Here is a 230,686-nt window from a genome sequence, read left to right on the forward strand (position 1 = left end):
CCTACTCCTTCAAAATTTCCTGGTCTAGTTCTTGGTTTCCAAATTCCTGCTCTATAATAGTTTACATCAGAATCTTTTAATTCATGTGCAATTTTTAAAACTTGTTCTTCAGTTTCTGCACTACAAGGCCCTGCTATTACTAGTGGATGATCTAACTTCATATCATCCAACCATGTTCTTAATGCTGCTGTATTCTTCATTTTTCTATTAATTGTGGCGATTTATTTTATGCCGTTTAAAATTTGTTTTATATAATTTGTATTCTCCATTTCGTTAAAAATTTCAGAGAAATTATCTTGTTGCATCAACTCTTTAAACTGTTGTAAATTGTTAATGTATTCTTCTAACGTTTCGATTACGTTATCTTTATTTTGCCTAAAAATTGGTGTCCACATTGCTGGGCTACTTTTTGCCAAACGTACTGTAGACTCGAAACCTGAACCTGCCATATCAAAAATATCGCGTTCGTTTTTTTCTTTATTGATTACTGTTTTACCTAACATAAATGCGCTTATGTGAGATAGGTGCGAAACATACGCAATATGCTTATCATGAGAACCTGGGTCCATGTAGCGAATACGCATTCCAATTGCTCTAAAAAGTTCTAAAGCTTTCTCTTGAAGTTTAAAAGTTGTTTTTTCTACTTCACAGATTATGTTAGTTTTCCCTTTATATAAGCCAGATATTGCTGCTTTTGGTCCTGAATTCTCTGTACCAGCAATTGGATGAGCTGCTAAAAAATTTCTTCTTTTTTGATGATGTTCAACTTCTTTACAAATTGCTTCTTTTGTAGAACCTGCATCAACAACTAAAGTATTATCGCCTATTTTATCTAAAATTGTTGGTAATAATTTTACTGTAGCATCTACAGGAATGGCTACAATTACTAAATCTGCATTTTCTAAATCGTCTAAAGTAGCTTTTCTATCAATTACACCTAAAGCCAAAGATTCATCTAAATACCCTTCATTAGTATCTATACCATAAATTATGGCAGTAGGATTTTCCTTTCTTATATCAATAGCAAAACTACCACCAATTAAACCAACACCAATAATATAAATAGCATTCATAATTTAAAATCTTGATATTGCTTCTTTAATAATTTCTTCTGTTACACATAAAGAAAAACGAATGTAACCCTCTCCTTGTGAACCAAAAATAGTACCTGGTGTTATAAATATATCTTTATCATATAACACTGAATCTGTCACCTCTTCTGATTTTTTTCCTTTAGGAATTTTAGCCCAAACAAATAAGCCTGTTGCATTTTTGTGGTATTTGGCATCTAACTTATCTGCCAATTGCCAAACTAATTTCCTGCGCTTTTCGTAAATTTTATTCTGGTCTTGAAACCATTTATCTGATAACTGCAATGCTTTAATTGCACCTTTCTGAATGCCATAAAACATTCCAGAATCCATGTTAGATTTCACCTTTAAAACCTCATTAATAAAACTAGAATTTCCAAGCAACATACCTACTCTCCAACCAGCCATATTAAATGTTTTGCTTAAAGAATTTAACTCTAGGGCTACCTCTTTAGCTCCTTCTACTTGTAGTATACTTATAGGTTTATCATTTAAAATAAAACTGTAAGGATTATCATTAATGATTAAAATATCATGTTTTTTACCAAAGGAAACTAATTTTTCAAAAGTTGCTAATGTAGCATTTGTGCCTGTTGGCATATGAGGATAATTTACCCACATTAATTTCACATCGCTTAAATCTAATTGCTCCAAAACTTCAAAGTTAGGTTGCCAATTAGTTTCTTCTGACAAATCATAAAATAAAGGATTTGCACCTACTAATTTTGTAACAGAAGTATAGGTTGGATAACCAGGATTTGGAATTAAAACTTTATCACCTTCATTCAAAAAGGCCATAGATATATGCATGATTCCTTCCTTGCTTCCCATTAAGGGTAAAACTTCATTGTCAGGATTTAATATCACTGAAAATTTATTATTGTAAAACCCAGAGATTGCACTACGTAATTCTGGTAACCCTTGATATGATTGATATTTATGCGCACTTGCATCAGTCAAACTACTAGAAATAGCATCTAAGACACTTGCTGGTGGTTGCAAATCTGGAGAACCAATACCCATATTTATAATTGGCTTACCTGCAGCAGCTAAACCTCTTACCTCTCTTAATTTTTTAGAGAAATAATATTCTTGAACAGTATCTAATCTTTTTGCGGGTTGTATCATCTTCTACCATTTTTATACGTTCCTAAAACCTTAAATTCTTCAGCCATAATTTCTAAAATTGATGCTGCTTTTTTGTATTCTTTATAATCATCAAAAGTAATATCAACAAAGAAAGAATATTTCCAAGGTGTTTCTATAACTGGTAATGATTGTATTTTGGTTAGATTCATTTTGCAATCGCTTAACACATTTAAAATAGCAGCTAAGCTTCCTCTTTTATGATCTAATTGAAACTTTAAGGATGCTTTATTTACATTTTCATTTAGTGCTGGCTTACTTGTTTGTACAATTACAAAACGTGTTGAGTTGTCTTTAATCGTTTGAATTTCATCTTCAAGAATTTCTAAATCAAATATTTCTGCAGCTATTTTAGGAGCAATTGCAGCTATACCTTTTAAATTTTTCTGCGAAATTCTTTTTGCAACTTCTGCAGTATCCACATCTTCAACTAATTTGATATTTGGATATTTTTTAAAAAACTCTTTACACTGCAATAATGCCATTGGATGAGACCAAACCTCATTAATATCTTCTAAAGTTTGATTTTTTAAAGCCATTAAATGATGATGAATATTTAAATATTCTTCATCTATAATGTGCAAGTTGCTATTATCTATAAGTGCATAATTAGGTATTATAGAGCCTGCAATTGTGTTTTCTAAAGCCATAACCCCAACATCCGCAGAATTATTTAACAAACTATCTACTAAAACATCAAAAGACATGCATTCTGCTAACTGAATTTCTTTACCATAGAAATCAATAGCTACTTTATGATGATTTGAGCCTTCTGCACCTTGTATTGCGATTATTTTTTTCAACGTAATATAATATCAAAAAAAAAGCCTCGAATTTAATTCGAGACTTTATATTTATTGTTTTGTGTTTAACAAAATGATACAAAGTCTCTCCTTTTATTGTAAAAATAAAAGTAAAAATAGAAACGAGTCCAAGTTGTTTTTAACATTTTTTCTTGTGTTTAAAAGACAAATCTAAAGATTAAATTCAGATACACAAATATTATTAAAAGAATTCCATAATTTTTATCAATAATTCAAAATTGATTAAAAATATTATCTGATTGTCAATTAACATCCTTTTAATATCAATTTCATTCATTGATTTCTAAGACTTGAAATGATTATCTTTAAGGTTTATAAAACTTATATTTTGGATTTAAACGTTTTGAACCAACCTCTGCAATGTTGTTGCACCTCTCCTTTGACGGGTTTTTATAGAGATGGTTTTTGTAAAACAGGTGTACAAGATTATGGAACGCACACAGTTTGTGCAATTGTAACAGATGATTTTTTGGAGTATTCTCTGAGCAGAGGAAATGATTTGATAACACCCATACCTCAATGGAATTTTCCTGGTTTAAAACCTGGCGATCACTGGTGCCTTTGTATTTCCAGATGGCTACAAGCTGAGAAAGTAGGTAAAGCTCCTTTTATTAAGCTCGAAGCAACTCATATTAAATCTTTAGATTATTGCTCTTTAGATCTTTTAAAAAAGTATGAATTTCAGAAAAAAGACCAAGAATGAATTATCAAGAAATTATAACCTCCCTATTTCCACTCGTAAATTTTGGTTTGGTCGTCTTAATTTGGATTGTTCAACTCATTGTATATCCTAGCTTCTTATTTTACAAAAGAGAAAACCTTATGCTTTGGCATAATACATATACTCGAAGAATTGCAATAGTTGTGGTACCCTTAATGTTACTTCAATTAATAATTAGTATCACGAATTGTTTATTTGGTTTTAATATGATAAACCTCTTAATACTTCTAATAGCTGCTTTTTTATGGGTATTTACATTTACAAGTTTCGCTCCAATTCATTTTAAAATTTCTGAGAATAATTTTGAAACAGAGCAATTGAATCAACTCGTAACCCGCAATTGGATTAGAACAATTTTATGGACAATTCTTTTTATCCTTGGAATAATATAATCAACAAAAAAACTAAATAGAATATAAACGAAAAAAGCGCTTCATAAATGAAGCGCTTTTCGCGGTCTGGACGGGACTCGAACCCGCGACCTCCTGCGTGACAGGCAGGCATTCTAACCAGCTGAACTACCAAACCGTTGCTAATAGCGGGTGCAAATATAACACACATTTTTATATTTGCAAACATAATTTGAAAAATTATTTAAAATTTTTTCTCTGTAATAAATAAGCCGTCAAAATTTCATTGTAACCTTTATGAATATCTACAGGAACATAATCAATTTTGTATTGTAAACAATTGTCTTTTAAATCTTTAAAAAACTGTTGACTTAAAGCCTCATATTTTTCTTTAATATTTTCTGCAAAGACATTAATTTCTTGTCCTGTTTCTAAGTCAATAAATTTTTTGGGTTTATTATCAAAATTGAACTCAAACTCTGTTTTTGAATCATATGTATGAAATAAAACCACTTCATGTTTGTTGTATTTTAGGTGTCTTAAAGCTTCAAACAATTCTTTATGCTCTTTGTTTGTTTGGAACATATCTGTAAACAAAAAAATCAAAGATCTTCTATGAATTTTCTCTGCAATTTCATGCAAATACTGATACGTTTCAGTCGTTTTAAATGAAGAAGGAGATAAAAATAAACTTTCTAATTGATGCAGTAACATATTTCTATGTCTTTCACTCCCTTTTTCTGGAGCATAATATTCGTAGCTATCAGAATAAATACTTAACCCAACTGCATCTCTTTGACGTTTTAAAATTTCCATTAAAGAAGCTGCTGCAATAGCTGAAAAACCAACTTTATTCAAATTACTTATAGACTGTTTCTCAATAACTGGGTAATGCATTGATGCAGAATTATCTATAATGATATGACATCTCAGGTTTGTTTCTTCCTCGTATTTTTTGGTATACAACTTCTCTGTCTTCGCAAACAACTTCCAATCTATATGTCTTGTGCTTTCACCTTTATTATATAGTTTATGTTCTGAAAATTCAACAGAAAAACCGTGAAAAGGACTTTTGTGCAAACCTGTAATAAACCCTTCTACAACCTGTTTAGCAAGTAGGTCTAAATTTCTAATTTCTGATGATTTTACTTCTGATACCTTCATTATTTCTTTATGTTTTGGGCTCTGGTTAAATCATCAGTAGTTTGATATAATTTTTTTAGTAAAATAGGATTATAATCTGGATTCTCGTTCACAAAATTTGTTAAGATATCGTATGCTTTTTGAGACGAGTATTGACCAATAGAAGAAGCCAACCATCCTTTAGGGAAAAATATATCTCCTGTTAACTGTACTTCTTCTAACTTATTTAATATTTCAGGCAAAAACTTTACAGATTGATTTTGTCTTAAAGGATGATGAATATAGCCCAAACCAGATTGCACCCAAGATTCTTTTTCTCTATTCTTTTTATCGAACAACGCTGTCATAAAATCATTTCGAACATTTACATTATTAGAAACAGCAGGTAAAAGCCATTGAAATCTTTCTAATTGATCTGGATTTGAAATTTTAGTTTCTTGGGTTGCTAATATCTCTTCTGTTTCTGGATGTTGTAAAACCGCAAGTTGAAAAGCTAATGATGTTAAATTATTTTCATTCAGAAAAAGTTGATTTATTTTAATCTCACCCTTCCAGATTTCATATAAATTGTCCATTCCAGATTCGGAAATGGCAATAGATTGATATAGGTTAAAAAGGGTTTTCTTTATGTTTTTAGGCAAATCTTTCTGAAGCAAAAGCATTACGTTTTCTTCTGTTGAAATCTGAATTTCATCTCTTTGCTTCTTAGTTAAAAACGTCCAGTAAATATTTTGAATTCTACCTGATAAATAATTGACAATCAATTCATTTTTCTCTGTTTTAATCGCATCTAAAAAAACATGAAAACTATCTTTTGGTGAAACTGTGCCCAACAACATATTCTCATATAAATTAATGAATTGATAACCTCTAGACACCTCATCACTAATTAATTTATAACTGTCAATTTTATCTTTGTAAATAGGGAAAACCCCATAACCAAATCCGTTTATATTGTATAAAACCTGACCTGGTTTAAAATCTTTGACAGCCTCTGTAATATCAAAAGATGCTCCCATATTTTTAATATTAATATTCTTTACATAACCTCTAGCATCCATCAATTGAATTTTAAAAGATTGTGTCCAAATTTTATCTGAACCATCTTCTGCTTTTTGATGAATAATAAACTTGGTAACATTGCCCTTTTCATTTGTTTCAATTTCCTCAGAAATTATGGGTCTTCCTGAAGAATTTACCCAAACATTACTCCAATTTTTAATATTTCCTGATGATTTTTGATCTAAAATATCTACCAATTCTAACCAATCTGCATTTGAATTGGAGTATGTTTTTATGTATTCTTGAATACCTTCTCTAAATTGATTTTCTCCCAATAAATATTCCAACTGACGCATCATAATTGGTGCTTTGTTATAAATAATTCTGCCATACAAAGACCCAGCATTCTTTAAATTATCTAATTTTTGACGAATTGGATTTGTACCTTTAGTTCTGTCTTCTGAATATGCACTTGGGTAATGAGACATCATAAAACTTAAAGTATGATTTACCTCTGGATATACAGGATTTACAATTTTATCTGCCATAAAATTAGCAAAGACTTCTTTCATCCAAACATCATTAAACCATTTCATTGTAACCAAATCACCAAACCACATATGAGAAGTTTCGTGAGCAATTAACTTGGCCCTTCTTAACTTTCTGCTTTGTGTAGCATTTTTATCTAAAAACAAAGAAGATTCTCTGTATTGAATAGCGCCAACATGTTCCATTCCTCCATATTGAAAAGGAGGTATAGTAGCAAAATCCATTTTTTGAAAAGGAAATTTAACACTCGTATAATTCTCCAGAAAATCGATTGAATTTTGATGAATTTTAAATATATCACTTACACTTTCAGTTATTTTTTCTTGATTATTTTCTCTGTACAAAAAGCGCATATCAAAAGCACCTGGATTTTGAGTTACCTCTGAAAACTTACCAGCTACAAATGAGAATAAATAGCTACTCATTAAATCTGTTGTTCTAAAAGAATGTTCTATAAAACCATCAACTTCTATTGCACTTTCTTCAAAACCACCAGCCAAAACTTTCCAATCTTTAGGTGCAGTTATTCTTAGGTTGTATTTGGCTTTCAAATCTGGCTGATCAAAAACAGGGAATAAAGTACTTGCTCTATCTGGAACTAAAAGTGTATACAAAAAATCGTTATTTCTATTTAAAGATTTTTCACCAGCATCAAATAAAATTTCAAATTGATTTGCACCAATGACCAATTTTGTTTTATCTAAAATTAAATGTTCTTTTTGATGATTAATTGCTACATTTTCATTGTTGATTTTTACTGATTTTAATTTTGAAGTAGCCTCGTTAAAATCTAAATACGCATTATATTCCAAGTCATTTACATTAAAATTAACGGTTAATTTTGATGCTATTGATTGCGTTTTTTCAGCCGGAATTTTAAAATGTATATTATAAACAATATCAGAAATTTGTTTTTTTCTATATACTGCTAAATCGTAAGAAATACCTTTTTCTAGCTTTAATTTTTTAGAGGGTGATGTACATGAAGTTATTATGGTAAAAGCCAAAAATAATGTAAGGAATTTCATAAGATTCGTTTAGTTTCTAAAAATAAAAAAAGGTTTGACGTTAGCCAAACCTTTATAAGTTTATAAAATTAAGTGACAACTATAGAGCTGCATCAATTTTATCTGTATATGTTTTTTTAGGTGCTACACCTACTTGCTTATCTACAACTTCACCATTTTTAAATACTAAAACTGTTGGTATATTTCTAACTCCATATTTAGCTGCAAATTCTTGGTTTGCATCTACATCTACTTTACCAACTACTGCTTTACCATCATATTCTGCATGAATTTCATCTACAATTGGCCCTACCATTCTACATGGTCCACACCAAGCTGCCCAAAAATCTACTAATACTGGTTTATCTGATTGTAAAACTACTTCATCAAAAGTAGCGTCTGTTATTTCTAATGCCATTTTATATGTTTTTTGATTGTAATATCATTAATAATGCACAAAAGTAAACATTTATTTTAGGTTGGTTAACTCAAAAAAATTACTTTTTACTATTAATCTATCAATTGAAACTATACAGCAAGTTAAAATAATTCTTTTGCAATAGCCTGAATATTATCACTTTTACCCATAGAGTAATAGTGTAAAACAGGTACACCTGCCTCTAATAATTCTTTAGATTGTTGAATAGCAAACTCAATACCAACTTGCCTAACCTCTTTATTAGACTTGCAAGAATCTACCTCTTTAATTAGTTCTTCTGGAATATCTATTCGAAAGACTTGAGGCAGTAATTGTAAGTGTTTTTTTACTGCAATTGGTTTAATTCCTGGAATAATGGGTATGTTAATTCTCATAGATTTTGCAGCATCTACAAACTCAAAATACTTTTTATTATCAAAAAACATTTGAGTTACAACATAATCTGCACCTGCATCTACTTTTTCTTTTAACCTTTTTAAATCGGTTTGTAAAGAAGGTGCTTCTAAATGTTTTTCAGGATAACCAGCTACTCCAATACAAAAATCAGCACAATTATCAGATTCTATTACATCATGCAAATATTTACCTCTATTTAAATTTTGAATCTGTTCTACTAAATTGATAGCATATTGATGCCCACCTTTTGAGGCTTCAAAATATTTTTGATGACTCATAGCATCACCTCTCAAAGCCATAACATTATCAATCCCTAAATAATGACAATCTACCAACAAATACTCTGTTTCTTCTTTTGTAAAACCACCACACAAAACATGAGGAACAGTATCCACATCATATTTGTGTTTAATAGCTGCACAAATACCTACAGTTCCAGGTCTCATTCTTGTTACTTTTCTATCTAATAAACCGTCTTTTTCTACATAAACATATTCTTCTCTAGATGTAGTTACGTCTATAAATGGTGGTTTAAACTCCATTAGCGGATCTATATTTGCATATAAATCTTCAATGCTTTTTCCTTTTTTTGGTGGAATAATTTCAAATGAGAATAAAGTTTTCTCATTTGCTTTCTTGATGTGTTCTGTTATCTTCATTTCCTGAATTAATTCAGTAATCTAGAAGAAATAAGCAATAAATAATGCAGTTACAGTTAACATTAAAAGTTGTAGAATAAATTTTAATTCTACATTGTATTTTTTCATTTTAATAATTTTCTGCAAAAATCTTACTTCTTCTATTTATGTTTGTTAGTATTAAAAAAAATAATTGTTAAATAATTGTTTTGTTTACTCTGCTAAATTAGGATGCAACCATTTTCTTGCTTTTGTTTTGCTTATGCCCTTTCGATTTGCATAATCTACAAGTTGATCTTCTGTGATTTTACCCAAACCAAAATACTTGGCTTCTTTATTTGCAAAATAGTAACCTGAAACTGCAGCTGCAGGCCACATTGCTTTGCTTTCTGTTAATTTTACATCGATTTTATTTTCTACGTCTAATAAACTCCAAATGGTATCTTTTTCTAAGTGATCTGGACATGCAGGATAACCTGGTGCAGGGCGAATTCCTTTATAACTTTCTTTAATTAAATCATCATTAGATAAGGCTTCATTTGATGCATAACCCCAATGTTTGGTTCTAATTTGTTTGTGTAAATATTCTGCAAATGCTTCTGCAAAACGATCTGCAATGGCCTGAGCCATGATAGCATTATAATCATCATCTTGAGCCTTGTAACTTTCTGCCAATTCTTGTGCTCCAAAAATACCTACACAAAATGCACCTATGTAATCTTGTTTATTGGTTTCAACTGGCGCAATAAAATCGGCCAATGCTAAATTTGGTATACCTTCTCTTTTCTTTAATTGCTGACGTAAAGTTCTAAAAACTGCAATTTCTTTGCCTTTTTTCTGAACTGAAATATCGTCTTCATTTATTGCATTAGCTTCGAACAAACCAAATACAGCTTTAGGTTTTAACAGCTGTTTTGCAATGATTTCTTCAATCATTACTTGTGCTTCTTGAAACAAAACAGTTGCTTGTTCGCCTACTATTTTATCTGATAAAATAGCTGGAAACTTTCCATGTAAATCCCAACTTCTAAAAAACGGACTCCAATCTATAAATGGAACCAAATCTTTTAAACTTAACTGCTCTAGAGTTTGTATCCCTAACTCTTTAGGTTTACTAATTTCAGATGTATTCCAATCAATTTTATATTTGCGTTTACGAGCTTCATTAATAGAGATGTAGGCTTTTTCTTTACCTCGTTTTAGAAACTTGGTTCTAAACTCATCGTAATCCTTTTTTAATTTCGCAACATATGCATTTGCACTATTTTTATTGAGTAAATCACCAACAACAGTAACTGCTCTAGATGCATCGTTTACATGAACCACTGCATTTTTATATTGTGTATCTATTTTAACAGCAGTATGCGCCTTTGATGTTGTTGCACCACCTATTAGTAGAGGCAAATCTAAATTTTGACGCTCCATTTCTTTGGCCAAATAAACCATTTCGTCTAATGAAGGTGTGATTAATCCACTTAAACCAATTGCATCAACTTTTTCGTCAATTGCAGTTTGTATGATTTTTTCAGGAGGAACCATAACTCCTAAATCTACAATTTCATAGTTATTACAACCAAGAACAACACTCACAATATTTTTACCAATATCATGTACATCACCTTTCACTGTTGCCATTAAAATTTTACCTAAAGCTTGTTGTTCTTCTCCTTTTTCTGCTTCAATAAACGGATTTAAATAGGCTACTGCTTTTTTCATTACTCTTGCAGATTTAACTACCTGGGGTAAAAACATTTTTCCAGCACCAAACAAATCGCCTACTACATTCATACCAATCATTAAGTGGCCTTCTATAACTTCTATAGGTGCATTTGCTTCTTGCCTTGCTTGTTCTACATCTTCAATAATAAAAGCATCAATCCCTTTTACTAAAGCATGTGTAATTCTTTCTTGTAGCGGTTTTTCTCTCCAAGATAAATCGACTGTTTTATTTTTGGTGGTTCCTTTTACAGTCTCTGCAAAATCTAATAAGCGCTCTGTAGCATCATCTCTTCTATCTAAAATTACATCTTCTATATGCTCTAATAAATCTTTGGGAATATCATCATAGACTTCTAACATTGCAGGATTTACAATACCCATATTCATACCATTTTGAATGGCATAATACAAGAAAACCGAGTGCATTGCTTCACGAACTGTGTTGTTACCTCTAAATGAAAAAGACACATTTGAAACTCCACCACTTACAGATACATTTTCTAAATTTTCACGCACCCATTTTGTAGCTTCTATAAAATCGATAGCATTTCTTCGATGTTCATCCATACCTGTTGCTACAGGAAAAATATTTAAATCAAAAATGATATCTTCTGATGCAAAACCAACTTTGTTTACTAAAATATGATAAGATCTTTTGGCTATTTCTATGCGTCTATCATAATTATCTGCTTGCCCAACTTCATCAAAAGCCATTACAATTACAGCTGCTCCATAACGTTTAATTTGAGTGGCTTCCCAAATAAATTTTTCTTCACCTTCTTTTAAAGAAATTGAGTTTACGACACATTTACCTTGAACTACCTGTAAACCAGCTTCTATGATTTCCCATTTAGAGCTATCAATCATCATTGGAACTCTACAAATATCTGGTTCTGCAGCAATTAAATTTAGAAAACGAACCATAGCTTCTTTTCCGTCAATCAAACCATCGTCCATATTAATGTCAACAATTTGCGCTCCACCATCTACTTGATGACGTGCAACATCTAAAGCTTCGTCAAATTTTTCTTCTTTAATTAAACGTAAAAATTTACGAGAACCAGCTACATTTGTGCGTTCACCAACATTGATAAAGTTGCTATTCTCATTTAAAATCAGAGGTTCTAAACCCGATAATCGCATGTATTTAGTTTGTTTCACTTTCATTAGTGTACTTTTTCTAAAATTTTACGAGGTTTATATTTGGCAGCAATATTTGCGATAACTCTAATATGTTCTGGTGATGTTCCACAACAGCCACCAATAATATTAATTAAATTTTTCTTTAAATATTCTTCTATTTGTTCTCCCATTTCTTCTGGAGTTTCATCATACTCTCCAAAAGCATTTGGTAAACCTGCATTTGGGTGAGCTGAAATGGCAAATTCTGTTTTGTTGGCAATTGCCTCTAAATGAGGTTGCAACAAATTAGCACCTAGAGCACAATTAAAACCTACTGATAATAATGGAATATGAGAAACAGAAATTAAAAAAGCTTCTGCTGTTTGGCCTGATAAAGTTCTACCTGATGCATCTGTAATTGTACCACTTAGCATTACAGGAATATCCATTTTTCTTTCTTCTTTAACCTGCTCTATTGCAAACAATGCTGCTTTTGCATTTAATGTATCAAAAACAGTTTCTACCAATAAAATGTCTGCACCACCATCTAATAATGCTTCTACTTGTTGTTTATAAGCAACTCTTAATTCATCAAAAGTTACAGCTCTGTAACCAGGATCGTTTACATCTGGAGACATGCTTGCAGTTCTATTTGTTGGCCCAATTGAACCTGCAACAAAACGTGGTTTATTCGGTTCTTTAGCTGTAAATTCTAAAGCAACTTCTTTCGCAATTTTCGCAGATTGATAATTCAATTCGTATACCAAATCTTCCATTTGATAATCAGCCATTGCAATTGTAGTTCCAGAAAAAGTATTGGTTTCTATGATATCTGCACCAGCTTCAAAATACTTGGCATGAATTGTTTTTATTGCTTCTGGTTGGGTTAATGATAACAAATCATTATTTCCTTGCAAAGGTGTTGGGTACTCTTTAAAGCGCTCTCCTCTAAAATCTTCTTCAGTAAATTTATAGGCTTGTAGCATGGTACCCATAGCACCATCTAAAACCAAAATTCTTTCTTGTAAAGCTTTGTAAATATTTGACATATCTAATTATTATATAATATGTCATCAGGAAAAGTGTAATTTCTCTGTTATCTGTCAATAGCTATTTGATAAAATATCGAAATAGATTGTAGAATGTAGCACCTTTCTCATTTCTGAGAGGTTGCCAAAGCTTCACTGGGTCTAATCCCTCTGCCTTTCGTGATAACGTATTAATAAGTTTATGAACTAAATTCGAAACAAAGTAACGAACTTTTTTTCTATTTTTTATGGTTTATTCGTAAATATCTGAAGATAAATATCTATCTCCCCTATCACAAATAATGGCAACCACAACACCTTTGTCTATTGAATTGGCAATTTTAATAGCAGTAGAGACAGAACCTCCACTACTCATTCCAGAAAAAATACCTTCTTCTCTTGCCAAACGAATGGTCATTGCTTTGGCTTCTTCTTCACTTACTTCTAAAACCTGATCTATTTTTTTTGGATTAAAAATAGCTGGTAAATATTCTTTTTTCCATTTTCTAATACCTGGAATTCTTGCTCCATCTTTTGGTTGCGCCCCAATTATAGTAATATCTTCATTTTTTTCTTTAAGAAAATCAGAAACTCCAGTTATGGTACCAGTTGTGCCCATTGCAGAAACAAAATGTGTTACTTTACCTTGAGTATCTCTCCAAATTTCTGGGCCAGTTGTTTTGTAATGTGCCTTTGGATTATCGAAATTATCAAACTGATTTAATCGAAAATAACCCTTTTTATATTTTAAACTTAGTGCATGATCTATTGCACCTTCCATACCTTTATCTGCAGGAGTAAGTATAACTTCTGCACCATAAGCACGCATCGTTTTTACTCTTTCTATCGTTGAGTTTTCTGGCATAGTTATTACCATATTTACCCCTAAAACTTTAGCCATTAAAGCCAATGCAATGCCTGTATTACCACTTGTAGCCTCTACTAAAGTATCTCCTTTTTTAATATTTTTTCTTTTAATAGCCTCAGAAATCATATAATAGGCAGCTCTGTCTTTTACACTACCTCCAGGATTATTACCTTCTAGTTTTAATAAAAGTGTAACACCCTCTTTTTTAAAGATTCTTTGCGCTTCTACTAATGGCGTATTTCCTACAAAATCTATGATACTTTTTGTTTGCATTTTAAATTCTTTTTTGAAAAATATTATTTTCTTTTTGCACTGTAACTACTGAGTTAATAGGTATAGATTCTGTTACACAAACATTTGCCCCAATTACAGAGTTTGCACCTATAATTACATCTCCTCCTAAAATAGTTGCGTTTGCATAAATAATAACATTGTCTTCTATTGTTGGGTGTCTTTTTGTGAATGCCAAGCTCTTTTTTACTTGAATTCCACCTAAGGTAACTCCCTGAAAAATTTGAACATTATTTTTAATGATGGTAGTTTCACCTATTACAATACCTGTTGCATGATCTATAAAGAACGATTCTCCAATTTCTGCTCCTGGATGTATATCTGTACCTGTTGTACTATGAGCAAATTCACTCATCATTCTAGGTAAAATAGGAATATCTAATTTTAGTAATTGATGACTTAGTCTGTACACAGCTATTGCATAAAAACCAGGATATGCCAAGTATATTTCTTCTAAACTTTTAGCAGCTGGATCATTTCTATTTGCAGCCTCTGCATCTAGATCTAACTTTTTACGAATGGCGTTAAATGATTCTTGAAAATCGCTCCAAAGTTTTTCACCATTTTCTACAGCTAGTCTTTCTAAGATCAATAAAAATTTTCTTCGAGTATCTGAACCATTTTCCGAAAGATGATTTTGGTCAAATAAATTGTTTATCAACTGTTTTGTAAAAACTTCAACAGCGTCTCTTAAACACATATTGTAATTCTTAAATTCAACCGATTTTTTATTTTCTATGATTTGTTCTGTCTGCTTCATAAAGGTTTAACTTTCAGGTGCTAATTCTACCTCTAAACCATTTAATTCTGGTGTAATTTGTATTTGACAACCTAATCTGCTGTTATCTTCTACATAAAATGCTTCTGCTAACATTGCATCTTCATCATCTGTCATTTCTGGAAGTTCATGGTCTGACTTCACATAACATTGGCATGAAGCACACATAGCCATTCCACCACAAATACCAATAGTACCTTCTTCTGCTAACTCATAAGAACGAACTACTTCCATTAAATTCATAGACATGTCTGTAGGCGCTACAATATCATGCGTTTTACCTTCTCTGTCTGTAATTTTTATATTGATGTCTTGCATCTCTTTGTCTATTATTGATCTAGTCTACAAATTTACGCAAACCTAACAATATACCCTTATTGAATTGCTTTAATTACTGCTTTTGGTGCTTCTTTCTTAGTACCATCAAAACCTTGTACACCGCCAACTGTAGTATATTTCATTACGTATTTTTTATCAGGAAAGATTCTTTTATAAGCACTTTGACACATCAATGTAGCCTCATGGAAACCACATAAAATTAGTTTTAATTTACCTGGATATGTATTTACATCTCCAATTGCATAAATACCAGGAACATTTGTTTGATAGTCTAAAGCATTATTTACTTTAATAGCATTTTTCTCTATTTCTAAACCCCAATTTGCAATTGATCCTAATTTTGGTGACAAACCAAATAGTGGAATAAAATGGTCTGTATCTATGATAAAGCCATCTTCGCCTTTTTTCTCTACTACAACTCCTGTTACTTTTTCATCACCCAAAATACCTTTAACTTCTGCTGGAGTTATGATATTGATTTTGCCTAAATTCTTTAATTCTTGTGCTTTTTCTACAGAATCTAAAGCACCTCTAAATTCATTTCTTCTATGAATTAAAGTAACTTCTGATGCAACATCAGCTAAGAAAATAGCCCAATCTAAAGCAGAATCTCCACCACCAGAAATGACTACTTTTTTATCACGATATAATTCTGGCTCTTTAATAATATATTCCACACCTTTATCTTCAAACTTAGCTAAATTTTCTATTTGTGGTTTTCTAGGTTCAAAAGACCCTAAACCACCTGCAATTGCAACAACTTTTGCATGATGCTTTGTACCTTTATTAGTGGTAACAATAAAAGAACCATCTTCTTGTTTGTCTATGGTTTCTGCCCTTTCTCCTAATGTAAAACCAGGCTCAAACTGCTTGGTTTGTTCTAAAAGTTTTGCAGTTAAATCTCCTGCTAAAATTTCTGGATAAGCAGGAATATCATAAATGGGTTTCTTAGGATAAATTTCTGAACACTGACCTCCAGGTTGTGGCAAGGCATCAATTAAATGACATTTTAACTTTAATAAACCCGCTTCAAAAATGGTAAACAATCCTGTTGGTCCTGCACCAATTATCAATATATCTGTAGTAATCATTTTTCTTAATTTACTTTTCGCTATTTTAATTTTCAACTAAACTTTTTGTGAATTCGTTTAGCTTTTCAACTTTTTCTTCGAAACCTCCTTTAATGGTTTTTCGATATTTATTTAAATTTTTTACTAAATCGTCTATATTTTCTGGAATTATTTCCTCAAAAAACTGACGCAATCTTTTGGCTGTGGTTGGCGATTTTCCATTGGTAGAAATTGCCACTTTAACATTGCCTTTAGTAACAATTCCACCCATATAAAAATCGCAATAGGGAGGATTATCAGCAACATTTACCAATTTTGATAAGGCTCTACAATCTTTCCAAACTTGTACATTTATTTCTGGAATATCTGTTGTAGCCACAACAATATGTCGTCCTTCTAAATATTTTTTATTGTAGACATCTTCTATTAAAGTTACACATCCTTTCTTTGCTAGCTCTATGGTTCCTTTTCTAAACATAGGAGAAACCATAACAACCTTTGCATCAGGACTAGACTTTAACAAAAATGTCAACTTTTCTTCTGCAACAAAACCACCACCCACAATTAGGAAGTTTAAATTTCTCGCCTTTAAAAAAATTGGGTACAAATTATTTCTTTCCATACCAAGTTTTTAAACAGCTATAGGACTTAGTTGAGCTTGACTTACGCTTTGTAAAATAGCCCTATGATTGACCACTTCACCCAAAACAATAATTGCAGGATTGCTTAGCTTTTTCTCTTGAACAACCTCTAAAATAGTGTCTACTGTACCTATCCCAACTTTTTCTCTAGAAGTTGTACCATCTTGAATTATGGCTACAGGTAAATTATGTTTCCCTTCATTTTTAAACAATTTTACAATTTGAGGCAACTTGCTCATACCCATTAAAACCACCACTGTTGCATTAGATTTTGCTGCTAACTTTACATCGCCTGAAATTTGATGCTCTTTTGTAGTACCAGTAATTACCCAAAAACTTTCTGAACTACCTCTTTTTGTTAAGGGTATATTTTGATAAGCTGGTACTGCTAAAGAAGAAGATATACCAGGCACAACTGCTACTTTAATATTTTCATTTGCAGCAAATTCCATTTCCTCTGCACCTCTGCCAAAAATGAAAGGATCTCCGCCTTTTAAACGTACTACATGACCATGAGATTTTGCTCTAGCTACAATTAAATCATTAATTTGTTCTTGTTGATATTTATAACAACCTAATCTTTTACCTACAAAAATAAGTTCTGCATTCGGATTTACATATGCTAACAAATCAGCATTAACAAGAGCATCATACAAAACAACATCAGCAGATTTTAAAACTTTTATTGCCTTGATTGTTATTAAATCTACATCTCCAGGACCTGCTCCAACCACTGTTAATTTTGGTGTTTTTACCTTCATAATTTTTAATTATTAACCACGGTTTTTGCTACTGATTCTTCTCTAAATAATCTTACTTTTTCTAAAAAAGCTTCAGCATCTTTAATATACTTTTTAGCAAATTCTTCTTTAGGTGCATATTTATTTATTTGATAAATTAAATCAGCAAAAGAACCTTCTAAACTGATTTTGTTTGATGTGATATAATATTCATCAAACTGTTTTATGATATTTGCTTGTGAGTTCGTTTTAATATTTTCTGCCAACAACATTGCTTTTGCTGAATTCACTAAAGAGCTGTAAGCATGATAAATAGAACTAGAATACACAGAGTTTACAAACGACTCTTTTGCTTTGTCTATTTTTTCTTCGCTTTCTAAAAATAGAGTTGCAATTAAATCAATAACAACGCCTGCACATTCTCCAATTCCGATTTCTTTTTTATAAACCTCGTTATTACCCCAATCAATAAAATCTTCTTGAGTTAAATTGCTTGTATCTTGCAGATCATTTAGAAAATTGTAGAAATACTTTTCTCCTTTTTCTTTATAATACTCCACAAATTGTAAACCGTTTGCATTTTTTTCGAAATCGTTAAGAATTCTACGCATTGCTTCTGGGCCTCTTCTACTTGGTACCTTTACTACTTTATCTGCGAAAATTCCTTTCCCATTTCCTAAATTTCCACCTCCTAAAAGCACTTGTAAAGCAGGTGCAACAAGTTTTTCTGGAGTTCTTACAGACATTCCTTGAAAACCAATATTGGCCATATTGTGTTGCCCACAAGCATTCATACAACCACTTATTTTAATTACTAAATCTTGGTTTTCTAAGTATTGTGGATATTCATTGGCAATAACTTTTTCTAGCTCTTCTGCAATTCCTGTGCTACTTGCAATGCCTAAATTACAAGTATCTGTACCTGGACAAGCTGTAATATCTACTGCTTTATTGTAACCAGGTTCTACAAAATCTAGTTTCTGCAATTCTTGATAAAAGAAAGGCACTAATTCTTGTTTTACAAACGGAATTAATATGTTTTGACGCAAAGACAATCTTATTTCTCCTGCTGCATAATTTTCTACTAAATCTGCCAATAATCTTGCCTTATCTGTATAAAAATCACCTAACAAAACCTTAATACCTATGGCAACATAACCTTCTTGTTTTTGCGGAATTAAATTGGTCGATTTCCACAATTCGAAAGCTTTTTCATCTTTAATTATAGCATTAGGCGCATCAACATTTACAGGTTTTGAAACTTCATAAGCATCAGCATCTATTGCTACAGATTTAAATTGAATTGCTTTTTGTTCTTGTAGTATTAAATCTCTAAAGGCATCTAAACCTATATCTTTTAATAAGAATTTCATTCTAGCTTTGGCTCTACTTTTACGTTCTCCATATCTATCAAAAATCCTTAAAACACCCTCCATTAAAGGAATTATTTTATCACTAGCCACAAATTCGTATAACAAATCTGCATGTCTTGGCTGTGAGCCTAATCCTCCACCAATCATCACCTTAAAACCACGAATTCCGTTTTCTATTTTAGCAATAAAACCTAAATCGTGCATATAAGATAAACCAGTATCTTCATCTGACGCAGAAAAAGAAACCTTGAATTTACGGCCCATTTCTTGACAAATTGGGTTTCTTAAAAAGAAACGAAAAAGTGCATCTGCATAGGGAGATACATCAAAAGGTTCGTTTACATCTATACCTGCAGTTTCTGATGCTGTTACATTTCTTACTGTATTACCACAAGCCTCTCTTAAGGTTACATTATCTCTTTCTAGTTCTGCCCATAACTCTGGAGTTCTATTTAAATCTACATAATGAATTTGAATGTCTTGACGAGTTGTAATGTGTAATCTTCCTCTAGAATATTCATCAGAAACACCTGCAATTCTTTTTAATTGATGACTTTTAACTTTACCATAAGGCAATTTTATACGAATCATCTGAACTCCTTGCTGACGCTGACCATACACACCCCTAGCTAAACGTAAACTTCTAAATTTTTCTTCATCAATTTGTAGATTATTAAAAGCTGCAATTTTATCTGCTAACTCAATAATATCTTTTTCTACAACCGGATTTTCTATTTCTGTTCTAAAACTTTGCATGGCACTTTGTTTAAATTGCGAAAGCATGAAAGTTGAAAAGTTGCATTTTTCAACTTTATGCTTTCTTAACTTCCTTTCTTCTTTTTCTTATTTTATAAAACCAACACCAACAGTATTGTTTGTTTTTGGATTGATTAGAATAAAAGATCCATTAGATTTATTCTCTTTATAACTGTCTACCAACAAAGGTTTGCTTAGTTTTAATTGAATATCTCCAATTTGATTTAATTCTAAAGCTGACGGATTTTCTTCAATTCCTGAAAAGTCTGTTTTTATGATGCTTGACAAGTATGTTACTTTGGCTTGCCCATCATTCACACCATGTTTGATGTAGTATTTCTGTGAGGCTTGCAGTGGATCTTTATCCATCCAACAAATAGTAGCATCTAATTGTTTGGTAATGGTTGGTTCTTGTGCAACCTTAACCAACATATCTCCTCTACTTACATTTACATTATCTTCTAATGTAATAGTTACAGAACTGCCACTTTTAGCTTTGGTATATTCTTTATCAAAAAAATGAATGCTTTTAATTTTAGACCTTGTTTTTGATGGCAATACAGTAATTTCTTCTCCTATTTCTAAATCGCCTCCATAAACTTTACCTGCATAACCTCTAAAATCATGATATTCGTTTGTTTTAGGTCTGATAACTGTCTGCACTGGAAAACGAGTTTGAGACTCATCATTTATATCGTGTGTTTCTAAATTCTCTAAGTGATGCATTAATGTTGAACCCTTGTACCAACTCATATTTTCTGAGTGATCTACTACATTATCACCCTTTAAAGCTGATAAAGGAATAAATGTTAAGTTCTGACCTTTATACTCGCTTTTACTAGATAAATATTCAATTTCTCCCTTAATGATATTGTATTTCTCTTCAGAATAATCTACCAAATCCATTTTATTTATGGCAATTACCACATTTTTAATTCTTAATAAATTATTGATAAAAAAGTGTCTGTAAGTTTGCTCTACAACTCCATTTCTTGCATCAATTAAAACTATTGAAACTTGTGCTGTAGAAGCACCTGTAACCATATTTCTGGTATATTCTATATGACCTGGAGTATCTGCAATAATGAAACTTTTACTAGGTGTTGAAAAGTAAATATGAGCTACATCTATGGTAATACCTTGTTCACGTTCTGCAACTAAACCATCTGTGGCCAAAGAAAAATCTAAATAATCAAAACCTCTTTGTTTGCTTTTTTCTTCTATAGCCTCTAATTTATCATCTGTAAGTGATTTTGTGTCGTATAAAATTCTACCTATTAAAGTACTTTTACCATCATCCACACTACCTGCTGTTGCTATTTTTAATACTTTCATTTTATAAGCTGTTCACTAAAAGATTTTGGCTTTTAGCTTAATTTGTAATCGATTTAATTTTCTACTAAAGGCTACTTTTTAAAAATATCCCTGTTGTTTTCTCTTTTCCATTGCAGCCTCTGAACGCTTGTCATCAATTCTTGCACCTCTTTCAGAAATGGAGGAATCTCTAATTTCTTCTACTACCTTCGAAATATCTACTGCTTCAGATAAAACAGCTGCAGTACAACTCATATCACCAACTGTTCTAAAACGTACCATTCTTTCTACCACCTCTTCCTCTTCATCTCTATACACTACTTCATCTGCAGCAGACCAAATCATGCCATCTCTTACAAAAGTTTTGCGTTTATGAGCAAAATAGATAGATGGAATTTCGATATTTTCTTGTTTTATGTAAGACCAAACATCTAACTCTGTCCAGTTAGAAATTGGAAAAACACGTACGTTTTGGCCTAAATCAATTCTACCATTTAACATATCAAAAACCTCTGGTCTTTGATTTTTTTCATCCCATTGTCCGAAATCATCTCTAACAGAAAAAATTCTTTCTTTTGCCCTAGCTTTTTCTTCATCTCTTCTTGCACCACCAATACAGGCATCAAAACCAAATTCTTCTATGGCATCTAATAGCGTTTCTGTTTGCAACATGTTTCTGCTGGCATACCTACCTGATTCTTCTTTTACTCTTCCAGAATCGATATTGTCTTGCACATTTCTAACAATTAATTCTACTCCTAATTCTTTTGCCAATCGATCTCTAAATTCAATCGTTTCAGGAAAATTATGACCTGTATCTATATGTAATAATGGAAAAGGAATTTTTGCTGGATAAAATGCTTTTTGCGCTAAACGCACTAAAGTGATGCTGTCTTTACCTCCAGAAAAAAGTAGCACGGGTTTTTCGAATTGTGCTTGTACTTCTCTAAATATATATATGGCTTCACTTTCTAAAGCGTCTACTTGTATCGTATTTTGATTCATAATCATATTTTTTATATATGTAAACCACATTCTCTATTACTTTCTACTTTGGTTGGGTCGAAATAGGTGAATTCATTAGGTAAATTCTTTTCTACTAAATACGCATCTAATTCTTCATCTGACCAATGGTAAAATGGGCTCACTTTTACAATACCATCTTTGCTTACAGAAACAATATCAATGCTATCTCTAAAAGCAGTTTGTCCTTTTCTGAGATTAGTAAACCAAACATCTGGCTGATGCTCTTTCATAGCTCTAGTAAAAGGTTCAAGTTTAACCTGCTGAGTAAATAAAGCATGTTTTGTATCGTCTATTGAAGGCACCCCTAAAACAACATTTCTATGAGCTGTTGTTTGTTTAGGCGTATACAACTGAATGTTTAAGTTCAATTTTTCTATAATTTCTTCAGCGTGTTTATAGGTTTGAACGGTATTGTAACCAGTGTCACACCAAATGACTTTTATATTTTTTTCTACTTCAGTTACAGCATTTAAAATAGCCACTTCATAAGGCCTAAAATTGGTGGTAATAACTGGTTTTTCTGCAATTGAAATAGCCCAAGCAATAATTTCAGCAGGACTTTTGTCTTGCAAATCTTTATTTATATTATCTAAATCTAGGTTCATTATTTTCCCCATTTAATGGTGTTCCAAATTCTTTCATGAAAAAAATAGAGTATAAGTTTTGTGATAAAATCAATGGATGCTATTGAAGTTGCCAACGCAATTTTACCTGTAAGTATATAAGAAACTATTAATGTATCTAATGTACCAACAACTCTCCAACTCAAAGCTTTTATAACACTTCTTATAGGTTTTTCGGATATTTTATCTTCTTTAAAACCTTTATTTTCTGATTTCTTATTAAGTAAAACTTGGTCTAAAATCATGTATTATTTATTCTATTTTTTATTACCCTACCTATTTAGTAGAGTATGCAAACATACATCAATTAAATTCAAAACAGAGTGATTATCAATCTTATTTTAGATAAACCCTATAGATTTAGTAGATTAATAAAAATAATCAAACTTATTTAAGAATATATCAGTTGAAATTTTGTTTAGATTAAAATAATTAGAAGAAAAGTAGAAATAAACTAAAAAGTTTTACCCAATGTAAACTGAATAGGTATAGCAACACCGGCATTTCTAGTAAAAATGTTACCATTTGAATAATGCATAATTCTTAACTCGAAGTTATAAGCTCTCTCTTTTCCGAAGAAAACTCCAAAACCCATGGTATCTTGATAGGTAATTTTTGGGCCTGTTTCAAAACCATCTATATCCTGTTTAGATATAAAAGCTGGACCAATAATTGAATAATTTGTATAAAAATCATAGTTTTTGTTTCTATATAAATAAAAACGAAGTACAGGAAAAATAGAGAAAGCAAACACATCTGATTTGCCTTGCTGAGATTGAAAATAAGTTGCACTTACACCCCAATCTAATGAAAAAATCTTTTCAGATCTATATATCAATCTTTGATAAGTTAATGAAAAAGCATGTTGTGCTTTTACATCACCCAACCAAAAAACAGGAATTCCAAAACTCTCGAAATTACCGACTTTAACATTCATCGAAAAAAACTCGTTCATACCAAAGCCTAAAGCTCCTGTTCCATAACTGACCTGAAAGATATTTTTTGGAAAAAAATATTCGTTGTTCGCATATTCTTCTGCAGTTTTATCATCTACTTGCTGTAAATGGTATTCAAAGCCTAGCGATGCTTGTGATATAGAAGGTTGATTGTATTTATCTGACTTGGGCATAAATGTACCATTTGCAGACAATCGCCATCTGTTAGACAACCAATACTGCAAACCAAATCCGTAGAGAAAACTTGCAAAATGTGCATCTTCGTAAATCACCTGTTCATTAATAGAAAAACCAATTCTTGTAACATTTGCAATACCTGCCTCTGCATAAACAGACATTTTATCTGTTAAGTTAAAGTCTTTTTTTAAAGATAAACTCCAGGCATTAATCCAAACACTTCTATCATAACCAATATTGTTTACATTATCGTATTTGAACCAAGAAGCTGGTCTTATAACTCCAAATTGTGCAGATAAATTATTTTTTATTTTATAACCCAATAACATTCTACCTGAAAACCTGTTTTTACTAAAGGTTTCAGTTTCAAATCCGTCTATTAAATTGTCATTAGAAAAAGGATAAAAAATAGCTCCAAAATTGATGCTGTAATATGATTTGGCTAAGAACTCTGTAAATTTGGTTTTCTCTGTATTTTCTTCTTGAGAAAATCCTTGATTCATTGAAAAAATCAACAATGTAGCTAATACAATTTGTTGCCATTTAATATTCATCTATTCTTGATTAGATGCATTAATGGTTAAATCTGCTAAAGTCGTGTTTCTAAAAATTTGAAGGGTATTGTCTCTAACTTGAATCATTAACTTATGCACAGCACAGGCATTTTCATCTGGACAATCATCGCACTTTTCATAGAAATTTAAACTCACACAAGGCACCATAGAAATTGGCCCCTCTAAAATTCTCATAATCGTTGTCATTAGAATTTCGTCTGGTTTTTTAAGCAGGTAATATCCACCTCCCTTTCCTTTTTTAGAACCTAACAAACCGTTTTTACGAAGGGTAAGTAAAATACTTTCTAGAAACTTTAATGAAATATTTTCACTTTTAGAAATTGTAGCAATAGCAATAGGCATTTTATGCTCTTGTTTTGCTAAATAAGTAAGCGCTTTAATTCCGTATTTTGTTTTTTTAGAAAGCATGAATCTAAAGTAAACAAATTCTAGCTAACCTAGTTTGTTGTATGCGATTTTTCTATTTGATAAAATGTAGCTTGAGCATAATCTGTTGCAGCACCTGAATTATTTACATGATATAAACCTGCCTTAAAATATTGGTATTGACCAGTTTGATCAAAACCACTATTAGACATATCTACAGTTTCTACAACATCTGGTTTTCCTTCTCTAGAAATGGTAACTGTAAGTGTATTATTAACAGTTTTAATTTGATAAGAAAATTTTTCATCTAAAGGGATACCATCTGTTGGGTTGGCTGCTGAATTGCTTCTAGAACCAATCATATCATACCATTGTTCGCTACCAAAACCATCTCTAGGTTCATGAGCAAAATAAATAGCGCCTAAAGTGTTATTTGGTAATTTTCTGTAGTATAATCTTACAGGTTCATCATCATTGGCATGAATTTGCCCTATAATTACTCTACCTACATGACTTGAACTACCTGTTGTTGTAACATGATTTACAGCTAAAGTTACATTCATTTCTCCATCAAAACCAGCTGCAGCATTTTTATCTGAAGTTGGTGATGAACCAAAAACCCAATTATTTTTATTTACGCCTTGAGTAGGAATGCTAGTGTCTGTACCTCTTAGCATTTCTCTCAATTCAACTCTAGTATAACTTGTATTAGCGGAAGTTTTAAAACCTTCTACTGGACATTTAAAAACCAGACCACCATCAGTACCTGTATAAAAATAATTATCATCTTCATAACCGCCATTAATTTCACTTACAGAAATAGTTTTAGAAAAACCACTTCCATTATTTTCTGGAGTATTCAACTTCCAAGTAGATAAATCGAAATTTTGAGCTGGAGTTTTGTTAGGATCTAAAACACCTCCATTATCCACCTTTGCTTCTTGAGTTATTGTAACATTTCTAGTTAAGTTACCACCAATAACTTTTATAGTTCCTGAACGTTCTTCGAAGTTTGGGTTGGATGCTGCTGTAATATTTACTGTACCATCATTTGTACCAAACCTAGGAGAGATTGTAAGCCAATTTAAATCACTTTCTGTGTACCAATATAAATTGGCAGTAATTTCTAATGATTGTGATTCTTGATCTGCAGAAAATGTATTTAAGGTAGAAACCGTTAGTTGATCTTGTGTAATAACTTCATCTATTGGTTCTGATGAACTACAAGATAAAAATGTAAAAAACACAATACTTAAAAGACTTATTTTGAATACATATTTCATAGAAATCAAGCTAAATTTTATTTTTTTATAAAAATACAAAATTGGTTAACCAATTTTAATAATTAAATCTTAAAATTTGAATTTCTACATAATTGAATTTTTAATCCTCTAAAGCTTGAGCTAAATCTTCTATGATATCAACCACATTTTCTAAACCAACAGAAACTCGAACTAATCCATTAGTAATACCAACTTCTAATCGATCTTCTTCTGACAAACGCCCATGTGTTGTAGAAGATGGATGCGTCACAATGGTTCTAGTATCTCCTAAATTTGCAGATAATGAACACATTTTTATTTTGTTTAAGAATTTTCTACCAGCTTCAATTCCGCCCTTAATTTCGAAAGCAACAATATTACCTCCTAATTTCATTTGTTGTTTAGCCACTTTAAACTGAGGATGAGATTCTAAAAAAGGATATTTTACCAAATCAACTTTAATATTATTCTCTAAAAACTCGGCCACCTTCAAAGCATTTTCACAATGTTTCTCTACTCTAATAGCTAAAGTTTCTAAACTTTTTGATAAAACCCAAGCATTAAATGGTGACATAGCTGGCCCAGAATTTCTGGCAAATAAATAGATTTCACGAATCAAATCTTCTTTACCAACTGTTACTCCACCCAAAACTCTTCCTTGACCATCAATTAATTTGGTAGCCGAATGTATAACCAAATCTGCACCAAATTTAATTGGTTGTTGTATATATGGTGTAGCAAAACAATTATCAACAATATAAATTAGATTGTGTTTTTTAGCGATGTTCCCTATCAATTCTAAATCTAAGATATCTATTGCAGGATTTGTAGGAGTTTCTACATACAAAATCTTAGTATTTTCTTGAATTAAACTCTCTACCAAAGCTACTTCATTAACCTTAAAGTAAGAGGTTTCAATATTCCATTTTGGCAAGTATTTGGTAAACATGCTATGTGTAGAGCCGAATACAGATCTACAAGATACAATATGATCGCCAGCATTTAGTAAGGCTGCAAATGTAGAGAAGATGGCAGACATACCTGTTGCAAAGGCATACCCACTTTCTGCACCTTCCATAGCTACAATTTTATTTACAAATTCACTTGTATTCGGATTCGTAAATCGGCTATATAAATTACGCTGTTTTTCTTCTGCAAAAGATGCACGCATTTCTTCTGCATCATCAAAAACAAAACTTGAGGTTAAATATAAGGGTGTAGAATGTTCAGAAAACTGACTTCTTTCTGTCTGATTTCTGATGGCCTCTGTTTCAAAATTTTTCTTATTACTCATGCTGTATTTTACGTTATTCTGAAACAAGTTCCGAATGACACATTGTGTTAATTATTATGTTTTGCTAATCTTAAAATATCACCAAAAACACCTCTTGCAGTTACACTTGCTCCTGCTCCTGCTCCTTGAATTACAATGGGTTGCTCTCCATAAGATTCTGTATAAATTTCAAAAATGGCATCAGAACCTTTTAAAGAACCCAAAGGTGTACTTGTAGGTGTAGAAACTAATTTTACTTCTAAATTTCCTTTTTCTTTAGATAAATCTCCACTTAATTCTCCTATATATCTTAATACATGATGCTTTTCTTGATTGTCTTTTATAGCCTGATAATCTTCATTTAAAGCCTCTAATTGATTTAAGAATTCTTCAGACGAACCTTCTCTTAAGTTTTCTGGAATTAAATTTTTAATGATAACTTCGTCCAATTCGTTTTCTAAATCTAATTCTCTAGCTAAAATCAATAATTTTCTAGCAACATCATTACCTCCTAAATCTTCTCTAGGATCTGGTTCTGTAAAGCCTTTGTCTATAGCTTCTTGTAAAACCTGTGAAAAAGGAACATCTTGCTCAGAAAAATTGTTGAATAGGTAACTCAAACTACCAGAAAAAACTCCTCTAATTTTGGTGATATTTTCTCCAGATTCATGCAGTAAACGAATGGTATCTATTAAAGGTAAACCTGCACCAACATTGGTTTCGTATAAATATTGCTTTTTATATTCTTTTAATTTTGCTCTTACCTCTTTGTAAAACTCAAAAGATAATGTGTTGGCAATTTTATTACAAGAAACTAAATCAAAACCTGCCTCTATTAAAGGTATATAATTACTAACAAAACTTTCACTTGCAGTATTATCAACAGCTATCAAATTTTCTAAATGATGTGTTTTTGCAAATTCTATTATATTTTTTACAGATGCATTTTCATCACCTTGTTTTAATAAATCTTGTTTCCAATTTTTAGAAGCTCCATTTTTAGTTAACAACACTTTTTTAGAATTGGCAACAGCAAAAACATTCAATTGAATTTTACGTCTTTCTAAAACAGATTGAGTGTTTTCTATAATTTGATCTATTAAAGTACCACCAACCAAACCTTTACCAAAAATAGCAATGTTTATTTTTTTGGTAACTCCAAAAACTTGACCATGAATTACATTTACAGCTTTGTACAGTTCTTCTTTCTTTACAACTAAACTTACGTTCTTTCCAGAAACTGTATTGTTAAACAAAAGTGGAACAATTTGGTTTTTAATTAAAGCATTATAAGGATGATGAAATTCGCTTAAATCTTGCCCGATAATAGAAATAACAGCAACTTTATTATTTACTGAAACTTGATTTACATCTTGTAAATTTAAATCATTCTCAAACTCTTTTTCTAAAGCTTCAACAGCCTCTTTGGCTTTGGCAGATTCTATAATTAAACCTATTCCTCTCTCTGATGAACCTTGAGCAATAATACTAACATTGATGTTTTTATCGCTCAAAGTTTTAAAAATTCGAGCATCTATACCTACTTTACCCAATAAACCTCTACCTTCAAAATTAATCAGTGAAACATTATCTATAGTTGATATAGATTTAATTCCTTTTACAGAAGATTCTGATGTTATTAAAGTACCTTGATCATCCTTATTAAATGTATTTAAAATGCGTAGGTTGATATTCTTTTCAAGTAAAGGAATAATGGTTTTAGCATGTAAAATATTAGCGCCAAAATTGGCTAATTCATTTGCTTCTGAATATGATAATTGCGCTATTTTCTTTGCATCAACAACAATATCTGGGTTGGCCGTAAAAATTCCATTTACATGAGTATAATTCTGTAACTCATCCGCATCTAAAAAATTGGCTAATAAAGCTGCTGTATAATTGCTGCCATTTCTTCCTAAAGTAGTTGTTTCTCCTTTTTGATTTGATGAAATAAAACCGGTAACAATATTTAAAGTAGCTTTATTATTTTTATAAAACTGAATCACGTTTTCTTTAGAAATAGCCTGAATAGGTTGTGCATTACCAAAGTTTTCATTGGTAATAATTAAAGCTCTTGCATCTACAGGATTAACAGAAACACCTTCTTTTTCTAATAAACTTGCCAATAATTTTACCGACAATAATTCACCTTGAGCTAGCACCTCATCTTTAATTTTCTGGCTGAAATCTCCCAGTAAAAAAACCCCTTCAAAAATAGTTTCCAACTTTGTAAATTCCTTAGATACATCAACTGAACTGTTAGGTTGTTGCTGGTATTTTTTAAAGTTCAAAAACTCGGTTTTATATTCTTTTTTATTTGCTGCTAAATCTAAAATAGATTCTAATTCGTTGGTAGAATTGCCTCTTGCAGAAGCAACAATTGTAAATTGCTCATTATTCTTATACTTTTCTAAAATAATATCAATCGCATTTTTTAAACCTTTTCCGTTTGCTAAAGATTTGCCTCCAAACTTTATAACTTTCATCTTCTTTTCTTTGTAATCTTTATTAAAAATTGGTTCAATAATTTTTTCTAATTGATTGTATTCTATTAAAAATGCATCATGGCCATGTACTGAGTTAATCTCATTATAAGTCACATTTTCTTTAGTTAAGGCCAATTTTTTATGCGTTTCTCTATTTTCTTCTGCCGTAAAAAACAAATCAGAATCAACACCAATGATGTGAATATTAGCCTCAATTTGATCTAAAATGGAAATATCTTTTTTACCACCAATAGTTACATCAATTGTTTTTAATAACTGATTCATTAATTTATAAGATGATAATTGATAACGTTCTTGCAGTTTTTTTCCATGATGCAACAACCAACTTTCTACGTTAAAAATAGCAGAGTCTTCGTTTTTAGATCTGTGAAATCGTTCTTTAAAAGATTCTGGAGTTCTATAACATAACATTGCATGCATTCTTGCATCATGCACAGGATTACTAGAATTTACCAAGAATTGTTCTTGAATTTGGCAATTTGCTATTAACCAATCTGTAGATTTCCAGTCTGTAGCAATAGGTAAAAAATGTTGTGTTAAATATTTCTTCAAAACAACCATTTCCCAAGCAATTCCACCTCCTAAAGAACCACCAATTAAAGCAAATAATTGTGTTATTTTTAAGGCAGATAAGCCCAATAAAAATATTTTAGCAATATCTCTTGCAATAAAATCTTTGTAATTATCAATTAAAAATTCATCGAAACCATTACCTGGAATATTAAAAGACAAAACAGTATAAACACTAGTATCTATGGCTTTTTCTTTCCCTACAATATCTTGCCACCAACCATTTTTACCTGCAACTTCACTATTACCTGTTAATGCATGATTGATTAAAACCACAGGAGCTGAGCCTAATTCTTTACCAAAAACTTGATAGCTCAAATTTAATTCAGGAATTATTACACCAGCTTCTGTGGTAAAATCTTTTATTTTGATATGTGATAATGGATGTTTCAATTATGGCCTTTTTTAATTTTTCAGGATTTAAATTTCTGAAAAAGCTGCTTTTAAATCTGCTTTTAAATCTTCTATATCTTCTATACCAACAGACAAACGAATTAAATCTTGAGAAACACCTGCTCCTTCTTGAGCAGCTTCATCTAACTGTTGATGCGTGGTACTTGCAGGATGAATAATTAAAGATTTAGTATCACCAATATTTGCTAATAAAGAGAACACTTTTGTTTTATCTGCAATAGTTTTTGCAGCTTCATAACCTCCTTTATGACCAAAAGTTACAATTCCACTTTGACCTTTTGGTAAATATTTCTTAGCCAATTCATTGTACTTGTTACTTTCTAAACCAGGATAATTTACCCAAGCTACTTCCTCTTGTTCCTCTAGCCATTTGGCTAAAGCCAAGGCATTTTCTGAATGCTGTTTAATTCTAACTGGTAAAGTTTCTAATCCTTGAATAATATTAAATGCGTTTGTTGGGCTTAAAGCTCCTCCAAAATCACGCAAACCTTCAAGAATTAATTTAAAAGTATAAGAGGCAGCACCTAAAACTTCGTGGTATTTTAAGCCATGATAACCTGCAGAAGGTTCTGTAAATTCTGGAAATTTACCATTTGCCCAGTTAAAAGTTCCTGCATCAATAATGGCACCACCTAAAGAGGTTCCTTGACCTCCAATATATTTTGTTAAAGAGTGAATTACAATATTTGCTCCGTGTTTAATAGGATTTAATAATGCTGGTGTAGCAACAGTATTATCTACAATAAATGGCACTTCTGCTGCTTTAGAATGCTCTGCAATTGCTTCTAAATCTAAAACGTCTAACTTTGGGTTACCTAAAGATTCTACAAAAAATGCTCTGGTATTTTCTTGAACTGCATCTGCAAAATTATCAGGATTAGAAGCATCTACAAATGTTGTTGTAATTCCAAATCTTGGTAAGGTTACATGTAGTAAATTAAATGTTCCTCCATACAAACTACTTGAAGCTACAATATGATCTCCTGCTTTTAAAAGGGTCAACAATCCTGTTGATATGGCAGATGTTCCAGAAGCAAAAACGACAGCTCCTATTCCGCCTTCTACAGCTGCTAAACGTTCTTGTAAAATTTGGTTTGTTGGGTTGTTTAATCTTGTGTAAATAAAACCTAATTCTGCTAAAGAGAATAAATTTGCTGCATGATCTGAATCATTAAAAACATAAGATGATGTTTGATAGATAGGAACTGCTCTTGCTCCTCCATTAGATTTTACATCATGACCTGCGTGCAACGCATTTGTTGCTAATTTGTGAGTACTCATTTTTCTATTTTTTTGAGTTAATAAATAATTAAAACAAAAGTCAAATGCATCAACTTTAATTGATGTGTTTACCAGAAAAATGTTATTAAGAAAATAGAAAATTCAAGGAATTTGAAAATTCTCTTTTGTTATCTATCCTTTTAAATTAAACAATTTAAAAGAGTAGAATTTAGCACCTTCTTTATTTCTAAAGGGTTGCTAAGGCTTCAATGGGTCTAATCCCTCCACCTTTCTTGATAACATTTCAATAAGTTATTGAACTTTGTGAGTACAAATATTGCAACAGAAAAAGTTAACATCCAAATAAAAAACACTAAAATTTATAAAATGTATCATTTTCACAAAAAATGGATTGATTATTTTTTTAATCCTCAAAAACCAACTTAATATTCTGTTAAAAATGATTTATTGATGATGGCATTGCAAATAATTATAGTTCTAAATTGATTAAATATAAAATTATGACGTATTTTTGCATCATAATTAGAGGAAAAATTTGAACTGATTGCAACCTCATTAAAAAAATGCTAAAGCAGTAATTCTATACTCCTTTTAGCCTCCTGCAATCTTTCTCGAATTTTTTAAATCATATAAAAAAGAAGAGTATTATGTCATATTTATTTACCTCAGAAAGCGTTTCTGAAGGACATCCAGATAAAGTTGCAGACCAAATATCAGATGCTTTAATCGATAATTTTTTAGCATTTGATAAATCTAGTAAAGTAGCTTGTGAAACCTTAGTTACTACTGGGCAAGTTATATTAGCAGGTGAAGTAAAATCGAACACTTATTTAGATGTTCAACAAATTGCAAGAGATGTAATCAATAAAATTGGTTACACAAAAAGCGAGTATATGTTTGATGGAAATTCTTGTGGTGTTTTATCCGCAATTCATGAACAATCTCCAGATATTAATCAAGGTGTAGACAGATCTAAACCAGAAGAGCAAGGTGCAGGAGACCAAGGTATGATGTTTGGTTACGCTACTGATGAAACTGAAAACTACATGCCTCTAGCTCTAGAATTATCTCATAGACTGTTAACAGAATTGGCAGAAATTAGAAGAGAAAATTCAGACATAACCTATTTAAGACCAGATGCAAAAAGTCAGGTAACTATTGAATATTCAGATGATAATGTACCTCAAAGAATAGATGCTATTGTAATTTCTACGCAGCATGACGATTTTGATGCATCTGAAGAAGTAATGTTATCAAAAATTAAAAAAGATATTGTAGAAATTTTGATTCCGAGAGTAATTGCAAAATTACCAGAACATATTCAAAAATTATTTACAGATGATATTACCTATCACATAAATCCTACTGGAATATTTGTTATTGGTGGTCCTCATGGAGATACTGGTTTAACTGGTCGTAAAATTATAGTAGATACTTATGGAGGAAAAGGCGCTCATGGTGGAGGTGCTTTTTCAGGTAAAGACCCTAGTAAAGTAGATAGGTCTGGAGCTTATGCTACAAGACATATTGCTAAAAATTTAGTAGCTGCAGGTTTATGTAAAGAAGTTTTAGTACAGGTTTCTTACGCAATTGGAGTTGCAAAACCAACCAGTATTAATGTAGAAACGTATGGAACTTCTACAGTAGATTTATCTGATGGAGAAATCAGTAAAAAAGTAGAAGAAATTTTTGACATGCGTCCTTATTTTATTGAAAAGCGTTTAAAGTTAAGAACTCCTATTTATTCTGATACTGCTGCATATGGACATATGGGTAGAAATCCTGAAGTAAAAACAGTAACTTTCTCAAATCCTATGGGAGAAACTGTATCTGAAGAAGTAGAAACTTTTACTTGGGAAAAATTAGATTATGTAGATAAAGTTAAAGAAGCATTTAATTTATAAATGTTAAATCCATCAAGTTCAAAGGCTCTCAATTTTATAAATTGAGAGCTTTTTTTTGGTTAAAATTTACAAACTGTCTTTAACATTTATTTAAGAGTTCGTCCTTTATGGTTTGCGTAATTTCGAAAACAATTCAAATTAAACATAATCATGACAAAAAAAGTATTCTCGCAATTGGTTCTAATTGCACTTGTTTTTGGCTTTTCTGTAGATGCAAATGCACAGATTTGGAAAAGAAAAAAGAAGGAAGAACCTAAAAAAGTTGCTCCAAAGCCTAGGCCAAAACCTAAAAAAGGAGCCATTCAACCTTATTCTAAGGTAGTAACAAAAGATATGAAAACAGACGAAGGTTTATTTCATGTACATTCAAAAGACAACACTTTCTTATTCGAAATTCCAGATTCTTTAATGGAAAGAGAAATGCTAATGGTAACACGTATTGCAAAAACTGCAAGTGGCATTGGTTTTGGTGGTGGTAAAGCAAATACACAAGTTTTACGCTGGCAAAGAAAAGACAAAAAGGTTTTACTTAGAGTTGTATCTCACAATGTTGTTGCAGACACAATTTTACCTGTTCATGAAGCAGTTGTAAATTCTAACTTTGAGCCTATTTTATACACGTTTCCTATTAAAGCGTTTAATAAAGACACTACTGGTGTAGTTATTGATGCTACAAAATTGTTAACTGAAGATATTAAACCTTTAGGTTTTCCTCAATTTTACAGAACAAGATACAGAGTTACAAGATTAGATAAATCTCGTTCTTACACAGAAAGGGTAAGTAGTTATCCTCAAAACATAGAGTTTAGACATGTAAAAACTTATTTTGCATCTAGACCACCATCTAATGGTAGTGTAGGTTCTATTTCTTTAGAAATGAGCAACTCTATGATTTTATTACCAAAAGTACCTATGAAACGTAGATACTTTGATGAAAGAGTAGGTTGGTTTGCAAGAGGTCAAACAGACTACGGTTTGGCTGATCAAAAAAGTAAAACTGTACAATATTTAGACAGATGGAGATTGGAGGTTAAAGATGAAGATATTGAAAAGTTTAAAAGAGGTGAATTAGTAGAGCCTAAAAAACAAATTGTTTATTATGTAGATAGAGCTACACCAAAAGAATGGGTGCCATACATTAAACAAGGTATTGAAGATTGGCAAGTTGCTTTTGAAGCAGCTGGATTTAAAAATGCAATTATTGCAAAAGATCCACCTAGTAAAGAAGAAGATCCAGATTGGAGCCCAGAAGATGTTCGTTATTCTGTTGTAAGATATTTAGCATCTCCTATTCCAAATGCTAATGGTCCTCACGTTAGTGACCCAAGATCTGGAGAAATTTTAGAATCTGATATTAACTGGTATCACAATGTAATGACCTTATTACATAACTGGTACTTTATTCAAACAGCGGCTATAAACGAAGAAGCTAGAAGTAATAGCTTCAAAACAGAAATTATGGGACGTTTGGTACAATTTGTATCTTCTCATGAAGTTGGTCATACATTAGGTTTACCACACAACATGGGTAGTTCTGTAGCTTATCCTGTAGATTCTTTACGTTCATCTACGTTTACTGATAAATATGGTACAGCACCTTCTATTATGGATTATGCTCGTTTTAACTATGTTGCTCAACCAGAAGATAAAGGTGTTGCTTTAATGCCAAACATTGGTGTTTACGATAAGTACGCAATTTCTTGGGGTTATAGACCAATTTTAGACAAAGATGCAAAAGCTGAAAAAGAAACTTTAGATGCTTGGATTATGAAACATGCTGGAGACCCAATGTATAGATTTGGTCATCAACAAGCAGGTGGAGTTGTAGACCCTAGTTCTCAAACAGAAGATTTAGGAGATAATGCAATGAAAGCATCTATGTATGGTATTAAGAACTTAAAAAGAATTTTACCTAACTTAGAAAAATGGACATCTGAAAAAGGTGAAAATTATGATGAGTTATCTACAATGTATGGTCAGTTATTAGGTCAGTTCAACAGATACATGGGTCATGTTTCTGCAAATGTTGGTGGTGTTTATGAATACTACAAAACATCAGATCAAGAAGGAGCTGTTTATACACATGTAGATAAAGCAACTCAAAAAGAGGCTTTAGACTTTGTTATTGATAATCTTTTTGAAACACCAACTTGGATGTTAGATGAAAATATTTTTAGCAAAATAGAGTTTTCTGGAGCTGTTGAAAGAGTTCGTGGTTTACAAGCTAGAACTTTAAATAACATTTTAGATGCTGGTAGAATGGCTAGAATGATTGAAAATGAAACTTTAAATGGTAGCAAAGCTTATACACTTGTTAACATGATGAGTGATTTAAGAAAAGGAGTTTGGACAGAATTATATAATGGCGCTTCTATAGATACTTACAGAAGAAACTTACAAAGAGCTCATTTAGATCGTTTAAATTTCTTATTAAATGAAGCTAAAAACCAAAGAGGTTTTAATAGTGGATACTTAAAAAGAAGTGGAATTAACATTAATCAATCTGACGTAAAATCAGTTGCAAGAGGAGAATTAAAGAGAATTCAACGAGATGCAAGAGCTGCAGCTTCTAGAGGAAATACTTTAAGACGTTACCACTTACAAGATGTTGTTGATAGAATTGATATGATTTTAGATCCTAAATAATCTAAAAATTAGATAAAGAAAACCTCGCAAATGCGAGGTTTTTTTATGCTTAAAAAAATATTACTTACATTCAAATGTGCTGAATTCCTTGGGCTATAAAATCTAATTGCCCTTGATAAATGGTTTTAAATCTATATTAAAAAGAAACGAAAATATGGTATACAGACTTTAAACTATATAGCTTCATTTTTGGCTTGGTTTTTGAAGTTAAAATTAAAATTTACAGAATATGAAAAAAGCATTTTTATTTTATCTATTCTTACTCTTTTTAAGTGGAAATAGTTTTTCTCAAAATGGAGAAATAGTTTTTCAGATAATAGATAAAAAATATGAATCTCCAATTTCTTATGCAACGATTATTCTACAAAAATTAAATAGAGGAACGCATGCAGACATCGATGGTTATTTTAGAATTCCTGAGTTGTATTTTGAAGATGAATCAATTAAGATTTCTTCTATTGGATACAATACTCAAGTATTAAAACTATCTAATTTCAAAAAAAATAGCATTAATAAAATATATTTAATTCCCTTCATAAATCAACTTGATGAAATATTAATTGTTACACGAAAAAATAAAGAAAGACAAAAACCTTTAAGTGCTGAACAAATTGTAAGAAATGCAATAAATAATATTCCAAAAAATTATCCTATGGAACCTCATTCATATATAGGATATTACAGAGACTATCAACAGCCAACAAACACAAATTATAAAAAGGTAAACAAACTTAAAAAAAACCCCAATTATATTAATTTACACGAGAGCATTGTACAATCTTTTGATCAAGGTTTCCAAACAAATAAACTAATACATAAAGAAAACCAAAGTATACTGTATAAGTATAAAGTAAATAATAACTTCTTAAAAGACTCATTATTAAAAATTCCTTATGACAATAAAGAGAATAAGTTTTCAAAAAATGTTTCTATAACTCCTTTAGGAGGTAATGAACTGAATATTCTAAATATTACAAATTCTATAAGGAATTATAATACTCAATCTGTTTCGTTTATAAACACCTTAAATAAAAACTTTACGGCTAATCATTCTTTTCAAATAGATAGCAAAAAAAATATGAATGGAGTTTATCTTTATGAAATTTCATTTAAATCTATAAAAGAAAAAACAGATTTTAATCACTATGCAAAGGGAAAGATTTACATTTCTAAAAATGACTTTTCAATTTATAAATTAAACTATAATTTATATAATTTAACCTCTGAAAACCCACAGTATTCTTTGCTTCTAGAATATTTACCCAAAGGTGATAAAATGTTTTTAAATTATATGATGTTCAATAATAAGTTTACAGTTAAAAATCCTGATTTTTTAACACTAGAAACTATAAGTTATAATGTTGAAGCATTAAAAACTAGCTTATTTCTTAATCAACTAGGTTCGGACAAATCTGAAAAATCATTTTCTAAAAATATTAATAACGAAGCAAAAATAAACTTAATCTTTAATAAACCTTTATTAAAAAACTCTATAAAACCATTATCAAGAAATATCAAAGTATATTACAAAAACAAGAAATTAAAAACGTTAGACTATAATATTGAAAAAAGTTCTCCAAAAACTATTACTTTAATATTAAAAACAAGACAACTAGCAAAAATAGGGCTCTCAGATGAAGTAATAGAGAAGAAAGAGTTTACTAAAAATTTAAGGTTCGAAATTAAAAATATAGAATCCAAAGATGGATTAATAATAAACAAACCAATAAACTTTGAGTTTTATCAATATCGTGAATTTTTTGTACAAGAAGTTTTCCAAAATAAAAGTTTGCCAAAAACAAAGAGCTTTGTTGATAAAAATTCACCTCTCTCTAATTCTACTCAAAACGCAATGGATTACAAAGACCAATATTGGTTAAATTCACCACTAAAGAAAATAAACTAAATAAAAATATTACTTCCATTTAATTCCACAACCCATACTTGGCTTCTGATTTGCCAAATTGTCTTTATGCTCTAAAAGATTGTGTAATGCTTTTCTAATATCCTTACCATTTAAAGGTGCTGAATTTCCTGGTCTTGAATCATCTAACTGACCATGATAAACAGCATTTAATCCTGCATCAAATACATAAAAATCTGGTGTACATGCTGCATCATAAGCTTTGGCTACTTGCTGAGTTTCATCAAACAAATAAGGAAAAGGATAGTTTAAGTTTTCAGCAACCTCTTTCATGTATTTAGGTGCATCTTGAGGATAATTCTCTATTTCATTGGAACTTATAGCAATAAATTTAATTCCTTTTTCTTGGAATTCGTTGGCCATTTTAACCAACTCAGTATTTACATGAATAACAAAAGGGCAATGATTGCAAATAAACATAATCACAGTTCCTTTTTCTCCCTTAAGCTGATTCAGAGAGTACTCTTTATCATCAATAGTATTAATTAACGTGAAATCTGGAGCCTTTGAGCCTAATTTAAATTCATTCGATTCTGTTAAAGCCATTTCTTTACATTTTTAATTATTTATTCAGCTAAAGCAATTGCACAAATGTAACCACCTGTCCAAGCATTCTGAAAATTAAATCCACCTGTTACAGCATCAATATTTAAAACTTCACCTACAAAAAATAAATTTTTATGCTGCTTACTTTCAAAACGTTTAAAATTTATTTCTTTTAAATCTACACCACCAGCAGTTACAAATTCATCTTTAAAAGTAGTTCTACCATTTGCATTATAAATACCTTTTGTAAGTTCTGTTGCTAATTTTTCTAATTGTGTGTTTTTTAAATCTGCCCAATTCTGATTTTTAGAAATACCAGAAAATAGCACAAAACGTTCCCAAAGTCTTTTTGAAATTTCTGTAAAAGGAGATTTTAAAATTACTGTTTTTCTTGGTTCTTTCTTTTTTAAATTTAAAAGTACATTAAGAACTTTTCCTGTAGACCTAGATAACCAATTTACTTCTACATTGTATTGGTAATTTTTATCCGCTAAAATTCGAGCTCCAAAAGCAGACAATTTTAAAACAGCTGGTCCACTCATTCCCCAATGTGTAATAAGCAAAGGGCCTGAAGCTTCTAGTTTTGTACCCACAATATTTACAGTGGCATTTGGTACAGAAATACCCAATAAATCTACCAATCTTTTATCGTTGATATTAAACGTAAATAAAGAAGGTACTGGTTCTATAATCTTATGATCTAAAGTTTTACAAAGCTCCCATACTTTTTTAGAACTACCAGCTGCTACAACTACCTTGTCTGCAATAAAATCTTTATTTTTTGTGTTGACAACCCACTGTTTTTCTTGTTGATAAACTGAATTAACACCACAGTTTGTTAACACTTTAATTCCTAATTTATCAACAGCGTTTTGAAAGCAATCAATGATTGCCTGACTTGTATTTGCTTCTGGAAAAACTCTATTATCACTTTCAATTTTTAAAGGCACACCTTTGTTTTCAAACCACTCAAAAGTATCTCCTGTCATGAATTGATGAAAAGGGCCCAGCAATTCTTTTTTTCCTCTTGGATAAAATTCAATCAATTCTTTAGGCGTAAAACAAGCATGCGTTACATTGCATCTACCACCTCCAGAAATTTTTACTTTCTGCAATACATCTTTTCCTTTTTCTAAAATGGTGATGTCTAATTCAGGATTGTTTTCTTTGGCATTTATGGCTGTAAAATAGCCAGCAGCTCCACCTCCAATAATTATTACTTTACTCATAAAATCATTTCTGAATAGGTAAGAATTGTTTCAAATCCTTTATTTTTAAAATAGTTAGGTGTTTCTTGATTTCCTGTGGCTAATACAAAATCTCCACCCCAAGCTCCTAAACTTTTAATCTCTCCAAAATAATCTGGAAATAGCTTTTCTTTAACAGGTTGTAATTTTATGATTGAACTTATAATTTGTTCATGTTCTACAAGAAGTGCGTCGAATTCATGAAGCGAGTTTACTTTTGGAAACGTCTCTGAAATTTCTGAAATTCGATTAATTTGTGCACTATAATCTAAATTACTTTCTCTAAATTTTGCAATACCTTCTTTAGAGTCTTGCTTTTGATTTAAATACACAAAATATAAATTATCTTTAAATTCAGGATTAAAAACCACTGAATCAACTATAGGTTTCTGTTCTTTTATTTGATAATATATAGGTGTATCATTTTGCGCACATGCAATATCATAACCGCTACCTTTAAAAGAGTTCCATAATAATTGAAAAGCATCTACTTTAGCCCAAGATGCAATAGAATTTATTAATGTAGATGAACTGCCTAAACCCCAATTTCTTGGAAAATTTAGTTCGGTTTTTATTACAAAACCATGATCTACATCTAGAAAATCTGGGTTTAATCTTTTTGCCTCTGCTAAAATATCTAATAAAGTTTCTGCTATAAATTCAGCACTTCCTTCTTTATCTGAATTAAAAGTACAATTTACTAAACGTAATTTTGGTAAATTAAAAACTGCTTCAAACCAACAATTACCCGTATTTGTAAAACTAGCCCAAATTAAATTGGGTTCTTTAATTTTTTCTACACTTAAGTTTTGCCCGTATTTTGTAGGTAATGCCAATGATTTAGCACCATCTAACACTAGATACTCACCTGTAAGCAACAATTTTCCATTAGAATAATAGTTCATTACAGTAAATCGAATTGTTTAAAATGATGGGTAAAATGTTTTATTTGAAACCTTTTCCAATAATCGAAATCCAATTCTCCAAAAAATGGGTGTACCACAGTTCTACCTTCCTCTTTATTGAATATCATTACAAATTGTTGTACTTGATAATCTAAATCATCTATAGCTTCAGCCAAAGAATTAAACTTTAATGGCACTGGACCATCAGATAAGAAAGAGGCTCTAAAACCCATTTGCAATTCGTTTTCTGAATTTAGAAATGGTTTTCTTCTTGCACTTTTTTCATCAGAAACAAAAACATTAACGTTCCAGTTACCATTTGCAATTTGGGTTACTGAACTTAAATGCTCAATCATTTGTTGCGCATTCATTTGGCCAAATACAGGTTTTGTATCTTCTTTTAAGTTTAATAATATACTTCTAACATCATCAAAATTTAAGAAATTTACCCAATTCACTTTTGGCTTTCTAAGTGATTTTATTTTTTCAACTACTGCAGAATGTGATACTGTTCTTTCTTCAAAATACTTTTCTACAGCCTTTTTCTCATCTTCTGTAGCATCAAATTGATTCAATATATTTTGCAAATGCATTTTCATATGACCATGTTGAATACCTTTGGTAGTTAAGGCTCTTAAAGCTGCGTAATTTTGTGCTAAACCTGCTGCAGCCATAATTTGCATTAACACTCTTGCAGATGGTTTTTGCAACATTTCTAGTGATAATTTAGCCATTGGATGTAAGGCTGTTAAACCACCTACAGTACCTAATGCCAATGGAATTTCTATCCAAAACTTAAAGATACCATCATCTATTGAACAGTGAGATAAACTTGAATAAGAGCCTTTTCTAGAAGCATAGGCATGTGCACCAGCCTCTACTGCTCTAAAATCATTGCCAGTTGCTAAAACCACAGCATCTACTCCATTCATTATACCCTTGTTATGCGTAACTGCTCTGTAAGGTTCTATTTCTGCAATTTCTACTGCTTGTTTAAATTTTTCCGCAAATTTCTGAGGGTTGTCTCCTCCCAATTCTTCAATTTTACAACTTACTTCTGCTCTAACTAAACATTCAGGAACGTAATTAGACAGAATACTCATGACAATTTCTATATCCTCATTTTCAAATTTCTTAGCAATTGCCTCTAAACAAGAATTAATGAAGTTTGCACCCATTGAATCTTTAGTTTCGAAAGTAACATGCAATTGATAATAATTGGCTAGCTTGTCTGTTTTATCAACCAAAGAAATATCTAAAATACCTCCACCTCTTTTTTCCATATTCTTTGTTATGGAAGCTGTAGCAGCATATAGTTCTGTCTTGTTTTTGTTAAAATAGTTATGAAGCTCTTCTTTTTTACCTGCATACATAAAGTGTACTTGACCTATTTTGGTGGTTCCTAAAACCTTGGTTTTAAAACCTCCTCTTGTACTCCAAAATTTAGCAACTTTAGAAGCTGCAGCAACCACAGAACTCTCTTCTACCACCATTGGTATTACATAAGTTCTATCATTAATAACAAAATTTGGTGCAACTCCAAAAGGCATGTAAAAGTTAGAAATTGTATTTTCTATAAAATCATCATGTAATTCTTGAAGGTTTTTATTCGCATTCCAATATTGCTTAATAATTGCAATAGATTCAGATTGATTTTGAAAGTAATTTTCTGTTAACCAATCAATTTTTTCTTCTTTGGTTAGTTTGGAAAAACCAGATATAATTTTGCTCATTTATGCAGATATAAACTATGTTCAACAAATATAAATCAATCTTAGAAAACAATGTAGAATAATCAAGATTTCTGATTTTTTAGGATATTTTTTGCTGATTTTTCCGTAAACTTGGCAAACTTTTATCAAAAACAAAGTCTAAATGAAAAAATCTATCATTTTAGCAACCTTACTACTTTCTATAATAGGTTGTACAAATACTAGTTCTGAAACCTCAAACAACACTTCTACTGGCACTAAAGAAATTACTCTCGAAGAAATTTGGGATGGTACTTTTTCTACAGAAAGAATGAACGCACTTAATTCTATGAATGGTGATTTTTATTCTTTGCTAAACAGAGATGAAGAAGGTAATACAACTGTAGACAAATATAGTTATAGTACTTTAGAAAAGGTAGAAACTATTGTAAGTAGTGCAGATTTGAAAGATTTAGATGGTTTTTCATCTTATAAATTTAATGCTGATGAAACTAAATTAATACTAGGTACTCAGTTTAAAAAAATATACAGACGTTCTTATAGTGGTACATTTTATGCCTATGATGTAGCTTCTAAAAAACTTTCTTTAATAGGGAAAGACATTCAAGAGCCATTGTTTTCTCCTGATAACAAAAAGGTAGCTTATGCTAAAGACAATAACATTTACATTAAAGATTTTTCTAGAAATGCCTTAATACAAGTTACAAAAGATGGCAAGAAAAATAGCGTTATAAACGGAATTACAGACTGGGTTTACGAAGAAGAATTTGGCTTTGTAAGAGCTTTTGAATGGAGTAAAAACAGTAGATATTTAGCTTTTTTAAGATTCGACGAATCTGATGTACCTACTTTTTCTATGGATATTGTTGGTGATGGGCTTTATCCAAATCAGCAAGTATTTAAATACCCTAAAGCAGGTGAAAAAAATGCAGATGTTACTTTACATATGTATACTCTAGCAAATAAGACTACAAAGAAAATTAGTCTAGGTGATTATGAATACATCCCAAGAATTAAATGGTCTAATAACGATGCTATTTTAGTGGCAACTACCTTAAATCGTTATCAAAATAATTTAAAATTACACAAGGTAAATGCATTAAGAAGTTCATCTACAGTATTATTAAATGAAACTGATAAAGCGTATATAGACATTACAGACAATCTTACGTTCTTAACAGATAATTCATTTATTTGGACAAGCGAAAGAGATGGTTTTAATCATATTTATCATTATGATTTTAATGGTAATCTTATCAATCAGATTACAAAAGGAGATTGGGAAGTAACCAACTACTATGGCTTTAATCCAACTAAAAAAACAATTTATTACCAATCTGTAGAAAATGGTTCTATAAATAGAGGTGTATACTCTATTGGTTTAGATGGTAAAAACAAACAGTTGCTTAGTAATAAGGATGGTCAAAACTCAGCTGCCTTTAGTACCAACTTAAACTACTTTATAAATACATTTTCTACATCAGAAATTCCACCTATTTACAGTTTGTATTCTGCTGAAGGCGAAATGCTAAAAGTGGTAAAAGACAATGCTGAACTTAAAGAAGAATTGGCAGATTATAAAATGAGTCCTAAAGAGTTTTCTACTATTAACATTAATGGTTATGACTTAAATATGTGGATGATAAAACCTGTTGATTTTGATGAGAATAAAGCATACCCAATGTTAATGTTTCAATACTCAGGCCCTGGTTCTCAGCAAGTAGGTAATAGATGGAATGGAACCAATGACTACTGGCACAATATGCTTGCGCAAAAAGGTATGATTGTAGTTTGTATTGATGGTAGAGGAACAGGTTTAAAAGGTGCAGACTTTAAGAAAGTAACACAAAAAGAATTGGGTAAATTTGAAGTTGAAGACCAAATAGCTGCTGCTAAAAAACTTGCAGAACGCTCTTATATTGATGAAGATAATATTGGTATTTGGGGATGGTCTTTTGGTGGCTTTATGAGTACAAATGCGCTGTTAAAAGGTAGTGATATTTTTTCTACAGCAATCGCAGTTGCACCAGTAACTTCTTGGCGTTTTTACGATACTGTTTATACAGAACGCTATATGCAAACACCTCAAGAAAACGCAAGTGGTTATGACGAAAACTCACCAATCAACTATGCAGATAAATTAGAAGGAAATTATTTATTAGTTCATGGAACAGGAGATGATAATGTACACGTACAAAATTCAATGAGAATGATTAACGCACTTATTGAAGCCAATAAACAATTTGATATGTTTATTGTTCCAGATAGAACTCATGGAATTTATAAAGGCGCAAATACAAGATTGAATTTATACACAAAAATGACCAATTTTGTAGAAGAACATTTAATAGAAAAATCAAACAAAACAACTAAAGTAAAAGGATAATTATGTTAGATAAAGGAGTTAGCACAACTACAGCAGAACCAGAAATGTTTGGACATCCAAAAGGATTGTTCTATTTATTCTTTGCAGAATTATGGGAGCGTTTTAGTTTCTATGGTATGAGAGCGTTATTAACGCTTTATATGGTAAATGAAATTTTTAAAGCCATTGCAGAAAGAGATACAGCCACTGCAATTGTATATGCATCTTATGGTTCTTTAGTATATGCATCAACTGTTATTGGAGGTCAAATTTCTGATAAAATTTTAGGAATGCGTTCATCTATTTTTCTTGGAGGAATACTTATGGCTCTTGGTCATTTTGTATTGGCAGTAGAAAATGATACTGCTTTCTTTTTAGCATTAGCTTTAATTGTAGTAGGTAATGGTTTTTTTAAACCAAACATATCCACTTTTGTAGGTGCTCTTTATGAAGAGGGAGATGTTAGAAAAGACTCTGGATTTACCATTTTCTATATGGGTATTAATATTGGTGGTTTTGTTGCTCCATTACTGTGTGGTTGGTTAGCTTTAGAATATGGCTATCACTATGGTTTTGGTTTAGCTGGAATTGGAATGATGGCTGGTTTAATCTTCTTTTGGAGTGGAATAAAAAAGAATGTTTTTGGCGATAAAGGAATGCCACCAAGCCAAGAAATTTATGAGAAGAAAATAATCGGAGTTCCTCAAAAAACCTTAATTCCAATTATTGCATTTTTATTTGTACCAGTAATAGCTTATTTACTTGCTTCTTGGCAACAAAATTATGTTAGTGGAATCTTTAAATTTATTGGTTTTGCAGTTTTAGCTTATTTAGTTTATATCATGGTTAAACTAGATTCAGACGCTCGTAAAAAACTTATCATGGCAGTTTTAATTACATTTTTTATGACTTTATTTTGGGGTTTCCATGAGTTGTCTGGTAGTGTAATTACCCTATTTGCCTCTAGAAATGTAGATTTAGCAGGTATTATGAGTGCAGCTCAAACAAATGCATTAAACTCAATGTTCATTATTGTTTTAGCAATTCCAATCTCTTTACTTTGGGGATATTTAGCAAAAAGAGGTTTAAACCCAAGAACACCTTATAAGTTTGGATTAGGGTTACTTTTTGCTGGTTTATGTTTTTACATACTTTCTATCTCTGGAGCAAGTGCAGATGAAAATGGTTTAGTACCATTTGTATATCTTTTAGTTATGTATTTTATATTATCTATTGGAGAGTTATTTATGTCTCCAGTTGGCTTATCTAAAATTACGGATTTATCTCCAAAAAATATAGTTGCGTTTATGATGGGAGTTTGGTTTTTATCATCTGCTTTTGCGTTTCAAATTGTAGGATTTATTGGTGAGCAATTGGCCATAGAAAGTACAGACAAAAATGTTGGAGGCTTAGAGACCTTAACAATCTATACAGACGGATTTCATTTAATAGCTATGTATGCCTTAGGTGCAGGTGCAATTGTATTGCTATTCTCACCTTTAATGAAAAAATTATTAGGTAACGTTCACTAATTAAAAATTATATAGAAACCTCATAAACTAAAAATTTATGAGGTTTTTTGTTTTTAAAAACTACTACTTATGAGTACTGCATCAACCAAAGAATTTTCTTTACTAAATCATAAACCAGCACTATTTGTGTTGTTCTTTACAGAAATGTGGGAACGTTTTTCATACTATGGAATGCGTGCCATTTTCGTTTTATTCTTAACAGATTCTTTTGCTGATGGTGGCTGGGAATGGTCTAGAGAAAGAGCATTAGGCCTTTTAGCAATCTATACCAGTTCAGTATATATTACGCCTTTAATTGGTGGCATTATTGCAGACAAGTTATTGGGTTATCAAAAAGCAGTAGCTCTTGGTGCTTTAGTAATGACTCTTGGGCATGCTTCTATGGCTTTAGAAACAGAAACCACACTATATTTAGGTATTGCTTTTTTAATAATTGGTAATGGTCTTTTTAAACCGAATGTAACTTCAATGGTTAGTGGTTTGTATGACAAATATCCTGAGAGAAAAGATGGTGCATTTACAATATTTTATATGGGTGTTAATGCAGGTGGATTTTTAGGTGTGCTTCTATGTGGGTTTTTAGCTAATAATTTAAGTTACTCTTGGGGATTTGGTTTGGCAGGAATCTTTATGTTTTTAGGAACTTTACAATTTTGGTTTGGTAGAAACATCTTTGAAAATGTTGGTAAAGCGCCTAATAAAAATACTAAGAAAGTAGATTTAACAACAGAAGTAGATCCAAAAAATGCAATTTTAGTTGATGCTGAAGTTCAAGAAGCTACAACCAATAGAAAAATCCAAAATGATAGGTATATTGTAGTTGGGCTTTTGGCTTTTTTTACTGTATTTTTTTGGTGGGCATTTGAACAAGCAAGTGGTTCTATGAATATTTTTGCTAGAGATTATACCCAAAGAGCTTTAAGTGGTAATGCTGCTCTAACTTTTAAAATAGTAGATGTTTTAGTATCCACAGTTCCTCTTTTAATAATTTCTTGGGTGTTACTAAAATTATTCGGACAAACCTTTAAACAAATATCACTTTCAAATATCGTTTTAGGAATAAGTTTTCTAAGTATTTGGGGTTTTGTTATCTGGAAACTTTCTATCATATTTTCGTCAGAAACAACAGAAATTGAAGCTTCTTGGTTTTTAATTTTAAACTCACTTTTTATTATATTTTTGGCTCCACTATTTTCTAAATGGTGGGAAAGTAAATTCAACCCATCTGCAGCCGTAAAATTCGGAATTGGTATGATTTTACTAGGTATTGGTTTTGGAGCTTTAGCTTATGGCTCTAGTGATATTCCACAAGGAGCAAAAACAGCATCTGTAAGTTTAATATGGCTTGTATTGGCTTATTTATTTCATACAATGGGTGAACTTTGTATTTCTCCTGTAGGTTTATCTTATGTATCAAAACTAGTGCCTGCTAAGAAAATAGGTATGATGTTTGGTATTTGGTATCTAGTAAATGCAGTTGGTAATTTCTTAGCTGCAAAAACTGGTAGCTATATAGACCCAATTGTAGAGAAATATTCTATGTCTTATTTCTTTCTTATTTTTACAATAATTCCTGCAGTAGTTGGTTTAATATTTCTAGTGTTAAATCCTTTAATAAAAAAATTGATGCATGGAATTCGCTAATGAATCTTTGGCACATCATTTGCAAATAAATAATTATGAAAAAATTACTTGTTTTAATCGCTTTTACATTTGTTAGTTTTACTAGCAATGCTCAAGAAAAAATTAATTGGTTGTCTTTTGAAAAGGCCATAGAATTAAACAAAGAAAATCCAAAACTAATTTTAATAGATGTCTATACAGATTGGTGTAGTTACTGTAAAAAAATGGACAAAGAAACGTATGCCAATGCTACAATTGCAAACTACATTAATAAGAATTTCTATGCTATTAAGTTAGATGGTGAAGGTAAAGAGGATATTAATTACAAAGGATATACTTTTAAATTGAAAGGTAAAGGTAGATCTAAATTTCATGAATTATCTGCTGCTTTGATGGATGGTCAATTCTCTTATCCAACAACAATTTTCATGACAGAAAAAGAACAAGTACTTCAAAAAATACCTGGTTATTTAACTGTAGAAAGGTTTGAGAAAATATTAGCCTATTTTAATACTGAAGCATATAAAGATCAAGAATGGGCAGATTTTGAAAAGGACTTTAAGAGCAATTTAAAACGTTAATTTTTTAGAATAAAAGCGCCATTTCTAGAAGTATCATGAAAAGGGATCTTCAGTTCTTTTGAAGTAGTTTTCCATCTTTGCACATAACTTTTATAATTAGAACCATCTGCTACAATTTGCTTTGGTTCTAACTTATTTATAAGACGTTCTAAATTAATTTTAGGAGATTGTTTCAATAGTACAATTTGATTCTTAAAACCGTCTAAATCAAACACGCCTAAACTATCAATTTCTAAAATTTTCTGATGTTTAAATTGATAAATATTTGAAATATCGTTTTGATATTTAACGTCTATATCCTCATTAATTTTATAAGATTTTATTGCATTTGCTAATTTTACTTTCACTGGATCTAAGTCATGATGAATTGTGAAGGCAGTGCCATTTCTTTCGCCAAAAATGGAATTTCTAGACTTATGAAAAACAATAAATTCTTCCTTGTTTTCTGTTTGATAATTTTCAAACAAAACCAATCCTTGTAATAGTAAAACAGAAAATAAAAAGTACACTAATGATTTTGCCTTTTGATTTGTAAAGAAATAAATACCAAAAGCAATCACTAAATAAATAGAGAGCATCGCTTTAAATGAAAGTGATATTTCTGTGAATAGAAAATCTTCTTGTTTAGAAATCCAACTTACAAAGTTGTTCATCGACGAAATTATTAAACCATAAACATCTGCCAAGAATTGAGGTAAAATATTCAATAATGCCAGTAAAATAATAAGAATTCCGCCTATTAGAATCAAGCCCAAAAAAGGTACAATAATCAAATTTGATAAAATGAATAAACCTGGAAATTGATGAAAGTAAAATAAACTTAAAGGCAACACCCCTATTTGCGCTGCTAAAGAAACCGTAGTTAGTTGCCATAATTTATCAAATAAAATATTTTTAGGCTGCCATAATTTATAAAACTTGGGTTGTAGAATTACAATACCAAAAACAGCCAAATAACTCATTTGAAACCCTACATCAAGCAAAAACATGGGTTTAAAAATTAACAATAAAAACAACGATGAAATTAAAGAGAATAAAACAATGTTTTTTCTATTAAAGAACATTCCTATTGCTAAAAAAGTAAACATAGTAACTGCTCTAACAACGCTAGCTGAAAGCCCTGCAATAAAAGCAAACATCCAAAGAAAAATTACGATTAAAACAGTTTTTAAAATTTTACCCTTTTTTAATTGTTCTAAAGGTTTTAAAAGAATATTTAAAATAAGTAGCATTATACCTACATGCAAACCAGAAACTGCTAAGATGTGAATAGCGCCTGCATTTGCATAATCTTCTAATAATTCTTTAGAAATATGAACTCTTTTACCTAAAAGTAGCGCATTAATTACAGCCAATTCATCAGGTTTAAAATTGTACTTTTTTAAAGCGACATCAACCCTATTTCTGAATTCATCTGAATAACCAATCATGGTATTCTGTGTACCTTTTTGAACTAAATATTCATTTTCCTTTAAATATATATGCTGATGAATACCTTGTTTAATAAGATACTTTTTGTAATTAAATTGATAAGGATTTGATGGCTTAGAAACCTCTTGAAATTCAGGTTTCGCTATTAAAATGTTGTCAATTGAATGTTCTATTAAAGTATGGTTCTTTGCAATATTCAGTAGAACTTTGCCACAAGTTACACTCGTATCATTTTTAATAACCTTTGCTTCGTATTTATGATAATAATCGTTTGGTTTTAGAACTTTAGTTATTTTAAAAAAAGAAAGTTTTTGATAATTAACCTGTTTACTGTAATGATTGCTGTAGTTTAAATCATTGTTCAAATAAACTGATGACACACCAATAAAATAGAACAATAAAAAACTTACAAGCGTTCGCAAAACCTTTTGCTTTATCAATAATAAAAGCAAAAGCATAAGAAATAAAAATCCGATTTTTAGAAAACCAAATTGCCAAATATTAAAATAAAATTGACAAAGGATTCCTAAAATAACTTGCATAGCAAAATGCAAGGGTAAATAGGTAAGTACCTTTTTCATAGCGATTTAAAGATACTAATTTTTAATAAAAAGTTTTAAAGTATTCTGTTGATTTTTACAAAGGCTTTTCTCCAATATTTTTGAGATAAAGAAGAAACAATTACACCTCTAGAAGACGTAGAATGTATAAATTGTATTTGACCCTTTTTTGCAGAAACAATAAGGCCAACATGATTAATATTTTTATAGTTTTTACGCGTTTTAAAAAATATCAAATCACCTTTTTTAGCTTTTTTTAAAGCTACTTTTTTACCGGTTTTTGCCATGTTTTTAGAAACACGTGGTAATTTTATATTCTCTTTACCAAAAGCAACAAATACAATTCCTGAGCAATCCATACCTTTTTTGGTAGTGCCCCCAAATTTATATTTTACCCCTTTATATTTTAAGGCGTTTGCTACAATTCTATCAGCCTTTTTTCCTTTATTTTTAGTTGCGCTAACTGTACTTTTCGAAGAAGAACAGCTGCTCAAAATTAGTAGTAATAAAAAAGAAAAAGTTAGCTTTTTAATCAAGATTTGGCTTTTATATTTTCTATAATTAATTTAGCGGTTTTGGCTGATGCACCTTTACCTCCTAATTTTTTTTCTAAGTCAAAATAATCTAGAAACATTTGTTCACGATGCTGCTCATCTAGAATCTTTGTTAATTCCTTTTTTAAATTAGATTTTGTTAAATCGTTTTGAATTAGTTCTTTCACCACTTCTCTATCCATTATTAAATTAACTAAAGAAATGAATTTTAATGTGATAATTCTTTTAGCAATTTGATAAGAAATAAAACCACCCTTATAACAAACTACTTGTGGCACTTTAAAAAGTGCTGTTTCTAAAGTTGCTGTACCAGAAGCTACCAATGCTGCATAAGAAACACTTAATAAATCATAGGTTTTATTATCTATAAAACGAACTTCTCTAGAACCAATAATATTTTTATAAAAGGAAAAATCTTGGCTGGGAGCACCTGCAATAACAAAGGTATATTCTTTAAAATCATCTACTAAAGAAAGCATTACATTTAGTTTTTTAGTAATTTCTTGCTTTCTACTTCCAGGCAATAAGGCAATGATGGGCTTATCTCCTAAATTATGTTCTTTTCTAAATTCGAACTCACTTACTTGTTTTCTGCCTGCAATTGCATCAATTAATGGGTGCCCAACAAAGGTAACTTCATAATCGAATTTCTTATAAAAATCTCTTTCGAAAGGTAGTATCACAAACATATTGTCTACATCTCTCTTTATACTTTTTACTCTTGTTGCTCTACTAGCCCAAACTTGAGGAGAAATATAATAATTGGTTAAAAAACCTTTTTTCTTTGCCCATTTTGCAATTCTTAAATTAAAACCAGAATTGTCTATAAAAACAATTACATCTGGTTGAAATTCTTCAATATCCTTCTTACAAAATTCTATAAATACTAATACCTTGTTTAAATTCTTTAAAACCTCGAAAAAGCCCATAAAAGCTCTCTCTTTATAATGGCTTACTAAAAAACCTCCTGCTTTCTGCATTAAATCTCCACCCCAAAAACGAATATCTGCATCTGCATCTTCTTTGTAAATGGCTTTCATTAAATTAGAACCATGCAAATCTCCTGAAGCTTCACCTGCAATAATGTAGTATTTCATTATACGAACTTTAGAATTAGGGTAAATAATGCAATTAGAATACAAGTTAATAAAACACCTTTTGCTCTATTATCTTGATTTTTTTTAATAAAAATAAAGAAAACAAACAGATTAGGAATAGCACCTATAGACAATATTTTACCATACAAATCACCTTCTTCTATTAACTGTAAAGTTTCTGAAAAAGCTACATTAGAGAAATATTCAATATATAAATAACATCCTGCAGCTGTAGCTGCTAAGGCAACTAAAACACCTATAAGAATTTCTTTTTTTACAGTTCCCAAGAGTTTAATTTTTGAATCATATGATGTGCAGTTAAATCGAACTGAACAGGCACAATAGATATGTAACCATTTTCTAAAGCATAAACATCTGTATCTTGACCTTTATCTCTATTGACAAACTCTCCAGAAAGCCAGTAATATTCTTTACCAAAAGGGCTTTTTCGTTTGTCAAAATCCTCTTTCCAAACACCCATAGCTTGCCTACAAATCTTGGTACCTTTTATTTCTTCCTTCTTTAAATTTGGAATATTTACATTTAAAACAACACCTTCAGGCAAACCATTTAACAAAGTATTTAAAGTAATGTTTTTAACAAAATCTTCTGCTGGTTTAAAATCTGCATGCCATTTAAAATCTAGCAAAGAAAAACCAATAGCTGGTACACCTTCTATACCTGCTTCAATTGCAGCACTCATAGTACCTGAATAAATTACGTTTATAGATGAATTTGCTCCATGGTTTATACCAGAAACACATAAATCTGGCTTTTTATTTAAAATTTCGCTGATGGCCATTTTTACACAATCTGCTGGAGTTCCAGAACAAGTATATTCTAATTGAGGGCCATCATCAATAGTAATAGGATTACAAGTTAACACATTGTCTACAGTAATTGCATGCCCCATACCACTTTGTGGACTATCAGGAGCCACAACAACTACCTCTCCAATTTTATTCATAATTTTAATTAAAGCTCTTATTCCTGGAGCCGTAATTCCATCATCATTTGTTACTAAAATTAAAGGTTTCTCTTGCATTCTTATCGTTTTAAATACAAATGTAATTTATTTTAAGTTATTTTCTTTTTAACATTTTGTAAAGAATAAAAATGGCCTAAAATTGGTAACATTGTATAGCTTTAGGTTGATTATCAATAAGTAAACCTACAGATAAAAAATTTGGCATTATTTTAGTAGATTAGCAAATAGTACCAAGTAATTATTAGAGACAAATAACGACAGAAGATTTATGAAGACGAATTTTAAAATTAGCACTACCCTTTTAGCATTTTTATTACTAATTAATACTTTCTCTACAAACTCAGCAGAGATCAATGCTACAAATGATCCTGAGAAAGATAAAGTTCTAGTATATGTTTTAAAGAATATTTTAACACGTGGCCATTTTGTAGTTAAAGAAATGAACGATGATTTTTCGGAGCATGTTTACAATAGTTTTTTAGAAGGATTAGACAGCAGCAAACGTTACTTTACGCAAAAAGACATCAAAGAATTTTCGAAATACAAATATCAAATAGACAATCAGCTTTTAAGAGATGATTTAACGTTTTACAAATTGGTGTATGGTAGATTTTTAGAAAAAATTAAAAATGCAAAATCATATTATGAAGATTTATTGGCTCAGCCATTTAATTTTGATAAAAACGAAACCATAGATTTAGATTACAAGAATTTACCTTTTGCAAAAAATGATAATGAATTAATTGATTATTGGAGAAAGCAATTAAAGTTACAAACATTAAGCAGAATTCAAGAACAAACTGCAATTCAGAAAAACAAATTAGAAAAGGATAAAAACTATCCTGTAAAATCTTTTAAAACTTTAGAAAAAGAAGCAAGAGCAGAAGTTCTAAAAAATATGGAAGAGCTTTACATAAGAATAGAAGAACTAGAAAACGATGATTGGTTTTCTACTTTCTTAAACTCTGTAGTTGGCGCATTTGATCCTCATACAACTTACATGGATCCAGATATTAAAGAACGTTTTGACCAAAATATCTCTGGAAAACTAGAAGGTATAGGAGCTCGTTTACAGAAAAAAGGAATTTACACACATGTATCTGAATTGGTTGCAGGTGGCCCAGCATCTAAACAAGGAGATTTAGAGCCTGGAGATATTATTTTAAAAGTTGCACAGGGAGATGAAGAACCATTAGATATAGTTGGTATGCGTTTAGACGATGCCATTAAATTTATAAAAGGTAAAAAAGGTACAGAAGTACAACTAACAGTAAAGAAAAAAATTGATGGTTCTATTCAAGTTATTTCAATAATTAGAGATGTTGTACAATTAGACGAAACTTTTGTAAAATCTAGTATTGTAGAAAAAAATGGCAAAAAATATGCAATTATAGACTTACCAAGTTTTTACATCGACTTTTCTGATAATAATTACAGAGATTCTGCAAAAGACATGGAAAAAGAAATTGAGCGCTTAAAAGCGGAAGGTGTTTCTGGTTTAATTGTAGATTTAAGAAACAATGGTGGTGGTTCTTTAAAAACAGCCATTGAGATTTCTGGTTTATTCATTGATAAGGGACCTATTGTTCAAGTAAAATACAGAGGAGAAAATCCTATAGTTAAAGAAGATATAGACCCAACAGTTCAATGGGATGGAGCTGTAGTTGTTTTAGTAAACGAGTTTTCTGCATCAGCCTCAGAAATTTTTGCAGCTGCAATGCAAGATTATAAAAGAGGTGTTATTTTAGGAGGTAACCAAACTTATGGAAAAGGTACTGTACAGAATATATTACCTATCAATCAGTTTTATCCTAAATACGAAAAAGATTTAGGGTACTTAAAAATGACCATTCAAAAATTTTATAGAGTTAATGGTGGATCTACACAGAAAGAAGGTGTTTATTCAGATATTGCTATGCCAAGTAGATTGAGCTACATGAAATATGGCGAACGTGATTTAGATGGCGCTTTAAATTGGGACAAAGTTCCACAAGCAAAATATACTCAAACAAATACGTATGCAAACTTTAATGATGTAGTTTACAACAGTAAACAAAGAATTGCAAATAGCGAAAACTTTAAAATGGTTAATGAGTATGCAAAATGGTTAAAAGAAAATCAAGATGACACTTCTTTTTCTTTAAACTACAAACGCTTTTTTGCAGAGAATGAATTAAAGGAAAAAGAAGCTGATAAATTTAAATCGGTTTTTGATTATAAATCGAACTTAACCTTTACTTCTCCTAAATATGAAAAAGATCTTTTTAAGAATGATAAAGATTTAGCCGATAAAAGAATTGCTTGGCACAAAAATTTATCTAAAGACATGTATATTTCTGAAGCTTTAAATGTTTTAAGCGAGTTGAAACTTAGAGAGCAATCAGAAAGCATTAAAAATTAAGACTTTATATTATAAGAAATAAATAGGCCTGATGTGTTTAAAACGCATCAGGTTTTTTAATTTTACAATTATGACATACAACGTAAACTTTGCCACAAAATGGTCGGATTTTGATCCAAACAGACATATGCGTCACACAGCTTATAATGAATATGCTGCAGAAGTAAGAATTAGATATTTCTCTGCTCAAAACTTTTCGATAGAGGAATTTACCAAACATAATATTGGACCTATTCTTTTCGAAGAATACACTTCTTTTAGAAAAGAAATTCATTTAGGTGAAAATATAACTGTAAACATGAAACTTTCTGGCTTGTCAAAAAATAATGAACGTTGGAAAATTACGCATGAAGTTTTTAATGAAGCTGGTCAACTATCTGCTATCATAAAAGTATATGGTGCTTGGATAGATTTACAAAAAAGAAAACTAACTATACCTCCAAAAGAAGCTGAACATTTATTTTTGAATACTGACAAAACTGATGATTTTGAAGAGATAGTGCTAAAAAAGAAGTCTTAATTAGTTAAAAAACAGGTTTTTATAAATCAAAATTTTAATATTAAATAAATACTAAAACCACTAAATCCTTAACAAATCTTCTAAATATTGATAAAATATAACACAAAAATTGAAATCTTATAACAGATCTAAAAAATTGTGTAATGAAAAAACTTGAGTTCGGTTGTTACTTTGCAGTGTAATTAAGAAACACAATAACCTAACCTTAAAAATCAATATCACATGAAAACTATACATTTGAATTTAGCAGATAAAAAGTCAATCTTCGAAACTTTACAAACTGAATTCGGAGGAGACATTTCAAAAAGATATAGAGAAGTTGAGTTTACCCTAAACAATAAAATAGGTTCTGGTATTATTAGAGGAATTGAGTTAGAAAACGGAATTACTTTCTTAGAGTTTGACTTAGCTTGTAATGAGGATGTAAAAATTACATTACAAAATAAAACAGAACAGTTTGTAACCTTTGCTTATTGTGGAGATGGTTCTATTTCTCATAATTTTGGAAACAAAAACGAGAATCATAAAATTGAGGCGTACCAAACTTCTATTATTTCTAATATTAAATCTACAACAAACGAATTAACGTTTAAAAAAGACGAAAATGTAAAGTGTACATTAATTAATGTAAATACATTATTTGAGTCTAAAACGAACAATAAATTAAACACTTTATTTATTAAAGATAAAACATCTGACTTTTTCTATTGTGGATCTCACAACTTAAAAATTGCAGAAACTATTAAACAAATAGATAGTGTAAAAAACAAAGGTATTGTAAGAACTTTACTAATTAATGGATTGGTAAACGTTGTATTGGCTTTAGAAATTGCACAACATAATAAAGACATTAGAAATACCGATTTAAGATCTGCTTCATTAACTAAAAATGAAATGGCTCAGGTAAAAGAAATATCAGATTACATTCAAAATTACTACGATACCAACTTACAAATTTCTGAATTAGAGAAGAAAGCTGGTTTAACAGCTGCTAAATTACAAGAAGGTTTTAAATTATTACATGGTTTAACCATCTGTGATTATGTAAAATCTGTAAGATTAAAAAAATCTGAAGAGTTAATTTCTACAACAGACTTGAGTGTTTCTGAAATTGTTTACAGTTTAGGATTTAGTAGTAGAAGTTATTTTTCTAAAATATTTAAAGAAAAATATAACTGTACACCAAGTTCATATAAAAAGAAAAACAGATTAGTTGCAATTTCTGCCTAATTCATAAAAATAAATAAATCCCCCTAAAAATAAATTCGCATAGAAAACCCCACAAACCGCACTTTAGTTTCCCCCTGCTAAAAAGCACATTGACAATACATACTAAAATTTAGATATGTATTGTTTTTTTATTTTAGTCTTATACTCAATAGAGGCTGTTGTATAACCACCTTCTGTACCATCTACAAAGTGTATATGTTTCCTATCTCTATCCTCTACATAACAAGATAAAATAGATGCATATGTTTTATGCAAGCCATAAATAATTTTACCACTTAATTCTAAGCTATCTAAAAAGGTTTTAAGCTTTGCAAACTGTCTATCATCTCCAGAAATTACGGTATTTATAGAACCATCTAACATAATAGTGTCAGACAATTGGGTAACCTTGTACAAGTAACTTTTACCCGAATTAAAAAACTTAAAGTAATACTGCCCAAAAAAAGTAATTAACCAATTATTCATTAAATAACCAGATTTATACACTCCAATTCTGGTATACATTTCTTTTTTAATTTTCTTTAGAGTTGGCTTTAACTTTAGTCTTTGAATGGTTATTGGGTTTCTTTGATGCAAGTCACCAAAAATATAATCGATCTCGTTTATAATTTGATTAAAAATTTCTGCTTGCTTGGTTTCACTAGTAGCACTAATTAATAAACAGGCTATTCTTTTTGAGTTTGCTGACGGATAAATTTCATCCCATCTACATTCCATTCCTTTTAAATCAATCAATAACTTCTCTTGATCTGGTAGGTTATTCCCTTCAAATTGTTGTTTAATTTTAGATTCAGCAAATTTTAATCCATTACCTAGAATAACAGGTGTGGTTAAAAAATCATTCACTTTTAGTTTTGAAATTCTTAGTGTAAAATCGTTTTTATAAACCTCTTCTACTTCTAGAGAACCCACTCTTAAATCTAGATCTAAAGTGTTTTTAATATGTATACAATAGTCTGTTAGTACTTTTAGAACTTCTAAAATAATAGATGGTGGCACAATAAAAGTAGCTCCATCACCACCAAAGAAATATGGAATTCTAACTTCGGCATCCAGTTTTTTAATTTTATTTAAAACTGTAATAATACTTCCTGTAGCTGTTAAATTTACATCATTGTGTTTACCATTAGCAACTGCTAATGTAGAATTTTGAACATCTGTTACTACAATATGCCAGTTTTTGGGCACACTACTAAACAAATTCTCATTCTGCAATAAGTCTTTTAACGCAATTCTATTCTTTTTTATGGTTTTGTAAAAAGTAGTGTTGTCTTTCATTTAAAAAAGGTATGGCTAAAATTTATATGTTATTTAACGATTGTTTGGAGTAACAAATATATTTATTAAATAAAGATAATTATATTGCAATAAAAACTAAAAAGATCTTAATTCAGCAAAATGAAGGTATTTGTAAAGTTCGATATCAATAAAGTTTGTACTACTGTTTTAGAAAATGTACTAAATGATATTAATATAGAGCACAAAATGGTTGGTTTTGGTGAAGTAGATTTGGCAAAACCACTTACTGAAGAAGTTGCTCAGCAGTTATCTAACAAATTAGATGAGTATGGAATAGAAGTGGTTCAAAACCAAAAAAGTATCTTAGTACAAAAAATTAAAGATGCTATAGTAGACATGGTTTTTAATGAAGAAAATACAGTAAACGTAAAAAGCTCTGTATATCTTGCCGAAAAACTAGATCATAGCTATGGCTATTTAGCCAATTTATTTTCTGAAGTAACATACACTTCTATAGAAAATTTTATCATCCTCCAAAAAATAGAATATACAAAACAGCTTATTCTAAAAGGTAATTTAAGTTTAACCGAAATTGCCTTTAAACTAAATTATTCTAGTGTTGCTCATTTAAGCACACAATTCAAAAAAACAACAGGTATAACCCCTTCTTCTTTTCAAAGAATTATTAAGAAGAGGAAAGAATTGAACAGTTAAAATTATGAATGATAATTACATTAAAGTTATTTTGGCAGATGATGATGAAGATGATAGATTATTTTTTACAGATGCCTTTGAAGAATTAAAAATTACAACCAAAGTAAATACATTTAATGATGGTGTTTATTTGATGGATCATTTAAATTCTGCAGATATTACTCTTCCCGAAATTCTGTTTTTAGATTTAAATATGCCCCGAAAATCGGGTATGGATTGCCTAAAAGAAATTAGAGCCAATGATCGATTTAAAGACATTGCAGTTGCCATTTATTCTACCTCATCTTCAGAAGAAGATGTTGAAAATACCTTTGTTTTAGGCGCCAATATTTATATAAAAAAGCCAAACGATTTTAAAAAATTAAAGAAAGTGCTATCGGAAATTGTAACCATAAATTGGCAATATCACACCAATGGTTTAAACAAGGATAACTTTTTATTAAGACTTTAAAAATGGAGGTAAATACTAAGAAAAAATCTGTTTTATTTGTTCAAGCTTCATTTTTTGCTGCACTTCTTATTATAGCTATAGTTGGTGGTATTACCTATAAAACCACCAAAAACTTATCTGATGCTACAGACTTAGTAGTTCATACCTATAAGTTAAATGTAGAATTAGAGCAAATTTTATCTTATTTAAAAGATGCAGAAACAGGCCAAAGAGGTTACATTTTAACCACAGATTCTTTGTACTTAGAACCTTTTTTTAGTGGTAGAGAAAAAATAAATAACACTTTTGCTGAGCTTAAAGAACTTACTAGAAACGACAAAGTTCAACAAGAAAACCTAGTTGCATTAAGCAAACTTATTGATAATAGAATGGCTAATTTTGATAAATCTGCCACATTCATACTTTTTGATAGCCTTAAAACTGAAGATTTTGCTGAAGTTTTTCTGGAAGGTAAACATATGATGGATGCCATTCGTGATAAAATTGCATCAATGATTGCCTTAGAAAGAGCGCAATTAAGTTACAGACAAAAAGCCTACAAAAGTAGTTTAAACCTAACACCAGTATTCTTATTCGCACTAATTCTACTCTCTTTAGCCTTGGTGTTAATAGCCTATTTTAAAACCGCAAAAGATGTTAAAGATTTAAAAAGAACCAACCAAGAATTAGAAATTTTTAAAGAGTCTACCAACCAAGCAGAAATTATAAGTAGGCATGGAAATTGGGTGTATCATATAGAAAAAGGCACTTATGATTATTCAGATAATCTTTATCGATTATTAGGTGAACAACCCCAATCTTTTGAGCCTACAACAGAAAATTTTATGTCTTTTGTGCATCCAGATGATTTGGAAAAACTGCAAGAAGATGTTGCTAAAATGTTAGAAAATGAACATCTACCCTTTATACATTATAGAATTATTCAGAAAAGTGGTAATATAAGATACCTTAAGGCTTATGGCCAAACTATAGAATTAGATGGTACTCGTAAACTTTTAGGAACCACAACAGATGTTACTGACGAGATTGAAGGTATAAAGTTGTTAGAGGAAAGAAATGCAGAATTAGAAAGAAACAACAAAGAATTATCTGCATTTAATCATGTTGCTAGTCATGATTTACAAGAACCTTTGCGTAAAATTCAAACCTTCTTATCGAGATTAGTAGATACAGAAGAAAACAATCTATCAGAAAAAGGTACATTATATATTTCTAGAATACAAAATGCAGCAACAAGAATGCGTTTGTTAATAGATGATTTACTTCAATTTTCGAGAACAAATAAAATAGAAAAGAATTTTGTAACCTCTAACATTAACCTTCTTTTAGAAAATGCAAAACAAGATTTAGCTGAAGCAATTTCTGAATCTAATGCTGAAATTGTCGCAGATAATTTTCCTGTAATGGATGTAATTCCTTTTCAAATTCAGCAATTATTTTTAAATCTTATTGGTAACTCCATAAAATACCAAAGTAAAGGTACAGAGCCAAAAATTAAAATTACGTACGAACGCATTAATGCTTTAGAAGATGATAAACTAGTGAAGCCCAAAAAAGAGTTTTATCATAAGTTAGAGTTTACAGACAATGGAATTGGCTTTAGCAATGAATATGCAGAGCAAATTTTTGTACTCTTTAATAGATTGCATAACAAAAGTGATTATTCAGGAACAGGTATTGGTTTATCTATCTGTAAAAAAATTATTGAAAATCATGATGGCTATATTTTTGCTGATGGCGTTTCTGGTGAAGGAGCCACTTTTACAGTGTATTTACCTATTTCTTAAAATTGTATAACGATTTGTGGGAATTTTATAACTGATTCAGAAAATTTTGTAACACATTAAAATCAATAAATTTCAATCTTTGTATAAAGAATAGAATTATGCAAAGGATTAGTAGAAAGCAACATTTAATTTTAATAGTTATTACCATTTTAGTTATTTGTTCTTGTAACTTTATTGTGAACAAAGACGATGAACAAACCAAATCTGCTATAGAATCAAAAGAGCGAATAGCACTAGATAAAGAACAAGCAAATCTTTTAGTAACAACGAGCACAACAGCTATAGAAGTTATTGGCATTTGCAACGTTGTTGAAAATGCAGATGTAAATCAAACTAAAAAGGACGCTATAGCCAATTTAAAAGAACAGCAAAAAGAAATTTTATCAGAAATTAAAACTATTGCTCCTTCTTTAATGATTACTGTGCCCTCAAATGTTCAAGAAAGAATAGATAATTTAAATATCAATAAAGAAAAGGTAAATTTTGAATTCAATAGAATAGATACCAAAGTCAAAAAACAAAAAGAATTAGTTACCAAACTAAATAACAAATCTAAAAATGACAAGGTATTAGACTTAACTGAAGAGATTTTGCCAATTATAGATAATAACATTCAAATGATAGATCAAATTGCATCTTTAGACTAAAATCATGAAATACATAACCACATTTATTGGCTCTTTACTATTGTTTATTACTACTTCAAACCATTTAGAAACTTCTAAAATTAAAAGTACTAATACAATCAAGTATGCCATTTTTGATGGTAATGAAGGTGACTTGTATTTTTTTACAGATATTGATGAAAAAGCGGTTACAATAAAAGATAAGGATACACTATTATTCAAACACTTTGATCACCAAGCCAATTATTATGTAGGCAAGAAATTTAAGTTTATTGTTAAAAGCAATGAACTTATTAATAATGTTTGCGAATCTAATTCAGTTACAGAAATTGAATTAAGTAGTAATTAAATTGTCATATTTATAACAATTTTTCCCTTAGTTTCTCTGTTCATCATTGCTTCCAAAGCTTTTGGAGCGTTCTCTAAAGAATAAACCTTATCTATATGTGGTTTTAATTTACCTTGAGCAAACCATTGTAGTAATTCACGAATATTTTCTAAGCTCTTTTTTGGTTCTTTTTGAGCAAAAGCACCCCAAAAAACACCTACGATACTAGCCCCTTTTAACAACGTTAAATTAATCGGAATTTTAGGAATTTCGCCATTTGCAAAACCAATGACCAAATGTCTACCTTTCCAAGCAATAGCTCTTAGAGCTTGTTCAGAAAAATTACCTCCAACAGGATCATAGATTACATCTACACCCTTACCTTTTGTTAATTCATTTACGCGCTCTTTTAAATTTTCTTTATTATAATTAATAATTTCATCTGCACCAAAATCTTTACATAAAGCGAGTTTTTCATCCGAACTTGCAGCTGCAATTACTTTGGCTCCCATTAATTTTGCCAACTCTAAAGCAGTTAAGCCTACTCCACCAGAAGCTCCTAAAATAAGTACTGTTTCATCTTTCTGTAAGTCTGCTCTATCTTTTAATGCATGATAAGAAGTACCGTAAGCTAATAAAAATGCAGAAGCATTAACCATAGACATCCCCTTAGGTTTAGCAAAACAATCTTTAGCTTTTACAACCGCTTTTTCTGCAAAACCGCCAAAAGGAATAAATCCAACAACTTCATCACCTTTTTTTAAATGCTTTACACTATTACCTACTTCTGCTACTACTCCTGCAATATCACTTCCAGGCGAAAATGGAAAATCTGGTCTAAACTGATATTTTCCTTGTATAATTAACGTATCAGGAAAATTAACGCTACACGCTTTTACCTCTACTAAAACTTCATCTTCTTTAGACTGAGGGTTTTCTTTTTCAATAAATTTAAGAGTATTTGGTAATCCGAATTTGGTACAAACTATCGCTTTCATATTGCTATTTTGCAACAAGATAATCCAAAACATTCAGAAATAAAAAAGCTTCTCACAAAGAGAAGCTTTTAAAGTACGAGCGGAGAGACTCGAACTCTCACACCTTTCGGCACTAGATCCTAAGTCTAGCGTGTCTACCAATTCCACCACGCTCGCATTTTGGTTTGCAAAGATAAACAAAGAACAGAAACTACAAAGCGTTCATTATAATTTTTCTATTTTTGAATAAGAATTATAAAAAAGTTACATGAATAGCGTAAATACATATATACAAGAGAACAAACAGCGATTTTTAGATGAACTTATTGCACTTTTAAAAATTCCATCAATTAGTGCAGATAAAGCCTACGAAAAACAAGTTTTACTCACTGCCGATTTTGTTATGGATAGCTTAAAAAAAGCAGGATGTGATAAAGTTGAATCTTGTGAAACGCCTGGTTATCCCATAATTTATGGTGAGAAAATAATAGATGATAAATTACCAACTGTGTTGGTCTATGGTCATTATGATGTGCAACCAGCAGACCCTATAGCTTTATGGCATTCACCACCTTTTGAACCGGTTATTAAGAAAACCGAAATTCATCCTGAAGGTGCAATTTTTGCACGTGGTTCTTGTGATGATAAAGGGCAAATGTATATGCATGTAAAAGCTTTAGAATACATGACAAATACTGGTAACTTACCTTGTAACGTTAAATTTATGATTGAAGGTGAAGAAGAGGTTGGTTCAGAAAGTTTGTCTTGGTTTGTACCTAGAAATGTAGAAAAATTAAAAAACGATGTAATCTTAATTTCAGATACTGGTATGATTGCAAATGATATACCATCTATCACTACAGGTCTGCGTGGTTTGAGTTATGTAGAAGTGGAAGTTACTGGCCCAAACAGAGATTTACATTCTGGTTTATATGGTGGTGCAGTTGCAAATCCTATAAATATTTTAACAAAAATGATTGCTTCATTGCATGATGACAACAATCACATTACAATTCCTGGATTTTACGATAAAGTAGAAGATTTATCGCAAGAAGAAAGAGCAGAAATGGCGAAAGCTCCTTTTAATTTAGAGGAATATAAAGATGCAATTAAAATAGGTGATGTTTATGGTGAAGAAGGATATTCTACAAACGAACGTAATTCAATAAGACCTACTTTAGACGTTAACGGAATTTGGGGTGGTTACACAGGTGAAGGCGCAAAAACAGTAATTGCTTCTAAAGCTTATGCTAAAATTTCAATGCGATTAGTGCCAAATCAAGATTGGAAAGAAATTACAGAATTATTCGTGAAACACTTTGAAAGTATAGCTCCAAAAGCAGTTTCTGTAAAAGTTACACCACATCATGGAGGTCAAGGTTACGTAACTCCTATTAACAATATTGCCTATCAAGCAGCAAGTAAAGCTTATCAAACTACATTTGGCAAAACACCTATCCCACAAAGAAGTGGAGGTAGCATACCAATTGTAGCGTTGTTTGAAGAGTATTTAAAAAGTAAAACCATTTTAATGGGGTTTGGTCTTAATTCAGATGCAATACACTCTCCAAATGAACATTTTGGCGTTTGGAATTATTTAAAAGGAATTGAAACTATTCCTTACTTTTATAAGTATTTTACTGAGTTGAGTTAAAAAATATTACTAATTTTACATTGTAAATTAAGAAACATGAAGAAAACAATTACACAAATTTTATCTATAACATTATTATTGAGTTGCGTTTTTACGTTAAGTGCACAAAACTCTAAAGATAAATACGATCATTGGGCCATAGATTTAGGTGCTGGTATACATACAGTTGGTGCTAGTTTAAGCCCTGGTTACAACCCATCTTTATTTGGACAAGGAAGTTTAGGTATTAGATACATGCTTAACAATCGTTTTGGTTTACGTTTAGATTTAGGATATAGCAGTTTTCAAGATGAAGCAGCCTTACCATTTAAATCTAATTACTACAGAGCTTCTTTAGAAGGAGTAGTAAATATGGGTGATGTTTTAAAATTTCATACCTGGACAAATCGTTTTAACTTAATGATGCATGGTGGTGTTGGTGCAGCTTCTTTAAATATTACTGAACCTACAGATAATGGAGGTGACCCTATGATGGCTTTGAACTTTGGAATTACTCCTCAATTTAGAATCAATAATAGAATGTCTTTATTTTTAGATTTTTCTTCTTTAATTCACTTTTATCAAGATGACAATTTTGATGGTGGGCCAAATTTAAGTCCAAGAGAATCTAACATTAGTTTGTTTAATACTTCTTTAGGTTTAAGTTTTGCATTGGGCAAAAACAAGCAATTAGCAGATTCTTACTTTATGGAAGAAGTAGTTGTAAATGATGAATTAGAAGAAATTAAAAATAGACTAGCTGCTGCAGAGAAAGAAATAGAAGTTCTAAAGAACAAAGAATTAGCAGCTACACCTAACCAAGAATTAATTATGACTGAGTTAGATGAAAGGTATGTTAGAAAAGATGAAGCAGATAAATACGCAAATGTAGTTACTGGTTCTAACGTTGATTTCATTAGACAATTATTAAACAGTGGTTACATCAACGTTTATTTTGATGTTAACAAAACTAGAATTCAAGATGGTTCTTTAAATTCTGTAAATTACTTAAAGCAATTCTTAATCGATAATCCTACAGTTAATGCAGAATTAATTGGTTATGCAGATGAAACTGGTTCTGAAGAAAGAAATAAAACATTATCTCAAAATAGAGCTAAAAGAGTATTTGATGTTTTAGTTGCAGCAGGAATTAGCCCAGCTAGATTATCATATTATGGAGGAGGAGAAGATAAATCTGTAACAGAAGATGCAAGACAATTTGCAAGAAAAGTTACTTTTAAGCTTAAATAAAAATCCTAAACAGTATTAAAAAAGCAGCTACAAATTTGTAGCTGCTTTTTTAGTTTATAGAAATATACCAAGTTGCTCTAAACCAAAGATCATTTTCTCCACAATCATTTATAAAATTACTCAACCTATAATCTAGGCCAACTTCTAGCTTATTTTTCCTGGTCATTTGATATCCTAAATATGGTGTTAATCGTATTTCAAGATCTGTAAAATCATACAAATATTCATTCGCTATTTTTACGTAAAATTCTTTCACATCTAATATTTCTCCATTTAATGCCTTTTGAAAACCTATTCTATATCTCGTTCTAAATTCAGGGCTAAATCCTTCTTGATAAAACTGCTCAAAAGCAAATCTATGTGCTAACTTGTAGGTAAGTTGTTGCTGAATAATATTATAATGCTGAAAAGTTCTGTGTATTGTTTCTGAATTTCTCAAACGAAGTAGATACCCGAAATTAAAAGACTGGTTTAAACCTGTTTTGATTGATAAAATACTTGACATATCAACCAAATTATAGCTGATATTTTCATATTCTTCATCAATTACGAATCGTGATTCGATGGTATTGATGGACTTTGTTTTATCTGAAATATCTGCAGACAATACAATCTTTGGCAACAAACCACTATTAAGCGTGTTCTGTGAAAAAGCTGAAAGAGAAACTAAAAAGCAAATTATAAAATAACGATTCTTAAAAGGCATTAAAACTCTAGGTTAATTGAATTTATAGCTTTGAATTCTAGCATTTTTAAAACATCACCTTTCACATTTAGTAAAATCTCATAAAGCTTATAATTGTTCTCTATTTTGCCTTTTACCACAATCTCGTAAGAAGTTTTCAAATCTTGATTATTGTCTTCTAATTTTAAAAAATTAATCAATTGTTGCTCAGAACCTTTATATTGAATCTGTATTTTTTTAAACTTAAATTTCTTGAATTTCTCAGAAAGTTTATCATTTATATTTTGCTGAACTAAAGCTGGTAATTCTTTAAATTTTACCTTTTTTTCAACATCTAAAATATCACCTTTACTAGAAAATTCTAGACTATATAAGTGTTTTAAATAACATGTTTTAGCTTCATAGGTTTTACCCTCATTACTCTCTTCAACATACCATTTTATTTTCTTTTTAAAATGAAGAGCATCTATAAAACTCAAAGATTTTTGTGGTATAAGCGTTTTATTGACTCTATACTCTTTTTCAAACTTTTCTTGTGAGAAACTTTGCAGTGTAATTAAAAGCAATAAGCTTATAATGAAGGTTTTCATTCGCTATTTTTTTAAAATATATGCTTTCTTAATATAATCTACTTTCGGATATTTTTCTCTCAAAAATTTGTTCCCAAATTTTGCAACAGAATCTTGTTTATAGCCTAACTTATCTCCATAACCACCATAAAATTTTAAAACATTTTCTTGGCCATCAATCACTTTAGCAATTACAGGAAAACCGGTAACTCCAGAATATGCCAATTTATCTAACCTATAGTTATTTTTTAAATTGATAAATATCTGATTCGATCTTGTTTCTACTCCACCTCTAGCAAAAGCGATGGTCATAGAATCATTTTTTTGCAAGACAGGTTCATCCTTTATGCCTCTTTCACCCCATGCATTATTAATTAAAGTATCATTATGAATACCAAATTGAGCTACAAATTTTGGCACTACTCTAAAAATGGAAACATCTTCATAATAATTATTAGTAATTAGTTGATATAATCGATCTACACCAGCTGGAGACCATTCTCTAACAGCTTCAATATCAAAATTACCTTGGGTAGTTTCAAAACGAGCTTTAAAAGTTGCAGGTGCTTCTTTCTCTAACCATTTTTCTTTAAATTTTTTAGATGCACATGAAGCAAACAGCAGTACACTAAGTATAAATAAGACCTTTTTCATAATTAAGTTTTATAGTTTTTACTACAAATTTAGTGAAATAATAAAGAATCTTTAACTCTACATTTGTAGAATTCATTTTTTTATTCTATGTTTGTAGAGCAAAAAACAATTTACAATGCAACTATCTAAGACAGAAGAGCAATTAATGCAATATTTATGGAAACGTAAAAAGGCGTTCTTAAAAGAACTATTAGAAGATTTTCCTGAACCTAAACCAGCTACAACTACTGTAGCTACTCTTTTAAAAAGAATTTCAGATAAAGGATTTATTAGCTACAAATTATTTGGTAAGTCTAGACAGTATTACCCAATTATAAAAAAGACCGATTATTTTTCAAATCATGTAAATGGATTGATTAAAAACTTCTTTAATGATTCTGCTAGTCAGTTTGCTTCTTTCTTTACGAAAGAAACCAATTTATCTACAGATGAGTTAGAGGAATTAAAAAAAGTAATTGATAATCAAATTAAAAAGCAACAGCAATGATAATTTATCTTCTAAAATCGGCAACTTGCTTAGCTTTATTATTAGGTTTTTATCACCTAATTTTAGAGAAAGAGAAGATGCATAATTTTAACCGATTTTTTCTGTTAGGTAGTATTTTATTTTCTTTTTTAGCTCCTCTATACACAATTTATACAGAGGCTAAGCCAATTCTTGAAGACGAGTCGCCTATACTTTTAGATTCCATTCAAAACACTATAGATTTTGCACCAATAGAAATTGTTGCAGAAGAACCAATAAACTATACCAACTACAATTTAATTTGCTATTTATTTATTTCATTGATTCTGCTAGTTCGTTTTGCAAGAAATTTATTTAAAATAATTTCAAAAATACATACCTATAAAAAAATAAAATATGGCAATGCAGTTTTGGTTTTGGTGAATGATGATATACTACCACACACATTTTGGAACTACATTTTCATCAACAAAAAACAGTATGAACATAATGAAATTGAAGACGAATTGTTTACACATGAGTTAACACATGCAACTCAAAAACACACTGCAGATGTATTGATTTTAGAGCTTTTTCAAATTGCATTTTGGATTAACCCATTATTCATTTTCCTTAAAAAAGCAATTCAAATAAATCATGAGTTCTTAGCAGATGAAAGTGTAATTACTCAGCATAAAAATACATTTCAATACCAGCACTTATTATTGAATAAAGCTGCTTGGAAAAACGAATATTACTTGGCCAGTAATTTAAATTACTTAGTAACTAAAAAAAGATTAAAAATGATGACAACCACAAGTTCCCCAACAAAAATCTTACTAAAAAAATTAGCTATTGCACCACTTTTAGTAGCATTTACTTTTCTTTTTGCTCAAAGAGTAGAAGCTCAAGAAAAAATTATTGAAGTAAAACAATATATAGATTCCCCAGTTAATAATATACCAATCGAAAATGTAAGTTCAGAAGATATTAGAATAAAAATAAAAGATATAAATAAATTAAAAATTTCTTATTTAGATAAAGACACTATTATTGAAAAATACAAGGTACTAATTGAAAAAGCTAAAAATTCTGAAATAATAAAACAAAAAGATGTTATTTGGATGACTACAGCATACAGAAATATGTCTGACGAAGAAAGAAATTCCGTAGAAAATATATTTCATTATATAGTAGCTGACGCTTCTTTGAGTAAAAGAAAAGTTAGTGAAAATCAATTAAAAAAATGGCAAAACAAAAGTGAATATGCTATTTGGATTGATGGAAAATCTAAAGAAAATTCAATTTTGAAAAAATATAAAGAATCAGATTTTAGCTATTATTCAGAAAGTTTTGTCCACAAAAATGCTCGAAGTAAAAATTTCCCTCAAAACTACCAAGTTTCTATTTACACTAATAAATACTTTAAAGAATTAGTAAATAAAAATACAAAAATTAAAGAGCTAATTAAACCCAAATCTCAAGAAGTAAAGGACGTTTTACAAGAACCTAAAAAGAAGAAATATAATGTACCCAGCAGTAATGGATCTAAACAAAGCTTACTAAATAATTTAAAACTAATTAATAAAGTTCAAAAAGACCCAAAATTTAATAAAGGTTGGTTCATTACAATTGATAATCAAAAATATTACTACACGTTTGATAAAAACGAAAGAATTGCCAGATATTATAAAAACGGAAAATTTGTAAACCTTGATATTGTAAAAGAATATAAAAAGAAACAGCTAATTTTTAAAAAATTACAAGCTTCTGGCAAACATTATGTTTTTAAAAAAGGCAAAGAAAAAGAAACCATTGATAGAGAATTTTCCGATTTAGGTGGTATGTATTTTAGAATGTCTAGAGCAGATAAAAACAAAGTTTCTAGACCTATAAACCCATTAAGACCATACATCAGATTAATGAAGAACGATGTTGTTTTTTATAAATTAAGAAAAGATTTAACTGCAGAAGACAAATTATTATTACCACCTCCACCACCTCCACATAATGCCTCTGATGAAGAAAAGCTAAGAGCTAAAATGGAACGTGAAGCTTGGAAAAAAAGAACGGGTAATACGTTAAATCAAATACCTCCTGCTCCTAAAAAAGCAAAGAAAAAACGTAAGCAAAAAGTTGACCAAAATAATGTTGCTAAATCTTTAAAGGTAAAAGATACTATTCCAAAAAAGAAAAAGGAAACAAAAATTACACTAAAAAATATAGATACTTTAGAGGAAAAATCATTCATCCTAGCTCTGCAAAATTTAACAGAGGAGGAAAAGAAAAAAAACAGAGAAAAAGTTACTTACTATTTAAATGGTAAGGTCATCAACCAAAAAGATATTAATAAGATAAAACCTAACACCATAAAAAGTACTAGTGTAAATAGAGAAAAAGATGGTTCTAAATCGGTTAAAATTGTTACAAAGACAATTTAACTACTAAATCAAAACAATATTTATGTAAAAAAGCCTCGAAAAATCGAGGCTTTTTTATGTAACAAATTCAATTTTAAAACGTTGTATTTATACTAAAATACAATATCGTGCTTAAAAAATTCTTTCTTACCTGTTCTGGAGTTGATAAAAATTTGATTAACGAATGTTCTAATGGAGAACAAAATAAATATGCAGGTATTGGTGCTACCGTTTTTTTTACTGCAATAATGGCAACCATTGCTGGCTCTTATGCTTTGTATACGGTTTTTGACAACATATATACATCAATTTTCTTTGGCTTAATTTGGGGTTTTCTAATTTTTAATCTAGATAGATTTATAGTATCTACCATCAAAAAATCAGATTCTAAATGGAAAGAGGTTGCACAAGCAGCTCCTAGAATTGTGTTGGCGCTTATTATTGCTGTTGTAATTTCTAAACCTCTAGAATTAAAATTATTTGAAAAAGAAATCAATCAGGTTTTGCTCACAGAGAAAAATCAAATGACTTTAGATAACAAAACACAAATTGCCCAACAATTCACACCAGAAATAAATGCCATTAATACTGAAATAACAGCGTTAAAAACGGAAATTAGTACCAAAGAAAACGAAACCAACGCATTATACAACACTTATATTTCTGAAGCAGAAGGCACTGCAGGAACCAAAAAATTAGGTAAAGGGCCTGTTTACGAAGAAAAACGAGCAAAGCATGATGCTTCATTATTGGGTTTAAATCAACTTAAAAAAACCAATCAAGAAAAAATTAAATTAAAAGAAAGTAAAATTGCTGCATTGCTAGAAAATCAAAAATTAGCTGAAGCTAATTCACAACCTATTATTTCTAATTTTGATGGATTAATGGCTAGAATTAATGCGCTAGGTGAACTTCCATTTTTTACATCATTCTTTATTTTTCTACTTTTTTTAGCCATAGAAACTTCGCCAATTATTGCAAAATTGCTAGCTCCAAAAGGTGAATATGATTTTAAACTAGAAGAAAAATTATCTGCTGTTAAAACTTGGGCAACTCAACAAATGCAACAAAGAGAACAAATGTTGAATGCAGACATCTCTATAGACAATAAAGTGTATAAAGATATTACAGAAGATAATGAGTTGTATGACTACAAACAAAAAATGGCAAGAGAACTCATGAAACTTCAGGCAGATTCGTTTTATAAAAAACAGCAAAAAATGTTGTAAAACAAAAAGCTATAAAACAAAAAAAGCGTCCCACTTAAGGGAAGCTTTCCATTGGTTAACAAAACCAAGACACTTTTACGAAAGTGCCAAAACAACACAACTTTATCACTCTAACAAAAAGTGATGAGCAAATATAGTTAGATTTTAGAAATCATAAAATAAATATCCTTTTTTTTACTATTTTCTGAATGCTGTATTAATTGATAGATTGTATCTTTGCACCCATTATTAAACACTAGAAATTTACAAAGCAAATGCAATTATCAGAACAAGAAGTTGTACGTAGAGAAAAGCTCGCAAAATTAAGAGAAATGGGTATAAATCCTTACCCAGCAGATTTATTTCCAATAGATTCTAATTCTAAAGAAATAAAAAGTGATTTTGCAGAAGACAAAAAAGTTGTTATTGCTGGTAGATTAATGTCTAGAAGAATACAAGGTAAAGCATCTTTTGCTGAGCTTCAAGATGGAGAAGGTAGAATACAAGTATATTTTAATCGTGATGAAATCTGTACAGGTGAAGACAAAACTTTATATAATGATGTTTATAAAAAATTACTAGATATTGGTGATTTTATTGGTATAGAAGGTACTTTGTTTACCACAAAAGTGGGTGAAAAAACAGTTATGGTTAAAGATTTCAAATTGTTATCTAAAGCCTTAAAGCCATTGCCATTACCAAAAGTTGATGCAGAAGGTAATACTTATGACGCATTTAACGATCCTGAAATGCGTTACAGACAACGTTATGCAGATTTAGTGGTGAACCCGAATGTAAAAGAGGTATTTATTAAAAGAACTAAATTGTTTAATGCAATGCGATCATTTTTTAATGACGCTGGTTATTTTGAAGTAGAAACACCTGTTTTACAACCAATTCCTGGTGGTGCAGCTGCAAGACCTTTTATTACCCATCACAATTCGCTAGACATTCCATTATACATGAGAATTGCGAATGAATTATACCTAAAACGTATAATTGTAGGTGGATTTGATGGTGTTTATGAGTTTTCTAAAAACTTCAGAAATGAGGGTATGGACAGAACTCACAATCCTGAATTTACAGCCATGGAAATCTATGTTTCTTACAAAGATTACAATTGGATGATGGATTTCTGTGAGCAATTATTAGAGCATTGTGCAATTGCAGTTAATGGAACATCAAAAGCAACTTTTGGTGAGCATAATATCGATTTTAAAGCACCTTATGCTAGAGTAACTATGGCAGACTCTATCAAACATTTTACTGGTTTTGATATTACTGGTAAAACAGAAGATGAAATTAGAGAGGCTGCTAAAGGCATGAATATTGAGGTTGATGAAACCATGGGTAAAGGAAAATTGATTGATGAAATTTTTGGTGAAAAATGTGAAGGAAACTACATTCAGCCAACCTTCATTACAGATTATCCAAAAGAAATGTCTCCACTTTGTAAAGAACACAGAGATAACCCAGAATTAACAGAACGTTTTGAGTTAATGGTTTGTGGTAAAGAAATAGCGAATGCATATTCTGAGTTGAATGACCCTATTGACCAACGTGAGCGTTTTGAGCATCAATTAAAATTGGCTGCTAAAGGAGATGATGAAGCAACAGAGTTTATAGACCATGACTTTTTACGAGCGTTAGAATATGGTATGCCACCAACTTCTGGAATGGGAATTGGAATGGACAGATTAATTATGTTTTTAACGAACAACCAATCTATACAAGAAGTGTTATTTTTCCCTCAGATGAGACCAGAAAAGAAAGCACCTTCTGTAGAATTGAATGATGAAGAAAAAGCTGTTTTAGCCATAATTACCAAAGCTGAAAAAATTGAGCTAGTTACTTTAAAAACCCAGTCTGGTTTATCTAATAAAAAATGGGATAAAACCATTAAAGGCTTAACTAAAAAAGAAGTTGCAAAAGTTTCAAAAACAGATGAAGGCTTATTTGTTGAGGCTTTATAATTTGTATAAAATTATATATTAAAAGAAAAGGAACTGTTTATAAACTGTTCCTTTTTTTTATGCCCTAGATATAATTGCTTATTCAAAATAATTCCGATAATTTTGAGAAAAACTAAATTGTAAATGAAGAACTGCCAAAATATTATTGAGCGAATTTATTCAGATTTAAAGGATATACAAGATGATGGTAAAGTAGCAAATTACATCCCTGAACTAGGTAATATTTCTCCAAACTATTTTGGTGCACACATTACAACAGCAAATAAAGAAGGCTTTGGTATTGGAGATTTTAATAAGAAATTTTCCATTCAAAGTATCTCTAAAATATTGTCTTTAACCTTAGCTTATCATTTAGAAGGGGAAAATCTTTGGAAAAGAGTTGATGTAGAACCATCAGGTAATGCCTTTAATTCTCTACAGCAATTAGATGATGATTGTGGAATACCCAGAAATCCATTTATTAATGCAGGAGCCATTGTTATTTGCGATGTTTTGGTTAGCCATTTAGAAAGCCCTAAAGAAGATTTTTTAAAATTCTGTAGAGAAATAGCTAACAATCAAACTTTAGAGTACTGCAAAAAAGTAGCAGCTTCAGAAAGAGAAACTGGATATCGAAATTTTGCTTTATGCAACTTTATAAAATCATTTGGCAATATCAAAAATGATGTAGAAGCAGTTTTAGATTTCTATTTTCACATCTGTGCTCTAGAAATGAGTTGCAAAGAGCTTTCAGAAATTTTTCTTTATCTAACAGAAGACGTAAAAATTAAATATAAAGACAAAGAAATCTTAACCAAAAACGAAGCAAAAAGAATAAATGCAATTATGCTTACTTGTGGTTTTTATGATGAAGCAGGTGAATTTGCTTTTAGAGTTGGCCTGCCAGGTAAAAGTGGTGTTGGTGGTGGTATTATAGCTGTACAACCTAATGAGTATTGTATTGCAGTTTGGAGCCCAAAACTGAATAAAAAAGGCAATTCTTTTAAAGGAATGCTATTTCTAGAAGAGTTTACAACAGCTACAAAATCATCAATTTTTTAAATTGATAGAAAAAAACAACCTGTTAGATTTTATTTCCAGAAAATTAATTTTGCTCAGAATTGTTTATATCATTCTAAAAACAAACAACTTAAAGCGCATCAACATTACTTTATAAAATAATTTTAACTTATTTTTACTTTATGGATTGTAAAAATTGTGGGGAAACTTTAAAAGAGAATGCAAATTTCTGCAACACTTGTGGAGGCTTAGTTGTAAAACAGAGAATACATTTTAAAAGATTGCTTGTAGAATTTTTCATCAATCTATTTGGTGTTGATAGTCGCTTCTTTTTAACCTTAAGAAAAATGGCTTTAAAGCCAGAAGAAGTGGTGTTAGAGTATTTAGATGGTGTAAGAAGACGTTATGTAAATCCGTTCGCATTTCTAGCAATTGGCGCTGGTTTATCCTTAATTATCTTTAATTATTTTGCTGATGATTTTATTGCCATACAAAACACTGTAAATCAAGATCAAATTAGTCTAATTCAGAAACAGGCAAATCAAAAAATACCTTCAAAAGAAAATGCCACAGAGAAACAAATCGAAAAAATTAAGGTAGAAAAAAAAATAGCAAAAATGCAGCTAGATTCTATGCAGAAAATATCAGAATTTATGCTTCGTTATTTTAACTTACTTACTTTCGTGTTTTTACTGATTTATTCTGTGCTGAGTAAATGGACGTTTTGGAAACCTCATTATTTTGGTGAACATGTTATAATGAACGGATATATCTATGGATTTACAACCTTCTTTACTATCATTGCTTTCTTTTTTGCAATAACTATTCATCCATCAATTTATATGGGTAGTTTTATTTTTTCCATAGTATACTATATGTATGCCATAGGTAGGATCTATAAATTATCTCCTGGAAAAAATATTCTTAAATTCTTTAGATTTTTATTAGGGCTAGTAATCCTCCTTGTTTTCTTCACTATCGTAATATTTCTAATAGGTATTGCTATTGCTGCTTTGGGTTTAATTGACCTTTAAAAATCTAATAATTACCCTTTAAACTTCATACCTAAATGCACTACTTTTTTTGTTTCAAAAAAAGGTTCATCAAAGTAATTTGGTAAATCATAGATTGTGGCAGAAGTATATTTTTGTAGCTCCTCAGTTAAATCTCCACCTTTCAAATAAAGAATTCCGTTTTTTAAATCGTGATTTTGCTTTTTAGCAATTTTACCTTTGGTCCATCTTACAAAAGTTTCCATTTGCGCTACTGCCCTACTTACAATAAAATCATAAGTATCTTCTACTTCTTCTACTCTACCATGAGTTGTAGTAACATTTTCTAAACCTAAACCTTCTGCAACTTCGTTTACTACTTTAATTTTTTTACCAATAGAATCTACCAAATGAAATTGAGTTTCTGGAAACAAAATAGCTAATGGTATACCAGGAAAACCACCACCAGTTCCAACATCCATAACTTTAGCTCCAGGTTTAAATGGCATTACTTTTGCAATACCCAAAGAGTGTAAAACGTGGCGCAAATACAATTCATCTATATCTTTTCTAGAAACCACATTTATTTTTAAATTCCAATCTTTATACAAATCTTGTAATTTAGAAAATTGTTCTTTTTGAGTTTCTGTTAAATCTGTAAAGTATTTTAGCAGTATGTCCATTTAAAAAATATTAGGGCACAAAAATAGTTATTTGGTCTTAACAATTATCAATAATAATGAACGTTTAACATAGTAATTGCATTAAAATCCATATTTTTACAATTTATTAGTAATACATGAACAACATCACATTTTCTAGGGTAAATAAAGCTAAGTTTTTTAGAACCTTAAACAAAAGAGTAAACACATATTTTAAAGAAAACAATATAAATAGAACTGGTAATTGGAAGTTATATTCTAAAGCCATTATTATGTTTTCTTTATTTTTAATTCCATTTATTTTAGTACTAACAGTTTCAATGCCTCAATGGGCCATGGTTTTACTTATGGTTTTAACGGGTGTTGGTATGGCTGGTGTTGGTATGAATGTTATGCACGATGCCAACCACGAATCTTTTTCTAAACGCAAGTGGGTGAATAAATTAATGGGTAGTAGTATTTATATTTTAGCTGGTAATGTTTATAATTGGAAGGTGCAACATAATGTTTTACACCATACATTTACCAATGTTAAAGATCATGATGAAGATATAGATGCTGGGAGAATTATCCGTTTTTCTTTGCACTCTAAATGGTTAAAAATACATAAAGTACAGAAATATTATTCGATCTTTTTATATGGTTTACTAACCATAAACTGGGCTATTACAACAGATGTAAAACAGATGCACAGGTATTTGAAAAGAAAATTATCTTATGGTAAGTTTCCTAACCCAAAAACAGAATGGACAAAATTGGTAATTTCTAAACTTGCTTATTATGCACTTTGGATTTTATTGCCAATGTTAGTTTTAAATGTTGCTTGGTGGAAAGTTCTTTTAGGATTTTTTGTAATGCACTATACTGCAGGAATGATTTTAAGCTTGGTTTTTCAATTGGCACACATTGTACCAAATACTGAAATGCCTATGCCAGATAAAAATGGAAATTTAGAACATACTTGGGCAGTCCATCAATTATACACCACAAGTAACTTTGCACCAAGTAATTGGCTTGTAAATTTTTATACTGGTGGTTTAAATCATCAAGTTGAACATCATATTTTTCCACACATTTCTCATGTGCATTATGGTAAATTAGCTAAAATTGTAAAAGAAACTGCTGCAGAGTTTAACTTGCCTTATAATGAGTATGCAACTACTAGAAAAGCACTTATTGAGCACTTTAGGCACTTAGGCGTTTTAGGACAAAAACCAGAATTAGTAGCATAACAAATTTTTTAAAAATGTCACATCCATTATCAGACAGAATTAACAGTTTACCTGTTTCTGCAACTTTAGCAATGGCAGCTAAAGCCAGAGAATTAAAAAGCCAAGGAAAAGATATTATTGGTTTAAGTTTAGGAGAGCCAGACTTTAATACACCAGATTTTATTAAAGATGCTGCAATAGAGGCAATAAACCAGAACTATAATTCTTATTCTCCTGTAGATGGCTATCTCGAACTTAAAGAAGCTATTTGCGTAAAATTTAAGAGAGATAATGGTTTAGACTATAAACCTAACCAAATTGTAGTTTCTACAGGTGCAAAACAATCTATTGCAAATGTAGCTCAAGTATTATTAAATAAAGGTGATGAAGTTTTATTACCTGCACCTTATTGGGTTAGTTATTCTGCAATTGCAACTTTAAGTGAAGCTACATTTGTAGAAATACCTTCGTCTATAGACACAGATTTTAAAATTACTCCAGCTCAGTTAGAGGCAGCAATTACGCCAAAAACTAAAATGATATTCTTTAACTCACCAAATAATCCAAGTGGTACTATTTATAGTGAGGCAGAATATAGAGCATTAGCTGCAGTTTTAGAAAAACATCCTCAGATATTTATTTTATCTGATGAAATATATGAACATGTAAATTACGATACAAAACCTTTTAGTTTTGCAGCTATAGAAAGCATGTTCGACAGAACAATAACCGTAAATGGTTTAGCAAAAGCATTTGCTATGACTGGTTGGAGAGTAGGTTACATTGGTGCTCCTGAATGGATTGCCAAAGCTTGTACAAAAATGCAGGGCCAAGTAACTTCAGGTACCAACTGTATTGCACAAAGAGCTGCAATTACTGCTGTATTGGCTCCTGTAGAAAAAATACAATACATGGTAGATGAGTTTAAAACTCGCAGAGATATTGTAATTAATTTACTTAGAGAAATTGATGGTTTTAAAGTAAATGTTCCTGAAGGTGCATTTTATGTTTTTCCAGATATTTCTGCATTTTTCGGAAAAACGATTAACGGTACTAAAATTGAAAATGCCAACGATTTTTCTTTATACATTTTAGAACATGCAAATGTAGCCACTGTAACTGGTGATGCTTTTGGAGCACCAAATTGTATAAGAATATCTTACGCAGCATCAGAATTACAAATTCGTGAAGCTATAAAAAGAATTAAAACAGCTTTAAGCTAAATAATTCTTTTACATACAATCTTTAAAAAATCTCACAATAACCATTGTGAGATTTTTTTTAAATCACAATTAATACTAACGCAATAGCAAATAAAGAAACTTGTAAAATTGTACCAGTTTGACTTTGGAATTTATTATGATGATTTTCTATAATGGTTTTCATTTTAGACAAAGTAGCTCTTTTAGTTTCAGAAATATTTTCTTTTATTTCTTGTTTGTAAGCCGAAGTTAAAATTCCTCTTTCTGGTAATGTTGATGATATGGTTTTCATGATTATTATAAATTTGATTACATACTTAAGACGAAAACACATTTGTTTTGTTACAGCACCATCTTTAAGAAAAAAACCTTAAAACCCAAAATCTTTAGGGTTTATGGTTTACGACAATTAGAAAAAAACTTTAAAATAATTTAGAAATTTGCGTAAAATAAAAAAACCATCAACAAATATGTTGATGGCTCTTTTAGCGAAAGTCGGGGATAATATAAAATTAGTTTAACACTAATTTTTTACTATTATATGTTCTATAATCGTTAGATATTTTAATAAAATACAAGCCAGAGCTTAAACCATTTCTATTAATATCTACACTATTATTACCTGTTGTTGTTTCTAAGGTTAACTTTTTAACTAGAATCCCAGCCATATTATAAATCTCTATTGCAGTCTCTGCATTTACCTCTGAATAGAATCTTATTTGAGAAACTGTTTTCATTGGATTAGGATATAATAAAGTCTCATTTTCATCAATTACTACATTTTCTGTGCTTAACGCATTCTGTGTAAATTGAATATCACTTAAATTCATTTGCTTATTCATAACCTCTACCCCATCAGAAGACATTGTGAATACAATATTTGTAGCATCTGTTAAATCGATGTTTTGATTTAAGTTAGACACAAAGTGTGCTAAAGGAACTGCAAAGTGCGTATTTTCATCTGTAAGCTTAATGGTAGTTCTAAATTGATCTTCCCATTGAGCAATACCTTCTTTTACAATTGTAATTTCTAAATCTCCTGTACCTTCTGCATTTAATTCTAACACATCAAACTCAGACAAATCAATCGATTTAAATCTTGGTGTAAATGCTCTGTAAGCTGCAACATAAGTACTTGTGTTAGCTTCTAAGGCGATATTTCTTTCAACTCTATATCCATTTCCAGAATAAACTTCATCATTTTGTGAAATATCAAAGCTCTCTATTGTTGTTCCTGTAGATGAATCATCTACTCCCCAAGGACCATCTGACATAAATAAATCATCTGGAGTTTCATTGGTATCGTTTTCAATTCTAAATCCTATATCAAATACATTACCTGTGTTAATTACTAACGGATTTAGATAATCACCACTTAATGCTATAGTTTCATTCGAGTATTGTGTTGCAGAAGTTTCTGTTCTTTTAAAACCTGCATCGTATACAAAGCTTGAACTTTTATTAGCATTAACTATTTCTAATTCTAAGCTTCCATTTCTATACTTACCTTTCTTTACAAAAACTGGTGGTGGTGTAGAATTGTTGTACGTAGAAATGTTTCTTTTTACATTAAATAATTCTAAGGCCTCTTCACCTAAGGTTACTAAATCGTCTATTTGGTTTGTCCAAATCTGGAAGTTATAATACGTTTCATTTTCTGTATACTTATCTAAATTCCAGTGACTTTCAATTTCAAAATTAGTGGTATCTGAAGATAATTTACCAGAGAAACTTAATACAAATTCTTTAGAACCGTCGTTATTTTTAATAATCGATTTAATAAATTGTTGTTCTCTAATTTCTATAGTTGATACAGAAATTAATTCTGCTCCTAAAAGACGATCACATATAAACTTGGTATGTTCATAAACACCATCTTCTGTTTTTGTAGCTAAAATTACAGCTATGGTTTTATCATCTCTAATATAATCTACAGAAAATAATTCTGTTGCATTAGTCATTTCAATTAAATCTGATGGCGATGATTCTACAGCATAAGTATCTGTTAAAACATCCATAGGGATTAAATCAATTAAATTAATGTCTGCATTTTTAGAAGCTGCTGTTTTGTACGATTTAGATTTTACTAATTTCTTAGCACTAAACTTATCGAACTTATAGTTGTTTTTACTTCTTAGGTAATTTCTTTTATTAATTAAGGTAGATAATCTATCGTTACTTTCTAAACCACCATTGTTACCAGAAGAAACTGGAGGTGTAATGACAGGGCATTCTGCAACACCTGAACAAGAAGGGTCATCACAGTCTGTTAAACCATCACCATCATCATCTATACCGTTTTTACAATCTTCTTGTGGTACTGGAGCTGTTGGACATCTTGCACCATCATTTAAACTACTTGATGGCCCAAATGCGAATAAGTTAGATTCTAAAGTAGAACCAACTTCTAAATTTTGTACATCTTGAATAACATAAACTGTACCTGTTTGATTTGCAGAAACGTAAAACCTACCTTCAACATCAAAATATACAGCACCAAAAGTATAGTTTAAACCATCTAAAACTGGCACAGTACCCAAGTTTAAAGCATCTCCTGTATCAGGATCTATTCTGTATAAATTGTTTGTTTTCTTTTCAACAGTATACAATAAACCATCTACAGCATTAAAAGCCCAGTCATGTATATTTAAGTTTGAAGAAAGTGTAAATGTAGATAGAAACTGACCATAAGTATCAGAATCTGGATTTAAATCTACTCTATATGCTGTGCTTCCTCCAGGTTTTAAATGATAAATCCCTGTAGAACTAACATCACCAACATATCTATTAGCTGTTGGTAATTCAGGTATATAAAATGTTTCTGTTTGAAAGTTTTTACCAATTTTTACAATTGATTTTGCTGGTGAACTTAATGAACCCCAAATGTAACCATCTGCGGGGTTATAACCTACAGCATTTACGCTTCCGGGAGTTACATCCTTTTTAACTAAGTAAGAACTACCTGAAGCTAAATCTATAGCATACACATCATTTGCTTGAAATAAATATGCATTGTAGTCACAATTAAAAGGTTCTTGTTGAGCGTTTACTATTAAACCCATAAATAGGAATAAAAGTGTAATTTTTAATTTGGCGGAAAATTGTAATGTTGGGTTCATGGCTTGTTATTTGCTTCAAAAATAGGGATTTACCAAGTAATAACAAATCCACCAAAGGTTTATGGCAATTAAGTGTCGACGAACTGTAAATAAATTGAGTTTAACCGATTTTGATAAATGTATAAAACAAAAAAAATCACGCCTTTTAGAGATGTGATTTTTTATAACCTTAAACTTTATGTAATTCTTAGTCTACATTATCATGTAAAAAAGAATTGTTAGATTTAAAATCGATACCATCTGTATCTTTTTTTAATGCCGTTTTTACTTTGCTAATAGTAGCATTTCTATCTAAATCTACTCCTTGTCTTTTGTATGCTGGCTGACGCTCTATTTCATCTATATTTTTATTTAAATTTTCATTAAAATTATAGTTGAATTTCTTCATGCTTTTGCGTCTTTCTTCTGCTCTTTTCTGTAACTCATTAATGGTTAAATCTAAAGGCGAAACTTCTTCGCTTAAAGTATCTATTTCATTTATTACAGACTGTGGAGTAGTTGTTTTTAATTCAAACTGAATTTCTTCTTCCTCCTCAACTTTACGCTCTATAATTTGAGAACTTTTACCAATGGTTGGCTCAGAATCAAAGTCTTCTAAAACATATCTAGTTTCTTTTTTGGCAACAATTTCAGTAGCTCCAAAAACCTCTATGTCATTTACATTAACCTCTTTTTCATTGGTTAAACTAAACTTAATTTCCTCGTCTTTTGTAATTTCTGTATAGTCGTTTAAAGGAATATCAAACAAAGAATTAGAAGTCATAGTAGGTGCTTGTTGTGCAACTGGTTCTTCTACTTTGGTTGTATCTGTTATAATAAAATCATCTTCAGAAATAGTATCTGGTTCTACACTTTCGTAAGAAACTGGCATACTTGCAATAATTTCATTGGTTTTTACCAAATCCATTTTTGGTTGAGCATTGTCTTCTTCTAAATCATCGCTTAATGTATGAACAATTTTAGTATTAGATTCTTGCTGATTTGTAATTGGTGTTTCTAAACTTGGTTGTCTAGAAATTATTTTCTCTTCGAAGTTATAGGTAGCCTTTTGTTCTTCTTCTAAAGTATGTATGATTTTTTTAACCTCTGTATTGGTAATATTACTTTGTTGATCTGCTGCAAAACCTGTTGCAACAATAGTAACAGAAATAGCTTCACCTAGATCTTCATCTTCTCCTATACCCATAATAATGTTAGCATCATAACCTGCTTCATCTTGAATATAATCGTTTATTTCACCTATTTCATCTAAAGTAACTTCGCTTGTTCCAGAAACAATTAACAACAATACATTTTTAGCTCCTGTTATTTTATTATCATTTAATAAAGGTGAATCTAAGGCTTTAATAATTGCATTTTTTGCTCTTGTTTGCCCTTCTTCTTTTGCAGAACCCATGATTGCAGTTCCACTATTAGAAAGAACGGTTTTAGCATCATGTAAATCAATATTTTGCTTATAGTGATGTGTAATTACTTCTGCAATACCTTTTGAAGCTGTAGACAATACCTCATCTGCTTTAGAGAAACCAGCTTTAAAACCTAAATTACCATAAACTTCTCTTAGTTTGTTATTATTGATAACAATTAAAGAGTCTACATTTTGACGTAGTTGATCTATACCTAATTGCGCTTGTTTTGTTCTTCTTTTACCTTCAAAAGCAAAAGGCATAGTAACAATACCTACAGTAAGTATGTCCATATCTTTTGCAATCTTAGCAATAATTGGTGCAGCTCCAGTTCCTGTTCCTCCACCCATTCCTGCAGTGATAAATACCATTTTAGTTTGGTTATTTAACATTTGCTGAATTTCTTGCATACTTTCTTTAGCTGCTTGCTCTCCAATTTCTGGATTCGCACCTGCTCCTAAACCAGAGGTAAGTGTAGCCCCTAACTGTATTTTATTTGGTATAGGACTATTTTCTAAAGCTTGTGCATCTGTATTACAGATTACAAAATCTACCCCATTTATATGCTGCTGAAACATGTGGTTTACAGCATTGCTTCCTCCACCACCAACACCAATTACTTTAATGGTGTTTGATTGTGTTTTAGGCATTACAAATTCAATGTTTTCAAAATCTAAGCTCATACTAACTTTATATTTTTGTGTTCTTGTGTATTGTTCTTTTTTGGTGTCTTTAATGCTAACTACTCAGCATTATCTAAAAAATCTTTCAATCCTTCTGTAAATTTCTCGAAGAATGATTTCTTTTTTGGTGTTGGTTTTGGTGCTGGTTCAGGTTCATTGATTACTTCATCTTCTGTATTTTCTATAATTTCTTCTAGAACCTCTTCTACTTCTTCTACTTTAATATCTTTTTCTAAGCCTTCCATTAACAACCCAACTGCGGTTGCATAAGAAGGGCTAGATAATGCTTCATCAGATTCCCCAGCCAAATGTTCATTTGGATATCCGATTCTAGCATCCATACCAGTAATGTATTCTACCAATTGACGTAAGTGTTTTAACTGAGAACCACCTCCTGTTAAAACAATACCTGCAATTAGTTTTCCTTTGGCAGTTTCATGCCCATAATTTTTAATTTCTAAATACACATGCTCAATAATTTCTTGCACTCTTGCATGTATAATTTTAGATAAGTTTTTAAGCGTTATTTCTTTAGGTTCTCTACCTCTTAAACCAGGAATCGAAACAATTTCTGTTTCTTTATTTTCACCTGGCCAAGCAGAACCAAATTTAATCTTCAATAACTCAGCTTGTTTTTCTATAATTGAGCATCCTTCTTTAATATCGTCTGTAATAACGTTACCTCCAAAAGGAATTACTGCTGTGTGTCTAATGATTCCGTCTTTAAAGATGGCCAAATCAGTTGTTCCACCACCAATATCAATTAAAGCAACACCTGCTTCTTTCTCTTCTTGACTTAATACTGCTTGTGCAGAAGCTAATGGTTCTAGAGTAATTTCATTTAGGTCTAAACCAGCACTTTTTACACATCTACCAATATTTCTGATTGATGATACTTGCCCAACCACTACATGAAAATTGGCTTCAAGTCGCCCACCATACATTCCAATTGGCTCTTTAATATCCGCTTGAGAATCTACTTTAAATTCTTGTGGTAAAACATGAATTATTTCTTCTCCTGGCAACATTACCAATTTGTGAACTTGATTTACCAAATCTTCTATATCAGCCTCGTCAATAACTTCATCTGCATTATTTCTAGTGATATAATCACTATGATGTAAACTTCTAATATGTTGCCCAGCAATACCTACTACTACATCTTCTATTTTTACACCAGATACACTTTCTGCTTCATCTACAGCTTGCTGAATAGATTGTATAGTTTGTGTAATATTACTTACTACACCACGTTTTACACCTAAACTTTTTGCCTTACCAATACCAACTACCTCAATTTTACCATATTCGTTTTTACGACCAATCATGGCAACAATTTTGGTTGTACCAATATCTAAACCAACAGCTATTTTATTGTCTTCCATTTTAGTTTATTTAGTGCACACAACTTGGTTGTGATATTTTACATTAATTGTTTTATAATTTTGAATTGTTTTGTCTTCAAATGTTTTATTATAAAACGCTTTTAATTTTTTAAATTTTACATCCATTTCAGATAAATTTCCAAAATCGATTTTGTAATCTCCACTTCTAACAGAAAATTGATATTCATTTTCGGAAGATTTTACAATTCCAACGACTTCTTTATGCAAAAAATCATCGCCTTCAATTTTTAAAATTAAAGGTAAAATTTCTGCAATTTCATCATCATTTTCAACTCCAGAAACCAGCAAAACTCTAGATGAATAATTAGTTGACAAAGGCATTTTTACTCCTTGTTTATCAACATAATAAACCTCATCATCATTTAAAATTCTAGCTACAGGCTCTCGCTGTTTTACTACAGATTTTAGCCTACCATCTATGGTTAAAAAAACATCTGCTTTTTCAACATATGGATTTTTTGATAGATTATTTTCTAGAACATATAAATCTATCACAGATTTTGCTTGGTTTTGTATACTTTCTGTATTTTGTATTAACAATTTATTAACCATTGAATAGGTCAGAAAATTATTCTCTCCTTTATCAAATTCTATAACTGGCTCACCTATTTTTACAACATTATTTCTCTTACCAGAAAAGCTATACAAAAAAGCTAAACTAGCTGTAAGTACTACAAAAAACAGGTATTTCAAAACTCTTTTAAACTTCATTTTCTTGTAAATTTAAAAGTTGATCTGTAACCTCATTTGTTAGAACACCAATATCACCTGCACCTAACATTGCAATTATTTTTGCTGATGATTGTTTAATATCTTTTATAGTATTTTTCTTTTCTGCTATTTTTTTCTGCTTGCTAGTAATTTTTCCCAGCAACCACTCTGAAGTGACATTTGGAATTGGTTCTTCTCTTGCTGGATAGATATCTAGCAAAATAACCTCATCGAATTTAGAAAGTGCCAATGCAAAATCATCTACAAAATCTTTAGTTCTAGAAAACAAATGTGGCTGAAAAATGGCCAAAACTTTTTCGTTCGGATACATTTCTCTAATTGAACTTTCTACTGCATTAATTTCTGTTGGATGATGAGCATAATCATCTATTAGAACTAATTCTTTGGTTTTTATTTTATAAGAAAACCTACGTTTTACGCCCTTAAAACTAGCCAATTGAACCTTAATTTTTTCTAAAGAAACACCATAAACATCTGCCATTGCTAATGCTGCTAATGCATTCATTACATTATGTTTACCAGGCAAATGCAGTTCTATATTTTGTATAGAACTAGTAGGAGTTTGCACATCAAAAACATAAGTACCCTCTTTAATCTTTAGATTGTATGCTTTATAATCTGCAGGTTCATCTACAGCATAAGTTAAGCCCTCTAAAGGCAAACCTTTTGCCACAATTAAGGTGTCTGATACTTTCCAAGAAAATGCTACAAAAGATTCCTCTAAAGAAGATGCCTCTCCATAAATATCTAAATGATCTGCATCCATAGAAGTAACACAAGCAATATTAGGACTTAGTTGTAAAAAAGACCTATCAAACTCATCTGCTTCAACTACTGTTATTTTATCTTCTCCTAAAATTAAATTTGAATTATAGTTTTCTGCTACACCTCCTAAAAATGAAGTGGCTTTTTCAGGCTCCATTATATGCCCCAACATACTAGATGTGGTTGTTTTACCATGTGTACCTGAAGCTGCTAAGCAAAAAGTAGACTTAGTAATTTCACCCAAAATTTCAGCTCTTTTAAGAAGGGTAAAATTATTATTCTTAAAATAATATAATTCTTCAGAATTTTTTGGAATTGCAGGCGTGTATATGACTAATGTTGATTTTTTATCTAAAAAAGCAATAGGAATGTTTTGAATTTTATCTTCAAAATGAATCGATACACCTACTTGCTCTAAACCTGTAGTTATTTGAGAAGGTGTTTTATCATAACCTGCAACATTTTTGTTTAGTGCAGCAAAGTATCTTGCAATAGCACTCATGCCAATACCTCCAATACCTACAAAATAAACGTTATGTTTTTGTTCTAAATTCACCTCTTTAATAATTTTTCTACTTCATTAGCAATACTCCTTGTTGCACTTGGCAAGGCTAATTCGTTAATATTTTCAGATAACTGCTGCTGCTTACCTTCATCTTTTAATAACGTTTCAAATACAATTTTAAATGTGTCTAATTCACTTTCTTTTAAAAGTATTGCTCCATGCCTATCAACTATAAATTTGGCATTTTTGGTTTGATGATCTTCTGCCACATTTGGAGAAGGAATAAAAATAACAGGTTTACCAACAATACATAATTCTGATACAGAACTAGCACCAGCTCTAGAAATAATAATATCTGAAGCTGCATAAGCTAAATCCATTTTATTTATAAATTGATGAACTTGAACGTGCTTCAATTCATTATGCTTTTTATACTCATCAAAATATAGCTTTCCACATTGCCAAATAACTTGAACATTTTGTTCTTCTAAAAACGTTAAATTGGTTTCTACTAGTTGATTTATTTTACGTGCTCCTAAACTTCCTCCTAAAATCAAGATTGTTTTCTTCTTTTTATCTAATTGAAAAAAGTCTGTGGCTTCTTCTTTTTTAGCATGAATACTCAATAAATCTTGACGAACAGGATTACCTGTTTTTACGATTTTATTTGCTGGGAAAAATCGATTTAAATCATCGTAAGCAACACAAATTTTATTGGCACGTCTTCCTAACAACTTGTTTGTTATGCCAGGAAAAGAGTTCTGTTCTTGAATTAATGTTGGTATGTTTCTTCTGTTTGCCATTATTAAAGTTGGCCCACTAGCAAACCCACCTGTACCAATTGCAATATCTGGATTAAATTTTCTTATAATTCTTCTTGCCTTCCATAAACTATCTAACATTTTAAAAGGGAAACCAAGGTTTTTAGCCAGTTGTTTTCTTTGTATTCCAGAAATCCATAAGCCCTCAATTTTGTACCCTGCTTGAGGTACTTTTTCCATCTCCATCTTATCTTTTGCACCAACAAATAGAAAATTAGCATCTGGAAAACGCCATTTTAATTCATTTGCAATTGCAATTGCAGGATAGATATGACCACCTGTTCCTCCTCCAGAAATAAGTATGTTATATGGTTTCATGCAAAATATCTAAAGGGTTATCATCTAATATATCTTCTTCTGTTTCTTGTTTAGATGCACTTACACTAAGTATCATACCTAATGCAAAACATGTCATCCAAATAGATGTACCCCCACTACTTATTAAGGGCAGTGTTTGACCTGTTACTGGGAATAAATTTGTGGCAACTGCCATATTAATAATCGCCTGAAAAATGATGGGACAACCCACACCAATTACTAGCAAAGTACCAAAAATGGTTGTTGTTTTTCTTATGACTACAAAAATCCTAAAAAGCAATAAAAAATAGATCAAAGCTATAATTACACCACCTACCAAACCATATTCTTCAATAATTATTGCAAAAATAAAATCGGAAGAAGATTGAGGTAAAAAGTTTTTTTGAACACTTTTACCTGGGCCAACTCCTATTGGACCTCCTGTTGCAATTGCAATCTTTGCTTTTTCTACTTGATAAGCTTCCTTATTATCACCATCAGAAAAATTCTCTATTCTACTTTGCCAAGTTTGGACTCTATTTGGCATTGCATCTGGAAAAGCTTTCGCTACCAAAACAAAAAAAGCTAGCATAAAAATACCCACACCAACTATTAAACCTAAATATTTTAAAGGATAACCTCCAATAAATGTGACCATTAAAATCATCACAAAAATAATAGCTGTAGTTGAAAAATTTGCTGGTAAAATGAGCATTAAAATAGCGCCAACAGGCAACCATAATTGCAATAAACTTTCTTTAAAATTAATTGGCTTTTCTTTATTCTTAGCTAGATATCTTGCCACATAAACCATTAGCACTAAACCTGCCAATGTTGATGTTTGAAAGCCTATACCCACAAAAGGAATACGTATCCATCTACTAGCATTGGCACCACCAATTGTTGTGCCCTGCATCATTGTAAAAATTAGTAAAACAAAAACTATAGGTAGCATTAAAACCGAGCCGCCTGAAAAATACCTATATGGAATTTTATGAACTCCATAAATAATACCAAAGCCCATAATTAATAAAACCATATGTTTTACCAAATATCCTAAAGTAGAACCAGAACCAACCACATAAACCAGGTTTGTGCTTGCGCTATAAACTGGCATAAATGAGAATATTGCCAAAATAGCCACAATAGCCCAAATGGTTTTATCTCCTTTTATATGATTAAAAACTGTTTTCAAACTTTACGATTTCTATAGATTTCTAACTGCTTTTTTAAATTGACGACCTCTATCTTCGTAATTTTGAAAAAGATCGAAACTTGCACATGCAGGAGATAACAAAACTGCATCTCCTCTTTCTGCCAATTTATGTGAAACCTTAACTGCTTCTTCTGCACCTGCAGTTTCTACAATAGTTTCAATTACGTTACCAAAGGTGTTTTTTATTTTTTCATTATCAACGCCCAAACAAACTATAGCCTTCACTTTTTCTCTAACTAAAGGCAATAAATCTGTGTAATCATTTCCTTTATCTACACCACCAACAATCCAAATTGTTTGCTGATCCATGCATTCTAACGCATAAAAAGTAGCGTTTACATTTGTTGCTTTAGAATCGTTTATGTAATGAACATCTTTAATTTTTGCTACATTTTCTAAACGATGTTCTGCACCTTCAAAGTTGGATAAACTTTCTTTAATAGCGTCTTTTCTAACCTTAAGCAATTGCGCTGCCATTGTTGCTGCCATTGCATTTTTAGTATTGTGTTTCCCCTTTATTGATAATGATGATATTGGCATATAAAATTTATCTTTTTGTATGTTGATTGTTATGTTATTGTCTTTTATAAATGCGCCATATTTCAATTCTTTCTCGTTTGAAAATGGCAGTAATTTTGCTTTTGTTTTATTCTCTTTTAACCAACCTGTAATTACGTCATCATCTGCATCGTAAATTAAAAAATCGGTTTCTTCTTGGTTCTTTGTTATCCTAAATTTTGAGTTGATATAATTTTGAAAATCATAATCATATCTATCTAAATGATCTGGAGTAATATTGGTTAAAATGGCAATATGTGGTCTAAAATTTGTAATGCCATCTAATTGAAAACTACTTATTTCTAACACATAATTGTTATAGTTTTTCTCTGCTACTTGTAGTGCAAAACTATCGCCAATATTACCAGCAGCACCCACATCTAAATTTGCATTTTTTAAAATATGATGCGTTAATAATGTTGTGGTTGTTTTACCATTAGAACCTGTTATACCCACAATAGTTGCCTTGGTAAAATTTGCTGCAAATTCTATTTCAGAAATTACTGGAATATTATTATCAACTAACTTCTTTACCAAAGGAACTGAATCTGGAATTCCAGGACTTTTCATTACAACATTTGCCTGTAAAATCTTAGACACTGTATGTTGATTTTCCTCAAAATCTATTTGATGATGTAAAAGAACTTTTTTGTAAGCTTTGGTAATTGCACCTTTATCAGAAACAAAAACTTTATAGCCTTTTTGCTTTGCTAAAATTGCAGTACCAACTCCACTCTCTCCCCCTCCAAGAATCACTAAAAACCCATTATCTCCTAAATAACTTAAGATTGATTTTTCTGTATTTTCTTGCTTTTTCATATTTATTTAAAAGTTGCTCATCCCTTCCCAAGGGAAAGTAAGGACAAGCACTTTTTTATCTTAATTTTAATGTTACGATTGTAAATACGGCTAATAGAATTCCTACAATCCAAAAACGTACTACAATTTTACTTTCGTGATAACTTAACTTTTGATAATGGTGATGTAAAGGAGACATTTTGAAAATTCGTCGTCCAACACCAAACTTTTTTCTAGTATACTTAAACCAAGAAACCTGCAGGATTACTGATAAATTCTCTACCACAAAAATTCCTGCTAAGATTGGCAACAGCAATTCTTTACGAATAGAAATTGCAATAACCGCAATAATTCCACCAATAGTTAAACTACCTGTATCCCCCATAAATACTTGAGCTGGATATGTATTGTACCATAAGAAACCAATTAAGGCTCCTGCAAAGGCTAGGATAAAAACGGTCATTTCACCAGAATTCGGAATGTACATGACATCTAAATAATCTGCGAAAATGATGTTACCAGAAACCCATGCAAAAACAGCAAGTGTGATTACAATTATTGCTGATGAACCTGCTGCTAAACCATCTATACCATCTGTTAAATTCGCACCATTAGAAATACCTGTTACAATAAAAACGGTAATAAAGATGAATACAATCCAACCATATTTTTCATAACCATCACCTAAAAAACCTAATGCTTTGGAGTATTCTAATTCGTTATCTTTAAAAAACGGCACTGTTGTTTTAGTAGATTTATGCGCTTCTCCAAAAACTTGCTTTTTACCATTTTCTTGAATGGTTTGTTGTGCTACTGGTAGTTGTTCTTTGATAGTTACACCTTCATTGAAATATAACATAGAGCCAACAATAAGCCCCAAACCAACTTGACCTAATACTTTAAACTTACCACTTAAACCAGCTTTGTCCTTTTTGAAAACTTTAATGTAATCATCTAAAAAACCTATAAAGCCCATCCAAACTGTAGTAATAAGAAGAATAATAATGTAAATATTATCTAATTTGGCCAGTAAAATTGCAGGAATTAATGTGGCCAGAATTATAATAATTCCTCCCATTGTTGGTGTTCCTGATTTTTGCTTTTGCCCTTCTAAACCTAAATCTCTAACTGTTTCACCTACTTGTTGTTTACGTAGAAAATTTATAATACGCTTACCATAAATAGCAGAAATTAAAAGCGATAAAATAAATGCTGCAGCTGCTCTAAAGGTGATAAACTGAAATACACCTGCACCTGGAATGCTAAATTGAGTCTCTAAATATTGAAAAAAATAATACAGCATTCTATTTCTTTTTTAGTTGATTAAAACAGTTTGTAACTTCTTCTAAATCGTTAAAATGAGAACGAACCCCATTTATTTCTTGATAACTTTCATGACCTTTACCTGCAATCAAAATAATATCTCCAGCATCAGACAATTTACACGCTGTTTTAATTGCTTGCCTTCTATTTACTACAGTTAAAGTTTTATTGTAATGTTCAGGTGATATACCAGCCTCCATTTCATCTAAGATTATTTGAGGATCTTCCGTTCTTGGATTATCTGAAGTAAAAATGGCTTGGTTACTTAAATGCGCAGCAATATGTGCCATTTTTGGTCTTTTTGACTTATCTCTATCACCTCCACAACCAACAACTGTAATCACTTTCTCGTTATTGGTTCTTATATCATTTATAGTTTCTAACACATTTTTTAATGCATCTGGTGTATGTGCGTAATCTACAATAGCTGTAACTCCGTCTTCAGAAACCACATATTCAAAACGCCCATTTACACTTTCTAACTGACTAACTATGGTTAAAATATCTAATTTTTCTAAACCTAATAATTCAGCTGTTGCAATGATTGCAGTAAGGTTATAGATATTAAAAACTCCAATTAATTTTGTCCAAACCTCAGTATTATCAATAGAAATTAAAGTTCCTGATAATTGTTTTTCTAAAATTTTAGCTTTAAAATCAGCTAAAGTTTTTAAGGCATAACTATATTTTTTAGCCTTGGTATTCTGCAACATATAGTTGCCATTTTTATCATCTATATTGGTTAATGCAAAAGCAGATTTTGGCAAATCATCAAAAAACTTCTTTTTTACATTTCTATACTCTGCAAAGTCTTTATGATAATCTAAATGATCATGAGATAAATTGGTGAAAATTCCTCCTGAAAATTGCAAACCTTCTGTTCTTTTTTGATGAATTCCATGAGAACTCACTTCCATAAAGCAATATTCTACACCAGCATCTAACATCATATCTAAATACCTGTTTATGGTAACAGAATCTGGTGTTGTATGTGTTGCTTTATACTCTTTATTACCTACTAAAATTTTTACTGTAGACAGCAAACCAACTTTGTAACCTGCTTTGGTAAATAATTGATATAGCAATGAAGCAATAGTAGTTTTACCATTAGTACCTGTTACTCCAACAACTGGAAATTTAGTAGACGGATTTTCATAAAAATTAGATGCCATTATTGCTAAAGCCTCATTTGCATCCGCAACCCTTATGTAAGTTATACCCTCTTTTCTATCAAATGAAAAACCTTCACATATAATGGCTTTTGCGCCTAAAGTAATGGCTTTATCTACGTATAAATGACCATCTACATTCACTCCTTTTTGAGCAATAAACACATCGCCTTCACCTACTTTTCTTGAGTCGAAAATAAGCTGATTCACCTCAATATTTGTGTTACCAAATACTTGTTTTATGGCTACTTTATACAATATGTCTTGTAAATTTTTCAGACTATGATAATTTTAAAATAATGGTTGCACCTTTTTCTAATGCCTCTCCTTTTTTAATAGATTGATTTTGCACTTTTCCTACTCCTGAAATTTGCACGTTTAAACCAATATTTTCTAAAAGAGATATAGCATCCATACCATCCATACCCTTAACATTAGGCACTTTAGTATGTTCTTTTGTAATTATTGTATTGTATTTATTAAACTGTTTTTCTAATGCTGCAAACTCTACATTGTCATTTACAGATTGATTATCTATAGGAGTTGTTGTGTAAATTTTTTGAGCTATTTCCTTAAAAACTGGTGCAGCAACTGTAGCCCCATAATAACCTTTCTTTTTATCAGGATCATGAACTACAACAATGCAAGAATATTTTGGTTCATCTGCTGGAAAAAAACCTGCGAAAGACGCTACATAATGTTGTGTAGAATAGTAACCACCTTCCCATTCACCATCTTTGTTTTTAATTCTTGGCATAAACTTTTTAGCAGTTCCTGTTTTACCAGCCATAGAGAAATTAGAAGAATAGATGTTATCTGCAGTTCCTTTTATCACTACATTTTCCATAACTTTTCTAACCTTTTTTAAGGTTTCTTCGGATGCGATTTTAGGATGAACAATTTCTGTTTCAAATACAGTTTCTGCTTTATTTTCTCTTCTTAACTCTTTTACAAATCTTGGTTTAACCATTACACCATTATTAGCAACAGCATTGTAAAACATTAAAGTTTGCATTGGCGTAACAGAAACTCCATAACCCCAAGACATCCATTCTAAAGAAATTTTACTCCAAGTTTTACCACCTGGTTTTGGAATGGTTGGTCTACCTTCTCCTTTAATAGGAAAACCAATAGGTTTTGTAAATCCGTATTTTTCTAATTTTGCAATGAATTTTTCTGGTTCATCATCATAATGTTCTTTAATTAACTTTACAATGCCAACATTTGAAGAAACCTCAAAAACTCTACCTGCAGATATTTTACCATAACCACCTCTTCTTGAATCTTCGACTTTTTTATTGTGAATGAAAATTTTTCCTTTTTCAGTATCAACTACAGTAGAAGTGTCAATCTTTTTATCATCTAAAGCCGCCATTAAACTTGCTAACTTGAATGTTGAACCTGGCTCATGACTTTCCCAAACAGCGTAGTTTCTTTTCTCAAAGTACTTTCCTTTAGAGGTTCTTCCTAAATTAGAAATTGCTTTAATTTCACCTGTTGCAGTTTCCATAACCACTGCACAACCATGATCTGCTTCAAAAAGTTCTAGTTGTTTTAATAATGCATGATGTGTAATATCCTGTATGTTAACATCGATAGTTGTTATAACATCATGACCATCTATTGGCTCTTTTTCATTTACATCAGAAATAGGTTTCCACTGGTTTTTGGCAATCTTCTGTTTCCAACGTAAACCATTTTCACCCTGCATAAAATCTGCAAAAGCACCTTCTATGCCTGCTTCTCCTCTAAAATCATCATAACCAATAGTTCTCTCAGCAATTTTACCAATTGGATGTGCCCTAACTGTTTTATGTTCTGCTATGAAACCACCTTTATAGACACCCAATTTAAATATCGGGAATTGTTTCATTCGCAAATAATCATTGTAACCTACATTTCTTGCCAGTAACAAATACCTATTTTTTCTTTTTCTGGCAGATCTTAGTTTTGTCTCATAGTATCTTTGACTTTTACCCAACATGGCACTTAGTTCTTTTGCTAAAGCTGCAACGTTTTTCTCAAAAACATTACCATCTATAGCAACTGCATCTATTCTAATAGTATACTTTGACATTGATGTAGCCAACAAATTACCATCTGCAGCGTAGACGTTTCCTTTATTCGCGTAAATTGTATCTTGTTTGATGGTTAATTCTGTAGAGAGCTTTTTGTATTTTTCTCCTTGAAAATACTGTATGTTAATTACGCGAAAAACCACTGCAAACAAAAAAAGCGTCATAAAAGAAGCTACTATGTAGAATTTGGTAAGTATGCTTTTTTTGTGGGTTGCCAATTTGCTTTAATCTTTATAGGTTACTTTAATTTTTTTTGGTGGTGTTTCTGAAGGTTTTAAACCTCTTTCTATTGCTTTCTCTCTTATACTAGATTCCATTTTCATTCGCATTAAAATAGTTCCAGTATCTACATATTCTGCTCTTAGCTCTCTCTTCTGTTTATTTAATTCTGATATTCGAATTACTTTTTTATCAGCATTATGTGCACTTGTAATCATTACCAATAGCAAAACCACAACAAACAAAATGATGCCCCAGTTTTTAAAGGAAGATTCATCTGTTAAGAAGCTTCCTCGTAAAATATCGTATATGTTTCTTTTAACTTTAGACATGTTATTTTGGAGTGGCTAATCTTAGTTTTGCACTTCTTGCTCTGTTATTTATTTTAATTTCCTCTTTTGGAGGCACAATTAATTTTCCTACTTTTTTTAGTGGCTCATTAGAATTACCAAAAACGTCTTTTTCTGGTTCCCCTTCAAACAAACCAGTTCTAATAAATCTTTTCACTAATCTATCTTCTAGCGAGTGATAAGAAATCACACTTAACCTACCTTCATCATTCAATAAGTTTGGCACTTGCTGTAAGAATTCTTTTAACACCTCTAACTCTTCATTTACTTCTATTCGAATTGCTTGAAAAATTTGCGCTAAAATTTTATGTTCTCTTGCATTTGGTAAAAATGCTTTTAGCACTTCTTTTAATTGAAAGCTAGTTTCTATTGGGCTATTTTTTCTTTCATGTACAATAGTTCTTGCTAGTTTTCTAGAATTTCTTAACTCACCATATAAGAATAGGATTTCAGCTAATTTTTCTTCAGAATAATTATTGATGATTTCTTTTGCAGAAATTTTAGACTTCTGATTCATCCTCATATCTAAATCACCATCAAAACGAATAGAAAAACCTCTTTCAGCTTCATCAAATTGATGCGAAGAAACTCCCAAATCTGCTAAAATGCCATCTACTTTCTTAACTCTATGAAATCTTAAAAAACGTGAGATGTATCTAAAGTTTTCTGGTATTAAAACAAATCTTTCATCATCTATAGCATTGTTAATTGCATCAGGGTCTTGATCAAAAGCAAATAAGCGTCCGTTTTTACCTAATCTTTTTAAGATTTCTTTAGAATGACCACCTCCACCAAAAGTAACATCTACATAAATACCATCTTCTTTGATATTTAAGCCATCTACACTCTCTTGTAATAAAACTGCATTATGATAACTCATCTCCACCTGTATTACCCATCACCTCTTCTGCTAAATCTGAAAAATTTTCAGCAGCATTCTCAATTGCGTTTTCGTACTTTTCTTTATCCCAAATCTCAATGATATTTACAGATGAAGACATAACCACCTGCTTTTTAATTCCTGCAAATTCAGATAAATTTTTAGGGATTAAAATTCGGCCTGTGGCATCTAATTCTACTAACTTTACACCAGCAGTAAATCTTCTAATAAAATCATTGTTTTTTTTCTTGAACTTGTTCAGTTTATTAATTTCTGCCATAGTTGCATTCCACTCTTTCATAGGATACAATTCTAGACACTGCTCAAAAACCGACTTTTTCAACACAAAACCTTCTTGTAATATAGGCGCAACTTGCTTTTTAAAAGCCGAAGGAAACATAACCCTACCTTTAGCGTCAGCTTTACATTCATATGTACCTATTAGATTTATCACTTAAAAAAGAATTAATGATCAAAAATATATAAAAATTACCACTTTTTACCACTTTTTACCACATTGTTAATAAAAACAACGCTTTCTTAATGTTAATAGTATATGCACTGTTGTTAATAACCTTAAATGAGGTAGTGTTTAATTGATTTTTATATCATAAAAAAGAACTACATTTGCTTTTTAGTGAACTAAACAAAAATCAATGACTGACAAGTTAAAAACTGAAGATAAGTTTACATATGCAGAAGCTGGTGAAGGACCTGCAATCATTGTTTTACATGGATTAATGGGGGCTTTAAGTAACTTTGGGTCTACATTTGAACATTTTTCGAACAACGGTTATAAGGTGTTAATACCTGAGTTGCCTTTATATACTTTACCACTTGTAAAAACCAACGTTAAAAACTTAGCAAGTTATTTGCACGAATTTTTAGCTTTTAAAAAAATTGACAGTGCTTTACTCTTAGGAAACTCTTTAGGTGGGCACATTTCTTTATACTTTACAAAACACTATCCAGAAAAAGTAAGTGCGCTTGTTTTAACAGGAAGCTCTGGTTTGTATGAAAATGCTATGGGTGGTAGTTTTCCTAAAAGAGGAAACTATGAATACATAGAGCAAAAAGCAAGAGATGTTTTTTACGACCCAGAAATAGCTACAAAAGAATTAGTTGATGATGTTTATGCCACTGTAAATGATAGAATGAAGGCCTTGAAAACCCTTTCTATTGCAAAAAGTGCTATAAGACATAATATGGCTAATGATTTACCTGAAATGAAACTACCTGTTTGTTTAATTTGGGGAAAACAAGATGGAGTAACGCCTCCAGAAGTAGCCAATGATTTTCATAAACTATTGCCAAATTCTGAATTATTTTGGATTGATAAATGTGGGCATGCTGCAATGATGGAAAGACCTGAAGAATTTAATCAAATTCTTGAAGGTTGGTTGAAGTCTAAAAATATCTAAAACACTTTTTATTGTGAAAATTAAGTCTGCTGAATTTGTAATGAGTAACAGTAATGTTATTAATGCACCAAAAGATAGAATACCAGAATATGCTTTTATAGGTCGTTCTAATGTTGGTAAATCTTCATTAATTAATATGTTAATGGAGCGTAAAGATTTGGCGAAAATATCTGGAAAACCAGGTAAAACACAGTTAATTAATCACTTTAAAATTAATGACAACTGGTTCTTAGTTGATTTACCAGGTTATGGTTATGCTCAGGTATCTAAAAAGAAAAGGGTAATTTTTCAATATTTTATTGAAAATTATTTTAAAGAAAGGGAGCAATTGGTTTGCACTTTTGTTTTAATAGATTCTAGACACGATCCTCAAAAAATAGATTTAGATTTTATGCGTTTTTTGGGCGAAAACCAAATTCCTTTTTGTTTGGTTTTTACAAAAGCAGATAAGTTAGGAAGCTCTAAATTGAACAAGCAAATTACCTCTTATAAAAAGAAATTACTGCAACATTGGGAAACACTGCCTATGACTTTTTTAACCTCTTCTTCAACAGGATTAGGTAGAAAAGAGTTTTTAGACTTTATTGACGGTGTTAATGATGATGTTGCTAAAGATTTTAAATAACTTTTAGGTTACTCTTAATGCATTCTAACAAACAAAACTTGCAAGTACTTTTTGAAGACAATCATATTATTATTGTCAATAAAAGATCTGGAGATATTACTCAAGGTGATAAAACTGGAGACAAGCCTTTAAGTGATGTTGTTAAGGAATACATTAAAGAGAAATACAATAAGGCAGGTAATGTATTTTTAGGTGTTGTACACAGATTAGACAGGCCTACTTCTGGCGTTATTATTTTTGCAAGAACATCTAAGGCTCTTGAGCGATTAAATAAAATGTTGCGTGATAAAGAAATACACAAAACGTATTGGGCAGTTGTAAAAAATCATCCTAAGAAAGAAAAAGCCACCTTAATAAATTACCTTAGAAAAAATCCTAAAAACAATAAATCTAGCGTTTTTCAAAAGGAAATAGAGGGCTCTAAAAAAGCAATTTTGCATTATTCTACTCTTAAAAAACTAGATAATTACTCACTTTTAGAAATAGATTTAGAGACAGGCAGACATCATCAAATTAGAGCACAATTATCTAATATTGGCTTCCCTATTAAAGGTGATTTAAAGTACGGTTTTAATAGAAGTAATAAAGATGGCAGTATTCATTTACATGCAAGAAAAATAGAATTCATACATCCTGTTGCTAAAGAAAAAATTACAGTTATTGCACCAACACCTAATGAAGTAATTTGGAACGCGTGCAAGTAATTGCTATATTTAGAAAATAAATTTCTAAATGAAAGCCCTAAAATACTTTACTATTTTAATTCTACCTTTAGTAGTCTTTATTTCTTTTACAAACAAAGGTTGGTTAACGTATTTACCAGCACTTGTTTTCTTTGGCTTGGTTCCTTTACTAGAATTTTTTATTAGACCAAATACTTACAATTTTACCAAAGAAGAAGAAAAAATTGAAAAAGAGAACAAACTTTACACTTACCTATTGTATGCGACTTTACCAATACAAATTGGGTATTTATTATTCTTTTTTTATGCTATTCAAGAACCAAATCTTACCAACTCAGAAATATTTGGCCGAATTTTTGGAATGGGAATTATGTGTGGAGTAATTGGCATTAATGTTGGGCATGAACTAGGTCATAGAAATGAAAGAGTTGGAGAGTTTATTGGAGAAATTTTATTGCTTACCTCATTAAACACTCACTTTTTACCTTATCATAATGGTGGTCATCATTATAATGTAGCAACACCAAAAGATGCTGCCACTGCTAGAAAAAATGAAATTTTATTTTTTTTCTGGATTCGCTCTCATTTTACAAGTTATTTTCAAGCTTGGCAATTAGAAAATAAAAGAATGAAAAGTTTAAATAGATCTTGGTTTCATCATCAGAACAGAATGGTTGTCTATACATTTTGCAACATAATTCTTTTAGCACTTATCTATTTTATTTTTGGCCTCTTTGTGCTATTTGCATTTATAGCTGCAGCTGTAGTTGGTATTCTTTTGTTAGAAACTGTAAATTACATAGAGCATTATGGCTTATTACGTAAAAAGAATACTCATGGCAGATATGAGCGTGTGAAAAGAAATCATTCTTGGAACAGCAACCATCAAGTGGGTCAAGTATTACTTTTTAATCTATCCAGACATTCAGACCATCATTATAATGGCTCTAAGCATTACCAATTGTTAAAATCATTACCAGAAAGTCCGCAAATGCCAACAGGTTATCCAGGTATGATGTTACTTTCATTTTTACCTCCAGTTTGGTTTTGGGTAATGAATAAAAAATTAAACAAGTTATCATAAACACTTTATGAATCAAGAAAAAACAGTGTCTGAAGCTATAAGCTACAGAAGATCAGTACGAATTTATGATGCTAATAAACCCATACAAACTGCAATTGTAAAGAAATGTTTAGAGCAAGCTGCTTTAGCACCTAACAGTAGTAATATGCAACTGTGGGAATTTTACCACATTACTTCTAAAGATATTATCGCTAAAATTGCTCCCTTTTGTTTTAATCAAAATGCAGCAAAAACGGCACAGCAATTAGTCATTTTTGTTACGCGAAAAGACTTATGGAAAGAAAGATCAAAAGCCAATTTAAAGTTTATTGATAAAAATTTTGGAGCAAATAATCCAAAAGAAAAACAAACAAGTAGAGAAAAAACAGCTAGAAATTACTATGGTAAAATAATCCCTTTTGCCTATGCAGATTTTCTAGGAATTTTAGGATTTCTAAAGTTTATTATGGTTACTATAATTGGTTTTTTTAAGCCTATTTATAGACAAGTTCGAAAAAGCGATATGAGAATTGTAGCTCATAAAACTTGTGGATTAGCTGCAGAAAACTTTATGATTTCTATGGCTGCAGAAGGTTATGATACTTGCCCTATGGAAGGGTCAGACACTTTACGAGTTAAAAATTTATTAGGTTTACCTTCTGGAGCTGAAATTAACATGATTGTATCATGTGGAATTAGAGATCCAAAAGGGGTTTATGGAGAGCGATTTAGAATTCCTTTTGAAGAAATTTACAAAGAAGTTTAGCAAGTAAATTACTGCTTTGGTTTTAATATCAAAACATTTTTGCTTTTCTTTATTTCTTCTTCATTCAAACTCATTTTTACAAACTCACCATCTACAAATTTCTGAGCTTGATCTTTATAATGATCACTAAACACATTACCTGATTGACCTGTTGGTAAAATTGCAGAACTGTTCTCTATATCAGAAAAGTCAATAACTCTTCTTGTTGATGGGCCAGCAGTAATTTTGTAAACTCCTGTGCTATCTAATTGAAAAATTTGATTGTTAATTACTTCATTACCTCCAATAGTTTCAAAAGGCCCAACATTAAAGATTGACCTTAAAACACCTCCAGCTTTACCAATGGCATGTTCATGTTCTAAAGAAATGACTCTTTTCCACATCCAATTATCTACATTTTCTCCTAGCTGATTTTCTAAGAACGAGTATGCACTTAAAAACGAATTGGTAATAATTTCGTTTCTAGTTTCTGTGTTGTTTTTAGTCGTTACATTATCCCACCAAATAGATTCTTCTCTATTAATTTGAATTGGCAAGGCCTGATCTTGTAATTGAGAATTAATAAATAAAGTAAAACTATCTCCTAATTCATCTTTGTAAGTAGCCGCTAAAACCTCATATAAAAATCGATTGTAAATGGTTGGTGCTATTGCTGTTTTTTGATAATCTCCATTCCAACTTTCCAAAATGGAAAGCGCTTTTTTTTGTGATGCAGATAATTCTTCTCTATTTACGTTTTGTAATAAATCTTTAGCAATATCAGAAACAGTTGCAGATTGCACATCATATATCATTTGCTCAACATCCTGCTTTGTAAAATCGTTTTTTTGATTTAATAACGTTGTTATTCTTTTTGCTCTGTCTTGAGGCTGATAATACCCTGGATACAATTTACCTCTCACTGAATCTGGCTGATTATTTGCAGAATATACATAGTTCCAAGAAGGATTTATAGCCTGAGGGTTTTCATCAAATGGCAAAAATTCGGTGATCTCATCATTACCAGAAGCACCATCTAAATACAATTTAGAAGATAAACTATCTCTAAGTTGATATAATTTTGCAGAAGCAAACCATGCTATATTTCCTGTGGCATCTCCATACATTACGTTTAAACCAGGAGCATGAATTTTTGAAACAGCAGTTCTAAAACTATTTAAAGAGTTTGCATGAGACATTTCGTAAGAAACATCTAATTGCTCATTGTCTAATTGAGTATATAACCAATGCATAGCAATTGGTCTATCATCGTTCATATGAGATATTATGCCATTCATAATTGGCCCATGTTTAGAAACTTTTACACTAAAAGTGGTATCAGCCTCATCTTTAATTTTTATTGTTTTAGAACGTAATGCATAAGATTTGTAACCATTTGATGTTTTGTATTGATTCTCATCATCAACTTTATTCTCTTCTATATAAAAGTTTAAATCATCATTAGCCAACATAGTTAAACCATAGGCATATTCTCTATTATGCCCTAAAAGTGGAAATGGCATTAATGCTATGTTAAAACCATAAATTTCAAAATCTGGAGTTTTTATATGATTTTCGTACCAAACTGAAGGTTGCGAAAATCCTATATGAGGATCATTAGCAAACAAAACTTTACCATTTTTAGTTTTTTCTGGTGCTATTACCCAAGAATTGCTACCTATAAAAGTAGAAACAGGTAATTTATCCATCAACTTACTTACAGCTGCAGAAAGTTCGCCTTTAATTTCATTGGTTTCATACTTGTTAATGGTAAGATCATTTAAATCGGTTGTCATTATTTCATTGAAATAAGCATCACCTAATTTCTCTTTAATTTCGGTTAAAAGCGGATCTGTTTTATGTGCAACTGCAAAACTAAAAGCCATATAACCAAACACATTATACACATCTTTTATGGTGTAATTTTCTTTTTCTACACCTACTAAGGAAAACTCTAAAGGTGTTTTACCTTCATTAATAAATTGATTAATACCATTTAAATAAGCCTGAGTTAATCTATAAGGTTCACTGTTCTTATCTAAAGCTGCAATAGATTTTTCAGCAGCCTCTTCTATACCTAAACCAGCAAAAAACACATCAGTCTTCAGTAAATCTTTTCCAAAAATTTCAGACAATCTACCAGCAGCAATTCTTCTTATAAGCTCCATTTGCCACAATCTGTCTTGTGCATGCACATAGCCTAAAGCTGTGTAAGCATCTTGCTGATTTTGAGCCTCAATATGTGGCACACCAACTTCATCAAAATAAACTGTTACTTCATCTGATAAATTTTCTAATTCTAATTCTCCTGAATAATCTGGATAATAAGTTCTAGAATACAACCATGCACCAACTGCAATTAGCACAATTAATAGAAGAATAATTTTTAGGCTCTTTTTAATAAAATTCATTTGAAAATTTTTGATGTAGCCAAAGATAAAATAATTATGTTGTATTTTTGATACACTAACAATTTGATGATTTATGAATAAAATTCAAATGGTTGATTTGCAAAAGCAATATCAACAAATAAAAGATGCTGTAGACAACTCTATTCAAGATGTTTTAAACTCATCTTCATATATAAATGGCCCATTAGTTAAAGAATTTCAAAAAGATTTAGAAGCCTACTTAAATGTAAAACATGTAATTCCTTGTGCAAACGGAACAGATGCTTTGCAAATAGCGATGATGGGTTTAGGTTTAGAGCAAGGTGATGAAGTAATTACTGTAGATTTTACATTTGCAGCCACTGTAGAAGTTATTGCACTTTTAAAGTTAACTCCTGTTTTGGTAGATGTTGACAAAGAAACATTTAATATTGATATTGAAGCGTTAAAAAAAGCTATTACACCAAAAACAAAGGCGATTGTACCTGTACATTTATTTGGACAAGTTGCAAATATGGATGCTATTTTAGAAATCGCTAAAGAGCATAATCTTTTTGTTATTGAAGATAATGCGCAAGCAATTGGTGCTAATTATACGTTTAAAGATGGCTCGCAGCAAAAAGCAGGAACTATTGGAGATGTAGGTACAACATCATTTTTTCCATCTAAAAACTTAGGTTGTTATGGAGATGGAGGTGCAATTTTCACCAATAATGATGATTTAGCGCATACCATTCGTGGAATTGTAAATCATGGAATGTATGAACGTTATTATCATGATGTTGTTGGTGTAAATTCAAGATTAGACTCAATACAAGCTGGAGTTTTAAAAGCAAAACTTCCTCATTTAGATACCTATTGTAATGCTAGAAGAAATGCAGCTCGTTTTTACAATAAAGCTTTTGCAAATCATTCAGCAATAATTACACCTACTGCACAATCAAACAAAACAGCTAATTGTGGACAAATTTGTGATGTTTGTGATTGCCACGTTTTTCATCAATATACTTTGCAAATTACAAATGGACAAAGAGATGCTTTGCACAAACATTTATTGAGCAAAGAAATACCAAATGCTATTTATTATCCTGTTGCTTTACATGCTCAAAAAGCATATAAAGACGACAGATATAATGAAGAAGATTTTCCTGTAACCAATGATTTGATAAAAACAGTAATTTCATTACCTATGCACACAGAGCTAGAGGAAGATCAATTACAATTTATAACAAACACAATTTTAGATTTTTTAAACTAAATTCAAAAGATGTCAAAATATAAAGACCAACTTGAATATAGCAAGAAGTCTTTAAATAAAATTTATTACATAAATATTCCAATAAGTATTATTGTAGGGATTTTATATTCTATTTATTCACCTTATTTACCAGGAAGAAAAGGAAGACCTCCAATGATAGAGAGAATGGAATACTCAGATGCTGTTTTACAGTCTGCTTTTATATTTTTCTCAATACTTTTAATAAGCTTCTATTTGATAATTTCTAGGAAAAGGAATAAGATAAATGAATTAGATAGAAAATTTAAAAATGACATTAAGAATATAAAAGAATACAAATCCGTTTCAAACTTTAAAAACTAATTAACCAATGAAAAAAATTTTAGTAACAGGAGGTCTTGGCTTTATAGGTTCTCATACAGTAGTTGAACTACAAAACGAAGGTTTTGAGGTTGTAATTATTGATGATTTATCGAACACAACCTTATCAGTTTTAGATAGCATTACAGATATTACAGGTGTAAAACCTACCTTTCACAAGGCAGATGTTCGTATTAAAAGTGATATTAAAGCTGTTTTTGATGCTCATGATATTGATGGAGTAATTCATTTTGCTGCCTTTAAAGCAGTTGGTGAAAGTATTGCAAAACCATTAGATTATTACGAAAACAACTTAAGCTCTTTAATTTATATGTTGCAAGAACTTAAAGATCGTAAATTAGATAATTTTATATTCTCTTCTTCCGCAACTGTTTATGGTGAGCCAAATCATTTGCCAATTACAGAAAATGCACCTGTTAAAAAAGCTGAATCTGTTTATGGTAATACCAAAAAAATTGGTGAAGAAATTATCAGAGATTCAAGCAAAGCTTATGGAATAAATGCAATTGCTCTACGTTATTTTAATCCTATAGGTGCACATGAATCTGCTAAAATTGGTGAATTACCTTTAGGTGTACCTCAGAATTTGATTCCTTTTGTTACTCAAACTGCTGCTGGTATTCGTGAACAGTTATCTGTTTTTGGAGATGATTATCCTACAGAAGATGGTACTGCCATTCGTGATTATATTCATGTTGTAGATTTAGCAAAAGCACATATTGCAGCTTTAAAAAGATTAATTAGTAAAAATAATAAAGAGTCTTTTGAGTTTTTTAATATTGGCACAGGTAAAGGTACTTCTGTATTAGAAGTAATCAATACTTTCGAAAAGGTAAACGACTTAAAATTAAATTACAAAATTGTAGGTAGAAGAGATGGAGATGTAATGTCTTGTTACGCAGATACTACAATTGCAAACAAAGAACTAAACTGGAAAACAGAAATTGGGCTTGATGAAGCTTTGCGCTCTGCTTGGAAATGGCAGCAAAAACAATCTGTTTAAAAAGCATAAAAAAACCTCAAAAGCAATAATTACTTTTGAGGTTTATTTTTAAAATAAGATTTTATTATCCTTTTACAGGAACAGAAACTCTTGTTTTTCCCCAACCTAAATGCATCACAGCATTATCATCTTCGCCATTAAAAACAATAGAAAAAGCTTCTAGACTTTTTTTACCTTGAGAAACTTGTGCTTCTACTCTAACAACATCTTCTTTCTGATCGTAGAAATAAGAACCCCATACATTCTTTTGATTACTTAAAATAACAGTCCAATCTCCATCTGTTGGTATTGTAAATAAAGTATAAGTTCCTGCTTTTACCTTTTTATCTCCAAAAACAACATCTTTATAAAAAGTAATTTCTGCTGCTTCGTTTGCTCCAGTTCTCCAAACTTTTCCTTGAGGAGCTAATTTATCTAAAGATCTACCTTTTAACTGAGGTCTACTGTAAATCACTTTTACTAATTTGTCTGCTTCTCTCCAGTTAGAAGGATAGGATGCTGCATCCATAGGACTTACATCCATCTTTGGAAAATCTTGTGCAGTAACTTCTGTAGATGAAATTAAGGCGATTGTAAAAATTGCGATTGATAAAATTGCTTTTTTCATGTTTCTATATTTTAATTATTGTTTTACTTCTGTCAATCAAAGTTAAGAATCCTTGCAAAAAAAACTTACGTTTTTTAATGGCAATTGCAGTCTGAACTGCATCCTTTAGATTGTTTTGTTGGTAATATGTATTTTTTCACTAAAAATAATAGTGCAAAAGCCAGTAAAATGTATACTATAATTTCTTGCATTAACTTAATATTTGATAGGTTAATAAAGAGGAAACATAGGCTAGAACCGCCATTCCAAATAATTGAATTAACGGCCATTTCCAAGTTTTAGTTTCACGTTTAACAATGGCTAATGTTGCCATACACTGCATAGCAAACGCATAAAAAACCATTAATGACATACCTACAGGAAAATTAAATCGTTTTTTACCTGTATCAGGATTTATTTCTGAAGCCATTTTTTGTTTAATGGTAGTAGTATCTTCATCATCTGCTCCAACACTATAAATGGTAGCTAAAGTTCCTACAAAAACTTCACGAGCTGCAAAAGAGGTAATTAAAGCAATACCAATTTTCCAATCATAACCTAAAGGTTTAATTGCTGGTTCTATAGATTTACCCAACATACCTATATATGATTTCTCTAATTTTGCTGATGCTATTTTTTGTTGAATTTCTTCTGTATTTAAATTCTGATTTTCAACTTTAGCAACTACAGTTTGTTCTGCGTTTTTAAATTCCTCTCCTCCATTTGATGCCAAAAACCAAAGTATTACAGATAATGCTAAAATAATTTTACCTGCACCTAATACAAAGGCTTTCGTTTTTTCTACCACTTCATAAAATACGTTTTTAAATGAGGGTAGTTTATAGTTTGGCATTTCTACTACAAAAAATGATCTTGATTTTATTTTTAGTGTTTTGTTTAAAATGTAAGCACCTAATATTGCAGAAGCAAAACCTAGCGCATACAACAGCAACAATACCAAACCTTGTAAGTTTAAAAAACCTAGAATTTTAGTATCAGGAATTATAAGTGCTATTAAAATTGCATAAACTGGCAAACGTGCTGAACAAGTTGTAAAAGGTGTTACTAAAATAGTAATTAAACGTTCTTTCCAATTAGAAATAGTTCTTGTAGCCATAATTGCAGGTATAGCACAAGCTGTTCCTGAAATTAACGGAATTACACTTTTTCCATTCATTCCAAATCGTCTCATAATTTTATCCATTAAAAAAACAACACGACTCATGTAACCAGTTTCTTCTAAAATGGCTACAAACAAGAATAAAATTGCAATTTGAGGTATAAAAATCACGACACCACCAATTCCTGGTATAATACCTTCTACTAATAAATCTGTTAAAACACCAACAGGTAATCTATTTCTAGTAAAGTTGGCTAACTCTGCAAAAACACCATCAATAAAATCCATTGGCACAGATGCAATGTCAAATATCGATTGAAAAATTATCAATAAAATCAGAAAGAAAATAGCATACCCAAATATTTTATGAGTAAAAATTTTATCTAGTTTACTTCGTAAATCTTTGGCCTTAGATTTATCTACAATATAGGTTTTCTTTAAAATTTTATTAATTTCTTGATACCTATAAATAGTTTCTTTGTGTTGGTATTTCTTTAATTTAGGCACATCTTGCTTAAAAGCTAAAAGCTTTTCTTTTTCTTCTTTTGTAATGGTATCTGGATAGTTATTTTGAGTTACCATTAACCATAATTCATATAGCGAATAATTTGGACTAATCTTTTTAAGATTTTCAAAATAATCTGGATCTATCTTAGAATTTATTCCACAAAGAGGAGATGCTTTAGCTGCCACATGACAACGAATAATGGCTTCTTTAACTTCTTGAATTCCTTCGTTCTTTCTTGCACTTATTAATACAACTTCTGTATTTAATTCTTTTTTTAAGAGTGATAAATCAATAGAAATACCTTTTCTATTCATTTGATCTACCATATTTATGGCCAATACAGTAGGTATTTCTAAATCTTTAATTTGCGAAAAAAGTAACAGATTACGCTTTAAATTTTCTACATCTGCAACCACTAAAATAACATCTGGAGATTCTTTAATATCTTTCTTAAGCAATGTTTTTAAAACAATACTTTCATCTAAAGAAGTAGGATTAATGCTGTATGTACCAGGTAAATCTGTAATTATGGCATTTTGAGTAGCAGACAATTTACTTTTACCTAGTTTCTTATCTACAGTAACACCAGGATAATTACCTACCTTTTGATTTAAACCTGTAAGTTGGTTAAAAAGCGAAGTTTTACCAGTATTAGGATTACCAATTAAAGCAATTTTTATATCGTTTTTAGACATTAAATTTCGCTTTTAAGAATTTGAATAATTGCTGCAGTTTCTTTTCTAATGGCCAAATGACTACCATTTACACAGATGTAAATTGGATCTTTTAAAGGAGCTTGTTGTATTAGCTCTACTTCTGCCCCAGGCAAGCAACCCATTTCTAACAATTTTAATGGAATTATCTCTAAAGACTCTTCAGATATATAACCAATTTCTCCAACATTTAAAGATGCAATTGTATTCAAAAGTATATTTTTATTTGGTTAACAAAGATAATACTTTAGAATGAGTCTAAACAACTTGTTTGAATGATTTTTAAAATAAAGAATTATAAAATAACATTACTTATTTTCATACTCTTCTTTAAGCAAAACCATATCGTCTTTCAACTTTTGCATATCCTCTTTATTAGTGCCATCATAATAGCCTCTAATTCTTCTTTCTTTATCAATGAGCACAAATTGTTCCGTATGAATAAAATCATCTTCACCTCCATCACCATCTTCAATTACAGCAAAATAACTTTTTCTTGCTAAATCGTAAATGTGTTTTTTAGCACCAGTAGTTACATTCCATTTACCATCAATAACCCCTTTATTTATAGCATACTCTTTTAAAACAGGAACACTATCCATAACTGGAGTTACAGAATGGCTTAGAAACATTATATCATTATCATTCTTATAATATTCTTGTAGCTCATTCATATTGTAAGCCATAGCTACACAAATATTTGTACATCTTGTAAAGAAAAAATCTGCGATATAGATTTTGCCCTTATAATCTTTTTGAGTGATAATTTTGCCATTTTGATTTATCAACTCAAAATCAGCAATAGTATGATCTTTTGTTATGTGCTTAATAGATTCATGCACCAAACTAGGATTTACATCTGAAGGGCTGTATACTTTTAATTTCTTATCTACCTTTAACAAATGATAAAAAACAGGTACTGTAACTGCAGAGAAAACAACTAAGAAAATTAGAGTGGCCTTACTTTTTTTAAAAAAATTTAAATCCATAAAAAGTGTATCTTTTGCAAATTTACGGCTTAAAAAAATGCAAAAAAAGTACTCTTTAAGTTATTAGGCTTAAAAGTCTGTTAATTTGCAATATCAACTTTTAAGATTACTTTTTAAACTCTCTTTAATAATGTACCTTTGTCAGTTATACAATTAAGCGTTATTACTGAATGGAAATATTAATAAAAGCATCACAATTTATATTAAGTTTATCTTTATTGATTGTTTTGCACGAATTGGGGCACTTTATCCCTGCAAAATTATTTAAAACACGAGTAGAAAAATTCTATTTATTCTTCGATTATAAATTTTCTTTATTTAAGAAAAAAGTTGGTGAAACTGTTTATGGTATTGGCTGGATTCCTTTAGGAGGTTATGTTAAAATCTCTGGAATGATAGATGAAAGTATGGATACTGAGCAAATGAAACAACCAGCTCAACCTTGGGAGTTTAGATCAAAACCAGCTTGGCAACGTTTAATTATTATGTTAGGTGGTGTTTTTGTAAACTTTGTACTTGGTATTTTTATATACATTATGCTAATGTATTCTTATGGAGAGCAATATTTACCTAATGATAATTTAAAAGATGGTGTTTGGGTACAAGATTCTTTGGCCATGAATTTAGGTTTAAAAACAGGTGATAAAATACTTTCTGTAGATGGTCAAAAAGTTAAGAAATTTTCTGGCTTATCTTTAGAGTTTATTAATGGTAATAACTTCGAAATTGAAAGAGAAGGTCAGGTTATTGACAAAAAAATTCCTACTGATTTTATTTCTCAATTGATGGATAGAGGAAAAGATGTTGGCCCATTTTTATACCCGCGTTTTCCTTTTGTAATTGGTAAAATCTCAGATGATTCACCAAATGTGAGTTCGGAATTACAAGAAAAAGACATAGTTACAAGTGTAAATGGCACCCCTTTAAAATATTATGATGAAGCTAAAGCTGTATTATCTAACTACAAAGGACAAGAAGTTACAGCAACTGTGATTAGAGAAAAAGTTGAAAAGGAAATAACACTGCAAGTAACGAATGATGGTAAACTAGGTGTTGTTTTTACAACTTTACCTTTGTCAGATTTAGAAAAATTAGGGTATTATGATTTAGCAAATATAGAATACTCTTTTTCTGAGGCTATACCTGCTGGTTTTAACAAATCTTGGAAAACCTTAACAGATTACGTAAAACAATTAAAAAAGATATTCAACCCAAGTACAGGAGCTTATAAAGGCTTAGGAGGATTCATTTCTATAGGAAGTATTTTTCCTGATGAATGGAGTGCAGAATCTTTTTGGAATATAACTGCATTTTTATCTATTATGTTAGGTTTTATGAATCTTTTACCAATACCAGCTTTAGATGGTGGTCATGTTGTATTTACGCTTTGGGAAATGATTACAGGTAAAAAACCTGGAGATAAATTCTTAGAGTATGCACAATTGGTAGGTTTTGTATTGCTTATTGCCCTGCTACTATTTGCTAATGGTAATGATATTTTTAGGCTACTCAAATAAACTAGATAGTAAAAATTAAAAAAGCCTCGCAAATTGCGAGGCTTTTTTTTTAAACTCTTAGAGACCTATTAATCACAGAAAAGTATGTGTAATTGGTATTGCACTTATCACAAGCATAACTTTTTGTACCTGGTATTAATTTAACCATTGGCTTACGTCTCATTCTGTGCCTAGACACAGATTTACATCTTGGACAGGCTTTCATTGATTAGGTAATTTTTTGATTAGCGAAAACCAAATGTACTTAAAATCAATGGTATATGTAGAATTATTTATTAAATTAATCTTTATTTAATGATGGCTTGCTCATTTTTCCAATCTATCCATTTTTGGCCTTTTACTTTTCTCATGATATTATCTATAGTTCTCATCACAAAAATATTGTATATGGCTTTACCCAAGTTTTTAGGGTTTCTGGCAATTGCTCTTAGACTCATTGAAAAACCAGGTGTAATGTATTTCATATAATGCCAATATCCTTCAGGCATGTATAATACTTGTCCATGCTCTAAATGGGTAGTATACCCTTTAGCATTTTTAAGATTTGGCCACTTCTCAAAATCTGGATTAGAAAAGTTAATATCTTCTCTTGTAATCAACGAATATGGTATTTTGTAAAGATGTTTGTTTTGCTTCTGATCAAATAGAATAACCTCTTTTTTACCTTCAAAATGGAAATGAAAAATATTAGCTAAATCTATATCATAATGCATAAACGTGTAAGAATCTGTACCTCCAAAAAATAACATTGGTAAACCTTTCATTAGGCGTAAACCAAAATCAGGAAACTTATAATCTTTTTGCAATGCAGGCACTTCTTTTAAAACATTCCATAAAAAAATTCTAAATTTTGTAGGTTCTCTTTTTAATAAATCTACATATTCAGACATTTTCATTTTTGCATGTGGCTCGTTAAAACCGTCTTTAAAATCTACTGGTCTATCATCATATAAAGGTACAGTTTTATCGCCTGCAACTTCTTTCATATAGTCTAAAGACCATTTAGAAAATGCTGGCCAATCTTCTATAAACTTTTCAATAACCACAGGTTTTTGTGGTTTAAAATAATTTTTAAGAAAGTCTTCTTTTGTGATTGTCTGTACTCTATCTATTTGAGATAAGTTTAAACTCATACTGCATCTAATTGAACTGCAAAGTTAAGAAAAGGTAAAGGAAATATTAAACAAAAATAAACCATCAACTTTATAATAAAGCTGATGGTTTAAACAATGAAGTTTATAAAACCTTAGTTATAGGTTATAGCGTAAACCAAAAAGTATGTTGCTTGGTGGCATAGGTACAAAACCACTTTCTATGTATTCAGCATCGAAAATATTATTAGCTGTAATTGTAAAACTAAATTTATTTACGTCTAAAATAATAGAAGCATCCCATACATTGTAACTCTGACCTGTAGTTCTTTCTGCATGTTTATACATTATATTTTGTCTTAAGTTCTTAAAGAAAGAGGTAGACAATTGTGTAATAAATTGATGTCTTAAAGTATTTAAAGAATAACGAGATAAGTCTGAGTTTTGATCTATAATATCATCTTCTAAATAAGAGTAACCTACTTTTAAACTTTGATTAAAATCATTTAGTTTAAATAAATAAGTAGCATCAAACTCTAAACCTTTGGTGTTTACCTCTGCAATATTGGTTGCTGTAAATACACCTGTTGCAGTATCTGGTCTAATATAATCTATTAAATTATCTGAATCTCTATTGAAAATAGCAAACGATGCAAAAAAGTTGTTCCCATTAAATTTTACTCCTAATTCTTGAGCGAATGCACTTTCTGGTTCTAAATCAGGATTACCAGAAGTTGCAGGATCTGAATAATACAAATCTGTATATGTTGGCACTCTATAAGTATAACCAACATTACCATAAGCTTTAAAGTTATCAGAAATCTGAATTCCTAAATCTAAACCAGGAAAAGCATTAAAATCGAAGTCAGAAAAATAAGTTACAGCCACACCTGGTGTAAGATCTATATTATCTCCTATTTTAAATCTGTGCTCTAAAAAGAAATTAGCTAAAGTTCTGTTTCTATCTCCTAAGTTATTACTGCTAATTGAAAAACGAGAAACATCGATACCAAAACCTGTAATACCTAAACTAGATGTATATGATACATTAGTTTCTACCCCGATTTTATTGGTAATGTGCAAATTTCTAAAAAAACTAGGATCATCTCTTTTTAACAAGAAAATATCTTGACCTCTTCTCCAATAGATTCTTGGTTTTATTTTAAAATTACCTGTATTAAACGTAGTAGAAAAACCAACTAAACTATTCTGAGTTTCTTCATACTCATTCCAAGCAGGATTTGTAGTATAAAAGTTTTCTGCACCAAATTTCTTATCAAAAAAAGTAGCAATCATTTCTATAGGTTGTTTGTTCTTATTGAAAACACCTTTTAGAAAATAATTATAATTGTTATAATCTGAATTGTTTCTATAACCATCAGATGTTAAAGCACCTACGTGTGCAATGAAAGATGAATTTGCAAACTCTTTACCCACAGTTACTGATCCATTTAACTGCCCAAAAGAACCTGCTTCTACATTTGCAGAAACTGTATTTTCTAAATTTTTCTTAGTAACAATATTAATTGCTCCTGTAAATGCATTTTGACCAAAAACTCTTGCTGCTGGCCCTTTTATAATTTCTATTCTCTCAATTACTTCTATTGGTAAAGCTGCATTCATTGTATGGTGCCCTGTTTGTGCATCATCCATTTTTATACCATCTATTAAAAGTAACGTTTGATCAAAACCACCACCTCTAATGTATAAATCTGCTTGGCTACCTGCAGTACCTCTTCTTCTAATATCTACACCTGCTACCAATTGTAAAAGGTCTGCAACATTGGTTGCTGCACTGTTTGCAATGTCTTTGCTAGTAACAATATTTATTGTTCTAGAGTTTTCTTTAAAAGGTAAATCTATTCTTGTTGATGTAATTACAACTTCTTTTAAAGTATCATTTTGTACAATATTCGATTGTGCATTTACAGTTGAAACACTCAACAATACTGCCAGTAATAAGGTTATTCTAAATTTCATAAATCGTTATTTAAATCAACTGCAAAAGTCGTAACTTTACAAGCGCTTAAAATAGTCCGGTTTTTAAATGACAGATAGTCCACTTTTATCAATAATTGAAAAGAATATCAAATTTGATAAATCTAAAACGCAAGCCATTTATATTCAGGCTGCTCAAGATTTTATTGGTCTGTTTCAAAGAAATATCATTTTAGCAAAAACCAAATTACCAGGCACAAGAGCTCTTGCCAAAACTTTACAAATTCATAGAAATACTGCTGTAGCTATCTACGATGAATTGGCCTCTCAAGGCTGGGTAGACATTAAGCCTAACAAAGGGACTTTTGTTACTTCGAAAAAAATAGGTTTCTCTAATAAAAAAAGAAATACTGAATTTGTAGGCAGTTCTAATTTATCAAAAACTACGGGTTTTAACTTTCAAAAATCTTTTCATTTAGCATCAACAGTGCAATTAACAGAAGCTAAATACTCTATAAATGAAGGCAAACCAGATTTACGCTTGCATCCTGTAAATCAATTTACGAGATGGTATAGTGCAGCAATGAAGCGTAAAACATTAATTCAAAAATGGAACAGACCACAAGAAGCCTCTACTTCTATGTTTCAAACTCAGTTATGCAATTATTTAAATGCAACAAGAGGATTGCATGTTAGCCCTAAGAATTTAATTAGTACAAGAAGTACAGAAATGAGTTTATACATTGTTTCTCAACTTTTAATACAGAAAGGCGATGTTGTTTTGGTGGGCGATTTAAGTAACTACGCTTCTAACATGATTTTTCAGCAAGTGGGTGCTCAATTAATTACGATACCTGTGGATGAAGATGGTCTAAATGTAGATTTTATCAGAAAAAATTTTATTAAAAACAGCATTAGATGTGTTTATGTTTGTGCTCATAGAGATTACCCAACAACAAATACATTGAGCGAAAAACGAAGAACAGATTTATTAATGTTAGCAAAAGAATTTGGTTTTGCCATTATTGAAGATGATTTTGATTTCGACTTTCAGTTTGATGGATCTCCTGTTTTACCAATGATAAATTCAGATGAAAACGGATTGGTAATTTATTTGGGGAAACTCGGCCAGTCTTTGTTTCCAAGTTTCCAAACAGGTTTTGTAATTGCACCAGAAAATTTAATACAAGAAGCTAAAAATTATTTGTATTTATTAGATGAGCAAGGAGATTTAATTCAGCAACAAATGCTTTCGGAATTAATTAACGAAGGTGAAATTTATAGGTTGATGCAAAAAAATATCGTCATTTATAAAGAACGAAGGAATTACCTGAATCAACTTTTATCAAAATACTTTCATAAAATTGCAAAGTGGAGCATTCCTGAAGGTGGCTTAGCTCTTTGGCTCACTTTTATAAAACCTATCTCTTTAGTGCAGTTGGCTACAGAAGCTGAAAACAACAATTTATTTTTACCAAAAACCATTCTTTATCAAAATCAAACTACATGTGCAATTCGTTTTGGTTTTGGGCATTTAAATAAAGATGAGTTAAAAATTGTTATTTTAAAACTAAAAGAAGCTTATGTAAATGTGAGTGCCACTATTTTAGTAGAATAAACACCTCAAAATTCAAAGAAAAGTTATAATTTGCATTTATGGAGGCTTTACAACATCTTACTTTTTTTGAACCAGAACAATCGTTGCACGAAGGGGCTGTTTTTATTGACACAGGAATATCTGCTGGTTTCCCTTCAACCACAGAAGATATTGTAGGTGAAAAAATTTCTTTAGACGATACACTCGTAAGAAATAAAGACACTACATTTTATGCTAAAGTAAGAGGCCAATCTATGATAAATGCTGGCTTAAACCATGATGATTTATTAGTAATTGACAGAAGTTTAGAACCTGCAGATAAGAAAATTGCAGTTTGTTATATTGATGGAGAGTTTACAGTAAAACGTTTACGCGTTCAGAAAAACGAAATTTGGTTGCAACCTGAAAATCCAGATTATCCTATTATAAATATTACAGAAGATAACGATTTTATGATTTGGGGCATTGTAACCAACGTAATTAAAAAGGTATAAAATTATAGTATGAAACGTTTTGTATGCCTAATTTTAATACTACTAGCGGTACAAACCAGCAATACTCAAACCTTTCATGACACCATTCCTTTTAGAACTAATTTAGGCCTAATTGTAATTCCTATAAATTTTGACAATCAAGTAAAACATTTTGCCTTTGATACAGGAGCTCAATATTCTGTTGCCTATGGCTGGGCAAAAGAAACTCTAGAAAAAACCAGCAAAACCATTACTATTAGATCTTCTAGTAATTTAAGAAGTAAATTACGATTTTATAAAAGTGGCAAATTTAAAATTGGTAGTAAAACTGTTTCTAATCATCAAATTTTAAATGCTCCAAAAAACGAAATCTTTTCTTGTCATAAAATTGACGGAATTTTAGGTGTAGATGTTATTAAACTATTAAACTGGACTATAGATTACAAAAATAAAGTTTTGGTGATGCATCCTAAAAACTATATGCCCACTGCAGAAGAAGCGTTTTATCCTTTAGATTTTAAATTCACTAAAAATAGACCTTACGTTTTCTTAAATCATAAGCAGAAATATAAACTTAAATTTCTCTTAGATACTGGTGCAGGAAGCTTATCTAATATTTCTAACAATAATTATAACTTAACCAGTTTAGACGATTTACCAACAAAGCAATTTTACTCTGGTAGCTTTGATGTAAATGGAATTTTAACAACCACAAAACCCACCATTTTTAAATTAAAAAATACGACTTCTAAAAACACAGTGCTCTCTCCAGTAATTAGTTATAACAATCAAAAAACTAGTAAAATAGCAAATTCTTTATGGAAAAATAAAAAGCTATTCTTAAGCTTACAAAAAAACCTGCTACTTGTATCTCAAAATAATATTAACCAGAACTACCTAGCCTATTCGTGTTCTATTATGGTTAGAAATGGTAAAATGATAGTTGTAAAATTAGAGAAAGATAGCGAACTATGGAAAATGGGTGTAAGGCAAGGTGATGAAATTTTAAAGTTTAATGGTAAATCTTTTAGCGATTTTTGTGAGTTAGACACCTATCAAAGAAACATAGCAAAAACCGAAAAAAGCTTTGAAATTAAGCTGTTAAACAACCAAAAAGTTGTCATCACAAAAAATGTAGTTTTAGAAGAATAATTTATCTCTTTCGATATTTTATTATTGTTTTTCAATAATTTTAGTATATTTGAAAATATATTAAAACATTTTATATGCTCTTTCTTTATCCTATATTAATCATTTTAGGCATTTTTATTTTAGGGACTATTTTTATACTATTCTCTCAGAAAAATATTTCACGATTTCTAAGTATTGTGATTACTATTGCCTTTTGGGTATTGCTCATATTTTCAATTTTTTCGATTTCTATGCAATTATTTGTTAAAGATAGCACCATCAAAACCTCAGAAACATCTTTGTTTACATTAGGCACAAGTTTCAAAAAAGGTTATAATATTCCTGTAGAATATTATATTACTTTCCCAAGTAAAAAAGTTTATAAAACAAAGAATAGTTCTTTTACAAAATATGATGATGAAACAAAAAATTTTTATGATGATGATTTCTTAAGAAGAGCTGGTACAAGTAAAAAGGAACTTGATAGTATTTTTAAATTCTCACCAGAAGTTAAAAAAATTGGCAAAGAATTAGTTGTAGACAACCACTTAAACTCAAATAATGGTATGACTATAACAAATTCATCCTTTATAAATAAGGAAGGATATATTACAGTTAAATCTAGTAAGTGGTATTTTACAACAATTCAAATTCTTCAAGAATATTTAAGGATACTTTTTACTTTAATAATTTTGTATCAATTAAAAACGCTTTTCAAACTCTTAAAGCAAAAGATTAATTTTAGTTTAATACTTGCTCAAAAAGTAAAAGTTATTGGTTTGCTAATAATTGTATATCAACTTATACAGCTTACATTTAGTATATTTTATATGACAAATTACAGTTATGCAGGCTTTAAAGATATAACCATGACAGACATTGTTAGAATAAACATTACACCTAGATTAGAATTTGAATATGACTATATTATAATAGGTTTAAGTTTGTTAGTATTGCATAAACTGTTATCAAAGGGAGATGTTATTCAACAAGAAAACGATTTAACAATTTAAGATGGCAATTGTAGTAAATTTAGATGTAATGCTTGCCAAACGCAAAATGCGGAGTAAAGAATTGGCAGAAATAATAGGTATAACAACTGCTAACTTATCCATTCTAAAATCTGGTAAGGCAAAAGCAATTCGTTTTTCTACTTTAGAAGCCATTTGCAAGGCTTTAGATTGTCAGCCAGCAGATATTTTAGAATATCAACAAGATTAAACTAAAAAACTCCGAATTTTCATTCGGAGTTTTTTAATTATATAATTTAGATATTACTATCTATTTTTAGGTTCATCCATATTCATAAACATAAAATCTACATCCATGTTTTCTTCACCTAACAAATATTTACTAAAATGATCTGCTCTTAACCAAAAAGAATATTCTGTCATTCTACCAAAACCATGTCTTTGACCTGGCATAATCATAAATTTAAAACGTTTCTTAGCTTTAATTAATTCATTTGCCATTCTTATAGTTCCTGCAGGATGCACATTGTTATCCATATCTCCATGAATTAACATTAAATGTCCTTTTAAGTTTTTAGCTAAAGATTGATTGTCATCGATTTTGTATTTATGAGAAATTTTACCCTTCTCATCGATTTCTTCTTTAACTCCATGATGCGTTTCACTCCACCAAGAATTGTAAACATTATTATCATGATTTCCTGCAGATGAAACAGCCGCTTTAAAGAAATCTGGATATACCAACATTGCTGCTGTAGACATAAAACCACCTCCTGAATGGCCATAAATTCCTACTTTTTCAATATCAATAAACTTATGTTTATTTGCCAATTGCTGTGCAACGTATTTTTTATCTGCCAAACCATAATCACGTAAATTACCATAACCATAATTATGATACCATTTAGACCTGTCTGGATGACCACCTCTGTTTCCTAAAGTTATAACCACAAAACCAACTTGAGCCATTCTGTCTAACCTATCCATTCTATAAGAAAAAGATTTGTTTACAGCCTCTGTTTGTGGCCCTGGATAAACATATTCTAATAACGGATATACCTTTGTGGTATCCATATCAAAAGGTTTATACATTACACCATAAATATCAGTAATTCCATCATCAGCTTTTACTTTAAAAGGTTCAGGAAATTTATATCCTGATGCAAACAATTGAGATAAATCTGCAGTTTCTAAATCCATTACTTTACGTCCATTAGCATCTCTCACTTCTGATTTTGGCACTGTATTTACCCTAGAGTAATTACTAACAAAGTATTGATTAGAGTCTGACATACTTGTACGTTTTGTAAAATTACCAGGATCTAAAGTTCGCATTCCAGAACCATTTAGATTGATTTTGTAAGTGTGTAAGTAATAAGGATCTTGTTCTTTATTTACACCATTCGCTGTAAAATATAAGGTTCTACTTTTTTCATCTAAACCTTCAAAACTATCTACATGATAATCACCTTCTGTAACTTGGTTTTTTAAATTACCATCTGCATCATATAAATAGAAATGTGCCCAACCATCTCTTTCTGCCCAATGCAACATTTCTGTTTCATTGTTAAACAGTACCAATGGTCTAGACTCTATATATGTATTAAAACGTTCTTCAATTAAAGTTTTATACTCACCTGTTTCTAAATCTGCAACATTAATATCATACTTTTTACGATCTCTAGAAATTACACTAAAGTATAATTTACCTTTTTTAGATAATAGTAAAGATGGTGTAAACTCATCATCTCTTTGAGACTGCTTCCTTGGTGCTCTAAACACATTTATACTTTGCTGACGAACTGTATCTAAAGGAACTGTAACATGCGTTTTTGTTGGAATATCAAAAATCATTAGTTCTGATTTGTAATACTCTTGTTCTCCTGGCATGTGGTATTTATATGTTTCTAAAGTTGGTCTTTTCTTACCTGTAGAATTAATTACCCATAAATCTTTAATATGTCTAGAATCCGATTTTTCGAATACAAACTTTTTAGAATCATGAGACCATGTACCCCAAACTCCTTTTCTTTTGTCTTTATTTTTTTCTACATCTTCATTATCTTGTCCTCTACCACCCCAAGTATAGCCATAGTTTTCTTCACCATCTGTGGTCCATTGGTTTTCTACAACAGTAGTATCTTTTTCATCTTTGATAAACTTTTTAAAGTTTACTTTGTCCATCCAATAGATGTTATGATTTTTACCATACAAAACAATAGAACTATCTGGAGCAATATTTGCCCAACGTTGCCAAGGCTTTTTTTCTGGCTTTTTGGTATCTAAAATGGTTAAACGATTGCTACCTAATCTATACTCTAGGTGATACGTTTTCTTCTCCATTTTTGGCTTTTTCTTTTTAGCCTTCTTGGTAGAAGTAGAATCTTTTTTCTGTTCTTTTTTATCCTCATCTACAACCTCTACTTCTTCTGTAGAAGTTACTCTAAAACGAATAGCATTTTCTGCCTCATTAAATTTGATATTGAATCTTGGCAGATGCTTAGCATCATAGGGATCTTTAGTAATTTCAGTCAACCACTTTGCCATTTTTACATTGTCAAATAGTGGTTTTTTTGTTTTTTTATCTACATCTACTATGTAATGATTAGAACCTTCTGATGTTTTATAGGCATACCAAAAACGGTTTCCTTTTTTTAACCAATGAGGGCTCACTGAAGTAGAATGTACCATTTTAGCCAGATTCTTAGGCGAATATTTGGCTGCCTGTCTATAATTAGGTTTTGGAGTTTCTTGCGCAAACACAATAGAAATTGCAAAAAGAAACACAAAAAATAGAGTATTTTTTTTCATTTGAAATGTAAGATTAGTTTGAATTATCTATAAAGTTGACCAAAACAATTAACACTGCAAATTTTTTAAGAAATGTTTGTTAAAATTTTAACAGTTTACTGTTAGTTCAGGTTTCTTTTCTCAATAAAAAATCTTTTTAACAGCAAAGAACAATCATTTTCTAAAACCCCTGATGTTACTTTTGTTTTTGGATGCAATTGTGTACCAAGATTCACAAAACCTCTTTTTGGTTCTGAAGCACCATACACAATTCTTTGAATTTGAGACCAATAACTTGCACCTGCACACATTTGGCAAGGCTCTAGAGTTACATATAAAATGCAATCTTTTAAATATTTACCACCCAAAAAATTAGCTGCTGCTGTAAAAGCCTGCATTTCTGCATGTGCAGTTACATCATTTAAGGTTTCTGTTAAATTATGCGCTCTTGCAATTATTTGATTGTTTAACACAATTACAGCACCAACAGGAATTTCACCTTTATCAAAAGCAATTTCTGCTTCTTGATAGGCTTTTTTCATGAAATAAGTATCATCAAAAGGTTCAATCATGTTTTTGAATCTAAAAAACCAATATTACAAAATTTGATATTGTATTTTTGTAATCTAATGAAAAACTTATTAGCCAACATATCAAATCCTTCAGATTTAAGAAAACTGAATGCAGATCAATTGCCTGAATTGGCAAAAGATTTAAGAGCTTTTATTATAGATATTGTGGCTACAAAAGAAGGTCATTTAGGAGCAAGCTTAGGTGTTGTGGAATTAACTATTGCACTTCATTATTTATTTGACACTCCTAATGATTTATTAGTTTGGGATGTAGGTCATCAAGCTTATGGCCATAAAATTTTAACCGATAGAAAAGCAGTTTTTCATACCAATAGACAATTTAAAGGCATTGCAGGATTTCCTTCTAGACAAGAAAGCAACTTTGATACTTTTGGTGTTGGCCACTCCTCTACATCTATTTCTGCAGCTTTAGGCATGGCTATAGCATCAAATTTAAAAGGTGAAACAAATAAACATCATATTGCTGTTATTGGAGATGCTTCTATTGCAAGTGGAATGGCTTTTGAAGCCTTAAATCATGCAGGAGTTTCTAAAGCAAACATCCTCATTATTTTAAATGATAATGCAATAGGTATAGACCCTTCAGTAGGTGCTTTAAAAGAATATTTAACACGAGTTAAGACTGATAAAAAATTAGCAGCCCAGAACAACATTATCAAAGCCTTAAATTTTGATTATTCAGGTCCTGTAGATGGCCATGATATACCTAAATTACTCGCGGAATTAGATCGATTAAAACAGGTTAAGGGCCCTAAATTTTTGCACGTTATTACTACCAAAGGTAAAGGTTTACAAAAGGCAGAGGAAGATCAAATTACCTATCATGCACCAGGAAAATTTGATAAAATTTCTGGTGAGCGATTGCCTAAAGAGGCTAATTCATTCACCAAGTATCAAGACGTATTTGGTAAAACTGTTTTAGAATTGGCTAAAAAGAACTCTAAAATTGTAGCAATTACGCCAGCAATGTTAACTGGTAGTTCGCTTAAGTTAATGATGCAAGAATTACCAAATAGAACTTTTGATGTTGGTATTGCAGAACAACATGCAGTTACGCTTGCAGCAGGAATGGCTACTCAGGGTTTAGTGCCCTTTTGTAATATCTATTCTACATTTTTACAGCGAGCTTATGATCAGGTCATACATGATGTTGCCCTGCAAAATTTACCTGTAATTTTTTGCTTGGATAGAGCTGGTTTGGTTGGTGAAGATGGTGCCACGCATCATGGTGTTTTTGATATTGCTTACTTAAGGTGTATTCCTAATTTAATTGTTTTTGCTCCTAGAAATGAAATTGAATTGCGAAATATTTTATACACAGCTCAGCTTGGTTTAGAAAATCCGATTGCAATTAGATATCCTAGAGGATATGGAAAAATTAAAAATTGGGAAGTAGCGTATTCTAAAATTGAAATAGGCAAAGGGTTTTGCCTAAAAGAAGGATCTGAAATAGCAGTACTTTCTGTTGGTACTATTAGTGAAAATATTATAGAAGCCATTGCAAACTCAAATAATAAAGAGACCATTGCTCATTATGATATGCGTTTCGTAAAACCATTAGATGAAAAGTTATTAGAAACCATATTCCACAAATTTTCTAAAATTATTACCATAGAAGATGGCACAGTAAAAGGTGGCTTTGGTTCAGCTATTGTAGAATTTGCTGCCAAAAATAGTTTTAAAAACGATATTAAAATAATTGGAGTTCCTGATAATTTTATAACGCATGGAAGCATTTTAGAGTTACAAAAAGAAATAGGTTTAGATGTTAAATCTTTAACTAAATTATTTTCTAAAACATAAAAAAAAGGCACTTTAAAAGTGCCTTTTTTTTGTGGTAATCAACAGTTATTTATTGAATAATTATTTTCTTAGAAGTCCTTACTCCTTTATCATCAATTAAATTCAGAATGTACATCCCTGCATTTAAATTAATGCTCATCTGCTTTTCTTTCTGTGAGCTAAAATCTACAGAAGAATTATAAGCTTCTCTTCCAGAAACATCATATATTTTAATTTTTGTTTTTGCAAAACTTTCACCTGCGTAAATAGTAAAATTACCATTTGAAACTGTTGGATATACTGCAAACAACTCTTTATTATCAATAACATCTTGTACAGAAGCTGTTGCTGCATTTATAGATTTTATGGCCCAACCATATGAATTTACACCTGCATCTGTAACCAATCTAAATCTGAAAACTACAGTTTGCCCAGCAACTAAACCTTTATCAATTAAATTGATGGTTTGCGTTTTAAAAAGATTGTCTGTATAAACTGCAAAAGGATCATTATAGGTACTTAACCAATCAGAGTATCTTCTAGCATCATACTTATCTAAAGTTACCCAGTTTTGTAAATCTGTAGAAGCTTCTATAGTTACATAATCGTAGAAAGAAGTTAAATCAGCCAAATTATCTGTATACGGTTCTACAATTGCAACATCTGTATAGGTTAAGGTATTACTACCTTGAGAAATAACTAGAGGCTGCTTTAAAATGGTAGTATACGTTTTATTGGCAACATAAGGATGTTCTGCTGAATTTAAAACATCTTCTGTAAAATAAAGTGCATTATCAATTTTAAAGCCACCATCTAAAGTATACACGTCAGATTCTTCGAACTGTGCAATATTTACATTGGAAGCTGGCGCATTAAAGTTAATAATATTCACAAACTCTTCAGCAATACCAGTTTCTAAACCAACATTATCATCAAAAAGTTGCACTCCAATTTTATGAGTTCCTTCAGATAATGCTGCTGTTTCAAAAGTATAAGTTACACCTGTAGTATAATCTTGAATTACTTGATCTACTTCTACATCATCTACAAAAAACTTAGCTCTTGTTACATCTTCTACAGTTGCATTGTATTCTACAATTGTACTTGAATCATCAATACCTTTTTGTCTTAAAGCAACATCTGGCGCTACTAAATATGCAGGCAAAGTATAACTTGCTAATTCTGTTACTGTAGCAGACCAAACTCCTCTACCATAAGTTGAAATCACAACTTGATCGTTTACGATTCTTAGATCGTAAGTAGCCACAGGTATAAAGCCATCAACCATATTCCAAGTTGTACCACCATCTAACGTTTCTACAATACCAATATCTGTACCTGCCCAAATTACATTTTCATCAAAAGGCATCTCTAAAACACAGTGAACTGCTACATCTGGAAAACCTCTTAACTCTCTATTTGCAAAGCCAGAAATATCTGTCCAAGTCTGACCTAAATCTTCTGTTTTTAAAATTTTTGCTGCACCTTGAGAAGCGAATGAAACGTAAGCTCTGTTTGCTTCTGTGTAAGAAGGAGCAATTCCTGTAATGAATAAGTTTTGATCTCCATTTGGATTGTCATATACGCCTGTTGCACTAAATGTTTGACCATTGTCTTGTGATACATGCATTACATAAGAACCACTTTCTGTCATTGCTGCACCTGCCCAAACTATATTTGGGTTTGCAGTAGATGATTCTACATTTAAAGCACTAGAAGCACTTGGTGCAAAATTATTAGAAATACTACTTAATCTCCAAAAACCACCAAAATCTGTAGATCTCCAAACTCCGTTTGTTGAAATTGCAAATACTACATTTGGATTGTTATCTACATTAGATAATTTCGAGTAAAAAGGAGATAAACTTCCATTTCCTGAATCATCAAAACTAGTTAATGCTCCATTATAATCTATATATCTACCAATATTACCATAGTTTTGAGAAGCTACTATAAAATTACCTGGTTTGTTGTAATGCCAAACAGCTTCAAAACCATCTCCCCCTAATATTTTTTGATACGATTTTGTAATGCTTGAATTGTCTCCAGAAGAAATCCAAGAACCATTATCTTGAGCACCTGCTATATAATTGTCTTCTCCATTTTGTTTTGTAGCTGCATAAAATTGAGTACTATTTTTACCTGCTACAGTTGCAGACCAAGAACCATCTATAGCCCCTGGATTTACACTAAAATCTGTGCTATAAACTCCACCATCATTTGCCAACAAAATTCGAAATTCTTGATTGTTTCCAAGAATATAACTCATTCCATGCTGATCTACGTGAACTTCATCATTTATTTGAGTGCTGTCATAACCAGATGCTATCGATTGAAAACTAAAAGTAGTACCAGTTACAGTTACTTTAAAGACAGCTACACCACCAACATAGAACGTATTTACATCATAAGGATGTGCCATGATAATATTATCATACCAACCTTGACCTGTAACTAAATTTGCATTAGGACTTGTGGTTGTTAACTTTGTATATGACTCCCCTTTATCTGAAGAAACATAAAAATCTGTATTGGTATAAGTACCACCACTTGCAGAATAAACACTTAAATAAATGTAATTGCTATCTGCAGCAGATACTGCCAATTCAAAACGACCATGACTTGGGTTAAAATTGGCTCTATCAAAAGAAGTAGACCAAGTTAAACCACCATCTGTGCTTTTTACGATTCCGAAATTACCCACTGAACCATACTGAATATTAAAATCTGTAGGATCTGCATCTAAATCTTCTACAGTATCAGAAGAAACATAGGTTTGAGACCAAGTAGCACCACCATCTGTAGTTCTATAAATTCCGCTAGTTGTACCTACAAGTACATTGTTTTTATCAGTTGGATTAAGTATAATTCTTCCTACATCTCCAAAATTAGCGGTATTTGGCAAATTAGTCCAAGTAGCACCACCATCTGTAGTTTTATAAACACCTGAGCCACCAATAGCACCCAAATTACCATAAGGTTCTCCTGTACCTACATATAGCGTGTTTTTGTCTTGAGGACTAATAACGATTGTTGATGTTGCCAAGTTAGGAATTGTACTATCTGTTATATTCGTAAACGTAGTTCCTGCATCTTCTGTAAGCCAAACTCCACCACCTACTGTACCAAAAAACCATCTGTTTGCATCTGTAGGATCTACTGCTATACCTCTAGTTCTTCCTGGTACGTTTGCAGGCCCTCTTTCCGTAAAAACGGCTGTAATTTCTTTGGCACTTTTGCTAGGTATTCTTCGTTTTCTAGCCTTTTTAAATTCTTCTATTAAATAGCCATTTTTATAAGTAGATTTTTCAGCATCAATAGGTTTTCTAATTTCCTTTTGATAATCTGCCATGTGTTCAATACCCTTTTTAAGTCTTGTATTTGGACTTTTCTTCGTCTTCTTTTCATTAATAACTTTAATTTTAGTTTCAGAAGAAGTTTTAGTTTCTTGCTTGTTTTCTATATTACAAGAAATAGAGATTACACTTAAAAGTGCTATTAAAAGGTAGTTAACTTTTTTCATTTATTTTATTTCTATTATTATACTATTCTCTTTATTCTTTGAATCATTTTCTAACAAAACACCATCATTATCCTGTTTAATCATTCCTATATGTGGGTATCCTATTAACTGTGTATTTGAATGCCAAATCAATTTTGTGCCCTCGAACTTGCCTGTTTTTATTACTTTTTTATCATCTGCATTTAAAACTTTATAATCGATAATTTTTCTTGCAGTTAAATCGTTTTTATAACTTGTAATTAAAATATAGGTTTTGTTATTGTTGTAATTCTGCTCTACAATCATGTCTTTGCTAGTAGTTTCTATAATTTGCTCTGAATCAGTAGATAATTTATTGCATTTGCATGAAGTAAGAAAGCAAAATAATAGTAGCAATTTTAAGGGTAAACTTACTCTTTTTAGCATTTTTTATTGAGTATTTGATATTTCTAGTAAAAATAAAGCTAAAAACTTAAAACTAAATCAAGATAATTGTTAATTTTTTAGCTTTTCCTAATTTTTAGCTTAACCAAAAAGTCAAATTATGGTAAACAAAAAAAGGAGGCTATTAAGCCTCCTTTTTTTGTTTTAAAATCAACTATTATCTAGGTATATCATCCATAGAAATTTTTCTATCAATAGTATATTTAGCATATTTAATTTTATTGTTTTTCTTGTAAGATAAAACAACTTCATTCGGTTGTAATTCAAAAGGAAAATCTTCGTTTGCTTTTAACGTAAGTTCTTTATTGATACTACCTGAAATACTAAACTTTTCTGTATTCTTTTTAGAAGGTACAATTTGGTTTTTAAAATAGATAGCCATCAACTCATAAGTATTTGTATCAAACTTATTAAAGTTTAGATTTACTTGAATGTAGGCATCCTCATCTGCAATTGCAGGTGGAATTTCTTTATAAATCCCTTCTTTTAATTGCAAATCGTAGTCTTTTACCAAAGTATAGTCTTGCGATTTACAACCAAACATTAAAACCACTAAAAAGAATGAAAATAGAATTCTCATAGGTTTAGTTTTTTACAAATTTTCTAGAAATTGCTCTATTATTTTCATTCAACTTTACAATGTAAACGCCTTTGGTTAAACTAGATACATCTATAGATTTTTCATCTAAAAGACCTTTTAAAACCTCTTTACCTCTAATATCATAAACAGCGAACTTTGTATCGTTAGACAATTCAATATCATTAGAACCAAACTGTAATTTAAATTGAGTTGGATTTGGATACATTGCCAATGTTACATCGTCAATCGTATTTGAACTTACTGATAAAGGACTATTTAAATCGGCTTGATAAATTCCATTTCCATGTGTACCCATTAATAAAATGTTGTCTGATGGTCTATAGACTAAACCACTTACAACTGGAATACCCATTGTATTTGCACCTTGTAACTCCCAATCTTCAGTTGTAGGATCATCTGAGCTATATAAACCTCTAGCAGTACCTACAAAGTAAGTAGTTACTCCATTTACTGAAGCTATTGCTCCAGCTCTAACTGAAAATGCCTCTAAGTTACGTTCAACCTCTGTCCAAGTTGGAGTTGCAGCAGTTGCATTGTTGGTAATGAAAATGTTTCTAATATCATCTCCATAACTTGCGTAAGTAACCATCACAATATCTGGGTTTGTTGGATGCACAGCAATATCTGAAGTATATTGCCCATTATTGGTTTCAACAGGATCAATTACCACTTCATCAGGAGTAATTTTTACCAAAGTTGATAAATCAGTAGCATTGATTGGATCTTGTAAACGAAATATATTACCACCTCTACCACCAATAAATAGGTAACTATTTGCTGGATCATAAGTTCCTCTGGTTGTTTCAAAAGTTGTAATTCTTTCTGAGAACTGAGTACTACCCACTAAGGTCCATTCTGTACTAGTTACATTTGGAGCATCGTTTGTTCTTACCAAACTTCCATTACTTGCATAATAGATGGTTGATGGATTATCTGGATCCATATGAAAGTAAGTCACAAACTGACTAGGATATGCCTCTCCACCAGTTGTTGGAGTTATCGTTGCTGTAATATTAGTTCCTGTTCCTCTGTACATAGAACCATTTTGAGTTGTTACATACGTAGTATAGCCTTCTGCCAATAAACCTGTTTGCGGAGTTACTGCAACTGCAGCACCATCACCACCAAACAAATCAATCATGGTAGCAGCATCTGCACTACCCGCTTCTATACCACCAATTGTAGTACCATTGTCTTGTGCTCCACCAATTATAAAATCGTTTCCAGCCTCATTAACCATATTAACATGGTAATATTGATAGGTTAAATAGTTATTATTTAAATTCTCCCACTGAACAAAATTAGAATTGATATTATTTGTTTTGTGCACACCACCATCTGTACCTGTAAAGAATACATTACTATCTGTTATGCTCCATGTTAATGCATGAATATCTGGATGATGATCTACACCTCCTTCATTATATGTTGCATATGTTGCTGCTCCTCTATAACCACCAATTCTTTTAAAAGTGTCATCTGTAGTGATGTCTGCAATTTTATACACGTTTGTACCACCAATAGTTACAAAGTTTTCATCATCTGGCTTAACAGAAATTACTAAATCATAAGCACCTTGAATTGAGAATGGATCATTACCATCACTATCTCCACTAGGATCATCTGGTAATTTACTGCTATAATCTGTCCATGTAGTTGTAGCAGCATTGTATTGCCATAAATCTGCTTCAGGAACTCTGTTTCCTTCTCTATTACTTTCACCATTGTTATACAAAATGTATAAAATATCTTCATTAGATGGCGCTAAAGCCATTGTAATTCTATTTGAAGGTGTAAAGTCTGCTGAAGTAGGATTTATTTGTAGCCAATTTCCATTTCCTGTAGCTGATGTGTAAACACCTCTACTAATAGAACCACCTCCATCTAAAGATGCATAAACTCTACCTGTACTAGCAATAACTATATCTGTCCAACCTGTATCATTATCTGTTAATTCTAATTCTACAACTGGGCCACCTTCTGCCATTCTGTAAATTTTACCTGCTGTACCAACAAATAATTCACCTGTTGTAGGGTGTACCTCTAAATCAATTACAAAATCAAAGAAGTTATCAAAAACTTGAAAAGTACCATTAGCTGTTGCTGGTAATTGTTGCCAAGTTACACCACTGTCTGTAGATTTCCAGATTCCATTTCCTAAATAGCTTTCTTGTATTCCTGCACTGTTTCCTCTTAACTCACCTGTTCCATAGTACCAAATATTTTGGAAACCATCTCTAGGATCTTGAGCAATTGCTGTAACATTATGTATGTCGTTTAAACCAGAAACTTTGGTCCAAGTTGCACCACCATTTGTTGTTCTGAAAACACCACTACTCACACCACCAGCTATCATTGTGTTACCTGTAGCATCAGACAAATCTATTTTCAAGGCTCTTGTTCTACCTCCTAAATTAGAAGGCCCTCTACTTACAAAATCATAAGCTGCAGATTTTTTAGCTACATTTTTTTGTCTTTCAATAAAAGCAGTTTCTAATTCTTTATTCTTTTCCGCTTCTGGAATTAACCCTGTTTTCGGGTTCTTTTGCATGTCAAATTCATGCAACCATCTAGCCTCTGTATCCTCTGCTTTTTCGGCTAAGGTTTTCTTTTTCTTTTTAGGCAATTTTGCATCATCATTGTTACTAACGTTACAAGACAAAACCAAACTCATTGTAAAAACAACAAGCATTACATTGTAGATTTTTTTCATTTGTTTATTTTAAAATATATTTCCAAAAATTTTTCTTCTTAGTCTAATTGCATAGCTATCAGACATCCTCGAAACGTAAGTACAAACAGCCATAATTCTATCATACTGACTATCAGATTCACTAACGAATTCTTGAGGCATTAAATTTACTAATAAGTTGTCATAATTACTATTATTGTTATTATAATTATTATTAATGGCAGTTATAAAAACATCTAATAAATCGCCAATAATTCGATAACCTGCCACTTCTTTCTCTAGCACCTCTTTACTCTTGTAAATTTTATCGATACTTATTTTTATAATGTCGTTAATTTGTGCCTCATACTTACACTTGTCTAGTAAAGAATTTTTAAAATCACCATTTAAAATGGCTATTTCATTATCTAAAAAGATAGTTACAGCCTCATCAATTAAAGCATTAATTGCTATTGCTCTTAAATAAGCTGTTCTATCTTTGGTATGTTGTAAAGCATAATATTTGTCTCTATTGATGCCATAAATTAATTTAGACATGTATTCTAAGGCATAATCTTCTTCGATTAAACCTAAGTTTATACCATCTTCAAAATCAATAATCGTGTAACAAATATCATCTGCAGCTTCTACCAAATACGCTAAAGGATGTCTGTAAAATGAATTGGCTTCTAAATTTTTAGGCTTCATACCCAATTCTGCAACAACATCTATAAAAGCTTCTTTATCCGATTGAAAAAAACCGTACTTTTTATCGACAATATGAGAGGTTGGTTTTTTAGGTAAACTCTCTTTAGGATACTTTAAAAAGGCACCCAAAGTTGCATAGCAAAGACGCAGACCTCCAGAGATACCTTCTCTAGATTCGGTTAAAATCTTGAATCCGTTTGCATTACCTTCAAAATCTACTAAATCTTGATATTCTTTTGCTGAAAGATGCTCTTTGTACTGTAACCCTTTTCCTGTTTTAAAATACTCGCCAATGGCTTTTTCTCCTGAATGACCAAAAGGAGGATTCCCAATATCATGAGTTACAGATGCTGCTGCAACTATAGCTCCAAAATCGTTAAATGTATAACCTAATTCAACTAAGTTTGGATGACGTTCTAGCAATACTTTACCTACTCTTCTACCTAAAGTTCTACCTACAACAGAAACTTCTAAACTGTGTGTTAAACGTGTATGAACAAAATCGGTTTCTGACAATGGTATTACTTGTGTTTTGTCTTGTAGACTTCTAAATGCTGATGAAAATATGATTCTATCAAAATCTACTTCAAAACCTAAACGTGTTTCATCTTGTGCAATTCTTGGTCTTTTTTGAGTATCACCAAAACGTTTTAGAGAGAGTAATTGTTCCCAGTTCATTTTTAAAATTTAAGATTACCGAAAATACAAAAAGAGAGGCATTTCTACCTCTCTTTTTATCAACTTTTAATTTATGTAAAGTTTGGTTTAAGATCCACACATTAAACAATCATCATCTGGCCCTGCTCCTTTAGAAGCATCTACCATTGCTTTAAATTCTGCAGGCGTCATTGGTTTCTCTTCTTCAATAACCTCTGCCTTTTTCTCTTTAGAAACCGTAAACTGAATTGCATTTACTGCAGATTTAGTTCTTAGGTAATACATTCCTGTTTTTAATCCAGATTTCCAAGCATAGAAATGCATTGATGTTAATTTACCATAATCTGGATCTTTTAAGAATAAGTTTAAAGATTGAGACTGATCGATAAAGTATCCTCTATGACGTGCCATATCAATAATATCTTTCATACTCATTTCCCAAACAGTCTTATACAATTCTCTTAATTCTGAAGGAATTTCTTCTATGTGTTGTATAGAACCATTTGCACGCATAATGCTTTCTTTCATATCATTATCCCACAAACCTAATTCTACCAAGTCTTCTAATAAGTGTTTGTTTACCACAATAAACTCACCAGATAAAACTCTTCTTGTATAAATATTAGAAGTATAAGGCTCAAACGCTTCATTGTTTCCTAATATTTGTGATGTTGATGCAGTTGGCATTGGTGCAACTAATAAAGAGTTTCTAACTCCGTATTTCATTACGTTTTTACGCAATTTATCCCAATCCCAGTTTCCACTTAATTCATTATCATTTACACCCCACATATTAAATTGGAATTCTCCTTCAGACATTGGAGATCCTTTAAATGTAGAATATGGTTCTTTTGCTTTTGCAATTTCCATAGAAGAAGTTACAGCAGCATAATACATTGTTTCAAAAATATCTTGATTCAATTTTTTAGCCTCATCACTGGTAAAAGGCAAACGTAAATTGATAAATGTATCTGCTAAACCTTGAATACCTAAACCAACTGGTCTGTGTCTGAAGTTTGAATTTTCTGCTTCTTTTACTGGGTAAAAGTTTGCATCAATTACTGTATCTAAATTACGAGTAACTTTCTTAGTTACATCGAATAATTTTTTATGATTGAAGTATTTTTCTCCATTTTCTCTTTCAGAAACAAACATTGGCAATGCTATAGAAGCTAAGTTACATACAGCAACTTCGTCTTTTGCAGTGTACTCCATAATTTCTGTACATAAGTTAGAAGAACGAATTGTACCTAAATTTTTCTGGTTTGTTTTTCTGTTTACTGCATCTTTATATAACATATAAGGAGTTCCTGTCTCTATTTGAGATTCTAGAATTTTCTCCCATAATTCACGTGCTTTAATGGTTTTTCTTCCTTTACCAGCAGCTTCGTAACTTGTATACAAACGCTCAAACTCTTCACCATAAGTATCATATAAATGAGGACACTCATGAGGACACATTAATGTCCACTCTCCATCTTCTTGAACACGTTTCATAAATAAATCTGAAATCCACATTGCATAGAATAAATCTCTTGCACGCATTTCTTCTTTACCATGGTTTTTCTTTAAATCTAAAAAGTCGAAAATATCTGCATGCCAAGGTTCTAAATACATTGCAAAAGAACCTTTACGCTTACCTCCACCTTGATCTACATAACGTGCTGTATCATTAAAAACACGTAACATTGGTACAATACCATTACTTGTACCATTTGTACCTGCAATGTAAGAACCTGTAGCTCTAATATTATGTAAAGACAAACCTATACCTCCTGCTGACTGAGAAATTTTAGCTGTTTGTTTTAATGTATCGTAAATACCCTCTATACTATCATCTTGCATTTGTAATAAGAAACAAGAAGACATTTGTGGCTTTGGTGTACCTGAGTTAAAAAGAGTAGGAGTTGCATGTGTAAAATATTTTTTACTCATTAACTCGTAAGTTGCAATTGCTTCATCAATATCATTTTTATGAATACCAATAGAAACACGCATTAACATGTGCTGTGGACGTTCTGCTATTTGACCATTCAACTTTAATAAGTATGAACGTTCTAATGTTTTAAAACCAAAATAATCGTAGTTAAAATCTCTATTATAAATGATGGTAGAATCTAGCTTTTCTGCATTTGCTTTGATAATTTCATATACATCATCTGCCAATAAAGGTGCCTTTTTTTCTGTACGTGGATTTACATAAAAATACAAATCATCCATAGTTTCTGAGAATGACTTCTTAGTATTTTTATGCAAGTTAGAAACTGCAATTCTTGCAGCTAATTTTGCATAATCTGGATGAGCAGTCGTCATGGTTGCAGCTGTTTCTGCAGCTAAATTATCTAGCTCTGAAGTAGTTACACCATCATACAAACCTTCTATAACACGCATGGCCACTTTTACAGGATCAACAATTTTATTTAATCCATAACACATTTTTTTTACTCTAGCAGTGATCTTGTCGAACATCACTGGCTCTTTTTTGCCATCTCTTTTAACTACGTACATAGGTTTGTTTGTTTAATTTATTACTAATTTATTTAGCCGACAAAACATCCACATTTGGCGGCTTTTTATTTTTTTCTGACGAGAAATCATCAGAAGGAATTTATTTGTTGAAGATTTAGTTACTTAAATCTAGAAATCTGAATCGAAACTAATACTACCTGTACCACCAGATTTTACTCCAGCTTTTTGGTATTCTGATACTCTTTTTTCGAAGAAGTTTGTTTTACCTTCTAAAGAAATCATTTCCATAAAATCGAATGGATTGGTAACATCGTATACTTTTTCACAACCGAATTCTAACAATAACCTGTCTGTTACAAATTCTAAGTATTGTGTCATAAGTTTTGCATTCATACCAATTAAACTTACTGGTAATGACTCTGTTACAAACTCTCTTTCAATATCTAAAGCATCTACAATGATTTCTTTAATCCTGTCTTTTGGCACTCTATTTACAATGTGATTGTTGTGTAAGTGGACAGCAAAATCACAGTGCATACCCTCGTCTCTAGAAATCAATTCATTAGAAAAAGTTAAACCAGGTAATAAACCTCTTTTCTTTAACCAGAAGATAGAACAGAACGCTCCTGAAAAGAAGATACCTTCTACTGCTGCAAAAGCAATTAAACGCTCTGCAAAAGATTCTGATTCAATCCACTTTAAAGCCCAATCTGCCTTTTTCTTAATTGCAGGAAAAACTTCAATTGCTCTAAATAACCTGTCTTTTTCTACTTCATCTTTTACATAAGTATCAATTAGTAAAGAGTAGGTTTCTGAATGAATGTTCTCCATCATGATTTGAAAACCATAGAAAAATTTAGCTTCTGAATATTGCACTTCGTTCACAAAGTTTTCTGCTAAGTTTTCATTTACAATACCATCTGATGCTGCAAAAAATGCTAAGATGTGCTTAATGAAATAACGCTCATCATCTGTTAATTTGGTTGTCCAGTCTACTAAATCTGAATGCAAATCAATTTCTTCAGCTGTCCAAAAACAAGCCTGCTGTTTTTTATACCATTCCCATAAATCGTTATGTTGAATAGGGAAAATTACAAAGCGGTTATCATTTGGTTGTAAAATTGGTTCTTGTTTAGACATTGTGTTGTGTAATTTGAGCGTTATTGAATGTTATTTAATCGTTAAGAACGACCTCTACAAATATTGAAAATTTTGTTCCAAAAAGAAAGTCTTACTTATTCACAAATCCCTTGAAGTTTTTAACAAAATGAAAAAAAGTAGAAAAAATAGCCATTTTTAAAATTTATATAAATATCTCATTATCAGTTTTTTAAAATGTTAAAAAATCCTTAAAGCCTAATTCTATTGACATTCTTAAAAACGCGCTTCAGAATTTTATTTTTTAAATTTTGAAACGAATTAAAATTCAGAAAATTAAATTTTAACGTTAAACAAAATGATTAATTTTTAGAAAATGCAAAACATAGACCTTTATATAGTATCTTTGTTTCATTATTAACATTTATTTATAACAAAGTGAAAAACGGAACAGTAAAATTCTTCAACGAATCTAAAGGATTTGGATTTGTAATTGAAGACGGTTCAAAAACAGAGTATTTTGTACACGTATCAGGTTTAATTGACGAGATTAGAGAAGGTGATGCAGTAGAATTTGACCTGAAAGAAGGTAGAAAAGGTTTAAACGCAGTAGACGTTAGAGTTATCTAATTATATTATTTAGAATTTTTTTACATAAGAACAAGTCGCTTAATTTTTTTTAAGCGACTTTTTTTTGCCTTATTTTTGCATAAATATTTTATTAGGCATGAAAAAAAGGTTTCCACAAATTGTACAAATTGCTATTATTTCTCTGTACCTTATTTTTCTAGCAGGCTCTATTGTTAGAATGACTGGTTCTGGAATGGGTTGCCCAGATTGGCCTAAATGTTTTGGCTATTATATACCACCAACATCTGAAGAGCAAATAACTTGGAAACCAAATACCGAGTTTAAAGAAGGCTTTATCATAATAAAAGACGAAGTTTTATTCGTAGCCGAAAAAGACCTTACAACATCTAATGAATTTGATGCTGATAATTGGTCTGAATACACAAAACATGATTACAACATTTTTAATGTCTATCATACTTGGACAGAGTACATCAATAGACTAGTATCAGTATTAGCAGGCTTTGTATTTCTGTTTCTAATTTATGGTTCTACTAAATATTGGAAAGAGAATAAAACCATCACCTTTTTATCTTTTGGTGCCTTTTTCTTGATGCTATTTGAAGCTTGGCTTGGTAAAACAGTTATAGAAAGCAACTTAACACCTACTATCATTACCATACACATGGTTGTTGGCTTGATAATTATTGCTCTTCTTTTGAACTTAAAATACATTATTTCAGATCAAAAAACTTATCCTTATAACTCACTATTTAATAAATTACTTATTGTTTCTGTGATATTTTCTTTGATACAAATTGCAATGGGTACTCAAGTAAGACAATTTATAGACGAGCAAGTAAAACTATTTGGTTTCGAAAATAAGAACCATAGTTTAATGAACCCAAGTTTTAAATTTTACTTTCATAGATCGTTTACAATTGCAATTGTTTTGGTAAACTTTGGCTTATTTTACATCAATCAAATAAAAAAATTAGGCTACAAATTAATTAATTGGATTGTATTTCTAATTTTCCTTGAAGCAATAACAGGTATTTTAATGTATTATGCAGAAATTCCTATTGGTACTCAAGCTATACATTTAATGGCAGGTGCTTTATTATTTGGGATGCAGTTTTATTTATGGCTACAGAGCAGAAAAACGATTAAGCGTTAGCAGTTAGCAGTTAGGAGAAAATCATGCAAAAAACCCTCTTTTTCGCACCAAAACACTGAATACTGAATACTGAATACTAAGGATGTGCATTCACCCAAACTTCACCATCAGAAAAGTATTCTTTTTTCCAAATAGGCACAGTTTCTTTTAAAGTATCTATTGCAAATTCACAGGCTAAAAACGCTGCTTTTCTATGCTTAGAGGATGCTGTAATAATTACTGGAATTTCTCCTATTTGCAACATACCTTCTGCATGATGTATAGCGATTTTATGGATTTCAAATTTAGCTAAAGCTGCATCTGCAATTTTCTGCATTTCTTTTACAGCCATGGGTTTGTATGTAGAAAAATCTAGCTGTTTTACTTCTTTACCTTCTGTATCATTTCTAACAGTTCCAATAAATGCAGTTATTCCTCCACAAATAGCATCTTCTACAAAAGCATAACATTCTTGTAGATTTAATTTATCTGCAGTAATTTTAATTGAAGTTCTTTGCATACATCAACAAAAATAATAATTCGCAATGTATCTTTGTCATCAAATGAGAAATAGTTAAAAAATGAAAACAGCATTTAGAATAATAAGCTTTTTAGAAGGAGTGTCTTATTTATTGTTACTTTTTGTAGCTACACCTATAAAATATTTACAAGGTGATGCTTCTTACGTGAAACTTTTAGGTATGCCTCATGGAATTTTATTTATGCTCTACATTGTGCTAGCTGTTGTAATTCAGAAACAAATTAATTGGAATACAAAAACTTTAGGCATTGTATTGTTGTGCTCTATAATTCCTTTCGGAACCTTTTATGTAGATAAAAAATATTTGCGATAATTAACCTCCACTAACAGGTGGAATTACAGCAACAACATCATTAGGTTTTAAAAGAAAATCGTCTGTTGCGTAAGCTTCATTAACGGCTAATGCATAGGTTTTAATATTCTCTAAAGCTGGATAAACTTCTAGTAAATGCCTTCTAAATTCAGCTATTGAAATTGTTTTATCTAAAGTTAAATCTACTTTATTTTCTGTTACTAAATCAGATGAAATTCCAAAAAATAGCACTGTTATATTCATGCAGTAAAGATATTAAAACAAACTAATTCTAAAGACCAAACCACTTTCTTTTACATCTCCATATTGGGCATTTACATAGGCTACTCTTAAAAATCTGTATTTACCAAAACCTAAATTATCTAAACCTACTGAGTATTCTGTGTACGGTTTTTTATCTGCCATAAATAAAGCTTTACCTCCAGCAACCAAATGAAAATTAAGTTTATTAAACAACGGAATTTTACCCAAAACAGAACCTTTAAAATTATGTTCTACATGCATTTCTGCATATTTATCATTGGTATAATATTGGTAATAATCTAGTAAATTAAAACTGTTTAACTCTCTATCTATAGGAAAAATCAATTGATTTCCATTCGCCTGTAAATTATCCATAAAGGCTATATCTTTTGGTTTTACAAAAGCAGCTGCTCTTAAATTATAGGCAAACTTACCAAAGTTACCAGCATTAATATTTTGTCTAACATTTGCTATAAATAAATCTGAATTTAAAGCATCATTATCTGCGCCAAAACGCTTAATATAATTTAATGATACTGTTGGGTATTTATTATTACCCTGATTTACTTTACGATCTGGGTAGCTCAAATATTTCTGACCGAAAACAAAAGTTGTTCCTAAGTTTAAAGTAGCAATATTATGCTCTGTAAATGCTGGGTTTACAAAATCTGTCGGGTCTAAAGGATTGTTAGAAGTATATCCATTTGTTCCTGGCTTTGCAAAAGAATAATCTGTAGTATTAAACAACGGAGTTCTTTTGGCATATTCTAAAGATCCCGAAAAATACAAACCATTTTTCACTTCTTCAGAGTACTGAACTTTAGCAAAAGTTTTCTCGTATATTTTCATATAATTTTGCCTGTAAAACAAAGAAGCTATTGTATTGTTTAATCTAAAAATAGGGTTTCTACCATTAAATTGCGGAGTAACAATTCCTCCAGTAATAGAAAGTCTTGGTCTTGATAGGTTATTCCATTTTTTGGTAAATGAAAATGTAGGTCTTAATTTTTGATCTGAAAAACCATAATTTAAATTGGCTGAAGCATTCCACCATTTGCCTTGCTCATTAATTTGCTCAAAATAACTTACACCAGCAGAAGTATAAACCCCCTGAACTGTATTAAAACCTGTTCTAAGCAAAGGACCATTGAAAGAAAAAGTTCGATTTTTATAAGAGTTTCTGTACGAATAACCTAATAAAGGATCTGACCAATTGAACTTATTACCTTTAGCATCAATAGAATCTAAATACTTTTTAGACTTTCGAATAACTTTAATACTGTCTTTAATTTTATAATCCTTAACCTCTTCTTGCGTTAAAGAAACTGGTCTTAATTCATTCCAAAAAACGCTATCTTTTTTAGTTGCATTTTCTTCAAATGAAAGCACTTCATTTGTAAAAGTATCTTCTGTAAAATTAGGATTAAAATCATAGTCTGAATACACGTAAGAAAACTTTCCTCTAGGTTTAAATCCGAAAATGGAAATATCAAAATCTATAGATTGACTAATTAACACCCATGCATCTATTTTTTCTGAATAAGCATACCCTTGTTTTAAACCTAAAGAATTTACAAACGGTAAATTCACTTGTACACCAGAAGTAACCAAATCACAACCATAAATTGCCCAGTCATTCTCCACAATATAAATAGATCCTTCAAAAACACGATCGTTATTTCTTCTCGGAATTAATTTAATTTTATTGATTAAAATTCCGTTTGCATCATAAAAAGTACCTTCTAATTTGTATTTGTAATAACTAAATGCATTTGAAGAAATAGGTGACACCAAATCATTAAAAACCTCAATACTATTGTCATACAAATTAATATTCGAATCTTCTGCCCTATTAAAACTTACTCCATTATCTTCTCCAGAAACTTTGCTTGCTACAATTTTTTCTTTAAATTTTTTCGGTTTCTTCTGAAACGAAATTTTAGAAAATGTTTCCGATAAATAAATAATACCACTCCTTGTAGAATCTAAACCACCCCCAAAATCTCCTGTACTTTGTCCGAAAAATTTTTCTGGAGCATCTTTAATTCTGGTTAATCCTCTTGAATAAAATTGCGCAGTATAATTGGCATACTTATCAGTATTTTTACTTTTGGCTGCAATTGCATTTCGTATAATAACATTAGCAGGATTTTCATCTGTAGAAATCGAAATCTCACTTAATTGCACACTTTCTTCTTCTAAAGAAACATCTAGAGTGTAAGGAAATTCAGTAACAACTATATTTTTTTTAAGAGTTTTGTATCCTAAAAATTGAAAAACGATAGTGTGCTTTCCTTTAGACGTTATGTCTAAAATATAAACCCCATTATCATTAGAAGTTGTACCATTTACAGTTTTATCTAAATAAATACTAACAAAAGAAAGTGGCTCTCCTCTAGTATCTGTAACAACACCTTTTACCTGTGCAAATTGAATGGATGATACACACAAAAAGATTAAAAACGTAATTTTTTTCATGGGTTGGTTTTGTTGTATAGACGCAAACATATAGTTTCTGTTACAGGAAAGTCTTTAAAAATTGTTAAACATATCACTTCTAACTTGCTTTAATTGTTAATTATTTTAAAATTTAAGCAATTAATTTTAAAAATTTATACACTTAATTACTATTTGGAATATAACTTTTAAACGAGCCTTAATTTTAATTGTTAACCCATCATTTAGAAAGAGTTTTAATAACGTAAAAGAATAGAAAACATTTTATTACTCTTACATTGAAAAGTATATATTTGTAGGTCTAAACAAAGGAAACAAGTATTTATGAGTAATTCAAGAAAAAGACACGAAGCATTACTTTATCATGCCAAACCAAAGCCTGGTAAAATTGCAGTTGTACCCACAAAGAAATACGCAACTCAACATGATTTAGCACTAGCCTACTCACCAGGAGTTGCAGAGCCTTGTTTAGAAATTGCCAAAGACAAAAACAACATTTACAAATACACTTCTAAAGGTAATTTGGTAGCAGTAATTTCTAATGGAACTGCTGTTTTAGGTTTGGGTGATATTGGGCCTGAAGCCTCAAAACCTGTTATGGAAGGTAAAGGTTTGTTATTTAAAATATTTGCAGACATTGATGTTTTTGATATTGAAGTTGATGCTACAGATGTCGATAAATTTATAGAAACTGTAAAAGCAATAGCACCAACTTTTGGTGGTATTAATTTAGAAGATATAAAAGCACCAGAAGCGTTTGAAATTGAAACGCGTTTAAAAGAGGAGTTAGATATTCCTGTAATGCATGATGATCAGCATGGAACTGCAATAATTTCTGCTGCAGCATTAAAAAATGCGATAGAAATTACTGGTAAAGATATTTCTAAACTAAAAATAATAGTAAATGGTGCAGGTGCTGCTGCCATTTCATGCACACGACTGTATTTAAAGCTTGGTGCAGTTAGAGAAAATATTATCATGTGTGATAGTAAAGGGGTTATTAGAAAAGATAGAGACAACTTAACTACACAAAAAGCAGAATTTGCAACAGACCAAGATGTAAACACCTTAGAAGAGGCAATGCAAAATGCCGATGTTTTTATAGGGCTTTCTATGGGAAATATAGTTACCCCAGAAATGTTGCTTTCTATGGCAAAAAATCCTATTGTTTTTGCAATGGCAAATCCTGTACCAGAAATTGAGTACGATTTAGCTATAGCTACAAGAGAGGATATTATTATGGCTACAGGAAGATCAGATCATCCTAATCAAGTAAATAATGTATTAGGTTTCCCTTTTATTTTTAGAGGAGCATTAGATGTTAGAGCTACTAAAATTAATGAAGCTATGAAATTAGCTGCTGTGCATGCTTTAGCTGATTTAGCCAAAAAATCTGTACCAGAACAAGTAAACATTGTTTATGATGAAGTAAGCTTAAACTTTGGTAAAGAATATATTATTCCAAAACCTTTTGATCCTCGATTAATTTACGAAATTCCACCAGCAGTTGCCAAAGCTGCAATGGAATCTGGAGTAGCCTTAGAACCAATTTCTGATTGGGACGCTTATAGAGAGGAATTGATGGAGCGTTCTGGTTCTGGAAGTAAAGAAATTAGACAAATTCACAACAGAGCTAAAAGAAATAAAAAACGTATTGTTTTTGCAGAAGCAGATCATTTAGACGTTTTAAAAGCTGCGCAAAGAGTACAAGAAGAAAAACTAGGACTACCAATTCTTTTAGGAAGAAAAGAGGTAATTTTAGAATTGAAAGAAGAAATTGGTTTTACTGAAGATGTACCAATTTTTGATCCAAAAACAGACGAGGAAAAAGAAAGAAGAGATCGTTTTGGAATTGCTTATTGGGAGTCTAGACAGCGTAAAGGAAGAACATTAACAGAAGCAAAAAAATTAATGCGAGAGCGTAATTATTTTGCAGCAATGATGGTAAATGTTGGTGAGGCTGATGCTTTAATCACAGGTTATTCAAGACCTTACCCAACTGTTATTAGACCAATTTTAGAGTCAATACAAAAAGATAGTGGTATTTCTAAAGTGGCTGCTTGTAACTTAATGCTTACAAAGCAAGGCCCAATGTTTTTGGCAGATACTACCATAAATCTGAATCCGACTGCTAAAGATTTGGTTAAAATTTCGCAAATGACATCTAACTTGGTTAAAATGTTTGGTATGAAACCAAATGTGGCCATGTTGTCTTTTTCAAACTTTGGTTCTACTAAAAATGAATCTTCTCAAAAAATTAGAGAAGCTGTTTCTTATATTCATCGTAATTTTCCGAATGCAGTTGTAGATGGAGAAATTCAAGCAGATTTTGCATTGAATCCAGAAATGTTAGCCAAAGAGTTTCCTTTCTCTAAATTGAATGGTAAAAAAGTGAATGTACTTATATTTCCAAATTTAGAATCTGCAAACATTACCTACAAATTATTAAAAGAAATGCAAGGTGCAGAATCTATTGGACCTGTAATTTTAGGGCTAAGTAAAGCTGTGCATATTGTGCAATTAGGGGCAAGTGTAGATGAGATGGTTAATATGGCTGCTTTAGCTTGTGTTGATGCTCAGCAAAGAGAGAAAAAATAAAAACAGTACATTAGAGCCAAGAAATAGCCATGATTACACAAGTTAGAGGAAGATTAGTTGAAAAAAGTCCAACAGAAGTTGTAATAGACTGCAATGGAGTTGGGTATTTATTGCACATTTCTTTAAATACATTTTCGGGTTTACCTGAAGATGAAAATGTAGTTTTATACACCCATTTATCTATTAGAGATGATGCTCATACCTTGTTTGGTTTTATCAACAAAACAGAGAGAGAAGTTTTTAAATTATTAATATCTGTTTCTGGAGTTGGGCCAAGCATTGCAAGAACCATGTGTTCTTCTATGACCTCAGACGAAATACAGCAAGCAATTGCATCAGAAAATGTGGCAGTAATTCAGTCTGTAAAAGGCATAGGAGCTAAAACTGCACAAAGAGTAATTGTAGATCTAAAAGATAAGATTTTAAAAACCTTTAATATTGATGAAGTTTCTGTTTCTGCAAGCAATACAAACAAAGATGAAGCGTTATCTGCTTTAGAAGTTTTAGGTTTTAATAGAAAACAATCTGACAAAGTTGTAAATACAGTTCTAAAAGCAAACCCTGATGCTTCTGTAGAAAACATTATAAAACTCGCTTTAAAAAATTTATAATCAATTGACTAGGGTATTAAAACACATAATTTTATTAGTCCTATTTACTTTTACAGTAAGTTTCTCTTTACAGGCACAAACCAAAACTACTAAAGATTCTTTAGCTGTTAAAAAAGACACTTTAAACTTAAAATACGATTTTAAATACACCCAAAAAGGTGGTCTTTTTCTAGATGATTTGGCTAAGAAAGAAGTCATTTTTGATAAAGAACTCAACAAATACGTAATTCTAGAAAAAATTGGAGATTATTACACCAAAACTCCAATTTATTTAACACAAAGAGAATACCAAGAATACCGTCTTAAAAGAGACATGTTGCAATACTTTAAAGACAAAGTAAGTGCTACAAATAGCAAGAAAAAAGGAAGTGCAGCCGCTCAAAAAGATTTATTACCAAGTTATTATGTAAACTCTAAATTCTTTGAAACTGTTTTTGGTGGCAACAAAATAGAATTTACACCAACAGGAAATCTAAACCTTAAACTTGGCTTCATTTATCAAAATACAGAAAACCCACAAATTTCTGAAGAAAACAGAAGTAGTTTTACCTTTGATTTCGATCAGCAAATTAATGCTAGTATTCGCGCAAAAGTTGGTGAACGTCTCGAATTTACTGCAAACTACGATACACAAGCAAGTTTTGATTTTCAAAATTTAGTAAAAGTAGATTACACACCTACAGAAGATGATATTTTACAAGGTATTGAGGCAGGTAATGTTTCTATGCCGATTAAAAATTCGCTTATCAACGGTGCACAAAGCTTATTTGGTGTAAAAACAAAATTGCAATTTGGTAAAACAAGTGTTACAGCAGTTTTTTCGCAGCAAAACTCAGAAAGTAAAACAGTAGTTGCAGAAGCTGGTGCATCTATTCAAGAGTTTGAGTTAAGAACAACAGATTATGATAATGATCGTCACTTTTTCTTATCTCAATTTTTTATAGACAATTATGCCAATTCTTTAAAACAATATCCACTAGTAAGTAGCCAAGTAAACATCACCAGAATCGAAGTTTGGATTACCAATAGAAATGCAACCACAGAAGATTTTAGAAGTATTGTAGCACTTGCAGATATTGGAGAATTAAACAATCCTGGTTCTAATTATCAAAATTTAGTTGATGACAATAACACAGTACAACCTGTAACACCTGTTAGCGTTAATACAAATGGTAATGTATTTTTCTTACCTCAAAATGATGCCAATAATATTTACGACCCAACTGTTTTAGCGGGTATAAGAGATATTTCTGATGTAGACAATACCCTGCAAAGCCGTTTTCAAATGGAGCAAGGTACTGACTATTCCATTTTAGAAAATGCCCGAAAATTAACTACTAACGAATATATTTTAAATTCAAAATTAGGTTACATTTCTTTAAACAGACGTTTAAACGATGGTGAAGTTTTAGCAGTAGCTTATGAATATACAGTAGCTGGTTCTGTAAATGGCAGTACTAAAAAATCATTTAAAGTTGGTGAGTTTTCAAATGATGGTATACAAGCTCCACAAAATTTAGCTGTAAAATTATTACGTTCAGAAATTTTACAAACAGTTAGGCAAAATCCTACCACAAATGAGGCAGAAGCGTTTCCTACTTGGAGGTTAATGATGAAAAACATCTATGCCTTAGGTGCTTACCCACTTACGCAAGATGGTTTTCGTTTTGAAATTCAATATAGAGATGATGAAACAGGAATTGCCTCTAACATTTTACAAAATGCTAGCACACCAAACATACCTACCACTCCATTAATTCAAGTTTTAAACTTAGACCAATTAGACCAAAGCCAGTTTAGAACTCCAGATGGCTTTTTTGATTATGTAGAAGGTATTACTGTAAATTCACCTAATGGATACATTATTTTTCCAGAACCTGAACCTTTTGGTAATGACTTGGTTTTAGACCCTTCAGACCCAAATGATATTGGTTTAGATGAAACTTTAGATGCTCAATATCTTTTTAAAGAACTGTATTTAAACACCAAAATTAATATTCAAAATAACTTTCAAGCAAAAGACAAATACTTTTTAAAAGGATATTTCAAATCAGAAACTGCAGGTGGTATTCCTATTGGAGCGTTTAACGTACCTCAAGGATCTGTAACAGTTACTGCAGGTGGAAGACAATTGGTAGAAGGTGTAGATTTTGTGGTAGACTATTTACAAGGTCGTGTACAAATTATAGATCCAGGATTACAAGCAAGTGGAACACCAATTAGTGTTTCTACAGAAAATAATGCTGTATTTAATCAACAAAGAAAAACATTTATGGGTGTTGATGTAGAACATCAATTCTCAGAAAACTTTGTAGTAGGTGCAACTGTTTTAAATGTAATGGAAAGGCCACTTACACCTAAAATCAACTTTGGTTCTGAACCTATAGACAACACTATGTTTGGTCTAAATGTAGATTTCTCTACAGAAGTACCTTACTTTACAAAATTGGCAAATAAATTACCTTTTGTAGATACAGATGTACCTTCGAATTTATCTGTAAGAGCAGACATGGCTTATTTGTTACCAGGAACACCAAGTGGAATTGATGTAACTGGAGCTGCAACTTCGTATATAGATGATTTTGAAGCCTCACAAATACCAATTAGTTTACTATCTGCCTTAGATTGGTATGAAGCAAGTACACCAAGAAACCAATCTAATGATCGTTTTAATGGTGGTAATAGCGATTTATCTTACAATTATAAAAGAGCAAAATTGGCTTGGTACAGCATAGATCAAATCTTTTATGGTTTTGGAGAAACACCTCCAAGTATAGATGCAGACGAACTGTCTAGAGCTGAAACCAGGCAAATTAATTTTAATGAGTTGTTTCCAAATCAGCAGTTTGATATTACTCAGAATACACAAATAAGAACCTTAGATTTAGCGTATTTCCCAGAAGAAAGAGGTTCTTACAACTACAACCCAAATGCTACAATAGTTGGCGATAAAGCTGTATTACCAAGTCCTGAAACAAATTGGGGTGGAATTATGCGTCCTTTAAACACCAACAATTTTGATCAGGCCAATGTAGAGTATATTCAGTTTTGGGTAATGGATCCTTATCAAAATTACTCAATCACGCAAGAAGAAGGTTTACCTCAAGGCGTAAATCCAGATGATATCTCTAATCAAGTTGGAGATTTATACATCAACCTTGGTAATATCTCTGAAGATATCACCAAAGACAATCGTAAAATGTTCGAAAATGGGTTACCTGAAGATGGAGCTAAAGTTGATGGTGTAAACGTAAACAGAACAATTTGGGGAGATGTACCTAGAAATCCATCAATCATTTATGCTTTTAGTGAAGAAGACGCAGCAAGAACTAATCAAGATTTAGGTTTTGATGGTTTAACCAATGATGGTGAACGTAATTTGGCCAATGTAGATCCAAAATTTGCAGCGTTAACAGATCCTGCAGCAGATGATTTTCAGTTTTTTAGAGGATCGCAATTAGATGGTTTAAATGCATCTATCTTAAGAAGGTATAAAGACTTTAACAATACACAAGGTAACTCACCAACGTTAAATCAATCTCCAGAACCTTATCCAACGTCATCAACAACATATCCTGATGTAGAAGACATCAATAGGGATCAAACAATGAATACTGTAGAGAGCTATTTTGAATATCGAATTTCGATGAACAGAAACGATTTGCAGAAAGGAACCAATTTTATTGTTGATGAAAAAACCACAACTGTAACCTTAGAAAATGGGAATACTCAAGATACAAAATGGTATCAATTTAGAGTACCTGTAAGAAATGGAACGCCTGTAAATGGTATTACCGATTTTAACAGCATACGTTTTGTTAGAATGTTCTTAACCAACTTTAAAATGCCAGTTGTAATTCGTTTTGGAGAATTAGATTTGGTAAGAGGAGATTATAGAAGATACACTAGAACTATAGACCCTGCAATAGATCCTGATAGAGAATTAACACAAGCAGAACTAGAAGGTTTTGAAGTTGGGGTAGTAAGTATAGAACAAAATAATGGTAGCTACATTCAGCCACCAGGAATTGAGCGTGAGCGTTTACAAGGAAGTACAACTGTACAATTACAAAATGAGCAATCTGTAACTTTAAAAGTAACCAACTTAGAACCAAATAAAACCAGAGCCATTTATAAAAACTTAAGTGTAGATTTAAGACGTTTTAAGAATCTAAAAATGTTTATGCATTTAGAAGGTGATGATGGTTTTGCAGGTGTAATTCGTTTAGGAACAGATTTGAACGATAACTATTATGAGGTGCAATTGCCTTTAACAGTAAGTTCAGGAGGAAATAGCCAATTAGATATTTGGCCAGAAATTAATAACCTAGATGCACTTCTAGAAACTTTTGGTAAAGTAAAATTAGAAAGAGATGCAATAGGCGCTCCAATAAACGAATTGTATACCTCAATTGAGCAAAGTTCTAATGTACCTTATACATTAAGCGTAAAAGGTAACCCTACTTTGGCTCAAATTAGAACAGTAGTTTTAGGATTAAAAAATACAAGTAACGTAAATAGAACTGGTGAGGTTTGGTTTAACGAATTAAGAGCTGCTGGTTTTGATAATGATGCTGGTTGGGCAGCCGTTTTAAATGCTGATGCAAATTTTGCAGATGTTGCTAACGTTTCTTTATCTGGTAGTATGCAAACCATAGGTTTTGGTAATGTAGAAGATAGAGTAAACCAAAGATCTTTAGATGAAACAAAACAATATGATGTTTCTACCACAATTAATTTAGGTAAAGTAATTACACCTAAAGATTGGGGAATTCAAGTACCTATGTCTTATAGTATTGGAGAAAAATTTATAGACCCTAAATTTGATCCTCAATACCAAGATGTACTGCTAGAAGATGCCATAGATCAAAATCCTAATAGTGAATTCTCTAGAGATTATACCAAAAGAACCAGCATTAGTTTTGTAAATGTAAAGAAGAATAGAAACCCAAATTCAAGTAAAAAACCAAGATTTTACGATATAGAAAACATTGCAGTTTCTTACGCACACAACAAAGAGTTTCATAGAGATTATAATATAGAAAAATACATTAACGAAAATGTTACAGCATCTGCTGCCTACAACTACAATTTTAATAGCAAACCAATAGAATTATTTAAAAATTCAGAGAAATTTAAAAGTAAGTATTGGCGATTTATAAAGGATTTAAACATAAATCCTGTACCAAGTTTATTGGCAATCAATTCTAGAATTAACAGAAGTTATAATGAGCAGCAATCTCGTAATTTAGTACCAGGTTTATCTCCTCAACCAGAATTAATTCAAAGAAGATTTTTATTTGATTGGGATTATACTGTAGGTTTCGATTTAACAAAATCGCTTCAGCTAAATTTTAATGCTACCAATAACTACATATATGATGCTTTTGGAAGTGGAGAAGAATTGCAAATTTTTGATAACTTCTTCAATACAGGTAGAGCAAATCAATATCATCAAAAGTTAAATGCAACTTACCAATTGCCATTAGATAAATTTCCTTTCTTAAAATTCATTAAGGCAGATTATGCATATACTGCAGATTTTGATTGGCAAGTACAATCTCAAGATGAATCTATTGCAGAGCAAATTGGTAATGTAATTCAGAATGCAAATACACACAATTTAAATACTACTTTCTCTTTTGATAAGATTTACAAAAGTGTTGGCTTCGAAAAATTACTCTTAACGAAACAACAAAGAAAATTAGCTAAAGAGAATAAAAATGCTAGAATTCAACCTAAAAAGAATTTACCAACAGGAAAGAAAATTTTAAAACTTTCTTGGGATGTTTTAACATCGGTTAAACAAGCAAAAATTAGCTATTCAGAAAATAATGGGCAATACTTACAAGGGTATGATGAAGGTATTGGTTTCTTAGGAGGTGCACCAACTTCATTTGCTTTTGGTAGTCAAGTAGATATTAGAAACAAAGCATTAACCAATGGTTGGTTAGTTTCTCCAAGAGCTTTGGTAGATGACCCTAACACACCAATAGATGAAAGCGCCTTCTACAACAAAACTTATAGCAGAACACATTATAACAAATTAGATTACACCTTTACTTTAAAACCAATAAAGGATTTAAATATAGATGTTAGAGGTAATAAAATTAAAACAACAGACTTGTCACAGCAATTAGATATTATTGCAGATGGTACAGAAAACGGAACAATTGATTTTGGCATTGATGCTTTCGAAACTGGTAACTTTAGTACAAGTCATTCTATGTTCGGAACCGCATTTACAGATGGTGATGCACTTTTTCAAAGAATGAAAGATTACAGAACAACTGTAGCTAACAGGTTTGCAAGTGAAAACCCAAGTGCAGATCCTGCTGGATTTGGAGAGAATAGTCAGCAAGTATTATTACCAGCTTTTATAGCAGCTTATTCTGGCAAAGACCCTAATACAGTAAAAACAGGTTTGTTTAGAAATATTCCTATACCTAACTGGACTTTACGTTACAATGGATTAATGAAGTTAAAATGGTTCAAGAAAAACTTTTCTACGTTTATCATATCTCATGGATATAGATCATCATATACCATTTCTAGTTTTACTAACAATTTACAATATGATGAAGCAACAAAATTCACCACAGTAAATGCAGCTGGTAATTATGAGGCTCCTAAATTAGTAGCAGCTGCTACTTTAGTAGATGAGTTTTCACCTTTAATTAAGGTAGATATGAAAATGAAAAACTCTTTTTCTTTAAGAGGAGAAGTAAAAAGAGATAGAACTTTAACCATGAACTTTAACAATAGTACTTTAACAGATATTGCAGGTACAGAATATATTTTCGGTCTAGGTTATGTATTTAAAGATGTTAAAATGAATACTCGTTTTACCGGCAAAAAAACAACCTTAAAAGGCGATATTAATTTAAGAGCAGATGTGTCTTTAAGAGATAATTTAACACAAATTAGATATATAGATGAAGATAATAACCAAATTAGTGGTGGTCAACGATTATTTTCTATTAAATTTGTGGCAGATTATAGGTTAAGTAGTAGTTTAACAGCATCATTTTATTACAATCATCAAACATCGAAATATGCCATTTCTACCACTTTTCCAAGACAAGCAATTAATGGTGGTATTAATATCATATACAACTTAGGAGGAAATTAAAACTTAAATAAATATATTATACAATGAATATTCCAGCTACTTTAAAATACACAAAAGATCACGAGTGGGTTAAAATTGAAGGCAATATTGCAACAGTAGGAATTACAGATTTTGCACAAGGCGAATTAGGAGACATCGTTTATGTAGATGTAGATACTTTAGATGATACTGTAGAAGAAGGTGAAGTGTTTGGTTCTGTAGAAGCAGTAAAAACAGTTTCTGATTTATTTATGCCTTTGTCAGGTGAAGTTATTGAATTCAATGACGAGTTAGAAGACGATCCAGAATTGGTAAATTCAGATCCTTATGAAAAAGGATGGATGATAAAATTAGAAATTTCTGATGAAGCTCAGATTCAAGACTTACTAGATGCTGAAGCGTATAAAAGTCTTATTGCTGGATAATTTTATTTTTATAGCCATAACTTTTACAATAACAATTGTAGGGTTAAGCTTATTTAAATTACCAAGTACAGATATAGGTGTTAAGAATGTAGATAAAATTTATCATCTTATCGCCTATTTTAGTTTAGCTTTTGCTTGGTTGGTTAGTTTTTACCAACAAAAAAGCAAAAAAATGCTAATAGTTTTAGCTTGTGTGGTATTTGGCATAATAATTGAAGTATTACAAAGTGTCTTAACAAATTACAGAACAGGCGATTACCTAGATGTTTTTGCAAACACTTTAGGTGTTTTATTAGCTTTACTCTTTTTTAATGCTATTTTTAAAAAAAAGCAGATTAATTAATAGTAGAATTGTAAATAAAACAATTTTTTATTTAAATTAGCAATCTATTAAAAACTCTTTATAATGCAAATTAAGAAAAATCCAAAATCGAATTTAGAAAATTTTAGTAAGATTTTCATGCAGATAGGGCTTGTATTAGCTTTATTTGTTACATATGTTGCAATCGAACAAAAGACTTACGACAAGACTTATGGTGATTTAGCTGTAGTAAGTATGGATGCTGAAATGGAAGAAGAAGTTCCAATTACAGAAAGAATAGAACCAGTAAAACCTAAAACTCCACCACCACCAACTCCAGAAAAAATTGAAGTTGTTGAAGATGAAAAGGAAATAGAAGAAACTGTAATAGAATCTACAGAAACTGATGAAACAGAAGCTGTAGAAGTAGAAGAAATTGTAGAGGTTGAAGAAGCTGAAGAAGTTGTAGAAGATGTAAGTTTCATGATTATTGAAGATGTACCAGTTTTTCCTGGGTGTAAAGGAAATAAAGCTGAGTTAAAAGCATGTTTCAGTAAAATGGTACAAAAACATTTCTCTAGAAAATTTGATGCAGAGTTACCAAATGAATTAGGTTTATCACCGGGAAAAAAGAGAGTTTTTATTGGATTTAAAATTGATAAACAAGGTAACATTGTTAATATTCAAGCAAGAGGTCCTCACCCAAAAATCGAAAGTGAAGTTATTAGTGTAATGAATAAATTACCAAAAATGACTCCTGGAAGACAAAGAGGTAAACCAGTAGGTGTAAAATATAGTATTCCTTTCTCTCTTATTGTAGAGTAATTAAAATCTTATATCAGTATAATAAAAACGTTTAGAATTTTTCTAGACGTTTTTTTTGCTTTACATTGAAATGCAAATTCAGTTTTAAAAGCTTAAGAACTAATACAAAATCAATATGAAAATAATATCTACAAATATTGGTAAGCCAACCGAATTTATTTGGAATGGTAAAAAAGAAACTACTGGAATATTTAAAACACCAACTACAGAACCAATTTATTTAACCAAAAATGATGTATTAAAAGATGAAGTTTCTAATCGATTAAATCATGGGGGTTACTATAAAGCTTGTTATATATTTTCTGCAGATCATTATCCTTATTGGAAAGAATTATATCCTAATTTAGATTGGACCTGGGGTATGTTTGGAGAAAATTTAACCCTTACCAATTTTAATGAAAAAGAGGTTTATTTGGGTGATGTTTTTAAGGTTGGTGAAGCTATTGTACAGGTATCTCAATACAGAGAGCCTTGCTATAAATTTGGTTATAAATTCGGAACTCAAAATGTTCTAAAACAATTTATACAATATGGTTTTGGTGGCACTTATCTAAGTATTTTAAAAGAAGGATTCGTAAAAGTAAACGATGAATTTGAACTCATTGAGCGTTCTGAAAAGAGAGTCTCTGTTTACGACTTGTTTAAACTAGTGTTTGATAAAGATAAAAACCAAGAGTTGTTAAAGATTGCAGCAGAGAGCACCGCAATTCCTGCCAAGAAGAGAATGATGTTAAGTAAATTTCTTAAAGAATAAAAAAAGCTCAATAAAATCTAACGATTTTATTGAGCTTTTTAAAATAGTGTAAATAGAACCTTAATCGTTATTTACAGCTACTTTAGATTCTGGCTTCCATACATTCACAGAAGCAATTGCATTACTTTCGTAATTAATTTCTTTTAAAGAGTCTGCTGTCCAAACAAACCACTTACCTACTTTCTTACCATTGTCATAATAAGCTAGCTGAACTTTGTTACCTTCTTTATCAAAACGTACCCATTCACCAGTTAATTTTTTATCCTTAAAAAATCCTTGTGTTTTAATTGATCCATCTTCATGATAATAAGTTGCTTTAACTAAATCTCCTTCAGCCTTAAAAGTAGGTTTTTGTTCCTGTGCATATCCACTCATAGTAAGACTGAATATTACAATTGCTAAAAATTTTTTCATAATTCTATGTTTTAAGGTTTACATTTCCTTTACAAATATACAATTTAAATTACATAAACTAAACATTTTGGTAACATTAATTTAACATTGGAGTTAATTTTAACATATTATAAATCATAATTCACATAAAATCAGTAATTTAGATTGTTAACATTACTCAGTGTTTTGGTAACATTGAAATTAACTTTATACCTTTTTTATGAATATTTTACAAATTTTACTGATAGCTCAAGTAATCTTAATCCATATTTACATCGTTTTATTAGAAATGGTTTGGTGGACTAGCAAAAGAGGTATGAAAGCTTTTGGTCTTAAAGATCTACACTTTGCTAATGAAACCAAAGTGATGGCTGCCAATCAAGGTTTGTATAATGGTTTCTTAGCAGCTGGGTTGTTTTGGTCTGTTTTAATAACAAAAACAGACGTGGCCTTATTCTTTTTAGCCTGTGTAACTGTTGCTGGTATTTATGGTGCTTATTCTACCCAAAAAATTAAAATTCTTTACATACAAACCATACCAGCATTGTTAGCTGTTATTTCATTATTATTCTTATAGAATTTATCGCTTCGTTTTCTTAGATATCTTTATTTTAGCTATTTAAAAAGATATAAAAACAAAAATAATGGAAGAATACATTGAAAAGTTTCAAGACATATTCGTTGAATATGCACCAAAAGTACTTACAGCGTTAGTAATATTAATAGTAGGTTTATTTGCGATTAAGATTGTTGTTAGTTCTGCAAGAAAATTAATGGGTAAGGGTGGTGTGGATGTTACACTTCAAAAATTCTTAGGAAATTTAGCAGGTTGGGCATTAAAAATTTTACTATTTATTGTTGTTATCTCTAAATTAGGAGTAGAAACTACTTCATTTGCAGCTATAATTGCAGCTGCTGGTTTAGCTGTTGGTTTAGCCTTGCAAGGTTCTTTAGCTAATTTTGCTGGTGGAGTATTAATTATGATTTTTAAACCTTTTAAAATTGGAGATTTAGTAGAAACTCAAGGAGAAATTGGTGTAGTTAAAGAAATCGAAATCTTTACAACCAAGTTAAAAGGTCTTTCTAATAAAGAAATTATAATACCTAATGGAGCCTTGTCTAATGGTAATATCGTTAACTATACTACAGAAGGTACAAGACGTGTAGATTTAGTTATAGGCGTTTCTTATGATGCTGATATTAAAAAAACCAAAGAAGTTTTAATGAATGTTTTAACGTCTCATCCTAAAGTATTAAAAGAACCAGCACCAACTGTAAATGTTTCTGAATTAGCTGATAGTTCTGTAAACTTTGCTGTAAGACCTTGGTCTACTTCTGATGACTATTGGGATGTTTATTTTGATATTACAGAAAATGCAAAAATAGCATTAGACAACGCAGGAATAGAAATTCCTTATCCACATAGAGTAAACATTAATAAAACAGAAGATTAATAATTAAAAAGAAGGTTTCTTTTTCTTTTCAGGAATTACTACAAAATCTTTCAAGTAAAAAGGTTCAAAATAAGCGACATCTTCGATGTCGTTTTTTTTGTACTTCTCATATGATAAAACCGCCATTTCTTTTGACGAAGGAAAATAATCTGCCAAAAATACGGCATTCTTATGAGTGATTACTTCTTTGCATTTCAAAGCACCATCACCTAAAAAAGTTACTTTATTAGTTTCTAAATAAGATAAAAACGAATTTTCTGTGATAACTTCTGCCTTTATTGCTCTAACCTCATTGTAATTCGCATCAAATACAGAAGCATAAACCTCCATTCTTCTAGCATCAATCATGGGTACAATAAAACCTTCAGATACTTTAGTGGCATATGCTAGTGACTGTAAGGTATCAATTGAAATCAAAGGTTTGTCAAAAGCAAAACATAAGCCCTTGGCAGCAGACACTCCAATTCTTAAGCCTGTATAAGAACCAGGGCCTTTACTTACAGCAACAGCATCTATATCTTTAGAACTTAAATTGGCTTCTTTTAAAACATCAGCTATAAATGGGTGTAATACTTCAGCATGTGAATAATTGCCATTATTAAGTTCTTTAATAGCCAAAATAACACCTTTGTCTGCTATGCTTACAGAGCAGTTTTTTGTAGCTGTTTCTATATTTAAAATAATACTCAAATTCTTTTTTTTACAAAGATAGATATAAAAGAAAACCCCACTAAAAAAGTGAGGTTTATTGATGAAATATTTTTCTGATTACTCTAACACTAACTCACCCGCATAAAATTGCAATACTTTAGTTTTAAAAACATAATCATATTTAGAACGTATTAATGTAGTTTGCGCATTCACCAAACGATTTCTTACTTGATCGAAATCAAATTGAGTCATTGCCCCAAAATTATAACGTTCTTGCGCATTCTTAAACGATTCTTCTTGTGCTTCTAAAGAAATTTTAGCAGCCTCATAACTCTTTAATGCTGTTTTTACATCTAAGAAAGATTGTTCTATAGTTTGTTGTAAATTTAATTTTTCGCTCTCTAATCTTGTTTCAAAAATATCTTTATTTATCTCTGCTTGAGAAACTCTGTTTCTTGTTTGAAAACGATTAAAAATTGGTATACGTACGTTAAAGCCTAAACCATAACCAAGGTTGTCGTTAATTTGATCAAAGAAATCTGTGTTAGAAAAACCTGGAGGTAAATTTAAGTTATAACCGTAATTAGTAGAAACACCTGCAGATGCAGTGATTGATGGTAAAAAATCTGCTTTAGAAATTTCGATACCCAATGCTGCATTGTCTATGGCTAATTTTGCTCTTTCAATCTCTGGTAAATTATTTAAAGACTTTTCGTAAACATTACTTGAGTTTGTGTAAAACAAGTTTTCTGATGGCGTACCAACATCTACAGGTGCTACATCAAAGCCTTCTGCAGGTACTTGTAACAACTGAGCTAAGTTTAATAAAGCTAAATCTAATGCATTTTCGTTACTTATTACAGTTTGTAAATTAGACGCAGCTGTAGATTGGGTATTTAATAAATCTCCTTTAGGTATTACACCAGATTTGAACCTACTTTCTGCAGCTTCAATTTGCTTTTCACTGATTTCGTACTGAACTCTAGCAGCATTTAAATTTTCTTTTGCAAACAAGACATTTAAATATCCGTTAACTACAAATAAAGAAATATCATTTTCTATTTTCTTTAAATCTAATTTACTCGATTCTACACCTAATTGTGCCTGCTTATAAATATTGGTATTTCTAAAACCGTTAAAAACGGTTATACCTGAACTTAAATTGATAGATCCACCAAAGAAACTTGTGTTTACCCTATCTTGAGATACAGGATCGAAACCAGTACCAAAGTTTAAGTTACCACCTGTGTTACCAGATAAGTTTGGTAGAAAGTTACCTTTAGCTATTTCTACATCAATTTCTGATGATGCTAAATCTAATTTATTCTGCTGTATAGAGATGTTCTTAGCCAAGGCTTCATCTACACATTCTCTTAAAGTCCATTGTTTTTGTGAAAAAGTAGCAATAGAAGTAAATAAAGCTACAAGTACTATTAGTTGATTTCTCAAAACTTAAATATTTTTTGGTTGGTTAACACTTTCTTATCACTAGAAAGAAATGCGTTTATTTCAATTTGCTAATAAGACGATTAAAAGTAAAATTTGTTACAGTATTTTACTCTTATTGAAATGTTAATTTTTAATTCTCTTTCTATATCTGTATAAAGTGAAGAATAATACACCAATTAATAAGTAAGGAAAAACCATTAAATATGTAATTCCGTTATTTACGCCTTCAGCCATAGAAATATCTCCATTTTCTACTACAGCCTTACACATGGCACATTGAGCGTAACCAAATTGCGATAGTAATAAAAAAACTGCAATAAAAAAGTGTTTATATCTAAGCATAATAAGGAGCTATCATTAAATATACAATAACACCTGTTACTGCTACATATAACCAAATAGGAAACGTTTTTCTCGCTATCTTTTTATGAGCTGCAAAATTACCCAACTTTGCTCTCATATAGGTTAATAGCACGAAAGGTATTACTATTACAGATAGTACGATGTGCGTTATTAAAATAAAATAATACAAATAAGCAATAAAACCTTCTCCACCAAAAGTAGTAGAATCAGAGGTCATATGATAAGCGATATACATTACCAAGAAAACCAATGATAAAAGAATTGCAAACGTATTCAATTGTTCATGTAACTTTTGATTTCCATTTTTAATAGCAACTACAGCTGCAATTAAAACAACTGCTGTTAACCCATTAATAGTTGCATATATAGGTGGTAAAAAAGTTAAAGGCTCTACATCAAAACCTAATTCTCTTAAGTTAATTCCAAACAATGCTGCTACAGCTAAAGGAATAATAATAGTTAAAGCCGTAATAATTTTCTTGTACTTCTTTTCTTGTGCTAGGCTACTCATTTAATAATAATTTTATGTCTTCTTTTAATTCTTTCATTTGATCTGGAAAATCTTCATCACCCAAAGCACTATAATACATTAAAGGGTTACCTAGTTCGTCTTTTCTAGATCTTATGTAACCATCTTTATCTACTAATGCAAATAAACCTGAATGTTCAAAACCTCCATGCTCTTCTTCTCCTTTTCCAACATACAATTTAAAACCTTTGGTGGATAAATTATAAACTACCTCTTCTGACTTTCCTGTAAGCAAATGCCAATTTTTATGAGTTATACCATTATTCTTAGCATATTCTTTTAATACTTCTGGAGTATCAATTTCTGGTGTTATTGATATAGATGCAATACCAAATTCTGGATTTCCAAAAAACGAGTTTTGTAAAACCAGCATTTTTTGATTCATAATAGGACAAATACTAGGGCATGTAGAAAAGAAAAACTCTACTACATATACTTTGTCTTTATAATTTTCATTGGTAATAGTTTCACCCTCTTGATTTATAAATTCGAAATCAGGTACTTTACCAAATTTCATTAAACCAGAGTCTTCGAATCTGCCCACTATTTTAGGAATAGCATAAATACCAAATAACAATATAATAAAAGCAATACCTACGTATGAATACTTCTTTTTCATAATCCTACTTCCTTTCTGTTGGCTTTATTCTTATTTTTATCTTTAAAGGCTGCATAATATTCATAGTACAAAACCTTAACATCATCCTTTAGTTTACTATTTAATACAGAAACCGAATTTATATTGTACCCATAAAGTTTTCCATCTGAAGTATCATCATCATTTGTTCTACCTCTTAAGTTACCTTCTCTATCTATTAAAAAAACATTATTGGTTGTCAAATCTACCAATGGTTCATTAATAGACATAGTATCGTAAAAACCTTCTATTTCGCCTTCTGAGCTTTCTACAAAAATCCAGTTTTGCATATCTGTAAAATCAGATAGCTTTTCTTTTAAACGATCAACTGCTGCATCACTCCCTTTAGGATAAATAGCGATAATTTGAAATTGCTTATAGTCTAAGAAAGTTTTGTAAATCTTTTCATTCAAGGCTAAAATTCCGGGTCTCATATTTTCAGTATTGTTTCCAAGAAAACTAACAATTGAAATATGGCCTTTAAATGAAGTTTGATTTTTGCTATCTATTTCAGAAATATCTGCAACGTTCTTAGTTAGCACAGGTAACTTTGTAAAGTTATTAGTACCTGTAGATAAAATTAAAAACAGTATTAATGGAAAGATAAAAAGTAGAAATAATACAATTCTTTTCTTGGTAAAAAACTTCATAAGGGAATAAATTATAATTGAACTAGAACTAGTTTTGTGCTTATTAAGTATAGAAAAAGGTGGTTAAAACCACCTTTTTTATTTTTTTACCAACGTACAAGTGGCGCTAAAGTATCGAACAAATAATTACCTTCTATTAGTAATAAAGTTACTAAGTAACAGATTAGGAAAATTCCTGTCCAAACTATAGATCTTCTAAACCATTTTTTCTCACCTTCTAAGTGCATAAAAGACCATGCAATGTAGTAAGCTTTAAACAAGGTTAAAATTATAAAGATCCAGTTTAAAGGACTTGTACCTAAAAAACTTGTTAAATGTAAAATGTCTGGTTTTATGATACCTAATGCTACTTCAACAATAGTAACTATAGATAGTAAACCAAATACCATCCATATTTTCTTAACGTTAGATTCGTGTGCGTGTGCCATTTGTTGCTCTTATTTTTTAATTATACTAAGTAGAAGAATGTAAATACGAATACCCAAACTAAATCTACAAAGTGCCAATATAATCCTACCTTTTCTACCATTTCATAATGTCCTCTTTTTTCATAAGTACCAAGAATTACATTAAAAAATATGATGATGTTAATTACTATTCCAGAGAATACGTGAAAACCGTGGAAACCTGTAATAAAGAAAAAGAAATCTGCAAATATGGTGTTACCATATTCGTTTACTTTTAAGTTAGCGCCTTCAACAACCATGTTTGCTTTAGCCAACTCTTCTAAACCTTTTTCTCTAGAAAAGATAATTTTTTGTTTCTTATCCATATCTATTTGCTCACTTCTAATTAAAATAGAAGGGTTTGCCTCATAAGAAGCCATAACTTGAGCTACAGAATATTCAGGTACTGTTTTTTCACCTTCAAACCACAAACCATTCTTTTTGGTATGTGTTATTCTACCATCTGTTCTTTCTCCCACAACAAAATCAGAAAGTGCTATTTGATGACCATCTTTTACAAACTGTAATACTTTACCATCTGTAGTTTTAACTGCACCATAAGAACCTTTAATAAACGTATTCCATTCCCAAGCTTGAGAACCAACGAAAATTAAACCTCCAATAATGGTAGCAAACATATACCAAGCTACTTTATTCTTTTGCATTTTATGACCAGCATCTACAGCCAATACCATAGTTACCGAAGAAAATATTAATACAAACGTCATAAATGCAACATAATACATAGGGAATTCTCCATGTATAAAAGGGATGTGCGTAAATACCTCATCTGCAATTGGCCAAGAATCGATAAATTTAAAACGCGTTAAACCATAAGCTGCTAAAAATCCTGAGAATGTTAGTGCATCAGATAGAATGAAGAACCACATCATCATTTTACCATAGCTTGCACCAAATGGTCTTACTCCACCACCACTCCAAGTGTTTTTTCCGTCTGAAGGTATAGCAATATTTGCTTCCATAAATAATATTTAATTAAAATCTTAAATGTTTGTCAAAATTAATCAATTTTCATCACCTAATAAAATAGAAAAAGAAAAATAGATAAATCCATAATAAATCTACAAAATGCCAGAAAATAGCTCCTAATTCGAACCCTAGCAAATCATTTGGCTTGTATTTATATTTAAAATGATTATAAATTACAACAAATAGTACAATAACCCCTGCAAAGATGTGCAAGATGTGCATAAATGTAATACCAATTATAAAAGATGTAGATACTGTGCTTTCTGGCCCAGTAAAAAATAAACCTACACTTTTTAACTGATTAAAACCTACATATTGTTGCCAAATAAAACCTAGTCCTAAAGCCAAGGTAAGTACCAAGAAAATTAGTGACATTTGTCTTTTATCTTTCTTTAAAAAGCTTTGCGATAAAAATAAAGTAATACTGCTTAATACAATTAAGCCAGTACTAATAAAAAAGGCCTGTGGCAAATCAAAATCTACCCAGTCATCACGCTTCATACTTATTACATAAGCACTGGTTAGCCCTGCAAAAAACATAACCATACTAATCATGGCTACCCATAACATAGGCTTGGCTGATTTACTTTGAGCTGCCTTATACTCTTGTTCTAATGCTTGTTCTTCTATCATCTTAATGTAAAAATTTATCAACTACATATATAACTTGTACAATGGTTATGTACAAAACACTGGCTAGCATTAATTTTCGGGCATCTGTATTTTGTTCAGATTTGTGCAATTTTACACCATAATACAACATTACCAATCCTAGTAACGCTACTATTACAGCTGTTAGTGGATAGATATAAAAATCTCCAGAAACTTTTAACACAGGTGCTATAGAAACCAAAATCATAATAACCGTGTAAAAAATAATTTGTTTTACAGCACTTTTATCTTTGGTATTCATTGGCAGCATATTAAAACCTGCCTTTTTATATTCTTCGAACTGCAACCAACCTATGGCCCAGAAGTGTGGAAACTGCCAAAAAAACTGAATCATAAATAGCATACCAGCTTCTATACCAAACTGATTTGTTGCAGCTACCCAACCTAACATAAATGGTATAGCTCCAGGTATTGCACCTACAAAAACGGTTAAAGGTGTAACAGATTTTAATGGTGTATAAACTGAGGTATATAAAAATATAGAAATAGCCCCAAATAATGCTGTTTTTGGGTTAATGCTATACAAAATACCTAAACCTAAAAGTGTAAACAAAACTGCAACAAACATGGCAAAATTAACAGACATTCTACCTGTTGGTAATGGCCTATTCATTGTACGCAGCATAAGAGCATCAGTATCTTTTTCTATAACTTGATTAAATGCGTTAGAAGCACCAACCATAAAAAAACCACCTAAACCTAATAAAATTAATGTTGAAAAATTCACGACATCAACTGCTAATAAATAGCCAGCAACAGACGAAAAAACTACGCTTAAAGATAAGCCAACTTTAGTAAGCTGTTTTAAGTCTGATAAAAGCGTATCCATTGCTATTTTTGTCTCTGAAATTACAGTTGAATTCATATTGCCACGAATGTTTTGCAAAGATATTTGATAATTATGAATTTACCATACAAATCGATGGTTTTGTGATTTAAAACACATAAAAAAACCCACTCATAATATGAGTGGGAAAATTGCTATGAAAAAGAAAAAGTGTGGTTTAATAAAAAACCACGTGCAAATATAAATATAATTATTTAGAAAAATATTTATATTCCTCTTTTTTTGATAAATCAGTCACTTGATACAAAATTGTATTATTTATAGTAGTAGCTTGTAATACACCTCTAATTCTATTAAAATAATACACGGAATCAATATCATTATTCTGAGTATATCTATTGTTAAATTTTAAATAAATAGAATCATTTTGCATGGTAAATGTTCCTTTATTTATGCATCTATATGTTTTATATAAGGTTTTTAATTCGAAATCTTTATCGGTAAAAAGTGTAAGCTTTACATTGGTTTTTGCTGTAGCTGGAGATTTAAAAGCCAACTTTGGTGTTTTGAATAAATTATCATCATGAAAGCGTAATAAAAACAACAGCACAATTGTATACACGACTGCAATAAGTACAGGTCTGTAATTAAAAAGTTCTTTCTTTAGTGCAATGCCATATAAATTATTGAATAGCACCACCAAAAACACAATAACAAAGAGTAACGCAAACGCACCAATTACAATAATTTCTGTAACACCATAACAAAAATCTCCTGGATGAACTAGGTGGATTAATGGCAATAGTGCTATTAAAATGAGCAGGATGTATCTCTTTCTTATTTTCATTAGGGGTCTTTGAATAAAGTAATATAGTGTATTATTTTTTAGAAAACTTAGCCAATGCCTTTTTAGTGGCTTCAGATAGGACTAATTCTCCAGAAACCTTAGCTCTTTCTACAAGTAAATTTCCCCAATGATCTGTATTTTCCCAAAGCACTTTTTTCATTTCTGCCAAGGCTTGTGAATTGTACGAAGCTAGTTTCTGTGTAAAATACTCAAGTTCTGTATCTAATTCTTTTGTATTTTCTAAAACCTTTGCATACAAACCTTTTTCTTTTGCCCAATAAGCATTTTTCCAATTGGTTGCATCTAAAGTTAATTCGCTCAAAGCAGCCAAACCAATTTTACGTTTTACTGCTGGCTCTATAACGAAAGGCCCAATACCTATAGTTAGTTCAGATAGTTTTATAGACGCTGCTTCTGTTGCCAAAACATAATCGCAAGCTGCAGCCAAACCTACACCTCCACCCACAGTTTTACCTTGCACTCTACCTACAATTAATTTGCTGCAGGTTCTCATGGCATTAATCACATTTGCAAATCCAGAGAAAAATTGTTTTCCTTGTTCTAAATTTTCGATAGCAACTAACTCATCAAAAGAAGCACCAGCACAAAAAGCTTTTTCTCCTTCAGATTTTAAGACAATTACAGCTACTGCATCATTAGTAGAAATAGCAGTAAATTCTTTTGCCAATCGATCTAATAATTCACTAGGAAATGAGTTACTGGCAGGATGTCCAAATTCTATAGTAGCAATATTTCCTTGAATATTGGTATATAAACTTCCATTTTGTCTTGTAGTAGTCATATCTAAAGTTTTATCAAAAGTATGTTATTATAAATGAAAAATCAAAGTAAAAAGAAAGTCATTATGCGAACATAATGACTTTAACTTCTTAAACAATTGAAATTGTAAATTACAATAATTAACCTACAATATTTACAATTTTACCTGGTACAATTATTACTTTTTTAGGTGTTCTACCTTGTAATTGTGCCTGAGTTTTTTCGTGAGCCATTACCGTTTTTTCTATTTCTTCTTTAGATAAATCTAAAGACAATTCTAATGTAAAACGCATTTTACCATTAAATGAAATAGGATAGTTCTTTGTACTTTCTACCAAATGTTTTGGTTCAAAAACAGGAAAAGGAGCTGTTGAAATTGAACTTGAATGCCCTAACTTATTCCACAACTCTTCTGTAATATGTGGTGCATATGGTGATAACAAAATCAATAAAGGTTCTAAGATTTCTCTTTTATTGCATTTTAGAGCTGTCAATTCATTTACTGCAATCATAAAAGTAGATACTGATGTATTGAAAGAAAAATTTTCGATATCATCTTCTACCTTCTTAATGGTTTTATGTAATGTTTTTAATTCGTCTTTAGTAGCAGCTTCATCAGAAACTTCAAATTGTTCTCCATTAAAATTTAGTTTCCATAATTTTTTCAAGAATGATGAAACTCCAGAAATACCAGAAGTTTTCCAAGGTTTGGTTTGTTCTAAAGGCCCCAAGAACATCTCGAATAAACGCAAGGCATCTGCACCATATTCTAAAACAATATCATCAGGATTTACAACATTGTATTTAGATTTAGACATTTTTTCTACTTCACGCCCTACTTTATACGTACCATCATTTAAAATGAATTGAGCATTTTTAAACTCTGCTCTCCAATTTTTAAAAGCTTCAGTATCTAATTCATCAGAAGCATTTACAAACGAAACATCTGAATGTATTCCACTTTTTATAATGGTTAATAATTCTGATTCTTGCTGATTTATAATTTTCTCATCCAATAAATATTCCAATACTATATTTTCAAACTCATCTGCATTTGAAAACAAATCTTTAGAAACAAATATCAACGGAATTTTAGCTTTTATATCATCAAAAGAACTGCTTACGGAACAACCCGATTTTACAAAAACATCTGCTTTATAAACAAAAGCACTTGTTCCCAAAATCATTCCTTGATTAATTAACTTTTTCGCAAATTCATCTACAGGTAGCACACCTCTATCAAATAAAAACTTTTGCCAAAAACGCGCGTATAATAAATGTCCTGTTGCATGTTCTGAACCTCCTATATATAAATCTATATTCTGCCAATAGGCTAAATTTTCCTTAGATGCGATTTCGCTGTCATTATTCGGATCCATATACCTATTAAAGTAATACGAACTACCAGCCCAACCAGGCATTGTGTTCAACTCTAATGGAAAAACAGTTTCATTATCAATCAACTCATTAGCAACAACTTCATTCGTTTTTGTATTCCAAGCCCAAACTTCTGCATTTCCTAAAGGTGGTTTACCATCTTCTGTTGGCAAATACTTTTCTACTTCTGGCAACACAATTGGCAAGTGCTTTGCATCAATCATTTGTGGCATTCCGTCTTTGTAATATACAGGAAATGGCTCACCCCAATAACGTTGTCTGCTAAATACAGCATCACGTAATCTGTAATTTATTTTACCATAACCAAAGCCTCTTTTTTCCATTTCGTAAATGGCAAGTTTCAGTGCTTTCTTATATTTTAAGCCTGATAAAAAGTCTGAATTTGCAATTACAGTACCTTCTTTATCTGCATGTGCAGCTTCAGAAATATCAACACCTTCAAAAATATTAGGAATAGGAATATCAAAATGTTTTGCAAAATCATAATCTCGTTGATCTCCACAAGGTACAGCCATTACAGCTCCTGTACCATAAGATGCTAAAACGTAATCACCAATCCAAATTTGAACCTTCTCACCAGAAAAAGGATGAATTGCATACGCTCCTGTAAATGCACCAGAAATGGTTTTTACATCTGCCATTCTATCACGTTCAGAACGTTTGGCTGTTGCTTCTATATACGCTTCTACTTCTGCTTTTTGAGCATTGGTAGTAATTTTAGACACCAACTCATGTTCTGGTGCTAATGTCATAAAACTAACTCCAAAAATAGTGTCAGGACGTGTTGTAAAAACGGAAATACTATCTTCAAAACCATCAATTTTGAAAGAAACCATTGCTCCTTGAGAACGACCAATCCAATTGGTTTGCGAATCTTTTAAAGGTTGTGGCCAATCAATAGTGTTTAAACCATCTAACAAACGTTGTGCATATGCAGAAATTCGCATAGACCATTGTGTCATTTTTTTACGAACCACAGCATGACCTCCTCTTTCTGAAACTCCGTTTACAATTTCGTCATTGGCTAAAACTGTTCCTAAAGCAGGACACCAGTTTACTTCTGTATCAGACAAAAAGGTTAAACGATATTGTAATAAAATTTCTTCTTTTTTGGTTGATGAAAAAGCGCTCCAATCTTCTGCTGAAAAAGAAATGATATCTTCATCGCAAACGGCATTAACTGTGGCATTTCCTTCTGTTTCAAAAATTGAAATTAAGGTTGAAATGTCTTCTGCTTTGTCTGAATCTTTATTGTACCAAGAATTGAATAATTGAATAAAAATCCATTGTGTCCATTTGTAATAATCAGGATTTGAAGTGCGTACTTCTCTACTCCAATCAAAAGAAAAACCAATTTGATCTAATTGTCTTCTATATGTTTTAATATTTTCTTCTGTAGTTTTTGCAGGATGTTGCCCAGTTTGAATGGCATACTGTTCTGCAGGCAAACCAAAAGAATCATAACCTTGTGGGTGCAATACATTAAACCCTTTATGACGTTTGTAACGTGCATAAATATCACTAGCAATATACCCTAAAGGATGCCCAACATGTAAACCTGCCCCTGAAGGATAAGGAAACATATCTAACACATAATACTTAGGTAAATCTGAAGTATTAGAAGCTTTAAATGTTTGGTTTGCTGCCCAATATTTTTGCCAATTCTTCTCTATTTCTTGATGATTGTATTGCATCTATTCTCTATTTAAGGGTGCAAATTTACGTTTATTCTATGAAAGAATAAATTCGAATTTTAACAATTCTACTCTTACAATCATTTTGTAAATTAGCCAGATAAATCCATCCAAAATGAAAAAAATTTTTATTGCTTTATTAGTAACAGTTGGTTTAGTTGGCTGCAAAACGCCTTCTGAAGAAAAAACAAAAGAGTTAAGTGTAAATTATAAAAAAATTGAACTAGACAATGGCTTAGACGTTGTTTTTCATATCGACAAATCAGATCCTGTAGTGGCTGTAGAGTTGATGGTTCATGTAGGTTCTGCCAGAGAAATTGAAGGCAGAACAGGTTTTGCACACTTGTTTGAACACTTACTTTTTTTAGAATCAGAAAATTTAGGAAAAGGTGGTTTAGATAAAATGAGTGCAAGAATTGGTGGTTCAGGTGCTAACGGTTCTACCTCTAGAGATAGAACAAATTACCTACAAACCGTGCCAAAAGATGCTCTAGAAAAAATGATTTGGGCTGAGGCTGATAAATTAGGGTATTTTATTAATACTGTAACAGATCCTGTTTTGGCGAAAGAAAAGCAAGTGGTTAAAAATGAAAAAAGACAAAGCATAGACAACAGACCTTATGGACATAATCAATATGTGATTGATAAAAACCTATACCCAAAAGATCATCCTTACAACTGGCAAGTAATTGGTTCTTTAGAAGATTTGCAAAATGCAACTTTAGAAGACGTAAAAACATTTTTTAGAAAGTGGTACGTACCCAACAATTCTACTTTGGTTTTATCTGGTGATATTGACATTGAGCAAGCTACAAAATGGGTAAAGAAATATTTTGATGAAATTCCTAGAGGTGAAGAAATTGAACCACTAGCTAAAAGACCAGGTAAAGTAGCCGAAACTAAATTGTTGTATTATGAAGATAATTTTGCGAGAGTACCTCAACTAACTATGGCTTGGCCTAGTGTTGCTCAATACCACAAAGATTCTTATGCTTTAGAGGTATTAACACAATATTTAACCAATGGTAAAAATGCACCTTTCAATCAGGTTTTAATTGATGATTTAAAATTAACATCAAACACAACCATGTACAATTACACTTCTGAATTAGCAGGTCAAACACAACTAGTTGTAAGAGCTTTTAACGGAGTAAAATTAGATGAAGTAAAAGAAGGTATTGAAAAAGCTTTTGCGAAATTTGAAGAAGAAGGTATTTCTGAAAAAGATTTAAATAGGATTAAAGCAGGTCAAGAAACGCGTTTTTATGGCAGTTTATCTAGTGTTTTGGGTAAAGGTACTGGCTTAGCTTCTTACAACACCTATACTGGTAATCCTGGTTTTGTAACTCAAGACATCAATAGCACTTTAGCTGTTACTGCAGAAGATGTAATGGATGTGTATAACAAGTATATTAAAGGGCAAAATTTTATTGCAACTAGCTTTGTACCAAGAAATCAAGCAGATTTAGCATTAACAGGTTCTGATTTGGCAGATGTGGTTGAAGAGAAAATTGTTATTGGTGCAGAAGAAAAATTCGACCCTAAAATTGCTGCAACTTATGAAAAAACACCTTCTTCTTTTGACAGAAGTATAGAACCAGATTATGGAGAAACGCCTTCTTTGGCAGTGCCTGATGTATACAAAGCTAGCCTAGAAAATGGCTTAAAAATATACGGAATAGAAAATGATGAAGTGCCTTTAGTGCGTTTTAATTTATCTATTAAAGGTGGCCAGTTATTAGAATCTATGGATAAATTAGGTTTGGCCAATTTAACTGCAAGTTTGTTAGAAAAAGGTACAGCCAATAAAACAGTAACAGAATTGGAAGAGGCTATTCAAGAGTTGGGTGCCTCTATCAACGTATATTCGGGCACAGAAAACATTACAATAAGCGCAACTACTTTAGCTAAAAATTACGATAAAACATTAGCTCTAGTAAAAGAAATGCTTTTAGAACCAAGGTTTGATAGCAATGAATTCGATTTATTGAAGAAGGCCACAATAGCTCGTTTACGTCAGCAAGAAGCTAGTCCAAATGCAGTAGCTAGAAATACGTATAATGAGTTGATTTATGGTAAAGACAACATGCGTGCAAAAAATAATTTAGGGAGCACAGCTTCTGTAGCTAATATTACTTTAGAAGATATAAAGAATTTTTACAACGCAAACATTTCTCCATCTGTAGCTAAAATGTTGGTAGTTGGTGATATTTCAGAAGCACAAGTAACTTCATCTTTACAAGATTTAAATGATAATTGGATGGCAAAAAAGGTAACTATACCTGAATATAAAACACCAGATGCACCTACTGAACCAACTGTATATTTTTATGATATTCCAAATGCAAAACAATCAGTTTTACAATTTGGTGCTCCTGCTTTGGCTGCAACAGATGAAGATTTTTATCCTGCAACTGTTATGAATTACATTTTAGGTGGTGGTGGTTTTGCTTCTAGATTAACTCAAGAATTAAGAGAAGGTAAAGGATATACATATGGAATTAGATCTGGTTTTTCAGGTTCTAATGCAAAAGGTGCTTTTACTATTTCTAGTGGAGTTAGAAGTAATGTAACTTTAGAATCTGCGCAAGCTGTAAAACAAATATTAGAAGAGTATCCAGAAACATTTTCTGATAAAGATTTAGAAACTACAAAAAGCTTTTTAATTAAAAGTAATGCCAGGGCTTTTGAAACTTCTAGAGCCAAATTAAACATGTTATCGAACATGAGTGAATATGGTTGGGAATCTGATTATGTAAAAGACAGAGAGGCTGTTGTAAACAACATGACTAAAGAGCAAATTAAAGCTTTGGCCAACAAATATGTAAATCCAAATAAAATGATTTGGTTGGTTGTTGGAGATGCAGAAACTCAATTAGATAGAATGAAGGAGTTGGGTTATGGAGAACCTGTTCTTTTAAACAAACGTCAAGAAAAAATAAAGAAATAAAACGTTTTCTCTTAAATTAAAAAAGGCTTTCAATTAATTTTGAAAGCCTTTTTTAATAATCAATATTTTATGTTTAAATACAATTTAGATAATCTGAACCTCTTTCATATAAGGTTAGCTGTATTACTCCATCAGCATAAAAATTAACAATACTATTGTTACAGGTAAATTCAACTTCATACGTTTTTACATTTCCAAAATGGAAATCCATCGTTAAAAGATCACCTGAAATGGTATAATCTACAGTACCTGGTATCGCTTCACTTGTAAACTCATTATCTACAGCATAATAGGTAAATCTTTCTCCGTTTGAAAACGTATACATTACCCTATCCTCAAAATCTTTAAGCAACCATTCTTGCTTTTCTAAAACAGCTACTTTTTCATCTATAGTTAATGGTGCTCCATAATCATTTGAATCATCATTACAACTTGTAAATAGAATTACAAATGTTACTATAAAAAGCCCTACTACTTTGTTCATTTTGTTTTTCATCTTGTTTGGTTTTAATTGGTTGCTGTAAATAAAAGAACAACCCACGTTTTGAGCAACTTAAACTACATCAAAAGGAAAATTATACGTTAAAAAGGAAAAACAAAGGTTTAAATTTCTACAAAGAAGCACCACTTGCAGTTACACTTCTATCTATTTTACGCATTAACCCTTGTAAAACTTTTCCTGGTCCAACTTCTATAAATTCAGTTCCTCCATCAGCAACCATAGCTTGTATACATTGTGTCCATTTCACAGGCGCCGTTAATTGTGCAATTAAATTACTTTTAATTGTAGCTGCATCTGTTATAGCCATTGCTGCCACATTTTGATACACAGGACAAACAGGTTCGTTGAATGTTGTATTTTCTATTGCAGCTGCTAACTCTTCTCTGGCTGGCTCCATTAATGGCGAATGAAATGCACCACCAACAGGCAACAATAATGCTCTTCTTGCACCTTTTTCAGTCAATACTTCACAAGCTTTTTTAACAGCTTCAATATCTCCAGAAATCACCAATTGACCTGGGCAGTTATAATTTGCTGCAACTACTACTCCTTCTTCAATAGCAGCACAGGTTTCTTCTACAACAGCATCTTCTAAACCTAAAACTGCAGCCATAGTAGATGGTACATCTTCACAGGCTTTTTGCATAGCCAAAGCTCTTTTAGATACTAAGCGTAAACCATCCTCAAAAGAAAGTACACCATTTGCAACCAATGCAGATAATTCTCCTAAAGAATGCCCAGCAACCATTTCTGGCTGAAAATCATCACCCAACACTTTCGCTAAAATAACCGAATGTAAAAATATGGCAGGCTGTGTTACTTTAGTTTCTTTTAATTCTTCTGGTGTTCCAGTAAACATTACATCTGTTATCGAAAAGCCTAAAATATCATTGGCTTTCTCAAACATTTCTTTAGCCAAGTCTGAGTTTTCGTATAAGTCTAAACCCATGCCTGGAAATTGTGCTCCTTGTCCTGGAAAAATATATGCTTTCATTGTAAGTTTTTTATAAGTTGATTTCTTTTCTAAATTTTCAAGCGACAAAAATAATGAAATTTAGTTGAAGCTTCATCTTTGTTCTTCTCTGCACATTTTGCCTCTTGAACTTCAAACAAAATTTGTAACTTCGTTTGTATGAATAAAAAAGACAAACAGGCTGCAGACCGAATTTACCTCATTCTAGCAGCACTTTTTATAGCATCCTTAGTGACCTCTAACTTAATTTTTCAAAAATTTTTTTACTGGTATCCTTTTCAACTAGAAGTATTTGATGTAAAATTATTTGAAGTTTCTGTAGGCCTATTGCCTTACCCAATCACCTTTTTAATTACAGATATTTTATCGGAAATTTATGGTAAACGAAAAGCAAATGAAGTTGTAATTGCTGGTATTTTTGCTTCTTTCTTTTCATTACTCATTATATATGTATCCAAAGAAGTACCTGCAACCTCTTGGTCTAAGGTAGATGACACCACGTTCGTAGAAGTTTTTGGTGCTGCACCTTTAGCTGTATTGGCTTCTATGTTGGCTTATTTATTTGCACAGTTTATAGATATTAGAGTTTATCATTTTTGGAAAAAACTTACAAATGGGAAACACCTTTGGCTGAGAAATAATTTCTCTACATTTTCTTCTCAGTTTATAGATACAATGACTGTTCTTTTATTGCTTTGTTCTTTTGAAATTATTGAATGGAATAAATTCTGGGGATTATTAATTAGTGGTGTACTTTTTAAAATAATCATTGCAGCTTTAGACACTCCGTTTTTATACTTGGCTGTTTATGCATTTAGAAAACGATTCCGATTAAAAATAAATGAGGAAATTTTAGACTAATCTTTTTGTAAAGTTCTAAAAAGTTGCTCGTCTAAAAAAGAAACCAATCTATCATGAAACAATTATCTTTATTATTTTTTGCCCTTGTTTTTAGTACTCAGGTAAATGCACAAACATCAATATTTTCAAATTTACTAGAAAAACATGTTAGCACAGAAGGGTTTGTAAACTATGATGCCTTTAAAGCAGATGAGGCACAGTTAGACAACTATTTATCACATTTAAAAAGTACTATTCCAGATAATTCGTGGTCAGAAAATCAATTAAAAGCCTTTTGGATTAATGCTTACAATGCTTATACCATAAAACTTATTTTAAAAAATTATCCTTTAAAATCGATAATGGATATTAAGAAGGATGGCAAAACTGCATGGAAAATTCCGTTTGCAAAAGTAGGTGGAGAAACCTATACTCTAGATGAGATAGAGCATACTATTTTAAGAAAAAAATACTTTGACCCAAGAATTCATGTTGGTGTAAATTGTGCATCTATTTCTTGTCCAAAAATCTTAAATAAAGCCTTTACTGCTGTAAATATTGATAGTGAGTTAGAAGAACTAATGAAAGAATTTGTGAACGATTCATCTCGAAACAAATTAGGAAAAAAGAAAGTTCAAATTTCTTCTATTTTTGATTGGTTTAAAGACGATTTTACAAAAAATGGTAGTGTAATCGATTACTTAAATAAATATGCCAACACAGCAATTAATCCAAAAGCAAAAATCTCTTATTTGAAATACGATTGGAGATTGAACAGTAAATAATTACTATCTTTCATATTTTTTATAAAACAAATTCAATTTATGTCTAAAACATATTACGATGCTGCTGATTTGAGAAAATTTGGCAAAATAACAGAATGGAGTGAAGAACTAGGAAACAAGTTTTTCGATTATTATGGAAAAGTTTTTGAAGAAGGTGCCTTAACTGCTCGTGAAAAATCGTTAATAGCCTTGGCTGTTGCACATACAGAACAATGCCCTTATTGCATAGATGCCTATACTAAAGATGGTTTACAACGAGGCATTACCAAACCAGAAATGATGGAAGCCATTCATGTAGGTGCTGCTATTAAAAGTGGAGCAACTTTGGTGCATGGTGTTCAAATGATGAACAAGGTGAATAAACTAGAAATGTAAGTGATTCACTAAAAAGTGATGGGGCTTAAAAAACCACAAAACCATTTTCTGCGTACATAAAGTAAATAACCTAAAAAAGATTCTGAGATAACTTCAGCATACATATGGCTACAAAATCATTAAAAGCAAGAAATAACGATATCGCAAATACCTCTCGTCAAATGGAAATTCTTTCAAACGGAATTTTCGCAGACGGTGAGTTGCCAACCTTTGCAAAAAAAATAAAAGAAACCAATCAATTTCCTTTACGTCCAAAAAAATTAGAAATTCTTCAAATTAACTTAGGCTACATGTGTAACCAAGTTTGTGAGCACTGTCATGTAGATGCAGGTCCAGACCGAAAGGAAATTATGACTGTAGAAACCATGCAGCAATGTTTGGATATTATAAAAAAAACAGAAGCCCACACTTTAGATTTAACTGGTGGTGCCCCTGAAATGAATCCTAATTTTAGATGGTTTGTAGAAGAAGCATCTAAAGCCGGAATTAAAGATTTTATTGTGCGTTCTAATTTAACCATTATTAGAGCCAATAAAAAATATTACGATTTACCTGAATTCTTTAAAAAACACAATGTACATGTGGTTTCTTCAATGCCTCATTGGACTCGTGGAAAAACAGACAAACAAAGAGGTGATGGTGTTTTTGATAAATCTATCAAAGCATTGCAAGAACTAAATGCTGTTGGTTATGGTATGCCTGGTTCTGATTTAAAATTAGACTTGGTTTACAATCCTTCAGGAGCATTTTTACCTGGAGATCAACAAGCCCTAGAAAACGATTTTAAGAAAGCCTTAAAAGAGGAATTCAATATCGATTTTCATAGTTTGTTTGCCATCACAAATTTACCAATCAGTAGATTTTTAGATTATTTAATTGCTTCAGACAATTATGAAGATTATATGTATGCTTTAGTAGACGCTTATAATCCTGCAGCTGTAGAGAATGTAATGTGTACAAATACATTATCTATTAGTTGGGATGGTTGGTTATATGATTGTGACTTTAACCAGATGCTAAATTTAAAAGTAGCCAATAAAGTAAAGCATGTTTCTGATTATAATGAAGAATTGTTACAAGACAGAAACATTATTATAAACCAACATTGCTATGGTTGTACTGCAGGTGCAGGTAGTAGTTGTCAAGGTGTAGTTGCATAATTTAAGATTCTAATTTCTCCCCCAAAAGAGAAAATAAAACTATTTGATTCAAAATACTGCCATATTAATTTTTGCAAATTCAGCTGAAAAAGATGCTGAAAGAAAATCGTTTCTTTCTGCTGATGCTATTGCTGCATTAAATAAAGACACTTTAAAGAAGGTTAAGAAATCTGGAATTACGTATTTCCATTTTTCTGAAAAAAATCAAGTTGGCGCTAATTTTGGTGAGCGTTTTTCTAATGCAATTGCTTCCGTTTTTAAGAAAGGATATCAGAATATAATTACCATTGGTAATGATACTCCTCATTTAAAAACAAGCCATATTCTCAAAGCTGCTCATCAGCTAGAACATAACCATTTAGTTTTAGGACCTTCTAAAGATGGTGGTTTTTACTTAATGGGAATCAAAAAAGCACATTTCAATAAAAAAGCTTTTGTAAAATTACCTTGGCAAACAAAGTTGTTAAACGCTTACATTTCTAAACTTTCTGCTGGCAGTAATAGTTCTATTGCTTACCTAGAGCTTTTGAATGATTTAGATGTACAAGAAGATATTGCCACAATTTTAGAAAGTCGTTTTTATATTAATAAAGAAGTACTTCTAATTTTAAAAAAGCTTTTCATTTTTAATAAAGCTACTTTTTATCATCTAGAAAAAAGTATTGAATCTTTTCTGCAACCTTTATATTACAATAAAGGCTCACCTAGCCTTGCTGTTTAGTTCGTTTTTGTTGCCTTAGCAACACCTCAATCAAAATTCTTTTACACAAAATTACTACGTAATGAAACACATTTTTATGTGGATTTTACTGTTGGCAACTAGCATCAGTTTTTCACAAATTAAAATATCGGGTACAGTTACCGATAAAAGTTCTGGAATGGGTATTCCTTCTGTAGCCATAGCTACTTCATCAGAAAACGGAACAACTTCAGACATAAATGGATCGTATACCATTTTTGTAACTGATAACAATCAGGTATTAACCTTTTCGTATTTAGGATACAAAACACAAAAAATAACTATTGGAACTCAAAGAATCATCAATGTTCAATTAGAAGAAATTGAAACCAATTTAGATGAAATTGTGGTAACAGCCTTAGGTTTAAATAGAAAAACAAAAGAACTGGGTTATGTGGTTCAAGAACTAAAATCAAAAGAAGTTACCAGCGTAAAAACAGTAAACTTCCTAGATAACTTAGCTGGTAAATTGGCAGGTGTTACTATTTCACAAGGAGCTACAGGTGTAGGTTCTTCCTCTAAAATTACCATTCGTGGAGAAGCTTCTTTCTCAAATAATAATCCGCTTTTTGTGGTAGATGGTACACCAATAAACAACAACTCCGTATTTAATTTTACCAACGAAGCAGCTGCTGGTTTTCAAGAAATTGATTTTGGTAATGGAGCTATGGAAGTAAATCCTGATGATATTGAATCTGTTACAGTTTTAAAAGGGCCAAGTGCAGCAGCTTTGTATGGTACTCGTGCTTCAAATGGTGTAATTGTAATTAACACGAAAGATGGTAGTAAAAAACAAGGTTTAGGGGTAAGCATTAATTCTTCTATTACGTTTGATTCTGCCTTTCGTTTACCAGATTTTCAAAACGAATATGGTCAAGGAAATTCAGGAAATTTTGAATATGTAGATGGTTTAGGAGGTGGAGTTAATGATAACATTACCTATTCTTGGGGGCCAAGATTAGATGCAGGAAACTTAATTGCACAATTCGATTCGCCTGTAACTTTAGCTGATGGTACTGTTGTAAGAGGTGGAGATACCTCTTTATATTCAGGCAACACTATTACTCCTACTCTTTTTCAATCAAATCCAGATAATTTAAAAGACTTTTATCAAACAGGAGTAACCACCATTAATAACATTGCTATTAACGATAGTTTTGAAAGAGGTTCTTACAGATTATCTATTACAGATTTAGATAGTGAATCTATTATTCCTGGTGTTAACTTAGAGCGAAAAACGGCTGCTTTAAAGTTAAATTTCAATCCTTCAGAAAAAACAAGAATTACAAGTTCTGTAAACTATGTAAATTCAAGTTCAAACAATAGACCTGCAAATGGTTATGGTAGCGAAAATGCAAACTATTCTTTAGTTGCTTGGGGGCCAAGATCTTTAAATATTGATAGTTTACGCGATTATTGGCAGCCAGGTTTAGAGGGCGTTCAGCAATACTCTTTCAATTATACATTTTTCGATAATCCGTTTTTTATTTTAAAAGAAAATACGAATGCTTTCAATAGAGATCGTGTTTTTGGAAACATTGCTGTAAAACATCAATTTACAGATAATTTAAGTGTTTCTCTTCGATCAGGAATGGATTATTCATCAGAAAAGAGAGAACTAAAACGAAACTTTAGTAGCAATCGTTTTAAAAATGGTGCTTATGCAGAACACGATGTTTTTTACAGAGAGGTTAATACCGATTTTTTAGTGAATTACAACAATACTTTTGGTGATGTTTCTTTCGATGTTTCTTTTGGTGGTAACAGATTAGACCAAAATGCAAGTACAAAACAAACACAAACTACCAATTTGGCTCAGCCTGGTATTTTTAGCTTAAACAATGCAGCATCTCCTTTAGAGGTTTTTGAATTTACGTCTAAAAAGAGAATCAACTCTTTATATGGTATCGCTAAATTTGGTTACAAAGACTTTTTGTTCGTAGACATTACAGGCAGAAACGATTGGTCTAGTGCATTAGCCACACCTTTTTCTATAGATGGTACATCCTTCTTTTACCCTTCTGTATCTTCTAGTTTCATTCTTTCTAATTATACAGAATTGCCTTCGGCTATTTCTTTTGCAAAGCTAAGAGCAAGTATTGCTCAAGTGGGTAATGACACCAATCCTTATCAAACTTCTGGTGCCTTTGTGTCACAAACGCCATTTAATGGGCAACCCACCTTTAGCAATCAAGAATTTATACCGAATTCAAATCTAAGGCCAGAAATTACCACTTCTTATGAATTGGGTGCAGATTTGCGTTTCTTTAAAGATCGATTAAATATTGACTTTACCTATTACAATGCCACCACAAAAGATCAAATCATTTCTTTACCAATTCCTATTTCTTCAGGATACAATCAACAGGTTATTAATGGCGGAAAAGTAAATACCTCTGGTGTTGAAATTATTTTAGGAGGTACACCAATACAAACCGAAAACTTTACTTGGAACACCACTTTTAACTTTGCAAGTAACAAATCTGTAATTAAAGATTTACCTCAAAATGATGGACGTTTAACTTTGGCTTACAGCAGAATTTACAACAGTGCCAATCAAACAGTTTGGTTTCAAGTAGAAGAAGGTGGTCAAATAGGTGACATGTATGGTACAGGTTATGAAAAAAATGCAGAGGGTGAATTTCTCCTAGATGATAATGGTAGATATATTGCCAATAACGATTTAATAAAAATTGGAAACTACAATCCAGATTTCACTTTAGGTTGGAACAACTCTTTTCGTTACAAAAACTGGAACTCAAGTTTCTTGTTCGATTGGAGACAAGGAGGAGAAATTGTTTCGAGAACCAGAGCTTTAGGTAATGTAGGTGGCCAATTAGCAGAAACTGCTTTCAGACCAGATGCAGGTATTGTTGCTCAAGGTGTAAATATAAATACAGGTCTGCCCAACACAGTTGCTGTAACTGCAGAAAGCTATTACAGACAATTTTACGATAGAAACCATGAAGAAAACAATGTGTATGATGCATCTTTCTTAAAACTTCGTCAAGTTTCTATAGGCTATGTATTAAATTTAGAAGAAGGTTTTTTAGGTTTAAAAGATACCTCTAGCATGAGTTTTTCATTTATAGGCAACAACCTTTTTGTGCTTACAGAAAACCCACATTTCGATCCAGAACAATTGGCTGTACAAGGCAATGGTTTTGTAAGTGGTGTAGAAGATATGAGTTATGCCACTAGCAGAAGTTTAGGGTTTAAAGTAGGGTTTAATTTCTAGTTCTTGCTAGCTTAAGAATTCTTAAAATAAGAAAACATGAAAAAATATATAGTCATCATTACAATATTCATTGCAGCTACTACAGGCTGTACCAAAGATTTTGAAGAAATCAATACCAACCCAAATGCACCTGTGGCTGTGCAACCAAGTTTGCTATTAAGGCAGGTTATTTATGATTTTGGTGAACAAATGAGTTACGAAGGTTTTGTTGCAGGCGATTTGTTAGGGCAGCACAGAACTGCATTAGATTTTAATTTATTTGATAGACACGATTTAAAAAGTCCGCAATTGGGTGGAAATCCTTGGTCTATTTTTTACACCAATTTGCGTGATAATGAAATCATACTAAACCAAAGTAGAACTACAGATGCTTTTGCTGTGTATGAGGGTCCTGCCTTAATTTTAAAAGCTTATATGGCTGCTGGTTTAACAGATTTATTTGGAGATGTTCCTTACTTTGAAGCCTTTAATGGTGTAGAAGGTACTGTAACCCCTAAGTATGATTTGCAAGAAGATATCTATCAAAATGAAAACGGAATTTTAGACAATTTAGAAAAAGGTATTGCTGCCATAAACGCCTACAATGGTTCTATTGGTTTAGAGGGTGATATCTTATTTGACGGAAACTTGCAATTTTGGATTCAGTTTGCCAACTCTTTAAAAATTAAATACCTCATTCGTATTTCTAAAAAAGTAGATGTTGCTGCTCAGCTGCAAAGCATCTATACTCAAGGCAATTATATTACCAATAATAGTGATAATGCAGTATTCGATTTTACCAATTCAGAACCAAACAGTTTTAGATTAGCGCAATTAAGAGTTGGAGATTTCAACAACTTTGTGCTTTCTGAAACTATGGAAGAAATTCTGTTAGATTTAGATGATGCTAGAATTGCCACCTTTTTTAGACCTTTTGCAAACGCATCTTCCAACGAATTTAATGGTTTAATAAACGGAATTAACTCTTCTACAACCTCAATTGCTTTAGCAGATTATTCGCTATCAGGCACTGCTTTTAGAGAAGACACCTCTACTCTAGATGCCAATTTTATGACTGCTTGGGAAACTAGTTTCTTACTGGCAGAAGCTGCAGCAAAAGGGTTGATTACTGCCAATGCAGAAACGCTTTACAATGAGGGTGTTGCACAAGCTTTTGAGTATTGGAATACTGCTTTGCCAAGCAATTATTTAGTAGGTAATGCCAATTACAATGCTGCAGGTACGACTCCTTTAGCGCAAATCATAACCCAAAAATGGATTGCCTCTATCATTCAAGGTTATGAAGGGTGGATAGAATATAGAAGAACAGGTTTTCCTGCACTTAAGGCTGTTTCTGCAAGTTTAAATAACGGATTAATTCCTGTTAGAATGCCTTATCCTGCAGAAGCTGCAACTTTAAATCAAGAAAATTACAGTGTAGCTGAAGCTGCAACAAATGGCAATAGTTTAGATGTAAACGTTTGGTGGAACGAATAATATGGATGTAATCAATTGGCAATGGGCGTTGGTTATTTGTTCAAGTATAATCTTGTTCTTTTTATCACCACTCGCAAAAACTACAGATGAATTCTTTAAAGCAGTTCATAAAAAGAAAGCACCTAACACCTTAGTGCTAACTGGTAGCTTAATCATTTCATGGATTTTTGCAAAGAGTATAACCAATGCAGCCAATTTAGGCTTGGCATTTGGTTTAGTAGGTGGTGTTGCTTATGCTGGGTATTACCTATCTTTTGCTGTAGCAGGCGTTATCATTTATCAATTAAGAACGCAAGGTAATTTTACAAGCATCCATCATTTTCTAAGTTCTAAATTTGGGAAACAAGCTGTAGCTATTTTCTCATTGCTTATCGCATTTAGATTGTTCAACGAAGTTTGGAGCAATACCATGGTTATTGGCAATTATTTTGGTGATGTTGGCAGTGCCTCTTACTATTGGTCTATATTAATTTTTACAGGTTTAACCTTAAGCTATGCCTTAAAAGGTGGTTTAAGTAGTTCTATTTTTACTGATGTACTTCAAATGGTATTGTTTGCAGTTTTACTCATTGTAATATTAGCTTCGTTGTTTCAAACCGAAGATTTTTCCTCAAAAGAAATTCTAAATTCAGGAACTTGGAGTTTTGAACTGGGGCTGAATTTGTTTTTTGCAGCACTTTTACAATCCTTTAGTTATCCTTTTCACGACCCTGTTCTTACAGATCGCGGATTTATAAGCAGCCCAAAAGTAACGCGTAAAAGTTTTCTTTGGGCAAGTATTTTAGGTGCTTTCTGTATCATCTTTTTTAGTTTTATTGGTATTTATGCACAAACGCAAGGTTTAGATGGACAAGCTGCAGTTGCTGTAGGTAAAGCTTTTGGTGTAGTGTTGTTATTAGTCATTAATTTTATAATGATTACCTCTGCAGCCTCTACCTTAGACTCAACATTTTCATCATTTTCTAAATTATTGGCGGTAGATTTAAATTTAGGAAAATCCGTTTCTTTTGGACGATTGGCCATGGTTGCAGCAGCCATTTTAGGTACAATTCCTGTTTTTTTAAATGCAGAAATTTTATCAGCAACCACCATATCAGGAACAATGGTAATTGGGTTAACACCTATCTTTATTTTCTGGAAACAGAACGTTCCTAAAATTAGTTTTTACCTATCTGTAGGTGCTGGCTTGGTTTTTGGCATCCTTTTAGTGTTTGATGTTTTACCTGAAGCACTCATTTTTACTGAAGGCAAGTATGCCAGTTTATTGTGGGTAAATCTTTGGGGCATTAGCAGTTGTATCATTTTATATTTTATTCCAAAATGGATCAGATAACAGAAAAATTAGGTCAGAAATCAGGAAAACTACTTGTTTTTGGTGGTGTGTATAGCAATTTACAAGCCCTAGAGGCCTTAAAGCAAGTTGCAGAACAAGAAGGTATTGCACCAGAAAACTGCATTTGTACAGGAGATATTGTAGGCTATTGTGCTCAACCAGAAGAAACAGTACAACTCTTTAAATTATGGGGCGCAAAAAGTATTGTGGGAAACGTAGAAATACAATTACGAGAAAATGCTGCAGATTGTGGTTGCGATTTTAGAGAAGGCTCAAGATGCGATGGCTTTTCGCAATTGTGGTATCCTTATGCACAAAGCAAACTTTCTGAAAATTCGTTAGCTTTTCTAAAAACATTACCCAATTACATCAACTTTAGGTATGCTAATCAAAAGGTTAATGTGGTGCATGGTTCGTATTTTAATGTATCAGAATTTATATTTAAATCTACACCTTGGGCAACAAAACAACCTAATTTTAAAGCCACAAAAAGTGATATAATTATTGCTGGGCATTGTGGTTTACCCTTTTATCATCAAAAAGAAAATAAGTTATGGTTAAATCCTGGTGTTATTGGTATGCCAGCAAATGATGGTAATCCTTCTGTTTGGTACGCCATTTTAGATGATGCACAGAATACTTTGTCTTTTACACATAAAACCTTAAATTACAATTATAAATTAACCAGTAAATTAATGCAAAATGATTTGTTACCAGAAGAGTATTCAAGAACCATAGTTACTGGCATTTGGGACAATACAGAAATTTTACCTGCCATAGAAAGTGGCTTGCAAGGTTTTGGAATACAATTATAATCATCATGAAAAGAATTGCTTTTTTACTACTATTTATTAGTACGGCTACTTTTGGGCAACATAAATTAGATAAGTTACTCGAAAAATGGAACAAGAGAAATGTGCCCTACATGTCTGTAGAAACTTTAGCCTTGCCACAAACTGATGCTATTTTATTAGACGCAAGAGATCAAAAAGAATATAATGTAAGTCATTTGAAAAACGCCATTCGAGTGGGATATGATGATTTTAAAATCAACGAAACCCTACCCAAATTACCCAAAGATAAAAATGCAAAAATAGTGGTTTACTGCTCTTTAGGCATTCGCTCTGAAACTGTAGCGTACAAATTAATGCAAGAAGGCTATACCAACGTTTACAATTTGTATGGTGGAATTTTTGAATGGAAAAACGCCAATTTTAAAGTCGTAGATACTTTGGGCAATGACACAGAAAAAGTACACACGTTTAACAAGACTTGGAGCAAATGGCTTCAGAAAGGAAAAAAAGTGTACTAAGTTCTAACCTCTAAAAGCACAAAAAATTCATGCATAAAAACCTACTACTCATTTTTACAAGAAATCCAGAATTGGGTAAAGCTAAAACACGTTTGGCCAAAACAGTGGGCGATGAAACTGCACTTGATATTTATAAGTTCTTATTAGAAAGGACAAGAGATGAAGCTATTCAAGTAGCAGCAGATAAAGCAGTTTACTATTCAGTTAAAGTTAGAGAAAATGACATTTGGGATGCTGCTCTATTTCAAAAACACCAACAAAAAGGAGCAGATTTAGGCCATAGAATGCAACATGCTTTTGAGCAAGGATTTAAAGCTGGTTACGAAAAAGTACTTATTGTAGGCAGTGATTTGTATGATTTGTCTTCTAAAAATATCGATTATGCTTTTGAAACATTAGACCAACATGATGTAGTACTTGGTCCTGCAGAAGATGGTGGGTATTATTTATTGGGCATGAAAACTTTACATGCGTCTATATTTCACCACAAAGAATGGGGTACTTCCACAGTAAGAGCAGATACTTTAGCAGATTTAAAATCACAAAACGTTAAACTATTAGCAATAAAAAACGATATTGATTTGTATGAGGATATAGAATCTATACCAGAAATTATGAATCGTTTTATTCTAAATAAAAATTAAAAAACACACAATTCGATAGCTATTATGAAAGCAGCACAGTTACAAGAAACCATACAATTTTTAAAAGCAAAAGGCATAGACAACCCAGAAGTTGGTATTGTTTTAGGTACGGGCTTAGGTAAATTGGTAGACGAGATTGAGATTAGTATTGAAGTCGCTTATTCAGATATTCCGAATTTTCCATTAGCTACTGTAGAATTTCATTCAGGTAGAATTATATACGGAACCTTATCAGGTAAAAAAGTTGTGGTGATGTCTGGTCGCTTTCATTTGTATGAAGGCTACACGCCTTGGGAGGTTACTTATGGCATTCGTACCCTACATGGTTTAGGCATTCAAAATTTATTGATTTCTAATGCTGCAGGTGCTATAAATCTAGACTATAACAAAGGCGATTTAATGCTAATTGAAGACCATATCAATTTACAAGGCAGTTCTCCTCTAGCCTTTAAAGGTGCTAATGAGTTTGGAAACATTTTTGCTGATATGTTAGAACCTTATTCAAAAGCCACGAACACCCAAATAAATTTAATTGCAACAGAACAAAACATTCAGTTACACAATGGAACCTATGCCAGTGTTTTAGGCCCTCAATTAGAAACAAGAGCAGAATACAGAATGCTTCAAATTTTAGAGGTAGATGCAGTAGGTATGAGTACTGTACCAGAAGTAATTGTTGCCAAGCAATTAAACCTACCTTGTGCAGCCATTTCTGTATTAACAGATGAATGCGATCCTAAAAACTTACAACCTGTAGATATTGCAGAAATCATCGCTATTGCTGGTGAAGCAGAACCAAAAATGATTGCATTATTTAAAGGAATTATAGAAAAATTATAAAAAGCGCTATAGCCCTTGAGTGCTACTTTTTTATGAACCATCACTTCCAATCTTTTATCCTACAACAAACAAAAGCAAACTCTCTACTAGAAAAAGAGGTTATCCAATCGCTTTGGAGTGGCTATGGCCAAATTAAACGCATTGCTTTACAGGGTTCTGATATTAAAAGTGTAGTGGTTAAAAACATACAATTGCCTCAGCAAGATCTTCATCCTAGAGGTTGGAATTGCGAAATTGGCCATCAGCGTAAGCTAAAATCGTATCAAGTAGAAACACATTGGTATAAAAAGTATGCCTCAAATAGTAAAGCTAGATTACCTAAATGTTATGGCATCACTACTCAAAAAGATGAAGTTTGTATCCTATTAGAAGATTTAGATTCAGCTGGCTATAACCATAGAAAACAAAGCCTTTCTTGGCAAGGTATTGCCAATTGTTTAGCATGGCTAGCCAAGTTTCATGCCTCTTATTTAGACAAACACCCTCAAGATTTATGGAATATAGGCACCTATTGGCATTTAGCAACAAGACCCCAAGAATTAGAGGCTTTACAAGATCAAAATTTAAAAGCAGCTGCTCATAAAATTGATGAAAAATTAAACCAATGTACCTACAAAACTTTTGTACATGGTGATGCCAAATTGGCCAATTTTTGTTTTTCTGATTCTAATGAAGTGGCTGGTGTAGATTTTCAATATGTAGGTGCTGGTTGTGGTATGAAAGACGTTGCTTATTTTATAGGCAGTTGTTTGTCTGAAAAAGAATGCGAGCGTTTAGAATCACAAATTTTAGATACCTATTTTGAATATTTACACAAAGCTTTAAGCAAAGAACAAAAAGCCTTAGAAAAAGAATGGCGTGCATTGTACCCAGTAGCTTGGGCAGATTTTCATCGTTTTTTAAAAGGATGGAGTCCTGGCCATTGGAAAATAAATTCTTACAGTGAGCGTGTTACGCAAGAAGTAATCAAACAGCTAAATTATGGATCTTAAAGCACTTGCAGATATTGCCACAAAAGCGGCCTTAAAAGCTGGTGAGGTCATCCAAAAATTTGATAGAACCAGCTTAAAAGTTCAGCAAAAAGAGGGAGGCAATACCTTAGCCTCTCAAGTAGTCACAGCGTTAGATTTGGAGTGCGAAAAGGTAATTCGCACTTATTTAGAACCAACATGCACCCAATTTCATTTGGGCATTTTGAGTGAAGAAACCGAAGATGACCAAAGTAGATTTACCAACGACTATTTTTGGTGTGTAGATCCTTTAGATGGCACCTTAGCGTTTATAAATAATCATCCTGGTTTTTCAGTTTCTATTGCTTTAGTTTCAAAAGAGGGCAAACCTGTAATCGGAGTTGTATTCGACCCAAGTACTAACAACCTCTATGTGGGTATTTATGGCATTGGCGCTTTTAAAAACGGAAAACCTTGGTTACTAAACAAACCCAATAACAAACTAACCTATATTACCGATAAAACTTTAAAAGATACTCCACAAAAGGAGGTCATCAAAAAGCACATTCAAAACAGGGTGCAAGTTTTAGACTTAAATGAGTACTGTATAATTTCAGGAGGTGGTGCAGTATTGAATGCCATCTTAGTTGCAGAAAACAGCCCTGCACTTTTACTTAAACCTCCAAAACTAGAAAAAGGTGGAGGTAGCCTTTGGGATTTTGCAGCTACAGTGTGCATATTTCAAGAATTGGGCCTTTCTGCAACTGCTTACAATGGCACAGCCCTAAACTTAAACCCTAAAAACACTACTTTTTTAAATACACAAGGGGTTTATTTTTGTTCATAACAACTATATAATTTTCAGACATAAAACATCATGGAATTTCAATAGCAATGCAAAAATCATTTTATATTTATTTTTAAAATTAAAAATGTATCACCATAAATTTTGAAATAATAGACCTCAATCTTACTTACTAAAAAATCTATAACTATTAATTTACATCAAATCCTATACTTCAATAATGAGATAAAAATAGCTGCATTATCCCATAAATTTTACTAAAAAAGATGTACTTTTATGAAGATATAATACGTTGTGGCACATTTAAAGAAACATTGGAACAATACAACAACATATTAGAAAATATTAATAGATACGTTTCTCTAAACGAAGATGATGAGAAACAATTTATCTCTATTATAAGGACAACAAAAATAAAACGAAGACAATTCATTGTCCAACCAAATTTTATCTGTTCTCACCAAACTTATATACTAAACGGAGCTTTTAGAAGCTATTTTGTAAATGATGAAGGAATAGAACACACAATTCAATTTGGGATTGAGGATTGGTTTATAAGTGACTTTAATAGCTACGTAAATCAAAGTCCTGCTTCTCTATTTGTAGAAGCTTTAGAGGACTCAACAGTTCAACAAATCTCTTATGAAGATGTTGAAAATCTTTGTGATAGAAATCCAAAATTTGAACGTTTTTTTAGACTTGTAGCTCAAAAGTCATTTGCTTTTTCTCAACGAAGAGTTTTATCAAATTTAGGTAAGTCAGCCGAAGAACGATATTTAGAATTCCTAAATCTGTATCCTGCTATTGTCCAAAGAGTACCTCAATATGCTTTAGCTTCCTATCTTGGAATGTCTGCAGAGTTTTTAAGTAAAATTAGAAAGCGTATTACTACAAAATCTTGAACTACTTCAAGAATATTTCCTAAACCAGTTCATTTTTAAAGTTGGCACATTGCCACACCTTTGTAAAGTCAATTTTGGCTTTATATTAAACAAAGAAAAATGAATACAGAAACAAATTCTTACCAAGAAAATTTAAAAGAACTACGTACAAATTTAGGAACAATGCTTCCTAAAGATGCATTAAATGTTTTCGACCAAGATGCAGAAAACCTAAAATCCAACCATAATTCCATTTTGAAATTAAAAGTTGGCGATAAAGCACCAGATTTTGCACTTTCAAACGCAATAGATAAAACAACCAAACTTTCAGAGTTGCTTAAAAAAGGTAGAGTTGTACTTATTTTTTACAGAGGTTCTTGGTGTCCTTATTGCAATCTTCAATTAGCTCACTATCAAAAATCATTAAGTGAAATTCACGATTTAGGTGCAGAATTAGTTGCCATTTCACCACAAACACCTGATGAATCTTTAAACGTAAAAGAAAAGAACGAACTTGATTTTGAGGTTTTAAGCGATAATGGAAATATTGTTGCAAGAAAATATACAACCGTTTTTAAAAATGCAGATGCACCAGTAAATACAATGACCGAACTCGGTTTCAACTTTGATGCACATTATTCTGACGACTCAAGGGAATTGCCAATTCCAGCGGTATTTGTTATCGAAAATGACGCAACTGTTTCTTTTGCAAAATCTTTGGGTCGCGATTATAGAAATCGGGTAGAAGTTTCAGAAATCATTAACGCTTTAAAAAAATAAAAACAATGAAAAATAAAATATGGTTAATCACAGGAATATCGAGCGGATTGGGTAAAGCACTTGCTGAATCTGTAATTGAACAAGGAGATTTTGTAATCGGCACATTCCGAAAGCAATCGCAAGTTGATGAATTTAATAAAAACAGTACTAAAAACGCACAGGCAATTTTATTGGATATAACCAATGAAAAGAGCATTGAGGACAATATCAAAAACATTATTTCTGAACACGTAAAAATTGATGTTTTAGTCAACAATGCAGGGGTGGGATTTGTTGGAGCAGTTGAAGAAACATCATTAAAGGAGGTTAGAACTGTCTTTGAACCTAACTTTTTTGGAACTCTAAAAATGACACAGTCTGTTTTACCATATATGCGTAAAGAAAAGAGCGGAAACATTGTTCAGATTTCTTCTCACGGAGGAATTAAGGCTTTCGCAGGTTTTGGTATTTACAACGCCAGCAAATTTGCTTTAGAAGGCTTTAGCGAGGCAATGGCACAAGAAGTTGCACCTTTGGGTATAAAGGTTTCTATAGTTGAGCCAGGACCATTCCGAACAAATTTCGCAGGAAATGGACTTGGACAAGCGGAAAATGTAATTGACGACTATTCCAATACTGCAGGAGCATTTAGAACTAAATTAAAAAGTGTTGACGGAAAACAAGAAGGCGACCCAATAAAAGCATCTAAAGCAATTATAGACTTGGTAAATTCCGAAAATCCAACGCTTCGTTTACCTCTTGGAAAAGTTGCATTAATGACAATCGGAATGAAATTAGACAGCGTAAAATCGGACTTGGAAATAAACCGAAAAACCTCTGAAGACGCTGTGTACGGATAAAAACGTGCCACAACAACGTATATAAAAAATAGCGGTTTAGGTGCTTACCTGAACCGCTATTGTATTTAATTAAGTATCTTGCTTTACGAAAAGTTAGTGCTTATAATTCCGCTACTTTTCCTATACCAGACCGTTGAAAGCAATTGCCTACGGCACGCAGAAATCGAGTTTTAACAAACTCTTCCTTTTCTGCTAATTCCTTTCAACAGCCCATGTTAATTGCGCAAGCCGAATACATTGATTATAATAGAGATATCTGCGTCTACGACATACGAAACTTCTATCAACTAAATGTATCGTGAATAAGGCGCAATTATCGACTCCGTAAGGCGCGCCTTACTACACGATACACATGGGCTGTTAGGCAAAAGCTAAAAAAACATTGTAACACCAATTAAAAATTTGCATCTAAATGATAAACGATAGTAAGATGCACAATCCACTCGAAAATATTCACTCAAAAAGTGCGGACTTTGATTTAGTAAAAAAGTCTTTGAACGGAAATCGAATAGCACTGGACAAACTGATAAAAAAACACCAACCTTTTATCTATAACGTTGCTTGGAAAATGTCTCACAATCCAAATGATGCAAAGGACTTAACGCAAGAAGTACTAATAAAAGTAATAACCAACCTTTCGAAATTTTCCTTTAAAAGTACATTTACAACTTGGTTGTATAGAATAGTAGTAAATGAATTCTTACAAGCTAAAAGGAAAAATAAAAATCAACAATTTACTTCTTTTGAGCAATACGGAAAACAACTCGATGAAATACCCAATCTTGAATTAAATAAAGAAGAAGAAATTGAATATGCAGAACTGTCAAAAGAAATGCAGATTAGCTGTATGTCTGGAATGTTAATGTGTCTCAATAAAGAACAACGGCTTATTTATATATTGGGCGACACATTTTGTATTGACCACAACTTGGGAGCAGAAGTTTTTGACATTTCACCACAAAATTTTAGAGTAAAGTTACACAGAGCAAGAAAAGAACTTTATAATTTTATGAATAACAAATGTGGTTTAGTAAAGACCTCAAATCCTTGTCGTTGTCCAAAGAAAACAAAAGCACTTAAAAAAGGTGGTTATTTAAAAGAGGATGAAATGCTTTTCAATATTAATACCACTAAAAAAATAAAAAATTACGTTACCGAAAATCATTCGGATTTAAAAGGAACAATTGATGATAAATACACACACCTATTTAGAAACCATCCTGCTAAAGAAGATTTTGGAAAAGAAACAATTATAGACGAACTATTAAATGATAATGAACTAATGAAACACTTACGAAATTAGTTTTATTAAATCTATCTTATTAAAAGCCTTTTGAGTTTGTCTCAAAAGGCTTTTTTCGTTTTGTAACACCATTTGATTTTCTGTATCTAAACTATGAACTCTAAAAAATTTAGAATAATGGAAGTTAAAAAGGAAATTATAGTAAACAAATCAATAACAGAAGTCTGGGAAGTATTGGGCAATCAATACGGAGAAGCCTACAAATGGGCAAGAGGACTTTATCATTCAGAAGCTCACGGTCTACCAAAAATTAGTGGTGCAATATGCAGTAATCGCACCTGTGACACATCATTTGGGAAATTGCAGGAAGAAGTAAGAGTATTTAAGGCAAACGAACAATTATCGTATGAGGTCGTCAAAGGTTTTCCAAGTTTTATAGAAACTGGAGTCAACAATTGGTATCTGAACGAAATAGGTGCAAATAGAACAAAGGTTACAATGCATTTTGTGGGAAAAACAGAGGGTTTTATGGGAGTAATAATGGGTCCTATGATGAAAATGAATCTTAAAAAAGGATTAGGTCAGGCACTTTCAGATTTCAAGTTTTATGTAGAAAATGATAAACCTTCACCTGAAAAACTCAAAGACAATAAAAAGAATAGTAAAAAATTGAAAGCAGTAGCTTAAGTTTTGTAACACCTTACTTAATTACTGTATCTAAATTACAGAATTTAAAAATAATAATTATGACTACAGAACAAATTACCGAAAGGCTTACCTCTTTATTGAAAGAAGGGAAATTCGAAGATATTTATGACACTTTGTTTGACCAAGAAAATGTCAAACATATTGAACCTCAATCACCATATTTTCCAGATATAACTGGAGTGAAAGCCATTAAGGAAAAAGATAGTGTAATGGCGGGTAATATTTCTGAAGTACACACAATGGAAATAGGCAAAGCTATCACAAGTAAAGACTTCATAGCCTTGCCCTACAGAATGTCCTTCACTATGAAAGATCGTAAGAAAGCAGAGCTTGACGAGCTTATAGTTTACCAAGTAAAAAATGGAAAAATTATACTTGAACAATTCTTTTATTAATCTATAAATATTTAAAAATGAAAAATTTAATCAAAACAATTACAGTAACCGCACTTTTAATCATTGGTAGTTTAAACGCAACCGCCCAAAATAACAAGGCAGATTTAAGCTACGTATCCACCGTTGAACTTTCCGCAGATAGCGTTTGGGAACAAATTAGAATAATGGATAATATTGATAAATTATCATCTTTCGTGGGAGAAGTAGAATGGACAGGCCCAAAAGGCGTTGGTGGTAGTCGTTTATGTATTGCACCAGATGGACAAGGAAAATTCAGAGAAAATATTGTAGAGTTTGATGATGAGCAAAGAACATACACTTGGCAAATAGTTGAAGGTGTTCCTGCTAAAGTGAAAAATAGCTTTAAAGTGGTAGATTTAGGTTTAAATAAGTCTATGATTGTATGGACGTCGGATTATGATTTTATAGAAAACCCAAATATGACAGAAGAACAGTTTAAAGAATTTATGAAAAGTGCAATTACAGAATTGGTTGAGAATATAGTTAAAATGGCGAGCTAAAAGCCTGTGCCTAAAATAGTATAAAAACAATAGGGCGATTTTCGTTTAACACAAGGTTCATTGCGTGTTTGCGAGGTCGCCCTTTTTTATCTTAAAATATTTTTATCAAAAGCAAAATAGACACCTTACTATTGGGAATGAAACGATTAAAATTAATAATATACTCGGAAAAACCATTCGTTTGAATGAAGTTCAAATAATTGAAAAATATGCAGGAGATTATATTCTGAAAGTTAAAAAGAAGAATCTAAAAATTGACACTACTATTATAGAAGCGAAGTCTCTCTCTGCTTTATCTTCTGAATTAAAAAAACTAAATGTATAATGGGAGTAAAACTTTTTACAACAACATATAATATTAATTGCTTGTTTTCGCCTTCTTACTAAAATCCTCACGGACTTTCTATCTTTGATTTATTTGCTAAATTTAGTACATAAACAAAGTAACTAAGATTATACAAACCCATTTTCTATAATATGATACACTCCTACTCCTTACAGAATTGTAAATGACTCACTTGAACAATCAAGAAATAAAATTTCACTTCTAAATGAATTGTTTCCAATCATTCCTTCCATTCCTGACACAGAGAACAATAGTTTTATGAACCACGGAAAACCCTCTATATAAGTTACATTATGCAATGCTATTTTTTTACCAGCAATGGTCATCTTACTTTCTGTATCTGCAGTAAAAATCTTAAGTTTTCTGCCCATTTGATTCCCTTCACTTTCTTGAATAATGGCATTATTTTTTTTTAATTTTTTAAAATCACTTTTTGAAGTAATTAAATCAAAGGCGCTAGCTCCAGAATCCCACATAACTGTTCTTTTGTTACCATTTATTTCAACATCAATATAAATTCTTCGATTTTCAAAATTGAAAGAATTCATTTCTTTATTTGATAAATAATTTGGAGTTTCAATAAACAGATTCAAAATTGAATTTTTATAATCAACACGTAATTTTGTCCTCTCTAATAAATCAGTTCCTAGTGTACCAATTATAATATTATTTTTTTGCTCAATGTCATTTATATTTTGACCATAATTTGCAACTTTTATAGTTTCAAAATTTGCTTCTAGCTTTCCTATAAACAGTTCAAACTTAGATGTTGGTTGGTTAATATTTAAACTTTTTAGCGTTTTACCATACAAGAAGGAATATGGAGCACCCATATCCAATTGCATCCAATACCGCTCTTTAGATTGGTTTGATAGTTTTACTGGTATTAACAAAGCATTTCTATCACTAAAGTCATTTTTTTCCCAACCTATATTTATTTCACCTGAGTCATTTTTAACAGTTACGGTATTTAAAGGTGGTTTAAATAGGTTTTGTAAATAAAAATAACTTCCAAAAAGAAGCAAACCTAAACTAATAAGAACCGAATAAATAATTGTTTTTCGCATAATATAATTTTTATGCAAATTGAACCCTTAATGGTAAAAGACACAAGGTATTTTCTAGGACACTTTCAGGACATTTTGTGGTATTTCACAAAAAATGTGTTTAAAATACATTGGGTAGCTTTTCTATAAAGCGAAAGTCTTCTTTTGATAACTGCAATGCAATTTTAATTGTAATACTTAAATTTAAAAACCAGAAAAGTAAATACGTAAACAAAATACTTCCAAAGGATGTTATAAACACTATATTTAAACTAACCCTAATAAAAGGAGCCAATATTAAGAACAAAGCTGTAATGATACTCCATATTAATTGAAAACTTACAATCCTACTTCCATATTTTTGAACCAAGTATAAGCGCTTATACTTAGTGAAGTAAAGTATTGGAAAAAAAAGATTTGTCAAAGGAATAACAATCATAACCAAAACTGATAAGTTCATTTTTTTTAATTCATCAATTCCAGTTTCATTCAATTGATCTATTGAATTTAATTGCTTAAAAGAATTGGTTAATATTTCAATATCTATATCAAGAGCATCTGCTATTTTTTGAAGCGTGAATCCTCGTGGATTAGTTAAATCATTTTCTAAACGTTGTATAGTTTTTGCAGATACTCCACTTCTATGTGATAATTCTTCGATTGAATATCCCTTACTTATTCTTTTTGCCTTTATTATTTTCCCAACATTTGAAATCATAACATCAAAAATAATTATTATAAATAAAAAATATTGGCAACGCCGTGTAAAAAAAATTGCTGTAAAAGCTCACTTGCAAAAATCCTCTCGGATTTTCTTTGTCAGTAAATATTTATTAAATTTATGTCTTAAATCATCTAACTAGCATTGTAACAATACGTTATCAAACATAAAAACAAACAAAATGAAAAGAACATTCACAATTTTATTAATAGTGCTTGGACAAACATTTTACATAAATGCACAAAGCACTATTGATATTATAAGAGCTTCAAACTATTACACCAAAGCAGTTGATAATTATGTTAATAATAGTTTTTCGTCATCATTAAGTAACTTAAAAAAATCTGAAGAAAACTTAAAAGGAAAAACAAATAAAGACTTGGAGTATCTTAAAATAATGTCTAATTATAAACTTAAAAACTACAAAGTTTCTTATGATTTATTGGTCAAATATTTTAATGAAGATTATAAAAATAATTCCGTTTATTATAAAAATATCAAAACCTATAGAGAGATATACAAAACCAATTATTCTGAAGAATTGACTAAAATTTTTGTTACACTAGAAGACAAATACAATATTATTAAAAACAATAAAGGCGGTGATAAAATTATAGATAATATTGTATTAAGAATTAAAAATAAAGTTAACAATTACAATAACAGTTTTGAAATATTAGTGTTTAATAAGCTAGATTACTCTAAAAAGGACAGTTATTACATGGACGGTGAAGGTTTTTACAGAAGTCCAAAAATAACTATTAGTAAAAATAGATTTGTTAAAACATTTAGTGGATATGATGTCTATTATAAAACATCTAGTTTTGTTGGACTCAAAAATTTAACAGAATATAAAAACTCATCTCTGAAAATTAATTTCAAAAAGCAAACTTCATTGTCTAAATATTCTTATTCCTTCTTTTATTATGAAAGTAGTAGAAAACCGAAGTTTTATAATTTTCCAGTATTTGAGAAAAAAAATGGTTTATACACGAGGTATAAAAATTTGAATTTATTTAAATCTACTAATTTTGGAGTAAAAAAATCAAGAAAGATAAGTGTGAGCTTTTCTTCTGAAGAGACAACTGTTTTAGAACAAAACGGCATATTAAACAAATTAAGAGACAGACTAAAAAAAGAAAAAATGCTGTAAATTAAAATCAATCATGAAACAATTTCAATTACCACTAAGATTCGCCCTATGCGCGGCATTGTTTACTTTTATGTTCAACGAATTACAAGCCCAAAAGATTGTAAGGTTTAGCCAGTACAAAATCTATAAAAACGATTACGGTTCAACAAAAATTAAAATCCAGCCTCATACTAGAAGCACAAATGTAGGTGAAGACGAATCTAAATATCAGCGTAGTTTTAACGTCTATGGAGTATTAATATGCTATACCCTAGATGGTAAAAGAAAAGCTTTACGTCAAGACATGACTTACAAACTTAAAAACAACGACTATTATGAAGTTACGCTTGCATATAGCGCTAAGTCCGACGTTAGCTCCGTAAATGTCACTTACTTTAATATGGTAGACGACCCAAAAACCAGTTGGCCTAAAAAGGACGATTGTTTTTAAATAATACGTTTGCTACCAATGTATAAGAATAATAGCGGTTTTAATTGCTAAAACAAAAGAAAATAAAATCTGTGTTTATGCGCAAATTAATATGCAAATTCAGCTACTATTCTTATAAGAGACCGAAAGGCTTCCAACTATTTTTTTGATTATATTGTAACCTTTATTTTTTAATTACATGAATAAGTTTTGCGTTTTACTTTTTTTATGTTTTGGCATTCAATGCATGACTTTTGGCCAAAATGATATCTTAAAATTAAAAAACAATGATATCATTGTAGGAGACTTAAAAAATATGGACAGAGGTATTGTAACAATAGAACCTCCCTACTCAGATGTTGACTTTAAAATTAAATGGGAAGAAATTCTAGAAGTCACCACGTTTCAGCGCTATTTAATTACACTAACCAATGGAAGTAGAATTAACGGTAGTTTCAAAAGTGAGGCACCTGGAAAGATATTTATAGACAATGAAGAAGGTGAAGACCTAACCGTTAATCAAGATGACATTGTAAACATTAATAGTGTAGATAGAGGGTTTTTAAGCCGTTTATCAGCAAATATAGATTTTGGTTTTTCACTTACCAAAGCCAATAATCAGAGGCAATTGAATAGTAATTTGAGAATAGACTATTTAGCAGACAGGTGGTCCACAAACCTATATTACAATACCTTAGTTACAAATCAGGATGATGTTGATCGAATACGAAGAATTGATGGAGGCCTTGGCTATAGGTATTTCCTTCCTAAAGATTGGAATCTAGGAGTAGATTTAACCTTTCTTTCCAACACAGAGCAGTCTTTAGATTTAAGGACCTCAGCGAAACTAGGTTTAGGTAAATTTGTAAAAAGAAGTAATGCTTTGTACTGGCTTATTGCAGTTGGTGCAGCATACACTAGTGAAACTCATTCATCAGTTCTAAATTCGAATAACGATTTATCTTCACAGATCCCAGATCGAAATTCTATGGAAGGCTATTTAGGAACATCGTTAAACCTATATGATATTGGCGATATAAATTTGATCGCTAATCTCAATTTATATCCAACTATTATTGCTGATGATTCTGTTGAATCTGGTCGTTTTAGAACCGACTTTAGGTTCGATGCAAAATACGATGATTTCGTTTTAAAAGATTTTTATATAAGGGCTGGCTTTACCTTAAACTACGACAACAGACCTGTTGAAGCTGGTAAAGAAGTAGATTACATTTTTACCACTGGTTTTGGGTGGAGTTGGTAAGAAAACAAAAGTAGTGTAAGACTTTCTAACTGTGATTTATTTGCTAACTTTAGTTCTTAAATCACGTAACTAATCTCACACAAACCCTTTGACTGCAATTAAATTAAAACTAAAAATGAAAGAAATATTCAAACTATCTTATCTAATCGCAATTGTTCTTTTTTTGACGATCAGCTGCAAAGATGAAAGAAAAAAGACAGAAAAAGTTTTAACCCAAGAGGCTACTGAAGAATTTAATGTAATAGGTAATTACGTTTCTGAAGATTATTCAAAAAGAAGCGAAGGGTATGATTGGGTGTCTGTTGCGATTACTGAAGCAAATAATAATCAATTGAATATTTCAATACGCTCTCGAGCAGACAAGAAAAAACCCACTTGTACATTCGATGCAGTTGCTAAAAAAGTAGATGACAAAGTTTACCAAACTCAAATTAATGGGAAATCCATTCTGTTTGAATTTACTAATGCACAAATCAGTATATCTGCAGAAAAAGAAGAACACGAAAGCTTACTTTATTTTTATTGCTCTGGTGGAGCAAGTATTGCTGGAACTTACCAGAAAATAAATGAACAAATGGATCAAAATCAAATTGACAAAACAAAATTCAATAGCGTACTTAATTTACAAGACGTTGGCTTTAGTGTTTCTTCAATAGAAAAAGATGGCAAAAACACCCTCACAATTTCCACATTTGGCTTACAAGAAAGTGAATACAACCAAACATTTATTATTGACGGTAAAGAAGTTACCAACGCAGAAGTTGAAGACCTTAATTCTGATGGCTCACCAGAACTTTTTGTTTTTACCCGATCTGTTGGAAGTGGAAGTTACGGAAAGGTATACGCATTTTCCGTTAACAATAAGAAATCAATGAGTGAGATCTATTTTCAGCCAACATCAGAAAACAGCGTGATAAATAAAGGTTATATGGGCCATGATGAATTTTCTCTCGTTGAAAATACTTTAGGTCAACGATTTCCAATCTATAAAGAAGGTGATACAAACGCTGCACCAACTGGAGGAACAAGACAAGTTTCTTACAAACTAGTTGATGGAGAAGCCATGAGAAAACTTAAAGTTGATAAAATCACCGAATATTAAAAACTACCGCCAACAATGGCTAAAAGTAATTACTAGTTCTAGCCTTCTTACAAAAGTCTTGGCAGAATTTCTATCTATGATTTATTTGCTAAATTTAATTCCTAAATAAGGCAACTTTCTTTATCACAATTACACAGCTAAAACGTTAAAAATGACACGTAACTTCATAGTAATTTTCGCATGTATTGCTCTTTTGGTTTCATGCAAAGAAAAACCAAGTTTTTCTGAGTTCACGTATCCTAATGGAAAAACAAAGGCATTAATATTGAGTTATGATGATGGAACTATTCAAGATATAGAACTCGCTAATTTGTTTGATAAATACAATCTTGTTGGAACATTCAATTTAAATTCAAAATACTTAGGAGTAACGAGAGGATGGCCACAAGAAAATGGCGATACTATTTATCAACGCTATGTTCCAAAAGATTCTTTACTCATTATTTATAAAAACCATGAAATTGCAGCACACGGAGCATTACATAAAAATTTTACCGCAATTTCAAAAGAAGAAGTTCTTGAAGAAATTAATACAGATTTAGCTATTTTAGAAAAGCTTACCAATAGAAAAATTATCAGTATGGCCTATCCATTTGGTAGCACAAATGATAGCATTGCCAATTTAATAGCTTCTACTGGAATTAAAAACGGAAGAACTGTAAATGATACGTACACATTTAATTTTCCAAAAAACTACATGACATGGCATCCAACTTGTCATGATAGTAAGGCGCTCGATTATCTCGATTCTTATTTGGCATTAAATCAGCAACAATTATCTGTATTTTATGTGTGGGGGCACTCATGGGAATTCGGAGATAGGAAAAGATGGGACAACATGGTTACTTTTTGCGAGAAAATTGCAAAATCTAAGGATATCTGGTCTGTAGGCCATGGAGAACTTACCAATTATTTACTAGCAATACAAGATGTTGAAATAGCCAATAATCAAATTCTAAATCCTATAGGTAATCAACCTGTATGGATAAAACTTTCGAACGGCATTCAAAAGCTCAATGCAGGAGAATCTATTAAAATTAAACAATAACTCACAAGTTAGATAACAAACTACTTATTTCAAGCTACTTATAAAAGTCTTTTCCGGCTTTTCATTCGATTTTTATTTATTAAATTAGGTGATTGAAACTCGTAACCAAGCGTAAATAGAAAGGTTAGCCCTAAACTAAAAATCAAATTAAAATATCGTAATTTCTTATGCAGTGGCTGAACTCACCCTATCCTTTATTGCAAAATGCTAAATATAAGTGGTTATTTGCCTTATGCTCTGGCATTTTTGTATTTACATTTTTAATTGTTTTTGAACCTTATGGCTCAAGCCGTTTAACAATTGATAAATATTTGTTCTTAGCTGGTTTCGGAGTTGCTGTCTTTTTAGGGGTTTGTGTAACCTATTTTATCCTACCCAAATTATTGCCATGGTTCTTTCGTTCAGAAAGATGGACCATAGGAAGAGAAATACTGTTACAATCCTCTTGTATCTTAATCATAAGTGCTTTTAACGCACTGCATAATTTCTTTTGGTGGGATGATTTAATTCTATTTAACACCTTTCTTAATTTTTTAAAAATAACAATTTCTATAGGGATTTTTCCAATTATAGGTTTAATCTTTTTTACTGAGCGTGCGCTTTCTAAACGTAATGTCGAAAAAGCACAATTACTTTCTAATCAACTAACTCCGTCAACTGTAGAAAAAACGTCTGCCGTAAAAATACAAGAAGAAAGTGTAAAAGCACCGCCAATTGTAATGCCTATAACCGAGTTTCTATATGCCCAATCAGAGGGGAATTATGTAACAATATTTCATTTAAAAGATGATGAACTTAGGCATAAACTCATTCGATTATCTTTAAAACAGCTTGAAATACAATTGGGAGATTTTTCTCAAATAAAACGTTGCCATCGTTCCTACCTCATCAATAGGCAGCATATAAAATCTGTTGATGGCAATGCAAGGTCACTTACCATACAACTAGATCATATTGCTACGAATATTCCAGTTTCTAGGGCTTTTTCAAAAGCAGACTTTCACTAGCTTTCCCATTCATCACAAAAGCGACACAGCCATACCAATTCTTTCTAGCACACCGCTTATAAGCCTATTTTTGAAGCGTAAAATTTAAAAACAAACTCATGAAAAATCGTATTCACATCATTTTAATCTTAATAGTAGGTACCTTATTATTAAGCAGCGCTGCAAGTTTAAAATCAGACGAAAGAAATTCTACGCTCACATTAAAACTTAATGAAGTAGCATCCTACAGTAATGTTCGAGATACAATAAATGGAAAAGTGTCAGAAGCTTCTGTTGCTTGGCATATGGACCACATTTATTTAATGGTAAATCAGTTACATAAAGCCCTAAAGTATTCTGATGAAACTAATTATATAGCGGAATCGAGTACAACACGTGACTATGTCTTTAATTCTAATACGCTGCCTAGAGGAAGAGTTACTGCTCCAGAAATTGTAAGTCCACCAAAAAATGTAACTATCAATACGTTACAGATGCATTATGATGAAGCCCTTGCTACAGCCGAAAAAATGCCTTTACTTGCAGAAAATAAGCACTTTAAACATCCTATTCTGGGCACTATGAATAGAGACGAAACTATTCAATTTCTTAATATTCATACCGAACATCATTTAAAAATTATCCGTGATATTTTAGAGAAGTAATAACATCGTGCAGCATGAATTTACAATCTGAACCAATTGCATTTATTAAGAAAACCATAGAGTAGAAATCACTAGTACTATCAAATATACCTAATGGATAGTTCTCTACTATTTCCCAAAATACGCACTGGTTTTCTTAATCTGTAAATATTTAGTAAATTGTTTACTTAAACTAGGCAATTAAACGTGCAGAAATATGCTACAGGTAATTTAAGATTGATATGAAAATTGACCTTCTAAAAAAAGCTGACATAAATCCATCGATACAAAATCAAATATCAGATTTGTTTAAACAACTAGGTGGAAACAAAAAACAAGTTCCCTTGAATGAATTGCTTGATGCGAATAACCCTATCACAATTTCCTATTGTAGTACAGACAACAAAATAATAGGCATTGCTCTAATGTGTACCTACAAAGTAATATCAGGAAAAAAAGGGTGGATTGAGGACGTTGTTGTAGATTCAACACATAGAGGCAAAGGCATTGGAAGAAAAATGATGAATAAATTACTTGAAGTCGGAAAAGAAAAAGGGCTATCAGAAATACTTCTTTTCACAGAAGACCATCGAAAACCTGCCATAAAACTTTATTCCGACTTGGGTTTCAGCTTCAAAAACAGTAAGATTTACACTAAAAAATCATCATAAAACTGAGCAACAACATAAAGTTTATGACTCACTTTTGTACTTAAACATACCCATTCATCCAAAGTATTGGTTATCAATCTTATCTCTAATTCAATATTGATTTCATAATTATCTTAAAATTTTTTTAATCTGTGTAATTTTTTTTACTACTTTAGAAATCTGAATTTATAACTAAATATATATCAGAAGATTAAAATCAACTAAAACCGAATTTAGACTAGGAATTATACGCTGGTTCATATCTCTAAAAGAAAGTTCAAAAATTTATGAACTATCAACAACAGCAATTCTTATTCTAATAATCTTTATGATTAGATAATGAATAGAAAATGTCTTTTTGGATTGGTCATTTTTATAGTAACCACCATCAGTCTCAATGCACAAAAATCAGAAAAAGATACATCAGGTAACAACTTCAAAGGCTTTAGAGACAAAATGTCTAGTAATGGAATATCATTCCAACCTAGATTAACCCTGTTTCAGCAAAATTTTGTTAAAGGTACTAACTCAAATAATTCGGTATTTGCTGGTAAAGCAGATTTAAAAATATTTTTTAATGGTGCTAAAATTGGCCTAAAACGCTTAACACTAGTAACGCAATTAGAACAAAACTTTGGACAATCTTTGAATGGTTCTGGTGGTGTGGCCATACCTTTAAATACGGCAACTACTTTTCCTGGAATTAGTGGCGCTAATGCATTTGATGTTACAAGTTTGTATTTTATATATCAATTTGGTCAAAAAAATACATTGCTTTTTGGTAAAATTAACGTAATCGACTTAGCTGCATCTTCTCTTTATTCAGGAGGAGCAGGCATAACATCTTTTTGGAACATGAATTTTGCAGCGCCTGTATCTGGTATAACACCAGCCTATATTTTTGGAACGGTAGCTTCTATTCACACCAAAGCATTCAAATATACTTTTATGGTATATGATCCTGTAAGTGCTGTAAATACATCAGGTTTAGAAAATCCTTTTTCTCAAGGCATTACTTTTTCTGCAGCTATTGAGAAAAAAGTTCAAATTGGTGGCTTGCCAGGATCGCATGCTTTAAAAGCATCTTACAGTACACAAGATGGGACTGACCTCTATGATTTAGGTGATATTTTTTTTCCAACTCCTGGCAGCACCGCAAACTTAGAAGACAGTCGCTATTATTTCAGCTATAGATTTACGCAACAATTAGGCAAAATTTCCAATTCAGATAAAGGTTGGGGTTTATTCGGTCAAATAGGTGTTTCAGACGGAAATCCTAATCCTGTCGATTTTGGTGCCCTAATGGGTATAGGAGGTAACAGTTTTTTTAAATCTCGCTCTGAAGATAAATGGGGCTTAGGTATTTATTATTATTCCTTTAGTAAGCCAGTCGATGAATTTTCGGAAGCAAACGGCATACCGTTAAGAAATGAAACTGGTATTGAAATGTTCTACGAATTTCAAATCAATAAATGGCTTTCTCTAGGTGGAAATACACAATATATTGTTCCTTTAGTAAAAAATAATGAAAACGCGATATTCCTTGGTTTAAGAAGTAGTATAGCATTATAACTCAATTTGTATAAATAAAAGATGAAAAAATGAAAAAACAAATAATAACCCTAGGTCTTCTGCTAGTAGCACTTTTTATTGGTTGTGATAGTAAGAAAAACAACTCTGTTACCAATAATAATACTGCAACTATTTATCACAATGGAGATATCATTACCATGGATGGTGAAAAACCAGTTTATGTGGATGCTTTGGTAGAAAATGAAGGTAAAATTGCTTTTATTGGCAGTTATGAAGACGCTTTGGAAAACTATGGAAGTGATACTCAAAAAATTAACTTGAATGGTAAAACGCTTTTACCTGGGTTTATTGATGGTCATGGGCATATTTATAATACAGGTATGCTAGGTATGGCAGCCAATATATTACCTGCACCAGATGGCCCTGGTACTGATTTTGATAGCCTTGTTGAGGCCGTGAAAGAATGGACCGAAACAGAAAACGGAAAGTTTATGACTACTAAAATTGGTTGGATCATGGGTAATGGCTATGATGACTCCCAACTAAAAGAAAAAACGCATCCTACTAGAGAAGTATTAGACAAGATTTCAACTACAGAGCCTGTCATAGTTATCCATCAATCAGGGCATATTGCTTGTGTAAATACCAAAGCACTAGAGGTTATAGGTTACACCAAAGATTCAAAAGAAATAGAAGGCGGAGTTATTCGAAGAGATAAAAACGGAATGCCTAATGGTGTTTTAGAGGAAGCCGCATTTTTTAATGCACTTCTTCCAATTATTGCAGCGAATTCAGATCAAGAATTGCAATTAAAATCTGTTGAAAAAGGCCAAGAGGCTTATGCCAAATACGGCTATACCACTGCTCAAGATGGTAGAAGTACTCCAGATGTTACAGCAGCATTTAAAGAGGCTGTAGCTCAAAACAAATTTTTTATAGATGTTGTTGCCTACCCAGATATTATTTGGAACAAGGAAGCAGTTACACCAGAATTTTACAAGGAAGACAGAAGCTACACCAATCATTATCGTATTGGAGGTGTAAAACTTACCTTAGATGGTTCACCACAAGGTAAAACAGCTTGGCTTTCTAAATGCTACCATGTAAATCCAGAAGGTCAAGAAGGATGCTATACAGGTTATCCAATAATGCCAGATGAAAAAGCCATAGAATATGTAACAACTGCCTTTGAAAACAAATGGCAAATTATGGCTCATACAAACGGAGATGCAGCCATCGATCAATTTATCAAAGCCATAGATGCAGCCATTAAGACAAACGGTTACGAAGATCATAGAAGTGTTATGATACATGGACAAACACTTCAAAAAGAACAAATACCAGAATTGACTCGTTTAGATATATATCCTTCGCTCTTTCCTATGCATACCTTTTATTGGGGAGATTGGCATAGAGAATCTGTTTTAGGAGAAGAACGAGCTGCCTATATTTCACCAACTCGAGATGTAGTAGATGCAGGAATGACCATTACATCTCATCATGATGCACCAGTAACATTCCCAAATTCATTGCGCGTTTTAGATGCTACCGTAAACCGAGTTACACGTAGTGGATTTATACTAGGTCCAGATCAAAGATTAACTGCTTACGAAGGACTAAAAACATTAACAGAGTGGGCTGCCATTCAACATTTTGAGGAAGATTATAAGGGAACCTTAGCCGTTGGAAAATTAGCAGATTTCGTGATATTGGATAAAAATCCTTTAAAAGTAGATCCACTCACCATCAATACAATTCAAGTTCTAGAAACAATCAAAGAAGGAAAAATGGTATATCAAAAAGAAAACATGTCTGGAAACTGGAATCAGACTGCTATTGAAGATGATGTGCAAGAAGCATTAAATTTTGCCATTCAACAAATTAATCCCAATGCAAAATTAAAAGAGATTATAAGTGCAAAAAAGCAGGTAGTTAAAGGCTTGAACTACGATTTTAGGTTTACTTTAGATAATGGCGAGACCTGGAACGCTTTAGTTTATAGAGACCTTGATAGCAATTTAAAGCTAAATAAAAAAAGTAAAATCGCCCTTGCTGGAGGATGGTCTGATGTTAGTATCGAAAATGATGTGCAAGAAGCATTAAATTTTGCCATCCAAGAAATTAATACTAACGCCAGTCTAAAAAAGGTTATTAGTGCCAAAAAGCAAGTGGTTAAAGGTTTGAATTACGACCTTAAATTCATGCTAAACAATGGAGAAATTTGGTCGGTACTTGTTTACAGAGATCTTGATGGAAATTTAAGCATCACAGAAAAAGCAAAAACAACTATGCCTGGAGGATGGTCTGATACAGAAATTACAGACGATGTAAAAGCAGCTACAAATTACGTACTTTCTAAAATGAACAATGCTTCTGCTCTTAAAGAAATAGTATCAGCTAAAAGCCAAGTGGTAAAAGGCATCAATTATAAAGTAACTTTTAGCCTGGAAAACAACACGGTTTGGACGGCTACTGTAAATCGTGATCTTGATGGAAAATATGCAATTATTCAAGAAGCAAAAAAGCAATAAAATAATTAAAACATACAACCAATGCTTAAGAAAATAATACTATTCGTATGTTTAATAGGTGCTTCTGTCTCATTTGCTCAGACAGAAGATACTGTAGAAATTGATCCATCAAAACCTACCAACTTATATACACAAATTAATACGTTAGGTGAGTTAAATGCTTACGATGGGTTTAACACCTATGGTACAAGAATCAATTTTCAATATGCGTTCAATCCCGATAATCTTGTTTTGGCTGAAGTTCCGTTATTGTATAATGATGCTACCAGCAAATTTGGTCTTTCAGACATTAGAGTAAGGTATTTTAGGGCAGTTAAAAGAAATATTTCAAAATCAATTATCGCTATTGCACCTTTTGCAGATATAACGATACCCACAGGTTCAGCACAAAATGGTCTTGGTTCTGATACTTGGTCTATAGCTGCAGGTGCTGTAGTTGGAATTGTATTAAATGAAAAACTTTCTCTTTTTCCAGGGGCTAACTACGTGTATTTGACAGCGTCTAAAGAAAGTGGATTGGGCTTACAAACCAATATGAGTTTAAAATTTAACAAACGAACATTTATGTTTGTAAATCCTATGGTTACTTTTTTTGATTTTGAAACCGTTTGGCAAGGTGAATTAAACTTAAATTATATTGTTACACCTAGCAAATTTAAAGTCAATTTAGGTTGGGTTCCAAATTTTACTTATGACATAAATACCATAAGGATTGGTGCTACATTTTTTATATAATTAGATAAATTTTTAAAATGCTAAAAATTAAACTTTTATCAATCGTATTAATTCTATTCATTAATTGCCAATCAAATACTAAAGAGACCATACTTTGGGTAAATAGTAACAAAGTGAGTTGTGGCACTGAAAACGACAAATGTCTACAGATTCAAAAAGGTGAAAATTTTCAAAATGGTGAATGGGAAAATTTTAAATCAAAAATTACAGGTTTTGATTATCAAGAGGGATTCATCTATAAATTAAGAGTCAAGGAAACGCCAGTAGAAAATTCATCATCAGAGGCATCTAAAAAAAAATATACTTTAGTTGAAACTATTTTGAAAAAGGAAGATCAAAAATTAAAGTTAAATGGAAACTGGGAAGCATTTAAAATTAATGGTTCTATTATAAAACAGCGACGTATAGTTGGTGCAGGAGGTATTCCTCAATTGCACATCGATATTGAACAAATGAAAATTAGAGGTAATGATAATTGCAATAATTTTAGAGGTACAATAAAAAAACTCAATGAAACTGAAATTGAATGGGGCCCTATGGCCACTACCCTAAAAATGTGCGCTGACATGTCTATACCAAAAAGGTTTAACCCTGCAATGGAAGCTGTAAAAAAATATAAATTTAAAGGTGATAACCTGATTTTAACAGATGAAAATGGCAATGAATTATTCGAGTTCATAAGGCTTGCTGATACAAAAATGCGGTTAAATGATCTTTGGGCTTTAGAAGCGATAGAGGGTAAATCTATTTTGGATACAAAAGCGCCAACTATTGAAATTCAAAGTAAAAAAATGCGTTTGATGGGGAATGATGGTTGTAATAATTTTTCAGGAGAAATTACAACTTTAACTAACACTGAATTTACTGTAGGAAGATTACGATCAACTAAAAAAATGTGTGAAGATATGACGCTTTCCAACAGATTTAACCATCTCCTAAATAGCGTTAGAAGTTATAGATTATCAGAACTAAAACTCTCATTAATTGATGAGTTAGGCAATGTCGTTTTAGTATTCAAAAAAATAGATTAAGCATCTATATAAATTCAACATAAATATGAAAAAAACAACCATTTTAATTGCAACCTTCATTCTTTTAGTTTCTAGTTATTCTTTTGGACAAGATGAAGATAATGGATGGGTATTACTCTCTACAAAAAAGGTTTCATATAAAGCAGAAACTGATAAAGTAAATATGCTTACAAAGGTTAAAAATTTATCGAAAATTAAACTAAAATGTACGCAAGGAACTTTTAAACTAAAACAAATCCGAGTGGAAATGTCAGATGGTACCAAAAAAGAATTTAAACCCAAAGGATTAGGAGTACTTACTAAAGGTACATCTTCATTTACTTATGATCTTCCAGGTGACGATCTAAAGTTAAAAGCATTGGAAATAGATTATGGTTCTTATGGAAGCATGCTAATTACCAAGCGAGGGATAGTGGAAATTTGGGGTAAGAAACGCAATGAAAAATAAAACTCATTTAATTAATTAAAAAATTATGGCTAAAACAAAACTTGTTATTTTAAGTTTAATTATCATTTTAGTGTCTTCTTGCGGTTCCGTAAAAACAGCTTCAGACTTCGATAGCAGTGTTGATTTTACAAAATTTAAAACATTTGGTTTTGCAAAAGAATCCAACAATTTAAAAATTAATGATATAGTAAAAGGTCGGATAACTAAAGCTATATCTCAAAATCTAGAAAATAAAGGACTTATTGCATCTTTAAATCCAGATATACTTATTGACTTAAATGTACAAACCAAAGAGAAAAAGAACTACATAACCAATCAAATTGGTATTAGTGGCTCTATTGGAAGACGTTGGAGAATTGGATCAAATATGAGTACATCCAATACACAGCAAATAAATCAAACAGAAGGTACACTTACTATTAATTTAGTGGATGCTGCTCAGAAACAATTAATTTGGATGGGTTCTGCTACAAGTATTGTCAATCAAAAAAGTACAAACCAAGAGAATTTGACAAAAACGATTAATGAAATACTGATCAATTTTCCGCCTAAATAAAAATGCATTTCATTGTAGTAGAAAAAAGATTCGAAATTTCGTTTATAAACCCTATATAGCAAAACACCTAGCAAAACATAATTTTTATAAAGTTCAGTTTAAAAATAATAAACCATGTTTAAAAAAAGTTTTTTCTTATATCTAATACTTTTTATTATAGTCTTATCTATAAGTTCATGCTCTTTAATTAAAATTGAAAGTGACCAAAAGCCTCTAGGTACAAAAGAACTGAATACAAGGCTATTAACACAGAACTTCGCAAAAGAAGCTATGGATCGTGTAGAAATGGCTGCCGACAGTATTTATAGTTTAGCCACCAATGAGAAAAACATACAGCTAAATACATTACAATGGAAAATTCAAACTTCTCAGGAGTTAGGTAAATTTAGCTTTCAAACAGAACCACGAATTGCATTAATGGATACTTGGGCCTATTTTTTAGAAGTCAAAAATTCATTGGAAAACCCAAAATTGTTAAAGCTATTTGGAACTTATAAAAATGTAGCGCTTGATGCTGTAAATACAAATATAGAAGGTATTCAAAAAGTTGCTACTAATGTACTTACAAAAGATGAGTATCATAAAATCAAGAGTTTTGTAGAAGATTACGCTAATAATTTTTCACTATTATCCCAGGAAGAATTCAAACATAAGTCTATTAGACAATCCTATTTAGAATTCAAAAATATACCTGATAGTCTTGCCATTCAAACTGTGGGTACATTATCTGAAGTAGTAGCTGATGCTACTAATCGCTTTGGGTATTATTCAGAGGCTTCTGGAAAACGCATCAACTGGAAAACAAAAATGCTTTTACGAGAAAAAGGATTAGATTCATTAAATCTCGAGGCTAAAATGGCAGAAATAGATAGGCAGTTTAATCGATTACTTGAGGTTGCCGAAAACTCTCCTGAAACCATAGAACAAGCTATCAAAGAATTTAGAGAAAATATGGGCCCTCTTGTCAGCAGTCTTAATTATGAAATAGGATCGGCTATGGAGAGCTTTTCGTCGGATGTTCTGTTAGTTGATGGTATGATTCGTAGGGAAAGAGTTGCTTTAGATTCTATCATAAAACGAGAGCGCCTGGCCTTAACAGCTAAAGCAGATTCTTTAGTAGAAACTGGTATTGAAAGTGCCTTTGATAGCATTGGCAAAACCTTAAGAAATTTAATAATATACTTCATATTGCTTTTTGTTGTTGTATTAGGGCTACCTTTTTACTTGGGTTATTTTATAGGTAAACGAAAATCAAAATCTTAATGTATTCTGAGCATACGTTCCTATTATTTTATAGCGACATCGCTTTTTGATTCATAGATGAATCACCCATTTCTTAATGTCTGTTTTTCAAACCCATAATATTTGATTGTTTATTTATGGTTTAAATGAAACCTCAAGGAAGGGTAGATAACAAATTCATCAAGAAAAAAAACAGAATAAACTACTGGCAATTCAGAATATACTGAATGGGTAGTTCTCGGTTACCTACAAAAGTACTGCCCAACCTTCTATCTGCGATTTATTTGCTAACTTTAGTAATTAAATGCACAACCAACCTTTCACAAAGAAGTTGTATGACATCTAAAAAAAGAATGACAGGAAACTTTGTAGATAACTTGAGATATTATTTCAAGCATAATAATACCAATTTGAAAAGCAATTATTCTTACATTTCAACTGATTTTGGAAAAGTAAGGGTTTTTGATACAAAAGGTAAAAAGCCTGTAATAATTTCGGTACCTGATGGACCAAATGTCATTGAACATCATGAAAACTTGATTTCGGAACTTTCAAGAGACTTTAGAATTGTTTGCTTTGAGTTTTTTGGAATTGGAAAATCATACCCTAATTCAAAATTTAATTATTCGTTAAATAAGGCATCTAGCTTAATAATAAACATAATGGACATTTTAAGAATTGACAGAGCAATTCTTTGTTTTTCTTGTTCCAATGGTTTGTATGCTATAAAAACTGCGGAACTATTTCCCAATCGAATTGTACATTTATTCTTGTCACAAACACCATCAATGAACGCAATGGTAAAATGGACTGATATGAACATTCCAAAAATATTGCGATATCCCGTAATCGGACAAATAGTAAATTCAGTTACAGAAAAAAAACTAACGAAAATATGGTACAAACAAGCCTTGCCTAAGGAGACTGATAAAACTAATTATGTAAAAACTGCAATATCATCATTAGAAAATGGCGGTTGTTTTTGTCTCTCTGGGCTAGTGCAAGGCCTCGAAAAGGAAAAGAAAACAAAAATGAACGTCTTGGAAGTACCTTCAACAATAATTTGGGGAACAAAAGATTATACGCATAGAAAAACAGATAATAAATCAATTATCGAACACTTACCGAACTGCGAAATAATCGAATTCGAAAATTGCGGACATTTTCCTGAACTAGAAGATTCAAAAAGATATGTAAAGCTAATAAATGAAAAGCTAAAACGATAAGAAACACCTAGTATAACAACGTGTATAATTCATCCTACTTCCCTCCTACTTAAAACTCCTGACCGACTTTCTATCTGTTATTTATTTGCTAACTTAGTACTTGAACATACGACTAACCTTTCAAAAATTCGTTAGCGATAATTGAAGCAACGTACTAAAAACTAAAATTTGAGCATACCTAAATTGGAATACAAACAGAGAATAAACGCGGTTAAAGAAAGGATAAAAAAGGAAAACCTTGACACCTTAATCATTTCAGAAGAAGAAGATATTTATTATTTAACGGGTTTAACTTACAAAAGCCTTGAACGGTTATTTTTACTGATAATTACAGAAAGCACAGTCAGTTTTATTGTACCGAAAATGGAACTTGCGCATTTAAAAAAGGTCGATCATGTAGATACCATAAAAAGTTATTGGGAATATCCTGCTCAAAAACCAGAACGTTGGAAAGATGTACTTCTTGACACCCTAAAAAACAGTACACTTATTGGTATTGGCGCTAAAACACCTTTCGAAATTTCCGCTTTTTTACATTCGGTTCAGCTTAATGTTGTAGAAAATGCAATACTAGAAGAACAACGTTGGGTAAAAAGTAAAACTGAAATTGAGCTCATTAAACAAGCATCTAAATACTGTGATCTTAGTATTCAAAATTTAAATAAAAATGCCTATTTCGGAATGTCTGAACTTGAAGTTTTTTCAATAGGACGTGCTATTCAACAAAAAGTAATTAAAGAAACAGCATTTGACTATTTAGCCACAAATATCTTAGTTGCAGCCTGGCCTAGTAGAATTTCTTATCAGCCTCATGGAATACCAAAAGTATCTGATGTATTAGTAGAAGGTTCACATATTAGCCTAGCTTTTTTAAGAGTAAATGGTTATTCAGCAGAATTAGAAAGAACATTTTTTACCAGTAAACCAACCAAAGAACAAGAAGAGGCATTTGAATTAATGATGGAAGCTAGAAGAAGAAGTTATGCTGTATTAAAGGCTGGTGTTATTGCAGAAGATGTAGATTTAGCAGCCAAACAATTTTTAATTGACCAAGGATTAAAAGAAAACTTAATGCATAGAACAGGGCATGGTATAGGTTTAGGAAATCATGAAGGTCCTTATTTGGCAGAAGGAGACAAAACAGTGCTAAAAGAGAATATGGTGGTTAGTATTGAACCCGGAATTTATATTGAAGGCGTTGGTGGTTTTAGGCACTCAGACACGGTATTAATAACTAAAAATGGTTATGAAATACTAACCAACTGTCCTGATGATATAAAAAGTTTAACTTTTACAAACCAAAAACCACTTCAAAAATTAAAAGGCACTATTATCAAGAAAATGTATCGGATATAAGTAATGATTTACACCGTATACAATTCCCGTAATTGCAATTACAAATACAAGCAACTAACTTACCAACTTATAAAATCATGGAAAAAGCGCATCTCCTAAATTCAATTGTTGGGCATAAGGCACCTTGTCTAAAATAGAAGGTCTATCGCTTATTTTTTTAGAAGAAAACACATCTGTAGATACAGCATAACTCACCAATTCTTGTTGGGTAAAACTGTCTAATACCGTTTTTACCTCAGCTGTGGTGGTTGCCATCAACCAGGTTTCGTAAGTACTAGGATCTAAAATTAACGGCATTCTATAACTGCCTAGAGCATTGGGTTTGTTGTGTATGGCCTTAAAAAAGTCATTGGCCTCAGTAGTAATAATAGAGGCAGCATAGGTAGTGCTATTATTTTCAATAACTTTTGAGTAAATACCAGCAAACGCAAACAACTCATGGTTTTTTTCTTTAAAAAAATAGGGTATTTTCTTTTGAACACCTGCTGCTTCATGAGGTTCAAAAAAGCCATCTGCATAAATAATACAACGTTGCCCTTCTATAAACTGACTGTACAAATCACTTTCAAACAAGCGTTCTCTAGTGGCATTTAGCGTATTGGTTTTCGCTAAGAAATCGGTTCTATAGCTTACATCATAGTGGGTAGGCAATACACCCCATTTGGCAAAGGCTATTTGGGTAGATGCCTCTTGTGTGGTAATGGCCAAGTTTTTAGACTCCCAACCATTAAAGTGAAAATAAGGCTGAAACAACTGCGGAGTTGTAAACTCTTTTTTAGTCTTTTTTTCAATGGCCTTGGCCGATTTTGTTAAGGAAGTGTGTACGCACATAATATATAAAGATATAAAAGTTTGCTGTTTTTTAAAAAAGATGCAAAGGTTTGTATTTAATGCTTACTAACTTTCTAAAAAAACCTTACCACCTTTTTGTATAAAGCTTACTAGGTTTTTTAATTTTCTTACTAGCTTTTGATGCTAAGTAAAGGGCAAAAAAAATCCTCAATAGCAAAAGCTATTGAGGTTTGTAAAAAAACTACTAAAAATTATGCGCTCTGCACAATTGTAAAATCTACAGTTTTAATATTCAAAGAATTTTTCATTCTCTTATCGGGTCTAAATTTAATACGTACGTTATTTACCAAATTTGCAGACACCTCTTCTGGTGTATCTACGGCTTCAGAATTAATACCTATTTGAAAAGAACCCAGCTTATCTAACTTTACGATTCTACCTTGCTTTAACTCGTCTACTACATTATGTAATAGCGATAATATTACAGCATAGCAATCGGCTTCTCTTACCGTACTTTGGTTCGAAACCAAATAGGCTAATCTTTCAAGATCTGTTTTACCTGTTGCTACTACTTGAGCATAATATTTATTATCCGCAGCTCTATCCTGAGGATTTGATTTACTAACACTTTTTAATTGGACCATCTTTTTCTGTTTTTTAAGATGTTCTATTGCTTTATACGAGGCAGCAATACAAAAACCTCTTTGGATACGCTTTAAAAACTCTGCACAAATAGACCCAACCTTATACGTTTTTATAAAGTTTAACTGATAGTATATGAAACACTTACAGGAGTTTTAACTAGAAAAATTAAGTCATAAGTTTACCAATGCAGTATGTGGACTGCTTTTAAAAATTACTATTTAAAATTTGGTAAACGATAAGAAGAATTGTAATTTTATAGTTCGAAAATGAAACTACGCACTTCTTAAAGTGTTACCGTTTTAAAAAAGTCTTAAAGCACATCTTTAAGGCTTTTTTGTTTTGTAAATATAAAAGGTTGGTTTTGTAAAATAGTTAACAATTGTTAACTCGTTGCCTTTATTTTACAAACCGTTTCTCATAACCTATTTGGATATGCCCTTTTTCTTTACAAGGGTAAAACTATAAATCATTTTGGATCTTTTGGAGGTAAATTCTTAAAATGTTTAGCAAACTTATCAACAAATTATTGCGTTTTTTAAGGGTTTTAACCGCTTAAAACACTATAAATCAAAAGGTTAAACCTTAATTTCACCAAAAACGAATGCGAACATAGGTATTTCTGCCTATTTTAATATCAAAATACAGTCCGTCAAAACCTAGTGCATGTATTTTGTAAAGTAAGTGCTGCCACATATAGATTGTTTTTTTGTGAGATGTTTAATCTAAAATAGACTATCATCTGGTAAATGATGAATATCCATTCACACTACAAGATAATTAAAAATACCGACTTTATCAATTGGTGAACTCTTTGTAAATTTGCAATCTGTGGAGAAATATATAGACATTATAAAAAATTCATATTCCGGCTACTGGAACTACCTGAAAAACTCAGTTTTGTTTGAGTTAAATTGGGAGAATTATTTCTATGCCCTAATTATAATTTCTTTAGTGGTTTGGGGTTTAGAAAGCTTGTTTCCTTGGCGTAAAAATCAATCTTTGTTTCGTAAAGATTTTTGGTTAGATACCTTTTACATGTTCTTCAATTTTTTTCTATTGAACTTAATTGTACTTATTGCCCTTTCAAATACAGCCGCTGAATTATTTAATGATGTATTAGGGGTGGTTGGTTTAACTCTAAGTAATTTTCAGTTGTTAGATTTAAATAGCTTGCCTTTTGCCTTGCGTATTTTCATCTTTTTTATTGTGGTTGACTTCACCCAGTGGTGGACACACAGACTATTGCATAGAGTGGAGTTTCTATGGAACTTTCACAAAGTACATCACTCTGTAAAAGAAATGGGATTTGCTGCCCATTTACGTTATCATTGGATGGAACCTGTAGTGTACAATTCTTTACGATACATACCTTTAGCCATTATAGGCGGATTTTCTGCACAAGATGTGGCTATTGTTCATTTCTTTAATATCACGATTGGTCATTTAAATCATGCCAATATTAATTGGGATTATGGTTGGTTGAAATACATTTTTAACAATCCTAAAATGCACATCTGGCATCACTCTAAAGAATTGCCAGAAGAACGCAAGTATGGTGTAAATTTCGGACTAACCTTAAGCATTTGGGATTACCTTTTTAAAACGAATTACATTCCGTATTCTGGAAGAGATATTGAGTTAGGCTTTGAAGGTGATGACCGTTTTCCTAAAAGTTTTGTGCAACAAGAATTGTATCCTTTAGGCAAAAAAGACTGACATATATCCTCTTTTTTCTTGTCATTCTAATTTTAAAGTAATCACTTTCTTTTTTCCATTGATGAAAAAAGAAACAAAAAAATCTAGACTTATTTTACTATTCTCAAATTCTACTTTTTAATCCATTCACCTGTCCAGACCGCAAAGCTTTTTGGACACTTACCATTCCTTAAAAATTGAATTTTATCGAATACTAAAAGTATGTCGATTGCCAAGTAATTAAATTAGCTGCTTTAAGTAACAAGTTTAAATTTTGAAAATAAAAAGTAAATATAATTTAAGAAATGAAAGAACTATTTATTCCTCCCTTTTTCGTTAGGATACAAAGTAGGTAAAGCATCACTTTGATAAAATGCTTTTGTTTCAATGTTTAGCGCAGTTACTTTCCCTTTAAAAGCAGCACCTGTATCTACATTCCAAATATTGGCAGCATTCATAGGGAACTCTTCATTATAGTTTGTAGTTGGTGTATGCCCAATATAAATTTCGTGATAATGTTGTAATCTTTTTGGGTAATTATTCGCAGTTACCTCAATCTTTTTATCTAAGGCTAACGCCATTTCCCATAACGTTCTATCTGTACAAAATTTATGTGGGTAACTCTCTTTTTCAACACCATGCATAGAGGTAAAACCTGCATGTAAAAACAAACGGTTTTCATCATCTAAATGATACATCTGTAACGCTTGGAAAAACGCCAAATGTTCTTGTTTCTCTTCCTTAGAAAAGGCTGCATAACTATCTATGGTTTCTTTTCCTCCATGCATAAACCAAGAAGGATTTACATCATTTTCATCTTTTAGCCAATTTTCGCACCAAACATCATGATTTCCTTTAATGAATATACAGTTAAACTTTTTTGAAAAATCGATAAGAAAATCGATTACCTGAGCAGCTTCACTCCATCCATCAACATAATCACCCATAAAAACTAAGTGATCTTCTTCTTTAAGTTCAAGTTGATTTAAAACTTGAATTAGTGCTTTAAAACCTCCATGTATATCACCAATAGCAAACGTTCTCATTTCTAGTATTCTTTTTTACAAAGCTAACAATTCTCTTAACTTTAAATGCAAGTTAAAGTTATTATAAAATTAATATTTGTAAACTTCTACAACTTATGTATCTTTCAAAAATATGAAACCTGTAGATAGTTTTTTACTCATTTTACTCGCAGCTGGGGCTATTCAAGGTCTCATTTATGGTTTTATATTACTCAAAAAAAACGCAAAAAATAAAAGTGCAAATCTCTTTTTAGCTACTATTTTATTTTTCTTTTCTTATCGACTAATAGTTGAAATTTGCAAACTTTTTGGATATGGTTTTTACGATTTTTGGTATCACGTTTTCATTGAATTCAATTGGATTTATGGTGCGTTAATCTACTTTTTTGTTAAAGCGAGTGTTACACCAAAATTTAAAATTAATTTTAAAAAAGATTGGATACACTTTCTCCCGGTTTTCATCGAATTTCTTTGGAGTAACTTCATAAAATCTCAAAACTTTTATTGGGATGGTACACAAGAAAGCCTTTCTTGGTTGGGCTATTATGGATACATTGTTTGGATGCACTACCCTACAATGTTTATCATTTCCGGCCTTTTAATTATATTTTATGCGTATAAATCTTCTCAAATTTTGAAACAAAAAAGAGATGAACATCTTATTTATATTGATAAAGTACAATGGATTAAAAGAGTGCTTTTTGTATTGAAATATTATGCTATTTTCTTAATTGTAATGGTTTTAGTTGATGTACTGTTTTTTGATTATGCCTTCAGAAAATACTATAGTTACCCTTTATTTATTGGTATGGCCATAGTTACCTATTGGTTAGGATTAGAGGGTTTTAACAGAAGAAATAATGACGTGATTAAAACGCAAAATATCATACCAGACAAAGAAAAACAACAACTAGAACAAATTGCTAAAGCTTTAAAAAAATTGATGGAAGAAGATGAGATTTATACAAACCCGGATTTGAATTTGGCCATATTATCAGAAAAATTAAATGTAAAACCGTATCAAACATCAAAATGTTTGAATGTTATTTTTGGGAAAAAGTTCAATGATTTCGTAAACGAATATAGAATTAAAGCGCTTAAAGACATTCTGAAAAATCCGAAAAATGAAAAATTTACATTATTAAGTTTGGCTTTTGATGTAGGCTTTAACTCAAAATCTTCTTTTAATAGAGCAGTGAAAAAAATCACAGGGAAATCTCCTAAAGACTTAAAATCAAGTAACTAAACGTTTCATTTTTTTAATTGATACTTTTTTCAAATTTTAAATTCGTCTCAATTCTAAAATAGAGACGACCAACATCCTTATAAATTTCATATTTGCAGTGTTATTCATTTAAAACTAAAAATTATGAAATTTATAATCTCTTCTTTGTTAATTTTCTTTCTAAGTGTTTCGTGCCATTCACAAATTAAATATGGCACGCCTACTGAAAAAGATATTCCTGAGAAATTGCAAAACATCCCTAAAAAAATAATCGTTAAGAATTTTCCAGTAGTGGTAGATCCTATAAAAATTAATGATAGATATTACTGGAAACACAATACTTTAATTTTCTGTAAAGAAAGCAAGATAACCATAACAGAATATGGTGCGTACTTGTTTTACAATGGAAAATGGAATTTAAGAAAATCATATCCGTTAAAAGACCTCAACAAAAAATTTGGCACTAAAAAACAAGTGTTACAACAAGCCCAACCTTACACTTGGAATAACAATTGGAGAAGCGACAATCGTTTATTTGGTGGTTGGGCAATGTGGTATTTTATTGGCACTACTGACGCTGGTGAAACTGTTTGCGGCTATGAAATGATACACACAACTAATAATTTAATACACTAAATACAATGAAAAAATTACAACTTTTTACAGCAATTTCACTTTTTATATCGATGAGTATTTCTGCACAGAAATTCAATCTAGAAAGCAAAAACTCAAACATTTCTTGGACTGGAAAAGCTGCTTTTAATGCCTATGCTTTAACTGGAAGTTTGAAAGCAAAATCAGGAGAAATCTTGATAGAGAATGATTCAATTAAAAAATTGGAAGTGATTATAGATATGAAATCGCTCGATCATTCAAATAAAGATTTAAAAAAACATTTACGAAATAAAGATTTTTTCGAAGTAAAAAAATATCAAACTGCCACTTTTAAACTATTAAATTCTGTAAAATTGGTTAAAGGAAAAATTCTTTTAGTTGGAAATATGACTATTAAAAACATTACTAAAAAAGAAGAGATAGAAGTTGAAATTCATAAAAATGAAAACATCAATCTACAATTTACTACCAATTTAGACAGAACTAAATATGGCGTAAAATTCAACTCACCAAGTTTTTTTAAAAAAATGAAAGAAAATGCAATTGCGGATGAATTTGTGTTAAAAAGCGAATTGACTTTTAACTAAAAATACTGGCCAATACCAAATACGAGTCCGGCTTTAGACGTGTTAGACTGCCCTACAATTCGAAATCCGTAGTCTATTCGAAACGTAGCATTGTATACTTTTTTGCTGATAAAACGCAAACCTATACCAGAATAAACACGAAGGTTTTCTTCCTGAAAAAAGTCATTCAGTTCACCTCCAGGATTTCTCCAAGAACCAAAATCGGTAAAGACGTTGGTTTGTATGGCTAGCCATTTTTTATCGTAAATAGTATGCCTGTATTCTGTATTGAGTACAAAACTACCTGTACCCCTATCTACCAAAATACCTACCCCTCTTAAATTTACATTATTATCTAAAGCAAAAGGTGCAAAGGGTGTGTTTTCATTAGAAGACAAACCAAATCGTAATCTGTTGGCCCAATTGCCTTTTTCACCTATTCTTTTGTAATAGAAAAAGTCGTTCCAAAAAATGTAAAAATCATTCTGATAATCATTTTCTGTAAGCACATATTGTGCATAAAGCACACTCTTAAATCCGCTTACATATTGGTAGTAATAATCTAAATTGGTATAACCATAAACCAGCTTAAACAATGCTTTTTGTAGGTCGAGCTGCTGTGGAATTTCTGGTGCAGTTATTCCAGACAAGTATTGATATTTCTCTGTAAAGAAATTTACCCCAAAATTCACTTCATTGTTTACATCAATTTGATAGAGTGCCAAAGCCTCAAAAGAAATGTTATTGTATAAATAATTGGCAGATTGATCATTAAAATACAAAGGCTCTTCACTTTTCCAGTTTTGATGATTTAAGGCCACTCCCCATTTTCTAGAAAACAGGTTGGGTGCTCTAAAATTCAGGGCATAGGTATGAAACCCATTGTATTGGTAAAAGCCTCCAAAAGTGATGTTTCTACCTAGTAAATTGTAATCGTACAAACCCAATTTATAGGAAAATACATTGTTGGTGGTTGTCCAAAAATTAAGATCGGGCAATAATGTATAATTCTCTTCAATAGTGATGTCAATTGCGCATTCTTGAGCGCCAATTTCTTTCACTGTATAATAGGCATAGCTAATGGCTGGTAGGCGTTTTAAGCGTAAAATATCTTGATGCAATACAGTAGAATCTAGAGGTTGCCCCACTTGCGTTTCTAAAATTTTAGCAATAAAAGAAGGCTTTGTTTTTTGTGCACCTTTAATTGTAATAGATGCAATTTTGGTAGTTTGCGCTTGCCCTAAGAAAACACTGCACAAACATAAAACTAAGACTATTTTTAATTTAGAAATCATTGTTGCAGTAAATATAAAACTTCTTATTGAGCATATAGCTTTTTAATAAGTTCTTCTGCTGGTTTATTTTGAGGGGTAAATCTGTTGTTGTTTTCTCCGCCAACTTTGTCATGCCTGTGAAACCATTTCCAAAGAAATCCGCCAGCAAACCAATCTTCATCCCAAAATTGATTGTGTATGGCTTGCAAACCATTGGCTTGAGCTTGTAGATTTACACTGCCTTGAAGTCTATGAAACTCCCATGGTTTTTTAGCATTATAGTCTACACTTCTATACCCAAATTCTGTAAAAAGAATAGGCTTGTTAAACTTTTGCTGAATGCCTATAATTTCTTTTTTGTGTTTTGCCCAACCTTCTTCTAAATGCGCCACTGTTGGTGTTTTTACATCACTTAAAGGAAAATAGGCATCGATTCCAATAAAGTCGAGCTCGCTCCAAAAAGACAAACGTTTGTACTCATCCCAATTGGCTGCATAGGTTAACTTACCTTTATAAATAGTTCTAATTTCTTTGATGAGTTGCACCCAATATTCTGGCCTATTCATCACAAATTCTTTTAATTCTGTACCAATACAAAGTACCTCTGCATCTAAAGTTTCAGCAGCTCTTGCATAGGTAAGAATGTAGGCTTTGTAAGAATTTTCTAAAAGTTGCCAATGTTCTTCTGTGGTTGGTTTTAAATCACCTGTAAAACCACCTCTTCTTAACCATAAATGAGGTTTTACCATTATTTTAATACCCACTTTTTTAAACTCTTTGGCATATTGTAGTAACCCATTTTCGGTTTCGCCAAACCATTCTCTATTGGTATTAAATTCAATTTTTGGGTACTCTAGATTGCGAATAAAACTATAAGGCATTAAAGCCACATAGTTACTTTTAGAATTTAAAACGGGTGTAATATGTTCTTGGCTAATAGAATCTCTAGAAGCCACAAAGCTTAATCCGTTAATTTTTTGGGGTTGACTTTTACAAGCGGTTTGTAAAAAAAGTACAGCAATTAAAAAGAGATATCTTGTTTTCATAAATCTCTTAAAAATACTTCTTTTTCTTAAAACAAGGCTCTTAAACCTAAGTTAAAACTTTGCCCTAAACCAGTATCACTACCTCTTACAAACTTGCTGTATAAAACCTCTAAATTTAAGACAGGTGTAATTTGATATTTACCTCCAAAACCTAAACTGGTAAAGTCTTGCGCAAAATCTCCTATTCTTTGGTAATGCTGTACAAAACCTAAAATAGTGGTTGCATCATTAGGAAAATAACTCATGAACAAACCTGGAGCTAATACAAAAGTATTGTTTGCAAAGCTATCTTCATCACCAAAATTATATTCGGTACTTAACTCTGTAAATAATTGCCAATCTCCACTTGGAAAGGTATAATCATAGAAAAATCGGTTTTGAAACATGTAAGCAGTTTGATCTAAAAACACCCCATTCGCATCTGATTCTTCATTGATTAAAGGAATATGAAAAGCACTTTGAACAGAAAAATTACCCACATTGGATAATGGCTGCCATTTTAAGGCAGGTGCTAAAGAAGACAAACCATTTCTTGAGCTATTATCTGAAGGAAAACCTAAAACAGACGTAGCACTCTTACCATTAATTGCATTAGATCTGTACTCTAACAATAACCCTACATTTAAACGATTGTTTTCTGAAACTCCCGTAAAAATATCTAATGTAGAAGTAAAGTACGTTTCTCTTGCTTTATCTGCTTTTACGCCATTAAAAGTGGCTTCTGTTTCTGTATATAGGTTGTTGAAAAATTTAATATCCCACTGCCCTTTGTTTAATAGTTTAGAAGGTGTGTAAGTCTGAATATTACTTTTTGTTGTAGTATCTGCATCTTGTGCAAAACTGCTTTCTACAAAAATGATGATAAGTAGTATTGCTAGATTTCTTAGGCTAATTTTATTCATTTGGTTGGTTTATTTGGATGAATTTAGAGGATAGTCTTAGAAGTTTTAAAATACTTACAGCCTCTAGAAAGTTTTTTATTTATACTTAATCTAAATTATAGGTATCTGTTAAGTTCTTAACTTTAGCTTCGACAGAAAGTCAAGAATCAATCAATACATTATGGAACACATTGTAATTATCGGAAATGGAATTTCTGGGGTTACAGCTGCAAGACATATCAGAAAAAACTCTGATAAACAAATTACCATAGTCTCTGCTGAAACCAAATACTTTTTTTCTAGAACTGCACTCATGTATATTTATATGGGGCACATGAAGTTTGAACATACACAGCCTTATGAAAATTGGTTTTGGGATAAAAACAACATTAACCTAAAAGAAGGCTACGTTTCTAAAATAAATACAGCTACTAAAGAGCTATCGTTTAAAGATGGTTCTGCCTTAACTTACGATAAGTTAATCATTGCAACTGGTTCTAAACCCAATAAATTTGGTTGGCCAGGTCAAGACTTAAAGGGCGTTTTGGGTATGTACCATAAGCAAGATCTAGAAAATTTAGAACTGATTGCGCCTAATAATGACGTGTGTAAACGCGCTGTAATTGTAGGTGGTGGATTAATAGGAATTGAATTGGCAGAAATGCTTAGAAGTAGAGATATACCTGTTACTTTTTTGGTACGTGAAAGTAGTTTTTGGAATGGCGTTTTGCCTGCACAAGAATCTGAAATGATTAACAAACACATCAAAGAGCATCACATAGATTTGCGTTTAAGCACCAACTTAAAGAAAATAAAATCCGATGAAAATGGCCGTGTAAAATCCATTATCATTGAAGAAACAAGCGAAGAAATTGCCTGTAATGTTGTGGGTTTAACTGCTGGAGTTACACCTAATATTGACTTTTTAGAAGGTTCAGGAATTAAGACCAAAAAAGGAGTTTTGGTGAATAGAATGTTAGAAACCAATACAAAAGATGTGTATGCCATAGGTGATTGTGCAGAACAACATGAAGCAATTGGTTTACGTAGAAATATTGAAGCAGTTTGGTATACAGGAAGAATGATGGGTGAAGCTTTAGCGCAAACCATTTGTGGCAATTCAACTGAATACAAGCCTGGGCATTGGTTTAATTCGGCCAAGTTCTTAGACATTGAATACCAAACGTATGGTTGGGTATTTAGTGAGCGCAATAAGAAGGATTATGAAAGCTATTTTCAGTGGAAACACCCTTCAAAAGATATTTGTATCACCATTTCTTACCATAAAAAAACACAACAATTTTTAGGAATAAATACTTTCGGAATTCGAATGCGTCATGAAAAATTTGACCAATGGTTAACCGAAAAACAATCCATACAACACGTCTTAAAGTATTTAAAGGATGCCAATTTTGATCCGGAGTTTTACAGCTTGTATGAAAAAGATATTGTTGCAAAATTCAATAGCGAACACAACACCCAAATAAAAGTACAAGATAAAAGCTGGAAACGCATATTCTCTAAAGCATAAATGCTTTGTAAGAGAAAGAATAAAGTAAATAAAATAGCAATCACACATCTAACAGCACCATTTTGAAAGCGATAAAAAATATAGGACTCGTCATTTTTTTAACAGGCTTAACACTATTTACAGCCACCATTTTTACAGGTAATTTTACATTTACCCAACAAGAATTTGATTCTTTTGTAGCAGAAAAAGGCTATAAAAGTGAGCTATTTGTGGAGGAACTCCAAAAAGCCTTGGTTACCGATGAAAACGTAAACATCTTTGAATTTTCTAAACGGGTTAGAAATGCGGTAGATGTAAACAACCAGTATTACAATGAGCTAATTGCGAAATACAATGCAGAGAAAAACTGGAAGAAAAAAGGAGCTCAATACCAATATAAAATCAACGGAAAACCACATACCATTAGTTTTAATATCGCTAAAAAAGCAGGTAGTGGTTTTGTAAAAGAGAATGCAGGCTTGGTGTGGTTTTTAACTTTTGGTTTGGGCATAATTGGGGCACTCCTTTTTATTTTACCAAACTTAATTTTATTAGGAAAACCAGGTATTAAAAACGATCACATCTATCAGCAATCTGCCACCAATAGAGGTTTTATAGCTTGGTTGGTTTTGGTGTATTTGGTTGCCTTTTATTTGGTGCTTTATTTTATGGCAGACTATGTTGTAAACTGGACGTTTATTCTAGATCCTATTAGTAAAGTATTAAATGGTGGTGATGCTTCACAGTGGTTTGTATACGGTTTTCTATACTGTACAATTATGCTAACCATGGGTGTTCGAATGTATATAAAGTACAGACATAACAAATATCAAATTATAAGAACTACATCTGTTTTATTTTTTCAAATTGTATTTGCCTTTTTAATTCCGGAGATTATGACCAGCTTAAATATGCCTGGTTACGATTTTAAAAATGCCTTTCCTTTAGATTATGATTTCTTTTTTGAATGGAATTTAAAAAGCTTAACCGAAAGTGGTGGTATTGGTATTTTTATATTGGTTTGGGGTATTGTTTTAACCCTAATTATTGTACCTGTAATGGTTTACTTCTTCGGAAAAAGATGGTATTGTTCTTGGGTTTGTGGTTGTGGTGGCTTGGCTGAAACGCTTGGTGACCCTTACAGACAGCACTCTAACAAAAGTTTGAATGCATGGAAATTAGAACGATGGCTAATACATTCGGTTCTAGTTTTTTCTTTAGTGATGACACTAGTAACCTTGTATTGCTATTTTTCCGGCACTTCGTCGTTCTTAGGTATAAAATCACAATGGATTAAAGATACCTACAGCTTTTTAATCGGAGCTTGGTTTGCAGGTGTAATTGGTACTGGTTTCTACCCAATTTTTGGAAATAGAGTTTGGTGTAGATTTGGTTGCCCATTGGCTGCTTACTTAGGTTTAGTGCAACGTTTTAAATCGCGTTTTAGAATCACTACAAATGGTGGGCAATGTATTTCTTGTGGAAACTGTTCTACGTATTGTGAGCAAGGAATTGATGTAAGAGCTTATGCGCAAAAAGGAGAAAACATAGTTAGATCTAGTTGTGTAGGGTGTGGAATTTGTTCTGCTGTGTGTCCTAGAGGAGTTTTAAAATTAGAAAACGGCCCTGAAGAAGGTAGAATAAATCCTACCGAAATTTTGTTAGGTAACGATGTTGATTTAATGCAACTGGTAAATAAGAAATAATGATTCATAAAGCACTGCTTGTATTTTTTCTTTACGTTGGTCTGTTCACCAATGAAAAAACCTATACCAAAATCTATCATACCAATGGAAACTTAAAAGCAGAAGGCTGGCTTTATAAGGGCGAAAAGGTAGATTATTGGAAAACGTATTACAAAAACGGCGTTTTAAAAGAAGAAGGTAGGTATAAAGAAGGGCAAAAAGTAAAATATTGGTACTTTTACACCAACAAAGCAACACTTCTACAAGAAGGGCATTATAACAATGGCGTTAAAGAAAATTGGTGGCTTTTTTACAATTCAAAAGGCGAGTTAATTCACAAGTGTCAGTTGAAGAATAATAAAAAGAATGGGTATTGCTTAATTTATACAAATAAGAAATTGGTAAAAGCTTCTAAATTTGCAGCTGGAAAAAAAATAAAAGAATGGACAGATTTTTCTTCTTTTAAAAGAGAGAACAATCTAAATGATTTAAGATAAATGAACCCAATAATTAAAGTAATCATCCCTGCATATAATGAGCAAGATTCTATTGCACATGTTATAAAAGATATTCCTAAAATAGTGGATGAAGTTATTGTTATAAGTAACAATTCTACAGACAATACAGAACTTAATGCTCAAAAAGCAGGTGCAACTGTATTGAAAGAAACCCAAAAAGGATATGGTTATGCTTGCTTAAAAGGCATGGATTATATTAAACAGCAAACTACAAAACCAGATATTGTTGTTTTTTTAGATGGCGATTATTCTGATTACCCTGAGCAATTGACTGAAATTATAGCACCAATAATCGAAGAGAATATTGATTTTGTGGTAGGTGCAAGAGTAGATGAATTTAGAGAACCTGGTGCAATGACACCTCAACAAGTATTTGGCAATTGGATAGCTACTTTTTTAATGAAGCTCTTTTTTAAAGCACGATTTACAGACTTAGGCCCTTTTAGAGGTATTAAATATGATAAACTACTGGCACTGAATATGGAAGACAAAACCTATGGTTGGACAGTAGAGATGCAATTAAAGGTATTAAAGCAAAAAATGAGTTACAGAGAAATACCCGTGAAATATAGAAATAGAATAGGTGTCTCAAAAGTTTCAGGAACTGTAAAAGGTACTATATTTGCAGGAGTTAAAATTCTTGGTTGGATTTTTAAATATAGTTTTAAGTAATGATTTTAGAGTACATAATCATATTCATATATACCATTTGTCTGTTGCTAATTTTTTTATATTCATTAGCACAATTAAACCTTCTTGTCAATTATCTAAAATATAGAAATAGAGAAGATAATTCTCCTAAATTCGACTTTACCCAGCCAGAAGAAATTCCGTTTGTAACCATACAATTACCTGTGTATAACGAGTTGTATGTAATGAAGCGTTTGCTTAAAAACATTGCAAAAATAGACTACCCAATAGCTAAATTAGAAATTCAAGTTTTAGATGATTCTACAGATGAATCTGTAGCCATGACAGCCAAACATATAAAGAAAATTCAAGATTTAGGAATCGATATTCAACACATTCGTAGAACCAACAGACAAGGTTTTAAAGCAGGAGCTTTAAAAGAAGGTTTAAAAACAGCGAAAGGCGAGTTTATTGCCATTTTTGATGCCGATTTTTTACCCAAAAAAGATTGGTTGTATAAAACAGTGCCTTATTTTAAAGATGAAAACATAGGTGTAGTTCAAACGCGATGGAGCCATATCAATAGAAACTACTCTACCCTAACACGAATACAAGCCTTTATGTTAGATGCACATTTTACCCTAGAACAAGTGGGTAGAAATAGCAAAGGGCATTTTATTAACTTTAATGGTACTGCTGGTATTTGGAGAAAAGAGTGCATTTATGATGCAGGCAATTGGCAAGGAGACACCCTTACAGAAGACATAGATTTAAGTTACAGAGCACAGCTAAATAAATGGAAATTTAAGTATTTAGAAAATGTAGAAACACCTGCAGAATTACCTGTAATTATTAGTGCTGCAAGATCTCAACAATTTAGATGGAACAAAGGTGGAGCTGAGAACTTTCAGAAAATGATTAAAAGAATCATCACCAATAAAAGTGTTTCTTTTAAAACCAAAGTACATGGCTTATTGCATTTATTAAATAGCTCTATGTTTACATGTATCTTTTTGGTGGCAATTTTAAGCATACCTATGTTGTACATCAAAAATGAGTATGCACACTTAAAAAATTACTTTTATGTAATGAGCTTTTTTGTAATTAGCTCGCTAATTTTCTTTGTTTGTTATTGGCACATGTATAAGAATATATATGGAGGTGGATTTGTAAAATTCTTTAAATATATTGGCGCTTTTTTCACATTCTTTTCTGTAGCTATGGGCTTTTCGTTACACAATACAATTGCTGTTTTAGAAGGGCATTTGGGTAAGAAAAGTGAATTTGTAAGAACTCCGAAATTTAATATTAAAACGATTAAAGACGGATGGAAAAACAACAAATACATTAAGAAAAAACCATCAGTACATGTAATTCTAGAAGGCTTATTAGCCATTTATTTTGTTTTTGGTATGTATAGCGCATTTGTAGTTGGTGATCAAGGAGGAGATTTTGGATTATTCCCATTTCATTTAATGCTTTTTATAGGGTTTAGCTACGTGTTTTTTAAATCGATATTTTCTAAAGCCTAATGTCTGTATTATCAAAATACAAAGACATTGCACTTATCTTTATTAGTGCTTTACTTTATTTCCATATTGCTTACGCTTTAGACAGAACCAACTTTACAGTTTTGGCTTCTCTTTGGTTTGGCTTGTTTACCTGCTTTTATTTTTTAGTTCAAAAGCCCAAATTATCGTTTAACAATTTAGTAGGCATTGCATTTTTATTTCGACTGATTTTCCTTTTTTCAACACCAAATTTATCACAAGATTTTTATCGTTTTATTTGGGATGGACGCATGATTTTAGAAGGATTAAATCCGTATTTATCTTTACCAGAAACCTTTATTGAGCATATCAATTACCCTATTGCTGAAGCCAGAGAACTGTATGCAGGAATGGGTGAATTGAATGGAAGTCATTATACCAATTATCCGCCTTTAAATCAGTTGTGTTTTTTAATTCCAGCTCTTTTTGCCAGTAAAAGTATTTTTGGGAGTGTACTTGTTTTAAGAATGATTATTATTCTGGCTGAATTTGGAATTTTCTATTTTGGTAAGAAATTGCTTCAAGCGTTGCATTTGCCAAAACACAATATATTTTGGTATGTATTGAATCCGTTTATCATTATAGAACTTACAGGAAACCTCCATTTTGAATCTGTAATGCTCTTCTTTTTTATTTGGGGAATGTATGCATTGCAAAAACGCAATTGGATTTTAGCTGCTGTTTTAATAGGCTGCTCAATATCAGTTAAACTATTGCCCTTTTTCTTTTTACCCTTATTCTTTAAGGTTTTTGTTAATAAAAAATCAACCTTACCATTAGGTAAACAATGGCTGCAACTCATTTTATTTAACATTATGATTTTAGGTACAGTTGTTTTATTATTTCTACCTTTTTTATCAAGTACTTTAGTAGCCAATTATACAAACTCTGTGGGCTTGTGGTTTGGTAAATTCGAATTTAACGCAAGTTTTTACTATTTGTTCAGAGAAATAGGTTACTTGTTTAGAGGTTATAATGAAATAGGAATCATTACAAAGATAACACCTATTTTAACCATACTTTACCTCATCTACCTAACATTTTTTAGAAAAAACAATCATCAGGTCATCCTACTGTCAAGCATGCTTTTTGGTTTGTTTTTTTATTATTTTACATCA

202 protein-coding genes, 2 tRNA genes, 1 pseudogene and 2 riboswitches (2 of these 207 only partly in view) are annotated in these 230,686 nt (G+C 31.3%); of the genes and pseudogenes, 102 read left to right on the forward strand and 103 right to left on the reverse strand.

Translation table 11 applies throughout. The features are described from left to right. The 4 genes in view from MED152_RS06045 to MED152_RS06060 are tightly spaced (at most 21 nt apart) and all read right to left on the reverse strand, a layout consistent with a single transcriptional unit that may run on beyond the window. Positions 1 to 200, reverse strand: partial view of a bifunctional 3-deoxy-7-phosphoheptulonate synthase/chorismate mutase type II gene (locus MED152_RS06045; protein WP_015480974.1) — the beginning only. The gene continues 883 nt to the left of window position 1, outside the view; 200 of the gene's 1,083 nt are visible here — the first part of the coding sequence; it begins with the start codon at positions 198 to 200; the stop codon falls past the left edge of the window. A gap of 21 nt (positions 201 to 221) precedes the next feature. Then, complete coding sequence (locus MED152_RS06050) at positions 222 to 1,073, reverse strand: prephenate dehydrogenase (RefSeq protein WP_015480975.1); 852 nt, start codon at positions 1,071 to 1,073, stop codon at positions 222 to 224. Between the two features lie 3 nt (positions 1,074 to 1,076). Continuing rightward, positions 1,077 to 2,219, reverse strand: a complete 1,143-nt coding sequence (locus MED152_RS06055; RefSeq protein ID WP_015480976.1) for a pyridoxal phosphate-dependent aminotransferase — start codon at positions 2,217 to 2,219, stop codon at positions 1,077 to 1,079. Further along, positions 2,216 to 3,040: a prephenate dehydratase gene (locus MED152_RS06060; RefSeq protein ID WP_015480977.1), complete on the reverse strand. Its 825-nt coding sequence runs from the start codon at positions 3,038 to 3,040 to the stop codon at positions 2,216 to 2,218. Before MED152_RS06060 ends, MED152_RS06055 begins: the two co-directional genes overlap by 4 nt. A gap of 349 nt (positions 3,041 to 3,389) precedes the next feature. Between MED152_RS06060 and MED152_RS06065 the strand changes: the two genes are divergently transcribed. Then, complete coding sequence (locus MED152_RS06065; RefSeq protein WP_041383899.1) at positions 3,390 to 3,764, forward strand: DUF2237 family protein; 375 nt, start codon at positions 3,390 to 3,392, stop codon at positions 3,762 to 3,764. A gap of 472 nt (positions 3,765 to 4,236) precedes the next feature. Here MED152_RS06065 and MED152_RS06075 read toward each other — a convergent pair. From MED152_RS06075 to MED152_RS06195, 24 genes are all read right to left on the reverse strand, one after another. Beyond that, positions 4,237 to 4,310, reverse strand: a tRNA-Asp gene (locus MED152_RS06075). 62 nt (positions 4,311 to 4,372) lie between these two features. Then, complete coding sequence (locus MED152_RS06080) at positions 4,373 to 5,296, reverse strand: DUF58 domain-containing protein (RefSeq protein WP_015480980.1); 924 nt, start codon at positions 5,294 to 5,296, stop codon at positions 4,373 to 4,375. Continuing rightward, positions 5,296 to 7,854 carry a M1 family aminopeptidase gene (locus MED152_RS06085; RefSeq protein WP_015480981.1) on the reverse strand — a complete coding sequence of 853 codons (2,559 nt, stop codon included), beginning with the start codon at positions 7,852 to 7,854 and terminating at the stop codon, positions 5,296 to 5,298. The genes MED152_RS06080 and MED152_RS06085 overlap by 1 nt, the downstream gene beginning before the upstream one ends. Before the next feature lie 79 nt (positions 7,855 to 7,933). After that, positions 7,934 to 8,251, reverse strand: coding sequence for a thioredoxin (gene trxA / locus MED152_RS06090; protein WP_015480982.1), 318 nt, complete (start codon positions 8,249 to 8,251; stop codon positions 7,934 to 7,936). Between the two features lie 122 nt (positions 8,252 to 8,373). Further along, positions 8,374 to 9,327: a methylenetetrahydrofolate reductase [NAD(P)H] gene (metF, locus tag MED152_RS06095; protein WP_015480983.1), complete on the reverse strand. Its 954-nt coding sequence runs from the start codon at positions 9,325 to 9,327 to the stop codon at positions 8,374 to 8,376. Positions 9,328 to 9,519: 192 nt separating this feature from the next. Next, a complete protein-coding gene (gene metH, locus MED152_RS06100) occupies positions 9,520 to 12,192 on the reverse strand; it encodes a methionine synthase (protein ID WP_015480984.1) in 2,673 nt (890 codons plus the stop codon). Then, positions 12,192 to 13,196, reverse strand: coding sequence for a homocysteine S-methyltransferase family protein (locus MED152_RS06105; RefSeq protein ID WP_015480985.1), 1,005 nt, complete (start codon positions 13,194 to 13,196; stop codon positions 12,192 to 12,194). Before MED152_RS06105 ends, metH begins: the two co-directional genes overlap by 1 nt. A 44-nt stretch (positions 13,197 to 13,240) precedes the next feature. Beyond that, a riboswitch (SAM riboswitch) is annotated at positions 13,241 to 13,365 on the reverse strand. Between the two features lie 63 nt (positions 13,366 to 13,428). Further along, on the reverse strand, positions 13,429 to 14,316 hold the full coding sequence (gene cysM / locus MED152_RS06110; RefSeq protein ID WP_015480986.1) for a cysteine synthase CysM: 888 nt from the start codon (positions 14,314 to 14,316) through the stop codon (positions 13,429 to 13,431). Position 14,317: 1 nt separating this feature from the next. Then, the gene (gene epsC, locus MED152_RS06115) at positions 14,318 to 15,094 is read right to left on the reverse strand and encodes a serine O-acetyltransferase EpsC (protein ID WP_015480987.1); all 777 of its coding nucleotides are present in this window, start codon (positions 15,092 to 15,094) and stop codon (positions 14,318 to 14,320) included. A 6-nt stretch (positions 15,095 to 15,100) separates the two neighbouring features. After that, entirely contained in the window at positions 15,101 to 15,430 is a 330-nt protein-coding gene (locus tag MED152_RS06120; protein WP_015480988.1) for a 2Fe-2S iron-sulfur cluster-binding protein, read from the reverse strand. 56 nt (positions 15,431 to 15,486) lie between these two features. Continuing rightward, the gene (locus MED152_RS06125; RefSeq protein ID WP_015480989.1) at positions 15,487 to 16,542 is read right to left on the reverse strand and encodes an NAD(P)/FAD-dependent oxidoreductase; all 1,056 of its coding nucleotides are present in this window, start codon (positions 16,540 to 16,542) and stop codon (positions 15,487 to 15,489) included. A gap of 25 nt (positions 16,543 to 16,567) precedes the next feature. Then, complete coding sequence (locus MED152_RS06130; RefSeq protein WP_015480990.1) at positions 16,568 to 17,143, reverse strand: bifunctional precorrin-2 dehydrogenase/sirohydrochlorin ferrochelatase; 576 nt, start codon at positions 17,141 to 17,143, stop codon at positions 16,568 to 16,570. Between the two features lie 9 nt (positions 17,144 to 17,152). After that, positions 17,153 to 17,923, reverse strand: a complete 771-nt coding sequence (cobA, locus tag MED152_RS06135) for a uroporphyrinogen-III C-methyltransferase (protein WP_015480991.1) — start codon at positions 17,921 to 17,923, stop codon at positions 17,153 to 17,155. 5 nt (positions 17,924 to 17,928) lie between these two features. Beyond that, the gene (locus tag MED152_RS06140; RefSeq protein ID WP_015480992.1) at positions 17,929 to 20,031 is read right to left on the reverse strand and encodes a HEPN domain-containing protein; all 2,103 of its coding nucleotides are present in this window, start codon (positions 20,029 to 20,031) and stop codon (positions 17,929 to 17,931) included. An 87-nt stretch (positions 20,032 to 20,118) separates the two neighbouring features. Continuing rightward, on the reverse strand, positions 20,119 to 21,366 hold the full coding sequence (locus MED152_RS06145; RefSeq protein ID WP_015480993.1) for a sulfate adenylyltransferase subunit 1: 1,248 nt from the start codon (positions 21,364 to 21,366) through the stop codon (positions 20,119 to 20,121). Positions 21,367 to 21,444: 78 nt separating this feature from the next. After that, a complete protein-coding gene (gene cysD / locus MED152_RS06150; RefSeq protein ID WP_015480994.1) occupies positions 21,445 to 22,350 on the reverse strand; it encodes a sulfate adenylyltransferase subunit CysD in 906 nt (301 codons plus the stop codon). 11 nt (positions 22,351 to 22,361) lie between these two features. Next, positions 22,362 to 22,976, reverse strand: coding sequence for a phosphoadenosine phosphosulfate reductase family protein (locus MED152_RS06155; RefSeq protein ID WP_015480995.1), 615 nt, complete (start codon positions 22,974 to 22,976; stop codon positions 22,362 to 22,364). Beyond that, a complete protein-coding gene (locus MED152_RS06160; protein ID WP_015480996.1) occupies positions 22,976 to 23,239 on the reverse strand; it encodes a DUF2061 domain-containing protein in 264 nt (87 codons plus the stop codon). The genes MED152_RS06155 and MED152_RS06160 overlap by 1 nt, the downstream gene beginning before the upstream one ends. A 209-nt stretch (positions 23,240 to 23,448) precedes the next feature. Beyond that, the gene (locus tag MED152_RS13515; RefSeq protein ID WP_015480997.1) at positions 23,449 to 24,681 is read right to left on the reverse strand and encodes an acyloxyacyl hydrolase; all 1,233 of its coding nucleotides are present in this window, start codon (positions 24,679 to 24,681) and stop codon (positions 23,449 to 23,451) included. Then, the gene (locus MED152_RS06175; protein WP_015480998.1) at positions 24,682 to 25,110 is read right to left on the reverse strand and encodes an Rrf2 family transcriptional regulator; all 429 of its coding nucleotides are present in this window, start codon (positions 25,108 to 25,110) and stop codon (positions 24,682 to 24,684) included. It abuts the gene before it with no gap. A gap of 29 nt (positions 25,111 to 25,139) precedes the next feature. Next, positions 25,140 to 26,351, reverse strand: a complete 1,212-nt coding sequence (locus MED152_RS06180; RefSeq protein ID WP_015480999.1) for a polysaccharide lyase family 7 protein — start codon at positions 26,349 to 26,351, stop codon at positions 25,140 to 25,142. Between the two features lie 100 nt (positions 26,352 to 26,451). Continuing rightward, positions 26,452 to 27,624, reverse strand: coding sequence for a PLP-dependent aspartate aminotransferase family protein (locus tag MED152_RS06185; RefSeq protein WP_015481000.1), 1,173 nt, complete (start codon positions 27,622 to 27,624; stop codon positions 26,452 to 26,454). A 47-nt stretch (positions 27,625 to 27,671) separates the two neighbouring features. Then, positions 27,672 to 31,073, reverse strand: a complete 3,402-nt coding sequence (gene thrA, locus MED152_RS06190) for a bifunctional aspartate kinase/homoserine dehydrogenase I (RefSeq protein WP_015481001.1) — start codon at positions 31,071 to 31,073, stop codon at positions 27,672 to 27,674. A 27-nt stretch (positions 31,074 to 31,100) separates the two neighbouring features. Continuing rightward, positions 31,101 to 32,375: an O-acetylhomoserine aminocarboxypropyltransferase/cysteine synthase family protein gene (locus MED152_RS06195; RefSeq protein WP_015481002.1), complete on the reverse strand. Its 1,275-nt coding sequence runs from the start codon at positions 32,373 to 32,375 to the stop codon at positions 31,101 to 31,103. A 125-nt stretch (positions 32,376 to 32,500) separates the two neighbouring features. Continuing rightward, positions 32,501 to 32,618, reverse strand: a riboswitch (SAM riboswitch). A gap of 365 nt (positions 32,619 to 32,983) precedes the next feature. Between MED152_RS06195 and metK the strand changes: the two genes are divergently transcribed. From metK to MED152_RS06210, 3 genes are all read left to right on the forward strand, one after another. Beyond that, positions 32,984 to 34,240 (forward strand): methionine adenosyltransferase, encoded by a 1,257-nt coding sequence (gene metK / locus MED152_RS06200; protein WP_015481003.1) that lies wholly within the window; start codon positions 32,984 to 32,986, stop codon positions 34,238 to 34,240. Positions 34,241 to 34,390: 150 nt separating this feature from the next. Continuing rightward, positions 34,391 to 36,886, forward strand: a complete 2,496-nt coding sequence (locus tag MED152_RS06205; RefSeq protein ID WP_015481004.1) for a zinc-dependent metalloprotease — start codon at positions 34,391 to 34,393, stop codon at positions 36,884 to 36,886. Between the two features lie 229 nt (positions 36,887 to 37,115). Then, positions 37,116 to 38,792, forward strand: coding sequence for a carboxypeptidase-like regulatory domain-containing protein (locus tag MED152_RS06210; protein WP_015481005.1), 1,677 nt, complete (start codon positions 37,116 to 37,118; stop codon positions 38,790 to 38,792). Between the two features lie 9 nt (positions 38,793 to 38,801). Here the strand turns inward: MED152_RS06210 and MED152_RS06215 are convergent, their stop codons facing one another. The 5 genes and pseudogenes from MED152_RS06215 to MED152_RS06230 form a co-directional block, all read right to left on the reverse strand. Further along, positions 38,802 to 39,356 (reverse strand): thioredoxin family protein, encoded by a 555-nt coding sequence (locus MED152_RS06215; protein ID WP_015481006.1) that lies wholly within the window; start codon positions 39,354 to 39,356, stop codon positions 38,802 to 38,804. A gap of 20 nt (positions 39,357 to 39,376) precedes the next feature. After that, a complete protein-coding gene (locus tag MED152_RS06220) occupies positions 39,377 to 40,585 on the reverse strand; it encodes an NAD(P)/FAD-dependent oxidoreductase (RefSeq protein WP_015481007.1) in 1,209 nt (402 codons plus the stop codon). Further along, positions 40,582 to 41,508: a GYDIA family GHMP kinase gene (locus MED152_RS06225; protein ID WP_015481008.1), complete on the reverse strand. Its 927-nt coding sequence runs from the start codon at positions 41,506 to 41,508 to the stop codon at positions 40,582 to 40,584. Before MED152_RS06225 ends, MED152_RS06220 begins: the two co-directional genes overlap by 4 nt. Continuing rightward, positions 41,508 to 41,879 (reverse strand): DUF1569 domain-containing protein, encoded by a 372-nt coding sequence (locus tag MED152_RS13885; protein ID WP_368085809.1) that lies wholly within the window; start codon positions 41,877 to 41,879, stop codon positions 41,508 to 41,510. The genes MED152_RS06225 and MED152_RS13885 overlap by 1 nt, the downstream gene beginning before the upstream one ends. Positions 41,880 to 41,972: 93 nt before the next feature. Then, positions 41,973 to 43,241: pseudogene (locus MED152_RS06230) on the reverse strand (hydroxymethylglutaryl-CoA reductase, degradative); the annotation flags it as partial. A gap of 142 nt (positions 43,242 to 43,383) precedes the next feature. Between MED152_RS06230 and MED152_RS06235 the strand changes: the two are divergent. From MED152_RS06235 to MED152_RS06250, 4 genes are all read left to right on the forward strand, one after another. Then, a complete protein-coding gene (locus MED152_RS06235) occupies positions 43,384 to 45,606 on the forward strand; it encodes a S9 family peptidase (RefSeq protein ID WP_015481010.1) in 2,223 nt (740 codons plus the stop codon). 2 nt (positions 45,607 to 45,608) lie between these two features. Beyond that, positions 45,609 to 47,117: a peptide MFS transporter gene (locus tag MED152_RS06240; protein WP_015481011.1), complete on the forward strand. Its 1,509-nt coding sequence runs from the start codon at positions 45,609 to 45,611 to the stop codon at positions 47,115 to 47,117. A 69-nt stretch (positions 47,118 to 47,186) separates the two neighbouring features. Next, positions 47,187 to 48,761, forward strand: a complete 1,575-nt coding sequence (locus MED152_RS06245; protein WP_015481012.1) for a peptide MFS transporter — start codon at positions 47,187 to 47,189, stop codon at positions 48,759 to 48,761. A 35-nt stretch (positions 48,762 to 48,796) separates the two neighbouring features. Further along, the gene (locus MED152_RS06250) at positions 48,797 to 49,321 is read left to right on the forward strand and encodes a DUF255 domain-containing protein (RefSeq protein ID WP_015481013.1); all 525 of its coding nucleotides are present in this window, start codon (positions 48,797 to 48,799) and stop codon (positions 49,319 to 49,321) included. Here the strand turns inward: MED152_RS06250 and MED152_RS06255 are convergent. The 5 genes from MED152_RS06255 to surE are packed head-to-tail and all read right to left on the reverse strand — an operon-like array spanning position 49,318 to position 54,008. After that, positions 49,318 to 51,333, reverse strand: coding sequence for a ComEC/Rec2 family competence protein (locus MED152_RS06255; protein WP_015481014.1), 2,016 nt, complete (start codon positions 51,331 to 51,333; stop codon positions 49,318 to 49,320). The genes MED152_RS06250 and MED152_RS06255 overlap by 4 nt on opposite strands. 35 nt (positions 51,334 to 51,368) lie before the next feature. Continuing rightward, complete coding sequence (locus MED152_RS06260; RefSeq protein ID WP_238559167.1) at positions 51,369 to 51,806, reverse strand: C40 family peptidase; 438 nt, start codon at positions 51,804 to 51,806, stop codon at positions 51,369 to 51,371. A 38-nt stretch (positions 51,807 to 51,844) separates the two neighbouring features. Next, complete coding sequence (gene lpxB / locus MED152_RS06265) at positions 51,845 to 52,963, reverse strand: lipid-A-disaccharide synthase (protein WP_015481016.1); 1,119 nt, start codon at positions 52,961 to 52,963, stop codon at positions 51,845 to 51,847. Then, positions 52,963 to 53,250 (reverse strand): hypothetical protein, encoded by a 288-nt coding sequence (locus MED152_RS06270; RefSeq protein ID WP_015481017.1) that lies wholly within the window; start codon positions 53,248 to 53,250, stop codon positions 52,963 to 52,965. Before MED152_RS06270 ends, lpxB begins: the two co-directional genes overlap by 1 nt. Next, positions 53,238 to 54,008 carry a 5'/3'-nucleotidase SurE gene (gene surE / locus MED152_RS06275; RefSeq protein WP_015481018.1) on the reverse strand — a complete coding sequence of 257 codons (771 nt, stop codon included), beginning with the start codon at positions 54,006 to 54,008 and terminating at the stop codon, positions 53,238 to 53,240. Before surE ends, MED152_RS06270 begins: the two co-directional genes overlap by 13 nt. Before the next feature lie 211 nt (positions 54,009 to 54,219). Here surE and MED152_RS06280 point away from each other — a divergent pair, with 211 nt between their 5' ends. The 3 genes from MED152_RS06280 (at position 54,220) to MED152_RS06290 (ending at position 58,102) form a co-directional block, all read left to right on the forward strand. Beyond that, positions 54,220 to 56,352, forward strand: a complete 2,133-nt coding sequence (locus MED152_RS06280; RefSeq protein ID WP_015481019.1) for a carboxy terminal-processing peptidase — start codon at positions 54,220 to 54,222, stop codon at positions 56,350 to 56,352. Positions 56,353 to 56,422: 70 nt separating this feature from the next. After that, entirely contained in the window at positions 56,423 to 56,872 is a 450-nt protein-coding gene (locus MED152_RS06285) for a thioesterase family protein (RefSeq protein ID WP_041383426.1), read from the forward strand. 222 nt (positions 56,873 to 57,094) lie between these two features. Then, positions 57,095 to 58,102, forward strand: coding sequence for an AraC family transcriptional regulator (locus tag MED152_RS06290; RefSeq protein ID WP_015481021.1), 1,008 nt, complete (start codon positions 57,095 to 57,097; stop codon positions 58,100 to 58,102). Positions 58,103 to 58,204: 102 nt separating this feature from the next. On the opposite strand, the gene MED152_RS06295 is transcribed toward MED152_RS06290, so the two are convergent. Beyond that, positions 58,205 to 59,380, reverse strand: a complete 1,176-nt coding sequence (locus MED152_RS06295; RefSeq protein WP_015481022.1) for a DUF3095 domain-containing protein — start codon at positions 59,378 to 59,380, stop codon at positions 58,205 to 58,207. Positions 59,381 to 59,500: 120 nt separating this feature from the next. Here MED152_RS06295 and MED152_RS06300 point away from each other — a divergent pair, with 120 nt between their 5' ends. The 5 genes from MED152_RS06300 to MED152_RS06320 all read left to right on the forward strand — a co-directional run bounded on the left by MED152_RS06300 (position 59,501) and on the right by MED152_RS06320 (position 63,268). Continuing rightward, positions 59,501 to 60,055, forward strand: coding sequence for an AraC family transcriptional regulator (locus MED152_RS06300; RefSeq protein ID WP_015481023.1), 555 nt, complete (start codon positions 59,501 to 59,503; stop codon positions 60,053 to 60,055). Between the two features lie 4 nt (positions 60,056 to 60,059). Further along, a complete protein-coding gene (locus MED152_RS06305; protein WP_015481024.1) occupies positions 60,060 to 60,506 on the forward strand; it encodes a response regulator in 447 nt (148 codons plus the stop codon). 2 nt (positions 60,507 to 60,508) lie between these two features. Further along, positions 60,509 to 62,293 (forward strand): CHASE3 domain-containing protein, encoded by a 1,785-nt coding sequence (locus MED152_RS06310; RefSeq protein WP_015481025.1) that lies wholly within the window; start codon positions 60,509 to 60,511, stop codon positions 62,291 to 62,293. A 98-nt stretch (positions 62,294 to 62,391) separates the two neighbouring features. Further along, positions 62,392 to 62,940, forward strand: coding sequence for a hypothetical protein (locus MED152_RS06315; protein ID WP_015481026.1), 549 nt, complete (start codon positions 62,392 to 62,394; stop codon positions 62,938 to 62,940). Positions 62,941 to 62,944: 4 nt separating this feature from the next. Then, positions 62,945 to 63,268: a hypothetical protein gene (locus tag MED152_RS06320; RefSeq protein WP_015481027.1), complete on the forward strand. Its 324-nt coding sequence runs from the start codon at positions 62,945 to 62,947 to the stop codon at positions 63,266 to 63,268. Here the strand turns inward: MED152_RS06320 and MED152_RS06325 are convergent. Further along, the gene (locus tag MED152_RS06325) at positions 63,265 to 64,245 is read right to left on the reverse strand and encodes an NADPH:quinone oxidoreductase family protein (protein ID WP_015481028.1); all 981 of its coding nucleotides are present in this window, start codon (positions 64,243 to 64,245) and stop codon (positions 63,265 to 63,267) included. The genes MED152_RS06320 and MED152_RS06325 overlap by 4 nt on opposite strands. Before the next feature lie 74 nt (positions 64,246 to 64,319). Further along, a tRNA-Leu gene (locus MED152_RS06330) sits at positions 64,320 to 64,401 on the reverse strand. 91 nt (positions 64,402 to 64,492) lie between these two features. On the opposite strand from MED152_RS06330, the gene MED152_RS06335 reads away from it, so the two are divergent. Both MED152_RS06335 and MED152_RS06340 read left to right on the forward strand, forming a co-directional pair. Next, the gene (locus tag MED152_RS06335; RefSeq protein WP_015481029.1) at positions 64,493 to 65,878 is read left to right on the forward strand and encodes a dipeptidase; all 1,386 of its coding nucleotides are present in this window, start codon (positions 64,493 to 64,495) and stop codon (positions 65,876 to 65,878) included. A 36-nt stretch (positions 65,879 to 65,914) separates the two neighbouring features. Further along, entirely contained in the window at positions 65,915 to 67,108 is a 1,194-nt protein-coding gene (locus MED152_RS06340; protein WP_015481030.1) for an OmpA family protein, read from the forward strand. A 49-nt stretch (positions 67,109 to 67,157) separates the two neighbouring features. Here the strand turns inward: MED152_RS06340 and MED152_RS06345 are convergent, their stop codons facing one another. From MED152_RS06345 to MED152_RS06355, 3 genes are read right to left on the reverse strand one after another with little or no spacing between them, the layout of a single operon-like run. Beyond that, positions 67,158 to 67,814 carry a DUF2490 domain-containing protein gene (locus MED152_RS06345; protein WP_015481031.1) on the reverse strand — a complete coding sequence of 219 codons (657 nt, stop codon included), beginning with the start codon at positions 67,812 to 67,814 and terminating at the stop codon, positions 67,158 to 67,160. Next, positions 67,814 to 68,383 (reverse strand): hypothetical protein, encoded by a 570-nt coding sequence (locus MED152_RS06350; RefSeq protein WP_015481032.1) that lies wholly within the window; start codon positions 68,381 to 68,383, stop codon positions 67,814 to 67,816. The genes MED152_RS06345 and MED152_RS06350 overlap by 1 nt, the downstream gene beginning before the upstream one ends. A 3-nt stretch (positions 68,384 to 68,386) precedes the next feature. Next, positions 68,387 to 69,016: a peptidylprolyl isomerase gene (locus tag MED152_RS06355; protein WP_015481033.1), complete on the reverse strand. Its 630-nt coding sequence runs from the start codon at positions 69,014 to 69,016 to the stop codon at positions 68,387 to 68,389. A gap of 115 nt (positions 69,017 to 69,131) precedes the next feature. Between MED152_RS06355 and MED152_RS06360 the strand changes: the two genes are divergently transcribed. The 6 genes from MED152_RS06360 (at position 69,132) to MED152_RS06385 (ending at position 77,095) form a co-directional block, all read left to right on the forward strand. Next, positions 69,132 to 69,503, forward strand: coding sequence for a BlaI/MecI/CopY family transcriptional regulator (locus tag MED152_RS06360; RefSeq protein WP_015481034.1), 372 nt, complete (start codon positions 69,132 to 69,134; stop codon positions 69,501 to 69,503). Continuing rightward, the gene (locus MED152_RS13395) at positions 69,500 to 71,902 is read left to right on the forward strand and encodes a M56 family metallopeptidase (protein WP_015481035.1); all 2,403 of its coding nucleotides are present in this window, start codon (positions 69,500 to 69,502) and stop codon (positions 71,900 to 71,902) included. Before MED152_RS06360 ends, MED152_RS13395 begins: the two co-directional genes overlap by 4 nt. A gap of 107 nt (positions 71,903 to 72,009) precedes the next feature. Beyond that, the gene (locus tag MED152_RS06370) at positions 72,010 to 73,110 is read left to right on the forward strand and encodes a DUF4407 domain-containing protein (protein WP_015481036.1); all 1,101 of its coding nucleotides are present in this window, start codon (positions 72,010 to 72,012) and stop codon (positions 73,108 to 73,110) included. A 254-nt stretch (positions 73,111 to 73,364) separates the two neighbouring features. After that, positions 73,365 to 75,062 (forward strand): lysine--tRNA ligase, encoded by a 1,698-nt coding sequence (gene lysS / locus MED152_RS06375; RefSeq protein ID WP_015481037.1) that lies wholly within the window; start codon positions 73,365 to 73,367, stop codon positions 75,060 to 75,062. Between the two features lie 123 nt (positions 75,063 to 75,185). Then, complete coding sequence (locus MED152_RS06380; RefSeq protein ID WP_015481038.1) at positions 75,186 to 76,103, forward strand: glutaminase; 918 nt, start codon at positions 75,186 to 75,188, stop codon at positions 76,101 to 76,103. 140 nt (positions 76,104 to 76,243) lie between these two features. Further along, positions 76,244 to 77,095, forward strand: coding sequence for a DUF3667 domain-containing protein (locus MED152_RS06385; protein WP_015481039.1), 852 nt, complete (start codon positions 76,244 to 76,246; stop codon positions 77,093 to 77,095). An 11-nt stretch (positions 77,096 to 77,106) separates the two neighbouring features. Here the strand turns inward: MED152_RS06385 and rsmG are convergent, their stop codons facing one another. Beyond that, positions 77,107 to 77,736 (reverse strand): 16S rRNA (guanine(527)-N(7))-methyltransferase RsmG, encoded by a 630-nt coding sequence (gene rsmG / locus MED152_RS06390; protein WP_015481040.1) that lies wholly within the window; start codon positions 77,734 to 77,736, stop codon positions 77,107 to 77,109. A 116-nt stretch (positions 77,737 to 77,852) separates the two neighbouring features. Between rsmG and MED152_RS06395 the strand changes: the two genes are divergently transcribed. Both MED152_RS06395 and MED152_RS06400 read left to right on the forward strand, forming a co-directional pair. After that, a complete protein-coding gene (locus tag MED152_RS06395) occupies positions 77,853 to 78,947 on the forward strand; it encodes an acyl-CoA desaturase (RefSeq protein WP_015481041.1) in 1,095 nt (364 codons plus the stop codon). A gap of 14 nt (positions 78,948 to 78,961) precedes the next feature. Further along, complete coding sequence (locus MED152_RS06400; RefSeq protein ID WP_015481042.1) at positions 78,962 to 80,149, forward strand: pyridoxal phosphate-dependent aminotransferase; 1,188 nt, start codon at positions 78,962 to 78,964, stop codon at positions 80,147 to 80,149. Between the two features lie 58 nt (positions 80,150 to 80,207). On the opposite strand, the gene MED152_RS06405 is transcribed toward MED152_RS06400, so the two are convergent. The 15 genes from MED152_RS06405 to mraZ form a co-directional block, all read right to left on the reverse strand. Then, positions 80,208 to 80,420 carry a hypothetical protein gene (locus MED152_RS06405; protein ID WP_015481043.1) on the reverse strand — a complete coding sequence of 71 codons (213 nt, stop codon included), beginning with the start codon at positions 80,418 to 80,420 and terminating at the stop codon, positions 80,208 to 80,210. A gap of 220 nt (positions 80,421 to 80,640) precedes the next feature. Next, complete coding sequence (locus tag MED152_RS06410) at positions 80,641 to 83,247, reverse strand: T9SS type A sorting domain-containing protein (RefSeq protein ID WP_015481044.1); 2,607 nt, start codon at positions 83,245 to 83,247, stop codon at positions 80,641 to 80,643. A gap of 187 nt (positions 83,248 to 83,434) precedes the next feature. Continuing rightward, positions 83,435 to 85,336, reverse strand: a complete 1,902-nt coding sequence (gene ftsZ, locus MED152_RS06415) for a cell division protein FtsZ (RefSeq protein ID WP_015481045.1) — start codon at positions 85,334 to 85,336, stop codon at positions 83,435 to 83,437. Positions 85,337 to 85,395: 59 nt separating this feature from the next. Continuing rightward, positions 85,396 to 86,721, reverse strand: coding sequence for a cell division protein FtsA (gene ftsA / locus MED152_RS06420; RefSeq protein WP_015481046.1), 1,326 nt, complete (start codon positions 86,719 to 86,721; stop codon positions 85,396 to 85,398). A gap of 6 nt (positions 86,722 to 86,727) precedes the next feature. Continuing rightward, positions 86,728 to 87,453, reverse strand: a complete 726-nt coding sequence (locus MED152_RS06425; RefSeq protein ID WP_015481047.1) for a cell division protein FtsQ/DivIB — start codon at positions 87,451 to 87,453, stop codon at positions 86,728 to 86,730. After that, positions 87,443 to 88,795: a UDP-N-acetylmuramate--L-alanine ligase gene (gene murC / locus MED152_RS06430; RefSeq protein ID WP_015481048.1), complete on the reverse strand. Its 1,353-nt coding sequence runs from the start codon at positions 88,793 to 88,795 to the stop codon at positions 87,443 to 87,445. Before murC ends, MED152_RS06425 begins: the two co-directional genes overlap by 11 nt. Continuing rightward, the gene (gene murG, locus MED152_RS06435; RefSeq protein ID WP_015481049.1) at positions 88,792 to 89,883 is read right to left on the reverse strand and encodes an undecaprenyldiphospho-muramoylpentapeptide beta-N-acetylglucosaminyltransferase; all 1,092 of its coding nucleotides are present in this window, start codon (positions 89,881 to 89,883) and stop codon (positions 88,792 to 88,794) included. Before murG ends, murC begins: the two co-directional genes overlap by 4 nt. Continuing rightward, positions 89,870 to 91,057 (reverse strand): FtsW/RodA/SpoVE family cell cycle protein, encoded by a 1,188-nt coding sequence (locus MED152_RS06440; RefSeq protein WP_015481050.1) that lies wholly within the window; start codon positions 91,055 to 91,057, stop codon positions 89,870 to 89,872. The genes murG and MED152_RS06440 overlap by 14 nt, the downstream gene beginning before the upstream one ends. Before the next feature lie 12 nt (positions 91,058 to 91,069). Then, on the reverse strand, positions 91,070 to 92,455 hold the full coding sequence (gene murD, locus MED152_RS06445; RefSeq protein WP_015481051.1) for a UDP-N-acetylmuramoyl-L-alanine--D-glutamate ligase: 1,386 nt from the start codon (positions 92,453 to 92,455) through the stop codon (positions 91,070 to 91,072). Between the two features lie 55 nt (positions 92,456 to 92,510). Continuing rightward, on the reverse strand, positions 92,511 to 93,737 hold the full coding sequence (gene mraY, locus MED152_RS06450) for a phospho-N-acetylmuramoyl-pentapeptide-transferase (protein WP_015481052.1): 1,227 nt from the start codon (positions 93,735 to 93,737) through the stop codon (positions 92,511 to 92,513). Between the two features lies 1 nt (position 93,738). After that, positions 93,739 to 95,205 carry a UDP-N-acetylmuramoyl-L-alanyl-D-glutamate--2,6-diaminopimelate ligase gene (locus tag MED152_RS06455; protein ID WP_041383429.1) on the reverse strand — a complete coding sequence of 489 codons (1,467 nt, stop codon included), beginning with the start codon at positions 95,203 to 95,205 and terminating at the stop codon, positions 93,739 to 93,741. Position 95,206: 1 nt separating this feature from the next. Then, on the reverse strand, positions 95,207 to 97,168 hold the full coding sequence (locus MED152_RS06460) for a penicillin-binding protein (RefSeq protein ID WP_041383432.1): 1,962 nt from the start codon (positions 97,166 to 97,168) through the stop codon (positions 95,207 to 95,209). 60 nt (positions 97,169 to 97,228) lie between these two features. Beyond that, positions 97,229 to 97,555, reverse strand: coding sequence for an FtsL-like putative cell division protein (locus MED152_RS06465; RefSeq protein ID WP_015481055.1), 327 nt, complete (start codon positions 97,553 to 97,555; stop codon positions 97,229 to 97,231). A gap of 1 nt (position 97,556) precedes the next feature. Then, on the reverse strand, positions 97,557 to 98,453 hold the full coding sequence (gene rsmH / locus MED152_RS06470; RefSeq protein ID WP_015481056.1) for a 16S rRNA (cytosine(1402)-N(4))-methyltransferase RsmH: 897 nt from the start codon (positions 98,451 to 98,453) through the stop codon (positions 97,557 to 97,559). Continuing rightward, on the reverse strand, positions 98,440 to 98,907 hold the full coding sequence (mraZ, locus tag MED152_RS06475; RefSeq protein ID WP_041383434.1) for a division/cell wall cluster transcriptional repressor MraZ: 468 nt from the start codon (positions 98,905 to 98,907) through the stop codon (positions 98,440 to 98,442). The genes rsmH and mraZ overlap by 14 nt, the downstream gene beginning before the upstream one ends. Positions 98,908 to 99,109: 202 nt before the next feature. Here mraZ and MED152_RS06480 point away from each other — a divergent pair, with 202 nt between their 5' ends. The 5 genes from MED152_RS06480 to MED152_RS06500 are packed head-to-tail and all read left to right on the forward strand — an operon-like array spanning position 99,110 to position 103,011. Next, entirely contained in the window at positions 99,110 to 99,874 is a 765-nt protein-coding gene (locus tag MED152_RS06480) for an alpha/beta fold hydrolase (protein WP_015481058.1), read from the forward strand. A gap of 13 nt (positions 99,875 to 99,887) precedes the next feature. Then, complete coding sequence (gene yihA, locus MED152_RS06485; RefSeq protein ID WP_015481059.1) at positions 99,888 to 100,499, forward strand: ribosome biogenesis GTP-binding protein YihA/YsxC; 612 nt, start codon at positions 99,888 to 99,890, stop codon at positions 100,497 to 100,499. A gap of 17 nt (positions 100,500 to 100,516) precedes the next feature. Then, entirely contained in the window at positions 100,517 to 101,203 is a 687-nt protein-coding gene (locus MED152_RS06490) for an RluA family pseudouridine synthase (protein ID WP_015481060.1), read from the forward strand. A gap of 28 nt (positions 101,204 to 101,231) precedes the next feature. Next, entirely contained in the window at positions 101,232 to 102,266 is a 1,035-nt protein-coding gene (locus MED152_RS06495; protein ID WP_015481061.1) for an alkane 1-monooxygenase, read from the forward strand. 7 nt (positions 102,267 to 102,273) lie between these two features. Further along, a complete protein-coding gene (locus tag MED152_RS06500) occupies positions 102,274 to 103,011 on the forward strand; it encodes a nitroreductase family protein (protein ID WP_015481062.1) in 738 nt (245 codons plus the stop codon). 8 nt (positions 103,012 to 103,019) lie between these two features. On the opposite strand, the gene MED152_RS06505 is transcribed toward MED152_RS06500, so the two are convergent. After that, entirely contained in the window at positions 103,020 to 105,401 is a 2,382-nt protein-coding gene (locus MED152_RS06505) for a penicillin acylase family protein (RefSeq protein ID WP_015481063.1), read from the reverse strand. 73 nt (positions 105,402 to 105,474) lie between these two features. Here MED152_RS06505 and MED152_RS06510 point away from each other — a divergent pair, with 73 nt between their 5' ends. The 3 genes from MED152_RS06510 to galE are packed head-to-tail and all read left to right on the forward strand — an operon-like array spanning position 105,475 to position 108,001. Then, positions 105,475 to 106,638 carry a DegT/DnrJ/EryC1/StrS aminotransferase family protein gene (locus tag MED152_RS06510; protein WP_041383436.1) on the forward strand — a complete coding sequence of 388 codons (1,164 nt, stop codon included), beginning with the start codon at positions 105,475 to 105,477 and terminating at the stop codon, positions 106,636 to 106,638. A gap of 9 nt (positions 106,639 to 106,647) precedes the next feature. Further along, entirely contained in the window at positions 106,648 to 106,980 is a 333-nt protein-coding gene (locus tag MED152_RS06515; RefSeq protein ID WP_015481065.1) for a hypothetical protein, read from the forward strand. 7 nt (positions 106,981 to 106,987) lie between these two features. Next, on the forward strand, positions 106,988 to 108,001 hold the full coding sequence (gene galE, locus MED152_RS06520; RefSeq protein WP_015481066.1) for a UDP-glucose 4-epimerase GalE: 1,014 nt from the start codon (positions 106,988 to 106,990) through the stop codon (positions 107,999 to 108,001). Between the two features lie 64 nt (positions 108,002 to 108,065). On the opposite strand, the gene MED152_RS06525 is transcribed toward galE, so the two are convergent. From MED152_RS06525 to MED152_RS06540, 4 genes are all read right to left on the reverse strand, one after another. Further along, on the reverse strand, positions 108,066 to 108,608 hold the full coding sequence (locus tag MED152_RS06525) for a DUF2911 domain-containing protein (protein WP_015481067.1): 543 nt from the start codon (positions 108,606 to 108,608) through the stop codon (positions 108,066 to 108,068). Positions 108,609 to 108,798: 190 nt separating this feature from the next. Then, entirely contained in the window at positions 108,799 to 110,910 is a 2,112-nt protein-coding gene (feoB, locus tag MED152_RS06530) for a ferrous iron transport protein B (RefSeq protein WP_015481068.1), read from the reverse strand. Next, positions 110,910 to 111,140 (reverse strand): FeoA family protein, encoded by a 231-nt coding sequence (locus MED152_RS06535; RefSeq protein ID WP_015481069.1) that lies wholly within the window; start codon positions 111,138 to 111,140, stop codon positions 110,910 to 110,912. Before MED152_RS06535 ends, feoB begins: the two co-directional genes overlap by 1 nt. 96 nt (positions 111,141 to 111,236) lie before the next feature. Continuing rightward, a complete protein-coding gene (locus MED152_RS06540; protein ID WP_015481070.1) occupies positions 111,237 to 111,917 on the reverse strand; it encodes an SCO family protein in 681 nt (226 codons plus the stop codon). A gap of 170 nt (positions 111,918 to 112,087) precedes the next feature. On the opposite strand from MED152_RS06540, the gene rseP reads away from it, so the two are divergent. Continuing rightward, positions 112,088 to 113,434 (forward strand): RIP metalloprotease RseP, encoded by a 1,347-nt coding sequence (rseP, locus tag MED152_RS06545; protein ID WP_015481071.1) that lies wholly within the window; start codon positions 112,088 to 112,090, stop codon positions 113,432 to 113,434. A gap of 287 nt (positions 113,435 to 113,721) precedes the next feature. On the opposite strand, the gene MED152_RS06550 is transcribed toward rseP, so the two are convergent. Both MED152_RS06550 and MED152_RS06555 read right to left on the reverse strand, forming a co-directional pair. After that, positions 113,722 to 114,567: a cupin-like domain-containing protein gene (locus MED152_RS06550; protein ID WP_015481072.1), complete on the reverse strand. Its 846-nt coding sequence runs from the start codon at positions 114,565 to 114,567 to the stop codon at positions 113,722 to 113,724. Between the two features lie 117 nt (positions 114,568 to 114,684). Further along, complete coding sequence (locus tag MED152_RS06555) at positions 114,685 to 116,505, reverse strand: TonB-dependent siderophore receptor (protein ID WP_015481073.1); 1,821 nt, start codon at positions 116,503 to 116,505, stop codon at positions 114,685 to 114,687. A 67-nt stretch (positions 116,506 to 116,572) separates the two neighbouring features. Here MED152_RS06555 and MED152_RS06560 point away from each other — a divergent pair, with 67 nt between their 5' ends. From MED152_RS06560 to MED152_RS06580, 5 genes are all read left to right on the forward strand, one after another. Beyond that, complete coding sequence (locus tag MED152_RS06560) at positions 116,573 to 118,081, forward strand: PLP-dependent aminotransferase family protein (protein WP_015481074.1); 1,509 nt, start codon at positions 116,573 to 116,575, stop codon at positions 118,079 to 118,081. Between the two features lie 38 nt (positions 118,082 to 118,119). After that, positions 118,120 to 118,554 carry a LexA family transcriptional regulator gene (locus MED152_RS06565; RefSeq protein WP_015481075.1) on the forward strand — a complete coding sequence of 145 codons (435 nt, stop codon included), beginning with the start codon at positions 118,120 to 118,122 and terminating at the stop codon, positions 118,552 to 118,554. 9 nt (positions 118,555 to 118,563) lie between these two features. After that, the gene (locus tag MED152_RS06570) at positions 118,564 to 119,685 is read left to right on the forward strand and encodes an aspartyl protease family protein (RefSeq protein ID WP_015481076.1); all 1,122 of its coding nucleotides are present in this window, start codon (positions 118,564 to 118,566) and stop codon (positions 119,683 to 119,685) included. Positions 119,686 to 119,915: 230 nt separating this feature from the next. Then, a complete protein-coding gene (locus tag MED152_RS06575; protein WP_041383439.1) occupies positions 119,916 to 120,677 on the forward strand; it encodes a DUF2975 domain-containing protein in 762 nt (253 codons plus the stop codon). A 1-nt stretch (position 120,678) separates the two neighbouring features. Continuing rightward, positions 120,679 to 120,885 carry a helix-turn-helix transcriptional regulator gene (locus MED152_RS06580; RefSeq protein ID WP_015481078.1) on the forward strand — a complete coding sequence of 69 codons (207 nt, stop codon included), beginning with the start codon at positions 120,679 to 120,681 and terminating at the stop codon, positions 120,883 to 120,885. Between the two features lie 56 nt (positions 120,886 to 120,941). Here the strand turns inward: MED152_RS06580 and MED152_RS06585 are convergent, their stop codons facing one another. Next, the gene (locus MED152_RS06585; RefSeq protein ID WP_015481079.1) at positions 120,942 to 123,446 is read right to left on the reverse strand and encodes a DPP IV N-terminal domain-containing protein; all 2,505 of its coding nucleotides are present in this window, start codon (positions 123,444 to 123,446) and stop codon (positions 120,942 to 120,944) included. A 101-nt stretch (positions 123,447 to 123,547) separates the two neighbouring features. Next, positions 123,548 to 123,997, reverse strand: a complete 450-nt coding sequence (locus tag MED152_RS06590) for a nucleoside deaminase (RefSeq protein WP_015481080.1) — start codon at positions 123,995 to 123,997, stop codon at positions 123,548 to 123,550. A gap of 57 nt (positions 123,998 to 124,054) precedes the next feature. Between MED152_RS06590 and dxs the strand changes: the two genes are divergently transcribed. Next, entirely contained in the window at positions 124,055 to 125,821 is a 1,767-nt protein-coding gene (dxs, locus tag MED152_RS06595) for a 1-deoxy-D-xylulose-5-phosphate synthase (RefSeq protein ID WP_015481081.1), read from the forward strand. Between the two features lie 49 nt (positions 125,822 to 125,870). On the opposite strand, the gene MED152_RS06600 is transcribed toward dxs, so the two are convergent. The 7 genes from MED152_RS06600 to MED152_RS06630 form a co-directional block, all read right to left on the reverse strand. After that, positions 125,871 to 129,323 carry a T9SS type A sorting domain-containing protein gene (locus MED152_RS06600; RefSeq protein ID WP_015481082.1) on the reverse strand — a complete coding sequence of 1,151 codons (3,453 nt, stop codon included), beginning with the start codon at positions 129,321 to 129,323 and terminating at the stop codon, positions 125,871 to 125,873. Continuing rightward, entirely contained in the window at positions 129,324 to 129,728 is a 405-nt protein-coding gene (locus MED152_RS06605) for a hypothetical protein (RefSeq protein WP_015481083.1), read from the reverse strand. A gap of 175 nt (positions 129,729 to 129,903) precedes the next feature. Beyond that, entirely contained in the window at positions 129,904 to 130,326 is a 423-nt protein-coding gene (locus tag MED152_RS06610) for a hypothetical protein (RefSeq protein WP_015481084.1), read from the reverse strand. Positions 130,327 to 130,330: 4 nt separating this feature from the next. Further along, positions 130,331 to 133,060, reverse strand: a complete 2,730-nt coding sequence (locus MED152_RS06615; protein WP_015481085.1) for a T9SS type A sorting domain-containing protein — start codon at positions 133,058 to 133,060, stop codon at positions 130,331 to 130,333. A gap of 9 nt (positions 133,061 to 133,069) precedes the next feature. Continuing rightward, positions 133,070 to 134,404, reverse strand: a complete 1,335-nt coding sequence (dgt, locus tag MED152_RS06620; RefSeq protein WP_015481086.1) for a dGTP triphosphohydrolase — start codon at positions 134,402 to 134,404, stop codon at positions 133,070 to 133,072. Positions 134,405 to 134,491: 87 nt separating this feature from the next. Further along, positions 134,492 to 136,891: a ribonucleoside-diphosphate reductase subunit alpha gene (locus MED152_RS06625; protein ID WP_015481087.1), complete on the reverse strand. Its 2,400-nt coding sequence runs from the start codon at positions 136,889 to 136,891 to the stop codon at positions 134,492 to 134,494. A 129-nt stretch (positions 136,892 to 137,020) separates the two neighbouring features. After that, positions 137,021 to 137,992, reverse strand: a complete 972-nt coding sequence (locus MED152_RS06630; RefSeq protein WP_015481088.1) for a ribonucleotide-diphosphate reductase subunit beta — start codon at positions 137,990 to 137,992, stop codon at positions 137,021 to 137,023. Between the two features lie 396 nt (positions 137,993 to 138,388). Between MED152_RS06630 and MED152_RS06635 the strand changes: the two genes are divergently transcribed. Beyond that, positions 138,389 to 138,580: a cold-shock protein gene (locus MED152_RS06635; RefSeq protein WP_015481089.1), complete on the forward strand. Its 192-nt coding sequence runs from the start codon at positions 138,389 to 138,391 to the stop codon at positions 138,578 to 138,580. Between the two features lie 97 nt (positions 138,581 to 138,677). After that, positions 138,678 to 139,697 (forward strand): heme A synthase, encoded by a 1,020-nt coding sequence (locus MED152_RS06640; RefSeq protein ID WP_015481090.1) that lies wholly within the window; start codon positions 138,678 to 138,680, stop codon positions 139,695 to 139,697. Between the two features lie 76 nt (positions 139,698 to 139,773). Here the strand turns inward: MED152_RS06640 and MED152_RS06645 are convergent, their stop codons facing one another. Continuing rightward, the gene (locus tag MED152_RS06645; RefSeq protein WP_015481091.1) at positions 139,774 to 140,196 is read right to left on the reverse strand and encodes a molybdenum cofactor biosynthesis protein MoaE; all 423 of its coding nucleotides are present in this window, start codon (positions 140,194 to 140,196) and stop codon (positions 139,774 to 139,776) included. A gap of 61 nt (positions 140,197 to 140,257) precedes the next feature. Here MED152_RS06645 and MED152_RS06650 point away from each other — a divergent pair, with 61 nt between their 5' ends. Continuing rightward, positions 140,258 to 140,530, forward strand: a complete 273-nt coding sequence (locus tag MED152_RS06650; protein ID WP_015481092.1) for a DUF3817 domain-containing protein — start codon at positions 140,258 to 140,260, stop codon at positions 140,528 to 140,530. On the opposite strand, the gene MED152_RS06655 is transcribed toward MED152_RS06650, so the two are convergent. Together MED152_RS06655 and MED152_RS06660 are read right to left on the reverse strand one after the other, a co-directional pair. Then, complete coding sequence (locus tag MED152_RS06655) at positions 140,531 to 140,773, reverse strand: MoaD/ThiS family protein (protein ID WP_015481093.1); 243 nt, start codon at positions 140,771 to 140,773, stop codon at positions 140,531 to 140,533. Between the two features lie 12 nt (positions 140,774 to 140,785). Beyond that, a complete protein-coding gene (locus MED152_RS06660) occupies positions 140,786 to 143,251 on the reverse strand; it encodes a DUF5686 and carboxypeptidase regulatory-like domain-containing protein (RefSeq protein ID WP_015481094.1) in 2,466 nt (821 codons plus the stop codon). A gap of 303 nt (positions 143,252 to 143,554) precedes the next feature. On the opposite strand from MED152_RS06660, the gene MED152_RS06665 reads away from it, so the two are divergent. The 7 genes from MED152_RS06665 to MED152_RS06695 all read left to right on the forward strand — a co-directional run bounded on the left by MED152_RS06665 (position 143,555) and on the right by MED152_RS06695 (position 155,855). After that, on the forward strand, positions 143,555 to 145,828 hold the full coding sequence (locus MED152_RS06665; RefSeq protein ID WP_015481095.1) for an NADP-dependent malic enzyme: 2,274 nt from the start codon (positions 143,555 to 143,557) through the stop codon (positions 145,826 to 145,828). A gap of 29 nt (positions 145,829 to 145,857) precedes the next feature. After that, entirely contained in the window at positions 145,858 to 146,439 is a 582-nt protein-coding gene (gene ruvA, locus MED152_RS06670) for a Holliday junction branch migration protein RuvA (protein ID WP_015481096.1), read from the forward strand. A gap of 4 nt (positions 146,440 to 146,443) precedes the next feature. Then, complete coding sequence (gene sprA / locus MED152_RS06675) at positions 146,444 to 153,571, forward strand: cell surface protein SprA (RefSeq protein WP_015481097.1); 7,128 nt, start codon at positions 146,444 to 146,446, stop codon at positions 153,569 to 153,571. 23 nt (positions 153,572 to 153,594) lie between these two features. Continuing rightward, positions 153,595 to 153,975 (forward strand): glycine cleavage system protein GcvH, encoded by a 381-nt coding sequence (gene gcvH / locus MED152_RS06680; RefSeq protein WP_015481098.1) that lies wholly within the window; start codon positions 153,595 to 153,597, stop codon positions 153,973 to 153,975. Continuing rightward, complete coding sequence (locus MED152_RS06685) at positions 153,941 to 154,318, forward strand: VanZ family protein (protein WP_015481099.1); 378 nt, start codon at positions 153,941 to 153,943, stop codon at positions 154,316 to 154,318. The genes gcvH and MED152_RS06685 overlap by 35 nt, the downstream gene beginning before the upstream one ends. Before the next feature lie 63 nt (positions 154,319 to 154,381). Then, on the forward strand, positions 154,382 to 155,101 hold the full coding sequence (locus MED152_RS06690) for an energy transducer TonB (RefSeq protein WP_015481100.1): 720 nt from the start codon (positions 154,382 to 154,384) through the stop codon (positions 155,099 to 155,101). Between the two features lie 115 nt (positions 155,102 to 155,216). Next, the gene (locus MED152_RS06695) at positions 155,217 to 155,855 is read left to right on the forward strand and encodes an MOSC domain-containing protein (protein ID WP_015481101.1); all 639 of its coding nucleotides are present in this window, start codon (positions 155,217 to 155,219) and stop codon (positions 155,853 to 155,855) included. Positions 155,856 to 155,915: 60 nt separating this feature from the next. Here the strand turns inward: MED152_RS06695 and MED152_RS06700 are convergent, their stop codons facing one another. After that, the gene (locus MED152_RS06700) at positions 155,916 to 156,269 is read right to left on the reverse strand and encodes a toxin-antitoxin system YwqK family antitoxin (protein WP_015481102.1); all 354 of its coding nucleotides are present in this window, start codon (positions 156,267 to 156,269) and stop codon (positions 155,916 to 155,918) included. Between the two features lie 199 nt (positions 156,270 to 156,468). On the opposite strand from MED152_RS06700, the gene MED152_RS06705 reads away from it, so the two are divergent. Together MED152_RS06705 and MED152_RS06710 are read left to right on the forward strand one after the other, a co-directional pair. Beyond that, positions 156,469 to 156,825 carry a DUF1304 domain-containing protein gene (locus tag MED152_RS06705; RefSeq protein ID WP_015481103.1) on the forward strand — a complete coding sequence of 119 codons (357 nt, stop codon included), beginning with the start codon at positions 156,469 to 156,471 and terminating at the stop codon, positions 156,823 to 156,825. A 67-nt stretch (positions 156,826 to 156,892) separates the two neighbouring features. After that, the gene (locus tag MED152_RS06710) at positions 156,893 to 157,702 is read left to right on the forward strand and encodes a mechanosensitive ion channel family protein (RefSeq protein WP_015481104.1); all 810 of its coding nucleotides are present in this window, start codon (positions 156,893 to 156,895) and stop codon (positions 157,700 to 157,702) included. A 3-nt stretch (positions 157,703 to 157,705) separates the two neighbouring features. Here the strand turns inward: MED152_RS06710 and tsaB are convergent, their stop codons facing one another. From tsaB to MED152_RS06775, 13 genes are all read right to left on the reverse strand, one after another. Beyond that, complete coding sequence (tsaB, locus tag MED152_RS06715) at positions 157,706 to 158,392, reverse strand: tRNA (adenosine(37)-N6)-threonylcarbamoyltransferase complex dimerization subunit type 1 TsaB (RefSeq protein ID WP_015481105.1); 687 nt, start codon at positions 158,390 to 158,392, stop codon at positions 157,706 to 157,708. A 78-nt stretch (positions 158,393 to 158,470) separates the two neighbouring features. Then, positions 158,471 to 159,802, reverse strand: coding sequence for a TolC family protein (locus MED152_RS06720; RefSeq protein WP_015481106.1), 1,332 nt, complete (start codon positions 159,800 to 159,802; stop codon positions 158,471 to 158,473). Between the two features lie 123 nt (positions 159,803 to 159,925). Further along, the gene (locus MED152_RS06725) at positions 159,926 to 160,144 is read right to left on the reverse strand and encodes a hypothetical protein (protein WP_015481107.1); all 219 of its coding nucleotides are present in this window, start codon (positions 160,142 to 160,144) and stop codon (positions 159,926 to 159,928) included. Beyond that, positions 160,137 to 160,676: a DUF420 domain-containing protein gene (locus tag MED152_RS06730; RefSeq protein WP_015481108.1), complete on the reverse strand. Its 540-nt coding sequence runs from the start codon at positions 160,674 to 160,676 to the stop codon at positions 160,137 to 160,139. Before MED152_RS06730 ends, MED152_RS06725 begins: the two co-directional genes overlap by 8 nt. Continuing rightward, on the reverse strand, positions 160,669 to 161,313 hold the full coding sequence (locus MED152_RS06735) for an SCO family protein (protein WP_015481109.1): 645 nt from the start codon (positions 161,311 to 161,313) through the stop codon (positions 160,669 to 160,671). The genes MED152_RS06730 and MED152_RS06735 overlap by 8 nt, the downstream gene beginning before the upstream one ends. Next, positions 161,310 to 161,981: a hypothetical protein gene (locus tag MED152_RS06740; RefSeq protein ID WP_015481110.1), complete on the reverse strand. Its 672-nt coding sequence runs from the start codon at positions 161,979 to 161,981 to the stop codon at positions 161,310 to 161,312. The genes MED152_RS06735 and MED152_RS06740 overlap by 4 nt, the downstream gene beginning before the upstream one ends. Before the next feature lie 86 nt (positions 161,982 to 162,067). Further along, positions 162,068 to 162,409 (reverse strand): cytochrome C oxidase subunit IV family protein, encoded by a 342-nt coding sequence (locus MED152_RS06745; protein ID WP_015481111.1) that lies wholly within the window; start codon positions 162,407 to 162,409, stop codon positions 162,068 to 162,070. 20 nt (positions 162,410 to 162,429) lie between these two features. Then, the gene (locus tag MED152_RS06750) at positions 162,430 to 163,410 is read right to left on the reverse strand and encodes a cytochrome c oxidase subunit 3 (protein WP_015481112.1); all 981 of its coding nucleotides are present in this window, start codon (positions 163,408 to 163,410) and stop codon (positions 162,430 to 162,432) included. A gap of 52 nt (positions 163,411 to 163,462) precedes the next feature. Further along, positions 163,463 to 164,050 (reverse strand): cytochrome c oxidase subunit 3, encoded by a 588-nt coding sequence (locus tag MED152_RS06755; protein WP_015481113.1) that lies wholly within the window; start codon positions 164,048 to 164,050, stop codon positions 163,463 to 163,465. A 1-nt stretch (position 164,051) separates the two neighbouring features. Then, positions 164,052 to 164,954, reverse strand: coding sequence for a heme o synthase (gene cyoE, locus MED152_RS06760; RefSeq protein WP_015481114.1), 903 nt, complete (start codon positions 164,952 to 164,954; stop codon positions 164,052 to 164,054). Positions 164,955 to 165,126: 172 nt separating this feature from the next. Continuing rightward, positions 165,127 to 165,723: a hypothetical protein gene (locus MED152_RS06765; protein WP_015481115.1), complete on the reverse strand. Its 597-nt coding sequence runs from the start codon at positions 165,721 to 165,723 to the stop codon at positions 165,127 to 165,129. A gap of 31 nt (positions 165,724 to 165,754) precedes the next feature. Then, positions 165,755 to 166,525 (reverse strand): enoyl-CoA hydratase/isomerase family protein, encoded by a 771-nt coding sequence (locus tag MED152_RS06770; RefSeq protein WP_015481116.1) that lies wholly within the window; start codon positions 166,523 to 166,525, stop codon positions 165,755 to 165,757. Between the two features lie 118 nt (positions 166,526 to 166,643). Continuing rightward, entirely contained in the window at positions 166,644 to 169,595 is a 2,952-nt protein-coding gene (locus MED152_RS06775; protein ID WP_015481117.1) for a leucine--tRNA ligase, read from the reverse strand. A gap of 115 nt (positions 169,596 to 169,710) precedes the next feature. On the opposite strand from MED152_RS06775, the gene MED152_RS06780 reads away from it, so the two are divergent. Next, a complete protein-coding gene (locus MED152_RS06780; RefSeq protein ID WP_015481118.1) occupies positions 169,711 to 172,545 on the forward strand; it encodes a pitrilysin family protein in 2,835 nt (944 codons plus the stop codon). Between the two features lie 73 nt (positions 172,546 to 172,618). On the opposite strand, the gene MED152_RS06785 is transcribed toward MED152_RS06780, so the two are convergent. Then, entirely contained in the window at positions 172,619 to 173,041 is a 423-nt protein-coding gene (locus MED152_RS06785; protein ID WP_148284802.1) for a hypothetical protein, read from the reverse strand. 115 nt (positions 173,042 to 173,156) lie between these two features. Continuing rightward, positions 173,157 to 174,041 carry an ACP S-malonyltransferase gene (fabD, locus tag MED152_RS06790; protein WP_015481120.1) on the reverse strand — a complete coding sequence of 295 codons (885 nt, stop codon included), beginning with the start codon at positions 174,039 to 174,041 and terminating at the stop codon, positions 173,157 to 173,159. 138 nt (positions 174,042 to 174,179) lie between these two features. Here fabD and MED152_RS06795 point away from each other — a divergent pair, with 138 nt between their 5' ends. The 21 genes from MED152_RS06795 to MED152_RS06895 all read left to right on the forward strand — a co-directional run bounded on the left by MED152_RS06795 (position 174,180) and on the right by MED152_RS06895 (position 193,884). Next, positions 174,180 to 174,881, forward strand: coding sequence for a queuosine precursor transporter (locus MED152_RS06795; RefSeq protein ID WP_015481121.1), 702 nt, complete (start codon positions 174,180 to 174,182; stop codon positions 174,879 to 174,881). Between the two features lie 53 nt (positions 174,882 to 174,934). Then, a complete protein-coding gene (locus MED152_RS06800) occupies positions 174,935 to 175,645 on the forward strand; it encodes a DUF547 domain-containing protein (protein ID WP_015481122.1) in 711 nt (236 codons plus the stop codon). 39 nt (positions 175,646 to 175,684) lie between these two features. Beyond that, a complete protein-coding gene (locus MED152_RS06805; RefSeq protein WP_015481123.1) occupies positions 175,685 to 176,020 on the forward strand; it encodes an arsenosugar biosynthesis-associated peroxidase-like protein in 336 nt (111 codons plus the stop codon). 104 nt (positions 176,021 to 176,124) lie between these two features. Further along, complete coding sequence (arsS, locus tag MED152_RS06810) at positions 176,125 to 177,180, forward strand: arsenosugar biosynthesis radical SAM (seleno)protein ArsS (protein WP_015481124.1); 1,056 nt, start codon at positions 176,125 to 176,127, stop codon at positions 177,178 to 177,180. A gap of 43 nt (positions 177,181 to 177,223) precedes the next feature. Beyond that, complete coding sequence (locus MED152_RS06815; protein ID WP_015481125.1) at positions 177,224 to 177,901, forward strand: DUF2064 domain-containing protein; 678 nt, start codon at positions 177,224 to 177,226, stop codon at positions 177,899 to 177,901. A gap of 61 nt (positions 177,902 to 177,962) precedes the next feature. Further along, positions 177,963 to 181,157 (forward strand): SusC/RagA family TonB-linked outer membrane protein, encoded by a 3,195-nt coding sequence (locus MED152_RS06820; RefSeq protein ID WP_015481126.1) that lies wholly within the window; start codon positions 177,963 to 177,965, stop codon positions 181,155 to 181,157. 36 nt (positions 181,158 to 181,193) lie between these two features. Further along, the gene (locus MED152_RS06825) at positions 181,194 to 182,633 is read left to right on the forward strand and encodes a SusD/RagB family nutrient-binding outer membrane lipoprotein (protein ID WP_015481127.1); all 1,440 of its coding nucleotides are present in this window, start codon (positions 181,194 to 181,196) and stop codon (positions 182,631 to 182,633) included. A 1-nt stretch (position 182,634) separates the two neighbouring features. Beyond that, complete coding sequence (locus tag MED152_RS06830) at positions 182,635 to 183,966, forward strand: sodium:solute symporter (RefSeq protein WP_015481128.1); 1,332 nt, start codon at positions 182,635 to 182,637, stop codon at positions 183,964 to 183,966. After that, the gene (locus tag MED152_RS06835) at positions 183,954 to 184,781 is read left to right on the forward strand and encodes a metallophosphoesterase (protein WP_015481129.1); all 828 of its coding nucleotides are present in this window, start codon (positions 183,954 to 183,956) and stop codon (positions 184,779 to 184,781) included. The genes MED152_RS06830 and MED152_RS06835 overlap by 13 nt, the downstream gene beginning before the upstream one ends. A gap of 5 nt (positions 184,782 to 184,786) precedes the next feature. Beyond that, positions 184,787 to 185,278 carry a rhodanese-like domain-containing protein gene (locus MED152_RS06840; RefSeq protein ID WP_015481130.1) on the forward strand — a complete coding sequence of 164 codons (492 nt, stop codon included), beginning with the start codon at positions 184,787 to 184,789 and terminating at the stop codon, positions 185,276 to 185,278. Positions 185,279 to 185,307: 29 nt separating this feature from the next. Continuing rightward, positions 185,308 to 185,922 carry a TIGR04282 family arsenosugar biosynthesis glycosyltransferase gene (locus tag MED152_RS06845; protein ID WP_015481131.1) on the forward strand — a complete coding sequence of 205 codons (615 nt, stop codon included), beginning with the start codon at positions 185,308 to 185,310 and terminating at the stop codon, positions 185,920 to 185,922. Positions 185,923 to 185,946: 24 nt separating this feature from the next. Next, positions 185,947 to 186,762, forward strand: a complete 816-nt coding sequence (locus MED152_RS06850; protein ID WP_015481132.1) for a purine-nucleoside phosphorylase — start codon at positions 185,947 to 185,949, stop codon at positions 186,760 to 186,762. 32 nt (positions 186,763 to 186,794) lie between these two features. After that, positions 186,795 to 187,754, forward strand: a complete 960-nt coding sequence (locus MED152_RS06855) for an oxidoreductase family protein (RefSeq protein WP_015481133.1) — start codon at positions 186,795 to 186,797, stop codon at positions 187,752 to 187,754. Then, on the forward strand, positions 187,744 to 188,559 hold the full coding sequence (locus tag MED152_RS06860) for a 3'(2'),5'-bisphosphate nucleotidase CysQ (protein ID WP_015481134.1): 816 nt from the start codon (positions 187,744 to 187,746) through the stop codon (positions 188,557 to 188,559). Before MED152_RS06855 ends, MED152_RS06860 begins: the two co-directional genes overlap by 11 nt. 224 nt (positions 188,560 to 188,783) lie before the next feature. Next, positions 188,784 to 189,419: a Crp/Fnr family transcriptional regulator gene (locus MED152_RS06865; RefSeq protein ID WP_015481135.1), complete on the forward strand. Its 636-nt coding sequence runs from the start codon at positions 188,784 to 188,786 to the stop codon at positions 189,417 to 189,419. Positions 189,420 to 189,518: 99 nt separating this feature from the next. Next, positions 189,519 to 190,178 (forward strand): peroxiredoxin-like family protein, encoded by a 660-nt coding sequence (locus tag MED152_RS06870; RefSeq protein WP_015481136.1) that lies wholly within the window; start codon positions 189,519 to 189,521, stop codon positions 190,176 to 190,178. A 5-nt stretch (positions 190,179 to 190,183) separates the two neighbouring features. Then, a complete protein-coding gene (locus tag MED152_RS06875) occupies positions 190,184 to 191,017 on the forward strand; it encodes an oxidoreductase (protein ID WP_015481137.1) in 834 nt (277 codons plus the stop codon). Between the two features lie 412 nt (positions 191,018 to 191,429). Beyond that, positions 191,430 to 192,320, forward strand: coding sequence for an RNA polymerase sigma factor (locus MED152_RS06880; RefSeq protein WP_015481138.1), 891 nt, complete (start codon positions 191,430 to 191,432; stop codon positions 192,318 to 192,320). Positions 192,321 to 192,413: 93 nt separating this feature from the next. Next, complete coding sequence (locus MED152_RS06885) at positions 192,414 to 192,947, forward strand: SRPBCC family protein (protein ID WP_202950303.1); 534 nt, start codon at positions 192,414 to 192,416, stop codon at positions 192,945 to 192,947. A 59-nt stretch (positions 192,948 to 193,006) separates the two neighbouring features. Continuing rightward, positions 193,007 to 193,363 (forward strand): SnoaL-like domain-containing protein, encoded by a 357-nt coding sequence (locus tag MED152_RS06890; protein ID WP_015481140.1) that lies wholly within the window; start codon positions 193,007 to 193,009, stop codon positions 193,361 to 193,363. Positions 193,364 to 193,380: 17 nt separating this feature from the next. Next, positions 193,381 to 193,884, forward strand: a complete 504-nt coding sequence (locus MED152_RS06895) for an SRPBCC family protein (protein WP_015481141.1) — start codon at positions 193,381 to 193,383, stop codon at positions 193,882 to 193,884. 495 nt (positions 193,885 to 194,379) lie between these two features. On the opposite strand, the gene MED152_RS06905 is transcribed toward MED152_RS06895, so the two are convergent. Beyond that, positions 194,380 to 195,297: a hypothetical protein gene (locus MED152_RS06905; RefSeq protein ID WP_015481142.1), complete on the reverse strand. Its 918-nt coding sequence runs from the start codon at positions 195,295 to 195,297 to the stop codon at positions 194,380 to 194,382. Between the two features lie 100 nt (positions 195,298 to 195,397). Then, positions 195,398 to 195,994: a helix-turn-helix domain-containing protein gene (locus MED152_RS06910; RefSeq protein WP_015481143.1), complete on the reverse strand. Its 597-nt coding sequence runs from the start codon at positions 195,992 to 195,994 to the stop codon at positions 195,398 to 195,400. A 184-nt stretch (positions 195,995 to 196,178) separates the two neighbouring features. Between MED152_RS06910 and MED152_RS06915 the strand changes: the two genes are divergently transcribed. The 17 genes from MED152_RS06915 (at position 196,179) to MED152_RS06995 (ending at position 213,911) form a co-directional block, all read left to right on the forward strand. Beyond that, positions 196,179 to 197,150 carry a hypothetical protein gene (locus tag MED152_RS06915; RefSeq protein WP_015481144.1) on the forward strand — a complete coding sequence of 324 codons (972 nt, stop codon included), beginning with the start codon at positions 196,179 to 196,181 and terminating at the stop codon, positions 197,148 to 197,150. A gap of 70 nt (positions 197,151 to 197,220) precedes the next feature. Then, on the forward strand, positions 197,221 to 197,580 hold the full coding sequence (locus MED152_RS06920; protein WP_041383446.1) for a hypothetical protein: 360 nt from the start codon (positions 197,221 to 197,223) through the stop codon (positions 197,578 to 197,580). A gap of 226 nt (positions 197,581 to 197,806) precedes the next feature. Next, complete coding sequence (locus MED152_RS06925) at positions 197,807 to 198,823, forward strand: DUF481 domain-containing protein (protein WP_015481146.1); 1,017 nt, start codon at positions 197,807 to 197,809, stop codon at positions 198,821 to 198,823. A 115-nt stretch (positions 198,824 to 198,938) separates the two neighbouring features. Next, entirely contained in the window at positions 198,939 to 199,925 is a 987-nt protein-coding gene (locus tag MED152_RS06930) for a PliI family lysozyme inhibitor of I-type lysozyme (protein WP_015481147.1), read from the forward strand. 151 nt (positions 199,926 to 200,076) lie between these two features. Further along, complete coding sequence (locus MED152_RS06935; protein ID WP_015481148.1) at positions 200,077 to 200,973, forward strand: polysaccharide deacetylase family protein; 897 nt, start codon at positions 200,077 to 200,079, stop codon at positions 200,971 to 200,973. Between the two features lie 167 nt (positions 200,974 to 201,140). Next, positions 201,141 to 201,980 carry a LytTR family DNA-binding domain-containing protein gene (locus MED152_RS06940; RefSeq protein WP_015481149.1) on the forward strand — a complete coding sequence of 280 codons (840 nt, stop codon included), beginning with the start codon at positions 201,141 to 201,143 and terminating at the stop codon, positions 201,978 to 201,980. Positions 201,981 to 202,237: 257 nt separating this feature from the next. Continuing rightward, positions 202,238 to 202,624, forward strand: a complete 387-nt coding sequence (locus tag MED152_RS13400; protein ID WP_187288755.1) for a DinB family protein — start codon at positions 202,238 to 202,240, stop codon at positions 202,622 to 202,624. Between the two features lie 221 nt (positions 202,625 to 202,845). Then, positions 202,846 to 203,274 (forward strand): GNAT family N-acetyltransferase, encoded by a 429-nt coding sequence (locus tag MED152_RS06950; protein ID WP_015481151.1) that lies wholly within the window; start codon positions 202,846 to 202,848, stop codon positions 203,272 to 203,274. Positions 203,275 to 203,592: 318 nt separating this feature from the next. Further along, on the forward strand, positions 203,593 to 204,825 hold the full coding sequence (locus MED152_RS06955; RefSeq protein ID WP_015481152.1) for a carbohydrate porin: 1,233 nt from the start codon (positions 203,593 to 203,595) through the stop codon (positions 204,823 to 204,825). A gap of 29 nt (positions 204,826 to 204,854) precedes the next feature. Further along, positions 204,855 to 207,317: an amidohydrolase family protein gene (locus tag MED152_RS06960; protein WP_015481153.1), complete on the forward strand. Its 2,463-nt coding sequence runs from the start codon at positions 204,855 to 204,857 to the stop codon at positions 207,315 to 207,317. A gap of 21 nt (positions 207,318 to 207,338) precedes the next feature. Then, positions 207,339 to 208,052: a hypothetical protein gene (locus MED152_RS06965; protein ID WP_015481154.1), complete on the forward strand. Its 714-nt coding sequence runs from the start codon at positions 207,339 to 207,341 to the stop codon at positions 208,050 to 208,052. Positions 208,053 to 208,069: 17 nt separating this feature from the next. Beyond that, on the forward strand, positions 208,070 to 209,083 hold the full coding sequence (locus MED152_RS06970; RefSeq protein WP_015481155.1) for an META domain-containing protein: 1,014 nt from the start codon (positions 208,070 to 208,072) through the stop codon (positions 209,081 to 209,083). A gap of 25 nt (positions 209,084 to 209,108) precedes the next feature. After that, positions 209,109 to 209,531, forward strand: coding sequence for a hypothetical protein (locus MED152_RS06975; RefSeq protein WP_015481156.1), 423 nt, complete (start codon positions 209,109 to 209,111; stop codon positions 209,529 to 209,531). 25 nt (positions 209,532 to 209,556) lie between these two features. Beyond that, a complete protein-coding gene (locus tag MED152_RS06980; protein ID WP_015481157.1) occupies positions 209,557 to 210,087 on the forward strand; it encodes a DUF4136 domain-containing protein in 531 nt (176 codons plus the stop codon). 270 nt (positions 210,088 to 210,357) lie between these two features. After that, the gene (locus MED152_RS06985) at positions 210,358 to 211,350 is read left to right on the forward strand and encodes a hypothetical protein (RefSeq protein WP_148284803.1); all 993 of its coding nucleotides are present in this window, start codon (positions 210,358 to 210,360) and stop codon (positions 211,348 to 211,350) included. A 314-nt stretch (positions 211,351 to 211,664) separates the two neighbouring features. Then, positions 211,665 to 212,555 carry an alpha/beta fold hydrolase gene (locus tag MED152_RS06990; RefSeq protein ID WP_015481159.1) on the forward strand — a complete coding sequence of 297 codons (891 nt, stop codon included), beginning with the start codon at positions 211,665 to 211,667 and terminating at the stop codon, positions 212,553 to 212,555. 183 nt (positions 212,556 to 212,738) lie between these two features. Continuing rightward, positions 212,739 to 213,911 (forward strand): Xaa-Pro peptidase family protein, encoded by a 1,173-nt coding sequence (locus MED152_RS06995; RefSeq protein WP_238559169.1) that lies wholly within the window; start codon positions 212,739 to 212,741, stop codon positions 213,909 to 213,911. 75 nt (positions 213,912 to 213,986) lie between these two features. Here the strand turns inward: MED152_RS06995 and MED152_RS07000 are convergent, their stop codons facing one another. Beyond that, the gene (locus tag MED152_RS07000; protein ID WP_015481161.1) at positions 213,987 to 214,742 is read right to left on the reverse strand and encodes an SOS response-associated peptidase; all 756 of its coding nucleotides are present in this window, start codon (positions 214,740 to 214,742) and stop codon (positions 213,987 to 213,989) included. Between the two features lie 212 nt (positions 214,743 to 214,954). Next, positions 214,955 to 215,347 carry an HU family DNA-binding protein gene (locus MED152_RS07005; RefSeq protein WP_015481162.1) on the reverse strand — a complete coding sequence of 131 codons (393 nt, stop codon included), beginning with the start codon at positions 215,345 to 215,347 and terminating at the stop codon, positions 214,955 to 214,957. Between the two features lie 829 nt (positions 215,348 to 216,176). On the opposite strand from MED152_RS07005, the gene MED152_RS07010 reads away from it, so the two are divergent. Further along, positions 216,177 to 217,064: a sterol desaturase family protein gene (locus MED152_RS07010; protein ID WP_041383922.1), complete on the forward strand. Its 888-nt coding sequence runs from the start codon at positions 216,177 to 216,179 to the stop codon at positions 217,062 to 217,064. A gap of 293 nt (positions 217,065 to 217,357) precedes the next feature. On the opposite strand, the gene MED152_RS07015 is transcribed toward MED152_RS07010, so the two are convergent. Then, positions 217,358 to 218,089 (reverse strand): metallophosphoesterase family protein, encoded by a 732-nt coding sequence (locus MED152_RS07015; RefSeq protein WP_015481164.1) that lies wholly within the window; start codon positions 218,087 to 218,089, stop codon positions 217,358 to 217,360. A gap of 112 nt (positions 218,090 to 218,201) precedes the next feature. Here MED152_RS07015 and MED152_RS07020 point away from each other — a divergent pair, with 112 nt between their 5' ends. From MED152_RS07020 to MED152_RS07030, 3 genes are all read left to right on the forward strand, one after another. Continuing rightward, positions 218,202 to 219,314 carry an AraC family transcriptional regulator gene (locus tag MED152_RS07020; protein ID WP_015481165.1) on the forward strand — a complete coding sequence of 371 codons (1,113 nt, stop codon included), beginning with the start codon at positions 218,202 to 218,204 and terminating at the stop codon, positions 219,312 to 219,314. 123 nt (positions 219,315 to 219,437) lie between these two features. Continuing rightward, positions 219,438 to 219,929 carry a hypothetical protein gene (locus MED152_RS07025; protein WP_015481166.1) on the forward strand — a complete coding sequence of 164 codons (492 nt, stop codon included), beginning with the start codon at positions 219,438 to 219,440 and terminating at the stop codon, positions 219,927 to 219,929. A 5-nt stretch (positions 219,930 to 219,934) separates the two neighbouring features. Further along, positions 219,935 to 220,495 (forward strand): YceI family protein, encoded by a 561-nt coding sequence (locus MED152_RS07030; RefSeq protein WP_015481167.1) that lies wholly within the window; start codon positions 219,935 to 219,937, stop codon positions 220,493 to 220,495. On the opposite strand, the gene MED152_RS07035 is transcribed toward MED152_RS07030, so the two are convergent. The 3 genes from MED152_RS07035 to MED152_RS07045 are packed head-to-tail and all read right to left on the reverse strand — an operon-like array spanning position 220,492 to position 223,696. Next, positions 220,492 to 221,769, reverse strand: coding sequence for a POTRA domain-containing protein (locus MED152_RS07035; protein WP_015481168.1), 1,278 nt, complete (start codon positions 221,767 to 221,769; stop codon positions 220,492 to 220,494). The two genes, MED152_RS07030 and MED152_RS07035, sit on opposite strands and share 4 nt — an antisense overlap. 23 nt (positions 221,770 to 221,792) lie before the next feature. After that, entirely contained in the window at positions 221,793 to 222,794 is a 1,002-nt protein-coding gene (locus MED152_RS07040; RefSeq protein WP_015481169.1) for a glycoside hydrolase, read from the reverse strand. Positions 222,795 to 222,820: 26 nt separating this feature from the next. Next, the gene (locus MED152_RS07045; RefSeq protein WP_015481170.1) at positions 222,821 to 223,696 is read right to left on the reverse strand and encodes a hypothetical protein; all 876 of its coding nucleotides are present in this window, start codon (positions 223,694 to 223,696) and stop codon (positions 222,821 to 222,823) included. A 160-nt stretch (positions 223,697 to 223,856) separates the two neighbouring features. Between MED152_RS07045 and MED152_RS07050 the strand changes: the two genes are divergently transcribed. From MED152_RS07050 to MED152_RS07075, 6 genes are all read left to right on the forward strand, one after another. After that, entirely contained in the window at positions 223,857 to 225,206 is a 1,350-nt protein-coding gene (locus tag MED152_RS07050; RefSeq protein WP_015481171.1) for an NAD(P)/FAD-dependent oxidoreductase, read from the forward strand. Between the two features lie 62 nt (positions 225,207 to 225,268). Continuing rightward, a complete protein-coding gene (locus MED152_RS07055; RefSeq protein WP_015481172.1) occupies positions 225,269 to 226,891 on the forward strand; it encodes a 4Fe-4S binding protein in 1,623 nt (540 codons plus the stop codon). Then, a complete protein-coding gene (locus MED152_RS07060; protein WP_015481173.1) occupies positions 226,891 to 227,367 on the forward strand; it encodes a toxin-antitoxin system YwqK family antitoxin in 477 nt (158 codons plus the stop codon). Before MED152_RS07055 ends, MED152_RS07060 begins: the two co-directional genes overlap by 1 nt. Continuing rightward, the gene (locus tag MED152_RS07065) at positions 227,368 to 228,060 is read left to right on the forward strand and encodes a glycosyltransferase family 2 protein (RefSeq protein WP_015481174.1); all 693 of its coding nucleotides are present in this window, start codon (positions 227,368 to 227,370) and stop codon (positions 228,058 to 228,060) included. Beyond that, positions 228,060 to 229,550: a cellulose synthase family protein gene (locus tag MED152_RS07070; protein ID WP_015481175.1), complete on the forward strand. Its 1,491-nt coding sequence runs from the start codon at positions 228,060 to 228,062 to the stop codon at positions 229,548 to 229,550. Before MED152_RS07065 ends, MED152_RS07070 begins: the two co-directional genes overlap by 1 nt. After that, positions 229,550 to 230,686 carry the 5' portion of a hypothetical protein gene (locus MED152_RS07075; RefSeq protein WP_015481176.1) on the forward strand. It continues 231 nt past the right edge of the window, so the window shows 1,137 of its 1,368 coding nt (coding positions 1-1,137); it begins with the start codon at positions 229,550 to 229,552; its stop codon lies off the right edge, out of view. Before MED152_RS07070 ends, MED152_RS07075 begins: the two co-directional genes overlap by 1 nt.

Origin of the sequence: Polaribacter sp. MED152, assembly GCF_000152945.2 — a bacterium.
In the GTDB taxonomy this organism is placed as follows: Bacteria; Bacteroidota; Bacteroidia; order Flavobacteriales; family Flavobacteriaceae; genus Polaribacter.

Bases quoted from the DNA above. Each gene is read 5' to 3' on its own strand.
- MED152_RS06050 (WP_015480975.1), bottom strand. From the start codon at position 1,073: ATGAATGCTATTTATATTATTGGTGTTGGTTTAATTGGTGGTAGTTTT.
- MED152_RS06055 (WP_015480976.1), bottom strand. From the start codon at position 2,219: ATGATACAACCCGCAAAAAGATTAGATACTGTTCAAGAATATTATTTC.
- MED152_RS06080 (WP_015480980.1), bottom strand. From the start codon at position 5,296: ATGAAGGTATCAGAAGTAAAATCATCAGAAATTAGAAATTTAGACCTA.
- MED152_RS06085 (WP_015480981.1), bottom strand. From the start codon at position 7,854: ATGAAATTCCTTACATTATTTTTGGCTTTTACCATAATAACTTCATGT.
- trxA (WP_015480982.1), bottom strand. From the start codon at position 8,251: ATGGCATTAGAAATAACAGACGCTACTTTTGATGAAGTAGTTTTACAA.
- metF (WP_015480983.1), bottom strand. From the start codon at position 9,327: ATGAAGATAACAGAACACATCAAGAAAGCAAATGAGAAAACTTTATTC.
- metH (WP_015480984.1), bottom strand. From the start codon at position 12,192: ATGAAAGTGAAACAAACTAAATACATGCGATTATCGGGTTTAGAACCT.
- MED152_RS06105 (WP_015480985.1), bottom strand. From the start codon at position 13,196: ATGTCAAATATTTACAAAGCTTTACAAGAAAGAATTTTGGTTTTAGAT.
- cysM (WP_015480986.1), bottom strand. From the start codon at position 14,316: ATGCAAACAAAAAGTATCATAGATTTTGTAGGAAATACGCCATTAGTA.
- epsC (WP_015480987.1), bottom strand. From the start codon at position 15,094: ATGAAGCAGACAGAACAAATCATAGAAAATAAAAAATCGGTTGAATTT.
- MED152_RS06120 (WP_015480988.1), bottom strand. From the start codon at position 15,430: ATGCAAGACATCAATATAAAAATTACAGACAGAGAAGGTAAAACGCAT.
- MED152_RS06125 (WP_015480989.1), bottom strand. From the start codon at position 16,542: ATGATTACTACAGATATATTGATAATTGGTGCAGGACCAACAGGATTG.
- MED152_RS06130 (WP_015480990.1), bottom strand. From the start codon at position 17,143: ATGGAAAGAAATAATTTGTACCCAATTTTTTTAAAGGCGAGAAATTTA.
- cobA (WP_015480991.1), bottom strand. From the start codon at position 17,923: ATGAAGGTAAAAACACCAAAATTAACAGTGGTTGGAGCAGGTCCTGGA.
- MED152_RS06140 (WP_015480992.1), bottom strand. From the start codon at position 20,031: ATGCAAAGTTTTAGAACAGAAATAGAAAATCCGGTTGTAGAAAAAGAT.
- MED152_RS06145 (WP_015480993.1), bottom strand. From the start codon at position 21,366: ATGAAAGTATTAAAAATAGCAACAGCAGGTAGTGTGGATGATGGTAAA.
- cysD (WP_015480994.1), bottom strand. From the start codon at position 22,350: ATGAATCAAAATACGATACAAGTAGACGCTTTAGAAAGTGAAGCCATA.
- MED152_RS06155 (WP_015480995.1), bottom strand. From the start codon at position 22,976: ATGAACCTAGATTTAGATAATATAAATAAAGATTTGCAAGACAAAAGT.
- MED152_RS06160 (WP_015480996.1), bottom strand. From the start codon at position 23,239: ATGATTTTAGACCAAGTTTTACTTAATAAGAAATCAGAAAATAAAGGT.
- MED152_RS13515 (WP_015480997.1), bottom strand. From the start codon at position 24,681: ATGAATATTAAATGGCAACAAATTGTATTAGCTACATTGTTGATTTTT.
- MED152_RS06175 (WP_015480998.1), bottom strand. From the start codon at position 25,110: ATGCTTTCTAAAAAAACAAAATACGGAATTAAAGCGCTTACTTATTTA.
- MED152_RS06180 (WP_015480999.1), bottom strand. From the start codon at position 26,351: ATGAAATATGTATTCAAAATAAGTCTTTTAAGTATTGTGTTTTTTACA.
- MED152_RS06185 (WP_015481000.1), bottom strand. From the start codon at position 27,624: ATGAGTAATAAGAAAAATTTTGAAACAGAGGCCATCAGAAATCAGACA.
- MED152_RS06195 (WP_015481002.1), bottom strand. From the start codon at position 32,375: ATGAGTACTCACAAATTAGCAACAAATGCGTTGCACGCAGGTCATGAT.
- metK (WP_015481003.1), top strand. From the start codon at position 32,984: ATGTCATATTTATTTACCTCAGAAAGCGTTTCTGAAGGACATCCAGAT.
- MED152_RS06205 (WP_015481004.1), top strand. From the start codon at position 34,391: ATGACAAAAAAAGTATTCTCGCAATTGGTTCTAATTGCACTTGTTTTT.
- MED152_RS06210 (WP_015481005.1), top strand. From the start codon at position 37,116: ATGAAAAAAGCATTTTTATTTTATCTATTCTTACTCTTTTTAAGTGGA.
- MED152_RS06215 (WP_015481006.1), bottom strand. From the start codon at position 39,356: ATGGCTTTAACAGAATCGAATGAATTTAAATTAGGCTCAAAGGCTCCA.
- MED152_RS06220 (WP_015481007.1), bottom strand. From the start codon at position 40,585: ATGAGTAAAGTAATAATTATTGGAGGTGGAGCTGCTGGCTATTTTACA.
- MED152_RS06225 (WP_015481008.1), bottom strand. From the start codon at position 41,508: ATGAACTATTATTCTAATGGAAAATTGTTGCTTACAGGTGAGTATCTA.
- MED152_RS13885 (WP_368085809.1), bottom strand. From the start codon at position 41,879: ATGAATGCGCAACAAATGATTGAGCATTTAAGTTCAGTAACCCAAATT.
- MED152_RS06235 (WP_015481010.1), top strand. From the start codon at position 43,384: ATGAAAAAATCTATCATTTTAGCAACCTTACTACTTTCTATAATAGGT.
- MED152_RS06240 (WP_015481011.1), top strand. From the start codon at position 45,609: ATGTTAGATAAAGGAGTTAGCACAACTACAGCAGAACCAGAAATGTTT.
- MED152_RS06245 (WP_015481012.1), top strand. From the start codon at position 47,187: ATGAGTACTGCATCAACCAAAGAATTTTCTTTACTAAATCATAAACCA.
- MED152_RS06250 (WP_015481013.1), top strand. From the start codon at position 48,797: ATGAAAAAATTACTTGTTTTAATCGCTTTTACATTTGTTAGTTTTACT.
- MED152_RS06255 (WP_015481014.1), bottom strand. From the start codon at position 51,333: ATGAAAAAGGTACTTACCTATTTACCCTTGCATTTTGCTATGCAAGTT.
- lpxB (WP_015481016.1), bottom strand. From the start codon at position 52,963: ATGAAATACTACATTATTGCAGGTGAAGCTTCAGGAGATTTGCATGGT.
- surE (WP_015481018.1), bottom strand. From the start codon at position 54,008: ATGCAAGAGAAACCTTTAATTTTAGTAACAAATGATGATGGAATTACG.
- MED152_RS06280 (WP_015481019.1), top strand. From the start codon at position 54,220: ATGAAGACGAATTTTAAAATTAGCACTACCCTTTTAGCATTTTTATTA.
- MED152_RS06285 (WP_041383426.1), top strand. From the start codon at position 56,423: ATGACATACAACGTAAACTTTGCCACAAAATGGTCGGATTTTGATCCA.
- MED152_RS06290 (WP_015481021.1), top strand. From the start codon at position 57,095: ATGAAAACTATACATTTGAATTTAGCAGATAAAAAGTCAATCTTCGAA.
- MED152_RS06295 (WP_015481022.1), bottom strand. From the start codon at position 59,380: ATGAAAGACAACACTACTTTTTACAAAACCATAAAAAAGAATAGAATT.
- MED152_RS06300 (WP_015481023.1), top strand. From the start codon at position 59,501: ATGAAGGTATTTGTAAAGTTCGATATCAATAAAGTTTGTACTACTGTT.
- MED152_RS06305 (WP_015481024.1), top strand. From the start codon at position 60,060: ATGAATGATAATTACATTAAAGTTATTTTGGCAGATGATGATGAAGAT.
- MED152_RS06310 (WP_015481025.1), top strand. From the start codon at position 60,509: ATGGAGGTAAATACTAAGAAAAAATCTGTTTTATTTGTTCAAGCTTCA.
- MED152_RS06315 (WP_015481026.1), top strand. From the start codon at position 62,392: ATGCAAAGGATTAGTAGAAAGCAACATTTAATTTTAATAGTTATTACC.
- MED152_RS06320 (WP_015481027.1), top strand. From the start codon at position 62,945: ATGAAATACATAACCACATTTATTGGCTCTTTACTATTGTTTATTACT.
- MED152_RS06325 (WP_015481028.1), bottom strand. From the start codon at position 64,245: ATGAAAGCGATAGTTTGTACCAAATTCGGATTACCAAATACTCTTAAA.
- MED152_RS06335 (WP_015481029.1), top strand. From the start codon at position 64,493: ATGAATAGCGTAAATACATATATACAAGAGAACAAACAGCGATTTTTA.
- MED152_RS06340 (WP_015481030.1), top strand. From the start codon at position 65,915: ATGAAGAAAACAATTACACAAATTTTATCTATAACATTATTATTGAGT.
- MED152_RS06345 (WP_015481031.1), bottom strand. From the start codon at position 67,814: ATGCCTTTTAAGAATCGTTATTTTATAATTTGCTTTTTAGTTTCTCTT.
- MED152_RS06350 (WP_015481032.1), bottom strand. From the start codon at position 68,383: ATGAAAACCTTCATTATAAGCTTATTGCTTTTAATTACACTGCAAAGT.
- MED152_RS06355 (WP_015481033.1), bottom strand. From the start codon at position 69,016: ATGAAAAAGGTCTTATTTATACTTAGTGTACTGCTGTTTGCTTCATGT.
- MED152_RS06360 (WP_015481034.1), top strand. From the start codon at position 69,132: ATGCAACTATCTAAGACAGAAGAGCAATTAATGCAATATTTATGGAAA.
- MED152_RS13395 (WP_015481035.1), top strand. From the start codon at position 69,500: ATGATAATTTATCTTCTAAAATCGGCAACTTGCTTAGCTTTATTATTA.
- lysS (WP_015481037.1), top strand. From the start codon at position 73,365: ATGCAATTATCAGAACAAGAAGTTGTACGTAGAGAAAAGCTCGCAAAA.
- MED152_RS06380 (WP_015481038.1), top strand. From the start codon at position 75,186: ATGAAGAACTGCCAAAATATTATTGAGCGAATTTATTCAGATTTAAAG.
- MED152_RS06385 (WP_015481039.1), top strand. From the start codon at position 76,244: ATGGATTGTAAAAATTGTGGGGAAACTTTAAAAGAGAATGCAAATTTC.
- rsmG (WP_015481040.1), bottom strand. From the start codon at position 77,736: ATGGACATACTGCTAAAATACTTTACAGATTTAACAGAAACTCAAAAA.
- MED152_RS06395 (WP_015481041.1), top strand. From the start codon at position 77,853: ATGAACAACATCACATTTTCTAGGGTAAATAAAGCTAAGTTTTTTAGA.
- MED152_RS06400 (WP_015481042.1), top strand. From the start codon at position 78,962: ATGTCACATCCATTATCAGACAGAATTAACAGTTTACCTGTTTCTGCA.
- MED152_RS06405 (WP_015481043.1), bottom strand. From the start codon at position 80,420: ATGAAAACCATATCATCAACATTACCAGAAAGAGGAATTTTAACTTCG.
- MED152_RS06410 (WP_015481044.1), bottom strand. From the start codon at position 83,247: ATGAACCCAACATTACAATTTTCCGCCAAATTAAAAATTACACTTTTA.
- ftsZ (WP_015481045.1), bottom strand. From the start codon at position 85,336: ATGAGCTTAGATTTTGAAAACATTGAATTTGTAATGCCTAAAACACAA.
- ftsA (WP_015481046.1), bottom strand. From the start codon at position 86,721: ATGGAAGACAATAAAATAGCTGTTGGTTTAGATATTGGTACAACCAAA.
- MED152_RS06425 (WP_015481047.1), bottom strand. From the start codon at position 87,453: ATGAAGTTTAAAAGAGTTTTGAAATACCTGTTTTTTGTAGTACTTACA.
- murG (WP_015481049.1), bottom strand. From the start codon at position 89,883: ATGAAACCATATAACATACTTATTTCTGGAGGAGGAACAGGTGGTCAT.
- murD (WP_015481051.1), bottom strand. From the start codon at position 92,455: ATGAAAAAGCAAGAAAATACAGAAAAATCAATCTTAAGTTATTTAGGA.
- mraY (WP_015481052.1), bottom strand. From the start codon at position 93,737: ATGCTGTATTATTTTTTTCAATATTTAGAGACTCAATTTAGCATTCCA.
- MED152_RS06460 (WP_041383432.1), bottom strand. From the start codon at position 97,168: ATGACGCTTTTTTTGTTTGCAGTGGTTTTTCGCGTAATTAACATACAG.
- MED152_RS06465 (WP_015481055.1), bottom strand. From the start codon at position 97,555: ATGTCTAAAGTTAAAAGAAACATATACGATATTTTACGAGGAAGCTTC.
- rsmH (WP_015481056.1), bottom strand. From the start codon at position 98,453: ATGAGTTATCATAATGCAGTTTTATTACAAGAGAGTGTAGATGGCTTA.
- MED152_RS06480 (WP_015481058.1), top strand. From the start codon at position 99,110: ATGACTGACAAGTTAAAAACTGAAGATAAGTTTACATATGCAGAAGCT.
- MED152_RS06490 (WP_015481060.1), top strand. From the start codon at position 100,517: ATGCATTCTAACAAACAAAACTTGCAAGTACTTTTTGAAGACAATCAT.
- MED152_RS06495 (WP_015481061.1), top strand. From the start codon at position 101,232: ATGAAAGCCCTAAAATACTTTACTATTTTAATTCTACCTTTAGTAGTC.
- MED152_RS06500 (WP_015481062.1), top strand. From the start codon at position 102,274: ATGAATCAAGAAAAAACAGTGTCTGAAGCTATAAGCTACAGAAGATCA.
- MED152_RS06505 (WP_015481063.1), bottom strand. From the start codon at position 105,401: ATGAATTTTATTAAAAAGAGCCTAAAAATTATTCTTCTATTAATTGTG.
- MED152_RS06510 (WP_041383436.1), top strand. From the start codon at position 105,475: ATGAATAAAATTCAAATGGTTGATTTGCAAAAGCAATATCAACAAATA.
- MED152_RS06515 (WP_015481065.1), top strand. From the start codon at position 106,648: ATGTCAAAATATAAAGACCAACTTGAATATAGCAAGAAGTCTTTAAAT.
- galE (WP_015481066.1), top strand. From the start codon at position 106,988: ATGAAAAAAATTTTAGTAACAGGAGGTCTTGGCTTTATAGGTTCTCAT.
- MED152_RS06525 (WP_015481067.1), bottom strand. From the start codon at position 108,608: ATGAAAAAAGCAATTTTATCAATCGCAATTTTTACAATCGCCTTAATT.
- feoB (WP_015481068.1), bottom strand. From the start codon at position 110,910: ATGTCTAAAAACGATATAAAAATTGCTTTAATTGGTAATCCTAATACT.
- MED152_RS06540 (WP_015481070.1), bottom strand. From the start codon at position 111,917: ATGGATTTAAATTTTTTTAAAAAAAGTAAGGCCACTCTAATTTTCTTA.
- rseP (WP_015481071.1), top strand. From the start codon at position 112,088: ATGGAAATATTAATAAAAGCATCACAATTTATATTAAGTTTATCTTTA.
- MED152_RS06550 (WP_015481072.1), bottom strand. From the start codon at position 114,567: ATGAGTTTAAACTTATCTCAAATAGATAGAGTACAGACAATCACAAAA.
- MED152_RS06555 (WP_015481073.1), bottom strand. From the start codon at position 116,505: ATGAAATTTAGAATAACCTTATTACTGGCAGTATTGTTGAGTGTTTCA.
- MED152_RS06560 (WP_015481074.1), top strand. From the start codon at position 116,573: ATGACAGATAGTCCACTTTTATCAATAATTGAAAAGAATATCAAATTT.
- MED152_RS06565 (WP_015481075.1), top strand. From the start codon at position 118,120: ATGGAGGCTTTACAACATCTTACTTTTTTTGAACCAGAACAATCGTTG.
- MED152_RS06570 (WP_015481076.1), top strand. From the start codon at position 118,564: ATGAAACGTTTTGTATGCCTAATTTTAATACTACTAGCGGTACAAACC.
- MED152_RS06575 (WP_041383439.1), top strand. From the start codon at position 119,916: ATGCAATTATTTGTTAAAGATAGCACCATCAAAACCTCAGAAACATCT.
- MED152_RS06580 (WP_015481078.1), top strand. From the start codon at position 120,679: ATGGCAATTGTAGTAAATTTAGATGTAATGCTTGCCAAACGCAAAATG.
- MED152_RS06585 (WP_015481079.1), bottom strand. From the start codon at position 123,446: ATGAAAAAAAATACTCTATTTTTTGTGTTTCTTTTTGCAATTTCTATT.
- MED152_RS06590 (WP_015481080.1), bottom strand. From the start codon at position 123,997: ATGATTGAACCTTTTGATGATACTTATTTCATGAAAAAAGCCTATCAA.
- dxs (WP_015481081.1), top strand. From the start codon at position 124,055: ATGAAAAACTTATTAGCCAACATATCAAATCCTTCAGATTTAAGAAAA.
- MED152_RS06600 (WP_015481082.1), bottom strand. From the start codon at position 129,323: ATGAAAAAAGTTAACTACCTTTTAATAGCACTTTTAAGTGTAATCTCT.
- MED152_RS06605 (WP_015481083.1), bottom strand. From the start codon at position 129,728: ATGCTAAAAAGAGTAAGTTTACCCTTAAAATTGCTACTATTATTTTGC.
- MED152_RS06610 (WP_015481084.1), bottom strand. From the start codon at position 130,326: ATGAGAATTCTATTTTCATTCTTTTTAGTGGTTTTAATGTTTGGTTGT.
- MED152_RS06615 (WP_015481085.1), bottom strand. From the start codon at position 133,060: ATGAAAAAAATCTACAATGTAATGCTTGTTGTTTTTACAATGAGTTTG.
- dgt (WP_015481086.1), bottom strand. From the start codon at position 134,404: ATGAACTGGGAACAATTACTCTCTCTAAAACGTTTTGGTGATACTCAA.
- MED152_RS06625 (WP_015481087.1), bottom strand. From the start codon at position 136,891: ATGTACGTAGTTAAAAGAGATGGCAAAAAAGAGCCAGTGATGTTCGAC.
- MED152_RS06630 (WP_015481088.1), bottom strand. From the start codon at position 137,992: ATGTCTAAACAAGAACCAATTTTACAACCAAATGATAACCGCTTTGTA.
- MED152_RS06640 (WP_015481090.1), top strand. From the start codon at position 138,678: ATGAAAAAAAGGTTTCCACAAATTGTACAAATTGCTATTATTTCTCTG.
- MED152_RS06645 (WP_015481091.1), bottom strand. From the start codon at position 140,196: ATGCAAAGAACTTCAATTAAAATTACTGCAGATAAATTAAATCTACAA.
- MED152_RS06650 (WP_015481092.1), top strand. From the start codon at position 140,258: ATGAAAACAGCATTTAGAATAATAAGCTTTTTAGAAGGAGTGTCTTAT.
- MED152_RS06655 (WP_015481093.1), bottom strand. From the start codon at position 140,773: ATGAATATAACAGTGCTATTTTTTGGAATTTCATCTGATTTAGTAACA.
- MED152_RS06660 (WP_015481094.1), bottom strand. From the start codon at position 143,251: ATGAAAAAAATTACGTTTTTAATCTTTTTGTGTGTATCATCCATTCAA.
- MED152_RS06665 (WP_015481095.1), top strand. From the start codon at position 143,555: ATGAGTAATTCAAGAAAAAGACACGAAGCATTACTTTATCATGCCAAA.
- ruvA (WP_015481096.1), top strand. From the start codon at position 145,858: ATGATTACACAAGTTAGAGGAAGATTAGTTGAAAAAAGTCCAACAGAA.
- gcvH (WP_015481098.1), top strand. From the start codon at position 153,595: ATGAATATTCCAGCTACTTTAAAATACACAAAAGATCACGAGTGGGTT.
- MED152_RS06685 (WP_015481099.1), top strand. From the start codon at position 153,941: ATGCTGAAGCGTATAAAAGTCTTATTGCTGGATAATTTTATTTTTATA.
- MED152_RS06690 (WP_015481100.1), top strand. From the start codon at position 154,382: ATGCAAATTAAGAAAAATCCAAAATCGAATTTAGAAAATTTTAGTAAG.
- MED152_RS06695 (WP_015481101.1), top strand. From the start codon at position 155,217: ATGAAAATAATATCTACAAATATTGGTAAGCCAACCGAATTTATTTGG.
- MED152_RS06700 (WP_015481102.1), bottom strand. From the start codon at position 156,269: ATGAAAAAATTTTTAGCAATTGTAATATTCAGTCTTACTATGAGTGGA.
- MED152_RS06705 (WP_015481103.1), top strand. From the start codon at position 156,469: ATGAATATTTTACAAATTTTACTGATAGCTCAAGTAATCTTAATCCAT.
- MED152_RS06710 (WP_015481104.1), top strand. From the start codon at position 156,893: ATGGAAGAATACATTGAAAAGTTTCAAGACATATTCGTTGAATATGCA.
- MED152_RS06725 (WP_015481107.1), bottom strand. From the start codon at position 160,144: ATGCTTAGATATAAACACTTTTTTATTGCAGTTTTTTTATTACTATCG.
- MED152_RS06730 (WP_015481108.1), bottom strand. From the start codon at position 160,676: ATGAGTAGCCTAGCACAAGAAAAGAAGTACAAGAAAATTATTACGGCT.
- MED152_RS06735 (WP_015481109.1), bottom strand. From the start codon at position 161,313: ATGAAAAAGAAGTATTCATACGTAGGTATTGCTTTTATTATATTGTTA.
- MED152_RS06740 (WP_015481110.1), bottom strand. From the start codon at position 161,981: ATGAAGTTTTTTACCAAGAAAAGAATTGTATTATTTCTACTTTTTATC.
- MED152_RS06745 (WP_015481111.1), bottom strand. From the start codon at position 162,409: ATGGCACACGCACACGAATCTAACGTTAAGAAAATATGGATGGTATTT.
- MED152_RS06750 (WP_015481112.1), bottom strand. From the start codon at position 163,410: ATGGAAGCAAATATTGCTATACCTTCAGACGGAAAAAACACTTGGAGT.
- MED152_RS06755 (WP_015481113.1), bottom strand. From the start codon at position 164,050: ATGATAGAAGAACAAGCATTAGAACAAGAGTATAAGGCAGCTCAAAGT.
- cyoE (WP_015481114.1), bottom strand. From the start codon at position 164,954: ATGAATTCAACTGTAATTTCAGAGACAAAAATAGCAATGGATACGCTT.
- MED152_RS06765 (WP_015481115.1), bottom strand. From the start codon at position 165,723: ATGAAAATAAGAAAGAGATACATCCTGCTCATTTTAATAGCACTATTG.
- MED152_RS06770 (WP_015481116.1), bottom strand. From the start codon at position 166,525: ATGACTACTACAAGACAAAATGGAAGTTTATATACCAATATTCAAGGA.
- MED152_RS06775 (WP_015481117.1), bottom strand. From the start codon at position 169,595: ATGCAATACAATCATCAAGAAATAGAGAAGAATTGGCAAAAATATTGG.
- MED152_RS06780 (WP_015481118.1), top strand. From the start codon at position 169,711: ATGAAAAAAATTTTTATTGCTTTATTAGTAACAGTTGGTTTAGTTGGC.
- MED152_RS06785 (WP_148284802.1), bottom strand. From the start codon at position 173,041: ATGAAAAACAAAATGAACAAAGTAGTAGGGCTTTTTATAGTAACATTT.
- fabD (WP_015481120.1), bottom strand. From the start codon at position 174,041: ATGAAAGCATATATTTTTCCAGGACAAGGAGCACAATTTCCAGGCATG.
- MED152_RS06795 (WP_015481121.1), top strand. From the start codon at position 174,180: ATGAATAAAAAAGACAAACAGGCTGCAGACCGAATTTACCTCATTCTA.
- MED152_RS06800 (WP_015481122.1), top strand. From the start codon at position 174,935: ATGAAACAATTATCTTTATTATTTTTTGCCCTTGTTTTTAGTACTCAG.
- MED152_RS06805 (WP_015481123.1), top strand. From the start codon at position 175,685: ATGTCTAAAACATATTACGATGCTGCTGATTTGAGAAAATTTGGCAAA.
- arsS (WP_015481124.1), top strand. From the start codon at position 176,125: ATGGCTACAAAATCATTAAAAGCAAGAAATAACGATATCGCAAATACC.
- MED152_RS06820 (WP_015481126.1), top strand. From the start codon at position 177,963: ATGAAACACATTTTTATGTGGATTTTACTGTTGGCAACTAGCATCAGT.
- MED152_RS06825 (WP_015481127.1), top strand. From the start codon at position 181,194: ATGAAAAAATATATAGTCATCATTACAATATTCATTGCAGCTACTACA.
- MED152_RS06830 (WP_015481128.1), top strand. From the start codon at position 182,635: ATGGATGTAATCAATTGGCAATGGGCGTTGGTTATTTGTTCAAGTATA.
- MED152_RS06835 (WP_015481129.1), top strand. From the start codon at position 183,954: ATGGATCAGATAACAGAAAAATTAGGTCAGAAATCAGGAAAACTACTT.
- MED152_RS06840 (WP_015481130.1), top strand. From the start codon at position 184,787: ATGAAAAGAATTGCTTTTTTACTACTATTTATTAGTACGGCTACTTTT.
- MED152_RS06845 (WP_015481131.1), top strand. From the start codon at position 185,308: ATGCATAAAAACCTACTACTCATTTTTACAAGAAATCCAGAATTGGGT.
- MED152_RS06850 (WP_015481132.1), top strand. From the start codon at position 185,947: ATGAAAGCAGCACAGTTACAAGAAACCATACAATTTTTAAAAGCAAAA.
- MED152_RS06855 (WP_015481133.1), top strand. From the start codon at position 186,795: ATGAACCATCACTTCCAATCTTTTATCCTACAACAAACAAAAGCAAAC.
- MED152_RS06860 (WP_015481134.1), top strand. From the start codon at position 187,744: ATGGATCTTAAAGCACTTGCAGATATTGCCACAAAAGCGGCCTTAAAA.
- MED152_RS06865 (WP_015481135.1), top strand. From the start codon at position 188,784: ATGTACTTTTATGAAGATATAATACGTTGTGGCACATTTAAAGAAACA.
- MED152_RS06870 (WP_015481136.1), top strand. From the start codon at position 189,519: ATGAATACAGAAACAAATTCTTACCAAGAAAATTTAAAAGAACTACGT.
- MED152_RS06875 (WP_015481137.1), top strand. From the start codon at position 190,184: ATGAAAAATAAAATATGGTTAATCACAGGAATATCGAGCGGATTGGGT.
- MED152_RS06880 (WP_015481138.1), top strand. From the start codon at position 191,430: ATGATAAACGATAGTAAGATGCACAATCCACTCGAAAATATTCACTCA.
- MED152_RS06885 (WP_202950303.1), top strand. From the start codon at position 192,414: ATGAACTCTAAAAAATTTAGAATAATGGAAGTTAAAAAGGAAATTATA.
- MED152_RS06890 (WP_015481140.1), top strand. From the start codon at position 193,007: ATGACTACAGAACAAATTACCGAAAGGCTTACCTCTTTATTGAAAGAA.
- MED152_RS06895 (WP_015481141.1), top strand. From the start codon at position 193,381: ATGAAAAATTTAATCAAAACAATTACAGTAACCGCACTTTTAATCATT.
- MED152_RS06905 (WP_015481142.1), bottom strand. From the start codon at position 195,297: ATGCGAAAAACAATTATTTATTCGGTTCTTATTAGTTTAGGTTTGCTT.
- MED152_RS06910 (WP_015481143.1), bottom strand. From the start codon at position 195,994: ATGATTTCAAATGTTGGGAAAATAATAAAGGCAAAAAGAATAAGTAAG.
- MED152_RS06915 (WP_015481144.1), top strand. From the start codon at position 196,179: ATGAAAAGAACATTCACAATTTTATTAATAGTGCTTGGACAAACATTT.
- MED152_RS06920 (WP_041383446.1), top strand. From the start codon at position 197,221: ATGTTCAACGAATTACAAGCCCAAAAGATTGTAAGGTTTAGCCAGTAC.
- MED152_RS06925 (WP_015481146.1), top strand. From the start codon at position 197,807: ATGACTTTTGGCCAAAATGATATCTTAAAATTAAAAAACAATGATATC.
- MED152_RS06930 (WP_015481147.1), top strand. From the start codon at position 198,939: ATGAAAGAAATATTCAAACTATCTTATCTAATCGCAATTGTTCTTTTT.
- MED152_RS06935 (WP_015481148.1), top strand. From the start codon at position 200,077: ATGACACGTAACTTCATAGTAATTTTCGCATGTATTGCTCTTTTGGTT.
- MED152_RS06940 (WP_015481149.1), top strand. From the start codon at position 201,141: ATGCAGTGGCTGAACTCACCCTATCCTTTATTGCAAAATGCTAAATAT.
- MED152_RS06950 (WP_015481151.1), top strand. From the start codon at position 202,846: ATGAAAATTGACCTTCTAAAAAAAGCTGACATAAATCCATCGATACAA.
- MED152_RS06955 (WP_015481152.1), top strand. From the start codon at position 203,593: ATGAATAGAAAATGTCTTTTTGGATTGGTCATTTTTATAGTAACCACC.
- MED152_RS06960 (WP_015481153.1), top strand. From the start codon at position 204,855: ATGAAAAAACAAATAATAACCCTAGGTCTTCTGCTAGTAGCACTTTTT.
- MED152_RS06965 (WP_015481154.1), top strand. From the start codon at position 207,339: ATGCTTAAGAAAATAATACTATTCGTATGTTTAATAGGTGCTTCTGTC.
- MED152_RS06970 (WP_015481155.1), top strand. From the start codon at position 208,070: ATGCTAAAAATTAAACTTTTATCAATCGTATTAATTCTATTCATTAAT.
- MED152_RS06975 (WP_015481156.1), top strand. From the start codon at position 209,109: ATGAAAAAAACAACCATTTTAATTGCAACCTTCATTCTTTTAGTTTCT.
- MED152_RS06980 (WP_015481157.1), top strand. From the start codon at position 209,557: ATGGCTAAAACAAAACTTGTTATTTTAAGTTTAATTATCATTTTAGTG.
- MED152_RS06985 (WP_148284803.1), top strand. From the start codon at position 210,358: ATGGATCGTGTAGAAATGGCTGCCGACAGTATTTATAGTTTAGCCACC.
- MED152_RS06990 (WP_015481159.1), top strand. From the start codon at position 211,665: ATGACATCTAAAAAAAGAATGACAGGAAACTTTGTAGATAACTTGAGA.
- MED152_RS07000 (WP_015481161.1), bottom strand. From the start codon at position 214,742: ATGTGCGTACACACTTCCTTAACAAAATCGGCCAAGGCCATTGAAAAA.
- MED152_RS07005 (WP_015481162.1), bottom strand. From the start codon at position 215,347: ATGGTCCAATTAAAAAGTGTTAGTAAATCAAATCCTCAGGATAGAGCT.
- MED152_RS07015 (WP_015481164.1), bottom strand. From the start codon at position 218,089: ATGAGAACGTTTGCTATTGGTGATATACATGGAGGTTTTAAAGCACTA.
- MED152_RS07020 (WP_015481165.1), top strand. From the start codon at position 218,202: ATGAAACCTGTAGATAGTTTTTTACTCATTTTACTCGCAGCTGGGGCT.
- MED152_RS07025 (WP_015481166.1), top strand. From the start codon at position 219,438: ATGAAATTTATAATCTCTTCTTTGTTAATTTTCTTTCTAAGTGTTTCG.
- MED152_RS07030 (WP_015481167.1), top strand. From the start codon at position 219,935: ATGAAAAAATTACAACTTTTTACAGCAATTTCACTTTTTATATCGATG.
- MED152_RS07035 (WP_015481168.1), bottom strand. From the start codon at position 221,769: ATGATTTCTAAATTAAAAATAGTCTTAGTTTTATGTTTGTGCAGTGTT.
- MED152_RS07040 (WP_015481169.1), bottom strand. From the start codon at position 222,794: ATGAAAACAAGATATCTCTTTTTAATTGCTGTACTTTTTTTACAAACC.
- MED152_RS07045 (WP_015481170.1), bottom strand. From the start codon at position 223,696: ATGAATAAAATTAGCCTAAGAAATCTAGCAATACTACTTATCATCATT.
- MED152_RS07050 (WP_015481171.1), top strand. From the start codon at position 223,857: ATGGAACACATTGTAATTATCGGAAATGGAATTTCTGGGGTTACAGCT.
- MED152_RS07060 (WP_015481173.1), top strand. From the start codon at position 226,891: ATGATTCATAAAGCACTGCTTGTATTTTTTCTTTACGTTGGTCTGTTC.
- MED152_RS07065 (WP_015481174.1), top strand. From the start codon at position 227,368: ATGAACCCAATAATTAAAGTAATCATCCCTGCATATAATGAGCAAGAT.
- MED152_RS07070 (WP_015481175.1), top strand. From the start codon at position 228,060: ATGATTTTAGAGTACATAATCATATTCATATATACCATTTGTCTGTTG.